Genomic DNA, 225,699 nt, shown 5'->3' with positions numbered 1-225,699 from the left:
CGCCGCTCCGTCAGCCCCCACCCCCGCCACGCCCGCCTCCGGTATGCCGTCCGGCGAGCTTCCCGGGGCCGGCGTGCTGCTCGACAAGCTGAGGTCACGGCATACAGGCGGGCAGCCTGCGGGGTCCGGCGGGTCCGGCGGGTCCGGCGGGTCCGGCGGTGCCGGCAAGCCGGTGCAGCGTTCTGGTGCCGCCCGGGCGGGTGGCGGATCTGCCCAGGAAAGCAGCGGTGCCGTCCACGCGGGCGGGAGTCCCGTCCACGAGGGCGGCGGCGACGAGGCCATGGCGGAGAGCCACCTCGAGCACACGCCCGCCCAGGACGTCATCAAGCCGCGGCTCGTCGTCGCGGCGGCCCTCACGGTGCCGGTCTTCCTGCTCGCCATGGTGCTGCCGTCCTTCGCGGCGAGCCCGTGGCTGCAGTTCCTGCTCGCGACGCCCGTCGTCTTCTGGTGCGCCTGGCCCTTCCATCGGGCTGCCGCGGTCAACGCCCGTCACCTCGCCTCGACGATGGACACCCTCGTGTCGATCGGCGTGCTCGCCGCGTGGGGCTACTCCGTCGTCGAGCTGCTCGCGGGCGGGCCACACCTCTACTTCGAGGTCGCGGCCGTCGTCACGACCTTCCTGCTCACCGGCCGGTTCCTCGAGGCCCGGGCGAAGGACTCCGGCAAGGACGCGCTGAGGTCGCTGCTCGACCTCGGCGCCAAGGACGTCGCGGTGCTGCGCATCGACCCGCAGTCGCGGATCACGAGCGAGACCCGCATCCCGGTGGCGCAGCTCGTCGTCGGCGACCAGTTCATCGTGCGGCCCGGCGAGAAGGTCGCCACCGACGGCGTCGTCCTCGACGGCTCGAGCGCGGTCGACGCGAGCCTCGTGACCGGGGAGTCGACGCCCGTCGACGTGTCGCCCGGTGACGACGTCACGGGTGGCTCGATCAACACGACCGGCCGGCTCATCGTCGAGGCCCGCAGGGTCGGCGCCGACACGATGCTCGCCGGCATCCAGCGTCTCGTCGAGACGGCGCAGACCGGCAAGGCCGACGTGCAACGTCTCGCCGACCGGGTCTCGGCCGTCTTCGTGCCCGTCGTGCTCGTCATCGCGCTCGTCACGTTCATCGCATGGCTCGTGACCGGGCACGACCTCGGGCAGGCCATCGCGGTCGCCGTGACGGTGCTCATCATCGCCTGCCCCTGCGCGCTCGGGCTCGCCACTCCGACCGCGCTGCTCGTCGGCACGGGCCGCGGCGCCCAGCTCGGCACCCTCATCAAGGGCCCGCAGGTCCTCGAGGACACGCGGCGGGTCGACACCGTCGTGCTCGACAAGACCGGCACCGTGACGACCGGCCAGCTGCGGCTGCGCAGCATCGCCGTGCGTGGACGCCTCTCCAAGGCGGCGGCGCTGACAGCGGCCGCCGCGGTCGAGCAGGGCAGCGAGCACCCGATCGCACGAGCGGTCGTCGCGGGAGCACAGGAGGCGCGGCTCACCCTGCCGCGCATCCGCGACTTCACGACCAACCCCGGCGAGGGGGCCACGGCACGCATCAAGGACACCGAGGTCGTCGTCGGCAAGGCCGCGCTCTTCGACAGGGTCGACCCCGAGCTGCTCCGCCACGCCGAGGCCAACGCCGGCACGACCGTCTTCGTCGGCTGGGACGGCGAGGCCCAGGCCGCCCTCACGGTCGAGGACACCGTGCGCGAGTCGTCACGGGCCGCCATCGCCCGGCTCCGTGAGCTCGGCCTGACGCCCTACCTGCTGACGGGCGACAGCGCGACCAACGCCCGCAGCGTCGCCGAACAGGTGGGCATCGCGGCCGACCACGTGCGTGCCGACGTGCTGCCGGCCGACAAGCACCGTGTCGTCACGGAGCTGCAGGGCTCGGGCCGGGTCGTCGCCATGGTCGGCGACGGCGTCAACGACGCGGCCGCCCTCGCGCAGGCCGACCTCGGGCTCGCCATGGGCTCGGGCACCGACGTCGCGATGGACTCCGCCGACATCGTGCTCGTGCGGGCCGACCTCGACGCGGTCGCCGACGCCATCGCCCTCTCGCGCCAGACCCTGCGCATCATCAAGCAGAACCTCGCGTGGGCGTTCGGCTACAACACCGCCGCCATCCCGCTGGCCGCCTTCGGCCTGCTCAACCCGATGATCGCCGGCGCCACCATGGCGCTCTCGTCGGTCCTCGTCGTCAGCAACTCGCTGCGCCTCAAGCGCTTCGGCCGCTGACCCTCTGAGGGCCGCCGCGCCCCTCCACACCAATCGAAAGAGCAGTTCGTCGGCCGACGAACTGCTCTTTCGATTGGCGGGGTGCGGCCGGGCTGCACACCGCGGGGCGCGGCGACACGCATACGGCCTCGGGACGACGAACGGCGGCCACCCCGAGGGGTGACCGCCGTTCGCGAGCGAGTTGAGAGCGGGGTCAGATGGTGACCTTGCCGCCGGGGGTGTCGAAGGTGACCGACAGCAGGCCGGGCGTGCCGTGCGGCGCGACGAAGGTGAAGTCGATGCCGCCCTTGTCGAAGTTGTCGTCGGGACCGAGCCACTCGCGCACTCGCTGGGGGTCACCGGCGATCTGGAGGTTGTCGATGCGGACCGACGTGTCGGCGCCCGCGGACGGGTGCACGGTCATGTCGTCCCACTCGATGAAGTAGGGCACCTGCGGGTCTGCCATGAGGCCCTTGATGCCGAGCTGGCGCCACTTGAGCTCGGTGCCGTCGGGACGGTGCCGGTTGCCGACCACCGACTCGCGACCGAGACGACGCTCGACCTTGCGGATGTCGTCGACCGCGACGACCCAGCCGAGCCAGCCGCCGCCGGCTTCGGACGCGGCACGCACGGCCTGACCGAACGGCGCCTTGTCGGACGCCGGGTGGTCGAGCACCTCGACGACCTCGAGGTAGTGGTCCTTCGCCAACGGGAAGATGACGTTGCGGGTGCCGAAACGCGGATGAACGCCGCCGTTGACCGGCTCGACACCGATCAGCTCGGACAGTCGCTCGGCCGTGGCCTTGAGGCCCCCGGCTTCTGCTGCATAGGAGACATGGTCAACTCGCATACAGAACATCGTGACACACGCCAAGGGGTGCTCTTGACCACCCCTCCCCCGGCCCGATCCGCCAGCCACACCCGCCACAGGGGGTATGCCGTCCGGCCGGGTGTCGCGGTGTCAGCGGGAGCGCTGTCGCACGGCCTCGTAGAGCACGATGGCGGCCGAGGCAGCGACGTTGAGGCTGTTGGCCTTGCCGTGCATGGGAATCCGCACGCGATGGGTGGCGGCCTGGAGCAGCGTCTGGTCGGCACCGTGCTTCTCGCTGCCCACCGCGATCGCGACCCGACCCGTGTAGTCGACGTCAGTGTGCAGCAGATCGGTCTCCGGGGTCGTGACGACGAGCCGGATGCCGCCCGCGTCGAGCCACGCCAGCGCCTCGGCCGTCGTCGCGGCGGCGACGGGCAGCGCGAAGACCGTGCCCTTGCTAGCCCGCACGACGTTGGGGTTGCCCCAGTCGGTGACCGGGTCGGCCGCGATGACGTCGTCCACCCCGGCGGCGTCGGCGGTGCGGAGCATGGCGCCGAGGTTGCCGGGCTTCTCGACACCCTGGCTGAGCAGGGTGAGGTGGTCGGGGCCCTCGACCCGGAGGTCCCCGAGGGGCCGCCCGACCTCGTCGACCACCGCGAGGAGCCCGTCGGGCCCGTCGCGGTAGGACGCCTTCTCGAAGACCTGGCGGCTGAGGTGGACGACCTCGACCCGGTCGTCGCGCAGGCGCGTCAGCAGGTCGGACTGGTGGCCGATGTCCTGCGAGCCGGCGCGGCCGGCCGGGCTGAAGAGCTGCTCGCAGACGTAGACGGTGCTCGGCCGGACGCCTGCCGAGAGGGCGAGGCCGATCTCCTCGTAGCCCTCGACGAGGGTCTGGCCGGTCTCCTCTCGGGTGCGGCGACGGCGCAGGGCGAGGATCGCCTTGAGGCGCGGGTTGGCGGTCGAGCTGATGACGAGCTCGCGGCCGAACGGGATGGGGTTCGTCATGGCAGGCCCAGCATCCCATCCGCGCGGGCGGGGCCGGGGCTGACGCGCAGATGCGTGGCGGCCGCTGTCGGACGCGGGGCGCAGACCGGGGCATGCGCGGAACGGGGGAGGCACAGGTCGGGGGCGGGCGCAGATCGGGGGCGGCGTAGGACGGGATGTGTCGGTGCCGGGGCGTAGCGTCGAGACGACGGACACCGCAGACCTGGAGGCACCATGACCACCCTGCAAGGACGCCCCAACACCGCACTCATCGTCGTCGACGTGCAGCAGCAGGTCGTGGCAGACGCATGGGACCGCGACGGAGTCGTCAACCGCATCTCCACGCTCGTCGACAAGGCCCGCAACGAGCAGGTTCCGGTCATCTGGGTGCAGCACTCCGACGACAACATGGCGGTCGGCACCGACGGGTGGCAGCTCGTCCCCGAGCTGAGCCCCGCCGAGTCCGAGCCGCTCGTGCACAAGCGCTATGGCGACTCCTTCGAGGACACCGAACTCGAGTCGGTGCTCGCCGAGCGCCACGTCGGCCGGCTCGTCGTAACCGGAGCCCAGACCGACGCGTGCATCCGCTCCACGCTGCACGGCGCCTTCGTCCGCGGCTACGACGCCACCCTCGTCGCCGACGCCCACACAACCGAGGACCTGCGCCAGTGGGGAGTGCCGGTCTCGCCGGAGCAGGTCATCGCCCACACCAACGAGTACTGGTCGTGGTCCGAGGCACCGGGCCGCACCGGTGACGTGAAGCCTGCCGCCGAGGTCGACTTCGGGGCGAGCTGAGCGCCGGTCCACCGCGGGCACGGGGAGTCCCGCTCGCGCCGGGCGCGGGCGGACCGCACCGACGCCCCGATTAGGCTGTGGACATGCTCGACAGGCTGGCCGCCCTGCCCTTCTGGCAGGCGTTCGCCGCGCTCTTCGTCATCGTCATGGCGCGCTCCAACGCGACCTACTGGGTCGGCCGGGGCGCCGTGGCCGGCTGGCGGCGCTACCGCGGAGCGCACGGCGAGCTGACGCGACGAGCCGAGTCGCTCCTGAGCAGCCTCGGCCCGTTCGCCGTGACGCTGTCCTACCTCACCATCGGCATCCAGACGGCGGTGCACCTCACGGCGGGGGTGATGCGGATGCCGCTGCGCTTCTACGTGCCCGCGGCCGTCGTGGGATCGGCGGCGTGGGCCGCCCTCTACGCGACGATCGGCCTCGCCGTCGTCCAGGCCTGGATCGCCGCCGAGGCCGGGTCGTGGTGGGGCCTTGCCGTGATCGTGGCCGTGGTCGGTGCGGGGGCCGCCATCTGGGTCCTGCGTGCCCGGCGCCGCGAGGCCGAGGTGGCCGACCCGGCCCGAACACGATCCTGACACGGACGTGACCCGGGCGCGGCGACCCCTCACTACGCTTCGAACGTGCCCTCCGACCCACCCGCGGCCAGCACGCAGCGTGGTCTCGTGCTCGTCGTCGAGGACGAGCCCGCCATCGCCGACGTGCTGCGTCTCAACCTGCGCGCAGCCGGCTACGGCGTGGAGGTCGTCGGCGACGGCGCCGAGGCACTGCGGGCCGCGAGAGCGTTGCGCCCGAGCGCGATCGTGCTCGACATCGGCCTGCCGACGCTGGACGGAATCGAGGTGTGCCGCCGCCTGAGGGCGGACGGCGACTGGACGCCGGTGCTCTTCGTGACGGCGCGCGACGACGAGGTCGACCGCGTCCTCGGGCTCGAGCTGGGGGCCGACGACTACCTCACCAAGCCGTTCTCGCCGCGCGAGCTCGTCGCGCGGGTCGGCAGCGTGCTTCGCCGCACCCGGGGCGAGGGAAGCGCTCCGAGTCTGCTTCGACACGGCACCCTCACGGTCGACCTATCCAGCCACGAGGTGCGCGTCGATGGCACCGAGATCGCTTTGACGGCAACGGAGTTCGACCTCTTGGCGCATCTCATGAGGCGCCCGGGCATCGTCTTCACCCGCGAGCAGCTGCTCAGCGACGTCTGGGGCTACGCCTCGAGCGCGGGCGGGCGCACCGTCGACGTCCACGTCGCGCAGGTGCGGGCCAAGCTCGGCGACGCGAGCCCCATCCGCACCGTGCGCTCCGTCGGGTATGCCGCCGAGCGGGCCACCCCTCCCACCTCCGCTGCTGCGTCAGCGGGCTCGCCATGACGGACCCTCCGGACGACTGGCGCGGTGATGGTTCGGCGCACGACCCCGCGCCGCGGCGGCTGGGCGGCGGCTCGTGGCGGGCGTCGCTGTCGGGTCGCATCACGCTGCTCGCGGTCGGCATCGCCGTCCTGACCGCACTGCTCGCCGGACTGCTCGCGGTGGGGCTGACCCGGTCGTCGGCCGAGGAGTCCGCCCGACGCACCCTGTCGCGCATCGCCGACGCCGCGGCGGTCCGCGCGGATGCGGGCGAGGCCGCCCGGGTCAGCCAGAACCGCGCCGTCCGCACCCTCGGCGGGCTCGGCGTCGAGTCGGCCAGCGTGACGCAGCGCGGGGCCATCACGTCGACCAGCCCCCTGGCCCGCCAGGCCATGACCCCGTCCCGGCAACAGGCCCTGCTCGCCGGGCGCTCGGTGTCTGCTCGTGACGAGATCGCTGGTGGCACAGTGCTCGTCGAGGGTCGACCCACTGAGGCCGGCGGCATCATCCTCGTGCAGCGGCGCGCCGACGCGACCGCCGACGCCGACAGGCTCGTCCGCCGGGTGCTGCTCGCGCTCGGCATCGCCGCAGCCATCGCCATCGCCGTGAGCGCCGCGATGGCTCGACGCCTCGCTCGCCCCCTGCGGCACACCGCAGACGCCGCGCACTCCCTCGCCGCAGGCCGCCGAGACGTCGCAGTGCCCGTCGAGGGCCCGACCGAGGTGGCCGAGGTCGCGAGCGCCCTCAACACCCTGTCGGCCTCGCTGAACCGGTCCGAAGGTCGGCAGCGCGACTTCCTGCTCTCGGTCTCGCACGACCTGCGCACCCCGCTCACCGGCATCAGCGGCTACGCGGAGTCGCTGGCGAGCGGCGTCGTGCCGGCCGACGAGACGGCTCGGGTCGGGGGCGTCGTGCTCACCGAGGCGCGCCGCCTCGAGCGGCTCGTCGGTGACCTCCTCGACCTCGCCCGGCTCGGCGCCGACCAGCCCCGCCTCGTCACCCAGGACACGGATCTCGTCTCTCTCGGACGGGAGGTCGAGTCGGTGTGGGGCAAGCGCTGCGCCGCCGTCGGCGTGCCCTTCACCTACCTGCCTGCCGTCGGCCGGGCCCACCTCAGCACCGACCCGGCACGCGTGCGCCAGCTCGTCGACGGTCTCCTCGAGAACGCCCTGCGGGTGACGCCGTCCGGCCGCCCGATCGTCGTCGAGATCCGTGCCGTTGCGTCTCACGCACACCAACAGGCCGAGACGGCAACCACCCCCGGGCCCGGCTACGTCATCGAGGTCCGCGACGGCGGGCCGGGCCTCACCGACGCCGACATTCCCGTCGCGTTCGAGCCGTCGGTGCTGCACGAGCGCTATCGCGGGCTCCGGCCGGTCGGGACCGGGCTCGGACTCGCCATCGTCGGCCGCCTCGCCGCTCTCCTCGGCGGCACCGTCGAGGCCGGCCATGCTCCCGAGGGAGGCGCCCGGTTCACGCTGTGGCTCCCGAGTCCACGCGCGGAATGACGCGCACCCTTTCGCGGTTGTCCCCGCCATGACCACCTGGGGATTCATCGGAAGCGGAAACATCGGCAGCACCGTCGCGAAGCTCGCGGTCCTGGCCGGCCACGACGTCGTCATGAGCAACAGCCGGGGGCCCGAGACGCTCACCGACCTCGTCGCCGAGCTCGGTCCGAGGGCGCGCGCCGCCACGGCCGACGAGGCTGCTGCCACCGGTGACATCGTCGTCGTGACGATCCCGCTGAAGAGCTACACCGACGTTCCCGTCGAGCCGCTGCGCGGCAAGGTCGTCATCGACACGATGAACTACTACCCGCAGCGTGACGGCCAGATCGCCGCCCTCGACGACGAGTCGACGACCACGTCCGAGCTGCTCCAGGCCCACCTGCCCGAGTCGAAGGTCGTCAAGGCCTTCAACAACATCTTCTTCGGCCACCTCGCGGTGCTGGGTCGCACCACCGGTGACCCCCTGCGCAGCGCTCTCGCGATCGCCGGTGACGACACCGAGGCCAAGCAGGTCGTCGCGGAGGCGCTCGACGCCATCGGCTACGACACCGTCGACCTCGGCCCCCTCTCGGAGGGGTGGCGCACCCAGCGCGACACCGCCGCCTACGGCACGATGTATGCCGCTGACCCCGCCGACTGGACGCAGGGTGCCCAGCCCGTCCCCGCGGCGACCGTTAGGGCCCGTGCCGAGCAGTCGCAGCGCTACCTCGACCAGGCGAGCTGACACCCTCGTCGATCGGCGCCGTCCGGGCCCCGGCACGGCATGCACTAGATTCGTGACCGTGCTGGGGACCCCACCCGACCGGGACCGGACGCCGAGCCGGGGGCGTCGTGTCGTCGCAGCCCTGGCCGTCGTGGCCCTCGTCGTCGGCGTCATCGGTGCAGCGAGCATCGCCTACCGCCGGGCCTACGGCACGTGGTGGCAGACCCCGCAGCGCATCTCGTTCTGCGACCGCACGTACATCGCGTCGACGTCACCGGTCCTGCTGACGCGGGCCGAGGTCGAGGCGCGGGCGGGCAGCCTGTGGGCCATCAAGGACGTCGACCGCACGCTGCGCGTCGTCGCGACGGTGCCGCCGCTGCCCGTCGTCGGCAAGCCGGTGCTCGCCGTCGTGGCACCCCCGCTGGCGCGCCAGGACAAGGGCCTGCCGTGCGCGATGGCCCTCTACCTGCAGATGAGCGCCGACCGCTACGTGACGTTCCAGCTCGCGAACTGACCGCGCACCCGCTCGCGTATGCCGCGGGCCCCGGCCACCCGGCATACCGCGGCGCGGTGGTGTCCAACGTTGGACAGCGGCATTTGGGTGTGAGGCGCACCTTCCCTACACTTCATCGCGAGGGGAGTACTTCCCACGCCCGTTCCGGTCAGTCCGGTGGCCCCACGGCCGCCTCGGTGCGGGGTCGGCGCGAGCCGGTGAAGGAGACCTCAGACATCGTTCTGAGGAGACCTCATGCTCGCATCCGCATCGACCGTCACGGCGGTCTCGGCCGTCTCGACGACGGAGTCGATCGGCACCCCGACGCTCTGGACCGCCACCATCGTCGCCATCGTCGCGCTCTTCGTCATCGACTTCCTCATCACGCGCAAGCCGCACGACCCGAGCATGCGCGAGGCGGTGGGCTGGTCGGCGTTCTACATCGCCATCCCGCTCGCCTTCGGGGTGTTCCTCTGGTCGCAGTACGGCTCGCAGCAGGGCATCGAGTACTACACCGGCTACCTCGTCGAGAAGTCGCTGTCGGTCGACAACCTCTTCGTCTTCATCATCCTGCTGTCCGCCTTCGCCGTGCCGCGCGAGCTGCGCCAACGAGTGCTGCTCATCGGCGTTGCCGGCGCGCTGATCCTGCGCGGCATCTTCATCGCGCTCGGCGCCCAGATGATCGCGAGCTTCTCGTGGACCTTCCTGCTCTTCGGCGCGATCCTGCTCGTCACGGCGATCAAGGTCGGCCGCGACGCGCTCTCCGACGAGGACCACACCATCGACGTCGGCTCGATCCGCAGCGTCCGCTTCATCAAGCGCTTCTACCCCGTCACCGAGGGCTACGAGGGCACGAGCCTCAGCGTCAAGCGTGACGGCAAGCGCTGGCTCACGCCGCTCGCCGTCGTCGCGATCGCCATCCTCGGCACCGACATCGTCTTCGCGATCGACTCGGTGCCCGCGGTGTACGGCATCACCGGCGACCCCTACCTCGTCTTCGCGACGAACGCCTTCGCCCTGCTCGGACTGCGCGCCCTCTACTTCGTCCTCGAGAACGCCCTCAGCTCGCTCGTCCACCTGGGCCACGGCCTCGCGCTCATCCTCGGCTTCATCGGCGTCAAGCTCGTGCTGCACTGGGCCCACACCGTGTGGCCGGCCGTGCCCGAGATCCCGACGCTGGCCTCGCTCGGCGTCATCATCGGCATCCTCGTCGTCGTCACCCTGACGAGTCTCGCCGCGAACCGCCGTGAGCGTGACCGGGACATCGACAGCGACGTCGAGGAGGAGCTGGTCCAGGAGCACTGACCCCACCCCACCAATCGAAAGAGCAGTTCGTCGTGGAGATGGCCGACGAACTGCTCTTTCGATTGGCTCTGGTGACGTATTCGGGGAGGACGGGTGGTCCTTCGGCGTCAGCCGAACGTGATCCGAACATGATGCTGGCCGGTCCTTGACGTCGGCGCGGCAGGCTGGAGACATGACGAACCACACCACCTGGCGCAAGCCCGCCGCCTCCGTCGCCGTGATCATCGGACTCAGCACCCTCGCCCTCGGGGCATGCTCCGAGACCGATCCCGCCACAGCCTCCGCACCAGCCGACCAGCAGGTGTCGGCCCAGGGCGCCTCCGGCTCCGACACCGTCGAGCTCGTGAACGCCGCCGTCGACACCCCGACAGCCGGTGACACCCCGAACGGCGCAGACCGACGAGGACTGCGGGTTCGGCTCCTCCGGGCGCTGCACGCCACCTGGGTGACCGAGAGCCAGCAGGGGCCCGTCACCCATCAGGCGATCCGGGGCGACGTCACCGCCGTCTCGGCCACCTCGATCACGGTCAAGGCCAAGGACGGCGTCTCGATGACGTTCGCCGTCACTGCCGACACCACCGTGCGACAGCGGATCGCGGGGTCGGGCAAGGGAGCCAAGGCAACGGCCTCGACGATCGGAGCGGTCTCGGTCGGCACCAAGGCCCTCGTCACCGGAGTCGGAGCGACCGACCCGACGGCGCGTGTCGTCGTGCACCTCGCCGCTCCGGCGGCCAAGCCGTCGCCGAGCGCCACGAGCTGATGCCGGTCCTGCAACTCGGCCACACGGCCGGGCGGCGGCTCCGCCCGGCCGGCTGTCGTCAGGCCGGCTGCTGGTAGAAGGGCGGGTCGCAGGTCGGGGGACCCTGCGGGAACGGGGTGTTGCTCGAGCAGGGCGGGAACGCGCTGATCACGACGTCGTTGATGACGATCGGCGCGTGGTCGACGTCGTTGCAGTCATGCCCCCACGGGATGATGAAGCCCAGGGTGACGGACTGGTTGGCGCTGTTGTCCGAGTTCGCATAGACGATGACCTTGACGGAAGCCCCCGGAGCGATCGGGGTGCAGTAGGTGGGGATGATGCCCACGACGTTGAAGGGCAGCCCGGACGACGTGATCGTGACGCTCGGCTTGAGGACGATCGCCTTGTTCGTGTTGTTCGTGATGAGCAGGGGGATGGCGAACGCCTTGTTCGGGTCGAGCCCGGGAAGCCCGGCGAAGACGTCCGCGCAACCCTGGGCGCTGTTGCCCGGCAGCTTGCAGGCGGTTCCGACGGCGGGGGTGGGCGGAGCGCCCGAGGCGGCGAGCACCGGGGCGGCAGCCGCAACTGCGACCGCAGGCACCGACCATGCCATGCCCTTGGCCACGGTGCGCCGGGCGACTCCCCGGTGCTCGGACGGGTTCTTGGTCTCACTGCTCATGAGTGTCCTTCTGTAAGAAAGAGATGGGGCTTTCGCCATCACCCGGGCCGACGCTGTGGCATGACTCCTGGATGCCGAGTCCCCCGTGCAGACTGAGCACCGACACGATATCGCCCGATGTGACCGCCCCGTGGCGGTTTTCGCGAATCCCGCTGAGGCTCAGGCGAAGATCGGCCCCACCGCAGGGTAGGCACCGGTGAGCTGGCTGCGCACTGCCGACAGCGACGGCACGTCGGCGCCACCCTGGTAGCCGGTGTCGAGGCGCATCGGCTTGCCCCACGCGATGAGGTCCTCGATCGTCGACGACGTGGCGGACGCCGACAGCTCACCGAACCAGTCGGCACGCGCGTAGGTGACGTCGCCACCGATGCAGACGAGCTCGACCCAGGACGGGTCAGCGAGACACACATTCTCATAGGCATCGCTGTGATGCCGTTCCAGCACAACGAGATCCGCCGGTCGGCCCACTGCGATCGAGCCGAGGTGCTCGTCCAGCCCGGCGACTCGGGCGGCCACTGAGGTGACCATCGCGACGAGATCGGCAGCCGCTATCGGGCGACCCTGCCGAGCGAGCTCGCGCCGCGCGACCTTCATCTCCGCGAGGAGGCTCGTCGAGCCTGACGGCAGCCAGTCGGCGCCCAGTGCCACGGGCATCCCTGCGGCGATTGCCTCCCCGGCCAGTGTCGTCTCTCCGTAGAGGCGCAGGTTCGACTGCGGCGACCACACGAGCCGGCAGCCGAGCCCGGCCACGGTGTGCAGGTCGTCGACGGTCAGGGCGCTGCCGTGGATGATGTTCGTGACCGAGGTGGCGCCGCCGAGATCGAGGAAACGCTGGAACTCCTTGGCGCTCACCTCGTCTCCACGCCGCCCCTCCGACAGGTGCAGGTAGAACGCGTTGACGTCGCCGGCGGTGATCCGCTTCATCACCGCCTGGAAGCTCGGCAGCCCGAAGGTGCCCGACGGCAGGTCGACCATCGACCGCGCCCGGTGCGCACCGAAGGCCCACTGGTCGATGTTGCGCACGAGCGGTTCCGACGATGCGCTGCTCGCCCCCGACGCTCCCTGGATGCCGGTGACGCCGCCGACGAGGGCCCGCACCTCGGCATACCGGGTCTGCGTCTTCGGCGGCACCTGCGTGAGGAGCACGTTCTGCGGGTCACGCACGAGGGCCTGGTAGGGCTTGGACCGCCGCCACGCATAGCGGTTCGGGTAGAGCTTCGGCGGCTCCCACGCAGCGAAGACGTTGAACTCCGGGTGCCCGTGCAGGTCGAGCAGCCCGGGCAGGATGACCCCGTCGGTCTCGAGGACGCGCACGTCGGTCGGCTTCGTCTTCGCCACCCGGGTGATCTCACCCGCGGCCACCGTGACGTAGCCGCTGCTCCAGGCGCCGCTCGGTGTGATGACGCCGCCGTGCAGGGCGAAGGGCGCAGCCAGCGCACGGCGCCGTCGCGTCGGCGGCGGCAGCTCGTCGACGATGCCGCGGGCGTATGCCGTCTCGAACGGACCCTTCACAGCTGCAGCCACGTGCCTGCTCCCTCCATGACAGTGCAGGGCCATTCGACGGTAGCCCTGATACGCCACGTCCGCAGGCGGATTGATCAGGCCTGCGACTCGGCCCCCTCGGCGCGACGCTCGAGCAGCGCCCGCTCCGCGTCGTTCTGGGTCATCGCGGCAGCACGAGCGAACTCCGACCGGGCCTCGTCGCCACGCCCCAGGCGTTCGAGGAGGTCGCCGCGCACGCTCGGCAGCAGGTGGTAGTCCTCCAGGGCCCCCGACCCGACCAGCCCGTCGACGACGTCGAGCGCGGCAGCCGGCCCCACGGCATACGACAGCGCGACAGCACGGTTGAGATCGATGACCGGAGAGGGGCGCAGCGCGCCGAGCTGCTCGTAGAGCCGCACGATCATCGGCCAGTCGGTCTGGTCGGCGGTGCGGGCCCGTGCATGGCAGGCGGCGATGGCGGCCTGGAGCACGTACGGCCCCGGCGGGGTCTCGGCGCGGGTGCCGTCCGGCGTGGTCGCGCGGTCGAGCGCGGCGAGCGCGTGGCGGATGAGCGACCAGTCCCAGCGCGTGCGGTCCTGGTCGAGGAGGAGCACCGGCTCGCCGTCGCGGCCGATGCGTGCTCGGGTGCGCGAGGCCTGGATCTCCATGAGCGCGAGCAGTCCGTGCACCTCGGCCTCGCGGGGGGCGAGCGCCTCGAGCTTGCGGCCGAGCCGGATCGCCTCCTCCATGAGGTCGCCACGCACCCAGTCCTGACCCGACGTCGCGGCATACCCCTCGTTGAAGATGAGGTAGACGACCTCGAGCACCGACGCGAGCCGCGGAGCGAGGTCGGCGCCGGAGGGGACCTCGATCGTCACTCCGTCCTGGCTCAGCGTGCGCTTCGCCCGCGAGATGCGCTGGCCGATGGTCGCCTCGGACGTGAGGAAGGCGCGGGCGATCTCGCGCGTCGTCAGACCACCGATCATCCTTAGCGTCAACGAGATTCGCGCCTGGGGCGTGAGCACGGGATGACAGGCGGCGAAGACGAGCCCGAGCACGTCGTCATCGATGTCGGCGAGCGCCGCGTCGAAGTCCGCCTCGGCCGTGTCAGCTGCCCTCAGCTCCTCCGCGTGGCCCACCTGCTGCAGCTTGCTCGCGAGGTTGACGTCACGGCGGATGCGGTCGATGGCGCGCCGTCGCGCCGTCGAGGTGAGCCACGCACCGGGCTTGTCGGGCACCCCGTCGCGCGGCCACTGCTCGAGCGCCTGCACGAAGGCGTCCTGCGCGAGGTCCTCAGCGAGGCCGACGTCGCCGACGACGCGTGCGACGACCGCTGTGACCTTGGCGGCCTCCATGCGCCAGACCGCCTCGACGGTGCGGCGCACGCTCTCGACGTCGTGGGCAGAGGTGGTGGGTGGCACCCGCTCACTCTTGCACGAGCGGGTGTCATCTCCCGATGAGCGATCCACCCCGACGAATCGCTCTCTCGATCGTGAACATCGCCTCGTCAGTCGAATGAGCAGTTCGTCGCCCTCCCCCACGCCCGCGCGGGCTCGCTGGACGGCGACGCACTGCTCCTTCGAGTGTGGGTTGGCTGGGCCGTGGGTGCCCGAATCAGGCCTGGGGGGTGGTGGCGCTGGTCCGGGCGCGCATCTGCGCCTCGCGCTCCTGCAGCTCGGGGGTGAGCTCGGCCCCGAAGTCCTCGGCCGCGAAGACCTGGCGCAGCTCGAGCCCGAAGCCCTCCTCGCCGCCGAGCCGCGGCCACCTCTTGACCCACTCCACGGCCTCGTCGCGCGAGCTCACGTCGATGAGGGTGAAGCCGGCGACGAGCTCCTTGGACTCCGCAAAGGGCCCGTCGGTGATGGTCACCTCACCGTCGGGCGCGAAGTCGAAGCGGGCGCCGCGGCTCGTCGGGTGCAGCCCCTCGCCACCGACGAGCACACCGGCGCGCAGCAGCTCCTCGTTGTAGTCGGTCATGGCGGCGAGCTCCGCCTCAGTCGGCAGGCCGCCGGCCTCGGAGCGGGCGGTGGCGGGGACGATGATCATGAATCGCATGTGAGTCTCCCTCGTGCGGCGCTGCCCTCGCGGCCTCGCTCACCACCACGTCGATCGGCGCCGCCGCATCTCGACACGCCTAGCGATCCTTTTCCACACTCACGGCCACCCGCTCGGCCAGCGCCCGGTAGAAGTCGGGGTTCGCGAGGTAGCGGTAGTGGTCGGTGGCGAGGGACCCGCTCGCGAAGAACGGTGAGTCGTCGACCCCCTCGATGATGCCCGCGGCCCGGAAGCTCAGCAGGTCGGCGTGGTCCCAGACGTTCCACCACCCGCCGAGGTGTTCGGCAGACGGGTGCTTCGCCATGCGACCCGTGTCGGCCCCGCACGTCGGGTCGCTCTCGATGAAGAGGCCGAGCTCCTCGAAGAGGCCCACCTGCGACGCGGCCGCGCACCAGTAGTCGATGCGGATGCCGCGGTGCTCGGGCATGCGCGGCAGGAAGTGGGTGACGAGGTCGTAGACGATCTGCCCGCCCATGCTGTGCGTGAGCACGACGAGCGGCTCCTCCCGGCTCGCCGCCGCGAAGGCTGCCGCATCGAGCTGCTGCAGGACCCGCTCGATGATCGGGCCGGGGGCGTCGGAGGTGCCGCGGCCCACGACGTAGGTCATGACGTCGCCGATGAAGAGAGGCACGAAGTCCTCGAGGGGCCGGCGGATCGCCGTGGCCGTCGACCGCAGCCGGCGCACCCCCCGCGCGCGCAGGCCCGGCTTGCCACCGCTCTCGTCGGCCTCGCCGCTCTCGTCGGCCTCGCCGGTCTCGGCCGTCGCACCCGGCTCGTCGGCGAGACGCTCGGCAGCCTCGTCGACGACGTCAGCCGCATCGTCGCGCAGGTCCTCCGGTCGGGAGACGAGCGACCTTCCGCCCCAGGCGAATCGGGCGCCCAGATCGCCCCAGTAGGCGCGCATGACCGGCACCCCGCCGGGGTCGTCCGAGATCGCAGGCGCGACGTGCGTGCGCAGGTGCTGCTCGATGGTCGTCCAGGGCACTTCACCGAACTGCCGGATGGCCCTGGCCAGCACCTCGTCCTCGTCGCGCACCGCGACGCCATGGATGTAGACGATCGGCACGGCGCCCTCCCTCCTCCGACAGGGTATGCCGCGTGGCGGGCTAGAGCTCGAGCCGCGCGGTCGCGGCCGAGGCCACCCCCTCGCGGAACGTCACTCCGGCACGCACCGCCTCGGAGACGGCCTCGACGACCGGCACGAGGCCGTCGTCGTCGACGTGACCGGTGACCTCGTCGGCGATCGCCTTGACCTGGTCGGGGGCGTTGCCCATCGCGACGCCCCAAGCCGCCCAGTGCAGCATCTCGAGGTCGTTGCGCTGGTCGCCGCACGCGATGGTGTGGGCGGGCTCGACCTGCAGGTGGCGCCGCACGAGCTCGAGCGCACTGGCCTTGGAGACGCCCTCGGGGTTGATGTCGAGCCAGGCCGACCATCCGACGGCGTAGGACACCTCGTGCAGTCCCGCGCGCTCGACGAGCTCCATGAAGTCCTCGGCGCTCGACTCGGGCTGGCGCAGCGTCACACGGGTGACGGGGTGCGCGACGAGCTCGTCCCAGTCGACCTCACGGGAGTGGCCCATGAGCTCGCCGTCGGGGAAGTGCCGGCTCACCTTGAAGCCGATGCCCGGCTCCTCGACGGCGATGAGCGCGTCGGGCAGCGCCACGCGCAGCTTCTCGAGCACGGGCCAGGGGTCGAAGGTCACCATGTCGATGACGGAGTAGCCGAGCTCCGACCCCGGCTCGAGCGCGATCGTCAGGGCTCCGTTGGAGCAGACGGCATAGCCCTCACGCAGCCCGAGCGCCTCGAGGATCGGCGTCGTCGCGATGATCGAGCGTCCGGTCGCGACGACGACCGACACCTCCTCCGGCAGGGCCGCGATCGCGTCGCGCACCGCAGGTGAGAGCTCCCCCATGTGGTTGAGGGTCGTGCCGTCGAGGTCGAGCGCGAGCAGTCGCTGTGCCATGCCCGCAACGCTATCTGGCCCGCCGACGACACAGCCGGGGTATGCCGTCCGGCGGGCGAACGGCATACCAACGGCTGGTGACGGGGCTGGGCCCAGAGCCCGCGGGCGCGCTCAGGCGAGGCGGCCGAGGGCGTCCTCGATGCCGCGGTGGAGGGTCGGGTAGGCGTAGATCATCGAGCGGAGCCGCTCGATCGGCACCTCGGCGTGGACCGCGACGGCGAGCGCGCCGAGCACCTCGCCGCCTGCGGGGCCCATCGTCGTCGCGCCGACGAGCACGCCTCTGTCGGCGTCGGCCACGAGCTTGATGAGCCCGTCGGCCTTGGCGATCCAGCCTCGCGTCGTCTCGCCGAGCGGGGTGACGCCGACCTGCACGTGCGCCAGCTGGTCGCGCGCCTGCTTCTCGGTCAGGCCGACGGAGCCGACCTCGGGGTCGGTGAACGTGACGCGCGGCAGGGCGGCATACGACGCCGGCGGCCCGTCGTCGCCGAGGACGTCGCGGATGACGATGCCGGCCTGGTACATCGAGACGTGGGTGAAGGCGCCCTTGCCGGTGATGTCACCCACAGCCCAGACCCCGCCGGTCACACGGCAGCGGTCGTCGACGGGCACCGTGCGAGCGTCCTCGGCGACGCCGACCCGGTGCAGGCCGACGGCCCGGAGGTCGGCGCGGCGGCCGGTGGCGACGAGCAGCCGCTCGGCGGTGAGGGTCGAGCCGTCGGCGAGGGTCACGGTGAAGGTGTCGCCGTCGTGGGCGACCTTCTCGGCGCCGACACCCTGCCGCACTGTGATGCCCTCGGCCTCGAACGTCGAGGCGAGGATCGCTGAGGCCTCGGGCTCCTCGAGGGCGAGCAGGCGGTCGGCGGCCTCCACGACGGTGACGTCGACGCCGAAGCGGGCCATGACCTGGCTCAGCTCGCAGCCGATGGCGCCACCGCCGAGCACGATGATCGACGCGGGCAGCTCGGTGGCCTCGATGATCTCGTGGTTCGTCCAGTACGGGGTGTCCGCGAGGCCCTCGATGGGCGGGACCGCGGCGGTGGTGCCGGTGCCCACGACGATGCCCGTCGTCGCGGTGTAGGTCGTGCCGTCGACGGCGACCCGCCCGGGGCCCTCGATGACACCCCGCCCGCGCACGAAGGTGGCGCCCTTGCCGACGAGGCGGTCGACGGCGACCTGGTCGTCCCAGTCGTCGGTGGCCTCGTCGCGGATGCGGCGGGCCACGACGCTCCAGTCGGGGGTGACCTCGCCGACCGTGCCGGCGAGACCGTCGACCCGGCGGGCCTCGGCGAGGGCGTCGGCGGCCCGGATCATCATCTTCGAGGGGATGCAGCCCCAGTAGGGGCACTCGCCGCCGACGAGGCGGTCGTCGAGGGCGAGCACCCGCAGGCCGCGCTCGGCGAGGCTGCCGGCGACGTGCTCACCGCCGGGGCCGAGCCCGATGACGATGACATCGAATGCGTGGGCGTCGTTGGTCATGACCTCACCCTTACCCCTGCGGGCCCGTCGCGAAAGCCCGGCTCGCCAACCGGGTGCGGCAGAGGGTCGGTGCGGGACGAGGCCGGTCGGCGTGGGCGGAGGGGCACGGACCGCGGACGGGCGCGGACGGTCATGGACGAGCGCCGACGAGCACCGACGTGTCCGACTCGGAGGACCAACGACTCTGACGCGCCGCCGGGCACGCGCGGAACGCTGTGCTGGAGAGGAGTCCCGCCATGTCAACCTTCGTCAGCTCACACCGCATCAGTCGCCGACTCACCAGGAGCACCGCCCTCTGCGCCGCGTTCGTGCTGGGCGTGGCGGCGTGCGGCACGACGCCGTCCACGCCGACGCCCGCCTCGAGCCCGGCCACCAGCGCGTCCCCCACGTCCGGCGGGCCGACCGGCGCGACGGGCGACTCGGTAGTCACCGGATCGGTGCGACAGCTGTGGGCCCAGGCGTGGAAGCCCGCCTCGGCTGGACGGCCGGCCGCGGGGCAGGACGTCGCGGTGAGCAGCGACGGCACCGTCGCCTACGTCGTCGGCCAGGGGCCGGCCATCGCCTACACGATCGCCTCCGGCGCGCAACGCTGGATCGCCACCGGCACGGGATGGACCGACGGCGCGGCAGCTGTCGCCGTCAGCGCCGACGGCGCGACCGTCTTCGCGACGGGCACCTCCTCGGCTGCCACCACCGGCGAGGACTACCTCACCGTGGCGTTCGACGCCGCGACGGGCAAGCCGATGTGGCGGACGACCTATGCCGGCAAAGGTTCCGGCGCCGACAACCCGGCTGCGATCGTGACAGCGGGATCGCTCGTCGTCGTCAACGGAACGAGCGCCGGCAGCCCTGGCGGGACGCACTTCGCCACCGTGGCCTATGACGCGACGACGGGCGCGCAGCGTTGGGTCGCCCGCTACGACGAGCGCGGTGCGACCGAGCAGGGCTGGTTCCCCAGCGGAGCGCACTCGCTCGCCGCGAGTGCTGACGGCACGACGGTGTATGCGGCCGGCGCCACTGCCGCGTCGGGCGGCGAGTCGCAGTTCGCGACCATCGCCTACGACGCGTCGACCGGCGCCCGCCGGTGGGTCACGATCTATGGTTCCAACGTCGCCGGGAACGACAGCGCCCTGGCGGTCGGCGTGAGCCCCGACGGCCGAACGGTCGTCACGACCGGTTTCAGCGAGACCAAGGCGACCCGGACCGACTCCGCCACGGTGGCCTATGACGCGGTGACCGGCAGGCAGCGCTGGGTCGCCCGCTACGACGGACCGGCTCATCAGAACGAGGGGACCGGCTCCATCGGGTTCGCACCCGACGGCGCGACCGTCTTCGTGGCCGGCACGAGCGAGGGTGCCACGCAGGGGCACGAGGACATGATCACCCTCGCCTACGCGACGACCGATGGCAGCAGGCGGTGGGCGACGCGGTGGAACGCACCCGCCGGCGGAGACGACAACGCCTCGGACCTCGCGGTCAGCCCCGACGGCGCCACCGTCGTCGTGACCGGCCGCACCGTGCCGGCTCCGATGCAGGACCAGTACGCAACCGTCGGCCAGGACAGCGCGACCGGCGCAGTCAGCTGGACGGCGACGTATGCCGCACCGGCAGGCGCCGAGCCCCCGATCAGCGAGGCGCACGCCGTGGCCATCACGTCCTCCGGGACCGTCGTCGTGACGGGTGTCTCGGGACCCGGGTTCGCGACGGTCGGCTACCGCGCCGGCAGCTGAGCCCGCTTGCTCCGGCTCGGCACGAGAGCGAGTGCCGGGGTGTCGAGCGCGTCCGGGCGGCCCGTCGTGACGGAACCAGCGCGTGGTCGCGTAGTGCGGACGGAGGGCTCGCGGGAAGCGACGGGCGAGGGCCGCACGCACGGCTCCTGCGCGGCCAGCACGCTGCCGACGATGAGGCCCATCGCGACGAGGTGCACGGGGCCGAACGACTCCCCGAGAAGGACGACGCCGAGCACCACTCCGACGACGGGGTTGACGAGCCCGATGATCGAGGCCGCCGTCGGCCCGAGGATGCGCAGGCCGCGGAACCACAGGACGTAGGCGAGGCCGCTGCCGGCGACACCGAGGTAGGCGAGGGCGCCCACGGCCGGCAGGTCGAGAGCCGGGGGCGCGCCCTCGACGAGCAGCGCGATCGGCACGAGGACGGCCCCTCCGGCGACGAGCTGCCAGGCGGTCGCCGTGACGACGTCGACCGGCGGCGTCCACTTCTTCGTCAGGACGAAGCCGCAGGAGGAGAGCACGACGGCGAGCAGGCCGGCGGCGAGGCCGAGCAGGTCGAGCGGCCGGTCGAGGCCGTTCTGCAGCACGAGCAGGCCGACGCCGAAGAGGCCGACCACGCTGGCGGCTAAAGAGATCCGTCCGGGGCGGTCGCCGATGAGGAGCCAGGCGACGGCCATCGTCACCATCGGTGCGGTGGCGACGAGCGTCGCACCGAGGCCGCTCGGCAGGCGGTAGGCGGCGAAGAAGAGCAGGGCGTAGAAGAAGCCGATGTTGAGGCTGCCGAGCACGAGCGAGCGCCACCACCAGTCGCCGCGCGGCAGGCGTCGCAGCCAGAGGAGCATGAGCAGTCCGACGGGCAGCGCACGGAGCGTCGCGGCGAAGAGTGGACGGCCCGGTGGCAGCCAGAGCTGCGTCACGGCATACGTCGACCCCCACACGGCGGCGGGCACTGCGGTGAGGGCGATGGTGCCCCAGCCAGCTCGATTGTCTTCCACGGAAGACAATTTACCTTCCATGGAAGATAGAGTCCAGTCCATGAGCGCCGAGCCGGTCCACGACCACGTCCAGCACGTCGTCGACCAGTGGGCGCACGAGCGGCCCGACCTCGACGCGTCACCGATCCTCGTCATCGGCCGGCTGCACCGCGTCGGGCTCGCTCTGACGACCGAGCTCGTGCGGGTCTACAGCGCGCACGGCCTCGGCGAGGGCGACTTCGACGTCCTGGCGACGCTGCGGCGGGGCGGGCCGCCCTACGAGCTGACGCCGAGCGACCTCGTCGAGCAGACGATGGTGACCTCGGGCGCCGTCACGAAGCGGCTCGACCGGCTCGAGGGCGCCGGCCTCGTCGAGCGGCGCGTCTCCGGTGGCGACCGTCGCAGCCGCATCGTCGCGCTCACCCCCGCCGGGCTCGAGCTGACCGACCGCGCGGTGCCGGAGCACCTCGCCAACGAGGCTCGGCTCCTCGAGCCGCTCAGCGCTGCCGAGCGGGCGACCCTCGCGCGGCTGCTCGGCAAGCTCAGCGCATCCCTCGGGGTCTGAGGCACGGCAGCCGACCACCGGCCGAGCAGGGCGGTCACCGAGCCGGCCAGGCGGCATACCCTCGCGGGCATGACCCTCACGACGGTGCTGCTGCTCGGGGTGGCAGCCGTGCTCGTGGGGTTCGCGAAGACCGCCATCGGCGGAGTCGGCAGCATCGCCATCGCGATCTTCGCGCTCGTGCTGCCCACCAAGGAGTCGACCGCCGCGATCCTCCTGTTGCTGCTCATCGGTGACGTCGTCGCGGTGTGGCACTACCGGCGCGACGCCGACCTCGTCATGCTGCGGCGGCTCATCCCGGCAGTGCTCCCCGGCCTCGCGCTCGGCGCGCTCTTCCTCGCGTGGGTCGACGACGCGACGCTGCGCCGGTGCATCGGAGTACTGCTGCTGGTGCTCGCGGCGATGCAGATCGCCCTGAAGTGGCGCTCCCCCGACACGACCCGCATCGGCGAGTCCCGCCCTGCCGCGATCGGCACGGGGGTGGCCGCGGGCTTCGCGACGATGACGGCGAATGCGGCAGGGCCCGTCATGACGCTCTACCTCGTCGCGCAGGGGGTCGAGAAGCGGCGCTTCCTCGGCACGGCATCGCTCTTCTTCTTCGGCGTCAACCTCTGCAAGGTGCCCTTCAGCCTCGGGCTCGGTCTCTTCGACGGCGAGACGCTGTGGCGCACGCTCGCCCTCGCGCCGCTCGTGCTGCTGGGCACGTGGATCGGACTGCACACCGCCCGCCGCCTCAGCCAGACCCGCTTCGACCAGGCCGTGCTCGCGGCCACCGTCGTGTCGGCGCTGGCCCTCGTCGTGCGGTGAGAGCCAGCGACGGGTGACGCGGATAGTCTCGCGCCATGGGGGTCGGAGCAGGGGACATCAGGGAGCGGTTGACGCCGGTCGGCGGGAGGGTCGTGCGGTCGCTCCGAGTTGCCGCATCGGGTCTGGATGCTGGCGGGCCGCTCGTCGTCATCCTGCCGGGGCTGGGCCTACCGTTCTACACGCTGCCGACGGCTCGCTCGCTCACCGCCCGCGGACTCGACTGCGAGGTGCTGGACCTGCCGGGCTTCGGGTCGGCCCGACCGAGGCCGACCCGCCCCAACATCCACGCCATCGGGCTGTCGGCCGCCGGATGGGTCCGGGCTCGGGCCGCCGAGCGGCCGGTCGTCGTGCTCGGACACTCCACGGGCTCGCAGGCTGCGCTCACCGCGGCGCTCGCGCTCGAGGGCGTGCGCCACGGCTACTCCCTGGTCATGGCCGGGCCCACCTTCGCGCCCACGCGACGACACGTCGTGCCCCTGGCTGCGGTGACCCCCTTCGCCTACCGCGACGACGGCCCGCGCGAGGTCGACCCCGCTGAGATCGGCCACGGCCGCCTGGGCATCGCCCAGATGCTGCACTCCGGTATGCGTGATGCCCCCGAGCGCCGCATCGCCGCCCTGCGCGCACCCCTCACGGTGACGAGCGGGGTGCACGACGCCTTCGCCCCGGCCGCCTGGCTCGACACGCTGGCGACGTCTGCCGTGTCTGCTGCACGCACGCGGACATCACTGCTCGGCGGCTCGCACAACAACCTCTTCACCCACCCGGACGAGCTGGCCGACCTCGTCTGCCTCGCCGCGTCCGACGCACTGAGCTGGACCTGACCCGTCGAGTGGCCACTCCTGGTCGCCTCACCCGAGTCGAGAGGCCACAGTTGGTCGCCTCACTCGAGTCGAGTGGCCACTCCTGGCCGCCTGACGGGCGCGGACGGCATACCTCAGTCGTGTGGTTGCGGGTCTCGGCCCTGCCAGGTGCACACACACGCCTCGTTGCCCTCGGCATCAGCAAGGATCCAGAAGGCCGGCGCCTCGGCATCGGAGACGAGATGACCGCCGGCAGCGAGGGCGCGATCGATGCGGGCGAGCGCCTCGTCGTGGGCGACCGTGACGTCGAGGTGGATCCGATTTCGTTGTGGCCGTGGCTCATCCATCTGTTGGAACCACACGGCCGGCCCCAGCTGGAGGCGGTCCTGGACGTCGTTGCGGGCCACGGCCTCGTACCCGAGCACCGCCGCCCAGAACGGCTGCACCGCGTCGATGTCGAGGGCGTCGATCGCGATCTCGACCTGGGTGAGGCTGCTCGGTTCCGACACGAGCCCCAGCTCGGCGACGACCGCGTCGATGGCCCGGCCGAGGGTGACGTCGCGCTCGGTGACGCCGCCGACGTCGTGACTCGAGAGCACAACGTGCACGACGTCGTAGCGCAGGTCGACGTCCGGATGGTGCCCCTGCTCCTCCGCGAGCCGGCCGACCCGACCCACGAAGTCGAGCGCCGTGACGAAGTCGGGCGCCCGCACGGTGAGGTGCATTCGCTGGAGCAGGTGCCGCCACGCGGGCAGCGCCTCGGACGCCGCCTGTCGGCTCAGCTTTCCGGCCATCTTCCGACGATAGCGGACGAGCATGAGCCCCGGTTGAGGCGCATTCTTCAGGCCGCCCCTCCATCCGCTGTGCGGACATCCGCGGGCAGTCGCTCGAGGAACAGCTTGCATCCCGATCCGTGCGCGCCGATCGCCTGATGAGTCGCTGTCTGATTCGGCCTCTTCCTCGCCGGTAAAGCCAATCCGACATACCAACCAATGTGAGCGAGTGTCGACGAGGTCGCCAGACGAGCCACTTTCGGCGACTCGCCGAACAACGATTCGACCAGGCTTCGAGACAAGGGCAGCCGTATGTAGAGAATTCGGGCGCCGCTGCCTACTATCGGGCCACGAGCTGAGCGGAGGATCATCGCGTGCGGAAGACGACAGTTGCACTTGCAGTCCTAACCATCGTGCCGTTGACGGCCTGTTCTCAAGGGCCTAGCGGCGTCGTGCCACCCACGGTCACCGTCACCTCCGCCGTGACGGTCACAGCCATGTCCACCCCACAAGTCACGAGCGAGTCGTCTACGAGTGAGGCAACTCCCACAGGTCTGGAGACGAGTGCCGGATCCGCGCCCGTGCAGCCAGACAAGCGGGGCTCCGAGTTGGGCCTGGTCGACTTCTTCAATCCATCGAATGACTGGACGGAGGATCGCTATGACATTGGCAGCGCCAAGCAAGTTCGGGGGATCTCGACCGCAGTAAGCCAGTGCTCAGCCGATGCCTCCACGACTCTCGAGTTGAGACTGGCAAACAACTTCGATTCGTTGGAGTTTCGCGCAGGCCAAGGAAATTCGTCTGCCGTGTCAACGCAGACACTGCTAGTAGCCGTTACCTCCAACGGACGTCAAGCGGAGATCAAGCGCGTTCCATTCAACTCCGTCGTCCCGATAAGGATTGACGCTCGAGGCGTCAATGCATTGATTATCCAACTATATAAGGACAAAGTTAACGAGTACTGTGAAAGCGGATCGCTGACCGCTGTACTGACCGACGTGCGATTGACCTAAGTCGAACTTCCGTGATCGTCAGTAGCATTCGCGCCTTCTTCACGAAGCTCTCGCCAGTAGCCCAGTTTATTGTCAAGGCAGTCTTCCTGCTTGGGGCTCTCGGGTCGATCGCTGGGGGCTATTACGCGTGGAAACAATCCACGCAGGCTCCGGACCAAGGGGGAACAAGCCGGGTTGCGCCTCAGTCGATCGCTCCGGGAACTGGCAGCAACCCAACCAACCCTCCTCACGACATCTCCACCGCTGCGCCCTTGGCTGCCCGATGGCAACTTGGGACCTGCCTGGTGGGCGAGAATCCGACCAATTGCTCGTTACCTCATGACGCGGAAGTTTTCTCACAAAACGGAGATTGTTCTGCCGCCGAACTCATTCGATACGCTGGAGGCCACCCAGATATCGAAGTACTACTAAGCCGCCTAGAAACCCGTCCCATAGAGTCCGGCGCCCTGGACTGCCAGGTCTCCGGGCTTCGGGGACTTGATTATCGAAGCTCCATTCGCGGAACCTTGGGCAAAAGCTCGGGCGACGCCTTAAGACGCTGCACGGATCCCGGGACAACCGAGGAGACGCCCTGCTCGAAACCACACCGCCGCGAGGTTTTCTACTTCGGACCCATTTCTGAGAGCTCCGGGGTCGCCTGCGAGCAGAGACTCAATGAGTACATCGGCCGCGTGAGCCAAGATCTTTTCAAAGATATTGAAATCGCCGACGGACAGATCGACGGCAACTATTTCTGCGCAGTCGATGTCAGGGGATCTAACGTGCTCACGGGTTCAGTTCGATCTCTTGCGGACAACACGTTGCCGATTGCCCCCGCGGTGCGCGATTAGTGCCGATGTCTAGGGCGGTCTGACTGTCAGACCCGCGTCGGGATCTGGTCGACGTACTTCGCCCGACGGCGTGGCACCCTTCCACGCGACGACGAAGGCTAGAAGTTTGTGTTCAGGTTCTTGACCGAGTGGCCTCTCGGCCATACTCCGAAGGTAGACGGCCGACAGGGCCAATGGGAGTCCACGCGGGCTAGCATCGCGAGCATGCCTCGCTACCGGTTCCTTGATGCCCTCGGCGATGTCGTCGCGGAGGGCGACCATGCCGACCATGCTGAGGCCCTCCTCTGGGCGCGTGACGAGGAGGAGACCGAGGACGGCGTGAACCGGGTCGAGTACCTGGGGCCCGATGGCGACTGGCGCTGGGCCGGCCCCCTCCAGAGCTGACCTGACCCCCGATTCGAGGTGATCGCGGCACCCACGTGGGGCACAGGATCACCTCGAACCGCCGTCCGACCCCGCCCGGTCGAGGTGATCGCGGCACCCACGTGGAGCACAGGATCACCTCGATTCGGGAGGGGGATCACACGGTGAAGGCCTCGCGGAAGCGCGCGAGCGCCAGCTCGGGGTCGCTCGAGGCGAAGGCCTCGAGCCCGACCGGTCCCTTGTAACCCATCTCGACGAGGGCCCTGGCCACCGCGGGGTAGGCGATCTCACCGGATCCCGGTTCGCACCGCCCCGGCACGTCGGCGACCTGGATCTCGCCGATGAACGGCAGGGCCCGCCGGCAGAGCTCGATGAGGTTCCCCTCGCCGATCTGTGCATGGTAGAGGTCGAGCATGAGGCGCAGGTGCGGGCTGTCGACCGACTTCACGAGGGCCAGACAATCGGCAGCGGTCGCGAACGGGACGCCCGGGTGGTCGACGGCCGTGTTGAGGTTCTCGAGGACGAAGGTCACGCCCGCGCTCTCCCCCAGCTCGGCGATGCGTGCCAGCGTCGAGCGGGCGGTCAGCCACATGTCGCCCGTCACCACCGGGTCGGCGCGCACCGGCAGGCCTCGGTCATCGAGTCCCGTGCCGTGCAGGTTGAGTCGGGGGATGCCCAGGCGTTGCGCCACGGGCACGGATTCCCTTGCGGTGGCGAGCAGCTCGTCAGACCCCTCGGCGTCACTGAGGCGCCCGCGCACATATCCCGTCATGGACGAGTAGACGACACCCTCGTCGCGCAGAGCCACCAGCTCCTCGATATCGTGCCGCGTCCAGTCCCAGATCTCGACTTGGAAGCCGAGGCCATGGATGCGGCGCACCCGCTCGGCGAAGGGGAGGTCGACGAAGACCATCTCGGCACTGACCGCGAGCGTGAAGGGGCTCGCTCCCGTCGTCGTCATCAGGCACCGACCCGGTCGGTGTCGCGGACCGTGACGGTGCCACCGGTCTCCACCGACTCGACGCAGGCGAGCGCGATGCGCAGCGCCGCGCGCGCGTCCCGGCCCCCGACGGGTGTGGGGGCGCCCCCGCGGACCGCGGCGCAGAACGCTGCCAGCTCAGCGGCATACGCGCTGTCGAAGAGGTCGGTGTCGGCGCGTGCCGTCGGGCTCGAGACGCCCGTGGCGCTCCAGTGGCTCGTCGTGAGATGAGCCGGGCTGCCGGCCTGGACCATGCCCGCCGAGCCGAAGACCTCGGCCCGCACGTCGTAGCCGTATGCGGCCGAGAAGCTCGCCTCGGCGACCGCGATGGCGCCGTTGTCGTAGCGGATCGTGACGACGGCCGTGTCGAGCAGCCCGCCGTCCTTGAACTCGGGCGCAACGAGGGCGTCGGCCATGACGCTGACCTCGACGGCCGTGGCGCCGGGGTTGAGCCAGTTGAGGGCGTCGAAGTCGTGGATCAGCGTCTGGGTGAAGATCGTCCACGGCGGCACGCCAGCAGGGTTGGCGAGGCCGGGGTCGCGCGTCAGCGACCGCAGCAGCTGCGGCGCGCCGATGCCACCGGACGTGACGACGTTGTGGGCAGTGGCGAAGTCGCGAGCGAACCTGCGGTTGAAGCCCACCTGCAGGGGTATGCCGTTCGCCTCGGCCGCGCCGATCGCGCGGCCGGCGTCGGCGAGGGTCATCGCCATCGGCTTCTCGACGAAGACGGCCTTGCCGGCCTGCGCGGCAGCGACGACGAGATCGGCGTGGGCCGTGCTCGCGCACGTGATCGCGACAGCCTCGATGCGGGGGTCGTCGATGAGGGCCTGGCTGTCGGTGAGCCACTCGACCCCCAGCGCATCGCCGAGCCGCTTGGCGGAGGCCTCGAACGGGTCGGCGACCGCGACGAGCTCGGCCTCGGGGAGGCGGCGCGCCAGGGTCGTGGCGTGGTAGGTGCCGATGCGGCCGGCGCCGATGAGGCCGACGCGGACGGGGTCGGGGATGGACATCGCTTCTCCTTCGTGGTTGCGCGACTAGAGCGCTCTAGTTGCTCCAGTGAAGCGGCTCGCTGGCCACAGGTCAAGAGGTTGCGGGGAACTGGGTAGAGCGCTCTAGACTCTCGGCATGGCATCTGAGCGGGTCACCATGGAGGACGTCGCTGCGCGGGCCGGCGTCTCTCGGGCCCTGGTCTCGATCGTCTTCCGGGGCGTCGCCGGCGCCTCCGACGCCACTCGCGAGCGGGTGCTCGCTGCGGCGCGAGAGCTCGACTACCGCCCGGACACCCGAGCGAGCCGGCTCGGCCGCAGCCGCACCCGCACGGTCGGAGTGACCTTCTCAGTCGGCGCGACCTTCCACGGTGACCTGTTGCAAAGCCTCTACACGCATGCCGACGCCGCGGGCTACGAGGTCGTCCTCAGCGGCGTCACACCTGATCGCACCGAGTCGGCCGCCGTCGACACGCTGTTGGCCGAACGGTGCGAGGCGATCGTCGCCCTCGGCAGCACTCTGGCTGCCGGCACGCTCGCCCGCCTGGCCGGACAGCTGCCCGTCGTCAGCGTGCTGCGTGCCGTCTCCGGCGATGTCGACGTCGTTCGCACCGACGATGCGGCCGGCCTGCAGCTCGCCGTCGCCCACCTGGTCGAGCTCGGCCACGAGCACATCGCGCTGCTCGACGGCGGACGCGCGGCGGGCGCGGCCGAACGACGTCGAGGCTATCGGACGGGGTTGCGGCGGGCCGGAGAACTTCGGGAGCTGGTCATTCCTGGCGGCCTCACGGAACTTGAGGGCGCCTCTGCCGCAACGGAATTCCTCGCACTTGGACGTAGTCGCCCGACCGCAGTCGCAGCCTTCAACGACCGCTGCGCCCTCGGATTCATCGACGTCGTGCGACAAGCAGGCCTACGCGTCCCCCACGACGTGTCGGTCGTCGGCTTCGACGACATCCGCCAGGCGGCATACCCCCATGTCGGCCTGACCACGGTGCGCCAGGACGCCGAGCGGCTCGGCGCCGCGGCCATCAGGACGGTCGACGAGCGGCTGACGGGCGCCGCCCCGGGTCCGGCGACGGTCATCGATCCCGAGCTCGTGGTCCGCACGAGCACCGCCCGACCGCCCAACCGCGCCAAAGACCCCAGTTCGAGGTGATCGCGGCACCCACGTCAGTGCCGACATCACCTCGAATCGGGGACAATCCCCTGCCGGTTCGAGGTGATCGCGACACCCACGTCAGTGCCGACATCACCTCGAATCGGGGACACTCCCCTGCCGGTTCGAGGTGATCGCGACACCCACCTCAGTGCCGACATCACCTCGAATCGGGGGTCCAGCCGGACTCAGGCGGGGCTCGGCGGTGGGGCCGTGGTGCCGCGGACGACGAGGTGGGGCTCGAGCACGACGTCGGCCGGCGCCGTCCGATCACCCTCGAGTCGCTCCACGGCGGCGGTCACGGCAGCCTCGGCCATCGCGTGCGGCGCTTGGCTGACGGTCGTGAGGTCGATGGTCGCGAGCCGGGCCACCGGGCTGTCGTCGTAGCCGACGACCGAGACGTCGCGAGGCACGTCCAGCCCGTCGCGGCGGAACCGGTCGAGCAGCCCGAGCGCGCAGCGGTCGTTGAAGGCGATGACCGCCGTCGGGGGGTGGTCGAGCAGCCGCTGGGCGGCGGCCACACCGTCCTCCTCGGTGTCGCCCCCTGCGAGGGTGCGCGGGGCGGCCACCCCGGGCAGGCGCTTCATGGCCTGGCGATACCCCTGCCGGCGCAGCGTCGTGATGGCACCGGGTCGCCCCTCGACGAAGGCGATCTCGCGATGCCCGAGCCCGGCGAGGTGCTCGACGGCGAGCCCGACGCCGACATCGTCCGCGGCGCGCACGACATCGACGCCCGGTGACGTGACGCGACGGCCGATGGCAACGACTGCCTGACGCTCTCCCAGCTCGGCGAGCTCACCCGCCGTCATCGACGGGCCGAGCAGGAGGAGCCCCTCGCAGCGGAAGTCGAGCAGCGACTCGACAGCACGCCGCTCGCCACGGGTGCGGGTCAGTGGGCTGACGACGACGTCATAGCCACGATCATCGGCGGCCGCCTGGATCTCCTCGAGCAGCTCGGCGTGGAAGGGGTTGCTGACATCCATCGTCACGCCGAGAAGCTGGGTGCGGCGGCGGGCTAGAAGGCTGGCCGCGGCGTCGGGACGGTAGCCGAGGGCACGCGCCGCGTCGAGCACGGCCTCGCGAGCCGCTGCACCTGGCCCCGGCTTGCCGCGCAGGACGAGCGAGGCCGTGGCGGTCGAGACGCGAGCGCGAGCTGCGACGTCCTCGAGACGCGGGCGGGGCGGCATACGAGCTCCTCGAAGGCTGGACGGACGGGTGGCGCGAGTTTGTCAGAACAAAGTGTTGACACGGTGGCCAGTGGCTCTGCACACTGATCTCACCACACTTTAAAGCGCTTTAAAAGCGCAGGGGCCCCTGCTCCGCAAGTGATGTTCAGAGAGGCACATCATGACCCCTTCACCGATCGGCGTCGCCGTCATCGGCGCCGGCATGGCCGGCCGCGCTCACTGCGCCGGATACCGCACGGCCCCAACACTTTTCGACCCACCGCTCCCGCCCATTAGGTATGCCGCCGTGATCGACGCGAACGAGGGCGTGGCCAAGGATGCCGCCGAGCGCTACGGCTACGAGCGCTACGGCACCGACTGGCGCGAGCTGCTCGAGGCCGACGACGTGCAGGTCGTCAGCGTCGTCGTCGCCAACCACCTCCACCGTGAGATCGTCGAGGCGCTGCTCGCCGCCGGCAAGCACGTACTGTGCGAGAAGCCGCTCGCGGCCAGCCTCGAGGACGCCACCGCGATGGTCGCCGCCGCCGAGGCGCACCCCGACCTCGTGAGCGGCGTCGGCTTCGTCTACCGTCGCCAGCCCGCCGTTGCCGCCATCCGCGACCTGCTGACCAGCGAGCTCGGCGAGGTGTCGCACTTCAACGGCCGCTACTGGTGCGACTACGCCCGCAGCTCCGAGACGCCGATGGCGTGGCGCTACAAGGGCGGACCCGGCACCGGTGCCCTCGCCGACATCGGCAGCCACCTCATCGACCTCGCCGAGTTCGTCTGCGGCCGAATGACATCCGTGAGCGGTGGCGTCTTCACGACGAAGGTGAAGGAGCGTGCGGTGCCGCTCGGCACGACCTACGGCCACGCCAAGGCGCAGCTGAGCGACGTGCGCGAGCCGGTCGAGAACGACGACGTCGCCACCTTCACGGCGCACTTCGAGTCGGGCGCCGTCGGCACCTTCTCGATCTCGCGCATCGCGCCCGGTCACGCCAACTCGCTCGCCTTCGACCTCATGGCCGAGAACGGCGCAGCCAAGTGGGACATGGACCGTCCGGCCGAGTTCTCCGTCATCCGCCAGCTGCGCGGCGACGGCTTTGACGGCTACAACCAGGTGCTCGCGGGCCCTGACCACCCCTACGTCAAGGGCGGTCTGCCGATGGACTTCCCCGGCTGCTCCTACGGCGTCGGCGACCTCTTCGGCTACCAGGCCCGCGCGTTCCTCGAGCAGGTCGCCGGCATCGAGGGTGGCCTGCCCAAGGTCGCACCCTTCGACGACGGCGTGCGCGACCTCACCATCATCGACGCCGTTGCCCGCTCGGCCGCCGCCGGCGGTGCGACCATCTCTGTCAGCTGAAATCCCCCACCCCACAAAGACGTTCGGAAGGATCACCATGCTCATCGGCGCCTACAACGCGTGCCTCGGCGACAAGCCCCTCGGCGAGGCCCTCGACATGATCGCGAGCCTCGGGCTCACGAGTGCCGAGATCAACTCGGGCGGCTTCCTGCCGCCGATCCACCTGCCGGTCGAGGCCCTGCGCTCGAGCGAGGACGCCCGCCAGGAGTACCTCGGCGAGTTCAGCTCACGCGGCCTCACGCTGACGGCCCTCAACTGCAACGGCAACCCGCTGCACCCCGCCGCCGGCTTCCCCCACTCGCAGGACCTCATCGACTCGATCGAGCTGGCGTCGCTGCTCGACGTCAAGCGTGTCATCACGATGTCGGGCACGCCGGGTGGCGAGCCGGGCACGTCTGTCCCCGTGTGGAACCCGCTGCCGTGGTGGAGCCCCTTCCTCGACGTGCAGGACCACCAGTGGAGCGTCGCCGTGCCCTACTGGAAGGACATCGAGGCCCGCGCCGCGGCTGCCGACGTCAAGGTGGCCATCGAGATGCACCCCGGCAACATCGTCTTCAACCCGCGCACCCTGCACCGCCTCGTCGAGGAGACGAACGCGACGCACATCGGGGCGGAGATGGATCCGAGCCACCTCTTCTGGCAGGGCATCGACCCCGTCCTCGCCGTCGCCGACCTCGGTGAGCTCGTCTACATCGCGGCCGCGAAGGACACCCGCATCAACGAGGCGGCCAAGGTCAACGGGGTCATCGACGACAGCTTCTACCGCGTCGCCGAGGGCGAGCCGGGCTACCTTCCCCTCGGGGGAGGCTCGACGCTGAGCGGCTGGCCGAAGAACTCCTCGTGGGACTTCGTCGCCGTCGGTCGCGGCCACGACACGGCCTACTGGACCGAGTTCCTCCGCGCACTGCACAAGGTCGACCCCGACATGCCGGTCAACATCGAGCACGAGGACCAGGAGCTCGACCAGATGGAGGGGCTGCGCTTCGCCGCCAACACCCTCCTCGAGGCCGAGAAGGCGCTCTGACCCATGGCTGACGGGGCAGTCTCACCGACGGTGGCCGAGCCGCTGCGCATCGGCATCCTCGGCGCCGCCCGCATCGCACCCCTCAGCATCGTCGGTCCGGCTGCGGCCACGGGGCAAAGCCTCGTGGCCGTGGCCGCGCGCGATGTGGCGCGCGCCCGGGCGTTCGCCTCGGAGCACGGCGTCGAGCGGGTCCTCGAGTCGTATGCCGCAGTCATCGACGATCCCGACGTCGAGGTGGTCTACAACCCGCTGCCCAACTCGCTGCACGCCGAGTGGAACATCCGCGCGGCCGAGGCCGGCAAGCACGTCCTGTCGGAGAAGCCTGCTGCGCTCAGTGCCGACGAGGCGGTGCGGGTGCGCGATGCTGTCGCGGCTGCCGGCGTCGTCTTCATGGAGGCCTTCCACTACCCCTACCACCCACTCTTCCAGCGGGTCTGCCAGCTGCTGGCCGACGGCGCGGTGGGCGACGTGCAGCACGTCGAGGCGATCCTCAGGATGCCGGCGCCGCCCGCCTCCGACCCGCGCTGGTCGAGCGAGCTCGGCGGCGGGTCGACGATGGACCTCGGCTGCTACAGCCTCTCCGCGCTGCGGCTGCTCAGCCCGTATGCCGGTGGAGAGCCTCGCGTCGTGAGCGCCTGGCGCGAGGACCGGCCCGGCCGCCCGGGCGTCGACGAGCGCCTCTTCGTCGAGGTCGCCTACCCCTCCGGCGCGACCGGTTCCGGCGGGAGCGACATGGACTGCTCCGAGCGCGACTTCCACCTGCTCGTGCGCGGCAGCGCTGGCGAGATCTTCGTGCCGGTGTTCCCGGTCCCCCACGAGGGCGACTCGCTCGTGTTGCGACTCGACGGGCAGCCGGAAGTCGTCGAACACCTCGGTACGAGGTCGAGCTACACCTACCAGCTCGAGGCCTTCGCCGACGCGGTGCGCCGTGGCAGTCCTGTCGTCACCGACGCGGACTGGTCGGTCGGCAACGCGCGCCTCGTCGAGGACGCGTTCGCCGCGTGCCGTTGACCGACGTATGCCGTGAGGCCGCCCCTCGCTGTCAGGGCGGCCTCACGCGTCTGCGACGAAGTGCTCTTTCGATCGAAAGGGGTTGCGACACAGTGCAAAGCCCGATCGAGAGAGCAATCCCTCGGCTCGCAGATCGCTCTCTCGATCGAGCAGGTTTGCCCTCGAGAAGGAGCGCAAACGGGTCAGTGCTGGTGGGCACCGTTCCAGCTGATCTCCCACGTCGTGTTGTCACCGTGCTGCTGCGTCCAGAAGGTGCGCCAGGCGGGCGAGGTCGTCGGCTGCGGCACCTTGGCGCCGAGCAGCCCGCCGACGGAGGCGTCGCCGTCGGACACGTGGATGCCGGTGATCTCGTTGTCGCCGTCGTTGTAGGACGGGCCGCTCATCGAGTCGAACGTCGCCGACGCGTCGCGCCCTTCGGCGAGGAAGCGGACGGGCTGGGGAGCGCGACCCCGCTCGGCGGCATACGCCTCGCCCTGCGCGCGGTCGGCGAGGTGGAAGACGTAGCCCGAGTCGAGCGCGTTGCGCTGCGTGTGCAGCCCGTCGCCCGCGTCCTCGACGACGAGCAGGTCGTCGGCGGTGGCGAAGGAGATGTTGTCGAAGCCGGTGTGCTCCTTGTCGCCGACCGCGGCGATCGCGATGCGGCCGGTGTCGGCGCTCGCGCTCGCCTGGCTGATGCGGAAGACGCCGCCGTATGCGCCGGGCAGGGTGCTCATCGCCGTCGTGTCGCCCGTCTCGGTGAAGTAGAACTCCTTGAAGCCCGCGCCGGGACGGAAGACGCCGTTCTCGGGGCGCTTGAGCGGCGTGGCGCTCGCGGCCTTGGCGGCCGCCGTGGCGTCGAAGGAGCTGCCCGCGCCGGTGTGGATCGTGACCCACCTCGTCGCGAACGACGTTCCGTACGAGTGCAGCCGGCCGATGAATGGGTCTGACGGGTTGGACTGGAGCTGCGCCGTCGTGGCAGGTGACCCGTCCTCGCGCTCGATCTGCAGGGCCTGCAGCGAGCCGCCCTTCGTGAGGTCAGACTTGTCGGTCGGCACGAAGCGGTAGACGAAGCTGTTGGGCACCTTGCCGCCGCCGGCACCAGCGCCGCCGATGTCCTCGACGATCCACACGTTGCCGTCGGCGTCGTTCTGGATGCCCTCGTAGCCGCCCGAGCCGAGGGCGCCCAGCCGGGTGGCCTTGCCACCGTCGACCGGGTCGCCGTTCGCGTCGAGGCCGACGGCGAAGACGCCACCCTTGGGCGAGCTGGACTCCGCCGTGAGGAGCAGCTGCTGGGTGAACGGGTCCCACGTGATGCCGTCGATGGTTGGGTACGCGTTGCCCGCGGTGTCGATGTCGGAGATGAGCGTGACGTGGCGCCGCGGGTCCGTCTCGTCGAGGTTGACGCGCGTGACGTAACCGCGCGGCCCGAGCTCGTGGCCCTGGTAGAGGTAGTGCTTGCCGCCGAGGACGAGGTAGACGTTCTTGTCGGGCTCGGTCTTGTGAGCCTCGTTCGTCGCCTGGGTCAGCGGTGCGCCGTCGAGCGTGTTGTAGCCGTAGTGGGTGACCCCGTTGGCGGTGTCGGGGTTGGTGAGCGGCAGGTTGCCCCACGCGACGGACGTCTCGGTGGCCGACGGCGTCAGCACGGTGCCCTGGATGCCGAACTTGGGGTTGGCGTTCGGCACGTTGACGACCGGCAGCCCGGCGTGCGCCTCGGCGCCTCCGCCGAGGGAGAAGGCTGCGACTGCCGCAAGGGTGCTGGCGAGCGCGGTCTTGACGATGGTGCGACTGTTCACGGTTAGCCTCTCGTGTGGCGGGCATCGACCCGCCAAGGGATGATCTGGAGACGCACTCACCCTGTCGGCTGAGGCTGGGAGCATCCTTCGGATTCCGTTAACTGCGAGCACAATTCGACCGAATGGAGAGTGAAGTCCGGGCGACCACCATTCACCCGGCGCGGCAGGGACCGCCGACCGGAGTCGTGTTGGCCACGACCCGCAGGAGGCCTCGTAGGATCGCCTCACGCCCGTTCCCTCGTGAGAGAAGACGCCCCATGACGATGCCGGTGAACGTCGACAACTTCGTCCGTGTCGAGACCGCACGCATGCTGGCTGACATCCAGCAGAGTGCCGGCGGGGTCAACCTCTTCCGCCACAACCGTGAGCCCGCTCCGATCGACGAGCAGACCGTGATCCGCCTCAACCGCGACACGCTCTACAGCTTCGCCGTCGTCGACCTCGCCCGAGGCGCCGACCTCACGCTGCCCGAGACCGACGGCCGCTACCTCTCGGCCATGGTGGTCAACGAGGACCACTACGTCGTCGACGTCTTCCACGACCCAGGCGTCCACCACCTCACCGCCGACCTCGTGGGGTCTGGCCATGCGCTCGTCGCCGTGCGCACGCTCGTCGACCCCAACAACCCTGACGACCTGGCCGCGGTTGCGGCCATCCAGGACGGCGTCGTCCTCACCGCCGGATCGAGCGAGCCCTTCGAGGCCTCCGACTACGACACGACGTCGCTCGACCAGACGCGCGGCGCCCTGCTCGATCTTGCCCGCAACCTCTCCTCCTTCGACCGGGTGTTCGGCACCCGCGATGAGGTCGAGCCGGTCCGGCACCTCATCGGCACAGCGGCAGGCTGGGGCGGGCTCCCGACCAGCGAGGCGGCATACGTCGGCGTCGACCCGAAGGTCGCTCCCGGCAGCTACGTGCTGACGCTGCGGGACGTGCCTGCCGACGCGTTCTGGTCGGTCAGCGTCTACAACGCCGCGGGCTTCTTCGAGCCCAACGCCTCGGGTCGCTACACGCTCAACAGCGTCACGGCGGATCGCAACGACGACGGCTCGGTGACGGTCCGGTTCGTGCCGGACGACTCCGTCACGGGCTCGAACACCATCCCCGTGCCCGGCGAAGGGTGGAACTACCTCATCCGCCTCTATCGTCCGCGCGCCGAGTTCTTCGACGGCTCATGGGTGCTGCCGACGCTCCAGCCGTCGCCCGAGCAACCCTGAGGCTCGGCCACTTCCGCGCGGAGGCGGCCAGCGTCCCTTGCCTTGGACCGCACTCCAACGCCTAGCGTCGACGGAATGACCGACACCTTCCCCCTCGCAGACCGCACCGTACGACGCGTCGGCTTCGGCGCGATGCAGCTCCCCGGACCCGGCGTCATGGGGCCTCCACGTGACCGCGACGGGGCGCTGCGGGTCCTGCGTCGTGCCGTCGAGCTCGGCGTCAACCACATCGACACGGCGCAGTTCTACGGGCCGGGCGTCAGCAACGAGCTCATCCACGAGGCCCTGCACCCGTATGCGGCCGAGCTGGCGATCGTGTCGAAGGTCGGCGCGCGCCGTGACACGTCCGGGGCGTGGCTGCCGGCGCAGCACCCGGCCGACCTGCGGGCCGACGTGGAGGAGAACCTCCGAACCCTCGGCGTCGACCGGCTGACGGCCGTCAACCTGCGCCGCATGGACGAGCACGTCGAGGGTGCGACGGACGTTCCCCTCGAGGACCAGGTGGGTGAGCTCGCGGCCCTTCGTGACGAGGGCAAGATCGCCGGCGTCGGGCTGTCGACGGTGTCGGCCGCCGATCTGGGCGCCGCTCGGACGATCACCGAGATCGTCTGCGTGCAGAACCCCTTCAGCCTGGTGGACCAGAAGGACTCCGATGTCCTCGAGGCCAGCGCCGAGGCCGGCATCGCCTACGTGCCGTACTTCCCTCTCGGATCAGCGTTCCCGCACCTGCCCAAGGTCACGGATCAGCCTGCCGTGCAGGCGGTGGCCCAGCGGCGTGGCGCGACGGCCGCCCGGGTCGGACTGGCGTGGCTGCTCGCTCGGGCCGACAACGTCCTCCTCATCCCCGGCACGTCGTCGGTCGCCCACCTCGAGGAGAACATGGCCGTCGCCGAGCTCTCGCTGACACCCGAGGACCTCGCCGAGCTGGCCTCGGCCGCCTGACGCGCGCAGGGGCCTGGCGAGGCGGCGGAGGCGGGTGGCGGAGGCGGCGGAGGCGGGTGGCGGAGGCGGCGGCCGGCGTCGGCGCGGCGTCAGGAGCCGACGGCCGCCCGCAGGGCGCGGTAGGACGCGAGCAGCGCCGCCCGCTCCTGCGCGAGCAGCGGGCTGTCGAGGTCGCGTCCCGAGTGCACCCAGGCGTCGGAGTGCTCCATCGCGAGGACCCGCTGACGGGCGGCCTCCCGCACGGTGTCGCCCGGCACGTCGTAGACGTAGGAGTAGAGGCTCACCAGCGAGTCGACGAGCGGCTCCTCGTCGCCGACGATGCCGTACTGGTGCTCCCGGTGCAGCCGCCACCAGTCGACCTCGCGCCGGGCGGCCTCGGCCGGGTCCAGGCCGTGGTCGCTGCCCCGGAGCACGAGCGCGTAGAAGCGGCGCATGTACTCGCGCGCGGCGTCGGCGTCGTTGTCGGGGTAGGGCGCCCACTTCTGGTTGGCCCGCAGGACGTAGTAGGCGCCCTGCAGCGTGCGGGTGCGTCCCATGCCGAAGCCCTCGTGGACCATCGCAAAGGCTGCCTTGAGGAAGGCCCACCACTCGTGGCGGTAGTACGACGCCCAGGCGTCGGTCTCCGCGTTGCCGACGGCGTCGGGATCAAAGGTCCAGGGTCCCCGCTCGCTGCTCACCGTCCCATCATGGCGCGTCAAGGGACCGCGTCCGAGGGGTACGTGAAGGCCAGCGATCCTCTGGCCGCCGGGCGGCAGCGCTGTCGACCCGGCGGCGGAGAAGATCGACTCGAGAGTCCCTGTGCGCAGCGCCGTGTGCCCGACCCGAAGCGGAGACCCAGCATGGCCGTGCAGACGCCGGTACGACACCGCAGGCCCTACCGCGGAGCGCACCTCATCACCCGCCTCATCGGGCCCGCGACCATCGCGGCGCTCGTCGTCGCCTTCGCCCTCCTGTGGGTGGCGGCCCGGCCGGCCGGGGACTCCGGTCCCTTCATCGGGCAGCTCATCGGTGCCGAGGGCGTGCTGCTCCTGTCGGTCGGGCTCGTCCTCATCAGCACCCTCCGGTGGGTCGAGCAGTTCTTCGACGGCGTCGACAAGGCAGCGGTCTGGCACCGACGGGCCGCCATGACCGGCACGATCCTCATCGGCGTGCACATCGCCACCACCGGCAACCCCAACGCCACCCCGCTCGGCCCGACCCTCGGCACGATCGGCATCGTCGGCCTCGCCACCCTCACGGTGTGGGCCATCGCCCCGCGGTGGCGCTCGATCACCCCTCGGCCCTTGCGGCAGCCGGTTGAGCGCGTCATGTCGACGGCGCCCGTGCGCCTCGTCGGCCGCTGGGTCGGCAGCTACGGGCTGTGGCGCGGCTTCCACCGCCTCACCGGCATCTTCCTCGCCTTCGGATTCGTCCACGGGTTGATGGACTCGTCGGTCTTCGGCTCGCAGCTGCTGCGCTGGTCCTACGTCGCGGTCGGCGGTGTCGGGTTGGCGTTCTACCTCTACCGCGAGCTCCTCGCGCGGCGCCTCGCGCACACCCACGACTACGAGGTGTCGTCGGTCGAACCCATCGACGACTTAGCATTCGAGATCTGGCTGCGGCCCCTCGGCGAGCGCTTCTCGTTCCGGCCGGGCCAGTTCGCGCTCGTCAACCTCGAGGCTCGCGACGGCTGGCACCGACACCCCTTCACGATCGCAAGTGCCCCGCAGGAGAAGGAGATTCGCGTCACGGTGCGCGCACTCGGCGACTTCACGTCGAGCATCGGCGAGCTCGTCGCGCCCGGTATGCCGGCCGTCATCAGCAGCCCTCAGGGGCACTTCGACTACACCCGCGGCACCGAGCACCAGGTCTGGGTCGCCGGCGGCATCGGGGTCGCACCGATGCTCAGCTGGCTTCGCTCTGTCGAGCCGGACATCCTGCCCCACCGCGTCGACTTCTTCTACACCGCACGCGGCCCGGCTCCCCTCGCCGACGAGGTCGCCCACCTCGCGAGCCACCACGACGAGCTGCACCTGCACGTCATCGACACCGAGACCTCCGCGCGGCTCACGGCGGAGATCGTGCTCGAGAGCGCCGGCGTCGACGCCCACCAGCTCTCGGCCTTCCTCTGCGGGCCTGAGCAGATGGTCAACGCGATCCAGCGCGACCTCCTGCGGGCCGGCGTGAAGCCGGCGAACGTCCACCGCGAGTTCTACAACCTCCGCTGACAGGCAGCCTTGGCCAGCAGGCCCCACCGGTGCTCCGGTATGCCGTTCGGCCCGTCCGCGCTGGCAAGTTCGGTCGCGCGTCGTCCTCCGTTTCGGTGACACGGAGCTGTCGGTGCCTCGGCGGCGGCGGGCAGCTCGACGCCAGAGGGGTGCCACCCGGTCTCGGGTCCACCGTGATGCGGCCTGCGCGCCGCACGCCGATGTGGTGGACGGTGCCCAACCCGAGACTGGCGCCCTCGCCCGGTGGCTGCGTCGACAGGAACCTGACGAAGACCCGGGGCCGGTCGGCGTCGGCGATCCCCTGGTCGTCGTACTCGACGACGACCAACGGACGGGGGCCTGCGCCGTCCCCAGGGTGATCGCCCCCTTGCCGTCCACCGCGTCGAGGGTGATATCGATGAGGTTGGTCCAGCCTGGTTCAACTCGCTCGCGTAGCTGCCGAAACGCGTTGGGCCGGGGGAGCTCGCTCGATGCACACGCGCGGCGGTTCTCGCTGACGCGGGAAGGAGCAGTGTGGACTCGAGCCCAGCCCCGCCGGGTAAAAGCCTCCAACCGGCGCCCCATACCGCCGCGACGCGGCAGTGTCCTGCCGCCGCTTGCGGGATCTGGCTCCGTGCGCGGAATCAAGCGGGTCGACAGTTGCCATGTGGCCCGCCGGTGCTCGGCCAAACCCCTGCGACCGAGCGTGGCCTTTGGCTCGTCATCCTCAATTCCAGCTTCCGAGAGCGCTAGCTCTGGCTGCGGTCGATCTCGTCCAGTGTGCGGAGCGCGCGCTGGGCTGCCTGGGCAAGATCTGGAGAGCCATTCGACGCCACCCGCTGGAGCTCTAACCGGGCGGTGTCGGTGCCGATGCTGCCGAGGATCTCGACGAGAGTTGGCGAGGGCTCGTAGGCAGTGAGTCCTTCGTGGATCAGTGGCACCGCACGGTCGCCAGCCTTGACGAGGAAGATAGCCGCGATCGTCTGCTCATTCTCGCTGCCTTGGTTGACCGCGTCGACAAGCCTCCGACCGGCCGCCGCGCGACCGGTCAGCCGCCAGGCCGAGCCCGTCGCGAGGACCTTCGCAGAGGAGGCCGCACCCACCCTGGCAAGCCTATCGGCGATCGCGGATCACAATGCGGCGGGCAGGTCGTGCTGTTGCCAGTACGCCGGGTTGTTGGTCGCGCCATGGTCGAACCACCCATTGACGTAGGAGGTGACCTTGCCTCGGTAAGCCGCTGGAGGGGTGAAGGTCTGTCCACCTCGGTCGGCGATGATCACGAGGTCGAGGCGGACCCTGATATCGATGATTCGCTGGATCTGGGTGAAGTCCGGGAACCATTGGGTGTGGACCGGCCAGCTGAGCAGGACGAGGCGTTCGAACTCCGCGCCTCCGCGGGTGGCGAGGTTGGCCACGGTTCCACCGTGACTGTGTGCGAACAGGTCTGGCTGCTGCAGCCCCTGGTCCACGAGCCAGGCGGCCAGTTGCTGCGCCGCCAGCTGCCGGGCGGGATCGCTGTAGAGGCCGCTCCACCCGAAGCTCGGGTCGTGGAGGTGAAGCGGCGGAACCAGCGCGTCCAGATAGGTGTAGAAGTCGCCGCCGGGACGCCACCAGCGGGTCTTGGCCGCGAACGTCCCGTGGGTGAGGACGGCCGTGTGTGAAGGACGGTCCGTGCCGGTCAGTTCTGCCGCGCGGCCAACGAGGTGGGCCAGCTTGTCATGCCCCGGGTTCACTCGTGAGAGTCCGATCCGCGCGATCTGCCGGGTCAGAGGATCCCTGGCGTCGGCGCCGTCCACGAGCGTCGCCACGACATCGGTTCGCTGCGCCCCACCCGCCGTGTCGAGCGCAGCAACCGCTGCCGAGGCGCGCACCAGGAGGCTGTCGCTGTGCAGGCTTACCTCGACCAGGGCAGCGGCGGTCACCGCGTGCGGCCGGTCGATGAGACGTTGCGTCATCTCGGCACCCAGCCCCGAGGGGAACCTGCGTGCCGGAGCGGAGACATAGGACTTCGCATCGACCTCGAGGGGGGCCACGGCCTCCTCGAGGCTGACGCCACCGGTCTTCTCGATTTGGCCGAGCTCCGGCGGAAGCCCGAGCGCCTCCGGCGAGTCGAGGCGCTCCCAATGGCCACCGACCGCTGCTCCGGCCCCCAAGACGATCGCTGCCTGGCTCAATCGCGCATCACGCCCGCTCGCGCGGAACGCGTCCGGGCCGGGAATCGGTGTCGCCTCTCTGAAATCACTCACCCCATACACCCTGTTCCTCTACGAGACCCCGGTGTCGAGCCCTGGTGTCTTGTGGCTGATCGCGACGGTTCGGCCCAGGGCCCTTGATCAGGCTAGAACGACGCCCACCAACCACGCCACCGAAGTGCGCATCACGATGTGATGGCGACAGACATGAGAGCAGATCCGGGTGTGTGCCGAAGGGCGCGCCCGCTATCGCAGACCGACGCACATCGTCGGTGTGCCATGAGGCGGCAAGGGCACCCACACCGAAATGTGTTCGCCTCATGCGCGCGGGCCAAGCCACCGGCTTCAGCGACAGCTTGGACCGTCGAGTACGTCCTCGATTGAGGTGGCGACGACGGCCCATTCGAGCCAGCGCTCCAGAGTCGCCGAACGAGTATGGTGTCCGGTCGAGGCGCGTTCATCACCGGCAGCGACATCCTCATGGATGGCGGCGGGACCGCCTCCCACTTCTACGCGCCCCTCGGCGGGCAGGCCTCCACCCCGAAGGGCGACCCCGTCCACTGAGAACAAGGACCGCGCGGGCACCAGAGGCCACCCGGGTCGAGTCCGGACGGCTCTAAGCGTGCGAGGCTGTCAGCAATCGCTTCGGAGGTGCCGTCATGCTCGAACCGCTCTTCTTCGCCCTCGGAGTGGTCAACAACCTCGCCCTGATCAGCATCTTCATCCTGCGAGACCGACGCCTTGACCTGATCCAGCGCTACGGCTGGCTCTACCTCCTACTCGCCCTCCCCGCCACCTACGCCATCGTCCTCGCACGGCAGGAACAGCAACCGCCGCAGTACACGATCTTCCTCATCCTCTACCTGGCCTTCCTCGCGGTCGAGGCACTGTACGACTGGGTCCTCAAGATCCCCTTCCGCGAGAGCATGGACTGGCGCCTCCTCGTGCCATACGTCGCCCTGTACATCTCGTCCAGCTACGGGTTCGTGGTCATGGTCTGGAAGGACTCAGTGCCCGGCGGGTTGCTCATGCTGCTCCTCACCGTCGGGCAGTTCATCGCCAACGCGGTGACACATCGGCGCGGATGACCCGAAAGAGACACGCAGACGGTCGATGCGCGCACGGCATCCGCTCCAGGACCAACACGGCCACCCTCCCGACCACCAACGGCCGCCCTGACAACGACCTCAAGCACCCGCCTCACGGGATCAGCGCGAGATCCGACCAGCCTCACGCCGCCGTAGGTCGACATATCTGATGACCTTGCGCGGCTGCTCCCTGAGCCCATAGCTGCTGCATGCCGGAGCCTTACGGGCGTCGGAAGGTCAGCCCCGGACATGGATCAGTTCCGCGCCGGCGCTCCCTGCGGACGGCGCGCCCAAACAGGACACGCGTCGCGATCGACGCGGCTGCCCCCGAGCAGGGTGCTGCGTCGGTCCCTGTGTCATCGAGCGCACAGACCGACGCGTGACGAGGGGTCATCCTCGAAGGAACGACCAGGAGTGGTCACTCACTTGCAAGGAGGCCCCGATGAAAACCACGACCGCCCAACGGAGGCGACACCAAGCCCGTGGGGGCGCACTCGCTGCAGCGGGGTTGGCCCTTGGGCTCGGCCTCACCGGCTGCGCCGCCGACACCCCTCCGGCCGCCTCCACCACCTCGACTGCGACCACGACCACGACGACCGCAGCCTCGGCGCCTGGGACGAGCTCGGCGACTGCTGCGGCTGCCCCGACCACGACCGAGCCCGAACGCGACATCGTCCTCGCAGGCCGACACTTCCGGGCCCGATGCGACGGCAGCGGACCCGCGGTCATCGCCGTGGCCGACTATGGGCAGTCCATGGACGACACGGGGTCCGACCTCCACAACCTGGCCCCGCAGGCTCGGGTATGCCTCTACGACCGTCTCGGCGTCGGCCGGAGCGACTCGGCGCCGCAGGTGCAGACCTTCGCCTCCATGGCCGATGACCTCGACGGCGTCATCTCCGGGCTCGGGCTCACCCGTCCCGTCGTCGTGCTCGGTAACGCGCTCGGCGCTCCCATCGCGCTCACCTGGGTCAGCCGGCACGAGAAGGACGCCCGGGCGGCGGTGCTCATCATGCCGACCCCTCCCGGCTTCATGGGCCCCCACGGGGCACTGCCCAGGCTGCTGCCTCCCAAGGACCCGGGCGACCCCGAACTGGGCAGCCTCTGGACCAACCTCGACCACTTCAACGACCCCACGCACAACCGCGAGAGCCTCGACCCCCGGTCCTGGGACGCCTACCTGCGGCTTCCGCCGACGTCCACGCCGCTCTACGACCTCGTCGGGGCTGCGCCGCAGTCGTGGCCGGCGGCGGTCGATGCGAAGAAGGTCAACGGGGCGTGGCAGCAGGGCCAGAGCCGGTTGCTGAAGTTGTCCCCGTCCTCCCAGCTGGTCACCGTCGCGAAGGAGACGGACTGGCCGGCGGCCGTCAAGACAGCCCTCGAGCGCTCGCTCCAGAGCTGACCATTTGTCGACGAGAATGCGCGGCCCTCAGCGGTCGCCGCGAGGTCTTCTGGTCGCGCGACCAGCGACGGTGGTACTTTGCGCGGATCGGGGCCGATGCCAGGTGCACCTGATGGAGGACTTCGCTGATGTCGCTCAAGAGCCGGTCGAGAATTCCCGCCGCGGTCGTTGCGTCACTCCTGTTGATCGCTGCGCCCCAACTGGCGTGGCCGGCGACGGCAAGCCCCACGAGCACCTTGGACCAGTCGAACGACGTGCCGGCACAGAGCTATCTGGGCTCCACCGAACAACAGGCGCAGACCTTCACGGCAGGGCGCGATGGCTCGCTTGACCGCGTCGAGGTCAAGGGCTTCCGGTCGAGCAGTCCCGGTGCCCTGTCCGTCCAGATCACTGCTGTCGACGGCTCGGGCGCGCCCACCGGCGCCGCACTCGGCGCTGGGTCCGCGGACACCACGACGCTGCCGACATTCACCGGTGATCTGTCCGGCGGCGGCTGGCTCTCGGTGGACATCATCCCCGCGGTGCAGGTGCACGCAGGCACCCAGTACGCCATCGTGTCGCCGACGACGAGCCCCTTCCACTTCTTGTGGTCGTTGTCGATCGGGGACACCTACCCTGCCGGAGCGGGGTCTCCACCCCTGGGGCAGGCCTACGACTACCTCTTCCGAACCTTCGTTCTCACTCCGGAGCCGGCAGCCACGTGCGAGGGGCGAGACCCCACCATCTACGTCAAGGACGCGATGGTGGTCGGCGGCCCAGACTCCGGGAAGCCTTACACCGGCACGCTGCGCGGAAGCACCGCAGCCGATGTCATCCTCGGCACGAGCGGAGCCGATGTCATGTCCGGCGGCAACGGCGACGACGTGATCTGCGGCTCGGGCGGCAACGACACCATCAAAGGCGGTAACGGCAACGACGCCCTGATCGGCGGGGACGGCCAGGACCTGCTCGACGGCGGCAACGGCAACGATGTCCTGACCGGCGGAGCTGACGCCGACGCCTTCATCGGCGGTCGGGGCGCGGACACAGCGACCGACTACTCCCTGAGCGAAGGCGACACGCAGCGAAGCATCCCCTGACGACGTCACTGCGCCACCTGCGGTTGAGGGCGAGCACTGTCACCGGTGCGTCCGTTGGGCGAGGCTACGATGCGCTGATGATGACCCCGGAGGAGGTCGGCGAATACGCGGAGTCGCTCCCGCAGGTCAAGCGCAAAGGAACCGCGTCCCAGCCGGCCTGGTACGTCCATGACCGTCTGGTCGTGCGCCTGCAGGACCTGCAGACGCTGGTGATTCGGGTTCCACTGAGCGAACGAGAGTCGCTCCTTGCCGCCTACCCGGACAGCTTCGGCGTCCCTCCCCGCTTGGAGGCGCACCACAAGGTCGAGGCCTACCTCGACCAGGCCGAACCTCAGGCCGTGCGGGCAGCCATCGACCTCGCCTACGACATGCAGCGTCGCTGAGGTCGACCCGATCGCTTGAGGACCACGGGGTCCATCGACCACGCTGGCTCACGTGTTCGTCCCACCCGGCCCCGACGGCGTCCTCTCCAGCGGCTCGACGTCACTCGCCGACACCCGTTCCTGGGCCGTTCGGGCGCTCACCATAAGGGCAGCGAGCACAGCCGTGGCGACCGCACCACCCACATCGACAAGCCTCACCCACAACATGGCACCACTCACCGACTGCACGACCAGAGCTGCAACGAAGGCGACCGAGATGCCGGCCATGGACCTGATCCCCTCCCGCAGGTCGCGGCGGCCCACGATCGCGACGGGCAACACGAGGGCGAAGGCCAGGCCGGGGCAAGGAAGCTGAGGGTGCCGAAGGCGACCGGCAGCTCGGACGCGTCCCGGGGCAGGAAGAACAGTCCGGCGATGGCGACGACGATGATGCCGATGACCGAGAAGCGCACGACCGCCGCCCCCACAGCGCTTGGCGCAGCGACGCAGAGCAGCACATCGGCCACGGCTATCACGAGCACGACGACGGCGGCCGCATTCGTGATCTGAGGACTCGGATCACCCTCGGGACTGGAGATGAACCAGGCCAGGAAGTAGAGCCAAACGGCAACGGCGCCAAGCATTCCGAGGATGCGAGCAGTCGAGTATGCGGCTTGAGCGGTTCGCATGGTGGTGACCTCCGACATAACTGGCCCCCGCGGCCCGCGGGCCACACCTTCATGCTCGTGAGCCCGCTCCACCACGGACACGAGTCGTTCGTCCCGCCTCTCCGTGCCCCGCGGGATCGCTTCCCACCGTGCGCGGCTCGTGGGCAGGCACTACATTCGTGGCGCGTCTCCTCACGAGACGAGGACATCGGACTCTGACGGGGGAACTGCGACGGTGCGACGGCTGGTCTGCGTGATGATGCTCGGGACGCTGGCCCTCGCCGGATGCACCTCCGCCGGGCCCCAAGTCCAGGAGAAGGACGCGGCGACCCGCGCCCACGCCCTGTGGGAGAACCGAACCGCCTACGTCGGCGACAACTCCAAGGTCACCGCCCTCACGACCGAAGCGGGCTTCGGCGCCATGGGGTCGCACACGATCTCCCTCCACACCACCACCCCGCCGTATGTCGCGACGCTGGCCTACGACGCCCTCGACAAGCCGTTCGACACCGTCGACTTCACCACCCCGGTCACGCTGCTGCTCGGGACTGTGGCCAATCTCGACCGCGTCGAGGTCAGGTCCGGCAGCGACACCTTCGCGCTCACCTCCAAGGAGGCCAGCGCCAAGCTCGGCTTCGACGTCAAGGACCTGGGCCGCGACGAGGCCAAGCTGACCGCCTTCCTCGAGTCCGTGAACGACTGAGCGCGGCTACGGTGGAATCCCCCACCGCTTCTGGTACTGCCACCGACAGAGGAGCGCGCAGTGTCCCTCACCCGGATCCACAACTTCTCCATCTCCCTCGACGGATTCGCCACAGGTGAACCGCAGTCCGCCGAGGCGCCCTTCGGCCATGCGGGCCAGCGCCTCCACCGGTGGATGATGGCGACCCGCTACTGGGACGCCGCCGGCGGCAGCGCCGGAGTCGACGACGCGTTTGCCGAGCGCCACACCCCCGGCATCGGCGCCGAGATCATGGGCGCCAACAAGTTCGGCCCACCCGGGTGGCACGACAACCCGGAATGGACGGGATGGTGGGGCCCCAACCCGCCGTTCCACACCCCGGTCTTCGTCCTCACCCACCACGCGCGGCCCTCGCTCGCGATGGAGGGCGGCAACGTCTTCCACTTCCTCGAGGCCACGCCCGTCGAGGCGCTGGCCACGGCCCGGGAGGCAGCCGACGGCCAGGACGTGCGCATCGGCGGAGGCCCCACCGTCGTCCGCGACTTCCTCGCAGCCGGGCTCGTCGACCACATGCATCTCGTCGTGGTCCCGATCGTGCTCGGCCGCGGCGTCCGCCTCTGGGACGGCCTCGAGGCCGTCGAGGAGGCCTTTGACGTGGAGTCGGTCTCCTCCCCCAGCGGCGTCACCCACCTCACGTTCACCCGCAAGGCCACCTGAGCCTTTGCGGCACAAGGGAACTCGCATAGAGCGTGACGGCGCCGGCAGCCTGAGGGAACGTCACGGCATACGTGCGCGTTGGACGGTGTCCAGTTGATTCGCCGCTCTGGAGGGTTCATGTCCCACGTCGCCACTGCCGTCACCACCCTGCCGCCGCTGACCGTCCAGGCCGAACGCCTCGTCGATCTGGGGGTGCACGACCTCGCCGGTATGCCGGCCGCCACCTTGCGCTCGCTCGCCAGCAGCGCTTCCTCCTCCGACGGGCTCCTCGTCCTCCCCGAGTCCACGGTCGCGCCATCGGCGCTGGCTCCACTGCTGCGCCTCGGCGACCGCAGCGGCTTCGTCGTCGAGGACATGACTGACGTCGACGCCTTCGCTCCCGTCGACGACGTCAGCCTCCCCAGCGGTCCCGGCTACGTCGTCCACGGGCTCGAGCGCGGCGACGAGATGGCCAACTGGTCTCCCGACGAGGCGCTCCCGCACATCACGGACGCCGGGCGCAGCCCACTCACCCTCGCCGAGGGAATCCACTGGGCCCTGCAGGCTCCCGAGGTCCTCGAGCGCAACCACTGCTTCATGACCATCGGCTCACGCCGCCGCAAGCCCGACGGCCGGCTCGACGCGCGCACTCCAGCGCTCTGGATCAGCAACGGCACCGGACGCGACGGCCGCGAGCGACGCGGCGCCCCGAAGGTCGGGTGGTGCTGGGCCGGCAACCGGCACACCTGGCTCGGATTCGCCTCTGCTGCAGGCAGACTCCCCATCTAGCCACGTCGCCGCCGCCGGACGCCTCACCACCGCTGGTGCACGTCCTCCGCCCACCCGAAGATCCCGTCCACGGCCACACCGGCGACGAGCCCGGTCCACGTGCCGAAGGCCTGGTGCGTCCGTGAGGCGATGACGCCGAGCTGGATCACCGACCGGCGCACGTGCTCGGGGTGGAAGGTCAGCTCGACCGGACCGCCGTGGACCTGCCACGGCGCCATCCAGTCGTCGGGCGAGTACTCCCAGCGCAGCTCGTCGCTGATCTTCGTCAGCCGCCCGTCGACGATGACGGCGTTCTCCGTCGACACGGTCCCTGCCGTCCACCTGCCACCGACCTGGAGGCCGACCGTGCGGCCGTCGACGACGCCCGAGCCGGACCCCCAGTTCCACGAGACGGCATACGGCCAGCGCCCGCGGCCGTGGTCGAGGGTCGCCCAGGCGGCACCCGCCGCCACCTCGTGATCCGTGCCGTCCACCGTGAGACGGCCCACCGCGGGCCGGGCCGGGTCCTTGACGGTGTACTGGAAGAGCCGGTCGCTCCACGGCACCACGACGCCGAGCCGCTCGTGCCCCGGCGGCAGCTGTGCGACGACGTCGAGCTCGACGCGCTCGGCCCGGGCGCGCAGCCTCGTGCCGTCGGGGGTGGGGTCGATGTCGACGCGGAGGCTCTTCGTCTGCGCGCTGGCCGGACCGTGGTCGAGGGTGCCCGGCAGGGTCGTGCCACGGCCCAGGGGCGCGATGCCCTCCACCGCGATCTGCTCACCCGACCGACGGTCGAGGACGAAGAGGGAGGGGACGGCGGCATACCCGATGTCGGAGACGACGACGGCGACGACGTGCGTCTCGAGCGTGACCGCCCAGTACTCCCAGCGCTTGTTGCGCCCCCAGCCGACGCGGCCCCGTCCGATGCCGTCGGTGCGGTGCAGCGGGGTGCGCGTCCAGCCGACGGCAGCCGGGTTCAGACGGCCGTCCGGCAGGGCGAGGTCGACGGGCTCGGTGATCTCACGCTCGCGGGGCACGTGACCCATCATCCTGCTAGCGTGCCGCTGATCGTGACCTGTCGGCAGGAGGTGAGACCCATGACGCACCATCCGCAGCGGGTGCTCCCCTGCAGTGCACGATCGCGCGGCTGAGGTAGTCGTCGGGAGCGCCGGCCAGCCATCACGCGAAAGGCGACTCCCATGGACACCACCGCTTCTCTCCCCTCGCTCCACCCCTCACCCGCGCGCGCGCTCGTCCTCGCCGGCGGCGGGGCGGCCGGCAACGCGTGGCAGATCGGTCTCATCGCCGGCCTCTGCGAGCTCGGGATCGACCTGACCGAGGCGGACCTCATCGTCGGCACCTCCGCGGGGTCGACGGTGGCCGCCCAGATCACCAGCGGCACAAGGCCCCCCGAGCTGTATGCCGCCATCCTCGCCGAGGTGTCCGAGCCGCGGTCACGCACGGGCGGACGGAGCGCGGAACGGGCGGGGGTGCAACCACGAGGTGCCAGTCGTGCCGGCGGCGTGTCCGGCCCGAGCTATCTCGAGTGGTCGGACGCCATCATCGCTGCCTCCGAGAGCGCCCCTGACATGCGGCGCAGGATGGGCGCCGCCGCGCTCGAGCGCGACGCCTCTGGCGGGGCCGGCGGGGCGCGGTGGCGCGACATCGTCGCGGCGCGACTGCCCCGCAGCGACTGGCCGCAGCAGCGGGTGCTCATCACGGCCATCGACGCGCACACGGGCGAGCCGGTCGTCTTCGACCGCCACAGCGGGGTCGACCTCGTCGACGCCGTCGCGGCCAGCACCTCCGCCATGGCGCCCTACCCCATCGGCGAGGACCGGTACCTCAACGGCGGCTACCGGCGCAGCGAGAACGCCGACCTCGCGGCCGGCTACGAGCGGGTCCTCGTGCTGTCGCCGTTCGGCGGTCGCTCACGGATGCCGGCCGCCTGGGGCATGGATCTCGCCACCCAGGTCGACGAGCTGCGCGCGGACGGCAGCCAGGTGGAGACGGTCTTCCCGGACGCTGGGGCGGGCGACGTCTTCGGCGCCAACGCCCTGGATCCGTCGACGCGTCCGCAGGCCGCACGGGGCGGCTACGAGCAGGCTCGCGTCCTCACCGACCGGCTTGCCGACATCTGGCGCTGACCACGCGCCTCAGCGGCGGCTGACGGCGAGGTAGCGCTCGTCGGTGATCGCCTTGCCCCAGTAGACGGGCTCGGGCAGGTGCGTGATCTCCACCTCGTCGCGGACGGTGCGGACGAGCTGCTCGGTCTGCGCGGCGGTGAGGCCGGCCCCGGTGGCCCACGACCCTTCGACGAGGACGGCGACGCCGCCGGGCCTGAGCAGCGCGACCCAGCGCGACAGCGCCTCCTCGGGGTCGTCCATGGCCCACAGCACGTGACGGCTGAGCACGACGTCGTACTCACCCGCGGGGAGCGGAGGATCGCCTGCGTCGGCCACGACGAAGCGTGCCTCGGGCACCTTGGCACGGGCCCGCTCGACCATCTCCGCGGAGAAGTCGAGACCGTCGACGACGTAGCCCTCGTCGTTGAGCAGACGGGTGAGTGTGCCTGTGCCGCAACCGAGGTCGGCGATGCGAGCTGGCGCGGCCGGCAGCACGGACACGAGCAGGTCGCGCCAGGCCGCGCGGATCGCGGGGTCGGTCAGGCCGTGGTCCGGCTCGGTGTCGAAGGTGGCAGCGTGCTCGTCCCAGGCGTCTCGTGTCATCGCGGCAGCCTAGGCGCCTGCCCGGACAGCGCACCTCGACGTCGGTGCCGGCGTCGCTGAGTCAGCTGACCCGGCAACGGTCGCCCACTACGCGCCCGGGAGCTCGAGCTCCCTCCGGAGCTCGAGCTCCCTCCGGGTCTCGAGCTCCCTGCGGATCTCGACGTGACGGGTCAGGAAGGCACGCTCGTCCAGCCGCTTGCGGCGGAGCCAACCGGTGACCTCGGCGTTGCACTTGCTCGTGTTGCACGACCGGCACGCGGGGACCACGTTGTCGAGCGTGTAGCGGCCACCGCGCGAGATGGGCAGGACGCAGTCGCGCTGCAGCGGGCCGCCGGTCGCGCCGCAATAGGCACAGCCGCCCCACGCGGCCTGCAGCGTCTGCCACTGCGCATCGGTGAGGTCGTGGTCGACGAGGCCCATGCGGCGTTTGCGGCGTCGGGCGGCCACGGCTTTGCGACTCCGGCTCACCACCACGTCGCCAGCGTAGGGCCGTCACCCTCCAGTCCGTCGGAGGCCGCACCTCGTGGGTCTGCGCCCCCGTCGTAGCGATCGTCCTCAGAAGGGCATCGCGATGAACGGCGACGAGTAGGCGTCGTCACCGGCGAGCTGCCGCTCGGCCTCAGCGGGGTCGATCCGGTCGCGCTCGGCCGCGAGCAGCATCCCCAGCAGCCGCACGTCTCCGGCCGTCGGGATGCCGGTGATCTCCTCGTGCGCGAGCACCCAGGAGACTGCCGCGGTGATGCGCGTCTGGTCGTCGTACGGCTCGTACCACGTCGCATACGACTGCTCTGTGTCCTGGGGCCAGTTGCGCCGCGACACGGTCTTGATCGTCATCAGACCGGCGTCCTGCCGCCGGGTCTCCTCGACCAGCGCCTCGTAGGCCGCGCGATACGTGTCGTCGCGCCAGAGCACCGGGTTGAGCGGGGTCAGCACGGTCGCGAACGGGTAGCGCCGCAACGCCTCGAGGTGGGTCTGGGCGGCCTCGCTGCCGTGGCCGGTCACCCCCACCGCACCGACGAGCCCCTCGTCCACCGCGCGGACCGCAGCCTCGAGGGCGCCGCCCTCACCGGTCGCTAGGTCGAGCTCGCCGAGGTCGCCGATCGCGTGCAGCTGCAGCAGGTCGACGGTGTCGGTCTGGAGCCGCTCCAGCGAGGCGTTGATCTCGCGCCAAGCCGACTCGCGGTCACGCTGGCCCGTCTTCGTCGCGAGGAAGATCCGGTCGCGGATCTGCGGCATCCAGGGGCCGAGCCGCAGCTCCGCGTCACCGTAGCTGGCGGCCACGTCGAAGTGGTTGATCCCACCGTCGAGGGCCTCCTGGACCGAGGCGTCGGCCACGTCCTGCGTCACGTCGCTGAGAGCAGCCGCGCCGTAGATGAGCACCGAGCTCTGGTGTCCGAGCCGACCGAGTCTTCGCATCTCCACACCGACCACCTTGTGCCACACGACCCGGGCTGGGCAACCCCCACCTCGTCACGGGCTGACGTGGAGGTCCCTGCCGAGGATGCCGCCGATCCGCGCGGCCTCCCGCCGGAGCGCCTCGGCCGGCTTGACCCGGCGGTCGTGCCAGCTGACCGTGAGCTCGTCACCCCTGCGCGTCCACGACCCGCAGACGACACCACCGGCGAGCACCGGGTTGGCCTTGCGGGTCATGGCGTCGCGCAACGGCGGTGGAGTGACGTGGACGTCCTTGGTGCCCGGCCCCATCACCCACTGGTCGTGCCCCGGGAGGAGGCGCACCATGTCCGTGGGCTCCGCGGCCGCCAGCGAGTCCGCGTCGTCGTCCATCACGTATGCCGTCGTGCCCTCCACGTCGAACGCGACCATCCGGTCCCCGAGCCCCGCGATCCAGCGGTCGAGGCGTCTCCGCCCGGCGCTGAGGCCGTCGCCGAGCCAGTGGTGCAGGTGCTCGACCGTCGCCGGTCCGTACGCCCGCAGGTAGGCCGTGACGGCGCGCGGTCCGGCGTCCTCGAGATCCGGGATGCCCTGCCATCGCGGGTTGGTGTCGAGCCGCTGGAACGTGTGCTGACCGTCGCGCGGCGGGCCGAAGCTCATGTCGCCCTGCCACGTCAGCGGCTTGATGAGCGTGCCGGCGCCCTCGTCGAAGACACCCCTGAGGTGGCGGTATGCGTGCTGCCCGGTCAGCACGTCACCGAGCTCCGCGACCGTCAGGGGTCCGTCGCTGAGCGCGTCACGCACCGCCGCCCGGAAGTCGGGCCAGGCCTTCGGCGTCAGCCGGTAGTACTCCACCCAGCTCGGCAGCTCCCACTGCCGCCCGGCCGCACGCAGTGCGAGGTAGATGCCGCCGTCGACCGGCGACAGGTAGTGCATGGACCCGCGAAACGCGAACGCCTTGATGACCGTGCCGTCCACCAGCGCCTGCGCGAGGTCGCCGGGGCGGCACGTTGTGCTGCGGGTGCTCACCGCGAGATCCGCGAGCGACTCGTCCATGGAGAGCACGGCGCCAAGCCTCTGCACGACGTCCGCGGCCGATGCGGGCCCGAGCGGGTCGAGAAGATGGCGCTCCACCCGCCAGGCCAGCGCCTGCGCCCACGTGACCGTTGCCTCGACCGCCGTCGTCATCCCTTCATGCTCGCAGCCGGCACCGACGAACGGGCCCGTGGGCACCCACGGCGACCGGACGGCATACCTCGGCGGTGTGGCCTTGGGACGAATCCTTCGTGTTTCCTGCGACTTCCGGGCGGGCGAGCCCTACATTGCAGTCATGGCTGACATCGTCCTGGGTATCTTCGCAATCCTCGCCGGGGGCGTCATGCTCTTCGCCGGGCAGTTCGTGCTTCGCCTCATCCTGCCGATCTGGGGCTTCTTCGCCGGATTCGCCTTCGGTGCAGGGCTTTTCGCCGAGCTGGCCAACGAGCGCTTCCTCGGGACGGTGCTCGGCTGGGTGACCGGGTTCATCTTCGCGATCATCTTCGCGATCTTCGCCTACCTCTACTACGCGGTGGCGGTGATCCTCGCAATGGCCGCCTTCGGCTTCGCGATCGGCGCCGGCTTCATCTCCGCGATCGGGATCGACTGGAACTGGGTCGGCGTGCTCGTCGGGCTCGCCGTCGGAGCAGTGCTCGGCCTCGTGGCCGCCTTCGGCAACATGCCGATGATCGTGCTCGCCGTCGTCAGTGCCATCGCCGGAGCCGTCAGCGTCGTCGGCGGGCTCATGCTCGTCTTCGGCACACTCGACTCCGCCACCCTGACGCGCAGCAGCTTCAACACTGCGATCCACTCCGGGTGGTTCTGGTACGCGTTGCTCGTCTTCCTCGCCCTCGTCGGCATCTTCTCCCAGACCCGGCAGCGCCTCGCCATGCGTCGCAGCATCAACGAGGCCTGGTACGCCGAGCGCCCCACGGCAGTCTGAGGCGCCTCCCACCCCAGCGAGGCGGTCAGGCGGTCCCTGCGCTCATCATCACCTGCCACAGCGGCGGGAGCACGACGACGAGGACGATCAGGGCGCCGGCGGCAACCGCCGCTGCTGTCGTGTTCGGGTGCCCGGCTCTGCGGGCGCGGAGGGACTGCACGAGAGCGTAGACCGGCAGGGCGAGTGCCGTCGCCGCCCCGGCTCCGATGACGAGCAGCGTGCCGAGCAGGGTGGGCTCACGCGTGCCGCCCATGATGACGTCATCGCCGGCCGTGAGGATCGGCAGACCGAGCACGGTGCTCACGGCCAGCATGACGAGGAGGCTGGCGATGAACCCGACCGGCGAGAGCGCTACGGCCACCCAGGCCGACCGCAGCTGCTGACCCGGCTGGGTGGGACGCACCTCTGTGCTCATGGGAGGGACTCTCCTTCGGTCGTGTGCTCTCCTTCACCGTGGCGCACGCGGCGAAGTCGGTGGCAGGGCCCAAGGTCCCGGACAGCGCTCGTCCGGCTCCCCGAACCGGGACCTTCTCCCCTTCTGCGTGCGACTGCGCAGGTCCGACACTCTCAGTGAGGCGGAGGCTCGACGGGCCGCAGGGACGGGTGCTGGGAGGTGCCATGAGGCGTCACACGCAGGTGCAGGAGCGCGGAACGGACCTCGGTGAGCCGATGACCGGTGGCCCGATGGGCCGGCGGGAGCGCCTCGAACTCGCCGGCAGGTCGGTGCTCGGCGTGCTAGCGCTGACGATGGTCCTGCTCCTGCTGAGCGGCCTCGTCATCGCCGTGCTGCTGCTCGCGTTCAACTGGCTCGTGTTCGGGATGGTGGTGGGCGGCCTCGGCGAGTGACTCCTCAGGCACGCAGGAGTGGCGACATCTCTCGGTGACGGTTGAGCGGCTGCGTCGTCGGGTAGGACTCGGAGGTCCACCACACCGATCGAAGGAGCGCACATGTCGGATGACGAGAAGGTCGCCAAGGACCTCGTGGAGACCCTGAAGGACGGCGAGCGTGGCTTCGCCTCCGCGGCCGAGAAGCTGCGTGACAGCGACCGCGCCGAGTGGGCGACGACGCTGCAGCGCCTGTCGGAGCAGCGCGCCGGCTTCCGCCGCGAGATCGTCGAGCTCGGCCACGCCTACGGCGACGACGTCGACGAGAGCGGCTCGGTTGCCGCGACCCTGCACCGCGGGTGGATCTCGCTCAAGGACGCCCTGACCGGTGACGACGCCGGCAGCGTCCTCGGCGCCGCCGTCACGGGTGAGGACCACGCCGTGTCGGAGTACGAGAAGGGCCTCGAGAAGGACCTCAGCGCGGGCTTCCGCGAGGTCGTGACCCGTCAGCACGCCGCGATCGTGGCTGCTCGCGACGAGGTCAAGGCGCTCAAGATCGCCGACTGACCACGTCCGCCCGCCTCCTCAGGGGCGAGCGACACGAAGCGAGCCGGTCAACCCCACGGAGGCTGACCGGCTCGCTTCGTGTCGATGCGTCAGGCGTAGAAGGCCGGCTTCTCGATCATCTCGACCTTGACGACACCGTCGTCCGTGAGCGCCTTGACCCCGGCGTCACACACGCACGCGGCGGCATACCCGTCCCACGACGTCGAACCGGAGTGCTCGCCGGCGGCGACCCCGTTGATCCACTCCTGCACCTCGGTGACGAAGGCGCCCCAGAAGCGGTCGTTGTGGTCGCGGGCGATGGAGTTGCGGTGGCCCGAGCCGTCGCGGACCTCGACGGCGTTCTGGTCGGCGAGGCTCACCGTGCCCTTCTCGGCCACCGCCTCGCAGCGGATGTCGTAGCCGAACTGGCAGTTGACGAAGATCTCGTCGTCGACCCGGACGCCCGACTCGGTCTCGAGGATGAGCACGAGTGGGTCCTGGAGGTGCTCGAAGCGCAGCGAGGTCTTCTTCGGCTTGTCGACGCGCGCCGACACGAACTCTTCCCCCAGCAGCCAGCGCATCGTGTCGACCTCGTGGATGGCCGTGTCGTTGATCGCCATGTCCCACGTGTACATCTCGGGCACCGTCGGGTTGCGGTGCGCACAGTGCACCATGAGCGTCTCGCCGAGCTCGCCCGAGTCGAGCAGCGACTTCATCTCGCGATAGCTGCGGTCGAAGCGCCGCATGAATCCGACTGTCACCAGGCGTCGCCCACCGGCCTGCTCCGCCTCCATGATGCGCAGCGCGGCCGCAGCCGTCGGCGTCAGCGGCTTCTCGCAGAAGACCGGCTTGCCCGCCGCGATCGCCGCCAGGACGTCGACCTCGTGGGCCGGGCCGTAGCTGCAGATCATCACCGCGTCGACCTCGTCGGCCGCGATGAGGCTCGCCGAGTCGGCGTAGGCCGTGCCGCCGATGCGCGATGCGACCTCCTTGGCGCGCACCTCGTCGACGTCGGCGACGGCGACGACGCGGCCGCCGGCGATGACGGTGTGGATGCGGTCGATGTGGGCCTGCCCCATGCCGCCGGGGCCGATCATGCCGATGCGCACGGTCATTGGTGTCACTCCTTCGTGATCAGGATGCTCAGGATGAGCATGCTCAGAGCCGGCCGAGGCCGACCGAGGCGAGGTACTCGCGGGTCTGGATGGCGTTGGGCAGCGGGTAGGACGGGTCGCAGGGATACATGTCCTGCTCGCACACGACGTAGAGCTCCTTGTCGAGGTCGGCGAGAGCCTCGATGAACGACGGCATGTCGGGGGCGCCGGCGGGCGGTGCGACCGAGCAGCCCTTCGCGACGGCCAGACCGAAGGGCCAGTCCTCGTCGTGGGCCTGCTTGACGAGGCCCTCGTCCATGGCCTTGATGTGGACGTAGGAGATGCGCTCGGGGTACTTGCGGCACAGCTCCATCGGGTCCCCACCGCCGTAGACGATGTGACCCGTGTCGAGGCAGAAGCCGACGTAGTCGGGGTCGGTCGCCTGGAAGACGCGGTCGATGTCCTCGGGCGTCTCGATGTGGCTGTCACCGTGCGGGTGCAGCACCATCCTCAGGCCGTAGTCCTCCTTCATGATGCGCCCGAGGCGGTCTGCGTTCGAGATGTAGGCGTTCCAGGCCTCCGTCGAGAGCACGCGGTCGTCGGTGTACTCCCACGTCTTCTCGTCGCGGAACATCGGGGGCAGGTGGACGATGTACTCGGCCCCGACGGCGGCGTGCGTCTCGGCGATCTCGCGGAAGGTCTTCTCCGTGTCGGCCCAGGCCTCCGGCTTGTGCAGGATGCCCCACCCGGTGCCGGCGACGACGCGGAACCCGCGCTTGTCCATCTCCTCCTGGAGCCGCTTGGGGTCCTTGGGGAAGTAGCCGAAGGGGCCGGTCTCCATGACCGAGAAGCCGGCCTCGGCCATCTCGTCGAGCGCGGTCTCCCAGCGGATCTGCTTGTCGTCCTCGGGGAACCAGACGCCCCACTGGTCAGGACACACCCCGATCGTCAGCTTGCTGTAGCGGGCGTCGGTGTTGCGGGCCTTGGACTCGGCCATCGTTCGGTTCCTCTCGAAAGGTGTTGCAGTCAGGGGTTTTTCAGACACAGGTGAAGGGTCAGTCGTTCTGCGGGAAGCCGAGGTTGAGGCCGCCGTGGCTCGGGTCGAGCCAGCGCGACGTGACGACCTTGCCGCGGGTGAAGAAGTGGACGCCCTCCATGCCGTGGGCGTGCGTGTCGCCGAAGAGCGAGTTCTTCCACCCACCAAAGGAGTAGTACGACACCGGCACGGGGATCGGCACGTTGACGCCGACCATGCCGACCTCGACGTTGCGCTGGAACTTGCGGGCCGCCCCACCGTCGTTGGTGAAGATGGCCGTGCCGTTGCCGTAGGGGTTGCTGTTGATGAGCTCCAGCCCCTCGTCGTAGGAGTGCACGCGCACGACCGAAAGGACCGGCCCGAAGATCTCGTCGTCATAGAGCGACATTCCCGGCTTGACGTTGTCGAAGAGCGTCGGCGCGAGGAAGTAGCCCTCGCCGTCGGAGTCGTAGTCGTCACGACGTCCGTCGACGACGAGCGTCGCACCCTCGGACACCCCCGCGTCGAGGTAGGACGTCACCTTGTCGCGGTGCTGCGACGTCACGAGCGGGCCCATGTCGCAGCCGCGCGTGCCGTCGCCCGTGACGAGCTTGCCCATGCGGTCCTTGATCTTCGAGATGAGCTCGTCGGCGATGGGCTCCACCGCGACCAACGCCGAGATCGCCATGCAGCGCTCGCCCGCCGAGCCGAAGCCAGCGTTGACGGCGGCGTCTGCCGCGAGGTCGAGGTCGGCGTCGGGCAGCACGAGCATGTGGTTCTTCGCGCCGCCGAGGGCCTGGACCCGCTTGCCGTGGGCCGTGCCCGTCTCGTAGACGTACTTCGCGATGGGGGTGGACCCCACGAACGACACCGACTTGACGTCGGGGTGCGTGAGGAGGGCGTCGACCGCCTCCTTGTCGCCGTTGACGACCTGCATGACGCCGTCGGGCAGGCCGGCCTCCTTCCAGAGCGCCGCGATCGCGAGAGCCGCAGACGGGTCCTTCTCCGACGGCTTGAGCACGACGGCGTTGCCGGTCGCGATGGCGACGGGGATGAACCACATCGGCACCATCGCCGGGAAGTTGAAGGGCGAGATCACGGCGACGACTCCGAGCGGCTGCCGGATCGAGTAGACGTCGACGTTCGTCGAGGCGTTCTCGGAGAAGCCGCCACGCATGAGCGTCGGGATGCCACAGGCGAACTCGGCGACCTCGAGGCCCCGGGTGACCTCACCGAGCGCGTCCGAGAGCACCTTGCCGTGCTCGGCAGTGATGAGGGCGGCGATGTCGTGCTTGCGCTCGTTGAGCAGCTCGCGGAAGGCGAAGAGCACCCCGGTCCGCTTGGCGAGCGAGGCGTCGGCCCACTCCTCCCAGGCGCTGGCGGCGCCCTTGACGACCTCGTCGACGAGAGAGGCTGACGCGAGGTCGAGCACCCCGGTCTGCTCGCCCGTCGCGGGGTTGAAGACGGGCGAGGTGCGCTCGGCGGTGCCGGTCCACGACTGGCCGCCGATGAGGTGGGTGATGCGGGTGGGCGTGCTCATGGGAGTTTCCTTTGCTGGCAGGCTGGTTCAGGGGTATGCCGCGTGGCGGGCTTCAGGGGGAGACGAACGTGGGCGGGGTGTCCCACTTGTCGAGGTAGGAGCGGATCGTGTCGCGCATGTAGGTGCTCGACTCGCGAGCGCGGTCCTCCCAGGCGAAGACGCAGGAGGTGACGATGCCGTCGAAGCCGATGCGCTCGAGGCCCGCGAAAAACTGGTCGAAGTCGACCTCGCCCTGGCCGATGTCGAGGTGCTGGTGCACCGTGACCTGCGACCCGGGCGGGTTGACGATGTAGCGCAGGCCCGACGACGCCGTGTGGTCGTAGGCGTCGGCCACGTGGACCATCGTCAGCAGGTCGCCGGCCTTGTCCATGATGCCGTCGCAGTCGTTGCCCTGGTGGAACGTGTGCGGCGCGCAGTAGAGGAAGGAGACGTTGGGCGAGTTGATGCCCCGGATGAGGTCGACCGCTCGCTTGCCGTCCTCCTCCCAGTCATCGGGATGTGGCTCGAGGACGAGGCGGATGCCCTCCTGCTCGAAGACCGGCAGCAGCTCCTCCATCGACCGCCAGAACATCCCCTCGCACACCGCGGCCTGGCGCGGGTTGCCGTTGAACTCGGAGTTCATCGTGTCGACCCCGAGGTCGGAGGCGATCTGGATGGCACGCTTCCAGTAGCGGACGGCCGCCTGCCGCTCGTCCTCGTCGGGGCCGGACCACTTGAAGAGGGGCAGCACCGACGACACCCCGACGCCCGCACTCGCCAGCGCCGACCTGAAGGCGGCCACCCCTGCATCATCGACGCGCGGGTGGTTGAAGAAGGGGATGAAGTCGTCGCGGGGCGACAGCTCGATCCACTCGAAGCCGAGATCGGCGACGAGCGCGGGCATCTCGAGCAGAGGCGTCTCGCGGAACATGTAGGGGTCGATGGCGAGCTTCATGATGCGGACTCCGAAGTCGTCGGGGCGGCCGGGGTGGTGGGGGTGACGAAGGGGCGCTGCGTCGCCTTGTGGTCGAGGTACTCACCGAAGGCCGTCTGGGTCGAGTCGAGCTCGGAGACCGCACTCACGGGCACGTCCCACCACGAGGCGCTGTCGGGCGCGTGGACGAGCGGGTCGGTCTCGACGTGGATGACGATCGGACCTCCGTCGGCAGGAGCGGCCTTGGCCTTCTTGATCGCCTGGTGCAGCTCGCCGAGCGAGTGCACCTCGATGACGTGCGCACCGAGCGAGCGGGCGTTGGCGGCCAGGTCGACCGGCAGGACGTCACCGTCGAGCCGCCCGGACGCCTCGCCACGGAAGCGGTAGCTCGTGCCGAAGCGCTGCGAGCCGAGCGACTCCGACAGCGACCCGATCGAGTGGAAGCCGTGGTTCTGCACGAGCACGACGATGACCTTGATGCGCTCCTGCACCGCAGTGACGAGCTCCGTCGGCATCATGAGGTAGCCGCCGTCGCCGACCATCGCGAAGACGTCTCGCGACTCGTCGGCGAGGCGGATGCCGAGCGACGCCGGCACCTCGTAGCCCATGCAGGAGTAGCCGTACTCGACGTGGTAGGCCTTGCGGTCACGCACCCGCCACAGCTTGTGCAGGTCGCCAGGCATGGAGCCCGCCGCGCAGAGCACGACGTCACGCGGGTCGGTGAGCTCGTTGACCGCGCCGAGCACCTGGCCCTGCGTGAGCAGGCCCTCGGCAAGCCGGTCGGTGACCTCGGCGGCCGGGTGGTAGGCCGCCTCGACGGCCGAGTCCCACTCCGACCACAGCGAGTACTGGCGTGAGCGGTAGGCGTCGTCGACGGCATACCCCTCGAGGGCGGACGCGAGAGCGGTCAGTGCCTCACGGGCGTCCGAGACCACCGAGAGGCCCGAGTGCTTGCCCGCGTCGAAGCGGGCGATGTTGATGTTGACGAAGCGGACTCCGTTGCCCTGGAAGGCGGTTCGCGAGGCGGTCGTGAAGTCGCTCCAGCGCGTGCCGACGCCGATGACGACGTCGGCCTCGGCCGCGAGAGCGTTGGCGGCCGTCGTGCCCGTCGAACCGATGGCGCCCATCTCCTGCGGGTGCCCGTGGGGCAGCGACCCCTTGCCCGCCTGGCTCTCGCCCACCGGTATGCCGGTCTGCTCGCACAGTGCCCGCAGCGCCTCCTCGGCGCCGGAGTAGTGCACGCCACCGCCTGCGACGACGAGCGGGCGCCTGGCAGAGCGGATCACAGCTGCGGCGTCGGCGATGTCGACAACCTCCGGCAGCGGACGGGCCACCCGCCACGTGCGCGGCGCGAAGAGCTCGACGGGCCAGTCGTGCGCCTCGGCCTGGACGTCCTGCGGCAGCGCGATGGTCACGGCACCGGTCTCCACCGGGTCGGTGAGCACCCGCATCGCCGAGATGAGCGCCGAGGGCAGCTGCTCGGGTCGGCTCACCCGGTCGAAGAAGCGCGAGAGCGGGCGGAAGGCGTCGTTGACCGTCACGTCGGCGGCATACGGCGCCTCGAGCTCCTGGAGGACCGGGGAGCTGACCCGGGTCGCGAAGGTGCCGGAGGGCAGCAGCAGGACGGGGATCCGGTTGATCGTCGCGAGGGCCGCGCCGGTCAGCATGTTCGTCGAGCCGGGCCCGACCGAGGCAGTGCAGGCCCACGTCTGCAGGCGGTCCTTCTGTCGGGCGTAGGCGACGGACGTGTGCACCATCGCCTGCTCGTTGCGGGCGAGCACATAGGGAAGGTGCTCCTCACCGTCGGCGAGCTCGTTCTGCAGCAGCGCCTGGCCGATGCCGGCGACGTTGCCGTGGCCGAAGATGCCGAAGCATCCGGCGAAGAGCTTCTGCCGCTCGCCGTCGCGCTCGCTCCACTGGTTCGCGAGGAATCGCACCACGGCCTGGGCCACGGTGAGCCGGACCGTCTCGCCGGTCACGGTCTGCTGGGTCGAGCTCGTCACTGAGCACCTCCAAAGGGAAGTCGGGGGTCGACCTGCTGGGTCGTCCAGGTGTCGCGCACCCAGCCGTGGGCCGGGTCGTCGCAGATGAGCCAGGTCCGCTCCTCGCCCGGGCCGGCCATGACGTTGAGGTAGTAGAGGTCGTAGCCGGGCGCGGCCATCGCCGGGCCGTGCCAGCCGTGGGGGACGAGGACGACGTCGCCGGAGCGGACCTCGGCGAGCACGTCGATGGGACGCTCGTCGGTGCCGTAGACACGTTGGTAGCCCACCGGATCCGCGCCAGCGGCCGCCGGTGAACCCGCCTCGGGCGCCACCTCGAAGTAGTAGACCTCCTCGAGGTCGGCCTCGATGCCGGGGCGCTCCTCGTCGTGCTTGTGCGGTGGGTAGGAGCTCCAGTTGCCGCCGGGGGTCAGCACCTCGCAGGCGATGATCGAGTCGGCGTCGAGCACCCCGGGGGTGCCGAAGTTGCGCACCTCACGCGAGGCGATGCCGGCCCCCCGCAGCTCGACGGGCACGTCCGCGACGCCCACGTGGCGCAGCGGCGGCGTGTGCCGCCGCGCCGCGCGGGCGCCGCAGACGGCGACCTTGGCGTCGCCGCCCTCGGCGGTGACGGTGACCTCGCAGTCGCGGGTCGCATACGCCACGTCGCTCGCGCCGGCGAAGACCGACGCACGGCCCGCGAGCACGGCCCGGTGTGAGAGTCCCTCCGGGTCGACGACCGTCACGGAGACCGAGCCGCGGAGCGGTACGACGATGTGCTCGAACTCCGCCGCCGGGACAGTGCGGCTCTCACCGGTAGCCAGCGTCACGGCATACAGGCGCGTGTGAGTCCAGCTGTCGACGGTCTCGTCGATGGCGACGTCCCAACCGCCGGCGGCGGCCGACCCGAGAGGACGCACCCAGCGCCCGTTGTCGCTCACGCCGGCGCCCCGCTCCCGTGCACGAGCTCGGCGGCGATGTCGACGGCTGCGGCCACGTCACCGTCGGGCGGGAAGAGCAGGGCACGACCGACGACGAGGCCGCGCACGGCGGGCAGGTCGAGCGACCGGCCCCACGCGGCATACGTGTCGCGCGGGTCGCCCTGGGGGTCGCCGCCGAGGAGGAGAGTCGGCAGGGTGGTCGCGTCCATGACGCGCTCGAGGTCGTCGACCACGGGCAGCTTGAGCCACGTATGGGCGCTCGACGCGCCGAGGCCGGCTGCGATGTGGATCGACTTGATGGTGGAGTCCGGGTCGAGCTGGTTGACGACGCGGCCGCCCTCGCGGGTGGAGAGGAAGGGCTCGACCATCGCCATGATGCCGAGGTCGGCGAGCTGCGTGACAGCCTGGGCGCTCGCCTCGAGCGTGGCGGCGGTCCCGGCGTCCTCGAGGCAGATGCGCGTCAGCATCTTGCCGCCGTCGATGCCGCGGGCCGCGATCTCGGCGGCCGTGTAGGCCGTGAAGCGGTCGTCGAGCTCGAAGCTCGCCCCCTGGAGCCCGCCTCGGTTCATCGACCCGATGACGACCTTGCCCTCGAGCGCGCCGAGGAGGAGCAGGTCGTCGAGGATGTCAGGGGTGCCGAGCACGCCGTCGACGCCCGGGCGCTCCAGCGCGGCGACGAGGCGGGCGAGGAGGTCACTGCGGCTCGCCATCGCGGCCCCGGCGCCCCGGACCCCGAGGGCACCTCGCGCGGGGTGGTCGGCAGCGACGAGCAGCATGCGGCCGTCGTCCCCGACGAGCGGGCGGCGCTCGCGGGCCGCCCAACCGGCCGCGATGCGACCGGGCTCCCGCACGCGCACCTCGGTCAGGTCGGCGACAGCGAGGCGGGTGGAGCTGGGGATGTGTGCGGTGGTCATCGTGCCTCCTCGGCAACGGGAGCGAATGATGCTGCGGCAGAGTCCGATCGGGCGGCGGCCAGACGCTCCTCGACCTCGGCGGAGGTCGGCATGGCGGTCGAGCACTCGAGCTTGCTCGCGACGATCGCCCCGGCCACGTTGGCGAACTCGAGGATGCGACGCAGGTCCCAGCCCTCGAGGAGGCCGTGACACAGCGCGCCACCGAAGGCGTCTCCCGCGCCGAGGCCGTTGACGACCTCGACGGGGTAGGGCGGCACCTCGATGCGCTCGTCGCGGGTCGCGGCGAGCACGCCTTTGGGACCCTGCTTGACGATCGCGAGCTCGACGCCGCGCTCGAGCAGCGCGTCGGCCGCTCGCTGCGGCTCGGTCTCACCCACCGCGACCTCGCACTCCTCGCGGTTGCCGACGGCGACGGTGACGTGCTCGAGCGCCCTCCCGACCTGGACGCTCGCCTCGGCGGGGTCGGCCCAGAACATCGGGCGGTAGTCGAGGTCGAGGATCGTGTGGGTGCGGCGGGCGCGCGCCTCGAAGGCCCGGAAGTGTGCTGCCCGGCTCGGCTCCTGCGAGAGACCAGTGACCGTGGACCAGTAGACGCGGGCGTCGCGGATCGCGTCGAGCGGCATCTCGTCGGGCTCGACGAGCAGGTCCGGAGCGATCGGGTAGCGGTAGAAGTAGAGCGGGAAGTCGTCGGGCGGGAAGACCTCGCAGAAGGTCACCGGCGTCGGCGGGCCGTCGACCGCGGAGACGAAGCGGTCGTCGACGCCGAAGCCCTGCAGGGCCTCGTGGATGTAGCGACCGAAGGCATCGCGACCGGTGCGGGTGATCAGGGCGACCCGGTGGCCGTGGCGGGCGGCGGCGACGGAGACGTTGGTCGCGCTGCCGCCGAGGAACTTCTCGAAGGTGCGCACCTTCTCGAGGCCGACTCCGTGCTGGAGCGGGTAGATGTCGACGCCCGTGCGCCCGATGGCGATGAGGTCGTATGCCGCCTGGCCGGCTTCCGTGGTCGTGGTCGTGGTCATCGTGTCCATCTCTCTCAGAGGCTCGGGATCTCGTCGAGGGAGACCGGACGGCCCTCGTGGCGGGACAGCTCGCAGGCCTCGGCGACGCGGAACGCCTGGAGGGCGTCGTCGACGGTGCAGGGCGACGGCAGCACCCCGCGAGCGACGGCGGCGAAGGCCGTGAGCTCGGCGCGGTAGGCGGGGAGGAAGCGCTCCATGAAGGACCAGTGCCGCGGGCCGGACGGGTAGCTCGCACCGGGCTCGGCCGACGTCACGGCGAGCGAGTCGTCGTAGCCGACGCCGAGGGTGCCCTCGCTGCCGAGCACCTCCATGCGCACGTCGTGGCCGGCGCCGTTGTAGCGCGTCGCCGAGGCCAGCACGAGGGTGCCGTCGTCGAGGGTGAGGACGGCGGCGGCGGTGTCGACGTCACCGGCCTCGCTGAAGAAGTCGGCACCCTTGTTGGCGCCGGTCGCGTAGACCGTGGCGACCTCGCGTCCGGTGACGAAGCGGATGATGTCGAAGTCGTGGATCGAGCAGTCGCGGAAGAGCCCGCCGCTCGTCGGGATGTAGGACGCGTGCGGCGGCGACTGGTCGTGGGTCTGGGCACGGATGCTGTGCACGAAGCCGAGCTGCCCGGAGGCGACGGCCTCCTGGGCGCGGCGGTAGCCGCAGTCGAAGCGGCGCTGGAAGCCGACGTGCACGGGGGTGCTCGTCTGGGCGACGAGCTTGGCGAGCTCCATCGTCTCCTCGAGCGTGGCGGCGACCGGCTTCTCGCAGAAGGTGGGCACGCCCGCCTCGATGCCGAGCCGGAGGAGGGGCGCGTGCCCGGGGGTGGCGGTCGCGATGACGAAGCCGTCGACACCCTCGGCGAGCATCTCGGCCGGCGAGGCGGCGAAGCCCACGTCGAGCCGCTGGGCCAGCGCACGGGCGGCCTCGGCATCGAGGTCGCTGACGACGAGCTCGTCGACGTCACTGAGGCTCCGCAGAGTCTCAGCGTGGAACGCTCCGATGCGTCCGACTCCGGCCAGTCCGATGCGCATGCGCACACTCCCTTGGGTGATCGAGCGCCGCTGCACCCTCGGGTGAATCGCGGCTGTGGATGGACGGTGCGCCTCGCGACGACGCCGTCCTGACGACATCGATGCTCCAACCTCACCCCATGCCGTGTCAAGCAAATGTTAGGACATTCTGATGTTTGATCAATGTCTTGACAGGACCGGTCTCCGGGGTCCATTCTCCAAACGCTGGCATCGACGCCACAACGGCAGACATCCGAGGAGGATGCCGGCCCGCGGCGGAGGCACCAGTGCGAGCAACGGTCACCACACGACGTCCGGGGCTCGCCGCAGTCCCCGCCCGGGCGAACGATCTCGCCCCACACCGTCCGCACCGGACGCGCCACCGCACCTCTTCACACGGGCCCTTGGGCCACCCCGACCACCTCGGTCGGACCTCCCCTGATCGACGGATCCACCGTCACAGAACGTCGCGCCACTCCGGCGACCGGTTACCGCGACGCAACGAAAGGAATCAACGATGACTCCGACTCGGACTCGCAAGAGTTTGACTGTCGCCGCCGCCGTGGCCACCGCGGCCGCCTTCGCCCTGGGCGCCTGCAGTGGTGGCGGTGCCACCAACACGACGTCCACGGGTGGCGGTGGAGGCGGGGGCAACTCTGGCTACACCTTCGCCATGATCACCCACGAGACCCCCGGAGACACCTTCTGGGACCGCATCAAGGCCGGCGCGAACCAGGCCGCCAAGGACACCGGGTCCACGCTCAAGTACTCCGCTGACCCGGATGCCGCCAAGCAGGCGGTTCTCATCCAGAACGCGATCGACTCGAAGGTCGACGGCATCGCCACGACGCTGGTCACCCCGGACGCGCTCATCCCCACGATCAAGAAGGCCGTCGCGGCCGGCATCCCCGTGGACACGTTCAACTCGGGGCTCGACTTCTTCGAGCAGGCCGGAGCGCTGACGCACTTCGCCTCCAATGAGAAGCTGGCCGGCCAGGCCGCCGGCAAGCGCGCCGCCGCAGCTGGCGCCACCAAGATCCTCTGCACCATCCAGCAGTCGGGGTCAGTGGCCCTGGAAGACCGCTGCGCGGGCGTCAAGGACTCGTTCCCGAACACGGAGAACCTTCAGGTCAACGGCGCCGATGACGCGGCTGTGACCACCGCCATCCAGGCCAAGCTGACCGAGGACAAGTCGATCAACTGGATCGTCACGCTCGGTGCACCCCAGGCCCTCGACTCGATCAAGGCCGCTCAGGGCGCCGGACGTTCGGACGTGAAGATCGGCACCTTCGACACCAACCCGGATGCGGCCCAGGCGGTCAGCGACGGCAAGATCCAGTGGTTCATCGACCAGCAGCCCTACCTCCAGGGCTACATGGCCATCACCCAGCTCTACCTGTACAAGAAGAACGGCAACGTGCTGGGAGGCGGCCAGGCCGTGCTGACCGGCCCCTCCTTCGTCGACAAGACGAACATCGCCCAGGTCATGCCGTTCATCAAGAACAACACTCGATAACCGATTCCAGGGGGCCGGGCCGTCGTGTCAGACAGGCAGCCCGGCCCCCACCAAACAGCACTGGAGCTGTCATGAGTAGCACTTCCGTCAAGACCGACCCATCTCCCCCGGCCCCCAGCGAGGCGTCGAACCGGGTCACCCTCGGCTGGACCAACCGGCTGCTGGCACGCCCTGAGATCGGCGCCCTCGTCGCGGCGATCGTCATCTTCGTTTTCTTCCTGATCGTCGCCCCGGCCTTCCGCTCGCCCGCCTCGTTCTTCACCGTCCTTTACCAGAGTTCGACCATCGGCATCGTCGCCGTCGGGGTCGGCATGCTCATGATCGGCGGGGAGTTCGACCTCTCGGCCGGCGTTCTGGTCACCACTGCCGGGCTGTTCAACGCGATGTTCTGCTACCAGCTCGGGATCAACTTGTGGGTCGGCGCGATCCTGTCACTGGTGCTCTGCCTGTCCATCGGGTTTCTCAACGGCTACCTGGTTATGAGAACCGGGATCCCGAGCTTCCTGATCACACTGGGCACCTTCTTCGTGCTGCAGGGCGCCAACCTCGGCGTGACCAAGCTGGTCACCGGATCCGTGTCCAGCCCGAACATCAACCAGATGGCGGGTTACGACTCGCTGAACTGGCTCTTCGCCCACGAATGGCGGATCGGCTCCATCACGCTGTCGATCACGGTCATCTGGTGGTTCCTGTTCGTCGCACTCTCCGCTTACGTGCTGCAGCGCACCAAGATCGGCAACTGGATCTATGCCGTCGGCGGCAACGCCGCGTCGGCTCGCGCGGTCGGTGTGCCGGTGACCCGGGTGAAGGTCGGCCTCTTCATGACCGTGGCATTCCTCGGCTGGTTCGCTGGCATGCACTACCTGTACAACTACAACACCATCCAGGCTGGCAACGGCGTGGGCAATGAGTTCCTCTACATCATCGCCGCGGTCGTGGGTGGCACGCTGCTCACCGGTGGTTACGGCAACGCCATCGGAGTCGCCATTGGCGCCTTCATCTTCGGCATGACGAGCCTGTGCATCGTCTACGCCGGCTGGGACCCCAACTGGTTCAAGGCCTTCCTTGGCGTCATGCTCCTGCTCGCCGTGATGGTCAACCTCTACGTCAAGAAGCTCTCGACCACCCGAAAGGTGGGTTGACATGACCGACACGATCGCCGAGCACGCCGACAGCACCCTGTACAAGGGGGAGCCCTTGGTACAGATGACCAACATCGGCAAGACGTACGGCGCCATCCGGGCCCTCAAGGGCATCAACCTGACCGTCAACGCCGGGGAGGTCACCTGCGTGCTCGGAGACAACGGCGCCGGCAAGTCGACGCTCATCAAGATCATCTCCGGCCTGCACCCGCACAACGAAGGGACGATGAAGGTCGACGGCAAGGAGGTGTCGTTCAGCTCGCCACGCGAGTCTCTTTCGCACGGCATCGCCACGGTCTACCAGGACCTCGCGGTCGTCAGCCTCATGGAAGTGTGGCGCAACTTCTTCCTCGGCTCGGAGATGGTCAGCAGCAAGGCGCCCTTGTCACCCATGAGGATCAGCGAGATGAAGCGCATCGCCGACGAGGAGCTGCGCAAGATGGGCATCGTCGTCAAGGACATCAACCAGCCCATCGGCACGCTCTCCGGCGGCCAGCGCCAGTGTGTCGCGATCGCGAGGGCTGTCTACTTCGGCGCCCGCGTGCTCATCCTCGACGAGCCGACGGCCGCCCTGGGCGTCAAGCAGTCGGGCGTCGTGCTCAAGTACACGGCTGCCGCCCGTGATGCCGGCCTCGGCGTGGTCTTCATCACCCACAACCCGCACCACGCCTATCTCGTCGGCAACCACTTCGTCATCCTCAAGCTCGGCGAGGCGGTGCTCGACAAGAAGCGCTCCGAGGTGGAGCTCGACGAGCTGACCCGCCAGATGGCCGGTGGCGACGAGCTGGCGGAGCTGTCGCACGAGCTGCAGAAGTGAGGGGGGTGGCGTCATGAGCGTCGCCGTCGCCCACCACACCCGCAGCTCGAGCGCACTCGCGCTGGCCGAGGGAGCCCGCCAGGCGGCATACCGCGGCACCGACCTCGTGGTCATCCACGTCGTGGAGTCGCTCGACCAGGACATCGCCGAGGCCAACAAGGCCGGCATCTCCGATGCCGTCGAGGCCGCCCTCAAAGCGACCTCGCTGCCTGACCTGCGGTGCGACGTGCGTCTCGTTGCTGGGGGGAGTGAGATCTCCCAGGTGTCGGAGGCGTTGCTCGGGGCCGTCAAGGAGCTCGAGCCCGAGCTCCTCGTCATCGGGGCGCGCCGCCGCTCCCCGATGGGCAAGGCGTTTCTCGGCAGCGTCGCACAGAACATCATCCTCGATGCCGACGTGCCGGTGCTCGTCGTCAAGAGTCCACGATGATGCGCGGGAGTGTGCTGACATGAGAATGTCGTCTCACTCCCGCGCCGAGTCGTTAGTCTGCGGCCATGTCCTTGCCCGTTGACGTTCGGATCGACCGGGAGACGCCCGTCCCGCTCTACCACCAGCTCGCCGAGCAGCTGAGTGCGGCGATCGCGCGCGGCGACCTCCAGCCGGGCGACGCGTTCGAGAACGAGGTCGCGATGGCGGAGCGGCTCGGGCTCTCCCGACCGACCGTCCGGCGGGCGATCCAGGAGCTCGTCGGGCAAGGTCTGCTCCTGCGACGCCGGGGTCTCGGCACCCGGGTCGCAGGGCGGCAGATCCACCGGAGGGCCGAACTGACGAGCCTCTACGACGACCTGCGGCGCGCGGGCTCGGGCGACCCCCACACCGAGGTGCTCGTGCACGAGGTCGTCACCGACGAGGTGGCGTCGACGGCGATGGGTCTGCCGGCGGACACCCCACTCCTGCGTCTCGTGCGGCTGCGTCGTGACGGTGACAGGCCGCTCGCGATCCTGCAGAACTGGCTCCCGCCTGCCTACTCCGACCTCACCCGCGAGCAGCTCGAGCACGACGGGCTCTACGCCCTCCTGCGTGCCCGCGGGGGCAAGCCCGTCGTCGCCCACCAGCGCATCGGCGCCCGCCCGCCCACGGCGGCCGAGCGCAAGCACCTCTCGCTCACGCCGTCGCAACCCGTGCTCACGATGACGCGCACCGCCTTCGACGCGGTCGGTGGGCCGGTCGAGTACGGCGACCACTGCTACCGCGCCCAGGACTACTCCATCGAGGTCATGCTCGACGAACGCTGAGTCGGACGGGCCCGCCACCCCCACCGAGAGGTATGCCGTGCCAGTCCGCTTACTGCCCGACACCCTTCCAGCGCCGCGCCGTCCCGCCTCTGACTCCGCGCCGAGTCTGCGCTGGGGCGTGCTCGGCACCGGCTGGATCGCCTCGCGCTTCGTCGCCGCGCTGCACACCTCGACGACGCAGCGTGTCGTGGCGGTCGGGTCGAGGACCCAGGCCGCGGCCGACGCCTTCGCCGCGGCCCACTCAATCGAGAGAGCAGTTCGTCGGGCGGAAGCTCTCGTCGCCGACCCGGGCGTCGACATCGTCTATGTCGCGACACCGCACCACCTGCACCGCGAGAGTGCGCTGCTCGCGATCGACGCGGGCAAGCACGTGCTCGTCGAGAAGCCCCTGGGCCTCAATGCCGTTGAGGCGCAGGAGATCTCGGCTGCTGCTGCAGCGGCGGGAGTGTTCTGCATGGAGGCGATGTGGTCGCTCTTCCTGCCACGCTTCGACGTCGTGCGGCAGGTGCTCGACCTCGGCCTGCTCGGCGACGTCAGCACCGTGCTCGCCGACCATGGGGAGCACTTCGACCCACCCCACCGCATCCTGGACCCGGCGATGGCCGGCGGCTCGCTGCTCGACCTCGGCACCTACGTCACCACGCTCGCAACATGGGTGCTGGGCCCGGCGACACGCATCCAGGCGTCCGGCTCGCTGACGTCGACGGGCGTCAACGGCCAGGCCGGCATGGTCCTCACCCACGCCGGCGACGCGACCAGCGTGCTGCACTCGACCCTGCTCGCGCGCACTCCCACGTCGGCCACCATCGCCGGCACGGAGGCCACGCTCACCCTGCCCGGCCCGTTCTTCATGCCGGGCGATGTCGTCGTGACCTCGGCCGACGGGTCACGCTCGGTCAGCTGGACCGACCCCGAGCCGATCGGTCACGGAGCGCTCTTCCACTCCGCGCTCGAGGCAGCGAGGTGCATCGGCGAGGGACTGGTCGAGTCTCCGCTGCACCCCGCATCCGCGGTCCTCACCAACATGGCAGCCCTCGACGAGGTCGCCCGCCAGCTGGGCATCGAGTACTCCCCGGCCCCCTGAGCATCGAGTACTCCCCCGCCCCCCTGACCAATCGAAAGAGCACTCCGTCGGCTCGGTCCCCAGGGCGGCCTCCACACCAATCGAAAGAGCACTCCGTCGGGGCCGTTCTCGTCGAGCATCCGGTGCGGACCCGGACGCCTCGCGCGCCGGTCGGGACGTGACATGGCCACCGAAACATGGGGTGGTGCCTGCTCGAACATGGGGAGTGGCTCCCGATTCGGCCAACCCGCCCGCGGGCTGACTCTGTGAAGGCGCCGGTGATCACCGGCGCAGACCACCACCAGAGGAAGCAGCACCATGAAGCGATTCATCATCGAGCGGGACCTGCCGGGCGCGAGCGAGCTGTCGATGGAGCAGATCGACGAGCTCACCCGGACCTCGAACGAGGCCGTGGCCTCCCTCGGCGTGCCGTACACGTGGGTCCAGAGCTTCGTCGCCGGCGACAAGATCTACTGCGTGCACGAGACCGACGACCCCGAGACCGTGCGCGAGCACGCTCGTCGAGGCGGCTTTCCGTGCACCCGCCTCAGCGAGGTCGTCGCGGAGTTCGGCCCCGAGACCGCGCGGCGGCTGGCCGCCTGACGCGGCGAGATCCACACGGAGACAGGGGAACTCGAATGATCGAGAACCGGATCCACGCACTGTTGATCGAGCTGGACCAGCGTCGCGAGCACGTGGAGGGGCGCAATCCCGGCCGGCTCCGCGGTGCGCGGCAGATCTCCAGCGCGGTCCGGCGCCAGCGTCGGGAGGGGCGCGCGGCCTGACCGCGCCCGCAGCAGCACGACCGGGCGACGCAGGGAGGGCGAGGAGTCTCCTCGCCCTCCCTCGTCAGACCCACAAACCCTCAGCGTCGGCCGCGCGGGCCGCATACGCAGCGGACGCGACCGGCGTTCGTGAGTCCGACGGGCACCCCGCTGACTCGCTCGGTGCGAGAAACCTTTGGGCAGGCGCACTCGGCGCTCCTACGCTGCTGGGGTGGAGATCGTCGAGCGCGACCCACAGATCGCGCAGCTGCGCCGGGCCATGCGAGGGATGGGCCGCCAGGGTCATGTCGTCGCCGTCACTGGCGAGCCCGGTGCAGGCAAGACGGCCCTGCTCCGCGCCGTCATCTCCGGACCTGAGTCCCCTCGCGTGGCACGCGGCCTCTGTGACCCGCTTGCGACGCCGCGCCCACTGGGGCCCATCCGTGACGTGCTCGCCGAGCTCGGCGCCCGCCTGCCCGGTGACGGGCCGCCCCTCGTCGCCGACGTGGGGGCACGCCTCGTCAGCGCTCTCAGCACGCAGCCCACGACGGTCGTCGTCGAGGATGCTCAGTGGATCGACGAGGCGTCGGTCGACGTGCTGCGCTTCCTGGCCCGCCGGGTGGAGGCCCTGCCGACACTGCTCCTGCTCACCTACCGCGCCGATGACATCGGCCCCGGGCACACCCTGCGGCCGCTTCTCGGTGACCTCGCCCGCCTCGAGCACGCGACGACGATAGAGCTCGCGCCGCTCTCGGTCGGTGCCGTCGGCGCCCTCCTGCGCGGCACGTCGCTCGACCCGCACCGGGTCCACCGACTGACAGCCGGAAACCCCTTCTATGTCACGGAGATCGCCCGCCACGCCGACGTCGACCTGCCCACCTCGGTGCGCGACGCAGTGCTGGCGAGCACGAGCTCCGTCCAGCACGACGACCTCGAGGTGCTCCAGATCCTGGCCACCGCGCCGGATGGCATCGACGAGCGGCTGCTCCCCCTCCTCGGCGTCCAGCCGGAGCAGCTGCGACGCATCGAGGGAACGGGCCTGCTCGACCGGTCGCGCCGCGGCCTGGCCTACCGTCACGAGCTCGCCCGTCTCGCGGTGGCCGACGCGATCCCGCTCGGCACCGCTCCCGCCCTGCACGCCCGGGTGCTCGACGCGCTCGAGCGGCTGGGCTCGCGCGACCTTGCGGTGCTGACCCACCACGCGCACGCCGCTCACGACCGCGTCCGCACGAGCCGGTATGCCGTCCTGGCCGGCACCGAGGCCGCGGCGAGTGGCTCGCACACGGAGTCCGTGGCCTTCCTCGCACTCGCGCTCGCGCACCTCGACGACTCGCCGTCCGATCGGGCCCGGGTGCTCGAGCTGCTGAGCAACGAGCAGTACATGGTGAGCAGGCTCCCCGATGCGATCACCTCCATCGCCGCGGCGATCCGCATCTGGGGCGAGGTGGGCGACGCCGACGGAGTCGCGTCCGCCCATGACCGCCGCGCGGTGGTCGAGTACTACCTCGCCCGCCGCACAGAAGCCGAGCGGCATGCGGTGCTGGCGACGGACGACCCGAGCACCGCGGCATACGCCTCGGCGTGCGCGACACGGGCGTACCTCGCCTACCGCCGCAACGACGAGGAGGGCGCCGCGACGAGCATCCGAGCGGCGCGTGAGCGGGCCCTCGAGACGGGGGACGAGCGGGTGCGGCTGCGGTGCGACGTCATCGCGGCAGCGAGCGCGCTGCTGCGGGGGTCGCTCGACGGGCGGGCGCTGCTCGTCGAGCACGCGACGACGGCGTTGTCGCTCTCCTTCGACGAGCTGGGAACCACCGCCTACTCCAACCTCTCCGCCATCGACATCGAGCAACGCCGCTACCGCGAGGCCGAAGGGGTGCTGGCGCGATCGATCCCGATCACCGTCGAGCGGGACGTTCCCTTGTGCAACCAGTGGCAGACGGCGATGCGCGGCCGGCTGCACCTGAACCGGGCGCGCTGGGCCGCGGCGGCCGAGGACGCTCGCACGGTGCTCGACGGTGGTGCCCCCCTCGCGTCGATGTGGCCCCACCTCGTGCTCGGCCTCATCGCGCTTCGAGGCGTCGACTCGGAGGGTTCCGCGGCGGGCGACGCCGCTGGCTCCTCGACGCGCGACGCGCCCCACATCGGCGTGGCGACCCTGCACCTCGACGCCGCTTGGGAGCTGGCGACACGGCTCGACGAACCGCTGGCACGGCTTCCCGCGCTGTCTGCCATCGCCGAGCTCGCATGGGTGCTCGATCGCGAGGACCCGAGGCTGCACGAGGTCGCGCCGACTCTGTTGCAGGTGAGCGCGCTGCCGGGAGTCACGTGGGCTGTCGGCGACCTGGCCGTCTGGCTCGACCGGATCGGAGCCGGCCGGTGGGGGGTCGATGTCACACTGCTCGACGTCGCCGAGCCCTTCCGACTCGAGCTCGACGGGCGCCACGACGAGGCGTCGCGGTGGTGGGCCAGCGCGGGAGCTCCGTTCGAGAGCGCCCTGTCGGCAGCCCACTCCAGCGACGCCGCCACCGCACGGTCCGGGGTTGAGGACCTCGAGGCACTCGGCGCCACGGTCTCGGCTGAGCGATGCCGAGCCGCCCTGCGCGAGAAGGGTGTTGCTCTCGCAGCGAGAGGTCGTCGCGCGAGCACCCGCGCGAACCCGTCAGGCCTCACCAACCGGCAGCTCGACGTCGCGCGGCTGATGGCGCGGGGCCTGACCAATGCCGAGCTGGCCCGGAGCCTCTTCATCTCACCCAAGACCGCCGACCACCACGTGTCGGCCGTCCTCACCAAGCTCGGCCTGCGCACTCGGCGCGAGGTCGTGCGCCACGCCGTCGAGCTCGGCCTGGCCTGAACCAGACGCCACGATCGAAAGAGCAGCCCGTCGGCTCGGTCCCGAGTCACGGCCCGCCACCCACCAATCGAAAGAGCAGTCCGTCGCCTTCCGCCGCACCGAGCGGGCAAGCCGAGGGCGACGGATTGCTCTTTCGATTGTGAGCGTTGCCCCTGCCCGCCCCACGGATTGCTCTTTCGATTGTGAGCGGCGAGAGCGCGGGGCCGACGGGGTGCTCTTTCGAGTGCCTCTCAGGCGAGGGGCTTGAGGACGTCCATCCCGAGGAAGGGGCGCAGGGCCTGGGGGACGACGACCGACCCGTCTGCCTGCTGGTGGTTCTCGAGGATCGCGACGAGCCAGCGCGTCGTGCCGAGCGTGCCGTTGAGCGTCGCGACGGCGCGCGTGCCCGAGCCGTTGGGGTCGCGCTCGCGGGTGTTCAGCCGGCGCGCCTGGTACGTTGTGCAGTTCGACGTCGACGAGAGCTCGCGGTACTTGCCCTGCGTCGGCACCCACGCCTCGCAGTCGAACTTGCGCGCCGCAGGGCCGCCGAGGTCGCCCGCCGCGGTGTCGATGATGCGGTAGGGCACCTCGATCTTGGCAAGCATCTCGCGCTCCCAGCCGAGCAGACGCTGGTGCTCCGCCTCCGCGTCCTCGATGCGGCAGTAGCTGAACATCTCGACCTTGTGGAACTGGTGCACCCGGATGATGCCGCGGGTGTCCTTGCCGTGCGACCCCGCCTCGCGGCGATAGCAGGCCGACCACCCGGCATACCGCTTGGGCCCTGCCGAGAGGTCGATGATCTCGTCCGAGTGGAAGCCCGCGAGGGCGACCTCCGAGGTACCGGTGAGGTAGAGCTCGTCGTCCTTGAGCTTGTAGACCTCCTCGTCGTGGGCGTCGATGAAGCCGGCGCCGGCCATGATCTCGGTGCGCGCCAGTGTCGGCGTGATCATCGGCGTGAAGCCGGCGGCCGTCGCCTGGGCGATCGCCATGTTGAGCAGCGCCAGCTCGAGCAGGGCTCCCACACCGGTGAGGTAGTAAAACCGCGCACCGCCGACCTTTGCGCCGCGCTCCATGTCGATGGCGCCGAGCTTCTCGCCGAGGGCGAGGTGGTCGAGCGGCTCGAACCCCTCAGCCGCGAAATCCCTTGCCGTGCCGACGGTTTCGAGCACGACGTAGTCGTCTTCGCCGCCGACCGGCACACCCTCGATGATGACGTTGCCGACCAGGCGCAACAGGCGCTCGAGCTCAGCCCCGGCCTCGTCGGCGTCCGACTCGAGCGACTTGACCTGCTCGCTCAGCGTGGCCGCGTGCGTGCGGGCCTCGTGCGCCACCTTCTCGAGGTGCTCGGCGTCGGGCGCTCCGGCCTTCTTCGCCTTCTGGAACGCGCCCATCGCGGCACCGACCGACTTGCTCACGGTCTTCTGCTCGGCACGCAGCGCCTCGAAGTCGCCGAGGGACGACCGTCGGCGCTCGTCGGCAGCGAGGATCGCGTCCACGATCCCCGGGTCCTCTCCACGGGCCTGTTGCGAGGCGCGGACCCGGTCGGGTTCGTCGCGCACGAGCTTGATGTCGATCACGCGGCCAGCCTATCGGCGCCCCGTCGACCCCCACGACCGAGATCTCGGGCGCTACCTCGGCCCGCTCAACTCGAGTGGCCCCGTCGTCACACCAGCCCACCCTCGAGTGGCCTCGTCGTCACTCCCGTCACGTGACGCGTGGGACCACGCGGCCACTCGACGGGAATGGGGGCCCCGCGGGGTGGGGCAGGTGGGACCACGCGGCCACTCGACTACTCGGGGCGGATGAGGGCGTATGCCGTGACGGCGTCGGCGGGCAGCCCGCGGACGTCGATCTGGACCCGACCCGCCGGCAGGCCGAGGTTCGCGGTGCGCTGCACCGACCCGTCGCACGCGAAGGGCCGGGAGTAAAGCGGCTCGCCGTGCCCCCACGTGCCCGGCGCGGCATCGTAGATCGCATAGCTCGTGCCGTCCGAGGGCCGACTTGCGGCACAGGCCACCTCGACGACGTAGGTGCGCCCCTGCGCCACCGGCACCCCGGGCACGTTGCGGAACGCCTTACCCGCTCCCTCCTTCGACACGACGACCCGCGCCACCTCCCCGGCCACGGGACCGGGCACCTTCACGACGGGCGGCGGCCCGGGGTCGACCGGCGTCAGCGACACCGCTGGGGTCGGAGCCGGTCCCGGCGAGAACCCGCCCGTGGGCGCCACCGCCTCTGCCCCGCCGCTGGTGCACCCGGCGACCGCGGCCACGCACACCAGGCCCGGCACCAGAGCAGCGAGCACCGCGGCTCGGCCCTGCGCGCCCGCCCACCTCATCCCCCGACTCTAGGTCCGCGCCGTGCGAGTGGGTATGGCACCAGTTCCAGACGTCGAACGGAGCAGACATGAGCGGCAGCACCCAGTCACGCGAGTCACGCGAGTCACGCGAGTCACGCGAGTCCATCGAGACGGCACCGAGCAAGGAGGCCGAGCTCGGCTCCCACACCGAGACGGGCGCCCCTGCACCCAGCGACCGCAACTCGCTCACGATCGGCCCCGACGGCCCGATCCTTCTTCACGATCACCACTTCCTCAACCAGATGGCCCACTTCAACCGCGAGCGCATCCCCGAGCGCAACGTGCATGCAAAGGGCTCGGGCGCCTTCGGCACGTTTAGGACGACGGAGGACGTGACGGCATACACCAAGGCGGCGCTCTTCCAGCCCGGCGTCACGACCGAGATGCTCGCGCGCTTCTCGACCGTCGCCGGCGAGCAGGGCAGCCCCGACACGTGGCGTGACCCGCGCGGTTTCGCGCTGAAGTTCTACACGACCGAGGGCAACTACGACCTCGTCGGCAACAACACGCCCGTCTTCTTCGTGCGCGACACGATGAAGTTCCCGCACTTCATCCGCAGCCAGAAGCGCCGCGGCGGGTCGGGTCTGCGCGACAACCACATGCAGTGGGACTTCTGGAGCCTCAACCCCGAGTCCGCGCACCAGGTCACCTATCTCATGGGTGATCGCGGGATCCCGAAGACGTTCCGCCACATGAACGGCTACGGCAGCCACACCTTCCTCTGGGTCAACGAGGCCGGCGAGAAGCACTGGGTCAAGTACCACTTCCACTCCAACCAAGGCGTCGAGGGCCTGACCGGCGCCGAGGCGGAGCGCATCGCCGGGCAGGACGCCGACCACCACCGCCGCGACCTCTTCGACGCGATCGAGGCGGGCGACTTCCCGCGCTGGACGCTGTCGATCCAGGCGATGCCCTACGAGGACGCGAAGACCTACCACCTCAACCCGTTCGACCTGACGAAGGTGTGGCCGCACAGCGACTACCCGCTCATCACGGTCGGCACGATGACGCTCAACCGCAACCCCGACAACTTCTTCGCGCAGATCGAGCAGGCGGCCTTCGAGCCGTCGGCGGTCGTCCCGGGCATCGGCTTCTCGCCCGACAAGATGCTGCTCGGGCGCGTCTTCGCCTACAGCGACACGCACCGCTACCGGATCGGGCCGAACTACCTCCAGCTGCCGGTCAACCGCCCTCGCGTGGACGACGTCAACACCTACACGCAGGACGGGCCGATGGCCTACGACCACCGCGGTGACGCTCCCGTCTACGCACCCAACAGCGAGGGCCGCGGCTACGCCGACACCGTCGGCGAGGTCGAGGAGGGCTGGGAGACCGACGGCGCCATGGTGCGTCAGGCCTACACGCTGCGCGAGGACGACGACGACTTCAGCCAGGCGGGTGCGCTGGTGCGCGAGGTCTGGGACGACGCGCAGCGCGAGATGTTCACCGAGACGGTCGCCGGCCACCTCCTCGGCGGCGTGAAGTCCCCGGTGCTCGAGCGGGCCTTCGACTACTGGAAGAGCGTCGACCCCGAGACCGGCAAGCAGATCGAGGAGCTCGTCCGCGCCGGGCTTGGGGGCGCCAACCCTGGCGGCGACGCCGACGACGCCAAGGTCGTCACGGAGCCGATCGTCGAGACGGCCACGAACGCCGCTCACTGACAAGGGTTTTCGTCCCAGCACCACGCAGAGGTATGCCGTGTGCCCCGGTCGGGCACACGGCATACCTCTGTCTGTGGACCGTCGAAAGGCCACTCCGTGCCGCTCTCGGCCGGTCGAGAGGCCAAACGTTGTCGGGCGCGGTGGCCTCTCGACCGGCGCGAGGCGACGAACTTTGGCCTCTCGACCGGCGCGACGCGACGAACTTTGGCCTCTCGACGGAGAGAAGGGGTGGGGCCTGGGGGGGTAGCGGTCGGGCTACTTGACCTCGGAGCGCGTGAGGCGCCACATGCCGACGGTCAGCGGCAGGACGACCCACACGGCGACCGAGGTGCCGAGGTGCGCCCACTGCGCACCCGTCAGCGAGCCCTCGAAGAGCGGCTGCATCGTCTGGTTCATGTCGAGCCAGACCGCTGCGTCACCCAGCCACGAGACCATCGAGCCGAGGATCGACCAGGCGGTCGGCAGGATGTAGAAGAGCACGATCGCGGCGGGAGTGTTCTTCAGGAGCATGCCGAAGCCGAGGCCCTGCGCGATGCCGAGCAGCACGTAGCCGCCGGCGCCGAGCAGCACGAGCCCGTCCATCGTCCAGTCGGGCGTGATGCCGCGGAAGGTGACCGCGCCCTGGTGGGCGATGCCCGCGAGCACGAGCGAGGTCGCGAACGCCGCGACGCCGACGAGCAGTGCCGCAACGGTCTTGGCCCAGCCGACCCGGGCGCGGCGCGGCTCGAGACCGAACGTCACGAGCCCGGTGCGCTGCGACCACTCCGAGGTGACGGCGAGGATGCCGACGACGGGCAGGATGAGGGCCATCGGCATCGTCGTGGCCTGGAGGTACTCCCCGAAGGAGTGCTGGCCACCCTCGTTGAAGAACATGATCGTCAGCGCGACGGCGATGACCGCGCCGATGCCGATGAGCAGCCAGCGGCCGGCGCGGGTGTCGAGCATCTTGCGCAGCTCGACGTGGATGAGCCGGCCGAAGGGCACCCCGGTCGTCGGGCGCGGGCCGTCGATCCGGCTCGGCACCGCGGCGACGGTCGGCAGGGCCGACTCGGCGGACTTCGAGAGCACGACGGGCGCCGCGCCTCCAGCAGGGGTGGTCGTGCTGGTCGTGGTCGGTGCGGTGGTCATGCCGCCACCTCCTCTCGGGCGGCGTCGGCCGTGAGGTCGAGGAACATCTCCTCGAGACCCCGGCTGCCGCCACCGCGCAGCTCGGTCAGGACGATCTGGTGGGCCACGGCGACGCGGCCGACGGCGATGGGCTCGGCCTCGACCTGCAGGCCGCCGGTTGCCGTGCGCTGCGCGACGATCGACTCGCCCGCGAGGGCGGCCATGAGCGCGTCGTCGTCGGTCGAGCGGGTGAAGGTGCCGGCGCCGGCGAGCAGCTCGTCCTTGGTGCCCTGGGCGACGATCTTGCCGTGGCCGATGACGACGATCTCGTCGGCGACGCGCTCGATCTCGTTGAGCAGGTGCGAGCTGAGCAGCACGGTGCCGCCTTCGTTCGCGTAGCCGCGGAGCAGGTCGCGCATCCAGCGGATGCCGGCCGGGTCGAGGCCGTTGGCCGGCTCGTCGAGGATGAGCACCTCGGGGTCGCCGAGCAGGGCGTGGGCGATGCCGAGCCGCTGGCGCATGCCGAGGGAGTAGTTGCGGACCCGGCGGTTCGCCTCCTTCTCGGTGAGGCCGACGAGGTCGACCATCTCGTCGACGCGCTGCCGGCCTACGCCCATGAGAATGGCGCCGAGGGTCAGCACCTCGCGGCCCGTGCGGCCTGCGTGCTGCGCGGAGGCGTCGAGCAGGAGCCCGACGTGGCGGCCCGGGTTCGGCAGGGCGGCATACGGCTTGCCGAGCACGGTCGCCGTGCCGGAGGTCGCGGGGGTGAGGCCCGACATGATCCGCATCGCGGTCGTCTTGCCGGCACCGTTGGGCCCGAGGAAGCCGGTGACGAGCCCGGCCTTCGCCTCGAACGAGACGTCGTCGACGGCCGTGAACGGGCCGTATCTCTTCGTGAGTCGCTCCACAGTGATCATGGGAGACACCCTCCCGTCCGGCAGGGGTCGCGCACATCCGTCATGAGCCTGATTCCGACCCCTACCTCGGTCGCTCCCGACCCTGACCTCAGTCGGGGTCGCGACCCTGAGTCACCGACTTCCGGCGTATGCCGTCCGGGCCCGTCCCGCGCCTACGCTGGGCGGGTGCCACTCCCTCGCGTCGCCCGCACCTCCGGGGGTCACGTCTGGGGCGAGACGTGGCGGCTGCTCGTCGCCTTCGTCTTCGGGCTCGCGGTCTGGGCCGCGGTGCAGGCGCAGCTCGACTACCGCGGAGCCGATCCGGCCTTCGGCAAGAACTGGCTGCTCGTCGACCTCGCGCTCGGCGTGGCCTCGACGGTGCTGCTGCTGTGGCGGCGCCGCTGGCCGCTGGCCGTCGCCGTCATCACCGCTGCCGTCTCGGGCATCTCGTCGGTCAGCGTCGGCGCCTCCGCGGTCGCGCTGGTCTCGCTCGCGACCCGGCGGAGGTGGCGCGAGCTCGCGATCGTCGCCGTGCCGTGGACGCTCGCCGGCATCTCGCACGCCCTCGTCTATCCGACCGAGGGCGTCGCGGTGACGCTGCCCAACATCGTCATCGGCGTCCTCAGCTTCGCGGTCAGCGTCGCCATCGGCTGGGCGATCGGCGAACGCCGGGCCTTCGTCGCGTCGCTGCACGAGCGCGCCCTCACGGCCGAGCGGGAGCAGTCGATGCGGGTCGTGCAGGCGCAGCTCGGCGAGCGGGCCCGGATCGCGCGCGAGATGCACGACGTCCTCGCCCACCGGATCTCGCTCGTCGCGATGCACTCGGGCGCGCTCGCCTACCGCACCGACCTGTCGCCGCAGGAGGTGCGCGACACGGCCGAGATCGTGCGCGACAGCGCCAACCGTGCGCTCACCGAGCTGCGCGCGGTGCTCGGGGTGCTGCGTGACGTGCCGGGTCCCGAGAGCGGGGCGGTCGGTGGTGTCGGAACAGGTGCGGCTGGCGCGGTTGGTGCCGACTCAGCCGACCGCCAAGCCGTCAGGCAGCTCCCGGAGCCGCCGCAGCCGACCCTGCGCGACCTCGACATCCTTGTGGCAGAGGCGACTTCGGCGGGCGCCCTCGTCGCCCTCGAGCGCTCCGGCGACGTGGCCGAGGTTCCGGACGCCGTCTCGCGCAGCGCCTACCGCATCGTGCAGGAGTGCCTGACCAACGCCCGCAAGCACGCTCCCGGAGCTCGCGCCCTCGTCCGCATCGATGTCGACGCCGACCATGGGCGCCGCGACCACGACGGGCGGCGCGCGGTCCTCGTGACGGTGCGCAACGGCATACCGCCTCGGGGCGAGAGCGAGCCCGCGCCTCCGGGGGCCGGCCTCGGGCTCATCGGGCTCACCGAGCGAGCGGTGCTCGGTGGCGGCGAGCTGACCTACGGCCGCGACCGGCGCGGCGACTTCCTCGTGTCGGCGCGGCTACCGTGGGCGTCGTGAGCGACGGGGGCAGGACGGACGGGGCCGCGCCGCCCACGCGCGTGCTGCTCGTCGACGACGACGCCCTCGTGCGGGCGGGCCTGCGGATGATCCTCGGTGGCGCGGCGGACCTTGCCGTCGTCGCCGAGGCAGGCGACGGCATCGAGGCGGAGGTGGCGGTGGCCCAGCACCGTCCGGACGTCGTGCTCATGGACATCCGGATGCCGCGCCGTGACGGGCTCGAGGCGACGCGGCGGCTGCTCGCCGAGCCGGCCCGCAGCGCTCGCGACGTCGAGCTCCGGGTCGTCGTGCTGACGACCTTCGAGGCCGACGACATGGTGGTCCAGGCGCTGCGCGCCGGGGCCCACGGCTTCCTGCTCAAGGACACCGAGCCGAGCCGGCTCGTCGAGGCCGTGCGCCTCGTCGCGGCCGGCCAGCCGATCCTCTCGCCGAGCGTCACCGCCACGCTCATGGCCCACGTCGCCTCCGGCGGGGACGCGAACCCCGGCGACGAGCGACGCGCCGCCGCGCGGAGGCTGCTCGACGATCTCACCGACCGCGAGCGCGACGTCGCCCTGGCCGTGGGCCGAGGCCTGTCGAACGCCGAGATCTCCCGAGAGCTCTATCTCTCCGTGCCGACCGTCAAGGCCCACGTCTCGCGGATCCTCGACAAGCTGGGCTCCGACAACCGCGTGCAGATCGCCATCGTCGTGCATGATGCCGCCCCCCGCTGACCTCCGCAGCGGGCGAGAGGGCAATTAGTTATTGGCCCCAAGTTCCTTGCGTCTCAACGGGCGACGACGCTGAAGGCTTGGCAGGATCGACATCTCCGACACGTATGACTACGCCAGGAGAACTCACATGAACCCATCCATCCGCTCAGCCCTGACCAGACGCGCCGTGCTCGCCGCCGGCGTCGCGGCCGTGCCGCTGCTGGCCAGCCGACCCGCCTCGGCAGCGGGCACCTTCCCCGACCCGGGGCCGGACGTGCCGACCCAGGCCACGCTCGGCTACGCCGACATGATCCGTGAGCTGCGGCGCATCGAGCGCAGCTCACGCTTCGGTGTGCAGGTGACGACCCTGCGCGAGCTCAGCATCACTCCCGGTGTCTCCGAGGCCGGGCGCGATCTCTACGTCGCGACCGTGGGCACGGGGCCGAAGCACGTCTGGCTGCAGGGCCGCATCCACGGCAACGAGCCCTACGGTGTCGACACCCTCCTCACCCTGCTCTCGACGGTCGGCTCGAACGGTGCTGCCGGCTACCGCGCGATCCGCGAGGCGCTCACCCTCCACGTCATCCCGATGTACAACCCCGACGGCACGGAGCTGAACATCCGTCACACCGTGCTCCAGGACGGCACCGAGCGCCGCATAGACCTCAACCGCGACTGGGCGCCGACGGCCTTCGCGGCCAAGGAGTCGGTGTCCTGGTACACCTACTGGACGCGGGTGAAGCCGGCGTTCGGTCTCGACATCCACCACCAGGGCCTCAAGACCGATGCCGCCGGAGACGCCGTCACGATGTCGCTCGGCATCTCGCTCGCACCCAGCGGCCCGACCCTGCCGACGGTGCTCGGCGGCCTCTACGACCGGCAGACCCGGCAGGCGCAGGGGCTGGTCTACAGCTCGCTCCAGCGCTACGGCTTCGTGTCGGTCGACCGCTACCAGGTCGGCACCTACGAGATCGACATCAAGGGCGGCGTCTCGTCGGCCGTCATGATCGGGCTCAACTGGAACGGGCTCAACCCGACCGGCCACTCCCACCCGATGGTCTTCTTCGAGACCTCGGGCAACACGAGCGCCGGCAGCATCGGGCAGAAGGCGCGGGGCAAGGCGATCCGCCAGAACGTCATCGGCGCGAGCGAGCTGCTGCAGGGGCTCGCCACGGGCTCGGTGTGGAACACCGACCGGATGATCTGGCACGAGCAGATCCCGCACGTCGACTACACGGGCTACTTCAGCGACAACAACGTGGTCGTCACCCCGTGGCCGACGCGTCCGCCGCTCTGACGCACCACCGCTGACCCGCTCCTCGGTTCGATGTATCTGCGCGGGGTATGGCCCGCGCAGATACATCGAGCGGGAGTGGTGTCGAAGCAGCGGCGTCCGGCTGGTGCGGGCTAGGGAGTGGCCTCGAGGTTGGTGCGCAGGCTCTCGAGCACCGGCCAGCAGGGCACCGGCAGCTTGACGACCTGCCTGGCGCCACCGCCGCGGGCCGTCCACTCCGTCGTCAGCACCCGGTTCTTGCCCCGGTCGATGGTGTAGTCGGCCGTGTGCACCTCGCCCTGCAGGCTGACGGCGAGCGTGCCGTCGGCGGACACCGACAGCGACTCGACCTCGGGCGTCTTGAACGGGGCGGGGAAGTCGTGGTAGATCCACGCGGGAGTGCGCGACCTCTGCTGCCGGCACCTGATCATCGACGCATGGGTCGCGCAGGCGATGCCTCCCTTGCCGAAGACCCAGACGTAGTAGGGGTCGAGGGCCACCCCGGTGTAGGTGCGCCAGTTCTGTGGTCCGTCCACCTCGGCCCACGAGTTCCACGCCACGACGTGCAGGACGTTGCGGTCCCGGACGCCGCCGTAGGCGATCGGCGTGTTCTGGGCGGTCAGGGCGGGGCCCGGAGGGTCGGCAGCAGCGTCCGTCAGGGCCTGGGCATCCGGGTCGCCCGGCAGCGGCGCCGCAGGGAGGTAGAGCGAGCGCACCGTCGTGGCACCGGCGAGGCGCGGCTCGGTGTCGACGCGCACGCCCTTCCCGTCCTTGTCGACGGTGTAGTAGTTGAGGTACTGCGCCGGCCCGGACTCCTCGACGGACAACGAGACGAGCGTCTGCGGGCTCACCCCCACCTCCATCCCGATCGTGCCCTCGTTGAACGCCATGGCGGACAGGTCGGTGAACGTCTCGCCGCGGCCGTCTCGCACGATGATGACGGTCGTGCCGTCGGAGATGTTGCCGGTCGTTGCGTCGAGGACATGGCGCTGGATGCTGTCCCCACCCTCGGCGAGGGCGAGCAGCTCGTACCTCGGCGCGAAGGAGTCGCGCTGCGAGCGCGGCACATGGACCGACAGGGCGCGCAGCCACGCCGTGTTCTTCTTGTAGTCCCACGACAGGGAGCCGTTCGTGCCGTCGCCCCGGGCGACGTAGAGGACGAGCCTGCCCGTCCAGGTGTCGAGGCGCGCGTAGGTGCCGCGCTCCTTCGCGACGGGTCGAAGCGCGCGCACCATCGACAGGACCTGGGCGTTGTCGGGGCCCCAGGACTCGCGCAGACCCTCCATGAGGGCCTTGAGCTGGATCAGGGCCTCGTGGCACTTGCGCCGCGGCTCCTTCGGGAGGGAGCTTGCCGTGTTGCCGTCCCGGGTCTCGGCCAGCAGCCGGTCGAGGGTTACCGGGTCGGCGAGACAGCCGAGCATCGTGTTGGCCGTGAGGAGGTCGGCGTAGGTGCGGCACCAGATCCCGAGCACCTCGGGCCAGCCGTCCTTGCGCTGGTTCTCGACCCGGGTCAGGTAGGCCGCCACCTTCTTGTGCTCGAAGACCGGCACGACGAGCTTGGCCTGGTTGGTCTCGAGACCCCAGCCCAACGCATACATCGCGACGATGAAGTCGTCGGCCTCGGCCTCGGTCGTCAGGGGCATTGCGAGGATCTCCGGGATGCCGCGGTGCAGGACGGTGCGCGAACGCACCTTGGCCGTGCTCGACGAGAGCGTGGCCCCGGCATAGGGAGTGCTCAGCGTCAGGCCCGTGTCGCCCTGCACGGAGAGGATCTTGTAGGTCGTTCCAGTGGCGTCGGCGTCGAACGTCAGCCACTGGCCTGCCTGGACCCCGCTCGTGAACGCCGTGCCCGTGCCGGTCACGCTCGTCGACCCCGACGTCAGCGCGACTGTGCCCGCGACGGCCGCCGGGTCGCTCATCCGGTGCTCGCCGCCGGCCTTGCGGTTGAGGCCGTCGGTGTAGACGGCGACGCTCGAGCCGAACGCCGTGATCCGCTCGATCTCGTTCTCGCTCTGGACGTGGTCGAGCATCTCCTTGATCTTGTCGGTGACCGACGGCTGCTTCGGCGCGAAGTAGCTGAGGATCTGGCCGACGACGGAGAAGAGGGCACCGACGAGGGCGCCCGCGGGGCCGCTTGCGGAGGCGAGGCTGGCGAGGACCGGGATGATGCCGGCGCAGATGTCCATCAGCGCCGCCGAACCGGAGATGTAGTCGCCCTTCCTGAAGGCGTCGGACGCCGCCATCGCCCCCTTGACGATGGTCGGCAACGCCTTGGCGATCGCCTCACCCGCGTCCTTGCTGTACTTCGAGGACTTCGCGTCGGCAGCAGCGGTCTGATAGTCGGTGCGGACCTTTTCGATCTTGGTCCTCAGCTCGGTCTGGGCGACGGGGTCGCTCGCGAGCTCCTTCTCGAACTGCGACAGGAGCAGGTCGAGGTTGGCGTTGACCTGCTCCTCCTGGGGTGTGGGCATGCTCTGACGACCCTCTCTGTCGGGCGGTCACGCCGTCACGCCGTACTGTCGGACCTCCCGGACATCCGACCCCGCACCGGTCATTTCACCGCTTGGCCGACATTGCTCCCACTTCTGCCACTCGTCAACCCTCGATCCGCGCCTCCTCACGGCGGGTCGGGGACCTGGGCGGGCGGGGACTCGTGTGAAAACCGGTTGAGACGAGACCGGCCGCCGCCCTAGCCTGCGTGACGTGGACCAGTCCTGAGCCGTCGCCCCCTGCCGCTTCGACACCTCTCAGGACATCCATGCCCTCCACCCTCAGCGTCAGCGACCTCAGCGTCGCCTTCGGCGCCCGCTCGCTCTTCACCGGCCTCGACCTGACCCTCTCCGACGGGGACGTCACCGCCGTCGTCGGCCCCAACGGCTCGGGCAAGTCGACGTTGATGCGCACCATCGTCGGCGACCTCGCGGCCGAGACGGGCACGATCCGGCTCGCCCCGCGCGACGCCACCGTCGCCTGGCTGCCCCAGGTGCTGCCCGACCCCACCGAGACGCTCCTCGCCTATGCTCGCCGCCGCACCGGCGTCGACGCGGCTGATCGCGAGCTCGAATCCGCTTCTGCCGCAATCGCTTCCGGTATGCCGGGTGCTGACGACTGCTACGCCGCTGCCCTCGAGCGGTGGCTCGCGCTCGGTGCGGCCGACCTCGACGAGCGCCTGCCCGAGGTGGCCGCGCGGGTCGGCCTCGTCGTCGACCGGGACCGGCCGCTCGGCACCCTTTCAGGTGGTCAGGCGGCTCGTGCCAACCTCGTCAGCGTGCTGCTCAGCCACTACGACGTGCTCCTCCTCGACGAGCCGACCAACGACCTCGACGCGCGCGGCCTCGAGCTCATGGCCGACTTCGTGCGATCGCACGACGGCCCGGTGCTCATCGCCAGCCACGACCGCGCCTTCCTCGACGCGGTCGCGACGAGCGTCATCGAGCTCGACCTCACCCAGCAGCGCATCGGCCACTACACGGGCGGGTGGAGCGACTACGTCGCACAGCGGGCGCTCGACCGCGCCCACGCCTGGGAGGCCTACGAGGGGTATGCCGCCGAGCGCGACTCGCTGCTCGCCCAGTCGCGGCGACGCCAGGACTGGGCGGCGAAGGGCCGGCGCAACGTCGCGATGGGCAAGGAGCCCGACAAGCACATCCGCGAGAAGCACAAGGCGCGAGCCGACCGTCAGGCGGCCAAGGGCGCACGCCTCGAGCGTGCGGCCGAGCGGCTCGACTCCGTCGACGCGCCGCGCAAGGAGTGGCAGCTGCGCTACACGATCACCGAGGGGCGGCCCTCGTCCGAGGTCGTGGCGACGCTCGTCGACGCCGTCGTCGAGCGGCCGGACTTCCGGCTGGGGCCGGTGACGCTCGCCGTCGGACGGGGTGACCGCATCGCCGTCGTCGGAGACAACGGCAGCGGCAAGACGACGCTGCTCGCCGCCCTCCTCGGCGAGCTGCCCCTCACCTCCGGGCGTCAGTCCCTGGGCAGCCGCGTCTCGGTCGGGGTCGTCGACCAGCACCGACGCCTGCTCGACTCGGACGACCCGGTGCTCGATGTCGTGCGGCGCGAGCTCGGGGCAGCACCCCGGACCGGCCGCGAGTGGCCGATCGCCGAGGTGCGCACCCTGCTCGCGAAGTTCGGGCTCGGGTCAGAGCACGTCGCCCGCCCGGCCCGCAGCCTGTCGATGGGCGAGCGCACCCGGGCGCTCATGGCCCTCTTCCAGGGCCGCGAGGTAAACCTGCTCGTGCTCGACGAGCCGACCAACCACCTGGACGTCGCCGCAATCGAGCAGCTCGAGGCCGCCGTGGCGGCCTTCGGGGGGACGGTGCTCGTCGTCAGTCACGACGCGAACCTGCGAGACGGCATACGGCTCACCCACGTGTGGTCGGTCGACCGGGGGCAGGTGACGGTGCAGGTGCTGTGACGCTCTCGTCCGTCTCAGCCGACGGGCTCGACGCGGCGGCCTCCTGCTGCGCACGGTCGACGCGGTAGTCGAACCAGACCCGGTTGACGAGGGCCGAGATCGTCGTCAGGTGACCGAGCAGGAGCAGCCACACGAGGATCACAGCGGCGACACCGAGCGAGCCGTAGAGCTGTGACGAGTGCTCGAAGCGGGCCGGCAGGTAGAAGCGGCCCACGAGCTGCATGACCGAGAGCCCGAGCCCGAAGAAGACGGACCCGGGGAGGAGGTCGGTCCACGACTCGCGCCGGTCGGGCAGCCGCAGCGAGATCAGGAGCCACACGACCGTGCTCAGCGTGACCTGGGTGAGGAAGGTCGCCACGATGCCGACGGGGAGGATGTCAAGGGTCGAGGCGAGGCCGAAGGCGAAGAACAGGATGATCCAGGCCCCGGCGAAGATGAGCGACGAGATGATGACGTGACGCTGCGACTGGCGGGGGGTGGGCGCGTCCCAGATGTGCGCGGTCGCCTGGATGAGGTTGCGCATCAGGGTGCGCGTGGTCCAGAGGAAGCCGCCGAGGCCGACGGCGACGGCCACCCACCATGACTGGCCACCGTCCTGGAGTGCGGCGACGATCTGCTGGCGTGCGACAGCCGTGACCCCTGTGGTCTTCTGGGCACGCTCGGCCATGGAGGGGAAGCTGCGGCCGATGCCCGTGAGCAGGCCGGCCGCGAGCAGCGCCAGGGGCATGAGCCAGAGGAAGGTGCGGAAGGCGATCGCGCTGGCGAGCAGCATCCCCTGGCGCGCGACATACGTCGTGAGCGCGACGATCGGCAGGGCGTAGACGGGGTCGCGGCGGGCCAGCTCGCGGTAGCGTGCCGCAGCATCCTCGGCGCGCGCCCGCATGTGGTCGATGCGGTCGGCCCACCCGTGCGGCGGCGTCGCGGGGTGCGCGTCGCCCTCGTCGACGGGGTGGGTGCCCATGCATCGAGCCTCCCACGGGTGCCGCTGCTCTCGGGCGCACTCCGGCGGATCGGCGTATGCCGCGTGCGTCACCTTCCGGCGCGGCCCGATCTGCGCCACGCTGTGGCCATGCCTGCAACGACGGTCGTCCTCTTCGGTGCCACCGGTGACCTTGCCAAGCGCAAGCTGCTCCCCGGCATGCTGCACCTGCACGAGTCACAGCTCATCGAGGGGTTGCGGGTCGTGGCCACCTCGCTCGACGACCTGAGCCGTGACGAGTTCCTCGAGCTCGTCTTCGCCTCGGTGCGCGAGCACAGCAGCCACAACGTCAGTGACGACGACCTGCGCGAGTTCGCCGCCCGGATCCACTGGGTGCCCGGAAGTGCTGGGCCGCAAGGGATTCGCGCCGCCGTCGACGAGTCCGAGGCGATCCTCGGCGCGGACGCGTGGCGGCTGCACTACCTCTCGGTGCCGCCCAAGGCTGCGCTCGCCGTCGTGCACCAGCTCGGTGAGGCCGGGCTCGTCGAGCGCAGCCGCATCATCATGGAGAAGCCCTTCGGCACCGACCTCGCGAGCGCCAAGGCGCTCAACGCCGAGCTGCACCAGGTCTTCGCAGAGGAGCAGATCTTCCGCATCGACCACTTCCTCGGCAAGGAGGCGGCACAGAACATCCTCGCCTTCCGCTTCGCCAACGGCCTCTTCGAGCCGATCTGGCACCGCAACCACATCGACCACATCCAGATCGACGTGCCCGAGACGCTCGGGCTCGCGCAGCGGGCCGACTTCTACGAGAGCACCGGCGCCTACCGCGACATGGTCGTCACCCACCTCTTCCAGGTGCTCGCCTTCACCGCGATGGAGCCGCCGACCGCCCTCGAGCCGGCGGCGATCAGCGAGGAGAAGAACAAGGTCTTCCGCTCGATGTCGCCGATCCAGCCGCACGACGTCGTGCGCGGACAGTACGTCGGCTACCGCGACGAGCCGGGGGTCAAGCCCGAGAGCCAGACCGAGACCTTCGTCGCCCTCAAGTGCTTCGTCGACAACTGGCGCTGGGCCGGGGTGCCGTTCTACCTGCGCACGGGCAAGCGGCTCGCGGAAGGCGCGCGGATCATCTCGATCGCCTTCAAGGAGCCGCCCCGCTCGATGTTCCCGGCCGGCTCCGGGGTGGGCGACAACGGCCCCGACCACCTGACCTTCGACCTCGCCGACAAGGCGCGCATGTCGCTCTCCTTCTACGGCAAGCGGCCCGGCCCCGGCATGAAGCTCGACAAGCTCTCGATGCAGTTCTCCATGCAGGAGACGAACTGGGCGGGAGCGGTGCTCGAGGCCTATGAGCGGCTCATCTACGACGCCTCGCGCGGCGACCGGACCCTCTTCACCTCGGCCGACGGCATCGAGCGCCTCTGGGAGATCTCACAGCCGCTGCTCGACAACCCGCCGACCGTGCGGCCCTATGACGCCGGCACGTGGGGCCCGAACCAGATCCACCAGCTCGTCGCGCCCTTCACGTGGCGGCTGCCCTTCGAGCGGCGCTGGCGCAACCCCAACGACTACGGCTCCTGACCGCCCGAGGGCAGGGTGCCGCCGGCGGGCGGGGTGCCGCCGGCGGGCGGGGTGCCGCCGGCGGGCGGGGTGTTCCCGCCCGGGTTGGAGTTCGGGTTGGCGTTCGGGTCGGCGCTGGCCGCGAGTGCGGCCCGCAGCTCGCGGCGTGCGGTGTCGATGGCCGCGCGACGGGCCCGGAAGTCGTCGGGCGTCGAGTCCGGTCCGGCAGCCGTGTCGGCGCTGACCGCCTCGACGAGCCGGGCCAGCCGGTCGCGCAGAGCGGCCGCCGACGCGCGCCTCGCCTCGTCGGGGGCGCTGCCCTCGAGGGCCAGCAGTGACTCGTCGATCGCCAGCAGCCTCGGGCCCGCGGCCGTCCACACCTGGGTGGCCTCGGTGGCTGTCGGCATCGCGAGCACCTGGGTGACGAGCGACTCCTCGACCCAGGTCGCCTCACGCCGGCTCTCGGCGAGCTTCGCATCCCACTCGTCGAGCACCCGCTGCGCCTCACGGCGGCGCAGGAACAGCCAGACGAGGCCGGCTGCGGCGAGCAGGAGCAGCAGCAGCCACGGCCACCACGTCGTCGACTCGGTGGAGGTGGGGGTGGTCTCGGGCGCAGCCTCGGCCGGAGCCGTCGACGACGTCGTCTCCGATGGTGTCTCAGTAGGAGTCTGCGTCACGGTCTGCGTGACCGTCTCGGTCGGGGTCGGCTCGACCGTGGCGGTCTGGGTCTCGGTGGCCGTCTGGGTGACGGTCTGCGTCTCGGTGACGGTCGGCGTCGCCTCGGGCGTCTTGCTCGGCGTGGGCGCCTCGCTCTTCGTCGGGGACTCGCTCTGCGTCGGTGTCGCCTCGGGGGTCTCTGCCTCCGAGGGGCTCGAGGCCTCCGACCGCGTCGGCAGCGTCAGGCTCGGGAGCGTGGTCGGCACGTTGATGCTGGGCAGCGATGTCGGCAGCGTGATGCCGCCGCCCCCGCCGCAGGCCGTCAACCCCATGAGGGCGAGCAGCAGGGCGAGCAGGATCACCGGTCGACGTCGCATGCGTGATTGTGGGCCCAAGGCGACCCCCTGCGACTTCACCCCGCACGGGTGAAGTGCGTTCGCGGATCGGACTGCACCATGCAGGGACGCCCTGCGGGGCTCGTGGGCGCAACCCGACATCTCGCCCATACACTCCGGGGAGGTGCTCGTGGCGCGATACGCGCCGACCCTGCTGACGCAGACGATCGGCCAGCCGGCCATGCGCCGTGAGGTCGATGTCATGGGTCTGACCGTGTGCCTGGCGCTGCTCGGCGCCCTCATCGCGGGCAGCGACCACGAGCCGCACTCGAAGTTCGACCTCATCGTCATCGTCTGGGTGACGACCGTGGGGCTGGTCCTCACCCACGCCTTCGCCCTCATGCTCGCCGTCTGGCTCGTCAAGGACCCGACCTACACGATCAAGCCGGCGCTGCTGCTCGGCTTCCAGCTCGCGATGGCCTCACTCATCGCGCTCACGGCGACGGTCGTCGCCCTGCTGGCCTCGAGCGACTACGACCGGCTCGGGGCCCGGATGAGCGCCGCGGTCTTTCTCGGTCTCCTCGTCGGCATCGAGCTGCGCGCCCACGGATCCAGCCCTGCCCGGTCGCTCGCCTGGGGCCTCATCTCGATGGCGGCGGCCGTCGGGCTTGCCACAGCCAAGTGGGTGGTCGGTTCATGAGTGAGCCCACCGCCACCGACACGGGTTGGCGCGCCACCGGCCCGTATGCCGCGGGCGCCGCGCTCGGGGGTCTCGTCGGCGCCGGCGTCGTGGTGACGGTCACGACGGTCATCAAGGAGCTGCTCGCGGTCGTCTCGCGCCAGGACGCCTGGGTCGTCATCGCCGTGCCGGTGCTCGGCATCGCTGCGGCGACGTTCGTCCTCCACGTCATCGGTCGCGGCGACCCCGTGCAGACCCTGACGGACCGCCCAGTGGCCCCTCGTCCCAGCCGGCGTGCCCGACGGCGGTGGCCGCGCTACCTGCGAATCCCCTTGTCGTGGCGCCGGTTCCCGTCGGACGTCGCCCGCGCCGACCTCACGGGTGACGTCGTGCTGTCCGCTGGCGTGGAGGAGCGCTTCCCGTGGCGGCAGGCCCCGCTCCGCGCGCTCGCGATCGTCATCACGGTGGGCAGCGGTGCACCGATGGGCACCGAGGCGCCGGCCGCGCACCTCGGGGTCGCCACCGGCGCCTGGCTCGGCCAGCTCCGCCCGGGCATGCGGCGACTCCTGCGCGGCGCTGCCGTCGCCGGTGGGGCTGCCGGGGTCTCGGCCCTCATGGGCGTCGCCCTCGTCGGCACGGCCTTCATCCTCGAGCTCGGCCGTCGCCGGCGCGTGCCGCTCAGCCCCGGGCGAGTCGTCGCCGCGCTCCTCGGTGGCGTCATCGGGTGGGCCGTCAACATCACCCTCGGCCTCGACCTCATCCGTCTCATCACGCCCACGGTGGCTCCCGACGACTGGCTGCAGGTGCTCCGGGCGAGCCTCTATGTCGGTGTCATCGCGGGCGCCCTGACGTCGGTCACGGGCTGGGCCATCTATCGCGTGCGGGGCTGGAGCGCCGGCCCGACCCGGCGGCTCGTCGTCGGCGCCGGGGCCATGCTCCTCGCCACCGTGACCCTGCTCCTCGTCGCAGACCAGCGCTCGGCCGTCGGGCCCGGCGGCGGGGCGATCCTCTGGGCCGAGAGCCCCGCCGGGCTTGCCGCGCCTGCAGGTCTGCTGCTGCTCGTCGCCGGGCTGAGGGCGGCTGCGACGACGGCCGCGGTGGCCGCCGGAGGGTGCGGCGGCGTCTTCGTGCCGTTCCTCGCCATCGGCGACCTCGCCGGCCGGTCCTTCGCACCCCACCTTGGCATCTCCGGCGACCTCGCGGGAGCGTCGGGTGCCGCCTCCGGCATCGCGGGCGGCTACCGCCTGCCGTGGACCGCCGTCGCCATGGTCATCGGCATCGGCGGACCGGCCCTCGCAGTGACGACGAGTCTCGCGTGCGTCCTCGTCGCGACCTTCGCAGGCATCGCCACGAGCCTCGGGCTCGACCGCCTGACCCGGGCCGCCTCCCGCAGGCGCGAGGAGGCCACCGCCGTGGTCGCCTCGACACCGTCCTGAGCCGCCGGCCGGCGCGGTCAGGTCAGCCGAGCTGCCACGTCGGGTCGCACGAGAGCTCCACGTTGATCCACGTCGTGTAGGCCGGCGACCGCAGCCGGGCGCCCAGGGCGGTTCGCAGCCGGTCGATGTCGGAGACGTCCCACGTGCCTGCCTCCACGAGGTGGTCGACCTCGACGTAGAGCCGGCCGCCGGTCTTCGTCATGCGGATGACCGGCTCGGGCAGGCCCATGCCGGCACAGACCTCGACGACGGCCGCGCGGGCCGGCGCCTCGATCTCCTCCGGCGGACGCATGTCCAGCAGCTCGCGCAGCATCGTCTGCACGAGCCGAACCGGGCTGGGCAGGACGATGAGCGAAACGACGATGACGAGCACCGGGTCGACGTAGGCGGCCGCGGTCTGCTTGAGGTCGCCGGCCGGCAGGAGGGCCACGAAGGCGAAGCCCGACAGGATCGCGAAGGAGAGGATCGTCGCGATGCGCCACCCGAGCACCTCGGCTGCGACGAGCTCGCTCGTGCCCTCGTGGCGACGCAGCCACAGCGTGACGCCGAGGCACAGGCAGGCGGCGATGACGGCATACAGCAGCGCGGAGCCCGTCTCGACGCTGTCGCCGCCCGCGAGCAGCACCGTCACGGCGTCGGCGACCGCGTAGGCGGTGAAGCCGAGCCGGGCGAGGCCCTGCCCACCGATGGCGAGGGGCAGCATCGCCTGCCGGCCGTAGGGGAAGGCGTGGGACGCGCCCGACGCCGCGGCCCGCGCGGCCGCGAGGGACAGGCCGCTCATGAGCAGCCCGATGCCGGCGGAGACCCCGTCGAAGAGGATGACGCGCGAGCCCGACGCGAGCCCCCAGACGACGGCCAGCACCGCCGACACACCGCCCGCGACCACCGACACCCGCAGCGCGCGGAAGGCCGCCTCCCGGGTGGCATCACTCGTCATGCGTCCTCCGTCCGCGCCATCCGATCATGGCTGCGGCACGGGCACGGGGCATCACCCCGCTCGGGTGAGGCCCGCGTCGGTGACGTCGCCTACTCCCCCGGGTAGGTGACACCGACCTGGCGACGCACCTCGTCCATCGTCTCCATGACGCGCACCGTCGTGGAGTGCGGCAGGAGCGACGACTCACGCTCGCCCGCGACGAGGCAGCGCGCGAACTCCGCTGCCTCATAAGAGAATCCGCGCACATCCTCGGGCATGCCCGCAGGGTGCTCGTCGAGAACCTCGTTGGTGCGGCTGACGAGACGGATGCCCGAGCCCGCCCCGTAGAACGTGCCACTCAGCTCGAGGCGGCCCTCGGTGCCCGCGACGACGGCGGTGCAGGGAGTGACGGCAGCCATCGTGCACGAGAGCACGCCGTGGGCCCCGCCGGCCCCGGTCACCGTGATCGTCGTCGTCGCGTCGACCCCGAGCTCGGTCAGCGTGCCGGTGGCAGCGACGTGGGCGGGGGCGCCGAGCACCATGTCGGCGAAGGACACGGGGTAGACCCCGAGGTCGAGCAGGGCGCCCCCGGCGAGGTCGGGCTGCGCCAGCCGCGCCGGGCCGTCGGGATAGAGACGCTGACCGTGGTCGGCGAAGACGGCGACGACGTCACCGATGAGCCCCGTCTCGACGACGTGCCGCACGACGTCGTAGTGCGGGAGGAAGCGGCTCCACATCGCCTCCATGACGAGCAGCCCGCGAGCCTCCGCGGCGAGGATGACCTGCCGCGCCTCGGCCGCGCTGCGCGCGAAGGCCTTCTCGACGAGCACCGGCTTGCCCGCCTCGATCGCGAGCAGGGCGTGGTCACGGTGCTCCGAGTGGGGCGACGCGACATAGACGGCGTCGACCTCGTCGTCGGCGACGAGCTCCTCGTAGCTGCCGTATGCCGTGGGGATCGCGAACTCGTCGGCGAAGTCCCGCGCCCGCTCGCTGCTGCGCGAACCGACCGCGACGACCTGCGACGCCGTGCCGACCGCGACAGCCTCGGCGAAGGTGTGGGCGATGCCCCCGGGGGCGATGATGCCCCAGCGGATCGCCGGGGCGTCGTGGGGGTCAGGAGTGCGCGGCTGCGGCAGCTGGAGAGGAACCTCGATCGGTAGCGTCATGCCCTCACGTCCCAGAGATGGTGGCGGATGTCGTGGATGAAGTAGAGCGCGAGCGTGCGCGCAGTGAAGCGAGATCCGTTGCTGCGCAAGGCTGGCCACTCCCACTCGTCCCCCACTGGGCGGGCGTATGCCGCCGCAGCCGCCTCGAACGCGGCGGCGAGCTCGCGCTGGACGTCCGTCGGGTCCGAGCGCCAGTAGTGGCCCTCGACCGCCGTCGCGTCCTGGTCCCAGTTGGCGAACTGGACGAGCTCGCCTCCGCCGTCGAGGATCTGCTCGAGGCGGTGACGCATGACGTCGCACACGTCGCGGACGTGGCAGCAGTACTCGAGAGGCGACCACACCCCGGCCGACGGGCGAGTGTGGGCGTCGGGCTCGGCCAGCCGGACGGCATACCGGCTCGCGGCGTCACGCAGGACGGCGGGGACGTCGTCGACGGCGAGCGCGGAGGCGTCGAAGCCGCAGTCGACACACGGCCTCGACAGCACCCACGTCCAGTCGGCATCGTCGGGCGTGGACGGGCCGGGATCGACGGCGTCGCCGGCGGGCAGGTCGGTCATGCGCCCAGCGTAGGGGTGGCCGGCAGCGGCCGGGGACCGGCGATTCCGGGTGTCGGGCATGCTGGCGATACCGTGCACTCGTGCTCAGTGACTACCTGCCGTGGATCGTCGTCGGGGCCGTGGTGCTGGCGCTGGTCATCGGCGGCGTCGTCATGAGCCGCGTCGCCCCTGACGTGACTGCTCCGCTGCGCCGACGGCGCCCTCGACCGCACCGCGGCCACTTCCGCTCCGAGGAGCAGGAGACCCCGGTTCGGCGGGCGGCCGTCATCATCAACCCGACGAAGTTCACCGACCTCGGGCCGGTCCGCGAGCGGATCACCACGACCTGCCGCGCGAACGGATGGGGTGAGCCGCTCTTCCTCGAGACCACCGCCGAGGACCCCGGCCCGGGGCAGGCCGCTGCTGCCCTGCGTGACGGCGTCGACCTCGTGTGCACCCTCGGCGGTGACGGCACGGTGCGAGGCGTCGCGAGCGTCCTCGTCGGCACCGAGATGCCGCTCGGCATCCTGCCTGCGGGCACCGGCAACCTCCTGGCGCGCAACCTCGACCTCCCCGTCGGCCTCGAGGCGGCGCTGACGGTGGCGCTCACCGGCCGCAACCGGCGCATCGACGTCGGCGAGCTGCGCATAGGGCCGCTCGAGCCCGTTGCGGGGGATGAGCGCGGCGAGCACGATGCCGCGGGTGCTGTGGGTGCTGCGGGTCCTACGGGTGCTGTGGACGCCGCGGAGGGCGAGCCGGCCGGCTGGCAGGCGCCGCAGACCCACTACTTCCTCGTCATGAGCGGCGTCGGCATGGACGCGGCGATCATGGCGGGCACCAACGAGAACCTCAAGAACAAGGTCGGCTGGCCGGCCTACCTCGTCTCGGGAGCCAAGCACCTCATCTCGCCGGAGTTCCGGGTCAAGGTGCGCGTCGACGACGAGCCGGAGTTCCGGCGGCGCTCGCGGATGGTCGTCATCGGCAACTGCGGGCGGCTGCTCGGCGGCCTCGTCCTCATGCCGAGCGCGCTCGTCGACGACGGGCACCTCGACGCCGTCATCGCCTCTCCTCGGGGACTCGTCGGCTGGGTGCCGGTCGCGACCCGCGTCGCGACCCGGCGACGCAAGGGTCACCCGACGCTCGACCACAAGGTCTGCACGGAGATCCGCGTCGTCGTCGACCGCCCGGTGCCGGTGCAGGTCGACGGCGACGTGCTGGGCGAGGCGACCGAGGTGACGGCCGTCGTGCGGCCCGCCTCTCTGACGGTGCGCGTCGGCCTGACCTGAGCACCCCCGGACGCGACGCGCCCCACCTCCCCCGGCGGGAGGTGGGGCGCGCGTTCCCGTCTCCGGGTCAGCGGGCGCCGAGGGCGTGCTCGACGGCCAGCTGGTTGAGCGCGACGAAGGCGTAGCCGGCCTCGGCCACGGCTTCGACGTCGAAGTCCTCGAAGGTCGACGGGTCGGCGAGCAGGTCGGAGAGCTTCTCGCCGTCGCCGAGGGTCGGCACCGCGAGCTCCGTGACGCGGCTCGCCTCGAACGCGGCCTGCACCTCCGGGTCGGCGCGGTAGGCCGCGGCGCGCTCCTTGAGGACGATGTAGGTGCTCATGTTGGCGGCAGCCGACACCCACACCCCGTCGACGTCCTCGGTGCGGGACGGCTTGTAGTCGAAGTGACGCGGGCCGTCGTAGCGCGGTCCGCCGTTGACGAAGCCGTTCTCGACGAGGTCGACGGTGAAGAAGGCGGAGAGCAGGTCGCCGTGGCCGAAGACGAGGTCCTGGTCGTACTTGATCGAGCGCTGTCCGTTGAGGTCGATGTGGAAGAGCTTGCCGGCCCACAGCGCCTGCGCGATGCCCGAGGTGTAGTTGAGCCCGGCCATCTGCTCGTGCCCGACCTCGGGGTTGAGGCCGACGATGTCGCCGTGCTCGAGCTCGGCGATGAAGCCGAGGGCGTGACCGACGGTCGGCAGGAGGATGTCGCCGCGGGGCTCGTTGGGCTTGGGCTCGATGGCGATCCGCAGGTCGTAGCCCTGGTCCTTGATGTAACCCGCGACGGTGTCGATGCCCTCGCGGTAGCGGTCGAGGGCGGCGTTGATGTCCTTGGCGCCGTCGTACTCCGCCCCCTCGCGACCGCCCCACATGACGAAGGTCTCGGCCCCGAGCTCGGCGGCGAGGTCGACGTTGCGGATCACCTTGCGCAGGCCGTAGCGCCGCACGTCGCGGTTGTTGGACGTGAACGCGCCGTCCTTGAAGATCGGGTGGCTGAACGTGTTGGTCGTGACCATCTCGCAGACGACGCCGGTGTCGTCGAGCGCCTTGCGGAAGTCGGCGATGATCCGGTCGCGGTCGGCGTCGCTGCTGCCGAAGGGCACGAGGTCGTCGTCGTGGAAGGTCACGCCCCAGGCGCCGAGGTCGGCGAGGCGGCGCACGGACTCGACCGGGTCGAGGTGCGGCCGTGACGCGTCACCGAACTGGTCGCGCGCCTCCCAGCCGACGGTCCAGAGACCGAAAGAGAACTTGTCGTCAGGGGTCGGCGTACGGACCATGGGGCTCCTCCTCGAGCGAACGGCATACCGAGTCTCGGTATTTGTATGTTGAACAAACATATTACGTCGGAGGGGGTAGGGTCAACGGGTGAGCGAGACCGAAGCCGCCGCGCGAGGCGGTGCGGTCGTGACCCGGGGTCAACCCGGGCGCGTGGTCCCCGGCGTCCGGTCCGGCCGGCTGGACCGCGTCGGCCGCACGGCCCGCGGCGGCGCCCAGCAGGCGAGCCTGCGTGAGCACAACCTCTCGCTCGTGCTGCGCGCCATCGTCGAGGCCGCTCCGACGACCCGAGCGCGCCTCGCGAGCGGGCTCGGGGTCACCCGGGCCACGGCATCCGACCTCGTCGACCGTCTCATCGACGCCCGGCTGGTCGACGAGCTGACACCCGAGCTGCGGTCGGGTGCCGGCCGCCCCGGCATGCTGCTCGCGCCCGCAGCGCGCACGGTCGTCGGGCTCGGCCTCGAGGTGCAGGTCGACCACCTCGCCGTGCGCGCGACCGACCTCACGGGCGCCCTCGTCGCCGAGGCGAGGCGCGACGGCGACTTCCGCGCCAGCACGCCGGCGACGGTGCTGCGCCAGGTGGCGCGGCTCGCGGCGCCGATCGTCGAGGGGCTCTCCGGGTCGGTCGCCATCGCCGGTGCGTGCGTCTCCGTCCCGGCGCTGCTGCGGCACGGGAGCGGGGTCGTCCAGCTCGCGCCGAACCTCGGCTGGCATGACGTCGACGTGCTCGGCGAGCTTGCCAGACATGCTGCGCTGCAAGGGTTTCCGCTGATGCTCGGCAACGATGCCGATCTGGCGTCACGTGCCGAGGTGCAAGCCCGCGCGGCTGCGGAGCGCACGAGCCGCGATGCCCAGAGCTTCCTCTACCTCGCCGGTGAGGTCGGCATCGGCGGCGCCATCGTCATCGCCGGCGAGCTGGCCCGCGGCCAGCACGGCTGGTCCGGCGAGATCGGGCACGCCGTCATCGATCGCGACGGCCCGCCGTGCGGCTGCGGCGCCCACGGCTGCCTCGAGCAGTATGCCGGCTGCGACGTCGTCATGCGCGGCGCCGGGCTGCCGCTCGACACCCCCGTCGAGGCACTCCTGGAGGCGGCCTCGCGACCCGGGCAGGCTCGAGCTGCACTGGAGTCGGCCGCCGACGCGATCGGAGTCGCAGTCGCGACGACCCTCAACCTCGTCGACGTCGGCCGCGTCGTGCTCGGCGGCATCTATGCCCGCCTCTTCGAGCACCTGAAGGAGGGCATCCTCACCCAGGTCGGTGAGCGGGTGCTCGCCGCGCGCTGGTCGCCGGTCGAGATCGGCCCAGCCACCGCGGGCCCGGGCGCGTCGCTCGCCGGCGCCGGACTGCGGGTGCTCGACGACGTCGTCGCCCACCCGTCGGAGTGGATCGCCGGGCACTGACCGGAGCCGTAGGGCGCGGCTCCCACTGCCGCTGGTTCCGAGGGCAGCACCGCTCACCGGCCCGGCCGCGGGATACTCAAGGGGTGCATCCGACCGTGGCGGGTGGCCTCGTGGTGGTTCTGGTCGTGGTTGCCCTCAGCCTGTGGGTGCTTCAGGACGCCCGGAGGCGCAGGGAGCGAGACCGGCCGGTGGTCGCGACCCTGGCCGGGATCACCATCGAGCGTCCGGAGATGTGGGCGGCACTGTGCCTGTTGGTGTTCGTGTTCTTCGTCCCGCTCTACCTCGTGGCGCGGAACGCGGACTAGGAATCGGCCTCGGTGCCGGTCGTCGCGGTCTCTCAGGCCCGCACGGAGGAGTCCCAGGACCAGCTCGTGAGACGCCCGAAGCCTGGCAACGCCCGGTGCCCGGTGAGGTGGAGCAGGACGTCGGAGGGCTCGCCGGCAGGAGCTCCCGGGAAGAGTCGCTCGAGGACGGGGACGCACAGCGGCGACGGGGGCCTCCAGTCGAGTCCCAGCCCGGTCGCGATGTCGTAGCAGTGGACGAGGACCTCGACGATGCCCATGGCCGCGAAGCCGTCGGGGTCCGACGTCCCGTACGGGTGCCACGCCCGAACGTCGGGGGAGGCCACGTCCACGGCGAGAGTCAGGAGCCGTCCGCACATGTCGACGGCGGTCAGGATCTCGACGTTGCTGGCCGCCGGGTCGATCATGGCCTCGATCGGGAGGTAGCCCCGCTTCGGCCGCGAGATCACTTGGGACGCATAGGAGAACAGGTCGTCAGCGACATGCGCAGCGGTGGCCCGGCAGGTCCATTCCACGTCGCCGGCCCTGACCTCCCAGCTGCGCTCCGACGCCGGCATCAGCACCGCGCGCATCTCGTCGACCGCCTGCTCGACCACTCCACTCATCGCCGTCACGAGGACGAACCTAGAGCCTCCACGTCCGGATCGGTCCCTGGCGAGGTCGTCCACCCGAGTGAGCCTCAGATGGGCTGCACCGTGGCCGTCAGATCGCCACCTGCATCGCCGGTGTTGACGACGCCGGCGGGCTCCAGGAGCAGCACCTTGACCTCACCGTCGGCACGGGGACAGTGCTCCACGCCGCGAGGCACGACGAACAGCTGGCCGGGTCGCACGGTGACGTCGCGGTCGCGCAGCTGGATGGTCAGGGTGCCGTCGATGACGAGGAACAGCTCATCGGTGTCGTCGTGGGTGTGCCAGACGAAGTCACCCTGGACCTTGACGAGCTTGACCTCGTAGTCGTTCAGCCGGGCGACCAGCCTGGGCGACCAGACGTCGGTGAAGAGGTCGAACTTCTCGTCAAGATCCACGACATCGCTGCTCATGCGCTCAGTCTGCCAACGGGGCGGACGGACGGGCTTCGGGGCGAGCGAGGCCCCACTGGGCGGTGAGGTGCCAGAGCTGCTTGAGGGGCTGGATGCCGTAGCGTCCTGACCGGGCCGCCTGCCCGATGATGCCGGCGTCGACGACACCGTCCCGCGCGATCTCGTTGGCGATGGCGACCGGCTCCGGGCCTCGGTAGTCCACGTGCTCGGTGAGCACCGTCATCGGGAGCACCCGTCCCTCGTGCCACTCCACGGGCACGCCGAGGGCCGCAGCCCTGCGCTCGACGTCGGTGCCCCGGAAGCACGGGTCGAGGACGAGGGCCTCGGCGTCGTCGACGAGGATGACTCGCCCGTGCACGTGCGCCTCCACGTAGCCGTCGAGGGGGTCGTGGTCGTCGTCCTCTCCCGTGAGCTCAAGGACTCGGTCGTGTTCAGCTGCAAAGGAGAACAGGTCGAACCGATGGGCAGTCGCGAAGTGCGTCGGGCTGAAGGCGGAGTCCGGGAAGCAGAACGTGGCACGGTCGAGTACGTGCTCCCGCAGTCGCAGGTGGGCTGAGCCGAACCGCGGAGCGCCACCGAGGGGACGCCGTCGGTGGTTCAGGGCTCCGTACTTTGGGCGCTCCGACTCGGGAGCGTCGTCGTAGGCGCCTCCGAACAGTGCCTGCTCCCAGAGCCAGCGCGCCCCGCCGGGATGGGCCGTCAGGCCGCCGTTGCCCGTACCGGTCTCGAACTGCGACCGGTAGCGGCCGCTCCGCGCCATCGCGTCGAGGATGTGCAACCCGCCGGCCTCGCGGTCGGGGTGGAAGTTCAGCGTGATCCGTTGCGATCGCTCGAGCGGGGCGCCGTGGCAACGGTCGTCGACGTGCTCCACCGCCGCGCTGGCCCACCGACTCCCACCAGTTGCACCGCTCACCCCTCGAAGGCTAGAGGCGCCCGACCAAGGATGATCGGAGCGGCCCCGGGCGGTGACGCGATCGGCATGCCTTCCGATGACAGCATGTGTGTCCATGCAGATGAAACTGGAACTCATCCCCCTGCCCGTCTCGGACGTCGAGCGGTCCATCGACTTCTACGCCGGCAAGCTCGGTTTCACCAAGGACGTCGACGTGCAGCCCGCCGAGGGGGTTCGCGTGGTCCAGCTGACGCCGGAGGGCTCGGGGTGCTCGGTCGGCTTCGGGACCGGGCTCGATGTGTATGCCGGTGAGCCGGGCAGCATCCGTGGGCTGCACCTCGTCGTGGAGGACATCGAGCAGGCCCGGTCCGAGCTCGTCGGCCGCGGCGTCGCCGTGGGCGAGATCCACGACTTCGGTGGTGGCGTGCGCGGTGCGAGCTTCTCCGACCCCGACGGCAACAGCATCGAGCTGCAGGAGATGGCGTGGCGCAGGGGGCCGCAGTTCTAGGACGCCCCACGGCTCGCAGGGCCACGCCTCATACCGCGCAGGCCAACCCAGTCGCCGGTTGCCAGCGTTGCCAGCGCGACGTCACTCCGCCTGCAGGACGAAGAAGATGAAGCAGATGAAGGCGGTCCGGTCACCGAGGTCCGCAGGCAGGAGCTCGCGTGGGGTGTCGGGTGAGAACGGCGGCTCGCTGATGACCGCGAGGCGGAAGCCCGCCGCGGTGAACGCGTCGGTCATGGCGTGCAGTGGCCGGTGCCAGAACGTCAGCGTCCACGTCTCACCGTCCTCGAAGGTGTACTCGTCGGAGTACTGCGTGACCGAGAAGTAGTCGGCGTCAGGGTCGCTCGCCTCGAGGATGCGCGGGTGGTTGACCGCCAGGAGGAGCCGCCCTCCGGGCTTGAGGACACGCCTCAGCTCGGCCAGCGGCACCGTCCAGTCCGGCAGGTAGTGGAGCACGAGCGAGCAGACGACGTCGTCGAACGCGCCGTCGGCATAGGGCAGGTGCTGGCTGAGGTCGGCGACCTGCAGGTCCACGTCCTCCCCGAGCCGCTCCCGGGCCAGCTCGAGCATGGCCGCACTCGAGTCGAAGCCCGACACCGTGGCACCGCCTGCACGGAGCGCCTCCATGAGCGGGCCGTTGCCACAGCCGGCGTCGAGAACGCGACGCCCCTCGACGTCGCCGGCCAGCGCGAGCATCGCCGGCCGTGCGTAGTACGCGTTGAACAGGCCCGTCTCGTTGGTCCGCGCGTACTGCACGGCGAAGCTGTCGTAGTGGTCGGCCCTCATGACGTCCTCACTGCCGGGCGCCCCCCGTGCGGGAGCACCCGCGCAACCCTAGACGGCACATCAGGCGAAAAGGGCCTGGCTCCAGTCCTCGCCGTCCTTGAGGCCGGGCGGGCAGGCGAAGACGGCCGACCCGTTGTGCTCGAGGTACTCGTTCAGCAGGTCCTTGCTCGCGAGCGCCCGTTGCATCGGCACGAACTGCGTGCCGGGGTTGCGCATGTACGCGATGAAGAAGAGGCCGGCGTCGAGGTGGCCGACCCCGTCGGAGCCGTCCGTGAAGTTGTAGCCGCGCCGCAGGATGCGCACCCCGCCGAGCTGGCTCTCGTGGGCGAGCCGCACGTGCGCACGCATCGGGATCGCGGGCTGGCCGTCCGGGCCCTTCTTCGCGAAGTCGAGCGTGTCGAACTCCTTGGCCTGGCCGAGCGGGGCGCCCTGCTTCTTGTCGCGACCGATGACGTCCTCCTGCTCCTGCAGCGACGTGCGGTCCCAGACCTCGATGTGCATCCGGATGCGCCGCGCGACGAGGTAGGAGCCGCCCGCCATCCAGGCGCCGCCGCCCTTCTCGTCCTCGGGCGCCACCCACACGTGCCGGTCCAGACCTTCGGGCTCCTCGGCCTTGACGTTGTTGGTGCCGTCCTTGAAGCCGAACATGTTGCGCGGTGTCGCCTGCGACGTCGAGGTCGACGACGTGCGGCCGAAGCCGAGCTGCGACCACCGCACCGAGACGACGCCGAAGCCCATCCGCACGAGGTTGCGCACGGCGTGCACGGCCACCTGCGGGTCGTTGGCGCAGGCCTGGATGCAGAGGTCTCCGCCGGACCGCTTCGGGTCGAGCTGGTCGCCGATGAAGGCCGGCAGCTCCTCGAGCGCGGCCGGCTTGCGGTCCGCGAGGCCGAAGCGGTCGTCGAAGAGCGAGGGGCCGTAGCCGATCGTCACCGTGAGCCCGGACGCCGGCAGCCCGAAGGCCTCGCCGGTGTCCTCGGGAGCCCGGTTCGGCCCGCCACCGACGAGACCACCGGGCGCAGCCTCGGCGCCGGCCGTCATCCGCTCGGCGGCGCGGGTCCACGTCCGGAGGAGGTCGCGCAGCTGCGCCGGGTCCTTCGTCACGACGTCGAGGGCGACGAAGTGGAGGCGGTCCTGTGCCGGCGTCACGATGCCGGCCTGGTGCTCGCCACGGAACGGGATGGCGGCCTCGAGCCCGAGGGCCGGGGCCGTCGTGGCCGCCACGTCGGGGGCCGCGCTGGCCGCACCGGCCTGCGTCACGGCATACGTGCTCGTGGCGCCTGCGACGATGCCCGCGACAGCCGCCGTGCCCGAGACGCCGAGGAGCCGGCGGCGGCTGACGCCACCACCGGCCTCGTCGCCTGCCTCCCGGGCGCCGTCGACCGGCTCGGGCAGGTGGGGCTCGGGAGCGTCCGCCGTCACTTGGCCTCCACGACGCCGGGCACCTTCGAGACCTCTTCCGACAACGCGTCGAGCGAGACGGTCAGGGCCTTGATGTCGGCGTCGGTGAGGGCGGTGTAGCTCTTGTAGTCGGCGCCGGCCTTGTGCGTGCCCAGCAGGCTCGACAGCTCGGTGAACCGGGCGTCGAGGGCCTTCTGCAGAGCCGGGTCGCGCTCGGCGATGACGGGGCGCAGAGCGGCGAGCGCCTGGCGCGAGCCCTCGAGGTTGCCGTCGAAGTCCCAGAGGTCGGTGTGCGAGTAGCGCTCCTCCTCGCCGGTGACCTTGCCGGTCGCGACCTCGTCGAGCAGCGCCTTGGCGCCGTTCGCGATCGACAGGGCCGTCGGGTCGACGGTCTTGCTCTTCGCCGCGATCTCCTTGACGTCGGCCAGCAGCTGGTCGGCGATGGCGCCCGAGTCCTTCTGCAGCCCGCTCGTCCAGAGGTCCTTCTCGAGGCGGTGGTAGCCGGTGAAGGCCATGCCCTCGGCGATGACGTCCTCGCGGCCGTCGATCTTCGGGTCGAGGTCGCCGAAGCTCTCCGCGACGGGCTCGATGGCCTCCCACGGGTGGCGGGCCTGCGCATACAGCGACTTCGCCTTCGCCACGTCGCCCGCCTTGACCGCCGCGACGAACTTCTCTGTGCCTTCGACGAACTCGTCGGCCTCGGAGGCGACGAACGCCTTGTAGTCGACGATCGCCTTGGCGACCTTCTGGTCGGCGCTGGCGGCAGTGGCCGTCCCCGTCACGGTGAAGGGGGCCCGGATGCCGTCACCGACCATGCCCGGCTTGCACGCCGTCGTCAGGGTGCCCGGCTCGGTGACCTCGACCTTGAGCTCGCGCTTGAGCCCCGGCGTGATGTTCTCGACCTCACCGACGATGCGGTCACCCGCGCCGTAGAGGTAGAACTCGTTGATCTTCGACCCGGCGTTGGTGATCTCGAAGGTGATCGTGCCCGCGTTGGCCGTCGTCGCCGACAGCTCGCACGTCGTGTCGGTTGCGTTGACGGTGATCGGGCCGCTCGCGCCACCCGCGCCGGCGGAGGTCGACGAGCCGCCCGTCTCGGCCTTGTCGGTGCAGGCGGCGATGCCGAGGACGCAGGTCAGGGCGAGGGCTGCGGGCGCAGCGCGGCGCAGGGACGGGCGGGACATGAGGCTCCTGTGAGTGTGGTGCTGTGCGTGGGGGTATGCCGGGTGGCGGGTTCTCGGCGAGACCCTGGCTCCCGGTGGGCTGGGCAGATCAGGCGGCGACGGCGCTCTTCGTCTCGGAGGCCGGCGCGGTGACGGCCGGGCGGCTCTTGACGGGCCGCAGGAAGAGCGTGAGGACGATGCCGACGTAGAGCACCCAGGCGACGGCCTGGAGCACGGTCGTGGCCGGCGTGAAGTTGAAGATGCCCTTGAGGAGGGTGGCGTACCAGCTGCCCGGGTCGATGGTGTTGCTGACGTCGAAGGCGAGGGTGTTCAGGCCCGGGAGGAACTGCGCCTCCTGCAGGTCGTGGATGCCGTAGGCGAGGATGCCCGCAGCGACGAGGATGAGCAGGATCCCGGTGTAGCGGAAGAACTTCGCGAGGTTGATCTGCACGGCGCCGCGGTAGATGAGCCAGCCCAGCAGCACGGCGCCCCCAAGACCGATGACCCAGCCGATGAGCGGCTGGTTGTTGCCCTGCCCGGCGGCCTCGGTCGTCGCGTAGAAGAAGATCGCGGTCTCGAGGCCCTCACGGCCGACACCGAGGAAGGCGACGAGGGCGATCGCGAACGGGCCGAGGTCGAGGGCCTTGTCGAGCTTGCCCTTGAGCTCGCCCGAGATGGTGCGCGAGGCCGTGCGCATCCAGAAGACCATGAAGGTCACGAAGACGACCGCGAGGATCGACGCGAGCCCGCCGATCATCTCCTGGGCCTCGAAGGAGAGCTGCTTCGTGCCGTACGTGAGCAGCGCCCCCAGGGCCACCGAGAGGGCGACGGCGACGCCGACCCCGAGCCACACGTAGCGCAGCGCCCAGCGGCGGTCGGTCTTGACGAGGAAGGCGACGAGGATGACGACGACGAGGGCGGCCTCGAGGCCTTCTCGCAGTCCGATCAGCGCGTTGCTCGCGAGCACGGCGACCTCTCTCAGGGAGTTCTCAGGAATTAAGCCACGGGGGCGTGACGGAAATCAGCAAAGCACAGGTAAGCCTTGCCTAACAAGCCAGCAGCAGTGTCAGAGTCACCACATGGACACCCCTGCCGCCTTCGCCGGGTTCCCGCCCAGCGCACTCGCCTTCTACGCGGGCCTCGAGGCCGACAACAGCCGTGACCACTGGCAGCAGCACCGGTCGACCTACGAGAACGACGTCCGCGAGCCGATGCTCGCCCTGCTCGACGGCCTCGAGGACGAGTTCGGCGAGGCGAGGCTCTTCCGGCCCAACCGCGACGTCCGCTTCAGCGCCGACAAGTCGCCCTACAAGACCCACCAGGGCGCGCTCGTCGGCGTCGGGACGAGCCTCGGCTACTACGTCCAGCTCAGTGCGGACGGGCTCCGGGCGGGTGGCGGCTTCAGGGTGACGAGCCCCGCGCAGACGGCGCGGTTCCGCGCCGCGGTCGACGCCCCCAGCACCGGGCTCGAGCTCGAGGGTCTGCTCACCGCCCTGCGGGGCAGGGGTTTCGAGCTGCTCGGCGAGGCCGTCCGGACGACCCCGAGGGGGTATGCCGCCGACCACCCTCGCATCGAGACGCTCCGTCACAAGGAGCTCATGGTCGTGCGCGACTTCGGCACGCCGGCGTGGTTGCACACCGGGCAGGCGCTGACGCGGGTGCGCGACACGTGGCGTGGCGTGCGTCCGCTCGTCGAGTGGCTGGGCGCCCACGTCGGGACGAGCGAGCCGCCGCCCGCTACGTTGTCCCGGTGAGCCACCGCAGCCCCGTCGTCGACGCCTACATCATCGGAGCCGGGCCGGCCGGGCTCGCCACCGCAGCCGCGCTGAAGAAGCGAGGTCTGCACGGCGTCGTCCTCGACAAGAGCGATGCCGTCGGCAGCTCGTGGCGGCGGCACTACGACCGCCTCCACCTGCACACCCCGCGCGAGCTGTCGGGCCTGCCCGGCATGGCCATCCCGAAGAGGATGGGCCGGTGGGTCTCGCGCGATGACGTCGTGCGCTACCTCGAGCTGTATGCCGCCCACTTCGACCTCGACGTGCGCCTGCGCACCGCGGTGGAGCGCGTCGACCGCTCCGACGACGGCCTCGGCTGGGCGCTGACCCTCAGTGACGGGTCACGGCTGACGGCGCCCTACGTCGTCGTCGCCACCGGCTTCAACCACACCCCCGTCGAGCCGGATCTGCCTGGACTGCAAGGCTTCTCGGGCGAGGTCGTCCTGTCGCGCACCTACCGCAACGGCAGCCCGTATGCCGGCAAGGACGTCCTCGTCGTCGGCAGCGGCAACACCGGCACCGAGCTGGCCGTGGACCTCGCCGAGCACGGCGCCGCCCGGGTGCGCCTCTCCGTGCGCACGATCCCGCACATCCTGCGTCGCTCCGCGGGCCCGTATGCCGCGCAGTACACCGGCATCACCGTCCGCCACCTCCCGTCAGCGCTCGTCGACCGCGCTGCAGCGCTCGTCGAGCGGGCCACGACCCCCGACCTCACGGCATACGGCCTGCCCCGACCGGACACGGGACTGCTGACGCGCGTGGAACGCGACAACGCGATCCCCGTGCAGGACGTCGGGATCATCGACGCGATCCGCTCCGGGCGGGTCGAGCCCGTCGCGGCGCTCGAGTCGTTCGACGGTGACGGCGTCGTGCTCTCGGACGGCACCCGGCTCGAGCCTGACGTCGTCGTGCTCGCGACCGGCTACTCGCAGGGTCTCGAGCCCCTCATCGGGCACCTCGGTCTGCTCGATGACAAGGGTCACCCCGTCGAGCGCGGCGGGGCGACCGGGCGCGGCGCACGAGGGCTGTGGTTCAACGGCTTCACGAACCCGATCTCGGGGATGCTGCGCGAGATCGCCATCGACGCGAAGAAGATCGCCTTGGCGATGGCCCTCGCCAAGGACCGCCGCCTCAAGGAGCTCATCGCGGCCCACGAGGCCTGAGGAGCGCGAGCCGGCCCGCTGACCCTCGGTCGGCCGTCCCGGTCAGGGGCGCAGCTGGCCGCCGAGGTTGAGGAACGCCGCCGCGACGTCGTCGATGTCGGCCACGGCGCGCGCCAAGGCGTCGTCACTGGGCACACCAGAGGCGAGCAGCTCGTGGTGGCGAGCCATGGTCGCGGCTGCCACGTCGTCGGGCACGGGCGCGACGGCGGCCACGGCCGAGCGTGCCCCGAGCGACAGGAGCGAGAGGGCGAGCCCGAGCGACTCGTGCCCGGGGCGGCCCGTCTCGAGACCGACCTCGCACGCGGAGAGCACGACGTGGTCGGCACGCACACCGGTGGGTTGAAGCTCGTGGGCGAAGACCGGCCCGTCGTGCAGGACGAGCGACGAGAACAGCGGCGACTCGACCTGGTGCGTGCCGTGGGCCGCCACGTGGACGATGCCCGGCCGGGCCAGGGCCGCGACGAGCTCCTGCCGGCTGGACGGCTGGGCGATGCGCGAGCGGGTGCCCCACGTGCGCGCCAGCGCGCGCGCCTCCGCCGAGGCCCGCGGGACCGCTGGGCCCACGCTGATGTGGACGCCGGCCTGCGCCCCCGCAGGCTCCGGCGCCGCGCCCGCCACCGACGGCCCGCCGCCGAGCCCACGCCGCGCGAAGGAGGTGAGGGAGACCGCGACGGTGAGCGGTCGAGCACGCATCGACGGCAGCAGCGACCACGGCAGGGCCGACACCTCCGGGCAGGTGACCAGCACGAGACCACGGCTCGACCGCCACGGCTGCAGCAGCCCGGCATCCAGCTCTGCCGCGCTCGACCTCAGCGACGACCACACAGCGCCCGACAGGGGGCCGAGGTGGTGCGTCGCCGCGGCACGCAGGTCGACCCTGACCCGCTGCGCGAGCTCGGTGGCACGGTCGGCCGGCATGAGGTCGCGCAGCACCGCACGGCCCCCGATGACACCGACCCCGGCGATGCGTCCCCGGTGCCGGAAGAACCAGACGAGGTCGCGGTCGACGTCGAGCAGGTGCGCCCGCGCCTCGCGCACCCGCACCGGCACCGCTCGGACCGTGCCGCGTCGGCTCAAGGCCCAGTCACGGTCGCGGATGAGCCGCTCGAGCTGCGAGGCGTCTGCCTCGAGATCGCGCAGCTGCTCGGGGTCGCTCTCGCCGCGCATCAGCCCGCGCACCGATCGCAGCTGCTCGGTGAGCGAGGCCAGCTGCTCGTCATCGGGCCGTCCGAGCGAGGGCAGCCGGTCGGTCGCGCTGCGCCAGCGTTCCAGCACCTCGAGCACCGCGCCGCTCCCGCGGGGCACGGCGAGGTCGAGGTCGAGCTCGGCGAGCCGCACCCCGTGCACGGCCCGGGCCGTGCGCAGGTCGAGACTGGCGCTGCCCTGCTGGCCGGCGGCGAGACGGCGGGCGGCCCTGCCGAGGATGCGTCGGGCCGGCCCGAGGTCTCCGGTCGCGACCAGCGTCCTCGCCGTGACGGCGGCGGCGTCGAGCTCGTCGGACAAGGAGGCCGACGAGATCCGCTCGAGGCTGAGCAACCTCGTGTTGGCGGCCGGTGCGTCACCCGCGAGCAGGAGGGCCTGGGCCGCGACGACCCGCGCCCCGTCGGCGAGCTCGGAGTCGCCGAGCTCGCCCGCGACGTCGACGAGCTGGTCGGCGAGCGCCGCTGCGGCCTGGGCCACGATGACGTCGCCGCCGCCCCTGTCGTCACCGTGCCGACTGCTTCGCTGCTGGCGGTCGAGGTCGACGAGCAGCGACACGAGCGTCGCCTTGGCGACCCAGGCCGTCGCACCGATCCGCCGGTAGGTCTCGATGGCCGAGGTGGCCGCCACCGCAGCCCGGTCGAGGTGCCCCGCGAGCCGCTCGGCCTTGGCCAGCTCGAGGTCGAACTCCGCCCTGATCTGGTCGTGGCCCTCGTCCGGAAGGTCTGCGAGCCCTGCGTGCAGGGCCTCCGTCGCCTCGCGGACGAGCCCGGCCTCGAGCAGGACCCTCGCCCGGTCGAGGCGGGCCGGCGCCCGGTAGGTGTCGGCGGCGAGCAGCTCGGCGGCCGCCATCCCCGCCAGGGACCGCGGGATGTCACCGAGGAGGTAGGCGGCATACCCCTCGTTGTGGCGCGCCATGAACTCCTGCTCGACCCCGCCCAGGGCGCCGGCGAGGCGAGCCGCCTCGGCGAAGGCCTCGAGTGCCTGCTGCGGACGCGACAGCTCGAAGGCGAGCATGCCGCGGCTCAGGTGCACCGAGCACTGCTCGCGGGGCGTGAACGCGTCGAGGCGCGCCGCCGCTCCCTCGAGCCCCTGCCAGGCCGAGGCGAGGTCGCCGAGACGGCCGTAGATGCTGGCGCGCTGGTAGTCGAGGCGCGCCTGCAGCCCGGAGTCACCGAGCTGCGCGATCACCGCCTCGGCCTCGGCGAAGCGCGCCGAGGCCGCATCGAGGCCGAAGAGCATGAAGTCCGTCAGGGCCAGGGTGATCAGCGTGTTGCACCGCAGCTCGAGGCGCTCCCGCGACGGGGCTTCACCGTCGAGCCGCTCGATCTCCTCGAGCGCCGCCGAGAGCGAGCGAGCAGCCTCGAGCGGTCGGCCGGCCATGTTGTCGGCCGCCGCACTCTCGCGCAGCGTTCGCGCCCTCTCGAGCAGGTCGATGAGTCGGACCGGCCTCTCCGTCAGGGCCGGTCATCGGCCTAGATCTGGATCGTCGGGGTGATGACCGGTCGCACGTCGTCGTTGTCGGGGTCGGTGATGACGAAATGCACCGGCCCGTGAGGTAGATCATCCATAACGAAGCGACCGTTCGCATCTGAAATCTCCGACACGCTGCCCTCGATGGTCACGGCCTCGATCTGGGCGCCGGGTGAGGTGACCCAGCCGTCGATCCGCACGCGGGCGTCGGTGTCGGCCTGATCGCTGGGGCTGGCCGAGACCATGAGGCTGACCGAGGCCGCCGTGAAGGTGACCGAGTCGGTCGGGGTCGGCTCCACCTTGGCGTCGGCGCCGCGGGTGGTCAGCAGCGCCGAGTCCATGAGCTCTGCCACCTCTGCGTGCAGAGCGTGGACCGTGATGGCGAACTTCATCCGTTCGGCCAGGTCGCTGGGCACCGGGTCGGCGTGCGCGAACAGGTCGCGGAGCTGGCCGAGGTTGGCGATGTCGCGGGCGTCGATGGCTTCCGTGTGCGATGTCATGTCAGACCGCCCATCCGGGGTCGGAGCCGAGGGTCGTCCTCAGCTTCTGGAGGCAGCGGCCACGGGTCGGGCCGATGCTGCCGACCGGCATCCCCAGCGACTCCGCGATGGCGGCGTAGTCGGGGCGGTCGGCAAACGCGATGACCCGGAGCAGCTCCTGGCATCGAGGTGTGAGGGTGGCGATGTGCTGCCACAGCACGCGCTGGCGCTCGCTGAGGATCGAATGCGACTCCGGGTCGAGCTGCTGGGTCGGAGCCTCGGGCACCTCGTCGACGCCGATCTCGCGACGTGAGCCTCGGGAGAGGCGCCAGACCTCGCGCTTGACGACGACGACGAGCCAGCCGAGAACCGCAGCGGGCTCCTTGATCGACTCGGCCCGGTCGACGAGCTGGAGGAAGGCGGTCTGGATGGCGTCCTCGCACATCGGCGCGGCCGCGCCCTGCGAGCGGGCGGCGTTCCACAGCACGGGTGTCACGAGGTCGACGAGCTCCGAGAGCCGTTCGCGGTCGCCGCCGATGTAGGCGGCGAAGGCCTTGCCGGCGCGCGTGCCGAGCCCGTCGGGCGCCGTGGGGGTCGGTGTCACGTCGGCTCCTTGTCGATGCAGGTGCGAAGCGCCTCCATGGCACGCTCACACATCGCAGCGGGTGTCACGGTCTTGAGGCCGCCCCGGGCGATGATCGCCGTGGCGACCTCGGCGGCGAAGACGGGAGTGGCGAAGGACGTGCCGCTCCACACCCCGAAACCGCCGGTGTAGTCGTCGGGGTCCACGGTGCAGCGCACTCCGGTCGGGGTCGGGACGCTCGACGAGGGCTGGCCCATCCCGTCGGTGAGCGGGAGCGTGCTGACGAGCGAGACCCCGGGGCGAACGGCCGTGATGACCGTGAGCGGGTTCGAGAAGAGCGCCACCGTGCTGCGGTCCGGGTTGCTCGCGCCGACGCTCGACACCGGAGGCACCTGCGGCTTCGGCGGATCGGGCAGGGCGGCGGCCAGCGACGCGGGCACGAAGGGAGCGTCGGTGCCGTCGTTGCCGGCGCCCGCGATCACCGTGACCCCGGCGGCGGCGAAACGGTCGAGCATGTCGGCAACCGGGCCGGAGTTGTAGGTGGTGTCCTCCGCGTAGTAGCCCATCGAGAGGGAGAGGATGTCGACGACATCGGCCTTCGTGCCGCCCCGCTTCTGAGCGGCCAGGTGACGGGCGAGCAGCGCCTCGAGGACGTCGAGCAGGTGGCTCTCATCGACCACGCCGTCGTCGTCCATGACCGGGATCGACAGGATCGTCGCCTCCGGGCAGCCCTGACGGATCAGGCCGGCGATGAACGTGGCGTGGCCCTGGAGCAGGCCCACCGGCTCCACGGGCGGTGGTGGGTCGGCAGGTTGACCGGTGAGGGCCGGCTTCGGTGGCTCGGGCACGAGCCGGCCGTCCTCAAAGCGCAGCCGCACCACACCGGGGCTGTCGTCGCGGAACCACGGGTGGTCGGCGATCGGGGTGTCGAGGACGGCGACGACCGGGCTGCGGTCGACCTTGCGGGCGCGCAGCGCGGGGTCGGGCAGGGCGAGGCTGACCGGCATACGGCCCCCGCGGCCGGGCACGGAGTACTCCTGGAGCGCCGAGAGCCCGATGCCACCCCAGTAGCCACCGATCCCGCCCCAATAGCCACCGATGCCACCCCAGTAGCCACCGATCCCGCCCCAGTAGCCGCCGATGCCACCCCAGTAGCCGTCGGCGGGACGCAGGACGTGCTCGAGGCTGAGGTCGTCCGCGAGTGTCGGGTTCGTGCGGCGCAGCTCCTGCAGCGTGCTCCAGGCATCGACCGGCTCGATGGGGTCCTCCGGCACGAGCGTGATCGTGGTCCCCCAGCCCTGGTCCGTGATGTCGCGGGTGCCCCCACCGGGCCGCCGGTTGACCCGGTAGCCCAGCTTGAGGCCCTTGAGCACCTCGGCCAGCGGGTCCTCGGCCTCGGGGTCGCGAGGAGCGTTGCGCGGGATGCTGCGGGCGATGAGCCGGTCCGAGAGGTAGAGCGCCGGTCGTGGCGGGTTCCCGTCCAGCAGGCGCTTGGCCGTGGCCGGGTCGAGCGCGCGCATCGGCGGCCGGGTGGGCGGTGCTCCGTTGCCGCCCTCGGCGTTGCTCGAACCCCCGGTGGACCCGGGACCGGACTCGGACATCAAGAACCTCCTGCAGGGACGGCGACGTGTCGCAATGACACTTTCACCCAGACAGAGTTCACGTACTCACTTTTGATACCGAGCCCATAGAGAACTTTTCGGGCCAAGACGTATCAGACCGTCCCCAGCCTGCTCTGAGGGTCACAGGGGGCGTTGGTCACTGGACGACAAGGGGCGCTGCGGAGGGGCAGCGAGTCCGGTGACCAGATGGTTCGGGCGCGCACTCGCCCGGGCCCAGGGGGCGTCGGCAGGCAGCAGCCGGCGCCCCCTCTCACCTGCGCTGCGCCGGATGCCCCTTCGGCCACAATGGACCCCAACCGATGACAGGGGACATCCGATGGCGCCCAGGACGACAGACGGCTCCGCCCAGCGACGAGGCACGGCGCGCTCGCCGCTCTCGGCCCTCTCAGCACTCTCGGTGCTCGCGCTGCTCGGGACGCTGACCGCGTGCGGCCCCTCGTCCGCACCCGCAGCGTCGGCGTCTGCGGCGACCGCGACCGCGACCGCGAGTGCGGTGGCCCCGGTCGCTGCGGGAACGACCGCGGTCGCGGCACCCGGCACCGTCACCGCCGCTCCCCTCTCGCCCGAACCCGCCCCGACGGCCACCAGCTCCGCCGCGTCCCCCGGCTCAGCCGCCTCGGAGCCCGCCCAGGCAGACGTCCAGGGCACCTGCGAGCGGACGCTCACGGCATACCCCCTGCTCGAGCCGAGCGCGAAGGGCGCCGCCGTGCGCACGCTCCAGTGCTTCCTCAACGACGCGGACTACGGGCCGGTGCTCGTCGACGGCGTCTACGGCAGGCAGACCCGCGCAGCCGTCACGCGCGTCGAGTCGGGCTTCGAGGGCGCGCCGCCGCACCCGGGCCGCATCGACCGCGGCATGTGGGTGCTGCTCATCAGCCGCTCGATGGGCACCGCGACGCTCCGCCAGGGCGCCAAGGGCCCCGAGGTCACGACGCTGCAGCGGGCCCTTCGTGCGGCGGGTGGCACGATCGCCGTCGACGGCGTCTTCGGGCCGCAGACCACCGGCGTGGTCAAGCAGTTCCAGAAGGCGAACTCCATCACCGTCGACGGCGTGGTCGGCGAGGAGACCTACTTCTTCCTCAAGAGCGGCGGCGTCATCACCCGCGGCTGACGCCGCACACCACCGAGGCCGTATGCCGTCCGGCGGGCTCGGGAGCCCATCGGCCCGTCGCCGTCAGGCGCGCAGCTCGTCGAGCCAGGCCCGCGCGCGGTCGAAGTCGGTGTCGGACGTGCCCGGCCGCGCGTCGGGGCGGCCGCCGTCGGCGCGGGGGTAGGAGCCGAGGAAGCGCACCTCGGCGCAGACCCGCCGCAGGCCCATGAGGGTCTCGCCGACGCGGGCGTCCTGCACGTGCCCCTCGAAGTCGATGGAGAAGCAGTAGGAGCCCATCGCCGAGCCGGTCGGGCGGGACTCGAGTCGGGTCATGTTGACCCCGCGCACGGCGAACTGCTCGAGCAGCTCGAGCAGGCCACCGGCGTGGTCCTCCTTCTGGAAGAGCACGACGGTCGTCTTGTCGGCGCCGGTCGGCTCGGGAAGCGTGCCCGGCCGAGCGACGAGGACGAAGCGGGTGACCGCGGCCTTGTTGTCGCCGATGTCGTCGGCGAGCACCTCGAGCCCCTCGTCACGCGCCGCGACCGGAGCGCATACGCCGGCGTCGAACATGACGTCACCCGGGGCGCCGAGGGCGGCGGCACTCGCGGCGGTCGACAGGGTCGGCACGTAGACGGCGTCAGGCAGGTGCTCGCCCATCCAGCCGCGCACCTGCGCCCACGCGTGCGAGTGGGTGCCGACGGTGCGGACCTCGCCGAGCGGCATACCGGCTCGGGCGCACAGCACGAAGGTGATCGGCACGAGCACCTCGCCGATGACGACGAGCGGGTCCCCGGTGGCGAGCGCGTCGAGCGTGGCCGACACGCCGCCCTCGACGGAGTTCTCGATCGGCACCATCGCGGCGTCGACCTCGCCCGCGCGCAGGGCGGCGAGGGCGGCGTCGACCGAGCCGAAGGGCACCTGCTCGCGACCGGCGGCGGCGTCCCAGGCGTCGAGCGCCATCTGGGTGAAGGTGCCGCGAGGGCCGAGGTAGCCGAAGCGGTGCAGCTCGTCTGGGGTGCGGGGCGGCGTCACGACGCGTCCTTCGTGCGATCGGGATGGGGCAGGGCGGTGGGAGCCGAGGTGCGGGTCTCGCCCTGGGTGGCCGAGGCGAGCGCCTGCTGCTCCTCGGGCGTCAGGGTGATGCTCGAGCGGCCGCCCACGACTCCCTTGGCGTAGGTGCGGGACTCGCCGCGGGCGTGGATCGAGCTGATGACGATGCCGTCGCCGGCGTCGTCGACGATCGCGGCCGAGAAGGAGAGCCGGCCACCCATGTCGCCGAAGGCGTCGTAGCGCACGACAGCGACGTTGCGCAGGCTCTGGCGCACGTCGTCCTCCGCGGTGGCCACGTGCTCGCGCAGCCGGGCGATCTCGCTCGCGAGGCCGTCGATGCGGCGGCTCTGGCTGGCCGCGACCCGCGCGATGTCGGCCCCGCCGTCACCGTCGAGGGCGGTGAAGTCGCGCCGCACGCCGCGCAGGCGCAGCAGGGCGACGACAGCCATGACGACGGCGAGCACCGCGACGCCGGCAGCCGCGAGGGCCACGGTCGTCAGCGTCGAGTCGTCCACGATCGGCAAGGGTAGCCCCGGGTGCGTGAGTGGCCCGTGGGATTCCACCCCGTGACCGGGGGTGGTCGCTCGGGCCCTGCGCACACACCCGCTTTGTAGGGTGTCCCCGTGATCCGCCGCCACCCCCTGAAGACGCTCGTCGTGCTTCTCGTGGTCCTGGTGGGCGTGCTCACCGCGGCCTACGTGGGTCGCACCACCGTCCCCGTGCCCGCGACGACGGCCCCGCAGCCCGGCGACTCGCTCGTCGTGGTCGGCCTCGGCGGGGTGTCGTGGGACGACGTCAACGCCAAGGACACGCCGGTCCTCTGGGGCCTGCTGCGTGACGGCTCGGCCGCCTCGGTGTCGGTGCGAGCCGTCGACGGGGCGACGTGCCCGACCGACGGATGGTCGACGGTGTCGGCCGGTGAGGCCGCCGGGCCCGGCGAGGGCTCGAGCGGCTCAGGCGGCTCGGGCGGCTCAGGCGGCTCGGGCGGCTCATCCGGCTCATCAGGTGAGGCCGGCGGCTGCGCGCCGCTGCCCTCGGTGGCCGGTGACGCGACCGCGGGCTGGCGGGTGGTCGGCTTCGACGAGATCGCCACGGCGTCGCGTGACGCGTCGTCCCGCGCGCAGCTCGGCCTGCTCGGCGACAGCTTCACGGCAGCCCGCACGTGCGTTCAGGCGATCGGGCCGGGTGCCGGACTCGCTGCCGCGACCTCCGACGGCAAGGTGGCGAAGTACACCCCGTTCTCGGCCACCTCGCTCGTCTCCGACCTCGCCCAGTGCCCCGTGACGGTCGTCGACGTCGGCGCGCTGGCCGCCACCGACCCCGACCCCACCCGGCAGGTCGAGCGGATCAACGAGATCGAGCGGCGCCTCGAGCAGGTCACCGACGCCATGCCCAACGGCGCCGACCTGCTCGTCGTCAGCCTCGCCGACCGCGACCAGCAGGAGCGGCTCCGGCTGCTCGCCGCGACGGGCCCGCACTACGCCCCGGGCCTGCTCGCCTCCGCCTCGACCCGCACGACCGGCATCGCACAGCTCTCCGACGTGACGGCGACGATCCTCCAGCGCGGCGGGGTGCGGCCGCAGTCGCCGATCAGCGGCCGCGCGGTGAGCGTCGTGCCATCGGCCAACAACAGCGAGTCGACGGCCGCCGCGAAGCTCACGGTACTCACCGACGTCGACACCAAGGCCGACGCGATGCACCGCGTCGTCGGCCCCTTCCTGCTCATCTGGGTCGTCGGCACCGCCCTCGCGATGCTCGTCCTGTGGATCATGCTGCGCCGCTCGGCGCCGTGGAACCAGCGCCTCGCCCGCCAGCGCGTGCTGCGCCTCGTGCGCGTCGTCGGGCTCATCGCCGCCGGTATGCCGGCCGCGACCTTCGTGGCCAACCTCCTGCCGTGGTGGCGGTGGTCGACGACGACAGCCGTGCTCACCGCCCTGCTGCTCGCGCTCGCCCTGCTCATCAGCGCGGTGCTCACCGTCATCGCGCTCGCAGGGCCGTGGAGCTCGTCGGCGCTCGGCCCGATGGCGGCGATGTCGGCGCTCACGGCGGGCATCATCGCGCTCGACCTCATCACCGGCTCGCACCTGCAGATCAGCTCGATCTTCGGTCTGCAGCCGCTGCTCGGCGGCCGGTTCTACGGGATGGGCAACGTCGCGTTCGCCCTCTACGGCTCGGCGGTGCTGCTGCTCTGCGCCGCGCTGGGGCATGCGCTGCGCCGCCGCGGGGCGCCGCGCCTCGCCGTCGCCGTCGTCATCGTGATCGGGGGCCTCGCGCTGGCCGTCGACGTGCTGCCCGCGTGGGGAGCCGACTTCGGTGGCCCGATCGCGCTGGTGCCCGCTCTGGGGCTGCTCCTGCTCGGCGTCATGCAGGTGCGGGTGACGTGGCGCACCGGCGGCCTCGTCGTCGTCGCTGCCGCGCTCGTCGTCGGGCTCGTCTGCTACCTCGACTGGCGCCGACCGGTCGACGAGCGCTCGCACCCGGGGCGCTTCCTCCAGACGGTCATCGACGGCGGCGCCTGGGACGTCATGTCGCGCCGGCTCGTCGGCAACATCGAGACGGTGCTCTCGGTGCCGATCCTCGCCGTCGTCGTCACGGCGCTGCTCGCGATGTGCGTCATCGTCGTGGCCCGGCCGGGTGCCCTGCGCACGCAGCCGCTCGCCCGGCTCTACGACGAGGCGCCGCTGCTGCACCGGGCGCTCTGGTGCATCATCATCATGGCCGCGATCGGCTTCCTCACGAACGACAGCGGCGCGGCCATCCCACCGGTCGCAGCGCTCTTCACGGTGCCGGTCGTCATCTCGGCCGTCATGCACTTCCTCTCGGTGCAGGCGCGCCTCGCGCCGGTGCGGCGCCGCCGCGACCGCCACCACCTCTGAGCACCTGAGGTGACGCAGCCGCTGGGCACGGCGGCACGCCGCACCCGCGGGGTGAGGACGAGAAGGGGTGCGCTCTAGAGCACACGACGGACTGCTCTTTCGATCGAGACGACGAGCTGCTCTTTCGATCTGGGCACGGCGGCACGCCGCACCCGCGGGACAGGACGAGAAGGGGTGCGCTCTAGAGCACACGACGAGCTGCTCTTTCGATCGAGACGACGAGCTGCTCTTTCGATCTGGGCACGGCGGCACGCCGCACCCGCGGGGAGAGGACGAGACGGGGTGCGCTCTCGAGCACACGACGAACTGCTCTTTCGATCGGGGCACGCCGCCCCCGTTGTGCAGAGCGGCGCGGCGCTATCGCACCGACGTCGGTCAGCCGGGGCCGAGGCGGCGACGCAGGCGCCGCACGCCGAGGGCGAGCGCGATGTCGCGGTACTGAGCGGCGCGGTGCACCTGGCTGCGCCAGTCGGTGCCGACCTCGCGGTGGCGCAGGTCGCACGGCACCTCGAGGAGGGTGAGCCCGGCGTCGAGCACGTCGATGGTCATGCCGACCTCCACGCCCCACCCGCGGGCGAAGGGGGTCGCCGCCGCGATGGCCGCCGGCGAGAGGCACCGCATGCCGGAGAGGGGCTGCGTCGGCGCCCAGCCGGTGAGCTCCTCGATGCCGCGGCGTGCGAGCCCGACGACGACACCGTGGCCCCCGCCCTGGTCGGTGCGCCACCCGTCGTCGGACAGCGTTGCGATGGCGAGGTCGGCCTCGCCCGCTGCGACGGGGCCGACGAGAGCCCCCACGGCCTGGGCCGACGCCTCGAGGTCGGCGTCGACGAAGAGCACCGAGGCGCTCGCGTCGATCCGCCCGACGCGGCGCAGCCCGCTGATGCGACCGAGACCGCTCATCAGCGCGTCGGCCTTGCCATGGCCGCGCACGTGCCGGACGACCTCGGCTCCGTGCTGGGCCGCGATCACCGCAGTGCGGTCGGTCGACCCGTCGTCGACGACGATGACGACGACCACGCCGGGGATGTGGCGCACCCCGTCGATCGTGTCGCCGATGCGCACGGCCTCGTCCCGGGCGGGGATGACGACGGCGACCGGCTGCGTGGGAGGGTCGGCATCGGGCAGCGCACCTCCCACGCCGGCGGACGAGATCATCGTGGCGCGGTCAGCTCAGCGGAGGGTGACCTGGCGGTTGAGCAGCCCGGCCTTGGCGCCGCGCTCGGCCGCGTCGAGGGGATCCTCGTCGGCCGCAGCCTTCTCGATGCGGGTCCTCATGGCGGCGACGGCGTCCTCGAAGTCGGCGGCCTCGCTCGAGGCATCGACCTCCCAGACGGGGATGAGCAGGCCGCTGGAGCGGAAGCACCCGAGCAGGCGGCCGCCGTCGCCGAGGTGGCTCTCGCCGGCGGCGTGCAGACGGGCCAGAGCGTTCGTCGAGGTGTCCTCGTCGAAGGGGAGCACCCAGCGCACGTAGGTGCGCTCGCCGATCCGGCACCAGTAGGCCGACGGCGCCGCGTCGATCTTGGTGGTCGGGATGGCGGACTCGTTGGCGCGCTCGAGCGACTCCTTGCCGTCGGCGTCGAGGTCGGCGTCGGCGACCCAGAAGTCGAAGCCGTCGTGGAGGGTGATCTCGAAGGACTCGGTGGTGTCGATGAGGTCCTGGAGCCGAGGCGTGTCGACCGAGGAGACGGCCAGCGTCGTGACCGGCGAGCCCGGCGTGGCGGCGATCGCGAGCTCGATCGCCTGGGCGATGTCGCGGCTCGTGTCACCGCTCGCGTTGCCCGACTGGATGCCGACGAGGACCTCGCCCGACTCGCGGTGCAGGCCGGGCCAGGCGAGCGGCAGCACCGTCGCGATGGTGACCTCGCTCGGCGCGTCGCCGGTGAACACGCCCTCGGCGATGCGGACCGTCGCCGTGGCCGCCGGCACGATCTCGCGCATGGCCACCCAGTCGGTCTCGTTGGGCAGCCCCTCGAAGGGCCGGGCCACGTAGGGCGCCGGAGCGGGACGAGAGGACTGGTCGGCGCGCTCGCGGCGCGGTCTGCGTGATGCCTTACCCATGGCGGCCACCCTAGTGGCCGAACGACACACCCCCGTCGAACGGGCCGGCCGCCTCGGCCGGACCGTCGTGGGAAGTGTGCACTCGACCATGGAGGGGTGCCAGAAGTGCGACCGGGCCGTCGGAAAGTGGGCACTCGACGTGGAGGGGCGTCAGATGAGGGCCGTGGCGAGCGGGCCGAGGGCATGGACGTCGGCGGCGCCCGCGAGGTCGAGCGGGGAGACGAAGACCGTCGAGATGCCGTGCCGCGCGAGCCCCCCGAGGCGCTCGGCATGCTCCGCGGCCGTGCCAGCGTGATGACGCGCGGCGAACGTCGCCGCGGTCGTCCGTCCTCGCAGTGCCTCCACCCTGCGCCACGCGTCGTCGCGATCGCGCCCGACGAGCGGCAGGTCGAGGACCGTCGCGTGCACGTCCTCGAGCCGGCGTCCCGCCTCGCGCACGAGGTCGAGGTAGGCGGCGACCTTGTCGAGGCCCGCATCGTCGGCGGGCACGTTGCAGCCGTCTCCGAGCCGGGCGGCGATGCGCAGCGTGCGAGCGCCTCCCCCACCCACGATGACCGGGACCTCTCCCACCGGCCGGGGGTAGCAGGTCGTCTCGGGAAGCGAGACGTGCTGACCGGCATACGGCTTGGTGCCCGGAGCCCAGAGGGCCTTCATCGTCTCGATGGCACGCTCGAGGCCGTCGAGTCGCGCTGCGGCTGAGGGGAACTCGAGCCCGTATGCCGCGTGCTCCCGCGCCCACCAGCCCGCTCCGATCCCGACGAAGGCACGCCCGCCAGAGAGCGCCGACAGCGTGGCCGCGGCCTTGGCGGTGATGCCGGCCCTCCGGAAGGTCACCGGCGAGACCAGGGTGCCGAGCTGGAGCCGAGTCGTCGAGGCGGCGAGGGCCCCGAGGGTCACCCACGGCTCGGGCATCGGGTCCCACGCCCGGCCGACCTGCGGGATCTGGATGAGGTGGTCCATCAGGGCGATGCCGGCGAAGCCGACCTCCTCGGCCGCACCGGCGACCTCCCTGAGCCACGCGAGCAGGTCGACCTCGACCGGGAAGCGTGAGATCTGGAGGACGACTCCGTGGCGAAGAGACGGCTCGGCGCCGGAGGTGCGGGCTGCCGGCGGCGCGGCGGTCGCAGCCTCCGTCTCGAAGACCACGTCTGCCGCGACCTCGACGACGGCGTCCCAGCCCTCCTCGTCGAGCTGCGAACGGGTCGCGGCCTGGGCTGCGAGCTGGCCTGCGAGGACGCGCGCCGGGACCGGGCGGTCTCGCGCGGCGTTGCGCGCACGGCATACGGCAGCGGGGGTGTCGAGAACGACAGCGACTGCGGGGACCCCTGCCGCGCGGGCCGCTGCGAGCCACCCCCGCCGTCGGGGCACATCACTGCCGAGGGTGTCGACGACCGTGGTCAGGCGGCGACGCAGCCGCGCGGCAACGATCTGCTCGAGCAGGGCGAAGGCCTCCGCCGACGCGTCGAGGTCGTGCTCACCGCTGCCGACCACCGAGCGCAGGGCGTCCGACGAGACGATCTCGGCGGCCCGATAGCGACGCTGCGCCCAGGTCGACTTGCCGGACCCCGAGGCCCCGACGAGGATGACGAGCGCCGGGTCGGGCCGGGCGGGCAGGTCGGCTGACACGCTGGCCCGCCGGGATCGGGCCGTCAGTGCGAGCGACGGCGCGACGGACCGCCGAGCGAGGCCCACACGGTGCGGCCGTTGGGGTCCTCGATGACGCCCCACTCATGGGCGAGCGAGCGCACGATGCGCAGGCCGCGGCCACCGGGGCCCCAGGTCGTCGGCGGCGCGGGGCGCGGGGCCGTCGGGCCGCCCCCGTCGGACACCTCGACCTCGACGACGTTGTTCTTCACCTTCCAGTGCACCCGGATCGCGCCGTCTGCGAGCGGTCGCGCGTGCCGGATCGCGTTGGCGACGAGCTCGCTCACGACGATCTCGGACTCGTCGATGACGGCAGGCGACACCTCCCGGGCGACGAGGTCCTCGACGAGCTCGCGCCGGACGCGCGGCGCGGCGGACGGGGCCCACGGCAGGCGGAGTGTGCGCTTCTCGCCGAGCGGAGGCCCGGACGCAGCGGTGGCGGACGACCCTGTGGACATGGAGCGGCTCCCCGTCGTCGTTGTCGTCGTTGTCGTCTTTGGCGTCGTCGCGTTCCGGGTGATCGTGGCAGCGCTCTGGCCCGCGGCGCCTCTTCCCTGACTCGTCACCATGGGTGACCTCCTTTGCGGGCGATGCCTCGCCCCCGTCGAGCACCGTAACGAAACCTTGGCCAGAGCTCAATGAACCGTGTGAAATCACCCGCCGATCGGCCACCTCACCGGCAAACTCTTGCCTGCCCTGCTTTTGCGATATATCGTTGACCTATCGCGACTGTTCATTGGTCGCGCGAGAGTGGAGGGAGTCCACCATGAACAGCACCCCTGAATTCGACAGCCCTGCGCCCGACGAGGGCCGCGACCCCTGGACCACGCAGGGCGACCACGACCGAGACCGCCACGGCGGCCCTCACGGGCACCACGAGCACGACGGGCACGAGCACGACGGGCACGAGCACGGCGGCCACGGCGACGGACCCCGTGGACCGCGCGGGCCCCGAGGACCGCGTGGTGAGGGCCGCGGGCCAGGCTTCGGCTTCGGCCCGGGCTTCACCTTCGGCCCCGGCTTCGGCGGCTTCGGCAGCTTCGGCCCCGGAGGCGGAGGCCCCTGGGGCGGAGGCCCGGGACGACCCGGACCGCCCCCGTGGGTCAGCGAGCTCGTCCGCGCCTTCGGCGGACCGGGCATGGGCCCGGACTTCGGCGGCGGACGCCGGCGCGGCCCGCGGGCCCGTCGCGGCGACGTGCGGGCCGCCATCCTCGACGTCCTCGCGGGCGACGAGATGAACGGCTACCAGCTCATCCAGCAGATCTCCGAGCGCACCGGCGGCGCGTGGAAGCCGAGCCCCGGCTCGGTCTATCCCACCGTCCAGCAGCTCGAGGACGAAGGGCTCGTCGAGGGTCGCGAGGTGGACGGTCGGCGCCTGCTGCGCCTCACCGACGCCGGGCGCTCATACGTCGAGGAGCACCCCGACGAGATGGCCGCGACCTGGCGCCCGTTCGAGGAGGAGCCGGAGCAGCCGCCCCAGCGGTCCTCGAGCGACGGCCCCGACCTCATGCCGGTCGTCGGGCAGGTCATGGGTGCGATGTGGCAGATCGTCACCACCGGCACCGCACAGCAGCGGGCCGAGGCCGCCGAGATCCTCACCGAGACCCGGCGCCGCCTCTACCAGCTGCTCGCCGACGGCGACCCCGAGTAGAACCGGGTCTCCGCAGGTTGCGCGCCGCCGCGTCACCACACCGAGACGACACGCAGCCGTATGCCGCTGGGCCAGCCCAGCGGCATACGGCTCAGTCGTGCTGGGGGCGCAGGACGAAGAAGCCGAGGTCGCGCCCGCCGGCGCGCTCCTCGTAGGCCGTGTAACCGGAGTAGTAGGTGAGCGCCGCCTGACGGACGCGCTCGCGGTCCTCGCCGTGCACCTGCTCCGCCCGGACCCGGTGCACGACGCCGTCGAGCTCGACCGTCGCGTCGGGGTGGGCGACGAGGTTGAAGAACCACGCCGGCGGCCGGGTTGAGCCGTAGTGGGAGGCGATGACGCCCCACCCGTCCTCGAGGGGCGCGAGCATCAGTGGCACCGTGCGCGGCTGCCCCGACCGGGCCCCGGTGGTCGTCACCAGGCCGATCGGCACTGCCGCCAGCCACTGGGTGGGCGGCGTGCCGTGCGGCGCGATGCGGTGTGCGACGAGGTCGAGACGGTGCAGGACGCGCTTGCCGACCCACGCTCCAGGGCGCGACGCGACAAGGCGCCGCAGGGCTCGCTGGATCGCGTTGGCCTCGTCGAGCCGGCGCAGCTGCATCCCCTCAGCGTAGGACGTGTCGGACCTGGGCGACCCCGCAACGGGGAGTCCGGCAGGATGACCGGGTGAGCGCAGCGTCGGGGATCCTCGTGGCCGGCACGTCGTCCGACGCCGGCAAGTCGGTCGTCGTCGCGGGGCTGTGCCGTGCCCTGGCGCGCCGCGGGGTGAAGGTGGCGCCCTTCAAGGCGCAGAACATGTCGAACAACTCGATGGTGTGCCTCGACGGCGGCGAGATCGGGCGGGCGCAGTACCTCCAGGCCCAGGCTGCCCGCGTCGAGCCGACGACCGCGATGAACCCCGTACTCCTCAAGCCCGGCACCGACCGCCGGTCGTTCGTGGTCGTGCGCGGCGAGCCCGCCGGCACCCTCGAGGCCGGGCAGTATGCCGCCGGGCGGGGCCACCTCCGCGACGCGGCGTTCGCGGCCTACCGTGAGCTCGCCGACCACTACGACCTCGTCGTGTGCGAGGGGGCCGGCTCCCCGGCAGAGATCAACCTCCGGGCCGGTGACTACGTCAACCTCGGGCTCGCTCGCGAGTTCGACCTGCCGGTCGTCGTCGTGGGCGACATCGACCGCGGCGGTATCCTCGCGTCGCTCTACGGCACGTGGGCCCTGCTCGACGAGGCGGATCGCGACACGCTGAAAGCCTTTGTCATCAACAAGTTCCGTGGAGACGTCGGCGTGCTCGAGCCCGGGCTGGCGGAGATCACGGCGCGCACCGGCGTGCCCTTCGCCGGCGTCATCCCCTGGCTGCTCGACGTGTGGCTCGACTCCGAGGACACCCTCGAGGTCGGTCACTGGCGTGCCTCGACGACGCTCTCGGCGCTGGCCCGCGACCGCCTCAAGATCGCCGTCGTGCGGCTGCCGCGCATCTCGAACGCCACCGACGTCGACGCGCTCGCCGTCGAGCCTGGCGTCGACGTGCTCGTCACGGTCGACCCGTCCGTCGTGGAGGCGGCTGACCTCGTCGTCCTGCCCGGATCGCGTTCGACCGCAACGGATCTCGCGTGGATGCGCGAGCGCGGGCTCGCTGATGTCGTGACGCGCCGCGCCGCCGCGGGGCGGCCGGTGCTCGGCATCTGCGGCGGCTACCAGATGCTCGCCCACGAGATCGCGGATGACGTCGAGGGCCGGGTCGGCATCGTCCCCGGCCTCGGCCTCCTTCCGACGCAGGTCGACTTCGCCTCCGACAAGGTGCTGGCCCGACCCAGAGGGTCGTGGGGTGGTCACGCGGTCGACACGGCGTACGAGATCCATCACGGCATCGCCAGTCAGGTCGCTGCCGACGACCCTCGCGTCGCCGATCAGCCTGCGCCCCAAGCCTTCCTCGACGGCTGGCGAGCTGGCTCGGTCTGGGGCACGATGTGGCACGGGGCCTTCGAGAGCGACCACTTCCGCCGGGCATGGCTCGCCGAGGTCGCTGCCGCGGTCGGCTCCGAGTGGTCCGCCGCAGACGGCGCTCCCGGCTTCGCGACGCGGCGCGAGGGCATGCTCGAGACCCTCGCCGACGCGCTGGAGGAGCACGTCGACATCGACTCGCTGCTCGCCCACACCCGCATCGGGAGGCCTTCGTGATCGGGCGGATTCGCGTCATCGGTATCGGCATGGGCGACCCCGACCAGGTGACCGGTGAGGCGGCCCGTGCCCTCGCGACCGTCGACGTCTTCATCGTCGCCCGCAAGGCCGATGCCCACGGCGATCTCGTGGCCGCCCGACAGGCCGTGTGCGACGCGCTGATCCCTGCAGACCGGGCCTACCGCGTCGTCGAGGTCACCGACCCGCGACGGGGCCCGGACGCAGGACGCGACACGGCGGCATACGGCAAGGGGGTGCGCGACTGGCATGCCGCGCGGGTGAAGGCCTATGCCGAGGTCATCGACGGGCTGGCCGAGCACGAGACGACGGTCGGCTTCCTCGTGTGGGGCGACCCCGCGCTCTACGACTCGACGATCCGCATCGTCGACGCCCTCGTGGAACGGTGCGCCATGCAGGGCCGGATGGTCGATCACGACGTCATCGCGGGGATCAGCGCTCCTGCGTTGCTCGCGGCGCGACACCGAATCCCGTTGAACCGCATCGGCGCTCCGGTTCACATCACGACGGGGCGCCGTCTCGTCGACGAGTTCGACCTCGGGCTCGGCGATGTCGTCGTCATGCTCGACGGTCACCTCTCGTGCGCGTCGCTCGTCGACTCCTTCCCCGACCTCGAGCTCTACTGGGGTGCCTACCTCGGCTCCGTCGACGAGGTGCTCGTCCACGGTCGCCTCGCTGACGTCATCGAGGAGGTGCGACGGGTGCGCACCGAGGCGCGCGCCCGGCACGGCTGGATCATGGACACCTACCTGCTGCGCCAGCCGGGCGACGCGCCGGCGCCGGCGCACGCAGGTCCGAGCTTCATGGCCTTCCCCGACGTCGCATCGTGGGAGCCGCTGACCGACGGGGTCGTCACGGTGCGACCCCTCACGGCTGCCGACTGGCCCGTCCTGCTCGCCGAGAGCAACAACGACGAGTCGCTGAAGTGGGGCTTCGACGGTCGACCGCTGACGGAGGCGGAGGCCAGGCACAAGACGGCCGAGGCCGTGCGCGAGTGGCGACGCGGACGCGTGGCACGCTTCGTCATCGCCGATGCCGACTCGGGTGCGGGTGCCGGCGTGCTCATGGTCATCCGGATGGGCCCCCCGGGCATCGGGGTCGTCGGCTACGGCGTCGTGCCCGACTTCCGCGGGCGCGGGTTCACGTCACGGGCGCTGACCCTCGTCTGCGGCTGGGTCTTCGCCCACACCGACATCCAGCGGCTCGAGCTCGGGCACAAGGTCGGCAACGTCGCGTCGGGCAAGGCTGCGGAGCGGGCCGGATTCACCCGGGAGGGTGTCCTCGTCGGCCGCCTGCCCAACCCCGACGGCACCCGCTCCGACGAGGTCTCCTACTTTCTCCTGAGGCCCGAGGCCTGAGGCGTCTCGAGCGGTGCGGGCTCAGACCCGGGCGAGGAAGTCGAGCACGCGCTGCCGGACGAGCGCTGCCGCGTCTGCGTCGTAGGCCTCCGAACTGGCGTCGGCGAAGAGGTGGCCGCACCCGGCATACGTGAAGAGCTCACCGTCGTCAGCCGCCTCGACCACCTGCCGGGCGGCCTCGACGTCGCCCTCGTCCATGAAGAACGAGTCGGCCTCGCCGCCGTGGATCTGCACCGGCACACCGGCGGGCCAGCCCGGTGCGAACTCCCCCAGGGGTGCGCACGAGTCGAGCAGCACCGCACCGGCCGCGCCGGGCCGCGTCTGAGCGAGACGCTGGGCGTCCATCACCCCGATGGAGAAACCCACGTAGACGAGGGCATCGGGCAGCGCGGCCGCCACCTCGCTGGCGCGCTCGTGGAGGGAGGCGAAGCCGACCGACTGGGCGTGGGCGAGCCCCTCCTCGATCGTCGCGAAGGTGCGGCCATCGAAGAGGTCGGGCGCGTGCACGGTGTGGCCGGCCGAACGCAGCGCCTCGGCGACGTCGACCAGCCCCGGGGTCAGACCCTGGACGTGGTGGAAGAGAAGGACCTCAGCCATGCGTGCTCCCGTGCTCGAAGGTGACCGCGCTGTCGATCCATCAATCTAGACCGATCGACAGGGGCGAGCCCCCCCGCCAGCACCCGACGAACTGCTCTTTCGATTGGGGGGGGTGCTCCTTCGATTCGTGGGGCTCCTTCGGTCGGGGAGGGCGGCCTCTGATCGAGAGAGCAGTTCGTCGGCCGACGAACTGCTCTCTCGATAGGGGGTGCGTGGGGTTCTTTCGACGGGGTGATGACCGGGGGTGGCTACGATCGCTTCATGACCGAGGCTTCCGGCCCGCTGCGCGTCAGCGCCGTCTCGCTCGACTGCGCTGACCACGTCGTGCTCGCGACGTTCTATGCGGAGCTGCTCGGTGGCACGGTGCTCTGGACGCACGACGACGCCTCGGCGGTCGACGCCGGAGGCCTCGTGCTCGTGCCCCAGTCGGTGACCGACTACCGCGAGCCCGAGTGGCCGGGCGCCGCGATCGTGCACCTCGACCTCACCACGGGAGCCGAGGAGCTCGACGACGAGGTCACGCGAGCCGTCGCGCTCGGCGCCCGCCTCGCGCACCCGCAGCCCGATCCGCGGTGGCGCGTGCTGCTCGACCCGGCCGGCCACCCCTTCTGCATCACGCCTTTCGCGCCCTGAGTCGGTCGCGCCCGAGCCTCGCGCGCCGCTCAGTCCTCGAGGTCGCCCTCGACGTCGAGATAGACCTGCTGCAGCTCGGCCAGCAGCTGCGGGTCGGGCTCCGCCCACAGCCCCCGCTCGACGGCCTCGTGCAGCCGCTCGATCATCCCCTGCAGGGCCCACGGGTTCGCGTGCTGCACGAAGTCGCGGTTCTCCTTGTCGAGCACGTAGGTCTGCGCCAGCTGCTCGTACATCCAGTCGGCGACGACACCCGCGGTGGCGTCGAAGCCGAAGAGGTAGTCGACGGTCGCCGCGAGCTCGAAGGCGCCCTTGTAGCCGTGCCGCCGCATCGCCGCGATCCACCGCGGGTTGACGACCCGCGCGCGGAAGACCCGCGACGTCTCCTCCGCGAGCGACCGGGTGCGCACCGCCGAAGGCGTCGTCGAGTCGCCGACGTAGGCCCGCGGCTCCCGGCCCGTCAGCGCGCGCACCGTGGCCACCATGCCGCCGTGGTACTGGAAGTAGTCGTCGCTGTCGGCGATGTCGTGCTCGCGGGTGTCGACGTTCTTGGCCGCGACGTCCATCCGCCGATAGGTGCGCTCCATGTCGCCCCGAGCCGGTATGCCGTCCAGCTCGCGACCGTAGGCGAAGCCGCCCCACGTGGCATAGACCTCCGCGAGGTCGTCGTCGGAGCGCCAGTTGCCCGCCTCGATGAGCGGCAGGATGCCGGCGCCGTAGGACCCGGGCTTGCTGCCGAAGATGCGGGTCGTCGCGCGACGCTCGTCACCGTGCTCCGCCAGGTCGTCGGCGACGTGGGCGCGCAGGTAGTTCTCGTCCGCAGCCTCCTCGAGGCCGGCGACGAGGCGCACCGCGTCGTCGAGCATCGAGATGACGTGCGGGAACGCGTCGCGGAAGAAGCCGGAGATGCGCACCGTGACGTCGATGCGGGGCCGGCCGAGCTCGGCCAGCGGGACCGGGTCGATCCCGACGACGCGGCGAGACATCTCGTCCCACCGGGGGCGGACGCCGATGAGCGCCAGCACCTCGGCGATGTCGTCACCCGACGTGCGCATGGCCGACGTGCCCCACACCGACAGGCCGACGGAGCGAGGCCACTCGCCGGTGTCGGCCCGGTGCCGAGCGAGCAGGTCGTCGGCGAGCGCCTGCCCGGTCTCCCACGCCAGACGGCTCGGGATCGCCTTGGGGTCGACCGAGTAGAAGTTGCGACCGGTCGGCAGGACGTTGACGAGACCTCGCAGGGGTGAGCCGGAGGGTCCTGCCGGCACGTAGCCCCCGTCGAGGGCATGGAGCACGGCGTCGATCTCACCGGTGGTCGCGAGCAGCCGCGGCACGACCTCCCGGCAGGCGAAGGCCAGCGAGCGGCATACGCCGTCGGTGTCCACTAGCTGACCGGACGAGGACGCGGGACCGAGCACGCGCCGGACGGTTCCGGGCACGGCGTGCTCGTCCCACCCCGCCTCGGCCAGGGCGGTGACGAGAGCGCTCGCGCGCGCCTCCGCGGCGTCCACGGCCCCGCGCTCGGGCTCCCCCTCACCGAGCCCGAGCGCGGTCCGCAGACCAGGCACCGCGCCGACCGCGCCGGCGAAGACCTGGTTCGCTCGCAGGATCGCGAGCACGAGGTTGGTCAGGCCCTCTCCCGTGGGGGCCTCACCGAGGACGTGCAGCCCGTCACGGATCTGCACGTCCTTGACCTCGCAGAGCCAGCCGTCGACGTGCTGGACGAGGCTGTCGAAAGCCGCTGCGTCCTCGGTGTCCGGCTGGTCGGTCAGGCCCAGGTCGTGGTGCAGCTGCGCAGACTGGATGAGGGCCCAGATCTCTGCACGCAGGGCCGGGGCCTTGGCCGGGTCCATCACGGAGACGTTGCCGTACTCGTCGAGCAGCTGCTCGAGCCGGGCGATGTCGCCGTACGACTCAGCCCGGGCCATGGGCGGCACGAGGTGGTCGACGATGGTGGCGTGGGCGCGGCGCTTGGCCTGGCTGCCCTCGCCGGGGTCGTTGACGAGGAAGGGGTAGACGAGCGGGACGGACCCGATGGCCGCGTCCGGGCCGCACGCGGACGAGAGGGCGAGGGTCTTGCCCGGCAGCCACTCGAGGTTGCCGTGCTTGCCCATGTGGACGATCGCGTGTGCACCGAAATCCCTTGCGAGCCAGTCGTGGACGGCGAGGTAGTGGTGCGTGGGGGGCAGGTCGGGGTCGTGGTATATCGCGATCGGGTTCTCACCGAAGCCTCGCGGTGGCTGCACGAGGATGACGACGTTGCCCGCGCGGATGCTCGCGGCGACGAGCTCGCCGCCAGGGTCGGTGTGGCGGTCGACGAAGACCTCGCCGGGGGCCTCGCCCCAGTGGGTGACCACCCTGTCGCGCAACGCCTCGGGGAGCCGGTCGAAGTGCTCGCGGTAGCGGGCGGCGGCGATGCGCACGGGCTGGCCGCTCAGCTGCTCCTGCGTCAGCCAGTCCTCGTCCTGGCCGCCTGCCTCGATGAGGGCGTGGATGAGGGCGTTGCCGGCGGTGGTGTCGGGCGTCTCGCCGTCGACCGGGTCGAGGGCTCCGGTGCCGGGGATCTCGCCGGGGGCACCAAGGTCGTAGCCCGCATCACGCATCGCCCGGAGGAGCCGGATGATCGAGACGGGGGTGTCGAGACCGACGGCGTTGCCGATGCGGGAGTGCTTCGACGGGTAGGCCGACAGGACGATCGCGATGCGACGCTCGGCGGGCGGGGTGTGCCGCAGGCGGGCGTGGTTGACCGCAAGGGTCGCGAGGCGGGCGCAGCGCTCGAGGTCGGGCACGTAGTGGGGGAGCCCGTCGGCGTCGGTCTCCTTGAAGGAGAAAGCATTCGCGATGATCCGGCCGTCGAACTCGGGCACGGCGACCTGCGTGGCGACGTCGAGCGGGCTCATGCCGTCGTCGCTCCCGTCCCACTGCTCGCGGCTCCATGTGAGGCACAGGCCCTGGATGATCGGCACGTCGAGGGCCGCGAGCGCCTGCACGTCCCAGGCCTCGTCGTCCTCACCCGCACTCGCACCAGCGGGCTTCGTGCCACCGGCCGCGAGCACCGTGGTGACGAGCACGTCGTATGCCGTGAGGTGCTCGAGGAGGTCGGCCGGGGCGTCGCGCAGGGAGGAGACGTGCACCGGCACCCCGGTGCCCCCTGCGGCGTCGACGGCGTCGGCGAGAGCGTGGACGTAGTCCACGTTGTCGGCCGCGAACTGGGCTCGGTAGAAGAGGATTCCGACGCGCGGCCGGGGAGCATCGGCCGCGGCGTCGGAAGTCTTTGGGGTCGTGGGGGTCGTCGGGCGGTCCAGGACGCCCCACGTCGGCAGGGCGGTCGGCGGCTCGAACCCCTGGCCGGTCATGAGCAGCGTGTCGCCGAGGAAGGCGTGCAGCTCACGGAGGTTGTCGGCCCCGCCCTCGGCGAGGTAGCGGTGGGCCTCGGCGACGACGCCAGGTGCGACCGTCGACAGCTCCATGAGCGTCGCGTGGGGAGTCTGCTCGCCACCGAGCACGACGAGCGGCTTCGTGCCGAGATCGCGGATGCGCCGGAAGCCGTCGCAGAGGTCCTGCGGACCACCGAGGATGCGCGCCACGACGACGTCGGCCACCTCGATCGCCTCGGCCATCGAGGTGTGGCCGGGACGTGACGGGTTGGCCAGGAGGTAGTCGGCGCCGCTGCCCCGTGCGCACAGCAGGTCGGTGTCCGACGTCGAGAGCAGCGCGATGCGCGTCACTGGAACTCCTCGGCAGGGTGTCCACGCCCCGCGGTCGAAAGGAAAGAGAAGCGCTGCCGGCAGTTCCTGACTCACCGCCTCCCTCACGGGTGGCGACTCACAGTGGCGGGACCGTCCCGGATTCGCACCGGGTTCCTGGGTCGACGACGCTGGTCACACCATAGCCCGTGGGCGGAGCGCATTCCCCTACGGTGGGAAACGACGCTGGATAGCGTGCGGACATGACCGATCCGCGCGTCTCTGCCGTCGAGGACAACCTCGTCGCCCAGTTCCGCCTCGTGGCCCGGAGCGGCGTCGTGGCCGCGCTCCCCGACGACGACGTGGTCGCCTACATCTCCGACGTGAAGTTCCCGCTCTTCAACGCGATCACCGGCGCGCGCTTCGCCGCCGGCACGGCGACCGCGCGCACCACCGAGCTCGTCGACGCGTACGTCGACCGCGGGCTGCCCTTCCTGTGGTGGGCCACGCCCTCGCACCTGACACCTGAGACGGACGCCGTGCTCCGGTCGCGGGGCATCGAGCCGAGTCCCGAGCCGGGCATGCACGTGCCGCTGCGCGGACCCGTCGACACCGGAGTCCCGCGCGACGGGCTCGAGATCGTGGAGACCGGACCGAGCCCCGAGGTGGTCGACGTCATGACCGCCGGCTTCGGCTTCCCCGACGTCGTCGCCGACCCGCTGCTCCGAGTGTTCGGCGCCTTCGGGCCCGACGTCGCCTTCCACGCCCTCGCCCGGCTGGACGGAGTCGCCGTCGGGGTCGGGTCCGTGTTCGTCACCGGGCGCACCGCCGGGATCTACAACATCGCGACCGTGGAGTCCGCGCGCCGACGCGGCATCGGGTATGCCGTGACGGCCACGCTCATGAACATCGCGCGGGAACGCGGCTGCACCGAGGCCGTCCTCATGGCGTCGGTGATGGGGCGCCCGACCTACGAGCGTCTCGGTTTCGTCGAGGTGTGCCAGACCCCCCAGTACGTCTGGAATCCGAGCCGCTGACGCTGGGCCGTCGGCCGAGACGGCCGTCTTGCACTCATGACGGTCGGGCCTAGCATGTGCCGCGTGACCGCCCTGTCGAGCCGAGAGCGCCGGGCAGGCGATGCCTGCCCCGGCGTCAGCCGACCCTTCGTGGCGGTCGACGGCTCGATCGTGCGGCTTCGCCCCGCCGGCCAGCCGGTGCGCATCGATGCACTTGCCACCCTCATGGAAGTCATTGCGGGACAACCGGATCCGTCGATCCAGCTGACGTCCCGCGGCGCGCTGCAGCTGCGCGGACTGCCCGACCCGCTGACGCCGCGGGTCCGCGACGCTATCCGCGCGACGGGCCTCGCGCCCTCGACGACCCACGAGCTCGTCCGCAACATCGTCGCCTCACCGCTCTCCGGACTCGACGACGCCGGGCACGGTGACCTGCGTCCCGTGACCCGCGCCCTCGACGCCGCGCTGTGTGCCGCGCCGGCCCTCGCCCGTCTCGGCGGCCGCTTCCTCGTCGTCCTCGACGACGGTCGCGGGGACGTCGTCGGCGAGTCCTTCGACCTCGGCATGGTCGCGACCGGGCCCGGTCGCTGCGTCGTGCTGGCCGGCGGCGTCGACCGCGGCTGGGAGGTGCCGTTGGCGGCGGCGGTGCCTCGACTCCTCGCGCTGGCGCACGAGTTCGTCGAGCAAGCCAGCGGCGACGAGTCCGTCTGGCACGTGGGCGATCTCACCGAGCCCCTCGGCACCGGACCGACCGCGTCCCTCGACGGACCACCTCCTCCGGAGCGCCCTCTCGGCGCCGTGGGCGACCACGCTGTCGTCGCAGTGCCGCTCGGCCTCCTGCGACCCGTCCACGTCACCGCGCTCGCATCGGTCACGGACCGCGTGCTCGTCACGCCGTGGCGCTCGCTCGTCATCGAGCACGGCGCTGCGGCCCTGCCCGACCTCGAGGCAGCCGGTCTCGTGACCCGCGCCGGATCGCCCTGGACCCGGCTGCACGCCTGCACCGGCCTCCCGGGCTGCGCACGGTCGGCCCTCGACACCCGCACCCTGGCCCGAGACCTCGCCCCCCTGCTGCCCAGCGGTCACTCCCCCGTTCACGTCAGCGGGTGCGAGCGGCGCTGCGGGACGCCGGCGACGGCATACGTCGACGTGCTGACCCCACGCTCCACCGAGGAAGCCTTGTCCACCATCGCCGAGCAGGAGTCCTCATGGACGTGAGCACCGAGACGCGACAGCCGCCGACGCGTCGCTACGACTACGTCGCCGACGGAGCCGAGATCTACCGGCAGTCGTTCGCGACGATCCGCTCCGAGGCCCACCTGGGGCACCTGCCGGAGGACGCCCGTGTGGTCGCGGTGCGGATGGTGCACGCCAGCGGCGACGTCGACCTCACGGAGCACATCGCCGTGCACCCTCGCCTCGTCGCCGACGCCCGAGCGGCGCTGCGGTCCGGCGCCCCCGTCATCACCGACGCCCAGATGATCGCCTCGGGCATCACCCGGGCCCGGCTGCCGCGCGACAACGAGGTGATCTGCACACTGCGCGACGAGCGGGTGCCAGCCCTTGCTCGAGAGTGGGGCACCACCCGCTCCGCAGCGGCGGTGTCGCTGTGGGGCGACCGCCTCGAGGGGGCCGTCGTCGCCATCGGCAACGCGCCCACGGCGCTCTTCCACCTGCTCGAGACGATCGCCGACGGCGGGCCCCGTCCTGCGGCGGTCGTCGGCATCCCCGTCGGCTTCATCGGCTCGGCCGAGTCGAAGGTCGCGCTCGCCGAGAACCCCTTCGACATCCCGTGGCTCGTCGTCCACGGCCGTCGCGGCGGCTCGGCCCTGGCCGCCGCCGCCGTCAACGCCCTCGCGCGTGAGGAGGAGCTGTGAGCGCCGTCGCGTGCGGGTGGCTGCGGGGCGTGGGCGTCGGCCCCGGCGACCCCGAGCTCGTCACCGTCAAGGCCGCCCGCCTCATCGGCGAGGCTGACGTCGTCGCCTACCACAGCGGGCCGCGTGGCGACTCGATCGCCCGGCGGATCGCCGCCACCTACTTCGGTCCGGATGTCATCGAGGAGCTGCTCGTCTACCCCGTCACGACGGCGGAAACGGCCCACCCGCTCGGCTACCACGGGCTCATGGCCGACTTCTACGACGAGTCGGCCGATCGCCTTGCGGCCCATCTGGACTCGGGACGCAACGTCGTCGTCCTCGCAGAGGGTGACCCGCTCTTCTACGGCACCTACATGTACCTCCACGACCGCCTGTCCGACCGCTACGACACCGCGGTGGTGCCCGGCGTGACCTCGGTCAGCGGCTCGGCGGCAGCGATGGCCACGGGCCTCTGTCGTCACGAGGACGTGCTCACGATCCTGCCCGGCACCCTCCCCGTGCCGGAGCTCGCGCGTCGCCTGGCCGACACCGAGGCGGCCGTCGTCATGAAGCTGGGGCGCACCTTCGAGAACGTCCGCGAAGCCCTGCGCCAGGCCGGCCGCCTCGACGAGGCCCGCTACGTCGAACGGGCGAGCTCCGACAGCGAGCGTGTGCTGCCCGTCGCCGAGGTCGACGCGGCGACGGTGCCCTACATGTCGATGGTCGTCGTGCCGGGTCGCGACCGGCGCGCGGACTCCGCGGGTCGCGCGTCCGGGTCTGAGCCCGCGCGAGGCAGCGGGGCTGAGGCGACGAGCGCAGCTCGGGTCGTGGACCAGCTCCCCGCCCACCCAGCGTCACTCACGGATCTACCTGCGCCGCATACGTGCTCGGGTGAAGTAGTCGTCGTGGGCTTGGGCCCCGGGCCGGACCGATGGCTCACCCCGGAGGCATCTGTCGCGCTCACAGGGGTCGACCACGTCGTCGGCTATGCGCCCTACGTCAAGCGAGTCCCACAGCGCGAAGGCCTGGGCCGCCATGCGTCGGGCAACACCGTCGAGGTCGACCGGGCGCGCCACGCCCTCGAGCTCGCGCGCAAGGGTGAGCGGGTGGCCGTCGTGTCGGGCGGCGACGCCGGCGTCTTCGGCATGGCCTCGGCGGTCTTCGAAGCGGCCGAGGAGCACGGTTACGACGACGTGCAGATCCGCGTCGTGCCGGGAGTCACTGCAGCACAAGCAGTTGCGGCGCGCGCGGGTGCGCCGTTGGGGGGCGACTTCGCCATCCTGTCGCTCTCCGACCGCCTCAAGCCATGGCCCGTCGTCGAGCGCCGGCTGCGCGCTGCCGCAGCCGCCGACCTCGTCATCGCGCTCTACAACCCCGCCTCGCGCAGCCGCACCGAGCAGATCGTGCGGGCCCGCGAGGTCCTGCTCGAGGAGCGCTCGGCCGGCACGGTCGTCGTCGTCGGACGCGACGTCGGCCGCGCCGAGGAGTCCATCACCGTCACGACTCTCGGCGAGCTCGACCCAGCCACGATCGACATGCTGTGCCTCGTCATCATCGGCGCGTCCGGCACCCGGGCCACCCCGAGCGGTCAGGTCTGGACGCCGCGCTTCGTCCGGTGAGTGCGGCGACCCCTTCAGGCGTTGGCTCGGGTCGAGCCCGTGGCAGAGTGGCGGGCATGGTGGACGACCCTGCGCAGGCCGAGGCCCGGTCGGAGTCCGGACTGACCGACGACGGCTTCGCGCCGGTCTGGGGCGAGGACGACCGCCCGCGCATCCCCCGCGTGGCGGGCGAGCGCGAGGCCCTCACGGCCTACCTCGACTACTACCGCGCGACCGTGGAGATGAAGTGCCGCGGCCTCACGCCGGAGCAGGCACGGAGCCGGTCGATGCCACCCTCCACGATGTCGCTGCACGGCATGGTCCGTCACCTCGCGAGCGTCGAGCGCTGGTGGTTCCAGCAGAACTTCGAGCGACGCGAGGTGCCGTTCCTCTTCTTCACCGAGACCGACCCCGACCTCGACTTCAACGTGCCCGCGGACGCCGACTTCACCGCCGACCTCGAGACCTGGCGCGGGGAGTGCGCGGTGTCCCGGGACATCGTCGCTGCCCACGAGCTCGACGACACCGCACGGCCGCTGGACTGGTACGAGGACGTCGACCTGCGCTGGCTGGTCCTGCGGATGATCACCGAGTACGCCCAGCACTGCGGCCACGTCGACCTGCTCCGTGAAGGCGTGGACGGCCGGACCGGCGCCTGAGCCGCCGGTCCGCCGGTCCGCCGTTCAGCCGTTCAGCCGTTCGGCCAGCCGGGCAGTCAGTCCGACAGCTCCGCGCAGAGGTCGCGCGACGTGCCGTGCGTCTCGAGCAGGGTGTAGTCGGAGGACGGCGTGGCCGTGAACACCGCCCTGCCGGTGAAGAGCGTGGTCGACGGGCCGGCAGGCACATCGCTCGGGTAGAGGAACAGCACGTTGTGCCCGGTCAGCACGTTGCGGGTCAGGCCGCCCGCGAGCGGGGTCGTCCGCGTCACGGCGCCGTTCGACGGCAGCGACAGCGTTTTGCCGGTGCTCAAGTTCGTGAAGGTCAGCGCGAAGCCCGTCCCCGTCGACAGAATGCGCACCAGGTTTCCCGCCTCATCGGTGAAGGTGCGGTCGATCCTGTTGCCCCCCGTGCCGTCGACACGCAGCGGGAAGTTGCATGCGGTGCCGACCGGAAAGTCCACGGTGAAGTCGCTCGCCCCAGCAGCCCCCGCCCCCGCCATGGCGCCCAGCACGACCAGCGCCGCCGCCGTCCCGACCCTGCGTGTCTTCCTGTGACTCATGTTCACTCCTCGGTCAGCGCGAGGGCTCGCCGGGTGTTGCCGGACCGTCGCCCGCGCAGTGTGCGGCACTGAACGTGCCGTACCTTCGATGATGGAACCGCTCGCGACGCACGGTTGGCCAAACCATGAAGGTGTGACACAGGAGCCATTCCGGTGGGGAGCGACCACGACATCGTCACCAGCCCTTGGCTGCGTGCCCGACGTCGGCTGTCAATCACGCCCACCGCGTTGCGCCCCGGTCGATCTCACGCAGTGCCATCCTGTCGGGATGGAGCTGCAGTTCACCGGCGAGGTGTGGGAGTGGCGCGGACCTTCTCCCTACCATTTCGTCAGCGTGCCGGAGGACGAGTCGCAGGCGCTGCACGACGTCGCGCACGTGAGCTACGGCTGGGGCATGATCCCCGTGACCGCCAGGGTCGGGCACACGGAGTGGCCGACCTCCTTGTGGCCCAAGGACGACGGCTACATCGTGCCCTTCAAGACGGCCGTGCGTCGGGCTGAGCACATCGACGTCGGCGACGTCGTCACTGTGACGCTCACCGTCCGCGGCGAAGCCTGAGCGTCACCGGCCCGCATAGCTCCTCGCCAACGACGTCGCTGCGAAGACCCGCTCCCGGACGCCACCCGGCACGCCGGAGATGCCCGGCCCCCCGGCCCGCACCCAGTCGACGATGGCGTCGACCGCAGCGTCGTCGAGCACGCGACGCACCCACACGGGCCGTCCTCCGCGTCGGCGCCCCGACGGCGACGGGGTGATGACGACGACGTTGGACTCGTCACAGGCGAGGAGGCAGTCGCTGCGCAGCACCCGGGCGTGGTCCCCGCTGTCGACCTCCAGACGGGTCAGCAGCCCCTCGTGGTCGACCCCTGGGTGCTTGGCCTGTGTGCCGCAGCAGCAGTCGCGACACACGCGCAGGGTGCAGACACCGTCGCCGTATGCCGTCACGCCGCCACCGGTGCCAGGGTGCGGTCACCCGTCGCGGCCCGCTCCATGAGGACCCCGAAGACGAGCCCGAGGGTCAGCCACATCGCGGCGAGCTGGGCGAGGGACGCGACGCGGAAGTCCCACAGGAGGTCGGCCGGCACGTCGTCGGGCACGACGTCGGGTGAGCCCGGCAGGAGAACCACCAGGCCTACGAGCAGGACCGCCGCCACGACGACGTCGAGTGCGAGGCGTGTCGTCGTCGACATGGAGGACATGGAGAGGCGCCGGTCGACCGCCACCACGACGATCGGGACGGCGACGCCGAGGAGCAGCGTCACGGCATACAGCATCGTGCGGTGGCCGACGGTTGTCGGATCACCGACCGCGGGCGGGTTGGCAGGCACAACGAGCGCGGGGAGCAGGCTCACTCCGCCGAAGCCGACCGCCGCCAAGGTGAGTGAGCCGACGAGATCACCTCTGCCACTGAGTCGCTCACGCACCCGCGCGTAGACGATCGCGAAGATGACGCCCACGGCCACGCCGACGAGCACACTCGTCATGGCCCCACCGACGACCTGGACGGCGCGCGAGACGAGGGGCTCCTCCCCACCTCCGTGGGCCGGCAGACGCAGGGGCAGGGACTGCCCGCCGCCATGGATCACCTCGGTGCGGGCGGCCTCGATGTCCAGCGCCTGCCGGATGACGGGCTCGACGGCAACCCACGTGACGAGCGCGGACGACAGGCCTGCGCACACGCCGGCAAGGACCCCGCGCCGCAGCACGGAGCCGAAGCTCACGGGCACCTCAGTGGCAGGGGACGCCGAGAGCGTGACGCGCGTCGTGCGTCAGCTCGTGGAGCAGCTCGGCCGCCGGGGCGCTCAGCACGGCCCCGTTCTCCTGCGCGAGGACGTAGAGCGTGAAGACGGCGACCGCCAGCAACGCCCACGCCCAGACGGGGACGCTGACGGCGGACGCGCGAACGGACATGCGAACGGACGGGGAGACGGCGGATGCCGATGCAGCACTGGTCATGGCGAGTTGACCCTTTCTTTCCATGCCTCGTGGACAGATCACGCCGCAGCCGGTCTCCTGGCTTCCAGATCGTCACGCCTCCCCAGCCTTCCCAGCGACCCGGCTCTGCACCTGCGGTCACCAGTGGCGATGGTGGGGGATTGCTCCCTGGTCACAGTGGCGAGGACCACGTCGGAATCACACCGACTTCCCGTGCACTGCGGCACTCGCATCCTGACACATGCGGTCCGGGATCGCCACGCCTCGCCACGACCCACTCCGTGTGGTGTCGCGAGATCCTCACTCGCACTTGATGATTCGGGTGACTCGTGTGCCGTAGAGGTGCGACTCGACGAAGTCGTCGGTGTCGCGCGCCCCGAGAGCGGGCCCGACGAGGATGACGGCGGCCTGCCGCAGACCGGCGGCCTCGACCTGGTCGGCGATGTCGGCGAGGGTGCCACGCAGCACGAGCTGGTCGGGCTGCTCGGCGTTGGCGACGACGACCACTGGGCACGTCGACCCGTAGTCGGCGACGAGGGAGCCCATGAGCTCGCGCGTGCGCCGGATCGCCAGGTGGAGCACGAGCGTCGCACGCGACTTCGCGAAGTGGGCGAGCGACTCGGTCTCGGGCATCCGGGTCGAGTCGCGATGCGTGCGGGTCAGCACGACCGACTGGGCCACTTCGGGCACCGTGAGCTCACGCCCGACGAGCGCTGCGGCCGCGGCGTAGGCCGGCACCCCTGGGGTGACGTCCCACGGCACTCCTGCACGGTCGAGGCGCCGGGTCTGCTCCGCCACGGCGGAGTAGAGCGACGGGTCGCCCGAGCACAGCCGCGCCACGTCGTGGCCGGCCGTGTGCGCCTCGACGCACGCGTCGACGATGGCGTCGAGCCCCAGGTCCTGCGTGTCGACGAGCACGGCCCCAGGCGGGCAGTGAGTCAGCACATCGGCCCCGATGTAGGTGCCTGCGTAGAGGCAGACCGGCGACTCGGAGATGAGACGCGCAGCCCGGATGGTGAGCAGGTCGGCGGCTCCCGGACCCGCTCCAATGAAGTGCACCGTCACGTCGCGTCCTCCGAGATCAACTGTCCTGCAGACGTCGTCGCCGACCACTGGACGACGGAGCGGGCGGGCTTCCAGCCGCTGAGCGTGCCGAGGGGCTCGAGGTCCTCGACGGAGATGCGGCTCATCGACCCTCCGTGCCGCTGCCGGGCCTCGTGCAGGACCAGCTCGGTCTCGACGGACACGCCGTGGACGACGAGTCGCCCACCCGGGCGCAGCGCCTGCCAGCACGCGTCGATGAGGAGCGCCGTCGCACCGCCACCGATGAAGACGGCGTCGGGCCGCGGCAGCCCCTCGATCACCTCGAGCGACGCACCCTCGATGACGTGCAGCGTGGGCACGCCGAGCGCTCTCGCGTTGCCACGGATGCGGGCCGCCCGTCGCGGGTCTCGCTCGACGGCGTGCACGGAGGTGCTCGGATGAGCACGCGCGAACTCGATCCCGACGGAGCCGGCGCCCGCACCGAGGTCCCAGAGGACGTCACCGCGCCGTGGGGCGAGGTGCGCGAGGGCAGCCGCGCGCACGAGGCGCTTGCTCAGCTGGCCGTCGTGGTCGTAGGCCGCGTCGGGGAGCCCCGGTGTCAGGGGCCGGCCTCCACCGACCGGAGCGGGGTCGCACTCGACGCAGACGAGGTGCAACCGGGGAGTGGGACGGTCGTCCCACGATGCGGCCACCCCGTCGAGACGCGACTCCGCGGGCGACCCGAGGTCACCGAGCACCGAGAGGCGGCTCGCGGCATACCCCTCCTCGACGAGGAGCGAGGCGATGCCTGACGCCGCATCGGCGCCCGACGTCAGCACGACGAGACGAGCGCTGGGCGCGAGCCGCGCGCGCAGCAGGTCGAGGTCGCGGCCGACGAGCGTCACGACGTCGGATTCCTCTGCACTCCAACGCATTCGGGCTCTGGCAAGGGCCACGGACGACACAGCAGGGTGGACTCGCACGCCCTGGGCACCCACGGCGTCGACGAGAGTGGTGCCGATGCCGGAGACGAGCGGGTCGCCGCTGGCGAGCACGACGACACGCCGTCCCGCAACGCGGTCGAGCACCTGCGCCAGGCCCTGCAGCAGGGGCGACGGCCACCGCACGAGGTCGCGACCGGCACGCGGCTCGAGCATCGCGAGGTGGCGCTCGCCACCGAGGACGACCTCGGCCGCGTCGACGAGGCGGCGCTCGGCGTCACCCAACGACTCCAGCCCCGACGCACCGACCCCCACGACCTCGATCACAGCCGCGACCCTAGCGCCCGCCCGGGTCGGCTCCCGGGCCTGCCGGGCGACCCGGCTGACGGCGTGGCAGACTGCGAGCGGCGACTGGAGAGGAATCCGGTGCAAGTCCGGAGCGGTCCCGCCACTGTGAACCACTGCCCACGCGGTGGAAGCCAGGACATCTCCCGTCGCCGGATGCGTCCGCCGGACGCGTCCGGTCAACCACGCGGGCGAGGCACCCGCAGGAGGATCTTCCATGGACGACGGCTCGAACGACCCCACGCACCCTCGGGGCCCCGCAACCTTCCCCTTCACGGCCGTCGTCGGCTCTGACGACCTGGCCCTCGCGCTCGTCCTCACCGCGGTCTCGCCCGAGGTCGGCGGAGTGCTCGTGCGCGGCGAGAAGGGCACTGCGAAGTCGACGATGGTGCGCGGGCTCGCCGCCGTGCTGCCAACGCAGGCGGTCGTCGCCAGGTGCCGCTTCGGCTGCGACCCCGACGACCCGAGCGCGTATGCCGTGGGGTGCTGCCCGGACGGGCCGCACGACCGCGACGGCGAGGTCGCGACCCGCGAGGCGCGCCTCGTCGAGCTGCCGATCGGAGCCACCGAGGACCGGGTCGTCGGGTCGCTCGACCTCGAGAGAGCACTCGGTCGAGGCGAAACCGCCTACCAGCCGGGGCTGCTCGCGGCAGCGCACCGGGGTCTGCTCTACGTCGACGAGGTCAACCTGCTCCACGACCACCTCGTCGACCTCCTGCTCGATGCCGCCGCCATGGGACGCAGCACCGTCGAGCGCGACGGCGTCTCGGTGACCCACGCGGCCCGCATCGTGCTCGTCGGCACGATGAACCCCGAGGAGGGCGAGCTTCGCCCACAGCTGCTCGACCGCTTCGGACTCACCGTCGAGGTGGCCGCACCCCGCGAGACGAGGCTGCGGGCCGAGGTGGTCAGGCGGCGGATGGCCTTCGACACGGACCCGGCGGGGTTTGCCGAGCGCTTCGGCGAGGACCAGGAGGCCCTGCGCCGACGTATCGCAGAGGCGCGCCAGCGGGTCGTCGACGTGACGCTGCCCGACGAGGTGCTGGAGCGGATCGCCCACGTGTGTGCGGGCTTCGAGGTCGACGGCCTCCGCGCCGACATCGTGACGGCTCGAGCGGCCGTCGCCCACGCCGCCTGGGCGGGCCGCTTCGTGGTGACGCTCGACGACGTGCGCGTCGCCGCGCGCCTCGCCCTGCCCCACCGGCGCAGGCGCAACCCGTTCGACTCCCCCGGCCTCGACGACGACCTGCTCGACGCCCTGCTCGGCGACGAGACGGACCACGAGCCCGACACCGAGCCGGACGCCGAGCCTGACACCGAGCCGGACCCGGGCCCCGACCCCGACGGAGGTGACGACGACGGCGGCGCAGCGCCGTCGGGTGGTCGCCGCGATGCCGGTGGCATCGACGGCACGCAGCAGAGCACCGACGAGGGCACCGACGACGGGGGTGGTGACACCGAGACGGCCCCCTCCGACATCCCGTCCCGTGACACCGTCGACCCCCAGCCTGACCCCCGGCCCGACTCCCCGGCGCGGCAGACAGCAGGCGCCAAGGCCGCGGCCGCGGCGCCCTACCGGGCCCGTCTGCTGCGCGCCCGCGGCCTCGGGCACGGAGATGCCGGACGTCGCTCGGATGCCGTCACGAGCACGGGCCGTCGCATCGGTGCGACGTCGGCGCCGATCGGCCCCGTGCACCTGCCGGCGACGATCCGCACCGCCGCCAGTCGCCGGGCCGGCTCCGGCTCCCAGCGCGAGTCCCGTGCGCCACGGCCGCTCCCGGTCGCGCCCGCCGACGTGAGGCGAGCAGTCCTGCAGGGCAAGGAGTCCAACCTCGTGCTCCTCTGCGTCGACGCCTCGGGGTCGATGGCGGCGCGCAAGCGCATGGAGGCCGTGAAGGCCGCCGTGCTCTCCCTCCTGCTCGACGCCTACCAGCGACGAGACAAGGTCGCCCTCGTGACCTTCCGCGGCGACGGCGCCGACCTCGCACTGCCGCCGACGGGCTCGGTCGACGTGGCTGCGAGACGGCTGACCGACCTCGCCCACGGCGGGCGGACGCCGCTCGCGGAAGGCCTCCTCACGGCATACGACACGCTGCGCGTCGAGCGGTTGCGCGACCCGCACCGCCGCGCCCTGCTCGTCGTCGTCACCGACGGTCGGGCGACGAGTGGGCCCGACGCCCTGGCCCGCGCCGCGCAGGTGGCCCGCCTGCTGCGGCACGAGGGTGTCGACGCCGTCGTCCTCGACTGCGAGGCGGGCCGGCTGCGGCTCGGGCTCGCCGGGCAGCTCGCCCGACAGCTCGGCGCCGAGCACCTGCCGGTCGGCGAGCTCGCGGCATCGGCGATCGTCGATGCGGCGCGGCGTCAACACCGCGTCACCACAGGGCGGGTGGCCTGATGCAGGGTCAGCCGACGACGGTGCCCGACGACGGCCTGACGACTCGACAGCGCCGCAACCGACCGCTCGTCATGGTGCACACCGGCGACGGCAAGGGGAAGTCGACGGCAGCCTTCGGGCTGGCCCTGCGCGGCTGGAACCAGGGCTGGTCGGTCGGGGTCTTCCAGTTCGTCAAGAGCGCGAAGTGGCGCATCGGCGAGCAGACCGCGGTCGAGACCCTCGGCGAGCTGCACGAGCGGACCGGCCTCGGCGGGCCGATGGAGTGGCACAAGATGGGCGCCGGCTGGTCGTGGGCCCGCAAGGAGGGCAGCGAGGCCGACCACGCTGAGGCGGCGCGCGAGGGGTGGTCGGAGATCAAGCGGCGGCTCGGCGCCCAGACGCACGGGCTCTACGTGCTCGACGAGTTCACCTATCCGATGGCCTGGGGGTGGGTCGACGTGGACGACGTCGCGTCGACGCTGCGCAGTCGGCCGGGGCAGCAGCACGTCGTCATCACCGGGCGACGTTGCCCCGCAAGCGTGCTCGAGCTCGCAGATCTCGTGACGGAGATGACGAAGGTGAAGCACCCCTTCGACTCGGGCCAGAAGGGCCAGCGGGGGATCGAGTGGTGACCGCCGACCCGGCACGACCCGTCACGCGACTCCCGCGCGTCGTCATCGCGGCCCCCGGCTCCGGCCACGGCAAGACGACCGTCGCGACCGGTCTCATGGCAGCCCTGCGTGCCGCCGGCCACGCCGTCGGCGGCTTCAAGGTCGGGCCCGACTTCATCGACACCGGCTACCACGCTCTCGCCACCGGGCGCATCGGCCGCAACCTCGACCCGGTGCTCTGCGGGGAGGGTCTCATCGAGCCGCTGCTCCTGCACGGCGCACGCGCCCACGGTCGCACCGACGTCGCCGTCATCGAGGGGGTGATGGGCCTCTTCGACGGGCGCATCGGTGGCGAAGGCTTCGGCTCGACGGCTCACGTGGCCACCCTGACCCACACCCCCGTCGTGCTCACCGTCGACATCGGCAGCACCACGCGCACGGCGGCGGCCGTCGTGCACGGCCTCGCCACCTTCGACCCGACCGTCCGCGTCGCCGGGGTCGTGCTCAACCGCGCCGGCTCCGACCGGCACGGCGCCGAGGCGAGGTCGGCCTTCGAGGCCACGGGCGTGCCCGTGCTCGGCGTTCTCCCCCGCGACGCGACGGTCAGCGCGCCGTCGCGGCACCTCGGGCTCGTGCCCGTGCAGGAGCGCGACGACTCAGGGGCCGGCGTCGAGCGCCTTGCGGACCTCGTCGCCGCCCACGTCGACCTCGACGCCCTGCTCGAGATCGCCTCGTCCGCCCCCGACCTCGACGCCCACCCGTGGGACCCCGCCACGGTCGTCGGCGGCGACCGGCCACCGGCTGGTTCGGGCGGCTACCGTCCAGTCGTGGCCGTTGCCGGCGGGCCGGCGTTCACCTTCCGGTATGCGGAGACCGAGGAGCTGCTTCACGCCGCGGGTCTGCGGGCGGTGACCTTCGACCCCCTGACGGACACCGTTCTGCCGCCCGGCACGAGCGGTCTGTTCATCGGAGGCGGCTTCCCCGAAGTCCATGCGGACGCCTTGAGCGCCAACGCATCCCTGCGCTCGGCCATCCGCCGTGCGGTGTGGGACGGCCTGCCGACGGTGGCCGAGTGCGGGGGCCTGGTCTACCTCTGCCAGTCCGTCGACGGGTCGCCGATGGTCGGCGCGTTGCCGGCTGTCGCGACGATGGCGCCGCGGCTGACGATCGGCTACCGCACGGCGGTCGCGACCACCGACTCGGTGCTCGGCGAGCCCGGCCGACGAGTCACCGGGCACGAGTTCCACCGCACGGTGTGCGTCGCCGCGCCCGAGAGCGCGAGTGGGGACGGCCGGCATACCGCCCCGGCGTGGCTGCTCGACGGGGTGGCCGACGGATTCGCGCTCGATCCCTCCGGCGCGGGGACGGCCACGCTGCACGCGTCCTACCTGCACACCCACTGGGCCGGGCATCCCGAGCTGGCAAGGCGATTCGCTGACGCTCTGCACGCGCGCGCGGGCGCACTGGTGACCGATCGCGCGTCGGAGCGGGACGAGGTCCTCTCGTGAGCATCGACCTGCACCACCACGGTGACCGGGACACGGCGCCCGGCCTCGTCGACCTCGCTGTCAACGTGCGCCTGCCCTCGCCACCGGCCTGGCTCGCCGAGGTGGTCACTCGCACGGTGGCCGACCTGGGGCGCTACCCCGACGCCCGTCCGGCGACGCAGGCCATCGCCCGCCGGCACAGGGTGCCCGAGGAGGCGGTGCTCCCGACGTCCGGGGGAGCCGAGGCCTTCACCCTCGTCGCGCGAGCGGTCGCGGGCGTCGAGCCGTGGGTCGTGCACCCGCAGTTCACCGAGCCCGAGGCGGCACTCACCGCGGCGGGTCGGCCGGTGCGCCGGCACGTGCTCGTGGCGGGCGGCGACTTCCGGCTCGACCCCGCAGCCTTCGACCGGGGCGGCCCGGCGGAGGGCTGCGACCTCGTCGTCGTCGGCAACCCGACGAACCCGACCGGGGTGCTGCACCGGCGTGCCGACCTGCTGGCGCTGCGGCGAGCGGGCCGAGTGCTCGTCGTCGACGAGGCCTTCATGGATGCCGTGCCGGGCGAGACGGAGTCGCTCATCGGTGACGACCTGGAGGGCCTGCTCGTGCTGCGCTCGCTCACGAAGACGTGGGGGCTGGCCGGCCTGCGGGCGGGCTACGTCGTCGGCGACCCGGCGCTCATCTCCGCGCTGCGCGCGGTCCAGCCGCCGTGGTCGGTCTCGTCACCGGCGCTGGCCGCCACGGTCGCCTGCCTCTCTGATCGCGGGGTCGCCGAGGCGGACGCAGCCGCGCTCGAGATCGCCACTCTCCGTTCGGTGCTCGTCGACGGTCTGACCGCGGCGGGTGTCGCTCCAGTGCCTTCTCGCGCACCCTTCGTCCTCGTCGAGACCAGCAGCCTCGGACCGGGCTCCGTCCGAGAGCCGCTCGCCGCCGAGGGCTTCGCCGTACGCCGCGCTGAGACCTTTCCCGGCCTCGGCCCGACGTGGATCCGCATGGCGGTGCGGGACGCCGACACGTCGCAGCAGCTGTGCGCCGCCCTCCGCCGGCTCGGTGGTCGCCGTGTCGCCTGAGCTGACCTTCCGCGGGCGCAGGGTGCTGCTCGTCGGCACCGACTCCGGCACGGCCGCCACCGTGCACGCGCTGCTCAGGGGAGGGGCGCGGGTGACGGTCGACGCACCCGAGGGCGCAAGCGTCGGCGGGTCGGTCGCAGCGACAGCCCCCTCCACGCCATCCGTCCGCCACACCCTGGGCGCGACGCTCGAGGACCTCGCGCAGCGCGGGCTCGTCACCCGCACCACGGGCGCCGACCCCGCGGCTTACGACGTCGTCATCCGCTCACGGCCGGTTCCAGAGCAGGCGGCCGGGCCCCGAGCGGCCGACAAGGCAGTGGGCACCGTGACGCTCGTCGGCGGCGGCCTCGGTGACCCCGGACTGCTCACCGTCGCCGGCCTTGAAGCCATCTGCACCGCCGACGTCATCGTCCACGACCGGCTGGCGCCGCTGGGTGCGCTCCAGCACGCCCGCGCCGACGCCGTCGTCATCGACGTCGGCAAGATCCCGCGCGGCGCCTTCACACCGCAGGAGTCGATCAATGCGCTCCTGATCGAGCACGCCCGTGCCGGTCGAGCGGTCCTGCGGCTCAAGGGCGGTGACAACTTCGTCTTCGGCCGCGGCGGCGAGGAGGCCGAGGCCTGTGCGGCGGCAGGCGTCCCCGTCGTGGTCGTGCCAGGGGTCTCGTCGAGCATCGCGGCGCCCGCTCTCGCCGGCATCCCGGTCACCCACCGCACCCTCGTGCAGGGCTTCACCGTCGTCAGCGGCCACGTGCCGCCGGGCGACCCGCGGAGCACCCTCGACTGGGGTGCCATCGCGCGCAGCAGGACGACGATCGTCGTGCTCATGGGGGTTGCGACCCTCGAAGCGATCGCGAACGAGTTGATGGCACAAGGCCTCCCGCCGGACACGCCAGCCGCCGTCATCGCCGACGCCGGGCTGCCGAGCTCGGGCTCCGTTCGCGCCCCGCTCTGCCGCATCGCGGAGGAGGCGCGGGTCGGGGGGCTCGGGGCACCCGCCGTCGCCGTGATCGGCGCCGTCGCCGCGCTCGACGTGCTGGCCGGCCGATGAGTCGCGCGCTCGGCCTGGCGCTCGGCTGGGCAGCCGACCAGGTGCTCGGCGACCCTCGTCGGTGGCACCCCGTGGCCGGGTTCGGCCATGTCGCAACCGCTCTCGAGGGGCGCACATATGCCGCCCGCCGCGGCCCCGGCGTCGCCCATGTGGCGCTGCTGGTCGGTGCGGCGGCGACGACGGGCCTCGTCGCCGAGCGGATCACGCGTCGCCGACCCGTCGCCCACACCCTCGCGACGGCCATGGCGACGTGGGCGGTGCTCGGCGGTCGCTCGCTCATCCGTGAGGCGGCCACGATCGAGCGCCAGCTCGACGGCGGCGACCTCATTGCCGCGCGGGTCCAGGTGCGCAACCTGGTGGGCCGTGACACCGCGCGCCTCGGCCCGGACGAGGTGGCCCGAGCCTGCATCGAGTCGTTGGCGGAGAACACCTCCGACGCCGTCGTGGCGCCACTCCTCTGGGGTGCGGCCGCGGGCATGCCGGGGCTCCTCGGCTATCGGGCGGTCAACACGCTGGACGCGATGGTGGGCCATCGGAACGCGCGCTATGCCGAGTTCGGTTGGGCCGCAGCAAGACTCGATGACATCGTGAACTGGATCCCCGCGCGCGTGGCTGCCGCACTGGCCGTCGCCGCGGGCCCACCTCCCGGCCGAGGCGCCCGCTCGACGGCCATCCGCGCGGTGCGACGCGACGCGGCGGCCCACCCCAGCCCCAACGGCGGGGTCGTGGAGGCTGCCTTTGCCGGAGTGCTCGGCGTGAGGCTCGGTGGGTCGAACGCCTACGACGGCCGGGTCGAGGACCGGGGCGTCCTCGGCGATGGGCCGTCAGCCGGAGCCGGCGACATCGCCGTCACGCGACGGCTGGCGCAACAGGTGTCGGCAGGGGCGGCGCTCGTGGCCGTCACCCTCGCCGGGCGCGGGCACCGACATCGACGCCGACACCGCCCTTGATGCTGCACCTTCCCTGACGCTGACCGACGCCGAAGCTGACCGACGCTGAGGCTGACGAGCGCATGCAGCGCTCTCAGGCGTGGCGCCGGCGCGGCGGCGCCGTGCTCCCGCGAACGACGAGCTCGGTGTCGACCGTCGTCGACTTCTCGGCGGGCTCCTTGCCGTCGAGCATCTCGAGGAGCATCCGGCCGGCGAGGACACCCTGGTGGGCGGGGTCCTGGCGCACCGTCGTGAGGTCGGTGAGGGCGGCGAGCGGGTGGTCGTCGATGCCCACGACGGAGACGTCACGACCCGGCTCGAGCCCTGCGCGACGCAGCGTGCGGATGGCACCGAGAGCCACCTCGTCGGAGTGGGCGAAGACGGCGGTCGGTGGGCTGGGGTGACCGAGGAGCCTGCTCATCGAGGCAGCCCCGTCCTCGCCGCCCCACGGGGCGGTCACCACGAGGGTGGGGTCGACGTCGATGCCGACCTGTGCCAGCGCCTCGTAGTAGCCGGGTGAGCGCGTCGACGGCAGGTGCGGCTGGTCCGGGTCGACCGCCTCGAGCATCGCGATCCGCGTGTGCCCCACGTGGATCAGGTGGTCGACAGCCTGCCGGCTCGCGACGTGGTCGTCGATATGGACCGAGGGGTACGTGGCGGTCTGGCCACCCGCGGCGACGATCTGCACGCCGAGGGTCTCGAGGCGAAGACGCTCGGCCTCCTCGACCTGGAAGCCGACGACGACGACGGCGTCGACCTTGCGGCGGGCCGGCAGCTTGTCGAAGAAGGCGTGCCGGTCGCTGACCCCGCCGACGTGGTAGAGCAGGACGTCGAGGTCGGCGCCGCGCAGCACGGAGTCGAGCCCCTCGACGACCGACCCGAAGTACCACCGCGACAGGTGGGGCACGACGAGGGCGACGCGACCCGTGTTGCCCCGGGCCAGACGTGAGGCCTCGGGCGACACGACGTAGTGGTGGTCCTCCGCGACGCGCAGCACCCGGGCCCGGGTCGAGGGAGCGACGTTCTTCGCGTTGCTGAGCGCCCGCGACGCGGTGCCGACCCCGACCCCGGCCATGCGGGCGATGTCGACCAGGGTCACCTTCGTCGGCGGGGCATCGTCCATGCGCACACGGTACGACACTGGAAGCGTTTCTCGTGCGGACGGCGCCACCCTCTCAAGCGGTTCACGCTCAGAACTGCTGAAGCTTCAATCAGCTTCTGCCTCTTGACAAGCACCGGCATCGGCTCCACTCTTGGTGACTGGAAGCGTTTCCAGTCGCTTCTCCCCCATCTGGGGGCCTGGTCGGCGACATGTGGTGGCCGACTCCTTCAACGGTGCAGGAGATAGAAATGCACAACGCACGACGCAGTCCCCGTCCCACTCGCCGAACCGTGCTCGGAGTGATCGGCGCCTTCTCGGTGGCCGGCGTGGCCGCGTGCTCGGCGCCCGGACCGGCCGCCACCGGTGCCGCCGACTCCACGCCCACGGCCGTGAGCACCTCGATCGGCACGCAGCCGGTCACCCTCAAGCTCTACGACGGCCAGGGGCTCAAGACCCTCGACGACGCGCTCATCGCGGCGTTCACGAAGAAGTACCCCTCCGTCACGATCACCCCGACGTACGACCCCGACAACGTGACGACGCAGAACCAGCCGCGTCAGCTCGCTTCGGCGTCACCGCCCGACCTCGTCCGCGTCATCTCGGTGACCTCCGGCACCAAGAACAACCTCCTGACGAACCTCGACGCGTACGGCGCGGCATACGGCTGGGACCAGATCCCGGCCTCGCAGCTCGCGCAGTTCCGGGCAAAGGACGGCGTCGCCGGTTCCGGGTCGCTCTTCGCCAAGGCGAGCGGCTTCACGATGACCGGCCTCTACTACAACAAGAAGCTCGCCCAGCAGGTCGGCATGACGACGCCGCCCGCCTCTGTCGACGAGCTGACCACCCTCATGGGCAAGGCCAAGGCGGCGGGGCTCACCGGCATGGTCGTGGCCAACAAGGAGGGCGGCGGCGTCTTCCCGTACCAGCTGCTCCTCAACACCTCGATGGGTCCGGACAAGGTCTCCCAGTGGGTCTTCAACGCCCAGGGCGCGACCATCAACAACCCCGAGTCCGTCGCCGCCGCCACGCAGGTCGACACGTGGAACAAGGCGGGGCTCTTCCCGCAGGCGGTCAACGCGCTCGACGCAAACGCGGCCGACGCGCTCTTCGCCAGCAACAAGGGTCTCTTCTTCCCCTGGGGCAACTGGGATGCGGCGAACCTCGACAAGACGATGCCCGGTCAGGTCGGCTTCTTCCCGATGCCGCCGACGACCTCGGGCGGCAAGGTCGCCGCGATGTCCGACGCCGCAACCGCCTTCGGCATCCCGACCAAGTCCACGAACAAGGACGCGGCTGCGGCCTTCCTCAACTTCCTCTCGAGCGACGAGGCGCGCCAGATCGCGGTCGACAACGGCTTCATGCCCACCGGGCTGCCCTCGCAGGCGGCGCCGACGATCAAGTCCGGCTCGGTGCTGGCCGACGTGACCAAGGCCTTCGCCACCGTCTCGGGTGACAACGGCCAGGTGCCCTTCGTGCAGAACGCGACCGCGGGCATCTCGAACCAGGCCTGGACACCCGAGAGCCAGCTGCTCCTCGCCGGCAAGTCGACGCCGGAGCAGTTCGTCGCCAACGTGCAGGCCAAGTACGAAGACGAGCTGAAGAGATGAGCACCGTCGACGGGCTCACCGCTCCAGTCGACGTCGCAGACGAGATCTCCACCGCCTCCCGCCGCCGCCTCGTGCGGCGGCGGGGAGGGGCTGGGCGCTCCTCCCTCGGCAGCGGGGCACGCTGGGCCGGCTGGCTCTTCGCCCTCCCGGCACTCGTCATGTACGCGGTCTTCGAGCTCTACCCGATCATCACCGCAGTCCAGTACTCCTTCTTCGACTGGGACGGCGTCAGCGCGGCCACGCCGGCCGGCCTCAAGAACTACACGCGGGTGTTCACCGAGCCCCAGCTGCTCGCCTCGATCATCCACGCGTTCATCCTCATCATCTTCTTCACCTTCCTGCCGGTGCTCCTCGCCCTCGTCGTGGCCTCGATCGTCCGTGAGATCAAGTCCAAGGCGCTGGGTGCCACCGCCCGCACGATGATGTTCCTGCCCCAGATCATCCCCGGCGCGGCCTCGGCCATCGCCTGGACGTGGATGTACTCCCCAAACGGCGCGGTCAACCAGATGCTCGGTGCCCTCGGCCTCAGCTCCCTCCAGCGCGCCTGGCTCGGGGACTTCACCTGGGCCCTGCCCGCGGTCGGCATCATCGGCACCTGGCTCGCCACCGGCCTCTGCACCCTGCTGCTCATGGCCGGCATCGGCAAGATCGACACGAGCCTCTACGAGGCGGCCAGCCTCGACGGCGCCAACCGCATCCAGCAGTTCCGGGCCATCACCCTGCCGGGCCTGCGCCAGGAGATCGGCGTCTGCATCACCATCACCATCATCGCCGCCCTCGCCAGCTTCGACGTGGTCTTCATGTCCACGCAGGGCGGTCCCGGCTACTCGACCCAGGTGCCGGGTGTGCAGGTCTACCAGCTCGCCTTCACGGAGAACCGGATCGGTCAGTCCTCCGCTCTCGCCGTCGTGCTCAGCCTCATCGTGCTCGCCGTCATCCTGCCCATCCAACGGTTCTTCAGGGAGAAGTGATCCCGATGCTCAGAAGCCTTCGCGACACCGCGCCCAAGACCATCCTGCTCACCGCCGCGGCCCTCTTCTCGATCTTCCCGCTCCTATCCATGTTCTCGGCTGCCCTGCAGCCGCAAGGCTCGTCACCGGCCGGCATCTCGTTCCCGACGAACCCGCAGTGGCACAACTTCGTCGACGCGTGGAACATCGCCAACATCACGACGCTGGTGAAGTCGAGCACGATCCTCGTCATCGGTGTCGTGCCGATCGCCATGCTCATCTCGTCCATGGCGGCCTACGCGATCGCCCAGCTGCGCATCCCGCTCGGCAACGTCTTCTTCCTGCTGCTGCTCCTCGGCCTGACGCTGCCCTACGAGATCGTCGTGGTGCCGCTCTACTACCAGATGCAGCAGCTGGGCCTGCTCAACACCCAGCTCGGGCTCATCCTGCCGCTCATCGGGCTCAACATGCCCTTCGCGGTCTTCTGGATGAGGACCCACTTCCAGTCGGTGCCGATGGAGATCTCCGAGTCGTCGTGGGTCGACGGTGCGGGGCCATGGAAGGCGTTCCGGCACATCCAGCTTCCGTTGGCCGTGCCCGCGCTGGCCTCGCTCGGCGTCCTGATGTTCCTCAGCACGTGGAACCAGTTCCTGCTCGCCATCGTGCTCATCGACGACCCGAGCAAGCGGACCATGGCCGGGGCGCTCCAGGGCTTCATCGGCGCCCACTCCACCGACGTCGTGCTCCTCAACGCCGGAGCGCTGCTCATCATGGCGCCGACCATCCTCGTCTTCCTGGTCTTCCAGAAGTACTTCATCCAGGCGATGCTCGCCGGCGCCGTCAAGGGCTGAGCCGGCTTCGGGCCCGCGGCCGTCGACAGGAGACACACGCCACAGCCGGTCGACGGCCGCCCCGGACCCGGCCCCACCCCACGCACACCTCAAGGACGAGCCGGCCCACCGGGCCGAGAAGCGGACCCCGCCATGACAACCCTTCTGCCCGACGACCGCGCCATCTCAAGCAGCTCGAGCACCTCCTCCGGCGACTGGTGGCGCACGGCCGTCATCTACCAGATCTACCCGCGCAGCTTCGCCGACAGCAACGCCGACGGCATCGGCGACCTGGGCGGCATCCGCAGCCGCCTGCCGTATCTCGCGGCGCTCGGCATCGACGCCGTGTGGCTGAGCCCGTTCTACCCCTCGCCGCTCGCGGACGGCGGCTACGACATCACGGACCACCGCGACGTCGACCCGCGCCTCGGCACCCTCGAGGACTTCGACGCCCTGCTCGCGGACGCACACCGTCTCGGCCTGCGGGTCATCATCGACGTGGTACCGAACCACACCTCCGAGCAGCACCCCTGGTTCCTCGCCGCGCTCGCCTCGCCTCCCGGCTCGCCGGAGCGCGAGCGCTACATCTTCCGTGACGGCACCGGCCCGGACGGCAGCGAGCCGCCGTCGGACTGGCGCTCGCACTTCGGCGGGTCCGCGTGGCAGCGCACGCCCGACGGCCAGTGGTACTGCCACCTCTTCGCCCGTGAGCAGCCCGACCTCAACTGGGACAACCAGCAGATCCGCGACCACTTCATCGAGACCCTGCGCTTCTGGGCCGACCGCGGGGTCGACGGCTTCCGCGTCGACGTCGCCCACTCGCTGGCCAAGGACCTCTCCCACCCGTTGCGCAGCCAACCGCACCTCGACAGCAGGCTCCCCCTCGACGGCTCCGACCCCCTCTACGACCGCGAGGAGGTGCACGAGATCTACCGGTCGTGGCGCACGGTCTTCGACGAGTACGACCCGCCGCGCATGGCGGTCGCGGAGACCTGGCACCCGACGTCGAGCCGCACCTACCTCTACGCACGGTCCGACGAGCTCGGCCAGGTCTTCGACTTCTCGCTCCTCAAGGCCGAGTGGCACCCCGGGCAGTTCCGCGACGTCATCACCCGGTCGATCACCGATCATGCCGGCGTCGACGGTGGGCTCACCTGGGTGCTGTCGAGCCATGACGTGCCTCGTCACGCGACGCGGTACGCGTTGCCCGTCGGCACCGACCTCGATGCCTGGCTGAGCAGCAACGGCACCGCGCTGGTCATCGACGAGGAGACGGCCTGCCGCCGGGCCCGCGCCGCGACGGTGATGATGCTGGCGCTGCCCGGCTCGGCCTACCTCTACCAGGGCGAGGAGCTCGGTCTGCTCGAGGTCGCCGACCTGCCCACCGACCAGCTCCGGGACCCCGTCTACGAGCGCACGGGGCACCGCCTCAAGGGCAGGGACGGGTGCCGGGTGCCCATCCCGTGGACCCCGGAGGGAGGCTCCTTCGGCTTCGGTGACGACGGCGCGTGGCTGCCCCAGCCGGAGTGGTTCGGCAGCTGCGCCGTCTCGGTGCAGGACGGCCGGCCCGAGAGCTCGCTCGAGCTCTACCGGCAGGCCATCGCGCTGCGCCGGGAGCTTCGCGCTGCCGGCGCCACCGGCCCCGGCGACGCCGACATCTCGTTCGCCTGGGTCGACAGCGGTGACCCCCAGGTGCTCCGCTTCGCCCGCGGCGATGGCTGGGAGTGCATCGTGAACTTCTCGGCGAACCCCGTCCCGCTCCACGGCGAGGTGCTGCTGCGCAGCGACTCCCGTCCGGGCTCGCTCCTCGCCCCGGACACGGCAGCCTGGGTCCGCCCGGTCTGAGGACGGTCCCGGCCCGAGGCCCCGACCCCGTCTCGCTCCCGTCAGCCGGCGGGCGTCGGGGGAACCGGGGGGATGGTGAGCCCCGGCGGCGGGGCACCGTGCTCGCGCTGGTACCACGCGGCATACGCGACGACGGCCGTGGGCAGCGTCGGGAAGATGAGGTCGACGCCAACGGCGTCCACGACGCCGCCGGCCTCGAGCGAGGTCCGAAGGTCCTGCTTGACCCGGGCCATGGCGAAGACGACGCCCTCGTCGGACAGGCCGCGACGCAGCTCCTCGAGCGCGTCGATCGAGGTGAGGTCGACCTCGCTGATGGCCTCGGCGTTGAGCACGAACCACTCGACCGGGCCGTCCGCCTGAGCATCCTCCACCGCGCGCCGGGCCCGGGTGAGGAAGTCGTCGGAGTTCGCGAAGAAGAGCGGCGAGTCGTAGCGGTAGACGACGAGGCCGGGCACCTGCACCGACCGCGGGTGGTCGTCGATGTCGTGCATGCCCGCGATGCCGGGTACGTAGCCGAGCACCCCGTCGTGCGGGTGGACGATGCGGCGCAGCAGGTCGAGCACCGAGAGCGCGATCGCGGCGCCGATACCGGGCAGCACGCCGAAGAGCAGCACGGCCGCCGTCGTCGAGAGCGCGAGCACGAGCTCGCTCCTGCGAAAGGCCGCGAAGCGGCGCATCTCCGCGATGTCGACGAGACGCAGCGCCGCGTAGACGACGACCGCGCCGAGCGCCGCGAGCGGGAAGGCAGCGATGACCGGGCCGAGCCAGAGCAGCGTCGCGATGACGAGGACGAGCGACACGAGGGAGTGCAGCTGCGTGCGGGCGCCCATCGTGTCGGCGATGACGGTGCGGCTGCCGCTCGAGCTGATAGGGAAGCCCTGCACGAGCCCGGCTCCGATGTTGGCGACCCCCAGGCCGAGGAACTCCTGGTTGCTGTCGATCTGCTCGCGGTGGCGCCCCGCGAAGGCGCGGGCCGTCAGCACGTTGTCGGAGTAGCCGACGATGGCGACGCCCAGGGCGGCCGGGGCCAGCTGCCAGAGGTCGACGTCGGTGAACGACGGCACCGAGATCGGTGGAAGTCCTTGTGGCACAGGGCCGACGAGCTTGATGCCACTGGAGTCCGCGAGCCCCGTGAGCTGCACGACGATCGTCGCGCCGAGCATGCCGATGAGCGGTGCGGGCCAGGTCGGCCGCCACCGCTGGAGGGCGAGCAGCACCGCCAGCACGGCGAGCGAGAGCACGAGCGTCGGCACGTGGACGTCGCCGAGGTGCGTGACGGCATACCTCAGCTCCTGGAGGAAGGACTCGCCTTCGACCTGGATGCCGGTGACCTTGCCGATCTGGCTGACGATCATGAGCGCGGCGATGCCGGCCATGTAGCCGACGAGCACGGGCTTGGACAGCAGCTCCGACAGGAAGCCGAGGCGCGAGGCCCAGCCGACGATGCACACGACCCCGACGGCGATGGCGAGCATCGCGGCGGCCTCCTCACGGGCGACCAGCCCGCCCGCGGCGGTGACGAGGGCGCCCACGCCGGCCGCCGTCATGAGCGCGGTCGTCGACTCGGGCCCCACGGACAGCTGGCGCGACGAGCCGAGCAGGGCATAGACGAGCAGCCCAGGGCCCACGGCCCACAGCCCCGCGATCGCGGGCAGCCCGGCCACCTCGGCATAGGCGAGCACCTGCGGCACGAGGTATGCCGCCACGGTCACTCCCGCGAGCACGTCGCCTCTCAGCCACGCCCGGTCGTAGCGCCGCAGCACCGCGACGCCGGGAAGCGCCCGCTCCCACCGCGTGGGCCCGGCCGCGGTCACGTCCGCCCCTGCCCCGTCAGGGCGTCGATGGCGACCACCGCGTCGTCGACGGACTGGACGACCGTGGCGCCGGCCGGCTCGGCAGGGCGGCGCACGACGACGACCGGCACGCCGAGGACGTGCGCGGCCTCGAGCTTGGCCTGCGTGAGCGGCCCGCCGGAGTCCTTCGAGACGAGCACGTCGACGGCGCGGCCGCGCATGAGGGCGAGCTCGGCATCGAGGGTGAAGGGGCCCCGCGCGCGGAGCAGATCCCACGTCGGGGGGAGAGGCCATTCGGGCGGGTCGACGACGCGCACCAGCACGTAGCGGTCGGTCCATGAGGCGAAGGCGTCGAGCTGCTGGCGACCCGTCGTGAGGAAGGGCCGTGAACCGAGCGCGCCGGCGAGATCACGTGCCTCGGCGACGTCCTCGGCCCAGGTGAACGACGCCGCATGCGGGTGGCCCTCCCAGCCCGGGCGCCGAAGGCGCACGAGCGGTTGCGGCAGAGGTGCCACGGCCTCGGCCGCATGGGCGGTGATCCGTGCCGCGAACGGGTGCGTCGCGTCGATCACCACCGAAAATCCTTCTGCGACAACGAAGTCGCGCAGGCCGGCGACGCCACCGAAGCCGCCGACGCGCACGCCACCCACCGGCAGGGCCGGCGACGAGACCCGCCCGGCGAGGCTGGAGACGACATCGTCGCCCCGGTCGACGAGGCGGGCGGCGACGGCCCGGGCCTCCGCCGTGCCTCCGAGGACGAGCACCCGCATGACTGCCTCCCGTTCGCGCCCGACAGTCCTCCCGCGACTGCCGTGCGCACGAGTATGCCGCGTGGTCGGGGGAATGACTGGCAGATCACATCCGGATGGGTCGCACCTGTCCACCAGCCACTACTACGCTGTGTAGTACCGACAGAGTAGCTGCCGGAACCACCCGAGTTCTGGAGTTGATCACCATGACCACCCACGACAGCCGCCCAGGCACCACCGCCTCCAGCGCTGACCTCCACGACCCCACCAAGGGCGTCGTCACCTTCCAGGAGGAGGTCGTCCGCTCGAGCATCGCCCGCAAGTTCCTCGCCGGCCTGCGCATCGTGCTGGGCTTCACCTTCTTCTGGGCCTTCATCGACAAGATGTTCGGCCTCGGCTACGCCACCCCGGCCGCCAAGGCCTGGATCCACGGCGGCACCCCCGCCCAAGGGTTCATGAAGAACGCCGAAGGCCCCTTCGGCTCCTTCTTCAAGAACATCGCCGGCCCGTGGGCCGACTGGCTGTTCATGGCCGGCCTGCTCGGCATCGGCGTGGCCCTGCTCGCCGGCGCCGGCCTGAAGATCGCCGCCTGGACCGGCGCGCTGCTGCTGGCCCTGATGTACCTGGCCGAGTTCCCGCTCGGACAGTCTGGCATGACCAACCCGCTCGTCGACAGCCACTGGATCGAGGCCCTCGGCATCGCCGTCGTGGCCACGACCCTCGCCGGAGACACCTGGGGTCTCGGCAAGTGGTGGGGCCGCCATGTCGGTAACGGCTTCCTGAGGTGAGCGGGCCGGTGCCCGAGGGACTCAGGAATCACCCCCTCGGGCACCACCGTCCCGATGCGTTTCGCCCACGGCGACGGCGCATCCGGGCAACAGCAAGGCGGTCCTTCCCCCGAAGGGCCGCCTTCCTGCTGCACGCGGCGGCGGCTCCTGGCTAGCCACCCAGGACGAAGGAACGCACGAGGTGCCAGCCCGGGGTCGCAGCGGCCAACGGGGGTCCCTGCCACAGCTCGACCCGGGTGATGGTCTGGGTCAGGGGCAGGTGTGGGAGGATCTCGCGCTCGGCAGAACGCAGGACGGAGACCCCGACCTGGTGCCCGATCGTGAGATGTGGGCGGACGTCGTCATAGACCCCGCCGTAGACGGGGTAGTCCGGGAAGGCGCGCTCGATGCGCCGGGTCAGCGAGACGACCGGTGCCGCGTCGTCGGGCTCGAGGAAGAGGACCTCGTCACCGAACCACCCGGTGCGCGAGAAGGTGACCTCGAGGACGGGAGCGGCGCCGCACAGCTCGACGAGGACCGACACGTCGGTGTCATCGAGCAGCTCGACCGGCTTGAAGGGGTAGGCGACCGTCACGTGCGCCGGGACGCCGACGCGGGCTGCGGCGTCCCACTCGATCCGGTGCCGGGCCACGGCAGGCTCGGCCACGGGGACGACGAGCAGCAGGGCTGACTCGGTGGCCGGCGCGGTCGGCATGGTCTCGTCGATCGGTGTGAAGGTCATGAGCCGCGCCCGCTCTCCTCGGGGTGCTCGCCCACGGGCAGCCGACCGTCGCCGTACGTCGCCGTGACCTCGCTGACGACGATCCGGTAGCCGTCGTACCAGCGGCGCACCTGACCCTTGGCCTCACGGTGCTGCGGGAACCGGGCGAGCAGGGCCACCGACTTCCGGTCGGCGAAGTAGTACGTCGCGTTGACGACACCACCCCCGGGCGCGACCCACGTCTCCAGGCGCTCGAACCCGGGGAGGTCGCGGGCGTACTGCTCGATCTCTGCGTCGAGGCGGTGGAAGTCGTCGTCGTAGGTGCCGGGCTGGAAGATGAACTGGCAGCAGATCACGGCTGCTCCCGCTCCGTCGCCAGCGCCGGTCCGGCAATGAGACGCCGGGCGATCCGCACGTCGGGGCCGAGGCGCCGCAGGTGCACGGTCAGGTCATTGGCGGCGGCCTCGAGGGCCGCGTCGGCCATCGGGGCGAGCGCGTCGAGGATGAACAGCGCGTGCTCCGTCTCGGTCGTGAGCTGCGTGCGTCGGCCCTGACGCCAGTTCCAGCGGCGGCAGGTGACACCGGCGTCGTCGCACCACACGACCTCACCCGGCTCAGGGTGCTCGATGACCTCGCGACCGGCTGCGACCGTGTCGAACGCCTCGTGCCCGGTCGCCCGCCTGAGGGCGGGTGCACCGGCATACCGGCCGAGGTCCTCCCCGCCGATCGGGAGCTGGTGCAGCACCGAGATCGCGTTGTAGATGTCGGTGAGCCGGTTGACCCTCGGCAGCCCGCCGTCAGCACGCCGCAGCAGCGCCTCAAGGCTGTTGCGGGTGCGCTGGGGCTTGGCACCGAAGGCGCGGTAGGCCTCGCGCCACGCAGCCACGTGGGGCAGCTCCTCGACGGAGGTGCCGGCACCCAGCGCTGCTGCGGCCGCGGCTTCGGCGGCGCGCAACAGGGCCTCGTTGCCGTCGTCGCTCGGGCCCGGGACGATGCCGTCGGCGCTGAGGATGAGGACGCGGTAGTCCGGCCGCAACGCGAACACCCCGGCGTCGACCTCGGCCCGGGCCAGGCGGTCGGTCATCAGTGCCTCGTGGTCAGTCATGGTCGCGCTCCGTCCGCAGTGTCCGCGATGCCGACGCGGTCAGCGCGGTCGGCGCGGTCGGCGCTGTGGAGCCCACGCCCGGCTCGAAGACCGTGAGGGAGAACCACGCCTCGTCAGTGCCGGTGTTGGCGTACGAGTGGTCGATGTCGCCGGAGAAGGACAGGGCGTCACCGGTCTCCAGCGAGACGGTCTCGTCCCCGACGACGAGGGTCACACTGCCAGCATGCACCTGGAGCAGCTCCTTCGTGCCCTCGGAATGGGCCTCGCTGCCGTGGCGGTCGCCCGGTGCCAGGGTCCAGTCCCAGAGCTCGAGCACGTCCGGCGGCTCGGTCCCTGCGACGAGGACGCCACGACCGCCGTGCTCGCCGGTCCACAGCCTCGCGCCGTCACCGGCACGCGTCACCGTCACCGGCTTGGGCGCCGGCGGCGCCACGAGGGCGGGCAGGCCGATGCCGAGCGCATCGCTGAGCCGCAGCAGGGTGCTGACGCTGGGGTTCGCGGCGCCCTGCTCGACGTTGACCAGTGCGCGCCGGCTCAGCCCGGACGTGACAGCGAGCGTGTCGAGCGTCCAACCGCGCGAGGCTCGTTCGCTCCTGACCCGCTCGCCAATGGCGCGGGCGAGGCTCTCGGCATCAGCATCCATCCATGCACCATAGTGCACTGCCAGTGCATCAAAGGGTGTGGTCCGCTGTCGCAACCACGACCGCTGACGTATGCCGCGGCATACGTCAGCGGTCACGCATCGCGGGTGACCGAGTGGAGCGAGCCCCGCGGGTGGCCGGCCGATGCTCGGCCCAGCATGGCGGTGACCGCCGACGAGGGCTCGATGCCGAGCTCCTCCACGAAGGTGCGGCGGCAGAGGTCGAAGGCCCGGCGGGCCTCGGCGACGTTGCCCTCGGCGAGGTGGATCGAGATGACGGCCCGGTGGGCGCTCTCGCGCAGGTCGTCGGCGCGCAGCGCCGCGAGGGCTGACTCGAGCGCGAGCCCGTAGCGCCCCTGCTCGGCGAGCTGGCCGGCCGCGGCCTCGAGGACGTGGAGGCGCAGCTGGTGGAGCCGCTCCCGCTCGGCGTCGAGCCAGGGGTCGTCCCAGTCGGGGAGCAGCTCGCCCGGACCGGCTCCTCCGTCGACGGAGATCGTGTCGGTGGCGCCTTGGAGCACGGCGTGCGCCCGGTCGATGAGGTCCGTGACGTCGACGTCCGCGGCGAGGCCGAGCTCGACGATGCCGTGCGCCGAGACGACGAGCCCCGGCGCCGCCTGGTTGACGCGCCAGATGCCGGTGCGCAGGCTCGCGAGAGCCCGGTGCTCGGTCGTGCCCGACCAAAGCAGCCCGGCGAGGCGGCTACGACCCGTCCGGCCACGCAGCGCCAGCAGGGCCACGAGTCGCTGGGCTCCCGCCGGCAGCGCGACGGACCGGCCGTCGACGTCGACGGCGAAGGCGCCGAGCATCCTGATGGACACGACGGGTGTTGCCCTTCGTCCTGGCAGTCGCACCCCCGAGTGCTCTGTCACGACGTCACCTCCTGCGCATCGCACGGGTCGTCTCATCGCGATCGGCGTCCCTGCCGAAGACGACGAGCCGCCCACGCCGGGCACCGACCCTGTTGCAGGTCAAGAGCGCCCAGCCGCGGACGGTGATACCTGACAGTCTTCGACGGTACGCCGTCGGCGCCTCGCCCACTGCCGGTCCGGCAGAACTCGTCCCGGTCGCCCGGCGTGACAGGTGCGTGACACCGACGTGACGTGACCCGAGAACCATCGCCGACATGAGCAGCTTCCCCGGGAGCCCGCGCACGGTGCCGGGCGCGATCGTCGCGGTCGACCCGCTGAGCCCGCTCGCGCGCACCGTGATCTTCCAGTACAACCCCGACGAGGTGACACGCAGCCTGCGACCCCGGGCCGCGCCGTCGGGCGGCAGCTCGGCGTCCGACGCGCACCGCATCTGGGGCGCCCCCACCGAGAGCATCTCGATGACCGTCGAGCTCGATGCGACGGACGGCCTCGAGAGCGGTGACCCCCTCGCGGCCGCGACCGGCGTCGCCGGGCGCCTCGCGACGCTCGAGATGCTGCTCTACCCCAACAGCGTGGCCATCGTGACGAACGCCGCCCTGCTGCTCGCCGGGACCATCGAGGTCCTGCCACCCGAGGCGCCGCTGACCGTCCTGGCCTGGGGACCGGGGCGCGTCGTGCCCGTGCGGGTCGAGAGCCTGACGATCCGCGAACAGGCCTTCACCACCGCCCTCATGCCGATCCGCGCGAGCGTCGACGTCACCCTCGAGGTGCTCTCCTACAACGACCTCTCGCCCACCGACCCCGGCTTCGCGCTCTTCCTCGTCCACCAGGTGCTCAAGGAGACGATGGCGTCCGTCGCCGCCGTGGCCTCGGTCGCGGGCGCCGCGGCCGGTGCGCTCGGCGGCTCGGCGGGCGCCTCCGGCTCGGTCTCGATCGGGGGCTGACGGTGTCGCGCTACTCCGATGTCGAGACGACGACCTACGAGGCGGTCGCCGACGACGGCACCCGACGCCTCGTGCGCCACTACCGCCGCCGCTTCCCGCCCGACCCCGCCGACCACACGACGCTGGCCCAGCACCTCGTCGTGCCCGGCGACCGGCTCGACCTCATCAGCTTCCGCTACACCGGCGACCCGCTCGGGTTCTGGCGGGTCTGCGACGCGAACGCGGCCCTCGACCCCGACGCCCTCGTCGACGACGAGGCGGTCGGCACCGAGATCGTCGTCCCCGTGCCGGGGGTGACCGGCTGATGTCGCTGCTGGGAGTGCACCTCACCGTCCTCGCCGGGCCGACGGTGCCCCTCCCCCTGCCACCGGACGTCACCGCCCGGGTGCGGTCGGTGACGGTGACCGAGTCCGACGGCGCTCGCTCCGCCTTCACCATCACCCTCGACGCCGGACGGTCGGGGCCGACAGCCGTCTTCGACACGCCGCTGCTCACGACGTCACCCCTGCGCGGGGGCGCGCGCGTCGTCGTGCTGCTCACCATGGGTGCCGTGCCGCAGGTGCTCCTCGACGGCATCGTCACCGAGACCGAGCTGACGCCCGGCAGCGCGTCACAGCACGCCGAGCTGCGGGTCACCGGCCACGACGTGTCGTTGCTCCTCGACCGGCACGAGGTCTCCACCGAGCACGTGGGCCTCGACGACTACCTCCAGGTGCAGGCCATCGCCCTGCCCTACCTCGCCCAGGGCATCGTCGCCCAGGCGATCCCCCCACCCGTCTTCGACCCGCCGTTGCCCATCGAGCGCACACCCACCCAGCAGGCGACGGACTATGGGCACCTGCAGTCGCTCGCGGCATACCACGGGTATGTCTGCTACATCAGCCCCGGGCCGGTGCCTGGCCTCTCGACCCTCTACTGGGGCCCGCCGGTGCGCGTGGGCCTGCCGCAGAAGGCGCTCTCGGTCGACCTCGGCCCCGACACCAACGTCACCGGCTCGCCGACCTTCCGCGAGGACGTGCTCGGGCCCGAGGTCGTCGAGGGGCAGGTGCAGGACGCGCGACTCGGCACCGTCGTGCCGGTGCGCACCGTCGGCTCCCTCCGCCCGCCGCTCGCCGCCCTGCCCGTGTGGGCGGTCCACCAGACCGACCTGCGCACCCGGCAGTTCCGCGACACCGGCCTGCCCGCGACCACCGCCCTCGCCCGCGCGCAGTCGATGACCGACCGCAGCGTCAACTGCGTCACCGCCCAGGGCAGCCTCGACGGCGGCGCCTACGGCTCCGTGCTGCGCCCCCGGGGCCTCGTCGGGCTGCGCGGTGCCGGCTGGTCGAACGACGGGCTCTGGTACGTCCAGCAGGTCGTCCACCACGTGCGCCCCGGCAGTTACACCGCCGACTTCACGCTCGCCCGTGAGGGCTACGGCGCCACCGTCCCGATCGTGAGGGTCTGACATGCCGGTCGACATCGACGAGCTGAGCGCCTCCGCACCGCGCTTCTACGGCAAGTACCGCGGCACCGTGGAGAACAACATCGACCCCATGCAGCAAGGCCGGGTGCAGGTCTCGTGCCCTGCCGTACTCGGTAGCGGCCAGCTGAGCTGGGCACTGCCGAGCTCGCCGTATGCCGGCAACGGCGTCGGGCTGTTCCTCGTGCCTCCCGTCGGGGCGAACGTGTGGGTCGAGTTCGAGGCCGGCAACCCGAACAACCCGATCCTCGGCGGGTGCTTCTGGGGCACCGGCGAGGTGCCGGCGACCCCGGCGCTCGCCGAGATGAAGGTGCTGAAGACCGACTCGATGAGCATCGAGCTGAGCGACCTGCCGGGCGCCGGCGGGATCAAGGTCTCCGTCTCGTCGCCGGCCGTCGCGATGAGCATCTCGATCTCGGCGACGAGCTCGGGCGTCGAGGTCTCGGTCGGCGCCTCGAAGATCACCCTCTCGCCCGTCTCCGTGTCGATCAACGACGGCGCTCTGGAGGTGATGTGATGCCGGGCTTCCTCCTCAGCCAGGGGTCGCGGGTCAGCTGTGCGCACCAGGGCACCGCGACCCCGACCGCGGCCTTCCCCCGGGTCACCGTCGGCGGGCAGGCGGTCGTGCTCCTCAGCGGCCCCTGGACGATTGCCGGTTGCCCCTTCCCGACCAACGTCGGAGGGCCTTGCGTGACAGGCACATTCACCTCCGGCACCGTGCGGGTCACGGCCGGCAAGCAGCCGCTCGCGATCCAGGCCGCGCCGGGCACGTGCGTGCCCACCGGGGTTCCCCTCATCGCGATGCAGACCCAGGTGCGGGTGCGTGCGTCATGAGCAGCGACGTCTCCCCCCGTCGGGCCGACGCCCCGCACCACGTCGGCTTCCCGCTGCGCCTCGACCTGCGCGGCCGCACCTCGCTCGCCGACGACGACGCCTATCTCGCGGGGCTCATCGAGCAGGTGCTCTTCACGAGCCCCGGTGAGCGGGTCAACCGGCCCGACTTCGGCAGCGGCGTCGCGCGCCTCGTCTTCGCGCCGAGCGGTGACTCGCTCGCCGAGTCGACCCAGGCCCTCGTGCACGGCGCCCTGCAACAGTGGCTCGGCGAGCTCATCCGGGTCGAGGGCGTGCAGGTCACGGCCGTCGACTCGCGCCTCGAGGTCGTCGTCGACTACCTGCCGCTGCGGGCGACGAGCCCCGACCAGCGTCGCCGGGTCACCGTCTCCGGCACCGGCGGACCCGGCGGGCTCGGAGGTGCGCCATGACGCCCCCGGAGCCGCTGCCCTTCAGCGCCGACATCGACCTCGAGGCCCGTCGTGCGCTCGTGCGCGACCTCGCCGGCCTGGACGGCATCGACGTCCTCGAGGTGCTCTCGAACCACGACGGCACTCCCGGAAAAGTGCCCGGAGCACCGGCACAGCGCACCCTGCTCGTGCACCTGCTGAACGGCCCGGTGCCCTCGGGCTGGACCGCCGACGTCGTGCGCGTGGTGGGTGGCGTCCGTGAGGACCCCGACCTCAACCCGGTACGCGTCGACTGGGCCTTCCCGGCCGTCGCCGTCGTCGGGGTGGCGGGCACCCCCGCCACCGACCCGCTGAGCGGCGTGACCCCCGCCGACCGCCAGCTCGTGCAGCAGGCGCTCCCGGACGACGACCAGCGCCGGCGCGCGCTCGTCGTGCGCACGAGCTCCAGCGGTGACTGGTCGACCTACACCCTGCGCCTCGTCGGCCCGGGCGGGGTCGGCGCCCCCGCCGGCATCGACCTGCCCCTGTCGACGACGCCCTTCACCTTCACCGTCGACTGCCCGTCCGACCTCGACTGTGCCCCGGCCAGCGAGTCCGTCCCCGTCGTCGCGGACCTCCTGCCGGGCGACTACCTCGCCCGAGACTACGAGGCCCTGCGCAGCCGGTTGCTCGACCGGCTCGCGACCCTCCTGCCCGACTGGACCGACCGCAACCCCGCCGACCCGGCGGTCATGCTCGTCGAGCTCTTCGCCGCGCTCGGCGACCGGCTGGCCTACTGGCAGGACGCCGTCGCCGTCGAGGCCTACCTCGGCACGGCACGGCGCCGCACGTCGGTGCGCCGGCACGCCCGGCTGCTCGACTACACCGTGCACGAGGGCTGCTCGGCGCGAACCCTGCTCGCCTTCACGACCGACTCCGACCTCACCCTCCCGCGGGGCACCCCGGTCACCGACCTCCCCGTCCAGCCGGGCGCCCCGGTGGGCTCGCCGATCGAGGCCGTCGAGCTCGGGGGCACCGTCTTCGAGACCGCCGCAGACCTCGCCCTGCGACCGGAGCGCAACGCCCTGCCCGTGCACGCCTGGGGCGACCCGTCGCACTGCCTCAAGGTCGGGGCCACGGCAGCCTTCGTCAGCACCCCGTCCGGCACAGACCCCGGCCTGCTCGCCGGCGACCTCGTCGTCCTCGCCGACCGGCCGATCGGGGGCGTGCCGCGCGAGGGAGACCCGTCACGCCGCTTCGCCGTGCGGCTCGTCGCCGACGCCCGCCCGCACACCGACCCGCTCGCACCCACGCTCACGGTCTGGGAGCTGCGCTGGGCAGCCGCCGACGCGCTGACGGCACCGCTCGTCGTCACGACGCCCGGCACCGACGAGGCTCTGGCCGCGGTGCTCGCCAACGTCGTCGTGGCCGACCACGGAGCCGGCGTGGTCGACGAGGCGCTCGTGCCGCCGACGGTGCTCGAGCCGGCCGACTACCGGCCACGGCTCCAGCGGCCGGGTCTCAGCCGGGTCGACCGCTCGCTCCCCACCTCCGCCTCGGCGGCCGGCATCGCCAGCCCCGACGCGCGCTCCGCCGAGCCGTGGCTCGACCTCTACGACGGGCAGCGCACGTGGACCCCGCAACCCGACCTGCTCGGCAGCGGACGTCTCGCGACGCACGTCGTCGTCGAGCCCGAGCCGGGCGGCGTCAGCCGGCTGCGCTTCGGCGACGGGGTGAGCGGTCGCGCGCCCGTGACCGGCACCACCGCCCTCGCGACCTACCGCGTCGGCGGTGGCGTGGCGGGCAACGTCGCACCCGATCGCCTCGTGCGCCTGCTCGCCCTGGCCGACGGCCGGGACCCGGTCGGCGCGGGCGCCGTCGTCACGGTGTGGAACCCGCTGCCCGGAACCGGGGGCACCGACCCCGAGCGGCTCGAGCAGGTGCGCCAGCTCGCTCCGGCGGCCTTCCGCGAGCAGCTGCGCGCCGTGACCTCCGCCGACTACGCCGTCGTGGCCGAGCAGGACCCCGGCGTGCAGCGCGCCGTCGCGAGGCGGCGGTGGTCGGGGTCCTGGTACGCCCAGGAGGTGACAGTCGACCCCGTCGCCGCCCACGCCGACGACCCGGCACTGCTGCCCGGCGTCATCGCCGCCCTCGAGGTGCGCCGGATGGCAGGCATCGACGTCGAGCTCGAGCGCCCGGTCTACGTCGCCCTCGAGATCGGGCTCGGCGGGTGCGTCCTGCCCGGGCACCTGCGGGCCGACGTCGAGCAGCTGCTCCGCGAGACCTTCACGTCGGGGCTGCGGCGTGACGGCCGCCGCGGCTTCTTCCACCCCGACCGCTTCACCTTCGGCCAGCCGCTGCGCCTGTCCGACGTCGTCGCCGCGGCGATGACGGTCGACGGCCTGGCCTGGGTCGAGCTCACCCGCTTCGCCCGCGCCGGCGCCTCGGCCTTCGACGCGGCGGCCTCCCTAGAGGCCGGCGAGCTGCCCATGGCGCCGCGCGAGCTGCTGCGCTGCGACAGCGACGTCAACAACCCCGAGGCGGGGCACATCGAGATCTCCCTCGGAGGTGGGTCATGACGGCCGACTGCTCCTGCACGTCGGGCACCTCGGGCACGGCGTGCTCCGGCGGTTCGGGCTGCTCGGGCTGCTCGGGCTGCGTCGACGAGCTCGCCGCAGCCAACCTCCCGGGCCAGTCGGAGCTGCACTGGCGCACCGCGCCCCACGGTGCCGCACTCTCCCGGATGCGGTCGTGGCTCGCCGGCGACAGCCAGCCGCTCGACATCCGCAGTCTCTCGCACCAGGGCACCGACGACCCCGCCATCGCCCTGCTCGACACGTGGGCCGTCGTCACCGACGTCGTCTCCTTCTACACCGAGCGGATCGCCCAGGAGGGCTTCCTGCGCACCGCGACCGAGCGCGACTCGGTGCGCCAGCAGGCCCGGAGCCTCGGCTACGAGCTGCGGCCGGGAGTGTCCGCCCAGGCCGAGCTCGCCTTCGACGTCGAGACGGCCCCGGGCTCGCCGGAGGTCGTCGTCGTGCCCGAGGACACGCCGGTCCAGACGGTCCCCGCCCCGGGCAAGCTGCCCCAGACCTTCGAGACGACGGCCGAGCTCGAGGCCCGGGGGTCGTGGAACTCGGTGGCGGCATACGACCGCACCCCGCAGCCCTTCGGCTTCGGCATCGACACCGTCTGGCTCGACACGACGACCTCGGGCGTCAAGGTCGACGACCGCGTGCTCGTCGTCGGCAGCGAGCGGGCCGGTGTCGCCGAGGGCGACGCCCACAGCGATGCGCACGAGAAGTGGGACTTCCGGCGCGTCACCGCGGTCGACGTCGACCCGCCGCACACCCCGGGGTGGACCCGGCTCACCCTCGACCGGCCGCTCGGCTACCGCCGGTCACGCAACCTCGTCGCGGAGAAGGACGTCCGTGTCCATCGGCTGGGCCAGCGTCTCAACCTCTTCGGCTGGAACGCCCCCGACCCGGCGCTCCTCGACAGCACCAAGGTCACCTCTTGGGCAGACTTCGCTCTCAAGGCCGGCGACCGCCGGCTCGAGATCGACGGCGACGTGCCGGCCATCGTGCCGGGGTCCTGGGTGGTGCTCGAGCAGCCGGGGCACACCGAGGCCTACCAGGTCGAGTCGGTCACGCCCGACGGCGCGACGAAGTACGCCCTGTCGGGCAAGCTGACGCGGGTCACGCTCGACATCTCGGAGCACCTCGACGACTTCGACCGCAACCACGCGCTCGTGCACGCCGTGTCGCGCGAGCTGCCGGCCTCGTGGATGCCTCGGCCCGACCTCGTCGGCAGCACCGCCCCCGGTGGCGGCCACGTCCTCGACCTCGTGCCCACCGATCCGGTCCTGCCCAAGGGCCGCGAGATCGTCGTGACCGGCACGACCGACACCGACGAATCCGCTGTCGAGGCAACGCGACTCACCGCTGCAGCCTCGAGCGTCGACGGCGTCATGACGATCACCGTCGACCCACCGCTCATGAACGCCTACCACTCCGGCACCGTGCGGGTGCGGGCCAACGTGGCCGTCGCAACGCACGGTGAGACGGTGGAGCAGGTGCTCGGCAGCGGAGACGGGCGCCGCGCGTTCGCCTCCTTCGACCTGCGCCGCCCGCCGCTGACCTTCGTGCGCTCGACGACCGCGGCCAGCGGCGCCGTGCCGGCGCTCGAGGTGCGCGTCGAGGATGTCGAGTGGACCCGCGTCGACTCCCTCTTCGAGGCGGGTCCGCGCGACCGCGTCTACATCGTGCGCCAGGCCGAGTCGGGCACGACGACAGTCACCTTCGGCGACGGGGTGCACGGCTCGCGCCTGCCGACCGGCGCCGAGAACGTGCGCGCGACCTACCGCGTCGGCATCGGCGAGGACGGCGCGGCCGAGCCCGACCAGGTGCGCCTGCCCGTGCGCAAACCGCGCGGCATCGCCTCGGTCACCAACCTCGGCCCGGCCCACGACTGGGCGCCGTCCGAGACGCTCGAGGAGGCGCGGCTCACGGCGCCGCAACGGGTGCGCACCCTCGACCGCGCTGTGTCGGTCACCGACTACGAGGACTTCGCCCGGGGCTACTCCGGCATCGGCCGGGCCCGCGCCGACCTCGTCTGGGACGGCCGCATCGACACCGTCGTCGTCTCCGTGCTGGCCTCGACGGGCGAGGCTCCCGCCGACTCCCTCGTCACCGCCCTGCGCGACACGCTCGACGGTGCGCGGGAGACCCGGGCGCCGAGGGTGGTGCTGCCGGCCGAGGTCGTCGACGTCGGCGCCGGCCTGCGCATCGACGTCGACCCCCACTTCGAGGTGCCGCTCGTGCGGGCCGCCGTCGAGACCGCGCTGCTCGCGGCCTTCGGGTCGATGGAGCTCGCGACTCCGCTCGCCGCATCGGCCGTGCTCGTCGTCGCGGCCGCCGTGCCCGGCGTCGTGTCGGTCACGATGCCGGAGCTGACCGGTGGCCCGGTCGACGACCTGCTCGTCGCCGAACCCGGCCGCTGGGGTCCGCCCGCCGGCTCACCCGCGGCCGCGCCCCGGCTCCTGCCCGCCCAGGCGCTGCGGCTGACAGCGCCCCTGCTCGACGTGCAGGTGGTGGCGCGATGACGACGTCAGCTGCCCGCCGAGCCGACCGGACGGCATACCTCGAGGGTCTGCTGCCGCCCCACGTCGTCGAGCGCGACGCGGAGAACGGCGGGCTGCTGCGGGCGCTGCTCGAGGCGGTCGCCGGCGAGCTGGCCGTCGTCGAGGACGACGTGCAGCGGCTCTACGACTCGTGGTTCATCGAGACCTGCCCGGAGTGGGTCGTCCCCTACATCGCCGACCTCGTCGGTCTCATCGGCCTGCCGGGCGACCTCGGCGCCGAGACGGGCGCGGGCGTCAGCCGCCGCGCCGTCGTCGCCAACACCGTCGCCTACCGCAAGCGCAAGGGCACGGTCGCGGTCGTCGAGCAGGTCGTGCGCGACGTCACCGGCTGGCCGACCCGGGCAGTCGAGGAGTATCGCCTCCTCGCCGCCACGACCCACGTCAACCACGTGCACCTCGAGCGCCCCGCGGTCGGGTCGGTGCGCGACGCGGCGAGCGCCGAGCTCGAGTCGCCCCGCCTCGCCGGGGGCTCGCTCACCCGCTTCGCCCACACCGGTGAGGTGCGGCCCATCGACCCCAGCACCATCGGCGGGCGCGGCCGCTTCGGCATCCGCGGCATCGGCGTCTTCGTCTTCCCGACGCAGGTGCACGACGCGACCGGCGTGCCGGCTCGCCGGCTCACCGACGCGTGGAGCGTGCACCCGCTCGGCGCAGAGGCGCCGCTCTTCGCCGTGCCGACGACCGAGGAGGCGATCGAGCACCTCGCGACCGAGTCGGACCTGCCGGTGCCGCTGCGGCCCCGGCGGCTGCTCGCCGCGCTCGTCGCGGCGCGGGCGGGGCTGCCGGGCGAGGACCTGCCGATCGCGGTCAGCGTCGAGGGCGACGGCCCGCTGGCGCCCGAGCGGATCCGCGTGTGCGGTCTCGAGGACCTCGCGACGAGCGGCGGTTCGCCGCTGACGGGCTGGCAGGTCATGGTCGATGCCGTGCGAGGACTGCTCCACCCGCACCTCGACGGCGTGCCCACCGACCCGGCCTCGCTCCATCTCGACCACGCCTACGGCGCCGTCGCCGACGTCGGCGCCGGCACCTACGACCGCACGCTCGGCCACGACACGGCCCTTGCCGCCGACCCCTTCACCGGTGACCTCGACCGCACCGACGAGGAGCCCGTGCCCGTCCGGGACCGCGTCGGTGCGCAGGTGCTCGTCCGCACCGGACCCGCCGCCCCCGGCGTCGAGGTGAGCATCACCGACGCGATCGCCGAGGTCGACGCCGGCTGGGCCGACCCCGCGCGCCGGCTCGTCGGCATCACGCAGGTCGTGTCGGTCGCCGACAGCGAGACGTATGCCGCAGACCTCACCGTCACGCTCCCGGCCGAGAGCCGCCTCGTGCTCGTCGCCGCCCACTGGCGCGGCCGACAACTGCTGAACGGCGACATCGAGGCGCCGGTGCCGGGGGTCTACTCCCCCGAGGGGCTGCGGCCCCACGTGCTCGGCGACCTCCACGTGACCGGCGCCGGGGGTGCGAGCCTGCTGCTCGACGGCTTCGTCGTCGAGGGCGACGTCGTCGTCGAGCCCGGCGACCTCGGGTCGCTCACCCTCAGCCAGTGCACGGTGGCCGGACGGGTGCGGGTGCGCTCCGGGGCACCCGGCGCCAACCGAGAGCTGGCAGTCGCCCTGCGCCGCAGCGTCGTCGGCTCGCTCGACCTCGTCGACACGGTGCCCGAGGTGCTCGTCGTCGACAGCGTCGTCGACCCGGCCCTGACGTCGGTGACGGCTGCCGTCGCTGCCCCCGGCGCCCACCTCGATGTCGTCGGCTCGACGCTCTTCGGTGACGTGGGCTGCCGCTGGCTCGAGGTCACCTCGAGCATCTGCGACGGCATCGTCACCGTGGTCGACCGCCAGGTCGGGTGCGCCCGCTTCAGCTACATCGCACCCGGCTCACGCGTGCCGCGACGCTTCCGGTGCGTGCCGGCCGCCGATGCCACGACCGCGATCGCACCCAGCTACCTCTCCACGCAGCCGGGCTCGCCGTTCTATCCCAGCCTCGCCCCGAGCGCCCCCGTGTCGATCCGGCACGGCGGCGAGTTCGGGTCCGAGATGGGCGTCCACCACCACCTCCGCCGTCCGCAACGGATGGACGCCGCGCGACGGCTCGTCGCGCCCTACGTCCCCGCGGGCATGCAGATCGGAATGTTCGGGAGCTGACCATGCACGCAGACCTCACCCGCTGGACCCACGATCCTGCCTTCGCCTACCGGTCGGTGCTCCTGCAGCAGGGGCGGGTGCTGCTCGACTCCGACTGGAACGAGCAGGCCGCCATCACGGCCCACCACGACACGGCCCGCACGGCCGACATCGTCGGGGCGAGCGGCGGCCCCGCACCCCTCGACGGCGGGCTCGGGCCCTTCGCGATCGTCGACCTCACCAACGGCCTGGAGCCCTCGGCAGCCCCGTGGGCCCGGCTGGGCGTGACGCCCGGCCACTACTACGTCGACGGCGTGCTCGCCGAGTCGGCGCCCGACCCGGCGACCCCGGCAGCCGCCGGCGCGTGGCCGCTCGCCGACCAGCCCTTCCGCCCCACCATCGGCACCGGTGCGGGGGCGAGCCCCGGCCTCGAGGAGCCGCCCGCGGCCGACGGCGACGGCAGGTATGCCGCCTACCTCGACGTCTTCGAGCGCACCGTCAGCCCCGACGAGCGGCCCGAACTGCTCGAGTCGGCGCTCGGCGGTCCCGACACGGCGATGCGCCAGCAGACCGCCTGGCAGGTGTCGCTGACGCGCCTCGGCGGAGCCGAGGTGTGCTCGCAACTGGACGACGTCGCCGAGGTCTCGCCGCGCCTCATGGTCGCTCGCTTGCGCGAGGCAGCCCCCGACGCCGACCCGTGCCAGATCACGTCTGGTGGCGGCTACCAGCGGCTCGAGAACCAGCTCTACCGCGTCGAGATCTGCTCGGTCACACCTCAGCCCCGCTTCGTCTGGTCACGCGAGAACGGCTCTGTCACAGCGGGACTCGTGCAGATCGGCACGACGACCGAGCCCGGCATGGATGCCGCCCTGACACTCGACCGGGTGGGCCGCGACGAGGAGCTGAGCATCCGACAGGACGACCTCGTCGAGGTCACGAGCTCCGACCGCCAGCTGCGCGGGCTGCCCGGCTTCCTCGCCCGCGTCGGCCCCGTCATCGACCTCGTCACCCACGTGGCCTGGCTCGCCGGGGCGCCCACGAGCGTGCCGTCCCTCGGGCGGGCACCGGTCGTGCGCCGCTGGGACGGCGGCCCGAGCACGCTCTCGACCGCGCCGACCGACCTCGAGGGCGGCATCACCGTCGCCTTCCCCGCCGGCGGCACGCCGAGCGTCGGCGACTTCTGGCTCATCCCGGCGCGCACGGCCCGCCTCGCCTACGGCACGAGCGCCCGGCAGGGCACGCTCGACTGGCCGTGGGACTCGCCGACCCCCTCGCCCCGGCCGCCGGTCGGGCCGATACACCACCACGCGCCTCTCGGCATCCTGCGGCGCACCGGCACGTCGTGGACCCTCGAGTCCGACTGCCGGCACCTCTTCCCGCCGCTCACCGGGCTCGTCACCATCGACCTCGTCGGCGGCGACGGCCAGGAGGCGATGCCGGGCGACGAGCTCGACGCCCCCGTGCGGGTGGTCGTGCGCAACGGCGGCCTGCCCGTCGAGGGTGCCCCCGTCCGCTTCACCCCGGCGGGCGGCACGCTGCGCGAGGCGGTCTCGGGCTCGCCACCGGCCGGCGGTGTCGTCCTGACCGGGTCCGACGGCGTCGCCGCCGTGCGGTGGACGCTCGATGCGACCGGTGCGTCGACGCAGATCCTGACCGCCCAGCGCCTCGACGACACGAGCAGCCCCGTCGACGTCGCCGTCGTCGTCAGCGGCCGGCTCAGCATCGCGTCGGAGGTGCAGTGGCAGCCGGCGTGCGACGCCTTCGCCGGCACGCGCACCGTGCAGGACGCGCTCGCCCAGCTCGCGACGACCCCCACACTGCGCCTGCTCGGCGGCGACGGCCAGGAGGTGTCGTCCGAGGGAGTGACGGTGCCGCAGCTCGTGCGCGTGGCCGTCGACAGCCCCTGCGGGCCGGCCCGCGTCAAGGTCGTCGCCCAGGGCACGGACGGCGCCCTCGTGCTCGCATCGCAGGAGGGGGCGGCCGTGCCGCCCACCCTGACCGGCACGGGCGCCGGGTCGACCGACGCGGTGGAGCCCGATGCCACCGGTGTGGCCGCCTTCGTGTGGCAGCCGTCCTTCGCGCAGGGGCGCAGCGACGTGCTGACCCTCACGGTCGACGGGCTCGCCCTCGCCCCCGTCAAGGTGTCGGCGCAGCTCGACGTCTCCGTGGCCGGCGCGCTCGGCATGCACGTCGTCGAGACGGCCTTCCTCAACGGGTCGGCCTTCGAGAACGACGCCGTCGTCGACGTCGCCGACCTCGTCTCGGGGATCGTCATCACCCTCGACTCGCTCGTGCTGCCCGAGAGCGTGGGCGGCAAGCCGGTCGGTCGCGTCCTCATGGACCTGCCGTGGCCGACCCCACCGGAGCTCGACCAGTGGAGCGACCAGTCCTTCGCCCTGCAGACCGTCGAGCTCGTCGGCGAGCTCATCGCCCGCAAGAACGTCATCCTGTGGCGCAGCAAGCTGCCCCTCGACAGCGTTCTGGGGCGGGTGCGCGAGCGCCTCATCGGCTTCGAGGCCAACAACCGGCTCGGCTTGCCCGCCCTGCCGATCCGCATGCGCTTCCAGCTCGACGGCTGGGCGATCATGGACGCGCGCAACCCCGAGCGCCACCTCAACGGGCACGCGATCACGCAGTCCGTGCAGGGGCAGACCGTCCTGCGGCTGCCGACGACCGACGACATCGCCGGGGGCCGCTTCGAGATGTGGTTCTGGTTCGGCGGCGACAAGCCGGGTCCGAACTTCACCCGCTTCCGGATCGAGGACTTCTCGGGCGCGACGCTGACGAAGGTCACACGGCTCGCGACGGACGCGGGCGTGCCGGTCACGGTCATCGAGGAGGACGCGCCCGGCATACGGAAGAACACCGTGCTCGGCACGATCCCCGCCAGCGGCACCCTGCTGCTGCCGGGGCAGCCGCTGACGATCCGCGTCTCGCGGGGGGTGGGCGGCTGACCGCCGCCCGGTGAGCGCCGTGGCCGTCTTCTCGTGGTCGACTCCCGCCCGCGAGGCCGAGCGTGCCGTCGAGGGCCCGGCGGCACGGGCCCGACCGCGCGACGGGGTGAGTCTCGACCCCGCGCTGCGGGCGGCGATGGAGCGCGGCTTCGGGCACGACTTCGGCGCCGTGCGCGTGCACGCCGACGAGGAGGCGTATGCCGTGACGCGGGCCGCGCGGGCCCGTGCCCTCACGATCGGCACGGAGGTCGCCCTCGGCCCGGCCGCGTCCAGCGGCGCGGCGACCGCGCGCGGGCGGCACACCCTCGCGCACGAGCTCGCCCACGTCGTGCAGCAGTCGGGCGGCGCGCACCGCCCCCCGGGTCGAGGTGATGCCGGCACGCACGTCACGCCCGCGATCACCTCGACCCAGGGGGCGCGGTCGGTCCAGGTCACGACGGGTCAGGTCACGACCGACCCGGCCACCGCCGAGCGCGAGGCCGACGCCGCGGCGTCACGCGTGCTCGCAGGCGGCCGGGCCCACGTCCGCGAACGCCGGCCGGTCGCGGCGCAGTGCGAGGGCGAGGGGTCGACGGCGCCGACCGCGGCCACGCCGGCCATGGAGCCCGGCCAGGTCATCCTCGGCGGCCTCTCGACCGTCGCCGAGCAGGCCAAGGACAACAACCCCGAGGTGAAGCGCCGGCTCATCGAGCCGCTGACTCTGCGGGCCGAGCGCGAGTGGGGTCGCCTGCCGGGCAGCGAGCGGGCCGGCCTCATCGGCTTCGGCGCCGGAACGCTCGCGCTCTCGGGCGGCGCGCTGCTCAGCGACCCCAACGGGCGCCGGGTGCTGTCGGGCGTCAACCTCGCCACCCCGCTGACGCTCATCCCGGGTATGCCGCTCACCCACTTCAGCTACAGCCTGCCCACCGGCGAGGGGGCGACCCAGCGCACCTACGGCTTCCGGACGAACTTCTCCTTCGACGACCTGCTCGAGCCGGTGCGGCGCCGGCTGGGATGGCAGGGGCTGACCCTCACCGCCGAGATGGGCTGGGCCTTCGACCCCGCCGACGGCCAGCTGCGCATCCGCGAGGCACGCGCGACCCTCGGGATCCTGCCCGGCGTGACGCTCTCGGGTGGCACCTATCCCGACCTGCTGGCACCGCGGCAGACGTTCCCGACCGCGGAGGGCGGCAGTGTCGACCTGCGCCAGCAGCTGCCGGCGCCCGCGCACACCGCCACGCCCGACGTGCGGGTCATCCTCTCGATCGACCTGTTGCAGCTCGGGCGATCGGGCGCCGTTCCCGGGCTGAAGGCACTCATCGGCAACTTCTAGGCGCGACTCGACCAGACAGGGACTCGGAGGCCATCATGATCGACCTGGCGCGAGCTGCACACGGCACCAAGGGAGCCCGGGCAGCAGACGAGGCAGACGACGCCGCCGCGGACCGGGCTGCCCGGGCGGTGGCACCGTTCGAGCTGGCTCGGAGCGACGCCCGCGGCACGACCGGTCTGCCCGATCGCCTGCGCACCCACCTCGAGACCTCGCTGGGGCACGACTTCTCGCGGGTGCACCTGCACGACGACGCGCGCGCCCACCGGCTCACCGGGCTGCTGGGGGCCGAGGCTGTGACCGTCGGGACCGACGTGCACTTCGCCCCCGGTCGGCGCGACCCGGCGACGCCCTCCGGCCAGCGGCTCCTCGCCCACGAGCTCGCGCACGTCAAGCAGCAGGCGACGAGCGGGCCCCGGGTGCAGTGCAAGCTCGTCGCCACAGGCTCGGCGGCCGACTTCGTCACGATGGTCAACTCGATCCTCGCCGTGCAGAAGGAGATCCGCGTCTCGTCGACCGGCGAGGTGTCGGTCGCCACCACCGACGTCGCCGGGCCACCGACCCGAGACGCGACCGAGCTGCTCGCCACGATCACCGCGATGATCGGCGACTCCGGCACGACGACGATCGAGTTCATCCACGGCACGACGTCGACGCGCGCCTCCGACCGCAACGTCCTCGTGGGCAACTACGCGCTCAGCCGGGTCGACCTCGACGACGTCGCCGCCTTCGGCTTCGAGACGAGCCACTCGCCGATGGGCGACAACGCCGCGGTTCAATTGATCCATGAGCTCACGGAGCAGCGGCGCAGGCAGATCAACGGCGAGGCCTTCGGGCCGGCGCACGCTGCCGGGTATGCCGCCCAGGAGCGGCTGCTCGGCGCGCGCATGCTGCGGGAGTCACCCATGACACCGACGACGCCGGGCCGCGGGGAGGTGACGACCACCTACCGCTACCCCGACGGACGCGAGGTCGACGTCATCACGACCCTCGACTTCACGACCGGAGGCATCGTCGGGGTGCGACGGGTGGTGCGCCCGTGAGCCCGCCCGCCGATCTGCCCGACCCGCTGCCGACCAACGACGCCATCGAATGGACGGGGCAGCGCTATGGGCTGAGGCCCTACCTCGACGCGGGGTCCGACCTCGGCTCGGCCGGAGCGGACGACGTCGAGGCGCTCGCCCCGCGGCTCGTCGAGGCGCTCGCAGACGCCGAGCGCTTCGCCGTCGCCCACGTGCTGCTCACCCGTCTGTCGAGGGTCTCGTACCCGACGTTCCCCGACTGGAACGGGCTCGCGGTCGAGCTCGCCGTCGACGGCTCGTCGCACGTCGACCCCGCACAGCGCGAGACGCTGGCGCGCAGATGGCGCGCCTGGGTCGAGGCGCAGCCGCACCCGCTGGCGCTGCCACCCGACCAGTAGCCCGGTCAGCAGTCTGGGTCAGGGCATCCGCATTCCGTAGAGCCCGGCCCAGTTGCGCCAGTCGAAGAGCTGCTCCACCTGCCACGACGCGCTGTCGCGCGAGGCGGCCGCGGCACCCGAGGCCGTGCTCTGCGTGCGTGACGCGTTGGACGACCCCCGCGCTGCTCCACCGCGCACCGCCGGGTCGGTCGCCGGCAGGGCTGATCGCCGAGCCGCCGGGTCCGACGCGGTGCGGGCGCCGTGGTCGGTCATCCAGCGGCGCATCGCTGCCGAAACCGACTCTCCCGCAACGCTGCCCACATAGTCATCGCCGAACGAGGCGCCGGCCGCGTTGCTCGGGATGTCCTCCGGCGAGAAGCCGCTGCGGTAGGAGTCGCCCCACTCCGTCGCCCACTGCATCGCCTCGTTGGCGACGCCCAGGCCCTCGGTCGCGACGCTCCCCACAGAGCAGGCCCAGCTCGCCGACGCCCCGAAGTGCCGCACGTCGACCCATCCGTAGGTGTCGGTGTAGAAGTAGCGGTCGGCGTTGCCGCCATGGGCGTCACTGAGCGCGTCGAGAACCTGCGACGGGGTGCGGCCCGCCTCACGGCCCGCCACCCACGAGACGACGTGGTCGGGGTCGGTCGTTCCTGCCTGGTTGGGTGCTCGTCGCAGCTTCGCCGGGCCGGGCGCTCCGCCGGCGTATGCCGTCCGGCCGGCTCCCGAGAGCTCGTGGGCGATCGAGCGGCCCGAGGCTGCCACGTGCGCGAGCCGGTCGGCCTGGGCCTCGGCGGCCGGCTCGGACTGTCCACCGCCGAGACGGTGCTGCACGACGTGCACCGCCTCGTGGGCGGCGAGGGCGACCGGCGCGTCACGGGGCAGCGAGACCCGGTCGCCGATCGTGAACCCGCTGCTCAGCACCCGGCGTCGGGTGTCGGCGTCGCGCGCGCCGTCGCTGACCCGGATGGTGCCGAGGTCGTGGTCGCCGAAGAGCGGCTGCAGCCGGTCGCGGTGCGGCAGGGGCTGCGTGCCGGGCGACACCGAGACCGCGGCGACCTGCTCGACCGTGGGCGGCGGCATACGGGATGGGGTGCGGTGACTCATGCACTGCGCCCGCTGCGGGTGGTCGCGCGCGGCGCGCTCACGGCGGCCCGGCCGGTCTTGGCGAGCTCCCAGCGCACGGCGCGGGTCAGCTGCTCCATCGTCAGCTCCCCACCGTCGTCGGCGGCGAGGTAGGCGGCCTGGAGCGCCGCCGAGGCGATGCCGCCGCCGGAGAGGTCGGCCTCCGACAGGCGCGGGAGGTCGAGGTCGGCGTGGGGCAGCGCAACGGGCAGGGCCTGCGACCACATGCGCAGCCGGGCCGCCCGGTCGGGGTAGGGGAAGGTGACGATCGCCGAGAGCCGGCGCGTGAAGGCCTGGTCGAGCGCGCTGCGGGCGTTGGTCGTCAGCACGGCGAGGCCGGCGAAGGACTCGAGTCGCTGGAGCAGGTAGCCGACCTCGACGTTGGCGTAGCGGTCGTGGCTGTCCTTGACCTCGGACCGCTTGCCGAAGAGGGCGTCGGCCTCGTCGAAGAGCAGCACCATGCCGCCGTTCTCGGCGGCGTCGAAGAGGCGCGAGAGCCGCTTCTCCGTCTCACCGAGGTACTTATCGACGACCTGGCTGAGGTCGACGTGCACGAGGTCGAGCTCGAGCTCGTGGGCGATCACCTCGGCGGCGAAGGTCTTGCCCGTGCCGCTGGCGCCCGCGAAGAGGGCTGCGGTGCCGAGACCGCGGCTCGTGCGGGCAGCGAAGCCCCAGTCCTCGAGCACGGTCGAGCGGTGGCGCACCGCGGCGACGAGGGCGCGGAGCTGCTCGAGCTGCGGCTCCGGCAACACGAGGTCGTCCCAGCCCGCGCGCGGGATCCGCACCCGGGCGAGGTTGCCGACGTCGGCCCGGGGGCGGCGGCGGCACGCGGACCAGAGCCGGCGACCCTGCGCGGTCTCGGCCGCGACGATCTCGACGTCGGCGACGGAGAGGTCGAAGGCGCCCGCGGCTGCAGCGACCTCCTGCTCGGGCACGGTGGCGCCGACCCGGTCGAGGGCGCTGACGAGCGCCCGGCGCCGGTCACCCACCCCGAGTCGCGGCACCTCGAGGACCGGCAGGCCCATGCCGTCGATCGAGGCCCCGCCCGGCCCCGTCGAGGCGAGCAGGACGACCGGTGCGTCGCAGGTCGTCAGGGCGCGGCCGAGCCCGGTGACCGACACCCTCGCGTCGTGCAGGTCGTCGAGGTCGACGAGCCACGCGACGCGGGCCAGCACGGTCTCGCGCACGAGGTGGCGCAGGAGCACGACGAGGTCACTCGTCGTGGCCGCGAGGTCAGCTGCACCAAGCAGCCTCGGCGTCAGCCCGACGGCGGCGCAGGCAGCGGCCGCGACCGCGCGGGTCGTCGCGGGCTGTGGCCCGTGCAGCACGACCGGGCCCGACGCCGCCCACCTCGACACGACCTCCCCGGCGACCGCGCCGAGGGTCGGGGGCAGCCACTCCGGGGCCTCGACCGGTTGGCTGAGGGCCGAGAGGCGCTCGTCGAGGGCGGCGATGCCGACGAGGTGGTGCACGATGCGCTCGTCCGGCACGAGCGGGCTGGACAGCAGCGCATCGGGGTCCGCGAGGCGCACCAGGCCCCAGTGGCGCAACGGCGCCTGGTGGGTCAGCGCGTCCCAGTGCGCGTCGGGGAGCGTGGACAGCGCGGTGCCGAAGCAGAGCCGGGCCTGACCCGTGTGCTCGAGCAGCTCGCGGGCCACGTCGCCGACGAGGTCGGGCCCGCACGCCAGCAGCAGGGTCTGCCGCTCGAAGGCCGAGAGCCCGAAGCCGGTCTCGATCTCGTCGAGCGCACTGGCGCCGAGCACGGTCTCGCGCAGGGCGGCGAGCCTCGCGCGGGCGGCGTCCGCGTCGGCCCCGGTGACGAGGGCTCGCACGATGTCGAGCTCGGCGACGACGAGGTCGCGCTGCGCCTCCGCGGAGGGCGCCGTCTCGCTGCCCGGCGCGGTTGGCCCGTCGGGGGATGTGGGCGCGTCGGACCCCTCTGCCCCGGCTGCCCCGGCCGACCCGTCGGGTCCAGGAGTGCTCACGGCAGGGTCACCGCGGGCCCGTCGTAGGTGTCGCCGCTGAGGGTGGGCAGGCTCTCGGCGCCGTCGACCGTCACGCGCACGAGCCACGTGCCGGCGGTCAGCTCGCTGCGCGCGACGTCGAGCCGCGCCACCGGTGCGTCGGCGGCGAGCACCGGTGCGAACGTCGCTCCGACGAGCGGCGGGTCGTCGGGCTGGCCACCGGCCAGCCGGCCGAAAGTCACCGAGGCGCGCTGGCCCTCGTGCAGCGGCGGCGCCACCGGAATCCGCACGAGGGTGGCCGTCGTCGTCACCGGACCCGCCGTGGGCAGCACCATGACGGGCAGGCCGGAGGAGCGGTCGGTCACCCGCTCGGGAGTGCCGGCGACGGGGTCGGCGGGCTGGAGCCGGAGCACCTGCACGGCATGGGCCCCGGCAGGCACGTCGGGAGTGAGCACGACGGTGAGGCGTGTCGTCGTCGAGGCGGCGTCGGGGACGAGTCGCACGCCGCCGACCGACACGACGGTGTGCGCCGCGATCAGCCCGCCTCCGGTGAGCACGAGGGTCGCCCCGGTGACGGCGGTGCCGCCCCCGTCGACGTCGACGCCCTCGAGTCGGATCCGGGTGAGCGGGCGCACCGCGACGACACGCTCGCGCACCGGCAGGGCCCGACGCGGCACGGCGTCTGCCTCGATGAGCACGACCGTGGCGGTGTAGGCGAGCGAGAGCAGATAGGGCGTGCCGAGCACTCCCCAGAGCTTCGACATCTCCTCGAGCGAGAGCGGGGTCGGGCTCACCTTGACGAGCTCGGCCTGGTCGGCGAGGTCGGCATCGGCGAGGAACCCCGTCGGGTCGGCGTCGTACTTGTCGATCGCTGCCTGGATGACGGCCTTGGTGAAGACCGGCGTCGAGGCGAGCGCGAGCGCCCCGCGCGCGAGCAGCCGCTGGGGCTCGAGCGCCTCCTCGTCGCCGTAGGCTGTGACGAGGTAGTGCAGGTCGAGTGCCGCGACCGGTCGGCGGGCGAGCGACCCGTCGCCGTGACGGGTCGGCAGGTCGCTGAGGTTCCACGCGTGGTTCGGGGTGACCTGATAGAGGTAGACGTTGAGACCCGAGGCGTCGTTGCCGACGGTGTCGGCGTCGGAGAGCTGGGCGGGCCGGTAGGTCGTGACGTCGGCCCCGCCGACCGGGCCGGGCTGCGCACCGCCGAGCGACTCGTGCAGCACGTGCCGCATCGTCGAGGTGACCGCCGCGATGGCGAGGGTGTTGCTCATGGCCGCCCCGTCCCAGTGCGCCGCCGCTGGCGGTCGAGGTATGCCGTGTGGTCGACCGGGCGCGACCCTGCGGGCTCCCGGGCCGCTCGGGCTGCGGGAGGCTGCGGGGCCGGTGGCCGGCGCACGTCGAGTCGGTCGATGTGCAGGTGCACCTCAGCCGTCGCCGGCACCTCGACCGGGTCGATCGCGACAGGAGTTCGGCCGTCGTGCCGAGCCCGGTCACGGTCACGCAGCGGCACGGCGACGAGGCGGGCCACCTCGGCCTCGGTGAGGGCGCCGGCCTCGATGAGGGCCGGGCCGAGGTGGTCGGCGAGCAGCATCTCTGGGGTGAGGATGCGTTGTGCGCTGACCCGAACCTCGCTGTCTGACAATGACTCTCGCTGAGATTCGCTCGAATCACTCTGTGGTCCGAAGACGGACACCCGTCGGGTGACGTCTTCGGCTGCCGCTCCATGGCGTCGCGCGGTCTCGAACTGCGGCCCCTGCCCTGTGAGTTGGGCTGGACTCACCCAGGTGACGGCTGGCGAGTCGGGCGCCTGCTGGACCGGCTGACCGGCCTCCGACCCGATCGGGCCACGGCTCGCCTCGACGGCGCGACCCCCGGAGTCGTCTGAGCCTTCGGCCGGGGTCGCACGCCGCACGCGGCGAGGCCTCGGCGCAGCGGGTCCTCGCGACGCGTCGCGGGCCACCTGCGCAGGCGCGCCCTGACCGCCGGCCACGTCGGACGCCCTGACGTCGAACCGGTCGCCGAGCCCCTCGTCGAGCCCCTCGTCGAGCCCATCGCCGAGCCCATCGCCGAGCCCATCGCCGAGCCCATCGCCGAGCCCATCATGGAGCGCGTCATGGGCGCCACGCTCCTCGCGCCCATGACGCGCCACCGACAACCCCCCCGATCGAAAGAGCAGTTCGTCGGCCCCTGCGGCGCGCTCGTGGGGGTCGCCGGCCACCTCGAGCCCGGCGGCAGCGAACGATGCCGCGGCTCCCGGGGGCGCGGCGGCCGGCTCGAAGCGGCTCGGCCGACGCGTGACGAGCACCGGCGTGCGCTGCGTCGATCGGGCGACCAGGCGGTCGAAGACGTCGCTCATCGAGCACCGCCCCGGCGGGCGAGGTCGAGGTAGGCGTGGCGGCGCGCGTCCGAGAGCTGCAGGACGTCGGCCTCCGACCAGCCGAACGCCATCGCGAGCTCGGCGACGTCAGAGAGGAGGTCGCGCACCTCGTCGGCGACCCGGTCGGCGAGCAGGGCCACCGCATCGACCTCCGCGGCCACGTCGCCGCCGCAGTCGGGGCAGTCGAGCCGCACGGCGAGCGCTGATGCGCCCGCGAGCTCCTCGGCGACGGCGCTCACCCGCTCCCTGACGGCCGGGTCGGGGGTGGTGGCATCGACCCCGGCCGGCCAGGTCACGCACCGGTCGCGCAGGGCGGCCGACGGGTCCGTGCTCGTGAGCGCCACGAGCAGGTCCTCCGTCGTGGGACCACGCACGACGACCCCGTCGACGGTGACGAGACCGGACTCCGCCCCCTCGGGCACGTCGCCGGTCGCGTCGAGCAGGTCGTCCAGGCGCAGGGGCACGTCGAGGACGGCGCCGCAGTCCGGGCACGTGAGCACCGTCTGCACCTGGGGGCCGGCCCGCTCCCGCAGCTCACCGAGCGCTGCGCGCGCGGCGGTGGCGAGCGGCATACGGACGGCGTCGGCAAGACCGTCGGCGGCCCCGAGCGCGACGAGCACCGAGGCTCCGCGGGCCACGGACGTCGTCGACGACAGCGCCTCCCAAAGCGCCAGCGTCTCGCCGGGCCGCGCGGGCATCACGGCTCGGTGAAGGACGGCTCGGCCGGCTCAGCGACCGCGTAGTCGCGCTCCCAGCCCTCGTTCTCGAGCTTGATCGTCTGGATCGCGACGCCGTTGGCGTTGGCGTCGAGCTCGGGCATCGGCTGGTACTCCGAGACCCAGCAGCGATAGACCTTGTAGGCGATCGCCAGCTGGCCGGCCTCGTTGTAGACCTCGAGGATGATGTCCTTGCGGAAGTCCTTGAGCGAGGTCTCGGCGCCGAGGCCGCTGCCGAAGTTCCACACCTTGTTGGCCCACTGCTCGAAGTCGACGTCGTGGGTGACGCCGCGCTCGAGGGTGATCGCCTCGTACTCCGTGCGGCCCGGGGACTTGCGGCTGCTCGACGGGTCGCCGCCGTTGCGGTGCTTGACGACCTCGGTCGTCTTCTTCAGCGCACCGACCTTGCTGATGCCGGCGACGTAGCGCCCGTCCCACTTCACGCGGAACTTGAAGTTCTTGTAGGGGTCGAATCGTGTTGCGTTGACCGAGAACTCAGCCATGGGAATGCCTCCTAGACGGTCGCCGCAGCAGTCTTCTGCTGGATCGAGATGATGACGAACTCGGCCGGCTTGAGGGGGGCGAAGCCCACCTGGATGTTGACGATGCCGCGGTCGATGTCGTACTGCGTCGTCGTCTCCGCGTCGCAGCGCACGAAGAAGGCGTCACGCGGCGTCGTGCCCTGGAAGGCCCCCTTGCGGAAGAGGTCCTGCATGAACGCCCCGACCGAGAGCCGGATCTGCGACCAGAGGGGCTCGTCGTTGGGCTCGAAGACGACCCACTGCGTGCCGCGGTAGAGGCTCTCCTCGAGGAAGAGCGCGAGCCGGCGCACGGGCACGTACTTGTAGTCGTCGGAGAGGGTGTCGGAACCGCGCAGCGTGCGCGCACCCCAGACGACGGCGCCGACCTCGCGGAAGGTCCGCAGGCAGTTGACGCCCACCCGGTTGAGCGAGCCGTTCTCGTCGTTCGTGAGGTTGACCGAGAGGTCGACGACTCCCGTCAGGCCGGCCTCGAGCCCGGCCGGTGCCTTCCAGACGCCGCGCGAACCGTCGGTGCGGGCGATGACGCCGGCGACGGCGCCCGACGGGGCGAAGGTGTCGATCGAGCCACCACGCAGGGGGTCGGCCCGGCGGATGCGGGGGTAGTAGAGCGCCGCGTTGCGCGTGGCGACGCCGGTGAGCCCGTTGTCGGCAGCCCACGTCGCAGCGTCGCCGACGGTGAGGACGGCCGGTGGGTCGACGACGAGGAAGGCCCGGCGCGTCACGGCGTAGGCGGCAGCGGTGGCCCAGAGCTCGGGCGGCAGCTCCCCGCCGGGCGTCGGCGGTGGCAGGCAGATGAGGTTGACGAGGTCGGCCTTCTCGAGCGCGTAGAGACCGCGCTTGTCGCTGGCGAAGTCCGTGCCGGCGTAGTCGTCGCCGTTGACGGCGCCACCGTCGGCACCGACGTCGGCCGCGGCCACGGTGACCGTGCCCTCGGGCGGCCTGGCACCGGTGGGCGTCGCCAAGGCGCGCACGAGGAGCGACGACTCGAGCATGCGGTCGACCCGCTGCGGCCCGTCGACCATCGTGACGTTGCGGTAGACCTCGGCCGGCGCGGTGGGCCCGGATCCCTCGCGCACCGTGAGGTTGAACAGGTCGCCGGGCTCGACGCCGGAGCCCTGCCCCTCGGCGATGTCGGCGGCGTCCGCGACCGAGGGGTGCGTCACCTCGACCTGGAGAACGTCGGCCCAGGCGCCGGGACCGGTCGCCTCGAGCTGGAGCCCGCCGACCGCGAGGCGAGCCGTGGCCGCGTCGGTGTGGGCGACGCGGACGACGAGGGCTGGGCCCCCGCCGTTGAGATAGAAGTCGCGGACGGCATACCCCATGCCGCTGGCGCGCGACAGGCCGCCGAAGCGCCGCTCGAACTCCGAGAAGCTGCTGATCGGCACCGGGTCGTCGACGGGCCCGCGGGGCGCCGTCCCGATGAAGGCGGTGATCGCCGTCGCCACCCCGGTGACGGTGCGACTGCCGCTCGGCACCTCGGTGATGTAGACGCCCGGATAGGTGGGGGTGATGGTCATGAGAGCTCCTTCGACGCCCGCGGTGCGCTGGCCTGACGTGCCGAGCATCGCCGCCTCGCGTCACTCACCCGTCAAACCGCCGTCACGTCGCCCGCACCCTGCCGGTGTGGGCGGCGCCCGTCCGAGTGGCGAGGCGTATTGACGCGGCGGTGACCCCGCTGTGACGGCGGGGCGCGACGCTCTGGTCGACGGCCCGATGCGGCCGCGCCTCAACAAGGAGAAGGGGATCGTCATGGTGCAGGTATCCGTCAGTGCCACCGTCAGCGTCCACGACGGGCCGATGCTCCCCGTCGGCGCGGAGCTCCAGCCGGACTCCTACGTCGTGTCGGGCGCCGACCTCGACGCGTCCGGCGGAGCCGACGACTCGGCCGAGATCGCGCTGCTGCCGACGACCGGCGCCGTCGCGCTGCTCGCCCTCTCGTGCACCGGCGCGGACGGCGGTCCGGCGACCGTCACCGTGACGCCTGCCAACGGGGCGACGACGGGTGACGACCTCACTGTCGAGGGCAGCCTGCTCGTCGCCAACGCGAGCGTGCTCGCCGGCCTCGTCGCCGGCGGCCCCCGCACCCTGACGGTGAAGAACACCGAGACGACCGCCACACACGTCGAGGTCGTCGCCTGCCTGGATTCCTGACCAGCACACCCCCTCGAGTGGCCGCGCAACCTCACCCGCCCCACCTCGAGTGGCCGCGCAACCTCACCCGCCTCGGGGCGTGGGTCTGGTGGTGCGCAGGCACATTGCCGGGACACGTGCGTCTGTGGGGCCACTCGATTTGGAGGGACGCGTGAGGTTACGCGGCCACTCGAATTGGAGGGACGCGTGAGGTTACGCGGCCATTCGAGTTGGGGGAAAGCGTGTGAAAACGTGGCCACTCGACGTGGTGGGGCGGCGCGTCGCCGCGGATTCTCTTCTGCTCAGGCGGGGACGCGGAGGCGACGCACCATCTCGCCGACGGCGACGGTGATCGAGTGGCCGAGGTGGATGCCCCCCTCGACGGCGTCCTGCTGGCTGCCGCCGAGCCCGATGACGAGCTGCGGCCGCTTGGATCGCAGGGTGTCGACGATCTTCTGCGCCGCGGTGACGTCCTCCGGCCGGGGAACGGCGAGCACGACCCCGACAGCGTTGCGGGCCTCGACCGCCACCGCCCAGTCGGCGACGGGCAGGTCGGCGCCGACGTAGACCGTTGAGAAGCCGACCCGGCGCGCGGCGACCGCAAAGGCGAGCAGCCCGAGCTCGTGGCGGGCTCCGGGGGGCAGCCCGATGACGAGCGACGGCCCGTCGGCCCGGCCCGAGGCGGCCTCGTAGGCGGCCGCGAGACGCCGCTGGACGGCATACGCGACGAGGTGCTCGCCGGCCACGGTGAGGCGCCCGTGCGCCCACTCCTCACCGACGCGCTTGAGCGTCGGCATGAGCCAGTCGTCGATGACGTGCTCGAAGGTGCCGAGCGCGAAGCGGGCGTCGAGCACCGCTGAGGCCGAGGCGCTGTCGAGGCGCTCGGCCGCGCGGATGAGCGCCTCGGCGTCCTCGGACTGGATGCCGCCGTTGGACGGGCGCAGGGCCGCGACGTTGCCCGGCCGGCCACGCTCGCCCGCGTCGCGCGACGAGAGCCGGCTGAGCGTCTCGGCGGCGGCCTCGCGGGCCGACCAGCCTTCGTTGACAAGGGAGTTCATGATGGCGAGCGCCCGCACGTCGTCGGGTCCGTAGAGCCGGTAGCCGCCGTCGGAGCGTTGGGGGCTGACGACGCCGTAGCGCCGCTCCCAGGCGCGCAGGGTGGCGACGCTGATGCCGGTCAGCTCGGCGGCTCGCTTGATGGTGTACACGGTGCTCCTAGTCCCCTCGGCCGAGGCGGCCGAGGGCGTCATGCATGCCCGTCTCCGCCTCGTCGCCGAGCTTCTTCAGCGCCGGGGCGAGCAGGGGGGCGATGAACTTCGCCACTCCCTTGAACTCGAAGGCCGCGTGGTAGGTCACGGTCGTCCCCTCGCCCTCGGGGGTGTGGCTGCGCATGAAGGTCATCGTGTCGTTGGCGACGACCGTGGCGTTCTCGCCGCGCAGGGCGAAGCGCTCACCCGGCACGTGCTCGATCACGAGGTAGTCGAGCTCGGTCTCGCGGCCCAGGAACTTCGAGACGTTGTGGTAGCGGCTACCGAGCCCGCCGTCGCCGGAGACGCGCTCCGTGCGCACGGTCCCGGGGTCCCACTCGTTCGTCGTGGTGAAGTCGCTGAGGTAGGCGAACACCGCCTCGAGGGGTTGCGCGACCGTGACACTTCGGACGATGTCCATGCTTCTCCCAACCTTTGACATACCTTCGACAGCCACCTTACGGTGAGCGCGCAGGTTGGACAACGGGTGCCGGGTACGACCCATCCGACGTGGGCCCCACGCCGAACTCCATCCGACCCCTCCCGGACCGTCACCACGGCCACCGGCCCATCCACGAGGAGACCTCGGTGAACCGCCCCATCCGCTCGACCCTCACGCAGGAGTCGTCCCGACCCACGGTGGCCGTCATCGGCGCCGGCGTCTCCGGGCTGACCGCGGCACACGTGCTCTCCTCGACCCACGACGTCACGCTCCTCGAGGCCGACGACCGCCTCGGCGGCCACGCCCACACCCACGACGTCGCCGGGCGCGACGGCGCGCTGCGCATCGACAGCGGCTTCATCGTGCACAACGAGCGCACCTACCCCCACCTGCTCCGCCTCTTCCGCGAGCTCGACGTGCCCACCCAGGCGACCGAGATGAGCATGAGCATCGACTGCCGCGGCTGCGGGTTGACGTATGCCGGGGGGCGCGGTCCCAAGGGCATGTTCGCCCAGCCGTGGCGGGCTGCACAGCCGCGCTTCGTGCGCCTGCTGACCGAGGTGCCGCGCTTCCACCGGGAGGCACGGGCCCTCCTCGCCGACGACTCGCGCGAGCCGACGTGGGGCGAGTTCCTCGCCGAGGGCGGTTTCTCGCCCTACTTCGTGCGGCACTTCGCCATCCCCCTCGTGTCGTGCGTGTGGTCGTGCGGCGACCTCGACGCGACCTCCTACCCGGCCCGTCACCTCTTCCAGTTCCTCGACCACCACGGCATGCTCACGGTCACGGACTCGCCCCAGTGGCGCACCGTGACGGGCGGCTCGGCCACCTATGTCGACCGCCTCGTCGAGCGGCTGCCCGACGTGCGCCGCGACAGCCGGGTCACCGCTGTCACGCGCCACGACGATGGCGTCGACGTGCGTGTGGCGGGCGGGCGTGCCAGCAGCGACAGAGGCACGACCGACTGCGTGACGACCTACGACCGCGTCGTCATCGCCACCCACGCCGACCAGGCGCTCGAGCTGCTCGCCGACGCGACTCCCGACGAGAAGCGTGACCTCGCGGCAATCCGCTACTCCCGCAACGAGACCTGGCTGCACCGCGACTCGTCGGTCCTGCCGAGACCCCGCCAGGCCAAGGCCTCGTGGAACTACCGGATGGAGTCGTGCGACGCCCCGGCGCCCGACGTGACGGTCAGCTACTGGATGAACCGCCTCCACGGCATCGACGACGGCGACGACCACGTGGTCACCCTCAACCCGGACGGTCACGTCGACCCGGCCACCGTCACCGCGCGGATGACCTACGACCACCCGATCTTCACAGCCGAGGCCGTCGAGGCGGCGGGCCGGCTGCGCGGGGCGGGCGGCGACCGGCTGGCCTTCGCCGGGGCGCACCTCGGCTGGGGCTTCCACGAGGACGGCTGCCGCTCGGGCGTCGAGGCCGCGCAGTCCTTCGGGGTGCGCTGGTGACGGCTGTCCTCGCCCCACCGCCGGTGCCGGCCCTCGTCGACGGCACCGTGGCCCACTCGCGCCGCACGCCGATGACCAACACCTTCGCCCACGGCCACTACCAGTGGCTCGTCGACATCGACGACCTGCCCCGACTCCCGTGGCCGACAAGGCTGCTCGCGCAGTTCGACGCTCGTGACCACCTCGACGGCGGCCGGCTCGGGGGTGGCCTGCGCGGCGACGTCGAGCGCTTCCTCGCCCGTCGCGGCATCACCCTCGAGGCTGACGACCGCGTGCTCATGCTCGCCAACGCGCGGGTGCTCGGCCACACCTTCGACCCGCTCTCGGTCTTCTGGTGCCTGCGCCCCGACGACAGCCTCGTCACCGTCGTCTTCGAGGTGCACAACACCTACGGCGAGCGTCACGCCTACCTGCTCGACGTCGACGAGGACGGCACGTCGACCGTCGACAAGGCCTTCTACGTCTCGCCCTTCAACGACGTCTCGGGCACGTATGCCGTCCGCCTCGTCCTCACCCCCGACGCCGTCTCGGTCGCCGTGCGTCTCGAGCGCGACGGCGAGACCGTGATGACCGCCGTGACCCGGGGCACCCCGCTCCCGGCCACGCCCCGCGCCCTGCGCCGCCTCGTGCGGCGGCACGGGCTCATGACCCACCGCGTGACGACCCTGATCAGAGCCCACGGCATCGCGCTGTGGCTGCGCCGGCTGCCCGTCGTGCCCCGGCCCCGACACCCCGAGGAGGCTGTCCGATGACGACCGTGCCCACCCCCATGACCCAGCCGCTCTGCCTGCGCCGCCCGGCCCTTCGGCACTTCTGCCTGCGTGCGCGGCTGGCCCGCAGCATCCTCGCGCAAGTGACCCAGCGGGTGCCCGTCGACATCGTCATGCCTGACGGCACCCTCATCGACGGCGGCGTGCGGCGTGCCGACCACCCCGCGATCCAGATCGTGCGGCCCACCGCCCTCTTCGAGCGCCTCGCGCACCACCCCAAGATCGGCATCGGCGAGGCCTACATGGCGGGCGACTGGAAGGCGGCCGAGGGCACCGACCTCGTCGACGTGCTCATGCCCTTCGCCGAGCGCATGACGACCGCCGTTCCGCCGTGGCTGCTGTCGCTGCGCGGAGTCGTCGACCGGCGCATCCCGACCACGCAGCGCAACTCGCTGCTCGGCTCGCGGCGCAACATCGAGGCGCACTACGACCTGTCCAACGAGCTCTTCGCGACGTTCCTCGACGAGACGATGAGCTACAGCTCGGCCCTCTTCGACGACGGGCTCCCTCTGGAGACACAGGACTTCGAGGAGGCGCAGCTGCGCAAGGTGCGCGCGATCCTCGACATGGCCAAGGTCGGCCAGGACACCCGGCTCCTCGAGATCGGCACCGGCTGGGGCACGCTCGCACTGGAGGCCGCCCGCCGGGGCGCCGTCGTGACGAGCGTGACCCTCTCGCGCGAGCAGGCCGCGCTCGCCCGTGAGCGGGTCGCAGGCGCCGGGTTCTCCGACCTGGTCGACATCCGCATCCAGGACTACCGCGAGGTCGAGGGCGAGTTCGACGCCGTCGTCAGCGTCGAGATGATCGAGGCGGTCGGCGAGGAGTACTGGGCCACCTACTTCCGCACCATCGACGAGCGGCTCGCCCCCGGTGGGATCGCTGCGGTGCAGGCCATCCTCATGTCGCACGAGCGGCTGCTCGCGACGAAGCACTCCTACGGCTGGATCCAGAAGCACATCTTCCCCGGCGGCCTCATCCCGAGCCTCCAGGCGATCAGCGAGACCACCGACGCCGCGACGACCCTGCAGATCACCGGCGTCGACGCCTTCGGCACCGACTACGCCGAGACCCTGCGGCGCTGGCGCGAGACGTTCCTCGCGCGCTGGCCCGAGGTCAACGCCCTGGGCTTCGACGAGACCTTCCGCCGCAGGTGGGAGTTCTACCTCGCCTACTGCCAGGCGGGTTTCGCGACCGGCTACCTCGACGTCGCCCAGGTGCGCTTTGAGCGCGGGGGCACCGCAGCCGCGGTGGCGTGATGGCAACGGCCCCACCCTCCATCCTGTGGTTCCGCCGCGACCTGCGGCTGCGAGACCACCCGGCGCTGCTCGCCGCGACAGAGGCGGGGTCGACCGTCCTGCCGGTCTTCGTGCTCGACCCGCGCCTGCTCGAGTCCGACATCCCGCGCACGCGGCGGCTGCTCGCGTCGGTCGCGGCGCTGTCCACGGACACGCGGGGGACACTCGTCGTGCGCCGGGGCGACCCCGTCGACGTCATCCCCCGCCTCGCGGGCGAGGTCGGTGCGCAGCAGGTGCACGTCTCGCGCGAGACGACGCCCTACGGCAGGCGCCGCGACGAGCGGGTGGCAGCCGCGCTCGTCGCCGACGGCCGCGAGCTCGTCGCCACGGGTACGCCGTATGCCGTCGGCCCGGGTCGCATCGTCAACCAGTCCGGCTCTCCCTACAAGGTTTTCACCCCCTTCTCCAAGGCCTGGCACCAGCACGGCCGACCCGCACCGGCCGAGCGACCCGCACGCATCTCGTGGTTCCGCGATGAGGTGCGCGGCGACGACCTGCCCGAGACCGAGCCCGTCGAGGCAGGGGAGAGAGCCGCGCTGGAGCGGTGGGCGGCCTTCCTCGAGAGCGGCCTCGCGGCATACGGCAAGGAGCGCGACCGACCCGACCTCGACTCGACGAGCCGCATGTCGGCGGCCCTCAAGTACGGCGAGATCCACCCGCGCACGATGCTCGCCGACATCGCCGCGCACACCGGCGGTCGCTCCCCGGGCGCCGCGACCTACGTCACCGAGCTCATCTGGCGCGAGTTCTATGCCGATGTGCTGTGGCACAACCCCGAGTCGGCGTGGCACGACCTGCGGCCCGAGCTCGCCAGGCTGCCCTACGACGCCGGCCCCGAGACCGACCGGCTCGTCGACGCGTGGCGCGAGGGGCGCACCGGCTACCCCGTCGTCGATGCGGGCATGCGCCAGCTCCTCGAGGAGGGGTGGATGCACAACCGGCTGCGGATGATCACGGCGAGCTTCCTCACCAAGGACCTCCACGTCTGGTGGCCCGTCGGCGCCCGGCACTTCCTCGACCACCTGATCGACGGCGACATCGCCTCCAACAACCACGGCTGGCAGTGGGTCGCGGGCACGGGCACCGACGCCTCGCCCTACTTCCGGGTGTTCAACCCCGTGACCCAGGGCAAGAAGTTCGATCCGGCGGGCGACTACGTGCGACGGTGGGTGCCGGAGCTGAGCCATCTCACCGGAGCGGAGGTGCACGAACCGTGGAAGCAGCCGAACGGGTACGACAACGGCTACGCCCGCCCCGTCGTCGACCACGACGAGGAGCGCAAGGAGACCCTGGCGCGCTACGAGTCGGCACGCCGGTGACACCGGTGACGATGGGTCGCGGCGAGTGGCCCGGGCGCTGGGGGTCGGCAGGACGGCATACCGACGACAACGGCGAAGCGAAGGAGGGGTGGTGAGAGGTCCGATCGGCGAGCTGCGCGCCTTCCTCGACGCAGCCCTGCTCGACCCCGTCGCCGACCAGCACGACGACCCGCCCGAGGCGCGCACGCGGCGGCGCGTCGTCGTCGCGATCACCTTCGTCGTCGGCTCCGCGGTGCTCGCCTGGGCGCTGCGGATCCCCGCCGGCGACCCCCTCTTCTACACGGCATCGCTCGCGCTCGCGGCCGTCTGGGGAGTCGGCGCCATCGCGTCCGGGCCGCTGCACTTCGGTCGCGGCCACACCCGCAGCGGCGAGCGCGAGGCGCGACCGGTCGTCCAGTCGCTGGCGCTCGGTGCGCTGCTGCTCGCGATCTTCCTCGTCGCGGCGCTCGTCGTCGCCCGCATCCCCGTCCTGCGCGACCCCGTCGACGAGCTGCTCGACCACGCGCGCTTCGGCTCGCTGCCCGTCGTGCTCGCCATCACGATGCTCAACGGCGTCGTCGAGGAGATGTACTTCCGCGGCGCGCTCTACTCCGCGCTGCCGTCGCACGCCGTCGCCATCACGACGGTGCTCTATGCGCTGACGACGATCGGCAGCGGAATCCCGCTCCTCGTGCTCGCGGCCGCGATCCTCGGTCTCGTCACCGCGCTCCAACGCCGGGTCACCGGCGGCATCCTCGGGCCGATCATCACGCACGTGACGTGGTCGACCGGGATGCTCCTGCTCCTCCCACCCGCCCTCGAGCTCACCAGGTGATCGCATGACCTCCTCCCCGACCACTGCCGCCACCACCGCGGGCGACGACGCTGCCGCACCCGGCGGGCGCACCGCCCTCGTGACGGGTGCGTCCGGCTACATCGGCGGCCAGCTCGTGCCGCGGCTGCTCTACACGGGGTGGAGCGTCAAGGTGCTGACGCGGCGCCGGGCCTCGCTCGACGACCGGCCGTGGATCGACCGCGTCGAGGTCGTCGAGGGCGACGTCTCGAGCGCTCGCGACATGCGGGCGGCGCTCACCGGTGTCGACGCGGCGTGGTACCTCGTGCACTCCATGGACGACCAGCCCGACTTCGAGAAGCGTGACCGCGAGGCCGCGACGACGTTTGCGGAGGCCGCGGCTGCCGAGGGCGTCTCGCGCATCGTCTACCTCGGGGGGCTCCACCCTGACGACGAGGTGCTCTCGCCGCACCTCGCGTCGCGCGTCGAGGTGGGCCGGATCTTCCTCGACGCACCCGTCCCCACCGCGGTGCTGCAGGCCGCCGTCGTGCTCGGCGACGGCTCCGCCTCGTTCGACATGCTGCGCTACCTGACGACCCGGCTGCCCGCGATGGTCGCGCCGAAGTGGCTCGACAACAAGATCCAGCCGATCGCCGTCGACGACGTCATGACCCTCCTCGCCGGCGCCGGCGACCTCCCGCCCGAGGTCAACCGCACCTTCGACATCGGCGGCGACGAGGTGCTCACCTACCGCGAGATGATCGGGCGCTTCTCCGACGCGACGGGCCGGCGGCGACCGGTCGTCGTCACGGTGCCCGTGCTCACGCCGCGGCTCGCCAGCCACTGGGTCGGGCTCGTCACGCCGATCTCGGCGGGGCTGGCCAAGCCGCTCGTCGGCAGCCTCGTCCACGAGGTCGTCGCCAAGGAGCGCGACATCGACGACTACGTCGACGTGCCGGGCGGCTACATCGACTTCGACACCGCGGTGCAGTCGGCGATGCGCACCGCCAAGCCCGACACGGCGCTGCGCAACCTCGCCCTCACATCGGCCGCGACGGTGGCGACGGCTGTCGTGGGTTCGCTTGCCACGCAGCCGAACTCGTCCTACTACCGGTCGCTCGACCTCCCCGACTGGCAGCCGCCTGCCGCGGCCTTCCCCGTGGTGTGGACGGCGCTCTACGCCGACATCGCGGCGAGCTCCGCGACGGCGCTCAACGCCTTCGACAAGGCCGGCGACGCACGGGGCCGCTCTGACTACCTCAAGGCCTTCGGCACGAACCTCGCGATCAACGCTGCCTGGAGTGCCGTCTTCTGGCGCTCGCGTCGGCCCTGGGCCGCGGCTGCGCACGCCGCCCTGCTGACCGCGAGCTCGGCCGACCTCGCGCGGCGGGCCGGCCAGGCGAGCAAGGGCGCCGGCGTCGCCCTCTCCCCGTATGCCGTGTGGTGCGGTTTCGCAACTGTCCTCTCCGCCGCGATCGCCCGCCGCAACCCCCGCTGACCCAATCGAAAGAGCACTCCGTCGGCCTCACCCAACCGAATCGAAAGAGCAGTTCGTCGGCCTCCCATCGCGCGCCGACGAACTGCTTTTTCGATTGGGTGGAGAGCGCTGGCGGGCGTCTAGCGCTCACCCGAGAGAACGGCATACGGGGGCATCGACGAGCAGGAAGGCCCTCCGCGAAGGCTCGAAGCGCGCGAAGGGGTCACCGAAGCCAATCGAAAGAGCAGTTCGTCGGCCTCGGAGCGCGCGCCGAGTCCCCCAGCCCAATCGAGAGAGCAGTTCGTCGGCTTCCCTGCGCGGCTACGCGAGCGCGCTGGCCGACGAAGTGCTCTTTCGATCTGGCTGAGAGCGCTGGCGAGCTTCTAGCGCTCACCCGAGAGAACGGCATACGGGGGCATCGACGAGCAGGAAGGCCCTCCGCGACGGCTCGAAGGGCGCCAAGGGGTCACCGAAGACAATCGAGAGAGCAGTTCGTCGGCCTCCCAGCGCGGATACCCGAGCACGCGGGCCGACGGAGTGCTCTTTCGATTGGGGGCGAGCCGACGGAGTGCTCTTTCGATTGGTGGCTAAGGGTTTCTAGTGCCTCGCCGATAGAGCGGAATACGGGGGCATCGACGGGTGCTCAGCCGGTGGCGGGCTGGTGGGTGAAGGCCTTGCGGTAGCTGAGCGGCGCCACACCGATCTGCCGCTGGAAGTGGTGGCGCAGCACTGCGCCGGTCGCGAACCCGCTCTCGCGGGCGATCCGCTCGACGTCGAAGTCGGTCGTCTCGAGGAGCCGGCGCGCCCGCAGCACCCGTTGCGCCGTGAGCCACTGGTGCGGCGTCGTGCCCACCTCGGCGCTGAAACGTCGCGCGAAGGTGCGCTCCGACATCGCCGCCTGGCGCGCGAGCGACGCGACCGTGTGGTCACCGTCGAGGCGCTCGAGCACCGCGTCGAGCACGTCCTGGAGGCTGTCGCACGGTTGGTCGGGCACGGGCGTCTCGACGTACTGCCGCTGCCCGCCGGACCGGTGCGGGGGCACGACCATCCGCCGGGCGATGCGCGTGGCCACCTCCGAGCCGAGCTCGGTGCGCACGAGGTGGAGGCAGGCGTCGATGCCCGCGGCGGTGCCGGCGCTCGTGATGATCGGGCCGTCCTCGACGTAGAGGACGTCGAGGTCGACGGCGGCGTCGGGGCACACGTCGGCCAGACGGGCGGCATACCGCCAGTGGGTGGTGCACGCGCGGCCGGCGAGCAGCCCGGCGGCAGCCAGCGTGAAGGCGCCGGAGCAGACGGACAGCACCCGGCCACCGCGCTCGACCGTCTCGCGGAGGACCTGGAGCACCCCCGGCTCGAACGGGCCGTCGACGCTGCCTGCGGGCACGGCGACGAGGTCGGCGTCACTCACACCGTCGAGTCCGTGGGTGGCGACGACGCCGACGCCGCCCGTCGAGCGGATGACCTCACCCGGCCGCGACGCGCACACCCGGAAGTCGAAGGCCGGCACGCCGTCGTCGGTGCGGTCGACGCCGAAGACCTCGCAGAGCACGCCGAGCTCGAAGACGGCAACGGGCTCCTGCACGATGACGGCGATGGTCTTGAGCATCCACCCATGATGCCAGCAGATTGGCAGGAAATCGATGGGAGGCGACAGAACTGCCACTGGTGGCGGAATCTGCACGAGCGCAGACTTTCTGCCATGGACATCATCATCGCCTTCGCAGCCCTCATCGCCCTCGTCGTCGCCCTCGCGCCGCACCACCGCCGCACGGCCGGTCTGCCCCGGGCTCCGCTCGGTGCCGACCTCGACGTCGACCACGACATCGACCGCGTACTCCACGACCTCACCACCGACCGCTGAGCCGACCGCTGAGCGGCCCCGCCGAGCCGCCCGCCCAGCGCCCCTGGCGCCCCCATCGCCGTACGCGGTTGCAGGCGTCCCGCTCATAAGTTAGCGTTGTGACCATGCAAAGCCTTGGTTATGTGACATCAGGTGCCACCGAGCGATGTCGAATGCCCGCCTGACCGGCCGGCACGACCCCGCTCCCACCACCTGCTCCCTCACCTGACCGAAAGGCACGACCATGTCCCGCGGCGCCCAGCGCACCTCCGTCCACCTCGCCGACACCGCCCGCCGCCTGGCTCGCCAGCGCACCCTGTGGCAGGGCCTCGTCGACTTCGACCCCATCTCGCGCTACTACGCACAGCTGCACGCCGATGCCGACCACGAGGCGTGGCTGCTCACGTGGCTGCCCGGGCAGGGCACCCCGTGGCACGACCACGGTGGCAGTGCCGGGTCGTTCGTCGTCCTGCAGGGGGTGCTCACCGAGGAGGTGGCCGGCTACCGCCAGGCCACCGACCTCGACGGCACGCGGCGCATCCCCGCGACGGGCGTGCGCCTCACCCCGGGCGACCAGCGCACCTTCGGCACGCGCCACCTGCACCGCGTCACCAACGTCGGCCCCGACCCTGCCGTCAGCCTCCACGTCTACGCCCCCAAACTCACCGCCATGACGAACTACCAGGACGTCGGCGGCGTCCTCGAGCCGATCGAGCAGGCGCGCGTCGGGGTGGACTGGTGACAGCCGGCTCGCCGCGCTGTCCCCGCACGATCGACGAGGTGCTCGCGGAGGCGCGCTCACAGCTGAGCCGCCTCACGCCCGAGGAGGCCGACGCCGCATACCGCCGTGGTGCCGTGGTCATCGACATCCGTCCGGCCGCGCAGCGGGCCGCGGAGGGCGAGCTGCCGATCGCGACCGTGATCGAGCGCAACGTGCTCGAGTGGCGCCTCGACCCCGCGAGCGACGCCGCACTCCCGTTCGCGCACCACGACCTCGAGGTCGTCGTCCTCTGTCAGGAGGGCTACACCTCCAGCCTCGCCGCCGCCGCCCTCCAGGAGCTCGGCATCCACCGCGCCACCGACGTCATCGGAGGGTATGCCGCGTGGCGGGCCTGGCAGGACCCAGTGCAGCCCGTGACCGGCGGCGACGACGACCGATAACCGCTCGACACGGTGCGGCACCGGTCGTCAGGATCGGTCGGATGACGAGCAGCGACCTGTGGGACGACGCCACCGCCCAGCGCTACGACGAGGCCGCGGCCGACATGTTCGCGCCGGAGGTGCTCGGCCCGACGCTCGACGTCCTCGCCGAGCTCGCGGGCTCCGGCCCGGCGCTCGAGCTGGCCATCGGCACGGGGCGCGTCGGGGTGCCGCTGCTTGACCGCGGCGTCGCGGTCACCGGCATCGAGCTGTCGGCGCCGATGGTCGCCCAGCTGCGGCGGAAGGTCGACGAGGCCACCCTCCCCGTCACGGTCGGCGACATGGCGACGACGACGGTCCCCGGTGAGTTCGCCCTCGTCTACCTCGTCTTCAACACCATCGGCAACCTGCGCACCCAGGCGGAGCAGGTCGCGTGCTTCCGCAACGCCGCCCGCCACCTGCGGCCCGGAGGGCGCTTCGTCATCGAGCTGTGGGTGCCGCCCCTGCGGCGCTTCCCGCCGGGGCAGGCAGGGGTGCCCTTCGACATCAGCGAGCGTCACCTGGGTTTCGACACCTACGACCTCGCCACGCAGCAGGGCACGTCGCACCACTACACGACGGAGCCTGATGGCTCGATCCGCTACGGCGCCAGCAACTTCCGCTACATCTGGCCCGGCGAGTGCGACCTCATGGCGCAGCTCGCCGGGCTCGAGCTCGATCACCGCTGGGCTGACTGGACGCGCAGCCCCTTCACCTCCGACAGCGAGAGCTACGTCTCGGTGTGGCGCAAGCCGTAGCGAGGCCGGGTCCAGGTCTGGCGCTGGGGGCTGGAGCTGGACGGCCCCAGACGCACCCCGTCTCAGTGGCCGGGGCCGACGACCATCTTCGCCCGCTCCGACTCGTGCGCCCCGCCCTTGGCCGCGAGGGTCGTGCACGCGTCCTCGATGTCGCGCGCCAGGGTGTCGACGTGCTCGCGGCTCATCGTCTCCTTGACGAGGGCGCGCATGATCGTGACGTCCTGGGCATCCGGAGGCAGGGTGTATGCCGGGACCATCCAGCCGCGCTCGGCGGACAGCTGCCAGGCGATGTCGAACTCGTTGTAGGGGTGGTCGCCGGTCAGCCGGAAGGCGACGAGCGGAAGCTGCTCCTCGTCGCGGCCGATCAGCTCGAAGCGGCCCATGGCCTCGAGCTTGTCGCCGAGCAGGCGGGCGTTCTCCTGCATGTTGCGCATGATGTAGGTGTAGCCCTCGCGGCCGTAGCGAACGAGGTTGTAGTACTGCGCCAGCACCATCGCCGACCCGGTCGAGAAGTTGAGCGTGAAGGTGGAGTCGGTCTTGCCGAGGTAGTTCTCCATGAAGACGAGGTCGGGGGCCAGGTCGGCGACCTCGCGGAAGATGAGCCAGCCGATGCCGGGGTAGACGAGGCCGAACTTGTGTCCTGACACGTTGATCGAGCGCACCTGCTCGAGCCGGAAGTCCCAGGGCGAGTCCGGGTAGAGGAAGGGCCACACGAAACCGCCGCTCGCGCCGTCGATGTGCAGCGGAACGTCGAGGCCGCGCTCCTGCTTCAGCTGCACGAGCAGGTCGTTGATGCCGACAATGTCGTCCTTGTGGCCGGTGAAGGTCGTGCCGAGCACGGCCGCGACGCCGATGGTGTTCTCGTCGATGTGCGGCGCGACGTCCTCGGGCCCGATCGTGTACTTGCCGGGTTGGAGCGGCACGATGCGCGGCTCCACGTCGAAGTAGCGGCAGAACTTCTCCCACACGACGTGCACGTCGCCGCCGAAGATGAGGTTCGGCCGGTCGGTCGACCCGCCCTCGGCCTGACGCCGCGTGCGCCAGTTCCACTTCAGCGACAGCGCGCCGAGCATGATCGCCTCGGACGAGCCCTGCGTCCGCGCCCCCGTCGTCTCACCCGGGGCGTGGAAGAGGTCGGCGAGCATGCGGATGCATCGCTGCTCGATCTCGGCCGTGCGGGGGTACTCGGCGTGGTCGATGAAGTTGCGGTGCAGGTTGTCGGCGATGATGCGCTGCGCCTCCGGCTCCATCCACGTGGTCACGAAGGTGGCGAGGTTGCGGCCCGGGTCGCCCTCGAGCGCGAGGTCCTCGGCCACGAGCCGCATGGCGTCGACCGCTGTCATCCCGGAGTCGGGGAACTCGCGGCTGGGCACCTCTTGGGTGACGAAGCGGTTGCCGTAGAGGGCTGCGGCGGCGTTGATCTCGGACGGTGTGGCCATGCTCTTCTCCTTGGATGGACGGGCTTCGAGGTCGGGGGCGAGCTCGATCGAGGTCGGGCTCAGGCAGTGCCCGGGCGAGGTGGTGCCACGGCGCCCGCGGGCGTGACGGCCCGGCGCCAGGCGGGCAGCATGAGGGCGGCACCGACGAGGAAGCACACGGCGCCCCAGAAGGTGCCGGCGACGGCGAGGTGCGCCCCCAGCAGCTCGTCGGTGCTCGGCACGACATAGCTCGCCACGGCAGAAGCCATGAAGAGCACGGAGCCGAGCATGTTGACCCAGGCGATGCGCCACGGCATCGACCTGGCCTCCACGCTGAAGAACCGGCGCGAGACCGCGAGGATGCCGATCGCGCTCGAGACGAGGAAGAGCACCGATCCGAAGAGGTCGGGGCGCCACACGTAGCGGTCGGCCTCGGCCGCCGTCGCGTTGTGCGTCAGCGCCGCCACCGTGCTGATGTTGAAGAACACCGTGCCGGGGAACTGGACGGCAGCGGCGAGCCAGGCACGGTCATGCGGCAGCCAGCCCCAGAGGCGCACCCGAGCCGGCTCGTGCTGCGTCACCTCGTCGACCGCGGTCATGGCAGGGCTCTGCGACTGGACGAGCTGCGCATACGAGGCGCTGGTGAAGAAGACCGAGCCGATGACGTAGGTGATGCCGTCGACCCAGCCCCCGATGGCGTTGAGGTAGGCCGGCACGGAGCCGAGGACGAAGCATGCGGAGCCGACCATGAACAGCCACGCGATGGTCGCGTTGAGGCGTTCGGGTCGCGCGGTCATCCGGCTTCCTCAGTCGGCCTCGACCGACCGGTGAGCCCCGGCGGAAGGTGACGACGGCTCGCCCGACGACCCCGCAGCTGCCGGGTCGTGCGGCCCCGCCGGCTGGGGCGGCCCCGGTGTCGGCAGCACGGCCGTGACGACGAACGACACGACGACGGCGACGACGACCTGCGGGGTGATCGTGAGCCCGTCAGCCCCCATGAGCAGGGTCGCGAGCAGGACCGAGGTGAGGGGCAGCCGCAGCATCGCGCAGCACATCGCACCGATGCCCGTGCCGATGGCGGCGGCCAGCTCCATGCCGGGCAGGCCGCTGACCGCGATGCCGAGCGCCGCGCCGATGAACATGGCCGGAAACACCGGGCCACCGCGGAAGGCGCTCAGGGACAGGCCGTAGGCGATGCCCTTGAAGAGGCCGAGGAGCAGCAGGACGCCGAGCGAGTAGCCGGCTGCGTCGGCGACGAGCTCGGGCAGCGCGTCCTGCCCGGAGAAGAGCACCTGGGTGAAGGGGTGACCCGTGATCACCTGGAACGCCGTTGCACAGAGGCCGATGAGCACGCCGAGCACCACCGTCACCGGCACGCGGTTGCGGTGCACGTGCGGCCGCACGCTGAGCGCGACCCAGCGGATGGCCCACGCGAGCAGCGCACCGAGGATGCCGACCGGCACCGCCCACAGGATCGACGGGATGGTGGGCGCCAGCCCCGGGGGAACGCTGGGCAGCGCCAGGGAGAAGGTGCCCAGGCCGGTCCAGGCGTTCATCCCCACGAAGACGAGCGCCCCGATGCCGGAGGCGAGCAGACCGGGAAGGGCGACGAGGCTCAGGGTCGCGCCCGCGATGCCGGCTGCCTCCATGATGAGGAAGGCGCCGAGCAGCGGCGACCCCAGCAGCGTGCTGACGGCGGCGAAGCTGCCCGCGGAGGCCATGATCGTCACCGCCATCGGCGGCGCGTCGCGCTTCACGAGACGGACCGCGAGCGCTCCGAGCCCACCGCCGATCGCGATGAGCGGCGCCTCCGGTCCGAGCACCGCGCCGAGGCCGAGGGTCGCGAGGGCGGCGATGATGATGCCGGGCAGGTCGCGGCCGAGGGCGGGCCCGGTGCCGGTCTGGAACCCCAGTGCAGGCGAGTGGCCCGCGGTGCCCGGCAGGCGGCTGATCGTCAGGGCGACAAGCAGCCCGCAGAGCGCCAACCAGGGCACGGGCCACCAGGCCGGCGCAGCCCCGTCGAAGAGCCCCGTGGGGAGGTCGTCGAAGAGGTAGGTCTGGAACCACCCGGCGAGGGCGAGGAAGCCGTACGCCACCACCGAGATCGGGATGCCGAGGAGCGCCGCGAGCACGAGTGCGGAGAGATACTCCTTGGACCGGACGATGCTCGCTGGGTCAAGAGCGGGTGGTGCGCCGGTCGGCGCGGTCGCGTCAGTCACCCCGGGAGCCTCCTCACACGAGCGAGCTCGGCGCTCGCGGCGGGGACGTGCATTCAGTGCCAACCTAACGCCGCATCCCGCCCGCCCGTGGCCGATCGGCAAAACGACGGGTGACCCACCGCACGGCCACCGATCAGCCACCACGTCGAGGACGCAGGCCAGCTCGTGCGGACTCACGCCGCAGGAGGTCGCTCAGCCGGTCGAGATGGGCCGACGGCAACCGCCACCGCTGCCAGTAGAGCGGCACGTCGACGTGGTCCCGTGACCCGAGGCGCACGAGGTCGCCACTCGCGATCAGGGGTGAGAGCTGCGTCGTGAGCAGCGCCCCCCAGCCGAGGCCGGCCCTCACCGCGGTGACGAAGCCCGCGCCGTCCGGCACCTCGTGGGTCGGGGGCGCTGCGACGACGCCGTGCCGGTCGAGGATGCGCTGCTGGAGGTCGTCCTTGTCGTTGAAGCGCACCACCGGCGCCGTCGCCCAGTCGATGCCCCTGCCAGCGCGATGGCGCTCGACGAGGGCGGGTGTGGCAGCCGGGACGTAGCGCATCGTCACGAGCGGCTCGGTCGAGCAGCCTTGCACCGGAGTCGGATCCGAGGTGACAGCACCGAGCACCTCGCCCGACCGGAGCAGCCGGGCGGAGTGGTCCTGGTCCTCGACACGCAGGCGCAGCACGACGTCGTCCCAGTCCGCGCACCCCGAGATGACCCTGCCGAACCACGTCGCCATCGAGTCGGCGTTAACCGCCACGGGAAGGTCGATGCGCTCGCTCTGCCGCGGCGCCAGCTCGGCCACGGTCTCGGCTGCGAGCAGCGCCTGCTGACGGGCCAGCCGCACGAGCGACTCCCCCGTCGGGGTCGCGCGGCAGGGCGCGGCCCGCACGACGACGACGTGCCCGACCTCCGACTCGAGCGCCTTGACCCGCTGGCTCACCGCCGAGGGGGTGACGTGCAGGCGCCGGGCAGCCGCCTCGAAGGTGCCCGTGTCGACGATGGCGAGGAGGGCAGCGAGCTGGTCGGTCTGCAGACGCATGAAGCAATGCTAATGAAGCATCAGAAACCTTCGCTTCCCTCAACAAGACCCGACCCCTACCGTCGACAGGGTGACCTCCCTCCTGCCCGGCTTCCTCACGATGGCCTCGCTCATCGTCGCCATCGGCGCGCAGAACGCCTACGTGCTGCGCATCGGGCTGACCCGCCGCCACGTCGGCCTCGTCGTCGCGGTCTGCGCCCTCTCCGACGCGGTGCTCGTCGTGGCAGGCGTCCTCGGCGTCGGGAGGCTCGTCACCGCGCACCCCGCGTTGCTCATCTGGGTGCGGTGGGTCGGGGCGGCATACCTCGTCGGCTTCGGCATCACGTGCCTGTGGCGCGCCCGCCGACCCAGCACGCTCGTGGCGAGCGCGGCCGTCGGCACCCGGGGCAGCGTGCTGGCCACGGTGCTCGCGCTGACGTGGCTCAACCCGCACGTCTACCTCGACACCGTGCTGCTCGTGGGCTCGCTCGCCAACCAGCACGGCCCCACCGGACGATGGTGGTTCACGGCGGGCGCCGCCCTGGCGAGCTGTGTGTGGTTCGCCGGGCTCGGCTACGGCGCGCGGGTGCTCGCGCCGCTCTTCGCCCGGCCGGGCACGTGGCGGGTGCTCGACGTCGTCATCGGGCTCGTGATGTTCGTCATCGCAGCTGCCCTGCTGCTCGGCTGAGGCGCCGGCCAAGGCGCTACCTCAGCACTACCTCAGCCCTACCTCAGGTGCTGCCTCGGTCGCCGGCACCCTTGCGAATACGACGTCCTCCCGATGTGGGGCGCTACCTCAGACGCCGACTCTGGACGTGTCAGCACAAAGGACACGAGCAGAGGACTCATCATGATCACCACCTACACCGACTTCCGCCTCGTCAAGGCCGAGATGGCGACCCGCTACCCCGCCCGTCGCCCGGTCCGTCGCGACTCGTCGCTCGAGATCGTGCGCCGCACCCTGGCGCGCAACAGCCGCGAGGAGCTGGACCCCGGCTACCGCCGGTGAGCGCCGCCACGGCGCCCGCCGCGCGGCTGGCGCCGCTCGCTCCAACGGCACCCGTCGTGCCCGCAATGCCGGTGACGCTGTCAGCGGACTACGCGATGATTCCGCGTATGCCGCTGCGCACCGGCTCGATCATCGGCCGCGACGCCGATCTCGCCCACCTCACCGACGCCGTCGGGCTCCACCCCGCAGGGGGCGCGGAGCCCGGGGGCGTCGTCGTGCTGTCGGGTGACGCCGGCATCGGCAAGTCGCGCCTGCTCGCGCAGCTGCTCGTCGGTGCCGAGGCCGCGGGCTGGTCGACGGCCGTCGGCCACTGCGTCGGCCAGGCCGGCAGCTCGCTCGCCTACCTCCCCTTCGTCGAGCTCATCGGCGCCCTCGACGCCGCCCACCCCGACGTCGTCGACCACGTGCTCGCGACGCACCCGAGCCTGCGCCACCTCCTGCCGGGGCGCGGCGAGGCCCTCGCGGCCTCGACGACGGCCCCGACAGGATCTGGCGGCTCCACCGACCCCGGCCAGGTCGCCGAGGCGGTGCACGCCCTGCTGACCGCCTGCGGAGCCGCGCAGCCGACCCTCGTCGTCGTCGAGGACGTGCACTGGGCCGACCACTCCTCGCGCGACCTGCTCACCCTCCTGCTCACCCGCGGGTTCGCCACGGCGGTGGGGCTCGTCGTCAGCTACCGCTCCGACGACCTGCACCGGCGGCACCCCTTGCACGACACCCTCGCGGTGTGGGCCCGCATCGCCGGGCTCGGGCACGTCGACCTCGCGCCGCTGCCCGCCGCTGCCGTGCACGAGCTCGTCTCCGGGCTCGAGGGCGCACCCGACGACGCCGTGACCGTCGAGGAGATCACCCGCCGCGCCCAGGGCAACCCCTTCTTCGCCGAGGAGCTCGTCGCGAGCGCGGCGGCCGGCCAGTCGCTCACCGGCGGGCTGAGCAGGGTCCTGCGCGCCCGCGTCGACCAGCTCGACGAGACGACGCAGCGCGTGCTTCGCGTCATCGCGCTCAAGGGCGGCCAGCACGTCGGTCACGAGCTGCTGTCGCGCGTCGCCGGGCTGCCCGACGAGGCTCTCGAGGCGGCCGTCGCCGAGGCGGTCGAGCGGCACGTGCTCGAGGCGTCGTGGCCGCCCGCCTACACCTTCCGTCACGCCCTGCTCGGTGAGGCCGTCGCCGACACCCTCCTGCCGGGCGAGCGGCTGCGCCTCCACCGGGCGTATGCCGCCGTGCTGGCCGAGCGCCCCGACCTCGCCCCGGCCTCCGAGCTCGCCCGCCACGCCGCAGCCGTCGGTGACCTGCCGACGGCGGTCGCGGCGAGCCGGGCTGCGGGCGAGTCGGCGATGGCGATGGGCGGTCCGCAGGACGCGCTGCAGCACTTCGAGCGGGCGCTCGACTGGGTCGGCGAGGACGACCCCGAGCGTGACGCGCTGACCCTGCGGGCCTCGGCCGCGGCGATGCTCGCGGGCGAGCCGGTACGCGCCATCAACCTGCTGCGCGACCGACTCGACCACCCCGGCGGTGCGCAGGCCCCGGAGATGCGCGCCGACCTGCTCGCCACCCTCGTCATCCGCTCCCGCATGCTCGACCTGCCCACCCACGCCATCGACCTCACCGACGAGGCGATGGCCCTCATCGGCGAGGTGGCCGACGAGCGCCGGGTGCGGGTGCTCGTCGCCCGGCTCCAGGCCCTCGTCGACATCGGCCACTACATGGACGCCGCCGTCGTCGGCACCGAGGTGTCGATGCTGGCGGAGCGCCTGGGGCTCCAGCGGGCGCAGGCCGAGGTGCGCACGATCATGGCGCGGGTGCTCGAGGCCGAGGAGGACCTCGACGCCGTGGAGGCGCACCTGCGCACGGTGGCCGCCGAGCTGCCGGGCGACGACCCGTTGCGCCTGAGGGTGCTGCACCAGCTCGCCTCGATCGCACACCGGCGCGGCGACCTGCCCGCTGCGCTCGCGCAGTACGACGCCGGCGCCGCGGTCGCCCGACAGATGCACCGCGAGTGGGCACCCTGGGGGCAGGAGTGCCGCCTGCTCGCGGGCCTCACGGCATACGAGCTCGGCGACTGGGACGGTGCCACGCAGCGGCTGCGCCTCACCGGTGCACCCGCTCCGCAGCCCGGCCGCTCGATCTTCACGGGGGCGCTGCTCTCGGTCAGCGCCGGCCGCGGCGAGCCCGTCGAGCCGGCCGTGATCGCCGAGCTGCGGCAGTGGTGGCCCGTCGACGGCCTCTGCGTCGTGCTGACCGTCATGCCCGGGATCGACCTGCTCGCGCAGGCCGGAGATCTCGCGGGTGCCCTCGACCTGGCGGAGGACGCCGAGCGCGCGCTCGACCGGGCGTGGGGCGACTACTTCGCGATCGTGCGCCTCGCCGCGCTCGTTGCCGGAGCGGTGGCGAGCGCTGTCGCGCACCTCGACCCGGCTCCACGACGCCGTGCCGTCGAGGTCGCGCGACGGCTCGGGACCCGGGCCATCGCCTTCGCCCGGGCCGGCGACGCGGACGTGGCCGACCGGCCGGCCTACGAGCGCTCGACGCTCGAGCAGCTCGAGGACACCAGCCGTGAGGCCTGGGCGTGGCTCGCCCGGCTCGAGGCCGAGCTCGCCGGCCTCGAACACCTCAACCCGCTCGACGAGCTCGACCGGGTGGCGGGCGACGGCGCGGCCCTGTCGACGGACGACGGCGCGACCCCGTCGGCCGGCGACCTTGTCGACGCCTGGCGCGGCAGCGTGGCGGCCTTCGACCGCTACGGCCACGTCTTCGAGGCGGCCCGGTCGCGCGCACGGCTCGCAGCGGCGCTGCACGCAGCAGGTGGCGACGCCGCCTCCCGAGCCGTCGCGGCAGAGGCCCGCGAGGTCGCGGTGGCGCTCGGCGCGGCTCCGTTGCTCGCCGAGCTCGACGCGCTGCATCCCGCATCGGCTCCCTCGGGCAGCGTCGAGACCGCTCTGACGCCCAGGGAGGTCGAGGTGCTGGGGCTGCTGGCCGAGGGCCTGACCAACGGCCAGATCGGCCGACAGCTGTTCATCAGCACGAAGACGGTGAGCGTGCACGTCTCCCACCTGCTCGCCAAGCTCGGCGCCTCCGGACGCACCGAGGCGGCCGCGATCGCCCGGCGGCGAGGTCTCGTGCCCTGACCCCGCCGCTGTGCTGGCGTGCGCACGGGGTGGGCGCAGCACCGACCGGTGTCCTGCCAGACGCACAGCCAGTGGTGCGTCCGGCATGACACAGGCGCCCCGGAGCACTGCTGAGGCCCTCCTCACGCGCGCCACGAAGCGGGCCGATCCCTCGGGCGGCAGGAGGAGCATGGAGGCATGACGGTGGCCCCGCTCGTGCACGCGGACGCGTCGGCCGGCATACGGGCGGCAGCGACCCGCACGGGAGCCGAGGTCGCGCGCTCGCTCAGGGTCGACGAGCACCGGGGACTCGACGACGCCGAGGTCGTGCGGCGGCGACGGACGGTCGGACCCAATGCCATCGCCTCGCACGACGCGCGGGTGCTGCCCGTGCTGTGGCACCAGCTGCGCTCGCCGCTGCTCGGGCTGCTGCTCGTCGCCGCCCTCGCGTCAGCCTTCGTCGGCGAGGGTGCCGACGCCGCCATCATCGGGCTCATCGTCGTCGCCTCCGTCGGTCTCGGCTTCGTCAACGAGTACCGCGCCGAGAAGGCCGCTGCGTCGCTCCACTCGCAGGTGACCCACACCGCGGTCGTGCTGCGCGAGGGGCGCGCCGGCTCGCTCGACGTCACCGCCCTCGTGCCCGGCGACCTCGTCGACCTGCGCCTCGGCGAGATCGTGCCGGCGGACCTGAGACTGCTGTCCGCCACCGGCCTCGAGTGCGACGAGTCGGTGCTGACGGGTGAGTCGCAGCCTGTGGCCAAGGACACCGGCCCGACCCCGGAGGGGGCATCGCTCGCCGAGCTCGCGGGCTGCGCGCTCATGGGCACGGTGGTGCACGCCGGCAGCGGGCGAGGTGTCGTGGTGTCGACCGGCTCGCGCACCGAGTTCGGCGCCATCGCGGCAGGGCTGCACACGCACCAGGCCGACACCCCCTTCCAGGTCGGGCTCCGGCGCTTCTCGATGCTGCTCGTCTATGTCGCCGGCGCCCTGACGACGTCGATCTTCGTCATCAACGTCATCCTCGACAAGCCGATCATCGACGCGCTGCTCTTCTCGCTCGCCATCGCCGTCGGCATCACCCCGCAGCTGCTGCCGGCCGTCGTCTCGACGAGCCTTGCCGCCGGCTCGCGGCACCTCGCGCGGCGCAAGGTGCTCGTCAAGCGGCTCGTCTGCATCGAGGACCTCGGCGACATCGACCTGCTCTTCACCGACAAGACCGGCACGCTGACGCTGGGCCGGATCGACTACGCCCGAGCGGTGCCCGCGGGCGACAACCGCTCCGACACCGTGTTGCGCTGGGGGCTGCTCTGCACCGAGGTCAGCACCGACGGGACCGACGTCGCGGCCAACCCTCTCGACCAGGCGCTGTGGGAGTCGCCGGCGACCGCGTCTGCCGGCGCGGCAGTCGCCGGCCACCAGCTGTGCGGTGTGCTGCCCTTCGACCACGAGCGGCGGATGCTCTCGGTCGTCGTCCGGGACGATGACGACCGGCTCACCCTCGTCACCAAGGGCGCCCCCGAGACCGTGCTCGAGCGATGCGTCGGGGTCGACGGGGCGAGCCGTCGCGCCCTCGACGCCGAGTTCCATGCAGGCAACCGGGTCGTGGCCGTCGCGACTCGTGAGATCGACCGCGACGGTCCGCCGGTCCCGTCCGACGAGCACGACCTGCAGCTGCGGGGGCTGCTCGTCTTCCTCGACCCGCCGAAGCCCGACGCCGCAGCGGCGCTGGGCCGGCTCACCGAGCTGGGCATCCGCGTCAAGGTGGTCACCGGCGACAACGCGCAGGTCGCCGCCAAGGTCTGCGCCGACCTCGGGCTGCCCGGCGGCGACCCGCTGACGGGGACCCAGATCGATTCCCTCGACGACGCAGCGCTCACCGAGGCGGTCGACGGCACGACGGTCTTCGCCCGGGTCAGCCCGGAGCACAAGGCCCGCATCGTCAAGGCGCACCGTACCGACGGTGGCGGCGGGGTCGCGTTCCTCGGTGACGGCGTCAACGACGCGCTCGCCCTGCACGCCGCCGATGTCGGCATCTCGGTCGACTCCGGCACCGACGTGGCCAAGGACGCAGCCGACGTCATCCTCCTCGAGAAGAGCCTTGACGTGCTCGCCGACGGCGTCGAGGAGGGCCGGCGGATCTTCGCCAACACCCTGAAGTACGTCCTCATGGGCACGTCGAGCAACTTCGGCAACATGGCCTCCGCAGCTGGTGCCTCGATGTTCCTGCCGTTCCTGCCGATGCTGCCGTCGCAGATCCTGCTCGGCAACCTCCTCTACGACACCGGTCAGCTGGCGATCCCGACCGACCACGTCGACCGCGCCCAGCTGCTGCGCCCGTCGCACTGGGACATCGCCTTCATCCGCCGCTTCATGCTCCTCTTCGGGCCGCTCAGCTCGGTCTTCGACTTCCTCACCTTCGCCGTCATGCTCTGGGGCTTCCACGCCGGGCCGGAGCTCTTCCGCACGGGGTGGTTCGTCGAGTCGCTCGCGACGCAGACCCTCGTCATCTTCGCCATCCGCACGCGCGTCATCCCGTTCTTCCGGAGCCGCCCGAGCCTGCCGCTGACCCTGGCCGCCCTCGGTGTCGTGACGGTCGGCGCGGTCCTGCCCGCCACTCCCCTGGCGGGGCCACTGGGCTTCGCGCCTCTGCCCGGCGGCTTCTTCGCGGCGCTCGTCGTCATGGTCGTCTGCTACCTCGCCCTCGTCGAGGTGGGCAAGCGCTGGTTCTACCGCGAGTCCTTCCGCGCGCAGGCACCGACGCCGCAGACGCCCGCCCCGACCCCGACCGACACCGCAGACCGCTTCGTGAGGAGGCGCGCGGCCCGCTTCAGCGCAGGTGCCCGGCGGCGGAGGAGACCGGCGCACCCCTGACGGTCAGGCGCGACCGCCGCAGCCCGGGGACGAGCGCGACCGAGACGAGGACCGACGCCAGCGCCATCACACCCATGGCCTGCGCGGCTGCCACCGGCCCCACGCCGAGGGCACTGGCCGCCGCACCACCGAGCAATGCACCGACGGCCTGGCCCACCATGAGGCCCGTGCTCTGCAGCCCGAAGACCTGACCGCGCATCTCGCCGTCGGTGTGGGTCACGAGCCGCTCCTGCAGGGGGAGGCTGGCCGAATAGCCCACCGAGGCCACGAAGGCCAGCACGGCGGCATACGGCAACGAGGGGACGAGGAAGAACGCCAGATAGGGCACTGCGAGGAGGAAGCGCAGCGGCTCGATCAGCCTGTCGCGCAAGGCAGTCGGCACGAAGCGACCCACGACGATGTCGCCGAGGAGCATGCCTGCGGCGGAGACCGCGAAGAGATAGCCCGCCCGGCCTCCGGCAAACGGCACGAAGAGCGCCTCGCACCCGACGATGAGCCCGTTGGGAACCCAGAGGGTGAGGTAGATCGGCCGGATCACCCGCGACCCGAGCAGCCGGCGGTTCACCTCGCGCGTGCGCCTGACGACCGACGTCCTCGCTGCGCGGGGCGGGTGGTCGGCGAGTCCGAGGCGCAGCAGCGCGACGGCCACGAGCAGCGCGGCCGCCGACCCGAGGAAGAGCTGGGTCGTCGTGAAGCGGACGAGCAGCAGCCCCGCGACGCCGAAGCCGACGATCTGCATGCCGCCGACCGCGATGTTCATCGTCGCCCGGCCGAGGATGAAGCCGTCGGGCGGCAGGATGTCGGAGACGAGCGCCATCATGCTGCCGCCGAGCGCCGACGTGACGAGCGGGGGCAGCGCGAGCAGGACGAAGCGCCAGCCCCACGGCAGGCCGGGGACGGCCTGGAGCAGGTCGGCGACCAGCGTCGCGCTGACGACGACCACGAGCGCCGTGCGTGGCCGCACGAGGTCTGACCCCGAGCCGAAGAGGCTCTGACCCACGAGCCGCAGCAGCGGCGCGCCGAACATCGCGAGCGCCGTCAGCACCGTCGACCCGGTGGCCTCGAAGGTGATCGTGCCGAGCGCGAGGGACGCGACGGCATACGCCCCGATGTTGAGGCACTGGACGACGAAGAGCACGCGGAACTCGCGCACGGCGAACAGCTGGCGGTAGGTCCTCACTCGCTCGAGCCTGACAGCCGACAGGGGGCCGGCGCTATTGTTTCGGGTGGAGGCGAAACTTGGGAACGTGGCAGATCTCGGTCGACCTGCTCGCGCGCAGTCGCTTCGTCGTGTCGCCGCGGATCGAGTGCTCCGCGGCCGTGAGCCACCTCGTCCGGCCGAACGACCCCATGACACGGGCCTTCTCGGCGGCCCACCGCGAGTCGTTCGAGGCGATGCTCGACGAGCACCCGGCGCGGCGGGCCGTGCTCGAACACAGCTGGCGGCCCGGCTGGATCGCCGACTGGCTGTCGGTGCCGCCGACCGGCCCGGGGCTGACCTTCGAGGAGGAGCTCGACCACATCACTCGCCTCGGCGACGCGTGGGTGCGCGCCGACCTGCGGCACACCCACGGCGGTCCGCTGCCGCGCATCCTCAGCCGGCCCGGCACCGCACGCCACGCCACGGAGCTGCTCGCCTGGGTGTGGACGCACTGCCTCGCCACCGACTGGGCTCGCCGCGAGCGGGTGCTGCGCGCCGACATCGTCTCGCGCACGGCGCGCCTCGCGACGCACGGCTGGGCCGCCGTGCTCCGCGACCTCGGCCGCGACCGCGAGTGGCTCGGCGACGGGCAGCTGCGGATCAACCGCTACGACCTGCCGTCGCGCGTCCTCGCCGACGACGCCGACCTCTTCTTCGTGCCGAAGCACGGCTCGGCCACGTGGGTCGGCTGGGACCTCCCGCAGCGGTATGCCGTCTACTACCCCGTCACGGGCGCGCTCGCCCAGGTGGACGGCCGGGTCGACGACGGCCTCGAGCAGCTCGTCGGGGCATCGCGGACCCGCCTGCTGCGCACCCTCGACGGGCCCTCGAGCACGACCGCCCTCGTCGCCCGCACCGGTATGCCGCTCGGCTCGGTCGGTGACCACCTCAGGGTCCTGCTCGCGGCGGGCACCGTGCTCCGGCGAAGGTCGGGGCGGGAGGTGCTCTACTGGCGCACGTCGCTCGGCGACGCCCTCGTCGCCTCGTCGACCGGCGCGGGTGCGGGGTCCCCGGCCGGGGACAGCGTCGGCGTCGATGCTTGGTGAATTGTCGGGCCACTCGCCTGACGCGACGCACACCGCAGGTCTAGCGTCGCTCCTGTCCTGACCGTTCAAGGAAGAAGGCATGACAGATGGCAGAAGACTGGGCAGCAGACGTCAAGAAGTACGACCCGAACGCTGACGACGCGGCGATCAAGGGAATCGTGCGGCACTGCGGAATCGCCCTCCAGAAGCGGGACTCCTCGCTCGTCGCCTTCAGCGACAAGACCGAGCTCGACCGCGTGAGAGAGGGCTTCCTCAAGAAGAAGCTCGCCCTCACCGACTCGGACGCCGACCTCGACGCCGCGATCGCCGACGTCGGGCAGACCCTCAAGGACGACCGCACGAAGAACCGCGTCACCGTCTACTACCTGCTCGCCGACAAGTTCGGCAAGCTCGACCTCTTCCGCTGAGCTCCCCTGCCGTATGCCGCCTGGCCGGGCCGGGCGGCATACGGCTGATGGCGCCCGCCCACGACCTCCACCCAATCCAAAGAGCACTCCGTCGGCCCGCGCGGGGCTGCGGGCTACGGCTGGCTGGGGCCGACCTGCCCTCGATTTATCGCGACAATCTGCGCAAGATGGGTCATGGACACTCACACTCCATCCCCCACTCATGCGCCACGGCTGTCGCGTCGCGCGCTGCTCACCACAGCGGCCGCCTCGACCCTCGTCGCCCTCACCGCACCGTCGGCCGTCTCTGCCGGACGCCGCTCGCCGGCACCCGAGACGGTGCTGCTTCCCGACGGCATCCGACCCGAGGGCATGACCTCCGGGCCGGGCTCGACCTACTACGTCGGGTCGCTCGCCGACGGGCGCATCGTCACGGGCGACCTGCTCGTCGGCACCGTCGCGACCCTGCTCCCCGGCGCCCCGGGCCGGGCCCTGCGCGGCCTCTTCCACGACGACCACTGCGGTGTGGTCTGGGCCGTCGGCGGCGTGACGACACCGGCCGGCACCGAGGGCCATGTCTGGTGCGTCGACGCGACGACCGGCGCCGTGCACCACGACGTCGTCGTGCCGGGCGCGGTCTTCCTCAACGACCTCGTGCTGACCGACGACGCCGTGTGGGTCACCGACTCGCGCGTCGACCGCCTCACCGTCATCGCGCACGACCACGCCACGATGTCGGTCAGCGAGCCCGCCTTCGTGCCGCTCACGGGTGCGTGGCCAGGCAACCCGACCGGAAACGCCAACAACGCCAACGGGATCCGTCTCCTGCCCGACGGTGACATCGTGCTCAACAACAGCCGGGTGGGCGGTCTCTGGCAGGTCGACCCCGCGACCGGCGTCACGAGCGAGATCCTCGTCAGCGGTGGGCGTGTCATCACGGGCGGCGACGGCCTCGAGACCGACGGCGCCGTGCTCTACAACGTGCGCGGCAGCGGGCAGTACGAGGTCTCGGTCCTGCGCCTGTCACCCACCGCGACGGGCTGGGTGGCCAAGTGGACCGGAGCCCGCACCGACGAGACGCTCGACATCCCCTCGACCGCAACGCTCGCCGGCGGGTGGCTCTGGGCCGTCAACGCCCGCTTCGGGGTGACCTCGCCGAACACCGCGTCCTACTGGATCACCCGCCTGCCGGCGGTCTGACGCGGGTCCGGCGCCGGTCTGACGGCGGTCCGAGGCCGCCCCTGACGACAGTCAGCCGGCCGCGTCGTCTTCCAGGTACTCGCGCGCTGGGGCGCCGCTCGGGACGTAGGTGTCGTGCAGCGCCCGTGCGCCGGCGACCGGGTCGCCGATGATGAGCTGCGCCTCGCACAGCGAGGCGAGCTCCTGGGTGGCCCCCGGTCCGGCGATGTGGACGGGGGTGTGCCGTCCCAGCCGGCGCAGGGCGGGCCCGTGGGCGGCGAAGGCGGTGCGACGGTGCGCGGAGAGGACGACGGCACCGGGCTGCAGGGTGCGCGCCGCGAGCGCCACCTCGGCCGTCGGGGTGCTGGCACCGAGGTAGCAGACCTGCCAGTCGAGCCGCGACAGCACGAGGGCCATCGCCATGAGCCCGAACTCGTGCTGCTCACCAGGCATGCAGGCGAGCACGGCCGCGGGGCCGGAGCCGCCACGCTCACCGTGCAGCATCATCGACAGGCGCACGCGCAGCACGTTGCTCGCGAAGTGCTCCTGCGCGACCCCGATCTTGCCCTGCTCCCAGCGCTGGCCGACCTGGTGGAGGTAGGGCATGACGACGTGCGCCAGGCCGTCCTCCACGTCGAGCTGGTCGAAGACCTGGCCAAGGATGCGGTGGCCTCCGGCCTCGTCGAACGACTCGAGGGTGGTCTCCAGCTGGTCGACCCAGACCATCGCTGAGGTGTCGGGCTCGGACATGGTGCTCCGATCGGGCGGTGCGGGTCCACGGCTCGCCGGATTCTCGACGTCAAGGACGGTTCCCACTCCATCATCGCTCATGGCGGCGTAGGGGCGTGCATCGTGCACCGTGACCGGATCGTGGCCGAGGTGGTTCGCAGAAACCTCGCCCCGGGTCGCCGGGTGCAGTGCCGGCGTAACGCCCCACGCCCACCCCCTCCGGGGTCATGCTGTGCGCCATGAGCGTCAACCCCCGGCAGCCGCAGCGGCGCGCCGACATCCAGGGGCTGCGCGCGGTGGCAGTGCTCGCGGTCATCGGCTTCCACGTCCTCGGCTGGCCGCAGGGCGGCTACCTCGGTGTCGACGCCTTCTTCGTCGTGTCGGGCTTCGTCATCACCGGCCTGCTGCTCCGGGAGCGGGAGCGCACCGGCCGCACCTCGCTGCGCGCCTTCTGGGCGAGACGGGCGCGCCGCATCCTGCCGCTCGCCCTCGTCGTCATCGGGGCGGTGCTCGCGGTCGCGCCGTTCACGTGGGCGGCCCCCAAGGTCGCGGAGGTGCGGACCGACGCTGTCTGGGCCACGTTCTTCGCTGCCAACTGGCACTTCGCCGAGCAGTCGGCCGACTACTTCCAGCTCGGGTCCGAGCCGTCGCCGCTGCTCCACTACTGGTCGCTCGGAGTCGAGGAGCAGTTCTACCTCGCCTGGCCGCTCCTCGTCGTCCTCGCGCTCACCCTCGCCGGCGTCGCCCACCGCGCCCGCATCGCGCTGGCAGTCCTCGCGGCCGTCGTCGGCATCCCGTCGCTCGTCTGGGCCGTCGTGCAGGGCGCCGCCGACCCGACGACGGCCTACTACTCGACGTTCACGCGCGGCTGGGAGCTCGCCCTCGGCGCCGCCCTCGCCACCCTCCCTGCCGCAGCCGGCAGCCAGAGCCGGTATGCCGTTCGCCTTGCTCCCGCAGCCCGCACCGTCCTGTCGTGGGCCGGCCTCACCACCCTCGTGGCGACCTGCCTGCTCCTGTCGCCGGCCACGGGCGTGCCCTGGCCGGCCGCCCTCGGAGCGACGGTCGGCACGGCACTCGTCCTCGTCGCCGGCGTCGGGGCCCCGGCGCCCGGCGCGGTCCTGCTCACCAACCGCGTGAGCGGCTACCTCGGCGACATCTCCTTCGGCCTCTACCTCTGGCACTTCCCGCTCGTCGTCATCGTGCCCGTCTTCCTCTCGGCGAGCCGATCGGCCACGGCCGCAGTGGTTCTCGTGGCCACCCTGCTTCTCGCCGTCATCTCGCACCACCTGCTCGAGCGACCCGTCCTCGACGCACCGCGAGTCCGACCACGGGCCATGCTCGCCTCCGGCCTGGCGCTCGTCCTGCTCGTCGGGGTGGTCGGGGGCGCCGCGGCGACGCGGCCAGACCTCTTCACCGGAGACACGGTGGTCGCGTCGGGGGCGGAGGTCGACGGCGCGGTGGCTCCCCCGGCCGGCGGTGTGGCGGCCCCGGAGCCGACACCCAGCGTCACGAGCTCGAGCACGAGTCCGGGCACGAGGCCGACGGAGACGGCTCCGACGCCCTCAGCCACGACCACCACCGCCCCGGTCGGCTGGACACCGATCCCGCTGGGCGCGACCGGGACCCGCGTGCAGGACGGCCTTCGCGAGGCGCTCGCCTCGACGTCGTGGCCGTCGGACCTCAACCCCTCGCCCGACGCGTGGCAGACCATGGCCGACCCCCGCATGTCCACGGGCGCGTGCACCGCCACCCGCGCCTCGGACCCCGAGTCGTGCACCTTCGGCAACCGCAAGGGCCCCGAGATCATCGTCTACGGCGACTCGATCGGTATCCCGCTGCTCGCGACGGTAGTCAAGGCATACGGATCGACGTACAAGGTGCGCGGAATGACGAAGATCGGCTGCGCGGTCAACGGCGTCGACGCCGACTTCGGCAAGGACGAGTGGGCGATCCCGTGCGTCCGGCACCGGCAGATGGTGCTCGACTACGTGCGCCGGGTGAAGCCGAAGGTGCTCATCATGACCGAGACCTACTCCTGGGCCGTGCGGTTGAAGTCGGGGGCGAAGGGGTCGGCATCGGCGCAGGAGTGGCTCGCCGCCGACCAGGCGTTCGTCTCCTCGGTGCGCGGCAGTGTGGGGTCGGTCGTCATCGTCGCGCCGTCGATGCCGGGTGTCGCCTTCCTCGACTGCTACCGGCCGGGCGGCTCACCGCGACGGTGCGTCACCGGCATACCGGCGTGGTGGGCACGGACCCGTGACGTCGAGAAGAAGGTCGTGGGCGCGCACTTTCTCGACACGACCCACTGGTACTGCGTCGACGGCCGGTGCCCGCTCTTCACGGGCATGACCGACACGATCCTCAAAGGCGACTACCTGCACACGTCGGTGCAGTACGCGCGCCAGCTCGCGCCGGACTTCGTCCACCTCATGAAGGCGTCGGGGGCGCTGCCGTGAACGCCGTCGACGGCAGGTCACGCTCGTCGTCGAGCAGGGCCCGGACGACCCGATCGGCGACGGCCTCGGGCGTCAGGCCCTGCGGCAGGCGAGGCGCCTGACCCGCGATCGCGCGGGTCGTGAGGCCCGTCTCGGTGTGCGGCGGCCGGACGTCGAGCACCCGGATCCTGCGCCGGCGTGCCTCCGTGGCGAGCGCCGCGTCGAAGGCGGTCAGGCCCGCCTTGGCCGCGCTGTAGGCAGCCATTCCCGGCATCGCCCGCTCGGCGACGATGGCGCTGACCTGGACGAGGAACCCTCCCTCGGGGAGCACTCCGACGGCGGCCCGGGCGAGGCGGATGGGGGCGACGAGGTCGAGGAGCAGGACCTCGTCGAGCGTGTCGTCGTCGAGCTCCTCGACCGGCCCGAGCGCGACCACACCCGCAGCGTTCACGACGCCGGTCAGGGGCCGCGGCGACGGGCCGGACGCAGCACCGAGGGCGGCGCGCACCGCCGAGGCCGGGCCGTCCGGCCGGGTCAGGTCGGCCACCACCGTCGTGACGACCGCGTCGCCGAGCTCTGTGGCCAGGGCTGCGAGGCGGGACTCGTCGCGACCCGACAGCGTGAGCCGGGACCCGGCCGCGGCGAGGCTCCGCGCGATCGCGCCGCCGAGGCCTCCGGTAGCGCCGAGGACGAGGACGTGAGCAGAGGCGAGGTCGGTCACGTCGCCATCATCACCCGCCGAACCGCCCACCAACAGGGCAGCTGCCGGCTCCGCGCCGGGCCGACCGCGCGCCCTTCGAGGCCAGCCGCACACGTCGAGGTCAGCCGCACACAGCGCACGGTGGGCCGGCTGCCCGAAGGTGTGCGGCTGGCCGCGAGGTGTGCTCATGTGGCCGGGCCGACCGCGTCGACCCCCGGGTGTGGGAGGTGTCGGCAATGATGTGCCAGTCATGACGCGACCGACTCGATGGACCGCAGCACAGGTGGCCGGCCTCGCCCCCGACACCTCGTCGCTGGCGGCTGCCCGCAGGCTCGCGCGCCCGGGCCCGTGGTCCGACACGGGCTCCACCGACACGCTGCTGTGGGGCAAGTGCCAGGGGTCGGGCAGGACGCCGTACCAGGTGAGCATCGACCTCGTTGGCCCCGCCTTCCGCTGCACCTGCCCGAGCCGCAAGTTCCCCTGCAAGCACGGCCTCGCGCTCCTGCTGCTCTGGGTCGACGGGTCGGGCTCGGTCGCCGACGCCGACGAGGCGGCCGGCTTCGCGCAGGAGTGGGCCGCCGAGCGGTCGGCCCGCGCCGAGGCCAAGGCGGCCGGTGAGGCGGCCCGCCCGACCCGCACTCCCGACCCGGCTGCTGCAGCCAAGCGCCTCGAGGACCGGCTCGCCCTCATGGACGGCGGCATGGACGACTTCGCGCGATGGCTCACCGACCTCGCCCGCGGCGGCACGGCTGCTGCGCGCCACCAGTCCTACACGTGGTGGGACGGCACGGCGGCCCGCCTCGTCGACGCGCAGCTGCCGGGCCTCGCCGACGACGTGCGATCGGTGGGCGGCGCCGTGAGCGGTCGTCCCGACTGGGCCGAGCGGCTGCTCGTCGCCCTCGGCCGCTGGTGGACGGCGACCCGGGCGTGGGCGGCCCGCGAGTCGCTCGACGCCGCGCAGATGGGTGACCTGCGCGCCTATCTCGGCTGGTCGACGAGCACCGAGTCGGTGCGCCGCGGCGACGCCATAACCGACCACTGGCTCGTCCTTGGAGCGCACCGGTCCGACGACGGCCGCCTCCAGCAGCAGCGCACCTGGCTGCGGGGCAGCGTCACCGCTGAGACGGTGCAGGTGCTCGACTTCGCGGCCGGCGGCCAGGTGCTGCCGGTCGCACGGGCGGTCGGCTCCACCCTCGTCGCAACCATCGCGCGCTACCCCGGCGCCGCCGTGCGCCGCGCGCTCTTCGTCGACGAGCCCGCTCCCGCCGGCGACCCAGCCCGTATGCCGTCCGGCTCGACCCTCGAGCACGCACAGCTCGCCGCCGCGCAGGCCTGGGGGGCGAACCCTTGGGCACGCCGGGTGCCGGTCGTCCTCGCCGACGTGCGGGTCGGCATCGACCGCGTCGTCGATGCCGAGGGTGCGAGCGTGCCCCTGACCGATGACGCCCTTGTGTGGCCGCTGCTGGCCCTGACCGGAGGCCGCCCGTCGCGCGTCTTCGGCGAGCTCGAGGAGTCGCGGCTGCGGCCGCTCACCGTCGTGGTCGACGGCGAGGTGGTGGGCCTGTGACCGGCTTCGACGCGTGGTGGCGCGAGGTGGGAAATGTCGCTCTCATCGGCACCGCCCGGCGGCCCGTCCCGCCCCTGCCCGACCTCGGCCCCGCACAGGTGCAGGCACGGGCGGAGGGCGCACGACGCGAGGAGGCGCTGCTCGACTCGGTCGCCATCGGCGCAGCAGCCCTGCGTGCCGGCCGTCGGCTGAACCACGCCGACCCGCCCGCGGCGGCCCCCGACGACCGTCGTCCCGTCGCGCCGAGGCGGGCCGTGCAGCTGCTCGAGCTCGTCATCGCGCAACCTCCGGCCGGGGCCCAGCAGCGCAGCGGTCTGCTCACGCACTGGCTGCGCGCTGCCGACGACGCCGGCTGCCGCGTGCCGCACGCCCTCCTGCCCGGTCTGCTCGACCTCGCCACCGGCACCCGAGAGCTGCGCCGCCCCACCGCTGCGGTGCTCGACGAGCGCGGCCGGTGGCTCGCCGGTCTGCGCGAGGAGTGGTCCTGGGTCGCGGGCGCCGTGGCCGGGGCCCAGGCCGGCACGGCCTCCCGCGTCGAGGGCACCGCACCCGACCCCGGTGACTGGGCCCGCCTCCCGTCGCCTCACCGCCTCGCCGTGCTGGCCACCGTGCGCACCCACGAGCCCGCTGCGGCACGAGAACTCGTCGTCTCGACATGGGCGACCGACTCGGCGCGCGACCGACGCGCTCACCTCGACGCACTGCGCGTCGGTCTCGGACCCGACGACGAGCCGCTCCTCGAGGCCGCCCTCGAAGACCGCGCCGCCACGGTGCGCGAAGCCGCCGCCGAACTGCTCGACGC

At 71.8% G+C, this 225,699-nt stretch carries 211 protein-coding genes and 3 riboswitches (2 of these 214 only partly in view); of the genes, 115 read left to right on the top strand and 96 right to left on the bottom strand.

The window, feature by feature from the left end; all coding sequences use genetic code 11:
* Nucleotides 1-2,218: the 3' portion of a heavy metal translocating P-type ATPase gene (locus FHX52_RS20625; protein ID WP_141824244.1), read on the top strand. Its footprint begins 245 nt before the window's first position; only the last 2,218 of its 2,463 coding nucleotides appear in the window; the start codon falls outside the window, past its left edge; its stop codon occupies nt 2,216-2,218.
* Nucleotides 2,219-2,411: 193 nt separating this feature from the next.
* Here the strand turns inward: FHX52_RS20625 and FHX52_RS20620 are convergent, their stop codons facing one another.
* Both FHX52_RS20620 and FHX52_RS20615 read right to left on the bottom strand, forming a co-directional pair.
* On the bottom strand, nt 2,412-3,047 hold the full coding sequence (locus FHX52_RS20620; RefSeq protein ID WP_141824243.1) for a VOC family protein: 636 nt from the start codon (nt 3,045-3,047) through the stop codon (nt 2,412-2,414).
* A 111-nt stretch (nt 3,048-3,158) separates the two neighbouring features.
* A complete protein-coding gene (locus tag FHX52_RS20615; RefSeq protein WP_141824242.1) occupies nt 3,159-4,013 on the bottom strand; it encodes a TrmH family RNA methyltransferase in 855 nt (284 codons plus the stop codon).
* Between the two features lie 213 nt (nt 4,014-4,226).
* Here FHX52_RS20615 and FHX52_RS20610 point away from each other — a divergent pair, with 213 nt between their 5' ends.
* The 8 genes from FHX52_RS20610 to FHX52_RS20575 all read left to right on the top strand — a co-directional run bounded on the left by FHX52_RS20610 (nt 4,227) and on the right by FHX52_RS20575 (nt 10,893).
* Nucleotides 4,227-4,787, top strand: coding sequence for an isochorismatase family protein (locus tag FHX52_RS20610; RefSeq protein ID WP_141824241.1), 561 nt, complete (start codon nt 4,227-4,229; stop codon nt 4,785-4,787).
* Nucleotides 4,788-4,870: 83 nt separating this feature from the next.
* The gene (locus FHX52_RS20605) at nt 4,871-5,359 is read left to right on the top strand and encodes a DedA family protein (protein ID WP_141824240.1); all 489 of its coding nucleotides are present in this window, start codon (nt 4,871-4,873) and stop codon (nt 5,357-5,359) included.
* A 45-nt stretch (nt 5,360-5,404) separates the two neighbouring features.
* A complete protein-coding gene (locus FHX52_RS20600) occupies nt 5,405-6,148 on the top strand; it encodes a response regulator transcription factor (RefSeq protein WP_141824239.1) in 744 nt (247 codons plus the stop codon).
* The gene (locus tag FHX52_RS20595; protein WP_141824238.1) at nt 6,145-7,632 is read left to right on the top strand and encodes a HAMP domain-containing sensor histidine kinase; all 1,488 of its coding nucleotides are present in this window, start codon (nt 6,145-6,147) and stop codon (nt 7,630-7,632) included. Before FHX52_RS20600 ends, FHX52_RS20595 begins: the two co-directional genes overlap by 4 nt.
* Nucleotides 7,633-7,660: 28 nt before the next feature.
* Nucleotides 7,661-8,356, top strand: a complete 696-nt coding sequence (locus FHX52_RS20590; protein WP_141824237.1) for an NADPH-dependent F420 reductase — start codon at nt 7,661-7,663, stop codon at nt 8,354-8,356.
* A gap of 52 nt (nt 8,357-8,408) precedes the next feature.
* A complete protein-coding gene (locus FHX52_RS20585; protein WP_141824236.1) occupies nt 8,409-8,849 on the top strand; it encodes a hypothetical protein in 441 nt (146 codons plus the stop codon).
* Between the two features lie 234 nt (nt 8,850-9,083).
* Nucleotides 9,084-10,133 carry a TerC family protein gene (locus FHX52_RS20580; RefSeq protein WP_141824235.1) on the top strand — a complete coding sequence of 350 codons (1,050 nt, stop codon included), beginning with the start codon at nt 9,084-9,086 and terminating at the stop codon, nt 10,131-10,133.
* 172 nt (nt 10,134-10,305) lie between these two features.
* The gene (locus FHX52_RS20575; RefSeq protein ID WP_141824234.1) at nt 10,306-10,893 is read left to right on the top strand and encodes a hypothetical protein; all 588 of its coding nucleotides are present in this window, start codon (nt 10,306-10,308) and stop codon (nt 10,891-10,893) included.
* Nucleotides 10,894-10,951: 58 nt separating this feature from the next.
* On the opposite strand, the gene FHX52_RS20570 is transcribed toward FHX52_RS20575, so the two are convergent.
* From FHX52_RS20570 to FHX52_RS20540, 7 genes are all read right to left on the bottom strand, one after another.
* Nucleotides 10,952-11,551, bottom strand: coding sequence for a hypothetical protein (locus FHX52_RS20570; RefSeq protein ID WP_141824233.1), 600 nt, complete (start codon nt 11,549-11,551; stop codon nt 10,952-10,954).
* Between the two features lie 159 nt (nt 11,552-11,710).
* Nucleotides 11,711-13,075 carry an amidohydrolase family protein gene (locus FHX52_RS20565; protein ID WP_246070297.1) on the bottom strand — a complete coding sequence of 455 codons (1,365 nt, stop codon included), beginning with the start codon at nt 13,073-13,075 and terminating at the stop codon, nt 11,711-11,713.
* Nucleotides 13,076-13,149: 74 nt separating this feature from the next.
* Nucleotides 13,150-14,388: an RNA polymerase sigma factor gene (locus FHX52_RS20560; RefSeq protein WP_141824800.1), complete on the bottom strand. Its 1,239-nt coding sequence runs from the start codon at nt 14,386-14,388 to the stop codon at nt 13,150-13,152.
* A 259-nt stretch (nt 14,389-14,647) separates the two neighbouring features.
* On the bottom strand, nt 14,648-15,088 hold the full coding sequence (locus FHX52_RS20555; RefSeq protein WP_141824231.1) for a YciI family protein: 441 nt from the start codon (nt 15,086-15,088) through the stop codon (nt 14,648-14,650).
* Nucleotides 15,089-15,167: 79 nt separating this feature from the next.
* A complete protein-coding gene (locus FHX52_RS24005; RefSeq protein WP_185747410.1) occupies nt 15,168-16,154 on the bottom strand; it encodes a hypothetical protein in 987 nt (328 codons plus the stop codon).
* A 40-nt stretch (nt 16,155-16,194) separates the two neighbouring features.
* Entirely contained in the window at nt 16,195-17,052 is an 858-nt protein-coding gene (locus tag FHX52_RS20545) for an HAD family hydrolase (RefSeq protein WP_141824230.1), read from the bottom strand.
* Between the two features lie 111 nt (nt 17,053-17,163).
* Nucleotides 17,164-18,528: a dihydrolipoyl dehydrogenase family protein gene (locus tag FHX52_RS20540; RefSeq protein ID WP_141824229.1), complete on the bottom strand. Its 1,365-nt coding sequence runs from the start codon at nt 18,526-18,528 to the stop codon at nt 17,164-17,166.
* 236 nt (nt 18,529-18,764) lie between these two features.
* On the opposite strand from FHX52_RS20540, the gene FHX52_RS20535 reads away from it, so the two are divergent.
* A complete protein-coding gene (locus FHX52_RS20535) occupies nt 18,765-20,258 on the top strand; it encodes a WD40 repeat domain-containing protein (RefSeq protein ID WP_141824228.1) in 1,494 nt (497 codons plus the stop codon).
* Here the strand turns inward: FHX52_RS20535 and FHX52_RS20530 are convergent.
* Entirely contained in the window at nt 20,240-21,253 is a 1,014-nt protein-coding gene (locus tag FHX52_RS20530; RefSeq protein WP_141824227.1) for an EamA family transporter, read from the bottom strand. The two genes, FHX52_RS20535 and FHX52_RS20530, sit on opposite strands and share 19 nt — an antisense overlap.
* A 40-nt stretch (nt 21,254-21,293) precedes the next feature.
* Between FHX52_RS20530 and FHX52_RS20525 the strand changes: the two genes are divergently transcribed.
* The 3 genes from FHX52_RS20525 to FHX52_RS20515 all read left to right on the top strand — a co-directional run bounded on the left by FHX52_RS20525 (nt 21,294) and on the right by FHX52_RS20515 (nt 23,425).
* Nucleotides 21,294-21,797: a MarR family winged helix-turn-helix transcriptional regulator gene (locus FHX52_RS20525; RefSeq protein ID WP_141824226.1), complete on the top strand. Its 504-nt coding sequence runs from the start codon at nt 21,294-21,296 to the stop codon at nt 21,795-21,797.
* A 69-nt stretch (nt 21,798-21,866) separates the two neighbouring features.
* Entirely contained in the window at nt 21,867-22,601 is a 735-nt protein-coding gene (locus FHX52_RS20520; RefSeq protein ID WP_141824225.1) for a sulfite exporter TauE/SafE family protein, read from the top strand.
* A 35-nt stretch (nt 22,602-22,636) separates the two neighbouring features.
* Nucleotides 22,637-23,425: an alpha/beta fold hydrolase gene (locus FHX52_RS20515; RefSeq protein WP_141824224.1), complete on the top strand. Its 789-nt coding sequence runs from the start codon at nt 22,637-22,639 to the stop codon at nt 23,423-23,425.
* Nucleotides 23,426-23,538: 113 nt separating this feature from the next.
* On the opposite strand, the gene FHX52_RS20510 is transcribed toward FHX52_RS20515, so the two are convergent.
* The gene (locus FHX52_RS20510) at nt 23,539-24,198 is read right to left on the bottom strand and encodes a VOC family protein (RefSeq protein ID WP_141824223.1); all 660 of its coding nucleotides are present in this window, start codon (nt 24,196-24,198) and stop codon (nt 23,539-23,541) included.
* A gap of 1,003 nt (nt 24,199-25,201) precedes the next feature.
* On the opposite strand from FHX52_RS20510, the gene FHX52_RS20505 reads away from it, so the two are divergent.
* Nucleotides 25,202-26,020, top strand: coding sequence for a hypothetical protein (locus FHX52_RS20505; protein ID WP_141824222.1), 819 nt, complete (start codon nt 25,202-25,204; stop codon nt 26,018-26,020).
* Nucleotides 26,021-26,224: 204 nt separating this feature from the next.
* Nucleotides 26,225-26,404 carry a hypothetical protein gene (locus FHX52_RS20500; protein WP_141824221.1) on the top strand — a complete coding sequence of 60 codons (180 nt, stop codon included), beginning with the start codon at nt 26,225-26,227 and terminating at the stop codon, nt 26,402-26,404.
* Between the two features lie 136 nt (nt 26,405-26,540).
* Here FHX52_RS20500 and FHX52_RS20495 read toward each other — a convergent pair whose 3' ends face one another.
* Together FHX52_RS20495 and FHX52_RS20490 are read right to left on the bottom strand one after the other, a co-directional pair.
* A complete protein-coding gene (locus FHX52_RS20495) occupies nt 26,541-27,344 on the bottom strand; it encodes a TIM barrel protein (protein ID WP_141824220.1) in 804 nt (267 codons plus the stop codon).
* Nucleotides 27,344-28,372 (bottom strand): Gfo/Idh/MocA family oxidoreductase, encoded by a 1,029-nt coding sequence (locus tag FHX52_RS20490; protein ID WP_141824219.1) that lies wholly within the window; start codon nt 28,370-28,372, stop codon nt 27,344-27,346. The genes FHX52_RS20495 and FHX52_RS20490 overlap by 1 nt, the downstream gene beginning before the upstream one ends.
* Nucleotides 28,373-28,487: 115 nt before the next feature.
* On the opposite strand from FHX52_RS20490, the gene FHX52_RS20485 reads away from it, so the two are divergent.
* A complete protein-coding gene (locus FHX52_RS20485) occupies nt 28,488-29,507 on the top strand; it encodes a LacI family DNA-binding transcriptional regulator (RefSeq protein ID WP_141824218.1) in 1,020 nt (339 codons plus the stop codon).
* A 188-nt stretch (nt 29,508-29,695) separates the two neighbouring features.
* Here FHX52_RS20485 and FHX52_RS20480 read toward each other — a convergent pair whose 3' ends face one another.
* Complete coding sequence (locus FHX52_RS20480) at nt 29,696-30,694, bottom strand: LacI family DNA-binding transcriptional regulator (protein ID WP_141824217.1); 999 nt, start codon at nt 30,692-30,694, stop codon at nt 29,696-29,698.
* 160 nt (nt 30,695-30,854) lie between these two features.
* Between FHX52_RS20480 and FHX52_RS20475 the strand changes: the two genes are divergently transcribed.
* Genes FHX52_RS20475 through FHX52_RS20465 form a run of 3 tightly spaced genes read left to right on the top strand, consistent with a single transcriptional unit; the run spans nt 30,855 to nt 34,071 of the window.
* The gene (locus FHX52_RS20475; protein ID WP_141824216.1) at nt 30,855-32,036 is read left to right on the top strand and encodes a Gfo/Idh/MocA family protein; all 1,182 of its coding nucleotides are present in this window, start codon (nt 30,855-30,857) and stop codon (nt 32,034-32,036) included.
* A 37-nt stretch (nt 32,037-32,073) separates the two neighbouring features.
* On the top strand, nt 32,074-33,060 hold the full coding sequence (locus FHX52_RS20470; RefSeq protein ID WP_141824215.1) for a sugar phosphate isomerase/epimerase family protein: 987 nt from the start codon (nt 32,074-32,076) through the stop codon (nt 33,058-33,060).
* 3 nt (nt 33,061-33,063) lie between these two features.
* A complete protein-coding gene (locus FHX52_RS20465; protein ID WP_141824214.1) occupies nt 33,064-34,071 on the top strand; it encodes a Gfo/Idh/MocA family protein in 1,008 nt (335 codons plus the stop codon).
* A gap of 182 nt (nt 34,072-34,253) precedes the next feature.
* Here the strand turns inward: FHX52_RS20465 and FHX52_RS20460 are convergent, their stop codons facing one another.
* Nucleotides 34,254-35,843: an alkaline phosphatase PhoX gene (locus FHX52_RS20460; RefSeq protein ID WP_185747409.1), complete on the bottom strand. Its 1,590-nt coding sequence runs from the start codon at nt 35,841-35,843 to the stop codon at nt 34,254-34,256.
* A 257-nt stretch (nt 35,844-36,100) separates the two neighbouring features.
* Between FHX52_RS20460 and FHX52_RS20455 the strand changes: the two genes are divergently transcribed.
* Both FHX52_RS20455 and FHX52_RS20450 read left to right on the top strand, forming a co-directional pair.
* On the top strand, nt 36,101-37,060 hold the full coding sequence (locus FHX52_RS20455; RefSeq protein ID WP_141824212.1) for a DUF1214 domain-containing protein: 960 nt from the start codon (nt 36,101-36,103) through the stop codon (nt 37,058-37,060).
* Nucleotides 37,061-37,135: 75 nt separating this feature from the next.
* Nucleotides 37,136-38,002: an oxidoreductase gene (locus FHX52_RS20450; protein ID WP_141824211.1), complete on the top strand. Its 867-nt coding sequence runs from the start codon at nt 37,136-37,138 to the stop codon at nt 38,000-38,002.
* An 89-nt stretch (nt 38,003-38,091) separates the two neighbouring features.
* On the opposite strand, the gene FHX52_RS20445 is transcribed toward FHX52_RS20450, so the two are convergent.
* A complete protein-coding gene (locus FHX52_RS20445) occupies nt 38,092-38,679 on the bottom strand; it encodes a hypothetical protein (RefSeq protein WP_141824210.1) in 588 nt (195 codons plus the stop codon).
* A gap of 162 nt (nt 38,680-38,841) precedes the next feature.
* Between FHX52_RS20445 and FHX52_RS20440 the strand changes: the two genes are divergently transcribed.
* Nucleotides 38,842-40,209, top strand: a complete 1,368-nt coding sequence (locus FHX52_RS20440; protein WP_185747408.1) for a ferredoxin reductase family protein — start codon at nt 38,842-38,844, stop codon at nt 40,207-40,209.
* Nucleotides 40,210-40,937: 728 nt separating this feature from the next.
* Here the strand turns inward: FHX52_RS20440 and FHX52_RS20435 are convergent.
* Entirely contained in the window at nt 40,938-41,291 is a 354-nt protein-coding gene (locus FHX52_RS20435) for a hypothetical protein (RefSeq protein WP_141824208.1), read from the bottom strand.
* Between the two features lie 27 nt (nt 41,292-41,318).
* Nucleotides 41,319-42,434, bottom strand: a complete 1,116-nt coding sequence (locus FHX52_RS20430; RefSeq protein WP_141824207.1) for an alpha/beta fold hydrolase — start codon at nt 42,432-42,434, stop codon at nt 41,319-41,321.
* Nucleotides 42,435-42,815: 381 nt separating this feature from the next.
* Between FHX52_RS20430 and FHX52_RS24610 the strand changes: the two genes are divergently transcribed.
* The 5 genes from FHX52_RS24610 to FHX52_RS20405 all read left to right on the top strand — a co-directional run bounded on the left by FHX52_RS24610 (nt 42,816) and on the right by FHX52_RS20405 (nt 46,332).
* Entirely contained in the window at nt 42,816-42,944 is a 129-nt protein-coding gene (locus tag FHX52_RS24610) for a hypothetical protein (RefSeq protein ID WP_281288041.1), read from the top strand.
* A 95-nt stretch (nt 42,945-43,039) separates the two neighbouring features.
* A complete protein-coding gene (locus FHX52_RS20420) occupies nt 43,040-43,468 on the top strand; it encodes a hypothetical protein (RefSeq protein WP_141824206.1) in 429 nt (142 codons plus the stop codon).
* A gap of 442 nt (nt 43,469-43,910) precedes the next feature.
* Nucleotides 43,911-44,870 carry an alpha/beta hydrolase gene (locus FHX52_RS20415; protein ID WP_141824205.1) on the top strand — a complete coding sequence of 320 codons (960 nt, stop codon included), beginning with the start codon at nt 43,911-43,913 and terminating at the stop codon, nt 44,868-44,870.
* Between the two features lie 236 nt (nt 44,871-45,106).
* Entirely contained in the window at nt 45,107-45,949 is an 843-nt protein-coding gene (locus tag FHX52_RS24175) for a calcium-binding protein (RefSeq protein WP_221630672.1), read from the top strand.
* A 77-nt stretch (nt 45,950-46,026) separates the two neighbouring features.
* Nucleotides 46,027-46,332 (top strand): hypothetical protein, encoded by a 306-nt coding sequence (locus FHX52_RS20405; protein ID WP_246070296.1) that lies wholly within the window; start codon nt 46,027-46,029, stop codon nt 46,330-46,332.
* 48 nt (nt 46,333-46,380) lie between these two features.
* Here the strand turns inward: FHX52_RS20405 and FHX52_RS20400 are convergent, their stop codons facing one another.
* Nucleotides 46,381-46,599, bottom strand: coding sequence for a hypothetical protein (locus FHX52_RS20400; RefSeq protein ID WP_141824204.1), 219 nt, complete (start codon nt 46,597-46,599; stop codon nt 46,381-46,383).
* Between the two features lie 90 nt (nt 46,600-46,689).
* Here FHX52_RS20400 and FHX52_RS20395 point away from each other — a divergent pair, with 90 nt between their 5' ends.
* The 4 genes from FHX52_RS20395 (at nt 46,690) to FHX52_RS20380 (ending at nt 49,146) form a co-directional block, all read left to right on the top strand.
* On the top strand, nt 46,690-46,881 hold the full coding sequence (locus tag FHX52_RS20395; protein WP_141824203.1) for a hypothetical protein: 192 nt from the start codon (nt 46,690-46,692) through the stop codon (nt 46,879-46,881).
* Nucleotides 46,882-47,235: 354 nt separating this feature from the next.
* Nucleotides 47,236-47,682 (top strand): DUF4825 domain-containing protein, encoded by a 447-nt coding sequence (locus tag FHX52_RS20390; RefSeq protein ID WP_185747407.1) that lies wholly within the window; start codon nt 47,236-47,238, stop codon nt 47,680-47,682.
* A gap of 60 nt (nt 47,683-47,742) precedes the next feature.
* Nucleotides 47,743-48,378: a dihydrofolate reductase family protein gene (locus FHX52_RS20385; protein ID WP_141824201.1), complete on the top strand. Its 636-nt coding sequence runs from the start codon at nt 47,743-47,745 to the stop codon at nt 48,376-48,378.
* A 117-nt stretch (nt 48,379-48,495) separates the two neighbouring features.
* Nucleotides 48,496-49,146, top strand: a complete 651-nt coding sequence (locus FHX52_RS20380; RefSeq protein ID WP_141824200.1) for a DUF5701 family protein — start codon at nt 48,496-48,498, stop codon at nt 49,144-49,146.
* Nucleotides 49,147-49,169: 23 nt separating this feature from the next.
* On the opposite strand, the gene FHX52_RS20375 is transcribed toward FHX52_RS20380, so the two are convergent.
* Nucleotides 49,170-50,174: a DUF2804 domain-containing protein gene (locus FHX52_RS20375; RefSeq protein ID WP_141824199.1), complete on the bottom strand. Its 1,005-nt coding sequence runs from the start codon at nt 50,172-50,174 to the stop codon at nt 49,170-49,172.
* A gap of 150 nt (nt 50,175-50,324) precedes the next feature.
* Between FHX52_RS20375 and FHX52_RS20370 the strand changes: the two genes are divergently transcribed.
* Nucleotides 50,325-51,272: a patatin-like phospholipase family protein gene (locus FHX52_RS20370; protein ID WP_141824198.1), complete on the top strand. Its 948-nt coding sequence runs from the start codon at nt 50,325-50,327 to the stop codon at nt 51,270-51,272.
* Between the two features lie 9 nt (nt 51,273-51,281).
* Here FHX52_RS20370 and FHX52_RS20365 read toward each other — a convergent pair whose 3' ends face one another.
* The 4 genes from FHX52_RS20365 to FHX52_RS20350 all read right to left on the bottom strand — a co-directional run bounded on the left by FHX52_RS20365 (nt 51,282) and on the right by FHX52_RS20350 (nt 54,434).
* Entirely contained in the window at nt 51,282-51,854 is a 573-nt protein-coding gene (locus FHX52_RS20365; RefSeq protein WP_141824197.1) for a class I SAM-dependent methyltransferase, read from the bottom strand.
* 87 nt (nt 51,855-51,941) lie between these two features.
* Complete coding sequence (locus FHX52_RS20360; protein ID WP_141824196.1) at nt 51,942-52,328, bottom strand: HNH endonuclease; 387 nt, start codon at nt 52,326-52,328, stop codon at nt 51,942-51,944.
* An 81-nt stretch (nt 52,329-52,409) separates the two neighbouring features.
* Nucleotides 52,410-53,270: an aldo/keto reductase gene (locus tag FHX52_RS20355; RefSeq protein ID WP_246070370.1), complete on the bottom strand. Its 861-nt coding sequence runs from the start codon at nt 53,268-53,270 to the stop codon at nt 52,410-52,412.
* Between the two features lie 54 nt (nt 53,271-53,324).
* Nucleotides 53,325-54,434 (bottom strand): DNA glycosylase AlkZ-like family protein, encoded by a 1,110-nt coding sequence (locus FHX52_RS20350; protein ID WP_141824194.1) that lies wholly within the window; start codon nt 54,432-54,434, stop codon nt 53,325-53,327.
* Nucleotides 54,435-54,576: 142 nt separating this feature from the next.
* Between FHX52_RS20350 and FHX52_RS20345 the strand changes: the two genes are divergently transcribed.
* A complete protein-coding gene (locus FHX52_RS20345; protein WP_141824193.1) occupies nt 54,577-55,224 on the top strand; it encodes a DUF4203 domain-containing protein in 648 nt (215 codons plus the stop codon).
* 25 nt (nt 55,225-55,249) lie between these two features.
* On the opposite strand, the gene FHX52_RS20340 is transcribed toward FHX52_RS20345, so the two are convergent.
* Nucleotides 55,250-55,639 (bottom strand): hypothetical protein, encoded by a 390-nt coding sequence (locus FHX52_RS20340; RefSeq protein ID WP_141824192.1) that lies wholly within the window; start codon nt 55,637-55,639, stop codon nt 55,250-55,252.
* Between the two features lie 203 nt (nt 55,640-55,842).
* Between FHX52_RS20340 and FHX52_RS20335 the strand changes: the two genes are divergently transcribed.
* Nucleotides 55,843-56,070, top strand: coding sequence for a hypothetical protein (locus tag FHX52_RS20335; protein WP_141824191.1), 228 nt, complete (start codon nt 55,843-55,845; stop codon nt 56,068-56,070).
* Between the two features lie 102 nt (nt 56,071-56,172).
* Complete coding sequence (locus FHX52_RS20330; RefSeq protein WP_141824190.1) at nt 56,173-56,616, top strand: ferritin-like domain-containing protein; 444 nt, start codon at nt 56,173-56,175, stop codon at nt 56,614-56,616.
* A gap of 89 nt (nt 56,617-56,705) precedes the next feature.
* On the opposite strand, the gene FHX52_RS20325 is transcribed toward FHX52_RS20330, so the two are convergent.
* From FHX52_RS20325 to FHX52_RS20285, 9 genes are read right to left on the bottom strand one after another with little or no spacing between them, the layout of a single operon-like run.
* Nucleotides 56,706-57,710 carry a Gfo/Idh/MocA family protein gene (locus FHX52_RS20325; RefSeq protein ID WP_141824189.1) on the bottom strand — a complete coding sequence of 335 codons (1,005 nt, stop codon included), beginning with the start codon at nt 57,708-57,710 and terminating at the stop codon, nt 56,706-56,708.
* A gap of 43 nt (nt 57,711-57,753) precedes the next feature.
* Nucleotides 57,754-58,686 carry a TIM barrel protein gene (locus tag FHX52_RS20320; protein ID WP_141824188.1) on the bottom strand — a complete coding sequence of 311 codons (933 nt, stop codon included), beginning with the start codon at nt 58,684-58,686 and terminating at the stop codon, nt 57,754-57,756.
* Nucleotides 58,687-58,744: 58 nt separating this feature from the next.
* Nucleotides 58,745-60,244, bottom strand: coding sequence for a CoA-acylating methylmalonate-semialdehyde dehydrogenase (locus tag FHX52_RS20315; RefSeq protein ID WP_141824187.1), 1,500 nt, complete (start codon nt 60,242-60,244; stop codon nt 58,745-58,747).
* 52 nt (nt 60,245-60,296) lie between these two features.
* Entirely contained in the window at nt 60,297-61,178 is an 882-nt protein-coding gene (locus FHX52_RS20310; RefSeq protein ID WP_141824186.1) for a sugar phosphate isomerase/epimerase family protein, read from the bottom strand.
* Nucleotides 61,175-63,160: a 3D-(3,5/4)-trihydroxycyclohexane-1,2-dione acylhydrolase (decyclizing) gene (gene iolD / locus FHX52_RS20305; protein WP_246070295.1), complete on the bottom strand. Its 1,986-nt coding sequence runs from the start codon at nt 63,158-63,160 to the stop codon at nt 61,175-61,177. The genes FHX52_RS20310 and iolD overlap by 4 nt, the downstream gene beginning before the upstream one ends.
* Nucleotides 63,157-64,077 carry a 5-deoxy-glucuronate isomerase gene (iolB, locus tag FHX52_RS20300; RefSeq protein ID WP_141824185.1) on the bottom strand — a complete coding sequence of 307 codons (921 nt, stop codon included), beginning with the start codon at nt 64,075-64,077 and terminating at the stop codon, nt 63,157-63,159. The genes iolD and iolB overlap by 4 nt, the downstream gene beginning before the upstream one ends.
* Nucleotides 64,074-64,991: a Cgl0159 family (beta/alpha)8-fold protein gene (locus FHX52_RS20295; protein ID WP_141824184.1), complete on the bottom strand. Its 918-nt coding sequence runs from the start codon at nt 64,989-64,991 to the stop codon at nt 64,074-64,076. The genes iolB and FHX52_RS20295 overlap by 4 nt, the downstream gene beginning before the upstream one ends.
* Entirely contained in the window at nt 64,988-66,010 is a 1,023-nt protein-coding gene (gene iolC, locus FHX52_RS20290; protein WP_141824183.1) for a 5-dehydro-2-deoxygluconokinase, read from the bottom strand. The genes FHX52_RS20295 and iolC overlap by 4 nt, the downstream gene beginning before the upstream one ends.
* 14 nt (nt 66,011-66,024) lie before the next feature.
* Nucleotides 66,025-67,029 (bottom strand): Gfo/Idh/MocA family protein, encoded by a 1,005-nt coding sequence (locus FHX52_RS20285; RefSeq protein ID WP_141824182.1) that lies wholly within the window; start codon nt 67,027-67,029, stop codon nt 66,025-66,027.
* Between the two features lie 541 nt (nt 67,030-67,570).
* On the opposite strand from FHX52_RS20285, the gene FHX52_RS20280 reads away from it, so the two are divergent.
* From FHX52_RS20280 to FHX52_RS20245, 9 genes are all read left to right on the top strand, one after another.
* Nucleotides 67,571-68,524: a substrate-binding domain-containing protein gene (locus tag FHX52_RS20280; RefSeq protein WP_246070294.1), complete on the top strand. Its 954-nt coding sequence runs from the start codon at nt 67,571-67,573 to the stop codon at nt 68,522-68,524.
* 71 nt (nt 68,525-68,595) lie between these two features.
* Nucleotides 68,596-69,666: an ABC transporter permease gene (locus FHX52_RS20275; protein ID WP_141824180.1), complete on the top strand. Its 1,071-nt coding sequence runs from the start codon at nt 68,596-68,598 to the stop codon at nt 69,664-69,666.
* Between the two features lies 1 nt (nt 69,667).
* Nucleotides 69,668-70,483 carry an ATP-binding cassette domain-containing protein gene (locus FHX52_RS20270; RefSeq protein WP_141824179.1) on the top strand — a complete coding sequence of 272 codons (816 nt, stop codon included), beginning with the start codon at nt 69,668-69,670 and terminating at the stop codon, nt 70,481-70,483.
* 13 nt (nt 70,484-70,496) lie between these two features.
* The gene (locus FHX52_RS20265; protein ID WP_141824178.1) at nt 70,497-70,910 is read left to right on the top strand and encodes a universal stress protein; all 414 of its coding nucleotides are present in this window, start codon (nt 70,497-70,499) and stop codon (nt 70,908-70,910) included.
* Between the two features lie 65 nt (nt 70,911-70,975).
* The gene (locus FHX52_RS20260) at nt 70,976-71,716 is read left to right on the top strand and encodes a GntR family transcriptional regulator (RefSeq protein ID WP_141824177.1); all 741 of its coding nucleotides are present in this window, start codon (nt 70,976-70,978) and stop codon (nt 71,714-71,716) included.
* Between the two features lie 37 nt (nt 71,717-71,753).
* Nucleotides 71,754-72,800: a Gfo/Idh/MocA family protein gene (locus FHX52_RS20255; RefSeq protein ID WP_246070293.1), complete on the top strand. Its 1,047-nt coding sequence runs from the start codon at nt 71,754-71,756 to the stop codon at nt 72,798-72,800.
* A 297-nt stretch (nt 72,801-73,097) separates the two neighbouring features.
* Nucleotides 73,098-73,382, top strand: a complete 285-nt coding sequence (locus FHX52_RS20250; protein WP_141824176.1) for a DUF4242 domain-containing protein — start codon at nt 73,098-73,100, stop codon at nt 73,380-73,382.
* A 35-nt stretch (nt 73,383-73,417) separates the two neighbouring features.
* Nucleotides 73,418-73,564: a hypothetical protein gene (locus tag FHX52_RS24000; protein WP_185747406.1), complete on the top strand. Its 147-nt coding sequence runs from the start codon at nt 73,418-73,420 to the stop codon at nt 73,562-73,564.
* A 211-nt stretch (nt 73,565-73,775) separates the two neighbouring features.
* Nucleotides 73,776-76,397 carry an ATP-binding protein gene (locus FHX52_RS20245; protein ID WP_141824175.1) on the top strand — a complete coding sequence of 874 codons (2,622 nt, stop codon included), beginning with the start codon at nt 73,776-73,778 and terminating at the stop codon, nt 76,395-76,397.
* Between the two features lie 230 nt (nt 76,398-76,627).
* Here FHX52_RS20245 and serS read toward each other — a convergent pair whose 3' ends face one another.
* Together serS and FHX52_RS20235 are read right to left on the bottom strand one after the other, a co-directional pair.
* Nucleotides 76,628-77,953, bottom strand: coding sequence for a serine--tRNA ligase (serS, locus tag FHX52_RS20240; protein ID WP_141824174.1), 1,326 nt, complete (start codon nt 77,951-77,953; stop codon nt 76,628-76,630).
* A gap of 212 nt (nt 77,954-78,165) precedes the next feature.
* Nucleotides 78,166-78,714, bottom strand: coding sequence for a hypothetical protein (locus FHX52_RS20235; protein WP_141824173.1), 549 nt, complete (start codon nt 78,712-78,714; stop codon nt 78,166-78,168).
* A gap of 68 nt (nt 78,715-78,782) precedes the next feature.
* Here FHX52_RS20235 and FHX52_RS20230 point away from each other — a divergent pair, with 68 nt between their 5' ends.
* Entirely contained in the window at nt 78,783-80,396 is a 1,614-nt protein-coding gene (locus FHX52_RS20230; protein WP_246070292.1) for a catalase, read from the top strand.
* A gap of 255 nt (nt 80,397-80,651) precedes the next feature.
* Here FHX52_RS20230 and FHX52_RS20225 read toward each other — a convergent pair whose 3' ends face one another.
* Together FHX52_RS20225 and FHX52_RS20220 are read right to left on the bottom strand one after the other, a co-directional pair.
* Entirely contained in the window at nt 80,652-81,524 is an 873-nt protein-coding gene (locus FHX52_RS20225; RefSeq protein WP_141824172.1) for an ABC transporter permease, read from the bottom strand.
* Nucleotides 81,521-82,420, bottom strand: coding sequence for an ABC transporter ATP-binding protein (locus FHX52_RS20220; RefSeq protein WP_185747405.1), 900 nt, complete (start codon nt 82,418-82,420; stop codon nt 81,521-81,523). The genes FHX52_RS20225 and FHX52_RS20220 overlap by 4 nt, the downstream gene beginning before the upstream one ends.
* Nucleotides 82,421-82,585: 165 nt before the next feature.
* Between FHX52_RS20220 and FHX52_RS20215 the strand changes: the two genes are divergently transcribed.
* The 3 genes from FHX52_RS20215 to FHX52_RS20205 all read left to right on the top strand — a co-directional run bounded on the left by FHX52_RS20215 (nt 82,586) and on the right by FHX52_RS20205 (nt 85,870).
* On the top strand, nt 82,586-83,881 hold the full coding sequence (locus FHX52_RS20215; protein ID WP_221630671.1) for a sensor histidine kinase: 1,296 nt from the start codon (nt 82,586-82,588) through the stop codon (nt 83,879-83,881).
* On the top strand, nt 83,878-84,594 hold the full coding sequence (locus FHX52_RS20210; RefSeq protein ID WP_246070291.1) for a response regulator: 717 nt from the start codon (nt 83,878-83,880) through the stop codon (nt 84,592-84,594). Before FHX52_RS20215 ends, FHX52_RS20210 begins: the two co-directional genes overlap by 4 nt.
* A gap of 127 nt (nt 84,595-84,721) precedes the next feature.
* The gene (locus FHX52_RS20205) at nt 84,722-85,870 is read left to right on the top strand and encodes a M14 family zinc carboxypeptidase (RefSeq protein WP_141824169.1); all 1,149 of its coding nucleotides are present in this window, start codon (nt 84,722-84,724) and stop codon (nt 85,868-85,870) included.
* A gap of 110 nt (nt 85,871-85,980) precedes the next feature.
* Here the strand turns inward: FHX52_RS20205 and FHX52_RS20200 are convergent, their stop codons facing one another.
* A complete protein-coding gene (locus FHX52_RS20200) occupies nt 85,981-88,317 on the bottom strand; it encodes a hypothetical protein (RefSeq protein ID WP_141824168.1) in 2,337 nt (778 codons plus the stop codon).
* 287 nt (nt 88,318-88,604) lie between these two features.
* Between FHX52_RS20200 and FHX52_RS20195 the strand changes: the two genes are divergently transcribed.
* Nucleotides 88,605-90,263 (top strand): ABC-F family ATP-binding cassette domain-containing protein, encoded by a 1,659-nt coding sequence (locus tag FHX52_RS20195; RefSeq protein ID WP_141824167.1) that lies wholly within the window; start codon nt 88,605-88,607, stop codon nt 90,261-90,263.
* On the opposite strand, the gene FHX52_RS20190 is transcribed toward FHX52_RS20195, so the two are convergent.
* Nucleotides 90,211-91,224: a YihY/virulence factor BrkB family protein gene (locus tag FHX52_RS20190; protein WP_141824166.1), complete on the bottom strand. Its 1,014-nt coding sequence runs from the start codon at nt 91,222-91,224 to the stop codon at nt 90,211-90,213. The two genes, FHX52_RS20195 and FHX52_RS20190, sit on opposite strands and share 53 nt — an antisense overlap.
* A 108-nt stretch (nt 91,225-91,332) precedes the next feature.
* On the opposite strand from FHX52_RS20190, the gene zwf reads away from it, so the two are divergent.
* Complete coding sequence (zwf, locus tag FHX52_RS20185; RefSeq protein ID WP_141824165.1) at nt 91,333-92,766, top strand: glucose-6-phosphate dehydrogenase; 1,434 nt, start codon at nt 91,333-91,335, stop codon at nt 92,764-92,766.
* On the opposite strand, the gene FHX52_RS20180 is transcribed toward zwf, so the two are convergent.
* On the bottom strand, nt 92,754-93,779 hold the full coding sequence (locus tag FHX52_RS20180; protein WP_141824164.1) for a hypothetical protein: 1,026 nt from the start codon (nt 93,777-93,779) through the stop codon (nt 92,754-92,756). The genes zwf and FHX52_RS20180 overlap by 13 nt on opposite strands.
* Before the next feature lie 142 nt (nt 93,780-93,921).
* Between FHX52_RS20180 and FHX52_RS20175 the strand changes: the two genes are divergently transcribed.
* Nucleotides 93,922-94,437: a hypothetical protein gene (locus tag FHX52_RS20175; RefSeq protein WP_185747404.1), complete on the top strand. Its 516-nt coding sequence runs from the start codon at nt 93,922-93,924 to the stop codon at nt 94,435-94,437.
* On the top strand, nt 94,434-95,852 hold the full coding sequence (locus tag FHX52_RS20170; protein ID WP_141824162.1) for a chloride channel protein: 1,419 nt from the start codon (nt 94,434-94,436) through the stop codon (nt 95,850-95,852). The genes FHX52_RS20175 and FHX52_RS20170 overlap by 4 nt, the downstream gene beginning before the upstream one ends.
* A gap of 22 nt (nt 95,853-95,874) precedes the next feature.
* Here the strand turns inward: FHX52_RS20170 and FHX52_RS20165 are convergent, their stop codons facing one another.
* From FHX52_RS20165 to FHX52_RS20155, 3 genes are all read right to left on the bottom strand, one after another.
* The gene (locus FHX52_RS20165) at nt 95,875-96,789 is read right to left on the bottom strand and encodes a cation efflux transmembrane domain-containing protein (protein ID WP_141824161.1); all 915 of its coding nucleotides are present in this window, start codon (nt 96,787-96,789) and stop codon (nt 95,875-95,877) included.
* An 89-nt stretch (nt 96,790-96,878) separates the two neighbouring features.
* Entirely contained in the window at nt 96,879-97,934 is a 1,056-nt protein-coding gene (locus tag FHX52_RS20160; RefSeq protein ID WP_141824160.1) for a Gfo/Idh/MocA family protein, read from the bottom strand.
* Complete coding sequence (locus FHX52_RS20155; RefSeq protein ID WP_141824159.1) at nt 97,931-98,491, bottom strand: DinB family protein; 561 nt, start codon at nt 98,489-98,491, stop codon at nt 97,931-97,933. The genes FHX52_RS20160 and FHX52_RS20155 overlap by 4 nt, the downstream gene beginning before the upstream one ends.
* Before the next feature lie 80 nt (nt 98,492-98,571).
* On the opposite strand from FHX52_RS20155, the gene FHX52_RS20150 reads away from it, so the two are divergent.
* Complete coding sequence (locus FHX52_RS20150) at nt 98,572-99,756, top strand: diacylglycerol/lipid kinase family protein (protein ID WP_141824158.1); 1,185 nt, start codon at nt 98,572-98,574, stop codon at nt 99,754-99,756.
* Between the two features lie 67 nt (nt 99,757-99,823).
* Here the strand turns inward: FHX52_RS20150 and xylA are convergent, their stop codons facing one another.
* Complete coding sequence (gene xylA / locus FHX52_RS20145) at nt 99,824-101,011, bottom strand: xylose isomerase (RefSeq protein ID WP_141824157.1); 1,188 nt, start codon at nt 101,009-101,011, stop codon at nt 99,824-99,826.
* A gap of 88 nt (nt 101,012-101,099) precedes the next feature.
* Between xylA and FHX52_RS20140 the strand changes: the two genes are divergently transcribed.
* Nucleotides 101,100-102,410: an ROK family transcriptional regulator gene (locus tag FHX52_RS20140; RefSeq protein WP_141824156.1), complete on the top strand. Its 1,311-nt coding sequence runs from the start codon at nt 101,100-101,102 to the stop codon at nt 102,408-102,410.
* Nucleotides 102,411-102,493: 83 nt separating this feature from the next.
* The gene (locus FHX52_RS20135; RefSeq protein ID WP_141824155.1) at nt 102,494-102,715 is read left to right on the top strand and encodes a hypothetical protein; all 222 of its coding nucleotides are present in this window, start codon (nt 102,494-102,496) and stop codon (nt 102,713-102,715) included.
* A 32-nt stretch (nt 102,716-102,747) separates the two neighbouring features.
* Here the strand turns inward: FHX52_RS20135 and FHX52_RS20130 are convergent, their stop codons facing one another.
* The 3 genes from FHX52_RS20130 to FHX52_RS20120 all read right to left on the bottom strand — a co-directional run bounded on the left by FHX52_RS20130 (nt 102,748) and on the right by FHX52_RS20120 (nt 104,667).
* Complete coding sequence (locus FHX52_RS20130) at nt 102,748-103,317, bottom strand: maleylpyruvate isomerase N-terminal domain-containing protein (protein ID WP_185747454.1); 570 nt, start codon at nt 103,315-103,317, stop codon at nt 102,748-102,750.
* Nucleotides 103,318-103,391: 74 nt separating this feature from the next.
* Entirely contained in the window at nt 103,392-103,754 is a 363-nt protein-coding gene (locus FHX52_RS20125; protein ID WP_141824153.1) for a cupin domain-containing protein, read from the bottom strand.
* 4 nt (nt 103,755-103,758) lie between these two features.
* On the bottom strand, nt 103,759-104,667 hold the full coding sequence (locus tag FHX52_RS20120) for a DUF3626 domain-containing protein (RefSeq protein ID WP_246070290.1): 909 nt from the start codon (nt 104,665-104,667) through the stop codon (nt 103,759-103,761).
* Nucleotides 104,668-104,761: 94 nt separating this feature from the next.
* Here FHX52_RS20120 and FHX52_RS20115 point away from each other — a divergent pair, with 94 nt between their 5' ends.
* Entirely contained in the window at nt 104,762-105,154 is a 393-nt protein-coding gene (locus FHX52_RS20115; protein WP_141824151.1) for a VOC family protein, read from the top strand.
* Nucleotides 105,155-105,235: 81 nt separating this feature from the next.
* Here the strand turns inward: FHX52_RS20115 and FHX52_RS20110 are convergent, their stop codons facing one another.
* The 4 genes from FHX52_RS20110 to efeU form a co-directional block, all read right to left on the bottom strand.
* Complete coding sequence (locus FHX52_RS20110; protein WP_141824150.1) at nt 105,236-105,937, bottom strand: class I SAM-dependent methyltransferase; 702 nt, start codon at nt 105,935-105,937, stop codon at nt 105,236-105,238.
* Between the two features lie 60 nt (nt 105,938-105,997).
* The gene (gene efeB, locus FHX52_RS20105) at nt 105,998-107,332 is read right to left on the bottom strand and encodes an iron uptake transporter deferrochelatase/peroxidase subunit (protein ID WP_141824792.1); all 1,335 of its coding nucleotides are present in this window, start codon (nt 107,330-107,332) and stop codon (nt 105,998-106,000) included.
* A 23-nt stretch (nt 107,333-107,355) separates the two neighbouring features.
* Nucleotides 107,356-108,522, bottom strand: a complete 1,167-nt coding sequence (gene efeO, locus FHX52_RS20100) for an iron uptake system protein EfeO (protein ID WP_141824149.1) — start codon at nt 108,520-108,522, stop codon at nt 107,356-107,358.
* A gap of 88 nt (nt 108,523-108,610) precedes the next feature.
* Nucleotides 108,611-109,468: an iron uptake transporter permease EfeU gene (efeU, locus tag FHX52_RS20095; RefSeq protein ID WP_141824148.1), complete on the bottom strand. Its 858-nt coding sequence runs from the start codon at nt 109,466-109,468 to the stop codon at nt 108,611-108,613.
* Nucleotides 109,469-109,580: 112 nt separating this feature from the next.
* Between efeU and FHX52_RS20090 the strand changes: the two genes are divergently transcribed.
* The gene (locus FHX52_RS20090; RefSeq protein WP_141824147.1) at nt 109,581-110,255 is read left to right on the top strand and encodes a DUF2461 domain-containing protein; all 675 of its coding nucleotides are present in this window, start codon (nt 109,581-109,583) and stop codon (nt 110,253-110,255) included.
* On the top strand, nt 110,252-111,439 hold the full coding sequence (locus FHX52_RS20085) for a flavin-containing monooxygenase (RefSeq protein ID WP_141824146.1): 1,188 nt from the start codon (nt 110,252-110,254) through the stop codon (nt 111,437-111,439). Before FHX52_RS20090 ends, FHX52_RS20085 begins: the two co-directional genes overlap by 4 nt.
* Before the next feature lie 42 nt (nt 111,440-111,481).
* Here FHX52_RS20085 and FHX52_RS20080 read toward each other — a convergent pair whose 3' ends face one another.
* The 4 genes from FHX52_RS20080 to FHX52_RS20065 all read right to left on the bottom strand — a co-directional run bounded on the left by FHX52_RS20080 (nt 111,482) and on the right by FHX52_RS20065 (nt 116,775).
* On the bottom strand, nt 111,482-114,022 hold the full coding sequence (locus tag FHX52_RS20080) for a CHAT domain-containing protein (RefSeq protein WP_141824145.1): 2,541 nt from the start codon (nt 114,020-114,022) through the stop codon (nt 111,482-111,484).
* Between the two features lie 92 nt (nt 114,023-114,114).
* On the bottom strand, nt 114,115-114,612 hold the full coding sequence (locus tag FHX52_RS20075; RefSeq protein ID WP_141824144.1) for a hypothetical protein: 498 nt from the start codon (nt 114,610-114,612) through the stop codon (nt 114,115-114,117).
* 1 nt (nt 114,613) lies between these two features.
* Entirely contained in the window at nt 114,614-115,195 is a 582-nt protein-coding gene (locus FHX52_RS20070; RefSeq protein WP_141824143.1) for an RNA polymerase sigma factor, read from the bottom strand.
* Entirely contained in the window at nt 115,192-116,775 is a 1,584-nt protein-coding gene (locus FHX52_RS20065) for a S8/S53 family peptidase (protein ID WP_141824142.1), read from the bottom strand. The genes FHX52_RS20070 and FHX52_RS20065 overlap by 4 nt, the downstream gene beginning before the upstream one ends.
* A gap of 337 nt (nt 116,776-117,112) precedes the next feature.
* On the opposite strand from FHX52_RS20065, the gene FHX52_RS24485 reads away from it, so the two are divergent.
* Entirely contained in the window at nt 117,113-117,907 is a 795-nt protein-coding gene (locus FHX52_RS24485; protein WP_141824141.1) for a peptidoglycan-binding domain-containing protein, read from the top strand.
* 63 nt (nt 117,908-117,970) lie between these two features.
* On the opposite strand, the gene pheA is transcribed toward FHX52_RS24485, so the two are convergent.
* Both pheA and FHX52_RS20050 read right to left on the bottom strand, forming a co-directional pair.
* A complete protein-coding gene (gene pheA / locus FHX52_RS20055; RefSeq protein ID WP_281288038.1) occupies nt 117,971-118,918 on the bottom strand; it encodes a prephenate dehydratase in 948 nt (315 codons plus the stop codon).
* On the bottom strand, nt 118,915-119,451 hold the full coding sequence (locus FHX52_RS20050) for a DUF4446 family protein (RefSeq protein WP_141824140.1): 537 nt from the start codon (nt 119,449-119,451) through the stop codon (nt 118,915-118,917). The genes pheA and FHX52_RS20050 overlap by 4 nt, the downstream gene beginning before the upstream one ends.
* A gap of 108 nt (nt 119,452-119,559) precedes the next feature.
* Between FHX52_RS20050 and FHX52_RS20045 the strand changes: the two genes are divergently transcribed.
* A complete protein-coding gene (locus FHX52_RS20045) occupies nt 119,560-121,812 on the top strand; it encodes a hypothetical protein (RefSeq protein WP_141824139.1) in 2,253 nt (750 codons plus the stop codon).
* Between the two features lie 375 nt (nt 121,813-122,187).
* On the opposite strand, the gene FHX52_RS20040 is transcribed toward FHX52_RS20045, so the two are convergent.
* From FHX52_RS20040 to FHX52_RS20025, 4 genes are all read right to left on the bottom strand, one after another.
* Complete coding sequence (locus FHX52_RS20040; protein WP_141824138.1) at nt 122,188-122,967, bottom strand: glycosyltransferase; 780 nt, start codon at nt 122,965-122,967, stop codon at nt 122,188-122,190.
* Between the two features lie 15 nt (nt 122,968-122,982).
* Nucleotides 122,983-123,870, bottom strand: a complete 888-nt coding sequence (locus FHX52_RS20035; RefSeq protein WP_185747403.1) for a DUF5926 family protein — start codon at nt 123,868-123,870, stop codon at nt 122,983-122,985.
* 150 nt (nt 123,871-124,020) lie between these two features.
* A complete protein-coding gene (locus FHX52_RS20030; RefSeq protein ID WP_246070289.1) occupies nt 124,021-125,496 on the bottom strand; it encodes an LLM class flavin-dependent oxidoreductase in 1,476 nt (491 codons plus the stop codon).
* 23 nt (nt 125,497-125,519) lie between these two features.
* Nucleotides 125,520-125,972, bottom strand: a complete 453-nt coding sequence (locus FHX52_RS20025) for an ATP-binding protein (protein ID WP_141824137.1) — start codon at nt 125,970-125,972, stop codon at nt 125,520-125,522.
* 308 nt (nt 125,973-126,280) lie between these two features.
* On the opposite strand from FHX52_RS20025, the gene FHX52_RS20020 reads away from it, so the two are divergent.
* The gene (locus FHX52_RS20020; protein WP_141824136.1) at nt 126,281-127,165 is read left to right on the top strand and encodes a PadR family transcriptional regulator; all 885 of its coding nucleotides are present in this window, start codon (nt 126,281-126,283) and stop codon (nt 127,163-127,165) included.
* 91 nt (nt 127,166-127,256) lie between these two features.
* On the opposite strand, the gene FHX52_RS20015 is transcribed toward FHX52_RS20020, so the two are convergent.
* Nucleotides 127,257-127,763, bottom strand: a complete 507-nt coding sequence (locus FHX52_RS20015) for a nitroreductase family deazaflavin-dependent oxidoreductase (protein ID WP_141824135.1) — start codon at nt 127,761-127,763, stop codon at nt 127,257-127,259.
* A 65-nt stretch (nt 127,764-127,828) separates the two neighbouring features.
* Here FHX52_RS20015 and FHX52_RS20010 point away from each other — a divergent pair, with 65 nt between their 5' ends.
* Together FHX52_RS20010 and cobF are read left to right on the top strand one after the other, a co-directional pair.
* Nucleotides 127,829-129,337, top strand: coding sequence for a cobyric acid synthase (locus tag FHX52_RS20010; protein ID WP_141824134.1), 1,509 nt, complete (start codon nt 127,829-127,831; stop codon nt 129,335-129,337).
* Entirely contained in the window at nt 129,334-130,713 is a 1,380-nt protein-coding gene (cobF, locus tag FHX52_RS20005; RefSeq protein ID WP_141824133.1) for a precorrin-6A synthase (deacetylating), read from the top strand. The genes FHX52_RS20010 and cobF overlap by 4 nt, the downstream gene beginning before the upstream one ends.
* 21 nt (nt 130,714-130,734) lie before the next feature.
* Here cobF and FHX52_RS20000 read toward each other — a convergent pair whose 3' ends face one another.
* On the bottom strand, nt 130,735-131,355 hold the full coding sequence (locus tag FHX52_RS20000) for a dienelactone hydrolase family protein (protein ID WP_342777994.1): 621 nt from the start codon (nt 131,353-131,355) through the stop codon (nt 130,735-130,737).
* 216 nt (nt 131,356-131,571) lie between these two features.
* On the opposite strand from FHX52_RS20000, the gene FHX52_RS19995 reads away from it, so the two are divergent.
* Nucleotides 131,572-131,943 carry a VOC family protein gene (locus tag FHX52_RS19995; RefSeq protein ID WP_141824131.1) on the top strand — a complete coding sequence of 124 codons (372 nt, stop codon included), beginning with the start codon at nt 131,572-131,574 and terminating at the stop codon, nt 131,941-131,943.
* A 29-nt stretch (nt 131,944-131,972) separates the two neighbouring features.
* Here FHX52_RS19995 and cobN read toward each other — a convergent pair whose 3' ends face one another.
* Nucleotides 131,973-135,668 carry a cobaltochelatase subunit CobN gene (gene cobN / locus FHX52_RS19990; protein WP_141824130.1) on the bottom strand — a complete coding sequence of 1,232 codons (3,696 nt, stop codon included), beginning with the start codon at nt 135,666-135,668 and terminating at the stop codon, nt 131,973-131,975.
* Between the two features lie 43 nt (nt 135,669-135,711).
* Nucleotides 135,712-135,854, bottom strand: a riboswitch (cobalamin riboswitch).
* A gap of 35 nt (nt 135,855-135,889) precedes the next feature.
* On the opposite strand from cobN, the gene FHX52_RS19985 reads away from it, so the two are divergent.
* The 5 genes from FHX52_RS19985 (at nt 135,890) to FHX52_RS19965 (ending at nt 140,755) form a co-directional block, all read left to right on the top strand.
* The gene (locus tag FHX52_RS19985; RefSeq protein WP_141824129.1) at nt 135,890-136,663 is read left to right on the top strand and encodes a GNAT family N-acetyltransferase; all 774 of its coding nucleotides are present in this window, start codon (nt 135,890-135,892) and stop codon (nt 136,661-136,663) included.
* A gap of 63 nt (nt 136,664-136,726) precedes the next feature.
* On the top strand, nt 136,727-137,860 hold the full coding sequence (locus FHX52_RS19980) for a precorrin-3B synthase (protein WP_246070288.1): 1,134 nt from the start codon (nt 136,727-136,729) through the stop codon (nt 137,858-137,860).
* Nucleotides 137,851-138,519 (top strand): precorrin-8X methylmutase, encoded by a 669-nt coding sequence (locus tag FHX52_RS19975; protein ID WP_141824128.1) that lies wholly within the window; start codon nt 137,851-137,853, stop codon nt 138,517-138,519. Before FHX52_RS19980 ends, FHX52_RS19975 begins: the two co-directional genes overlap by 10 nt.
* Nucleotides 138,516-140,117, top strand: a complete 1,602-nt coding sequence (locus FHX52_RS19970) for a precorrin-2 C(20)-methyltransferase (RefSeq protein ID WP_141824127.1) — start codon at nt 138,516-138,518, stop codon at nt 140,115-140,117. Before FHX52_RS19975 ends, FHX52_RS19970 begins: the two co-directional genes overlap by 4 nt.
* A gap of 56 nt (nt 140,118-140,173) precedes the next feature.
* Nucleotides 140,174-140,755, top strand: a complete 582-nt coding sequence (locus FHX52_RS19965; RefSeq protein WP_141824126.1) for a DinB family protein — start codon at nt 140,174-140,176, stop codon at nt 140,753-140,755.
* 56 nt (nt 140,756-140,811) lie between these two features.
* Here FHX52_RS19965 and FHX52_RS19960 read toward each other — a convergent pair whose 3' ends face one another.
* A complete protein-coding gene (locus FHX52_RS19960; RefSeq protein WP_141824125.1) occupies nt 140,812-141,321 on the bottom strand; it encodes a hypothetical protein in 510 nt (169 codons plus the stop codon).
* A 262-nt stretch (nt 141,322-141,583) separates the two neighbouring features.
* On the opposite strand from FHX52_RS19960, the gene FHX52_RS19955 reads away from it, so the two are divergent.
* Complete coding sequence (locus FHX52_RS19955; protein ID WP_141824124.1) at nt 141,584-141,874, top strand: DUF1905 domain-containing protein; 291 nt, start codon at nt 141,584-141,586, stop codon at nt 141,872-141,874.
* A gap of 3 nt (nt 141,875-141,877) precedes the next feature.
* On the opposite strand, the gene FHX52_RS19950 is transcribed toward FHX52_RS19955, so the two are convergent.
* From FHX52_RS19950 to cbiE, 5 genes are all read right to left on the bottom strand, one after another.
* Entirely contained in the window at nt 141,878-142,261 is a 384-nt protein-coding gene (locus FHX52_RS19950; protein WP_246070287.1) for a hypothetical protein, read from the bottom strand.
* The gene (locus FHX52_RS19945) at nt 142,258-143,037 is read right to left on the bottom strand and encodes a CbtA family protein (protein WP_246070286.1); all 780 of its coding nucleotides are present in this window, start codon (nt 143,035-143,037) and stop codon (nt 142,258-142,260) included. Before FHX52_RS19945 ends, FHX52_RS19950 begins: the two co-directional genes overlap by 4 nt.
* Nucleotides 143,038-143,044: 7 nt before the next feature.
* On the bottom strand, nt 143,045-143,272 hold the full coding sequence (locus FHX52_RS19940; RefSeq protein WP_141824122.1) for a CbtB domain-containing protein: 228 nt from the start codon (nt 143,270-143,272) through the stop codon (nt 143,045-143,047).
* A 30-nt stretch (nt 143,273-143,302) separates the two neighbouring features.
* Nucleotides 143,303-143,489, bottom strand: a riboswitch (cobalamin riboswitch).
* Between the two features lie 62 nt (nt 143,490-143,551).
* Complete coding sequence (locus FHX52_RS19935) at nt 143,552-144,316, bottom strand: cobalt-precorrin-4/precorrin-4 C(11)-methyltransferase (RefSeq protein WP_141824121.1); 765 nt, start codon at nt 144,314-144,316, stop codon at nt 143,552-143,554.
* Nucleotides 144,313-145,542, bottom strand: coding sequence for a precorrin-6y C5,15-methyltransferase (decarboxylating) subunit CbiE (gene cbiE, locus FHX52_RS19930; RefSeq protein ID WP_141824120.1), 1,230 nt, complete (start codon nt 145,540-145,542; stop codon nt 144,313-144,315). Before cbiE ends, FHX52_RS19935 begins: the two co-directional genes overlap by 4 nt.
* A 42-nt stretch (nt 145,543-145,584) precedes the next feature.
* Nucleotides 145,585-145,724: riboswitch (cobalamin riboswitch) on the top strand.
* Between the two features lie 53 nt (nt 145,725-145,777).
* Between cbiE and FHX52_RS19925 the strand changes: the two genes are divergently transcribed.
* From FHX52_RS19925 to FHX52_RS19905, 6 genes are read left to right on the top strand one after another with little or no spacing between them, the layout of a single operon-like run.
* Nucleotides 145,778-147,955, top strand: a complete 2,178-nt coding sequence (locus tag FHX52_RS19925) for a VWA domain-containing protein (RefSeq protein ID WP_141824119.1) — start codon at nt 145,778-145,780, stop codon at nt 147,953-147,955.
* The gene (gene cobO / locus FHX52_RS19920) at nt 147,955-148,566 is read left to right on the top strand and encodes a cob(I)yrinic acid a,c-diamide adenosyltransferase (protein ID WP_221630670.1); all 612 of its coding nucleotides are present in this window, start codon (nt 147,955-147,957) and stop codon (nt 148,564-148,566) included. The genes FHX52_RS19925 and cobO overlap by 1 nt, the downstream gene beginning before the upstream one ends.
* Nucleotides 148,563-150,053 (top strand): cobyrinic acid a,c-diamide synthase CobB, encoded by a 1,491-nt coding sequence (locus tag FHX52_RS24480; RefSeq protein WP_246070285.1) that lies wholly within the window; start codon nt 148,563-148,565, stop codon nt 150,051-150,053. The genes cobO and FHX52_RS24480 overlap by 4 nt, the downstream gene beginning before the upstream one ends.
* On the top strand, nt 150,050-151,099 hold the full coding sequence (gene cobC, locus FHX52_RS24475; protein ID WP_246070284.1) for an Rv2231c family histidinol phosphate aminotransferase CobC: 1,050 nt from the start codon (nt 150,050-150,052) through the stop codon (nt 151,097-151,099). The genes FHX52_RS24480 and cobC overlap by 4 nt, the downstream gene beginning before the upstream one ends.
* Nucleotides 151,089-152,150 carry a uroporphyrinogen-III C-methyltransferase gene (gene cobA / locus FHX52_RS19910; RefSeq protein WP_141824117.1) on the top strand — a complete coding sequence of 354 codons (1,062 nt, stop codon included), beginning with the start codon at nt 151,089-151,091 and terminating at the stop codon, nt 152,148-152,150. Before cobC ends, cobA begins: the two co-directional genes overlap by 11 nt.
* The gene (locus FHX52_RS19905) at nt 152,147-153,100 is read left to right on the top strand and encodes a cobalamin biosynthesis protein (protein ID WP_141824116.1); all 954 of its coding nucleotides are present in this window, start codon (nt 152,147-152,149) and stop codon (nt 153,098-153,100) included. Before cobA ends, FHX52_RS19905 begins: the two co-directional genes overlap by 4 nt.
* A 73-nt stretch (nt 153,101-153,173) precedes the next feature.
* Here FHX52_RS19905 and FHX52_RS19900 read toward each other — a convergent pair whose 3' ends face one another.
* Entirely contained in the window at nt 153,174-154,202 is a 1,029-nt protein-coding gene (locus tag FHX52_RS19900; RefSeq protein WP_141824115.1) for a LacI family DNA-binding transcriptional regulator, read from the bottom strand.
* 278 nt (nt 154,203-154,480) lie between these two features.
* On the opposite strand from FHX52_RS19900, the gene FHX52_RS19895 reads away from it, so the two are divergent.
* The 4 genes from FHX52_RS19895 to FHX52_RS19880 all read left to right on the top strand — a co-directional run bounded on the left by FHX52_RS19895 (nt 154,481) and on the right by FHX52_RS19880 (nt 159,413).
* Complete coding sequence (locus FHX52_RS19895) at nt 154,481-155,788, top strand: ABC transporter substrate-binding protein (protein WP_185747402.1); 1,308 nt, start codon at nt 154,481-154,483, stop codon at nt 155,786-155,788.
* Nucleotides 155,785-156,759 (top strand): carbohydrate ABC transporter permease, encoded by a 975-nt coding sequence (locus FHX52_RS19890; RefSeq protein ID WP_141824113.1) that lies wholly within the window; start codon nt 155,785-155,787, stop codon nt 156,757-156,759. Before FHX52_RS19895 ends, FHX52_RS19890 begins: the two co-directional genes overlap by 4 nt.
* 5 nt (nt 156,760-156,764) lie before the next feature.
* Entirely contained in the window at nt 156,765-157,589 is an 825-nt protein-coding gene (locus tag FHX52_RS19885; RefSeq protein ID WP_141824112.1) for a carbohydrate ABC transporter permease, read from the top strand.
* 132 nt (nt 157,590-157,721) lie between these two features.
* A complete protein-coding gene (locus FHX52_RS19880) occupies nt 157,722-159,413 on the top strand; it encodes a glycoside hydrolase family 13 protein (RefSeq protein WP_141824111.1) in 1,692 nt (563 codons plus the stop codon).
* A gap of 41 nt (nt 159,414-159,454) precedes the next feature.
* Here the strand turns inward: FHX52_RS19880 and FHX52_RS19875 are convergent, their stop codons facing one another.
* On the bottom strand, nt 159,455-161,227 hold the full coding sequence (locus tag FHX52_RS19875; RefSeq protein WP_221630669.1) for a SulP family inorganic anion transporter: 1,773 nt from the start codon (nt 161,225-161,227) through the stop codon (nt 159,455-159,457).
* Nucleotides 161,224-161,976 (bottom strand): cobalt-precorrin-6A reductase, encoded by a 753-nt coding sequence (locus tag FHX52_RS19870; protein WP_141824110.1) that lies wholly within the window; start codon nt 161,974-161,976, stop codon nt 161,224-161,226. The genes FHX52_RS19875 and FHX52_RS19870 overlap by 4 nt, the downstream gene beginning before the upstream one ends.
* A gap of 185 nt (nt 161,977-162,161) precedes the next feature.
* On the opposite strand from FHX52_RS19870, the gene FHX52_RS19865 reads away from it, so the two are divergent.
* Entirely contained in the window at nt 162,162-162,743 is a 582-nt protein-coding gene (locus tag FHX52_RS19865; protein WP_141824109.1) for a DoxX family protein, read from the top strand.
* A gap of 151 nt (nt 162,744-162,894) precedes the next feature.
* Here the strand turns inward: FHX52_RS19865 and FHX52_RS19860 are convergent, their stop codons facing one another.
* The 5 genes from FHX52_RS19860 to FHX52_RS19840 form a co-directional block, all read right to left on the bottom strand.
* Nucleotides 162,895-163,464, bottom strand: a complete 570-nt coding sequence (locus tag FHX52_RS19860; protein WP_141824108.1) for a 2'-5' RNA ligase family protein — start codon at nt 163,462-163,464, stop codon at nt 162,895-162,897.
* On the bottom strand, nt 163,461-163,799 hold the full coding sequence (locus tag FHX52_RS19855; protein WP_141824107.1) for an antibiotic biosynthesis monooxygenase: 339 nt from the start codon (nt 163,797-163,799) through the stop codon (nt 163,461-163,463). The genes FHX52_RS19860 and FHX52_RS19855 overlap by 4 nt, the downstream gene beginning before the upstream one ends.
* Nucleotides 163,796-164,548 carry a B3/B4 domain-containing protein gene (locus FHX52_RS19850; RefSeq protein ID WP_141824106.1) on the bottom strand — a complete coding sequence of 251 codons (753 nt, stop codon included), beginning with the start codon at nt 164,546-164,548 and terminating at the stop codon, nt 163,796-163,798. Before FHX52_RS19850 ends, FHX52_RS19855 begins: the two co-directional genes overlap by 4 nt.
* On the bottom strand, nt 164,541-165,191 hold the full coding sequence (locus tag FHX52_RS19845) for a helix-turn-helix domain-containing protein (protein ID WP_141824105.1): 651 nt from the start codon (nt 165,189-165,191) through the stop codon (nt 164,541-164,543). The genes FHX52_RS19850 and FHX52_RS19845 overlap by 8 nt, the downstream gene beginning before the upstream one ends.
* Before the next feature lie 92 nt (nt 165,192-165,283).
* Nucleotides 165,284-166,006, bottom strand: a complete 723-nt coding sequence (locus FHX52_RS19840; protein WP_185747401.1) for an AfsR/SARP family transcriptional regulator — start codon at nt 166,004-166,006, stop codon at nt 165,284-165,286.
* Between the two features lie 305 nt (nt 166,007-166,311).
* On the opposite strand from FHX52_RS19840, the gene FHX52_RS19835 reads away from it, so the two are divergent.
* Genes FHX52_RS19835 through FHX52_RS19775 form a run of 13 tightly spaced genes read left to right on the top strand, consistent with a single transcriptional unit; the run spans nt 166,312 to nt 182,635 of the window.
* On the top strand, nt 166,312-167,001 hold the full coding sequence (locus FHX52_RS19835) for a hypothetical protein (protein ID WP_141824103.1): 690 nt from the start codon (nt 166,312-166,314) through the stop codon (nt 166,999-167,001).
* Between the two features lie 2 nt (nt 167,002-167,003).
* Nucleotides 167,004-167,306, top strand: coding sequence for a LysM peptidoglycan-binding domain-containing protein (locus FHX52_RS19830; RefSeq protein ID WP_221630668.1), 303 nt, complete (start codon nt 167,004-167,006; stop codon nt 167,304-167,306).
* Nucleotides 167,306-168,448, top strand: a complete 1,143-nt coding sequence (locus tag FHX52_RS19825) for a hypothetical protein (protein WP_141824101.1) — start codon at nt 167,306-167,308, stop codon at nt 168,446-168,448. The genes FHX52_RS19830 and FHX52_RS19825 overlap by 1 nt, the downstream gene beginning before the upstream one ends.
* A gap of 1 nt (nt 168,449) precedes the next feature.
* Nucleotides 168,450-168,980 (top strand): phage baseplate assembly protein V, encoded by a 531-nt coding sequence (locus FHX52_RS19820; RefSeq protein ID WP_141824100.1) that lies wholly within the window; start codon nt 168,450-168,452, stop codon nt 168,978-168,980.
* On the top strand, nt 168,980-169,297 hold the full coding sequence (locus FHX52_RS19815; RefSeq protein ID WP_141824099.1) for a hypothetical protein: 318 nt from the start codon (nt 168,980-168,982) through the stop codon (nt 169,295-169,297). The genes FHX52_RS19820 and FHX52_RS19815 overlap by 1 nt, the downstream gene beginning before the upstream one ends.
* Nucleotides 169,294-169,725, top strand: coding sequence for a GPW/gp25 family protein (locus FHX52_RS19810; RefSeq protein WP_141824098.1), 432 nt, complete (start codon nt 169,294-169,296; stop codon nt 169,723-169,725). Before FHX52_RS19815 ends, FHX52_RS19810 begins: the two co-directional genes overlap by 4 nt.
* A complete protein-coding gene (locus FHX52_RS19805; protein WP_141824097.1) occupies nt 169,722-172,262 on the top strand; it encodes a baseplate J/gp47 family protein in 2,541 nt (846 codons plus the stop codon). Before FHX52_RS19810 ends, FHX52_RS19805 begins: the two co-directional genes overlap by 4 nt.
* Nucleotides 172,259-174,787, top strand: coding sequence for a baseplate J/gp47 family protein (locus FHX52_RS19800; RefSeq protein WP_141824096.1), 2,529 nt, complete (start codon nt 172,259-172,261; stop codon nt 174,785-174,787). Before FHX52_RS19805 ends, FHX52_RS19800 begins: the two co-directional genes overlap by 4 nt.
* Nucleotides 174,784-176,973: a phage tail protein gene (locus tag FHX52_RS19795; RefSeq protein ID WP_141824095.1), complete on the top strand. Its 2,190-nt coding sequence runs from the start codon at nt 174,784-174,786 to the stop codon at nt 176,971-176,973. Before FHX52_RS19800 ends, FHX52_RS19795 begins: the two co-directional genes overlap by 4 nt.
* Before the next feature lie 2 nt (nt 176,974-176,975).
* Nucleotides 176,976-179,906 (top strand): DUF6519 domain-containing protein, encoded by a 2,931-nt coding sequence (locus tag FHX52_RS19790; RefSeq protein ID WP_141824094.1) that lies wholly within the window; start codon nt 176,976-176,978, stop codon nt 179,904-179,906.
* 10 nt (nt 179,907-179,916) lie between these two features.
* Nucleotides 179,917-181,218, top strand: a complete 1,302-nt coding sequence (locus FHX52_RS19785; protein WP_141824093.1) for an eCIS core domain-containing protein — start codon at nt 179,917-179,919, stop codon at nt 181,216-181,218.
* 35 nt (nt 181,219-181,253) lie between these two features.
* Nucleotides 181,254-182,258 carry an eCIS core domain-containing protein gene (locus tag FHX52_RS19780; protein ID WP_185747400.1) on the top strand — a complete coding sequence of 335 codons (1,005 nt, stop codon included), beginning with the start codon at nt 181,254-181,256 and terminating at the stop codon, nt 182,256-182,258.
* Nucleotides 182,255-182,635 carry a hypothetical protein gene (locus tag FHX52_RS19775; RefSeq protein WP_141824091.1) on the top strand — a complete coding sequence of 127 codons (381 nt, stop codon included), beginning with the start codon at nt 182,255-182,257 and terminating at the stop codon, nt 182,633-182,635. The genes FHX52_RS19780 and FHX52_RS19775 overlap by 4 nt, the downstream gene beginning before the upstream one ends.
* 18 nt (nt 182,636-182,653) lie before the next feature.
* Here the strand turns inward: FHX52_RS19775 and FHX52_RS19770 are convergent, their stop codons facing one another.
* The 7 genes from FHX52_RS19770 to FHX52_RS19740 are packed head-to-tail and all read right to left on the bottom strand — an operon-like array spanning nt 182,654 to nt 190,849.
* Nucleotides 182,654-183,694, bottom strand: a complete 1,041-nt coding sequence (locus FHX52_RS19770; protein ID WP_185747399.1) for an eCIS core domain-containing protein — start codon at nt 183,692-183,694, stop codon at nt 182,654-182,656.
* A gap of 20 nt (nt 183,695-183,714) precedes the next feature.
* Nucleotides 183,715-185,721, bottom strand: a complete 2,007-nt coding sequence (locus tag FHX52_RS24470; RefSeq protein ID WP_141824089.1) for an ATP-binding protein — start codon at nt 185,719-185,721, stop codon at nt 183,715-183,717.
* Nucleotides 185,718-186,968 (bottom strand): Pvc16 family protein, encoded by a 1,251-nt coding sequence (locus FHX52_RS19760; protein WP_141824088.1) that lies wholly within the window; start codon nt 186,966-186,968, stop codon nt 185,718-185,720. The genes FHX52_RS24470 and FHX52_RS19760 overlap by 4 nt, the downstream gene beginning before the upstream one ends.
* The gene (locus FHX52_RS19755; RefSeq protein WP_141824087.1) at nt 186,965-188,053 is read right to left on the bottom strand and encodes a hypothetical protein; all 1,089 of its coding nucleotides are present in this window, start codon (nt 188,051-188,053) and stop codon (nt 186,965-186,967) included. The genes FHX52_RS19760 and FHX52_RS19755 overlap by 4 nt, the downstream gene beginning before the upstream one ends.
* The gene (locus FHX52_RS19750) at nt 188,050-188,772 is read right to left on the bottom strand and encodes a hypothetical protein (RefSeq protein ID WP_141824086.1); all 723 of its coding nucleotides are present in this window, start codon (nt 188,770-188,772) and stop codon (nt 188,050-188,052) included. Before FHX52_RS19750 ends, FHX52_RS19755 begins: the two co-directional genes overlap by 4 nt.
* On the bottom strand, nt 188,772-189,293 hold the full coding sequence (locus tag FHX52_RS19745; protein WP_141824085.1) for a phage tail protein: 522 nt from the start codon (nt 189,291-189,293) through the stop codon (nt 188,772-188,774). Before FHX52_RS19745 ends, FHX52_RS19750 begins: the two co-directional genes overlap by 1 nt.
* 11 nt (nt 189,294-189,304) lie before the next feature.
* Nucleotides 189,305-190,849 carry a phage tail sheath family protein gene (locus FHX52_RS19740; protein ID WP_141824084.1) on the bottom strand — a complete coding sequence of 515 codons (1,545 nt, stop codon included), beginning with the start codon at nt 190,847-190,849 and terminating at the stop codon, nt 189,305-189,307.
* 160 nt (nt 190,850-191,009) lie between these two features.
* Between FHX52_RS19740 and FHX52_RS19735 the strand changes: the two genes are divergently transcribed.
* A complete protein-coding gene (locus tag FHX52_RS19735; protein ID WP_141824083.1) occupies nt 191,010-191,483 on the top strand; it encodes a hypothetical protein in 474 nt (157 codons plus the stop codon).
* Between the two features lie 281 nt (nt 191,484-191,764).
* Here the strand turns inward: FHX52_RS19735 and FHX52_RS19730 are convergent, their stop codons facing one another.
* Both FHX52_RS19730 and FHX52_RS19725 read right to left on the bottom strand, forming a co-directional pair.
* A complete protein-coding gene (locus FHX52_RS19730; RefSeq protein ID WP_141824082.1) occupies nt 191,765-192,670 on the bottom strand; it encodes a MerR family transcriptional regulator in 906 nt (301 codons plus the stop codon).
* Between the two features lie 7 nt (nt 192,671-192,677).
* Complete coding sequence (locus tag FHX52_RS19725; protein ID WP_141824081.1) at nt 192,678-193,130, bottom strand: SRPBCC family protein; 453 nt, start codon at nt 193,128-193,130, stop codon at nt 192,678-192,680.
* Between the two features lie 167 nt (nt 193,131-193,297).
* On the opposite strand from FHX52_RS19725, the gene FHX52_RS19720 reads away from it, so the two are divergent.
* The 6 genes from FHX52_RS19720 (at nt 193,298) to FHX52_RS19695 (ending at nt 200,274) form a co-directional block, all read left to right on the top strand.
* Nucleotides 193,298-194,620 (top strand): NAD(P)/FAD-dependent oxidoreductase, encoded by a 1,323-nt coding sequence (locus FHX52_RS19720; protein ID WP_246070283.1) that lies wholly within the window; start codon nt 193,298-193,300, stop codon nt 194,618-194,620.
* Nucleotides 194,617-195,372, top strand: a complete 756-nt coding sequence (locus FHX52_RS19715) for a DUF1365 domain-containing protein (protein WP_246070282.1) — start codon at nt 194,617-194,619, stop codon at nt 195,370-195,372. Before FHX52_RS19720 ends, FHX52_RS19715 begins: the two co-directional genes overlap by 4 nt.
* A complete protein-coding gene (locus tag FHX52_RS19710; protein WP_141824080.1) occupies nt 195,369-196,646 on the top strand; it encodes an SAM-dependent methyltransferase in 1,278 nt (425 codons plus the stop codon). Before FHX52_RS19715 ends, FHX52_RS19710 begins: the two co-directional genes overlap by 4 nt.
* Nucleotides 196,646-198,004: a cryptochrome/photolyase family protein gene (locus FHX52_RS19705; protein ID WP_141824079.1), complete on the top strand. Its 1,359-nt coding sequence runs from the start codon at nt 196,646-196,648 to the stop codon at nt 198,002-198,004. The genes FHX52_RS19710 and FHX52_RS19705 overlap by 1 nt, the downstream gene beginning before the upstream one ends.
* A 91-nt stretch (nt 198,005-198,095) precedes the next feature.
* Nucleotides 198,096-198,818 carry a CPBP family intramembrane glutamic endopeptidase gene (locus FHX52_RS19700; protein WP_141824078.1) on the top strand — a complete coding sequence of 241 codons (723 nt, stop codon included), beginning with the start codon at nt 198,096-198,098 and terminating at the stop codon, nt 198,816-198,818.
* A 4-nt stretch (nt 198,819-198,822) separates the two neighbouring features.
* On the top strand, nt 198,823-200,274 hold the full coding sequence (locus FHX52_RS19695) for a tryptophan-rich sensory protein (protein ID WP_141824077.1): 1,452 nt from the start codon (nt 198,823-198,825) through the stop codon (nt 200,272-200,274).
* A gap of 622 nt (nt 200,275-200,896) precedes the next feature.
* Here the strand turns inward: FHX52_RS19695 and FHX52_RS19690 are convergent.
* Nucleotides 200,897-201,859, bottom strand: a complete 963-nt coding sequence (locus tag FHX52_RS19690) for a helix-turn-helix domain-containing protein (RefSeq protein ID WP_141824076.1) — start codon at nt 201,857-201,859, stop codon at nt 200,897-200,899.
* Nucleotides 201,860-201,952: 93 nt separating this feature from the next.
* Between FHX52_RS19690 and FHX52_RS23995 the strand changes: the two genes are divergently transcribed.
* From FHX52_RS23995 to FHX52_RS19675, 4 genes are all read left to right on the top strand, one after another.
* Nucleotides 201,953-202,114 (top strand): hypothetical protein, encoded by a 162-nt coding sequence (locus FHX52_RS23995; RefSeq protein ID WP_185747398.1) that lies wholly within the window; start codon nt 201,953-201,955, stop codon nt 202,112-202,114.
* A gap of 223 nt (nt 202,115-202,337) precedes the next feature.
* Nucleotides 202,338-202,835 (top strand): cysteine dioxygenase, encoded by a 498-nt coding sequence (locus tag FHX52_RS19685; protein WP_141824075.1) that lies wholly within the window; start codon nt 202,338-202,340, stop codon nt 202,833-202,835.
* Nucleotides 202,832-203,254, top strand: a complete 423-nt coding sequence (locus tag FHX52_RS19680) for a rhodanese-like domain-containing protein (RefSeq protein ID WP_141824074.1) — start codon at nt 202,832-202,834, stop codon at nt 203,252-203,254. Before FHX52_RS19685 ends, FHX52_RS19680 begins: the two co-directional genes overlap by 4 nt.
* A gap of 41 nt (nt 203,255-203,295) precedes the next feature.
* Entirely contained in the window at nt 203,296-204,030 is a 735-nt protein-coding gene (locus tag FHX52_RS19675) for a class I SAM-dependent DNA methyltransferase (protein ID WP_141824073.1), read from the top strand.
* A 62-nt stretch (nt 204,031-204,092) separates the two neighbouring features.
* Here FHX52_RS19675 and gad read toward each other — a convergent pair whose 3' ends face one another.
* From gad to FHX52_RS19655, 4 genes are all read right to left on the bottom strand, one after another.
* Nucleotides 204,093-205,469: a glutamate decarboxylase gene (gene gad / locus FHX52_RS19670; RefSeq protein ID WP_141824072.1), complete on the bottom strand. Its 1,377-nt coding sequence runs from the start codon at nt 205,467-205,469 to the stop codon at nt 204,093-204,095.
* A 59-nt stretch (nt 205,470-205,528) separates the two neighbouring features.
* Nucleotides 205,529-206,245 carry a hypothetical protein gene (locus FHX52_RS19665; RefSeq protein WP_141824071.1) on the bottom strand — a complete coding sequence of 239 codons (717 nt, stop codon included), beginning with the start codon at nt 206,243-206,245 and terminating at the stop codon, nt 205,529-205,531.
* A 9-nt stretch (nt 206,246-206,254) separates the two neighbouring features.
* The gene (locus tag FHX52_RS19660; protein ID WP_141824070.1) at nt 206,255-207,667 is read right to left on the bottom strand and encodes a chloride channel protein; all 1,413 of its coding nucleotides are present in this window, start codon (nt 207,665-207,667) and stop codon (nt 206,255-206,257) included.
* Nucleotides 207,668-207,800: 133 nt separating this feature from the next.
* Nucleotides 207,801-208,694, bottom strand: coding sequence for a LysR family transcriptional regulator ArgP (locus FHX52_RS19655; RefSeq protein WP_141824069.1), 894 nt, complete (start codon nt 208,692-208,694; stop codon nt 207,801-207,803).
* A gap of 70 nt (nt 208,695-208,764) precedes the next feature.
* On the opposite strand from FHX52_RS19655, the gene FHX52_RS19650 reads away from it, so the two are divergent.
* From FHX52_RS19650 to mgtA, 4 genes are all read left to right on the top strand, one after another.
* The gene (locus FHX52_RS19650) at nt 208,765-209,361 is read left to right on the top strand and encodes a LysE/ArgO family amino acid transporter (RefSeq protein WP_246070281.1); all 597 of its coding nucleotides are present in this window, start codon (nt 208,765-208,767) and stop codon (nt 209,359-209,361) included.
* 162 nt (nt 209,362-209,523) lie between these two features.
* On the top strand, nt 209,524-209,682 hold the full coding sequence (locus FHX52_RS23990) for a hypothetical protein (RefSeq protein WP_185747397.1): 159 nt from the start codon (nt 209,524-209,526) through the stop codon (nt 209,680-209,682).
* A complete protein-coding gene (locus tag FHX52_RS24605; RefSeq protein WP_281288036.1) occupies nt 209,679-212,807 on the top strand; it encodes a helix-turn-helix transcriptional regulator in 3,129 nt (1,042 codons plus the stop codon). The genes FHX52_RS23990 and FHX52_RS24605 overlap by 4 nt, the downstream gene beginning before the upstream one ends.
* 177 nt (nt 212,808-212,984) lie before the next feature.
* Nucleotides 212,985-215,657: a magnesium-translocating P-type ATPase gene (gene mgtA / locus FHX52_RS19640; RefSeq protein WP_141824068.1), complete on the top strand. Its 2,673-nt coding sequence runs from the start codon at nt 212,985-212,987 to the stop codon at nt 215,655-215,657.
* On the opposite strand, the gene FHX52_RS19635 is transcribed toward mgtA, so the two are convergent.
* Nucleotides 215,614-216,837, bottom strand: a complete 1,224-nt coding sequence (locus FHX52_RS19635; protein WP_141824067.1) for an MFS transporter — start codon at nt 216,835-216,837, stop codon at nt 215,614-215,616. The genes mgtA and FHX52_RS19635 overlap by 44 nt on opposite strands.
* Nucleotides 216,838-216,896: 59 nt before the next feature.
* Here FHX52_RS19635 and FHX52_RS19630 point away from each other — a divergent pair, with 59 nt between their 5' ends.
* The 3 genes from FHX52_RS19630 to FHX52_RS19620 all read left to right on the top strand — a co-directional run bounded on the left by FHX52_RS19630 (nt 216,897) and on the right by FHX52_RS19620 (nt 219,490).
* Nucleotides 216,897-217,904, top strand: a complete 1,008-nt coding sequence (locus tag FHX52_RS19630) for an ArsR/SmtB family transcription factor (RefSeq protein ID WP_141824066.1) — start codon at nt 216,897-216,899, stop codon at nt 217,902-217,904.
* A gap of 86 nt (nt 217,905-217,990) precedes the next feature.
* Nucleotides 217,991-218,311, top strand: coding sequence for a DUF2853 family protein (locus FHX52_RS19625; RefSeq protein ID WP_141824065.1), 321 nt, complete (start codon nt 217,991-217,993; stop codon nt 218,309-218,311).
* 174 nt (nt 218,312-218,485) lie between these two features.
* Nucleotides 218,486-219,490 (top strand): NHL repeat-containing protein, encoded by a 1,005-nt coding sequence (locus FHX52_RS19620; RefSeq protein ID WP_141824064.1) that lies wholly within the window; start codon nt 218,486-218,488, stop codon nt 219,488-219,490.
* A 51-nt stretch (nt 219,491-219,541) separates the two neighbouring features.
* Here FHX52_RS19620 and FHX52_RS19615 read toward each other — a convergent pair whose 3' ends face one another.
* Nucleotides 219,542-220,219, bottom strand: coding sequence for a cobalamin B12-binding domain-containing protein (locus FHX52_RS19615; protein WP_185747396.1), 678 nt, complete (start codon nt 220,217-220,219; stop codon nt 219,542-219,544).
* Between the two features lie 218 nt (nt 220,220-220,437).
* Here FHX52_RS19615 and FHX52_RS19610 point away from each other — a divergent pair, with 218 nt between their 5' ends.
* Nucleotides 220,438-222,651: an acyltransferase family protein gene (locus FHX52_RS19610; RefSeq protein ID WP_185747395.1), complete on the top strand. Its 2,214-nt coding sequence runs from the start codon at nt 220,438-220,440 to the stop codon at nt 222,649-222,651.
* Here FHX52_RS19610 and FHX52_RS19605 read toward each other — a convergent pair.
* Complete coding sequence (locus FHX52_RS19605; RefSeq protein WP_141824061.1) at nt 222,623-223,351, bottom strand: SDR family NAD(P)-dependent oxidoreductase; 729 nt, start codon at nt 223,349-223,351, stop codon at nt 222,623-222,625. The genes FHX52_RS19610 and FHX52_RS19605 overlap by 29 nt on opposite strands.
* Nucleotides 223,352-223,580: 229 nt before the next feature.
* Here FHX52_RS19605 and FHX52_RS19600 point away from each other — a divergent pair, with 229 nt between their 5' ends.
* Nucleotides 223,581-224,897, top strand: a complete 1,317-nt coding sequence (locus tag FHX52_RS19600; RefSeq protein WP_246070280.1) for an SWIM zinc finger family protein — start codon at nt 223,581-223,583, stop codon at nt 224,895-224,897.
* Nucleotides 224,894-225,699, top strand: the 5' portion of a protein-coding gene (locus FHX52_RS19595) for a DUF5691 domain-containing protein (protein WP_141824060.1). Its footprint extends 715 nt past the window's final position; the window shows 806 of its 1,521 coding nt (coding positions 1-806); the start codon lies at nt 224,894-224,896; the stop codon falls past the right edge of the window. The genes FHX52_RS19600 and FHX52_RS19595 overlap by 4 nt, the downstream gene beginning before the upstream one ends.

Origin of the sequence: Humibacillus xanthopallidus, from assembly GCF_006717145.1 — a bacterium.
Lineage (GTDB): Bacteria > Actinomycetota > Actinomycetes > Actinomycetales > Dermatophilaceae > Humibacillus > Humibacillus xanthopallidus.
The sequence above is the reverse complement of the archived record's forward strand: the minus strand, read 5'-3'. Positions and strand labels throughout refer to the sequence as shown.

What these genes read in the sequence shown, in the direction of transcription:
- FHX52_RS20620 (WP_141824243.1), bottom strand. Translation starts at nt 3,047, where the DNA reads ATGCGAGTTGACCATGTCTCCTATGCAGCAGAAGCCGGGGGCCTCAAG.
- FHX52_RS20615 (WP_141824242.1), bottom strand. Translation starts at nt 4,013, where the DNA reads ATGACGAACCCCATCCCGTTCGGCCGCGAGCTCGTCATCAGCTCGACC.
- FHX52_RS20610 (WP_141824241.1), top strand. Translation starts at nt 4,227, where the DNA reads ATGACCACCCTGCAAGGACGCCCCAACACCGCACTCATCGTCGTCGAC.
- FHX52_RS20605 (WP_141824240.1), top strand. Translation starts at nt 4,871, where the DNA reads ATGCTCGACAGGCTGGCCGCCCTGCCCTTCTGGCAGGCGTTCGCCGCG.
- FHX52_RS20595 (WP_141824238.1), top strand. Translation starts at nt 6,145, where the DNA reads ATGACGGACCCTCCGGACGACTGGCGCGGTGATGGTTCGGCGCACGAC.
- FHX52_RS20590 (WP_141824237.1), top strand. Translation starts at nt 7,661, where the DNA reads ATGACCACCTGGGGATTCATCGGAAGCGGAAACATCGGCAGCACCGTC.
- FHX52_RS20580 (WP_141824235.1), top strand. Translation starts at nt 9,084, where the DNA reads ATGCTCGCATCCGCATCGACCGTCACGGCGGTCTCGGCCGTCTCGACG.
- FHX52_RS20575 (WP_141824234.1), top strand. Translation starts at nt 10,306, where the DNA reads ATGACGAACCACACCACCTGGCGCAAGCCCGCCGCCTCCGTCGCCGTG.
- FHX52_RS20570 (WP_141824233.1), bottom strand. Translation starts at nt 11,551, where the DNA reads ATGAGCAGTGAGACCAAGAACCCGTCCGAGCACCGGGGAGTCGCCCGG.
- FHX52_RS20560 (WP_141824800.1), bottom strand. Translation starts at nt 14,388, where the DNA reads ATGGAGGCCGCCAAGGTCACAGCGGTCGTCGCACGCGTCGTCGGCGAC.
- FHX52_RS20555 (WP_141824231.1), bottom strand. Translation starts at nt 15,088, where the DNA reads ATGCGATTCATGATCATCGTCCCCGCCACCGCCCGCTCCGAGGCCGGC.
- FHX52_RS20545 (WP_141824230.1), bottom strand. Translation starts at nt 17,052, where the DNA reads ATGGCACAGCGACTGCTCGCGCTCGACCTCGACGGCACGACCCTCAAC.
- FHX52_RS20540 (WP_141824229.1), bottom strand. Translation starts at nt 18,528, where the DNA reads ATGACCAACGACGCCCACGCATTCGATGTCATCGTCATCGGGCTCGGC.
- FHX52_RS20535 (WP_141824228.1), top strand. Translation starts at nt 18,765, where the DNA reads ATGTCAACCTTCGTCAGCTCACACCGCATCAGTCGCCGACTCACCAGG.
- FHX52_RS20525 (WP_141824226.1), top strand. Translation starts at nt 21,294, where the DNA reads ATGAGCGCCGAGCCGGTCCACGACCACGTCCAGCACGTCGTCGACCAG.
- FHX52_RS20520 (WP_141824225.1), top strand. Translation starts at nt 21,867, where the DNA reads ATGACCCTCACGACGGTGCTGCTGCTCGGGGTGGCAGCCGTGCTCGTG.
- FHX52_RS20515 (WP_141824224.1), top strand. Translation starts at nt 22,637, where the DNA reads ATGGGGGTCGGAGCAGGGGACATCAGGGAGCGGTTGACGCCGGTCGGC.
- FHX52_RS20510 (WP_141824223.1), bottom strand. Translation starts at nt 24,198, where the DNA reads ATGGCCGGAAAGCTGAGCCGACAGGCGGCGTCCGAGGCGCTGCCCGCG.
- FHX52_RS20500 (WP_141824221.1), top strand. Translation starts at nt 26,225, where the DNA reads ATGCCTCGCTACCGGTTCCTTGATGCCCTCGGCGATGTCGTCGCGGAG.
- FHX52_RS20495 (WP_141824220.1), bottom strand. Translation starts at nt 27,344, where the DNA reads ATGACGACGACGGGAGCGAGCCCCTTCACGCTCGCGGTCAGTGCCGAG.
- FHX52_RS20490 (WP_141824219.1), bottom strand. Translation starts at nt 28,372, where the DNA reads ATGTCCATCCCCGACCCCGTCCGCGTCGGCCTCATCGGCGCCGGCCGC.
- FHX52_RS20485 (WP_141824218.1), top strand. Translation starts at nt 28,488, where the DNA reads ATGGCATCTGAGCGGGTCACCATGGAGGACGTCGCTGCGCGGGCCGGC.
- FHX52_RS20480 (WP_141824217.1), bottom strand. Translation starts at nt 30,694, where the DNA reads ATGCCGCCCCGCCCGCGTCTCGAGGACGTCGCAGCTCGCGCTCGCGTC.
- FHX52_RS20475 (WP_141824216.1), top strand. Translation starts at nt 30,855, where the DNA reads ATGACCCCTTCACCGATCGGCGTCGCCGTCATCGGCGCCGGCATGGCC.
- FHX52_RS20470 (WP_141824215.1), top strand. Translation starts at nt 32,074, where the DNA reads ATGCTCATCGGCGCCTACAACGCGTGCCTCGGCGACAAGCCCCTCGGC.
- FHX52_RS20465 (WP_141824214.1), top strand. Translation starts at nt 33,064, where the DNA reads ATGGCTGACGGGGCAGTCTCACCGACGGTGGCCGAGCCGCTGCGCATC.
- FHX52_RS20455 (WP_141824212.1), top strand. Translation starts at nt 36,101, where the DNA reads ATGACGATGCCGGTGAACGTCGACAACTTCGTCCGTGTCGAGACCGCA.
- FHX52_RS20450 (WP_141824211.1), top strand. Translation starts at nt 37,136, where the DNA reads ATGACCGACACCTTCCCCCTCGCAGACCGCACCGTACGACGCGTCGGC.
- FHX52_RS20440 (WP_185747408.1), top strand. Translation starts at nt 38,842, where the DNA reads ATGGCCGTGCAGACGCCGGTACGACACCGCAGGCCCTACCGCGGAGCG.
- FHX52_RS24610 (WP_281288041.1), top strand. Translation starts at nt 42,816, where the DNA reads ATGGTGTCCGGTCGAGGCGCGTTCATCACCGGCAGCGACATCCTCATG.
- FHX52_RS20420 (WP_141824206.1), top strand. Translation starts at nt 43,040, where the DNA reads ATGCTCGAACCGCTCTTCTTCGCCCTCGGAGTGGTCAACAACCTCGCC.
- FHX52_RS20415 (WP_141824205.1), top strand. Translation starts at nt 43,911, where the DNA reads ATGAAAACCACGACCGCCCAACGGAGGCGACACCAAGCCCGTGGGGGC.
- FHX52_RS20405 (WP_246070296.1), top strand. Translation starts at nt 46,027, where the DNA reads ATGATGACCCCGGAGGAGGTCGGCGAATACGCGGAGTCGCTCCCGCAG.
- FHX52_RS20400 (WP_141824204.1), bottom strand. Translation starts at nt 46,599, where the DNA reads ATGGCCGGCATCTCGGTCGCCTTCGTTGCAGCTCTGGTCGTGCAGTCG.
- FHX52_RS20390 (WP_185747407.1), top strand. Translation starts at nt 47,236, where the DNA reads ATGATGCTCGGGACGCTGGCCCTCGCCGGATGCACCTCCGCCGGGCCC.
- FHX52_RS20380 (WP_141824200.1), top strand. Translation starts at nt 48,496, where the DNA reads ATGTCCCACGTCGCCACTGCCGTCACCACCCTGCCGCCGCTGACCGTC.
- FHX52_RS20375 (WP_141824199.1), bottom strand. Translation starts at nt 50,174, where the DNA reads ATGATGGGTCACGTGCCCCGCGAGCGTGAGATCACCGAGCCCGTCGAC.
- FHX52_RS20370 (WP_141824198.1), top strand. Translation starts at nt 50,325, where the DNA reads ATGGACACCACCGCTTCTCTCCCCTCGCTCCACCCCTCACCCGCGCGC.
- FHX52_RS20365 (WP_141824197.1), bottom strand. Translation starts at nt 51,854, where the DNA reads ATGACACGAGACGCCTGGGACGAGCACGCTGCCACCTTCGACACCGAG.
- FHX52_RS20355 (WP_246070370.1), bottom strand. Translation starts at nt 53,270, where the DNA reads ATGCGAAGACTCGGTCGGCTCGGACACCAGAGCTCGGTGCTCATCTAC.
- FHX52_RS20350 (WP_141824194.1), bottom strand. Translation starts at nt 54,434, where the DNA reads ATGACGACGGCGGTCGAGGCAACGGTCACGTGGGCGCAGGCGCTGGCC.
- FHX52_RS20345 (WP_141824193.1), top strand. Translation starts at nt 54,577, where the DNA reads ATGGCTGACATCGTCCTGGGTATCTTCGCAATCCTCGCCGGGGGCGTC.
- FHX52_RS20340 (WP_141824192.1), bottom strand. Translation starts at nt 55,639, where the DNA reads ATGAGCACAGAGGTGCGTCCCACCCAGCCGGGTCAGCAGCTGCGGTCG.
- FHX52_RS20335 (WP_141824191.1), top strand. Translation starts at nt 55,843, where the DNA reads ATGAGGCGTCACACGCAGGTGCAGGAGCGCGGAACGGACCTCGGTGAG.
- FHX52_RS20330 (WP_141824190.1), top strand. Translation starts at nt 56,173, where the DNA reads ATGTCGGATGACGAGAAGGTCGCCAAGGACCTCGTGGAGACCCTGAAG.
- FHX52_RS20325 (WP_141824189.1), bottom strand. Translation starts at nt 57,710, where the DNA reads ATGACCGTGCGCATCGGCATGATCGGCCCCGGCGGCATGGGGCAGGCC.
- FHX52_RS20320 (WP_141824188.1), bottom strand. Translation starts at nt 58,686, where the DNA reads ATGGCCGAGTCCAAGGCCCGCAACACCGACGCCCGCTACAGCAAGCTG.
- FHX52_RS20315 (WP_141824187.1), bottom strand. Translation starts at nt 60,244, where the DNA reads ATGAGCACGCCCACCCGCATCACCCACCTCATCGGCGGCCAGTCGTGG.
- FHX52_RS20310 (WP_141824186.1), bottom strand. Translation starts at nt 61,178, where the DNA reads ATGAAGCTCGCCATCGACCCCTACATGTTCCGCGAGACGCCTCTGCTC.
- FHX52_RS20295 (WP_141824184.1), bottom strand. Translation starts at nt 64,991, where the DNA reads ATGACCACCGCACACATCCCCAGCTCCACCCGCCTCGCTGTCGCCGAC.
- iolC (WP_141824183.1), bottom strand. Translation starts at nt 66,010, where the DNA reads ATGACCACGACCACGACCACGGAAGCCGGCCAGGCGGCATACGACCTC.
- FHX52_RS20285 (WP_141824182.1), bottom strand. Translation starts at nt 67,029, where the DNA reads ATGCGCATCGGACTGGCCGGAGTCGGACGCATCGGAGCGTTCCACGCT.
- FHX52_RS20275 (WP_141824180.1), top strand. Translation starts at nt 68,596, where the DNA reads ATGAGTAGCACTTCCGTCAAGACCGACCCATCTCCCCCGGCCCCCAGC.
- FHX52_RS20270 (WP_141824179.1), top strand. Translation starts at nt 69,668, where the DNA reads ATGACCGACACGATCGCCGAGCACGCCGACAGCACCCTGTACAAGGGG.
- FHX52_RS20265 (WP_141824178.1), top strand. Translation starts at nt 70,497, where the DNA reads ATGAGCGTCGCCGTCGCCCACCACACCCGCAGCTCGAGCGCACTCGCG.
- FHX52_RS20260 (WP_141824177.1), top strand. Translation starts at nt 70,976, where the DNA reads ATGTCCTTGCCCGTTGACGTTCGGATCGACCGGGAGACGCCCGTCCCG.
- FHX52_RS20250 (WP_141824176.1), top strand. Translation starts at nt 73,098, where the DNA reads ATGAAGCGATTCATCATCGAGCGGGACCTGCCGGGCGCGAGCGAGCTG.
- FHX52_RS24000 (WP_185747406.1), top strand. Translation starts at nt 73,418, where the DNA reads ATGATCGAGAACCGGATCCACGCACTGTTGATCGAGCTGGACCAGCGT.
- FHX52_RS20235 (WP_141824173.1), bottom strand. Translation starts at nt 78,714, where the DNA reads ATGAGGTGGGCGGGCGCGCAGGGCCGAGCCGCGGTGCTCGCTGCTCTG.
- FHX52_RS20230 (WP_246070292.1), top strand. Translation starts at nt 78,783, where the DNA reads ATGAGCGGCAGCACCCAGTCACGCGAGTCACGCGAGTCACGCGAGTCA.
- FHX52_RS20225 (WP_141824172.1), bottom strand. Translation starts at nt 81,524, where the DNA reads ATGACCACCGCACCGACCACGACCAGCACGACCACCCCTGCTGGAGGC.
- FHX52_RS20220 (WP_185747405.1), bottom strand. Translation starts at nt 82,420, where the DNA reads ATGATCACTGTGGAGCGACTCACGAAGAGATACGGCCCGTTCACGGCC.
- FHX52_RS20205 (WP_141824169.1), top strand. Translation starts at nt 84,722, where the DNA reads ATGAACCCATCCATCCGCTCAGCCCTGACCAGACGCGCCGTGCTCGCC.
- FHX52_RS20200 (WP_141824168.1), bottom strand. Translation starts at nt 88,317, where the DNA reads ATGCCCACACCCCAGGAGGAGCAGGTCAACGCCAACCTCGACCTGCTC.
- FHX52_RS20195 (WP_141824167.1), top strand. Translation starts at nt 88,605, where the DNA reads ATGCCCTCCACCCTCAGCGTCAGCGACCTCAGCGTCGCCTTCGGCGCC.
- FHX52_RS20190 (WP_141824166.1), bottom strand. Translation starts at nt 91,224, where the DNA reads ATGGGCACCCACCCCGTCGACGAGGGCGACGCGCACCCCGCGACGCCG.
- zwf (WP_141824165.1), top strand. Translation starts at nt 91,333, where the DNA reads ATGCCTGCAACGACGGTCGTCCTCTTCGGTGCCACCGGTGACCTTGCC.
- FHX52_RS20180 (WP_141824164.1), bottom strand. Translation starts at nt 93,779, where the DNA reads ATGCGACGTCGACCGGTGATCCTGCTCGCCCTGCTGCTCGCCCTCATG.
- FHX52_RS20170 (WP_141824162.1), top strand. Translation starts at nt 94,434, where the DNA reads ATGAGTGAGCCCACCGCCACCGACACGGGTTGGCGCGCCACCGGCCCG.
- FHX52_RS20165 (WP_141824161.1), bottom strand. Translation starts at nt 96,789, where the DNA reads ATGACGAGTGATGCCACCCGGGAGGCGGCCTTCCGCGCGCTGCGGGTG.
- FHX52_RS20160 (WP_141824160.1), bottom strand. Translation starts at nt 97,934, where the DNA reads ATGACGCTACCGATCGAGGTTCCTCTCCAGCTGCCGCAGCCGCGCACT.
- FHX52_RS20155 (WP_141824159.1), bottom strand. Translation starts at nt 98,491, where the DNA reads ATGACCGACCTGCCCGCCGGCGACGCCGTCGATCCCGGCCCGTCCACG.
- xylA (WP_141824157.1), bottom strand. Translation starts at nt 101,011, where the DNA reads ATGGTCCGTACGCCGACCCCTGACGACAAGTTCTCTTTCGGTCTCTGG.
- FHX52_RS20130 (WP_185747454.1), bottom strand. Translation starts at nt 103,317, where the DNA reads ATGAGTGGAGTGGTCGAGCAGGCGGTCGACGAGATGCGCGCGGTGCTG.
- FHX52_RS20125 (WP_141824153.1), bottom strand. Translation starts at nt 103,754, where the DNA reads ATGAGCAGCGATGTCGTGGATCTTGACGAGAAGTTCGACCTCTTCACC.
- FHX52_RS20115 (WP_141824151.1), top strand. Translation starts at nt 104,762, where the DNA reads ATGCAGATGAAACTGGAACTCATCCCCCTGCCCGTCTCGGACGTCGAG.
- FHX52_RS20110 (WP_141824150.1), bottom strand. Translation starts at nt 105,937, where the DNA reads ATGAGGGCCGACCACTACGACAGCTTCGCCGTGCAGTACGCGCGGACC.
- efeO (WP_141824149.1), bottom strand. Translation starts at nt 108,522, where the DNA reads ATGTCCCGCCCGTCCCTGCGCCGCGCTGCGCCCGCAGCCCTCGCCCTG.
- FHX52_RS20090 (WP_141824147.1), top strand. Translation starts at nt 109,581, where the DNA reads ATGGACACCCCTGCCGCCTTCGCCGGGTTCCCGCCCAGCGCACTCGCC.
- FHX52_RS20080 (WP_141824145.1), bottom strand. Translation starts at nt 114,022, where the DNA reads ATGGCCGGCCGACCGCTCGAGGCTGCTCGCTCGCTCTCGGCGGCGCTC.
- FHX52_RS20075 (WP_141824144.1), bottom strand. Translation starts at nt 114,612, where the DNA reads ATGACATCGCACACGGAAGCCATCGACGCCCGCGACATCGCCAACCTC.
- FHX52_RS20065 (WP_141824142.1), bottom strand. Translation starts at nt 116,775, where the DNA reads ATGTCCGAGTCCGGTCCCGGGTCCACCGGGGGTTCGAGCAACGCCGAG.
- FHX52_RS24485 (WP_141824141.1), top strand. Translation starts at nt 117,113, where the DNA reads ATGGCGCCCAGGACGACAGACGGCTCCGCCCAGCGACGAGGCACGGCG.
- FHX52_RS20040 (WP_141824138.1), bottom strand. Translation starts at nt 122,967, where the DNA reads ATGATCTCGTCCGCCGGCGTGGGAGGTGCGCTGCCCGATGCCGACCCT.
- FHX52_RS20035 (WP_185747403.1), bottom strand. Translation starts at nt 123,870, where the DNA reads ATGGGTAAGGCATCACGCAGACCGCGCCGCGAGCGCGCCGACCAGTCC.
- FHX52_RS20025 (WP_141824137.1), bottom strand. Translation starts at nt 125,972, where the DNA reads ATGTCCACAGGGTCGTCCGCCACCGCTGCGTCCGGGCCTCCGCTCGGC.
- FHX52_RS20020 (WP_141824136.1), top strand. Translation starts at nt 126,281, where the DNA reads ATGAACAGCACCCCTGAATTCGACAGCCCTGCGCCCGACGAGGGCCGC.
- FHX52_RS20015 (WP_141824135.1), bottom strand. Translation starts at nt 127,763, where the DNA reads ATGCAGCTGCGCCGGCTCGACGAGGCCAACGCGATCCAGCGAGCCCTG.
- FHX52_RS19995 (WP_141824131.1), top strand. Translation starts at nt 131,572, where the DNA reads ATGACCGAGGCTTCCGGCCCGCTGCGCGTCAGCGCCGTCTCGCTCGAC.
- FHX52_RS19985 (WP_141824129.1), top strand. Translation starts at nt 135,890, where the DNA reads ATGACCGATCCGCGCGTCTCTGCCGTCGAGGACAACCTCGTCGCCCAG.
- FHX52_RS19975 (WP_141824128.1), top strand. Translation starts at nt 137,851, where the DNA reads ATGGACGTGAGCACCGAGACGCGACAGCCGCCGACGCGTCGCTACGAC.
- FHX52_RS19965 (WP_141824126.1), top strand. Translation starts at nt 140,174, where the DNA reads ATGGTGGACGACCCTGCGCAGGCCGAGGCCCGGTCGGAGTCCGGACTG.
- FHX52_RS19955 (WP_141824124.1), top strand. Translation starts at nt 141,584, where the DNA reads ATGGAGCTGCAGTTCACCGGCGAGGTGTGGGAGTGGCGCGGACCTTCT.
- FHX52_RS19940 (WP_141824122.1), bottom strand. Translation starts at nt 143,272, where the DNA reads ATGACCAGTGCTGCATCGGCATCCGCCGTCTCCCCGTCCGTTCGCATG.
- FHX52_RS19925 (WP_141824119.1), top strand. Translation starts at nt 145,778, where the DNA reads ATGGACGACGGCTCGAACGACCCCACGCACCCTCGGGGCCCCGCAACC.
- cobO (WP_221630670.1), top strand. Translation starts at nt 147,955, where the DNA reads ATGCAGGGTCAGCCGACGACGGTGCCCGACGACGGCCTGACGACTCGA.
- FHX52_RS19905 (WP_141824116.1), top strand. Translation starts at nt 152,147, where the DNA reads ATGAGTCGCGCGCTCGGCCTGGCGCTCGGCTGGGCAGCCGACCAGGTG.
- FHX52_RS19900 (WP_141824115.1), bottom strand. Translation starts at nt 154,202, where the DNA reads ATGGACGATGCCCCGCCGACGAAGGTGACCCTGGTCGACATCGCCCGC.
- FHX52_RS19890 (WP_141824113.1), top strand. Translation starts at nt 155,785, where the DNA reads ATGAGCACCGTCGACGGGCTCACCGCTCCAGTCGACGTCGCAGACGAG.
- FHX52_RS19885 (WP_141824112.1), top strand. Translation starts at nt 156,765, where the DNA reads ATGCTCAGAAGCCTTCGCGACACCGCGCCCAAGACCATCCTGCTCACC.
- FHX52_RS19880 (WP_141824111.1), top strand. Translation starts at nt 157,722, where the DNA reads ATGACAACCCTTCTGCCCGACGACCGCGCCATCTCAAGCAGCTCGAGC.
- FHX52_RS19870 (WP_141824110.1), bottom strand. Translation starts at nt 161,976, where the DNA reads ATGCGGGTGCTCGTCCTCGGAGGCACGGCGGAGGCCCGGGCCGTCGCC.
- FHX52_RS19865 (WP_141824109.1), top strand. Translation starts at nt 162,162, where the DNA reads ATGACCACCCACGACAGCCGCCCAGGCACCACCGCCTCCAGCGCTGAC.
- FHX52_RS19860 (WP_141824108.1), bottom strand. Translation starts at nt 163,464, where the DNA reads ATGACCTTCACACCGATCGACGAGACCATGCCGACCGCGCCGGCCACC.
- FHX52_RS19850 (WP_141824106.1), bottom strand. Translation starts at nt 164,548, where the DNA reads ATGACTGACCACGAGGCACTGATGACCGACCGCCTGGCCCGGGCCGAG.
- FHX52_RS19845 (WP_141824105.1), bottom strand. Translation starts at nt 165,191, where the DNA reads ATGGATGCTGATGCCGAGAGCCTCGCCCGCGCCATTGGCGAGCGGGTC.
- FHX52_RS19835 (WP_141824103.1), top strand. Translation starts at nt 166,312, where the DNA reads ATGAGCAGCTTCCCCGGGAGCCCGCGCACGGTGCCGGGCGCGATCGTC.
- FHX52_RS19825 (WP_141824101.1), top strand. Translation starts at nt 167,306, where the DNA reads ATGTCGCTGCTGGGAGTGCACCTCACCGTCCTCGCCGGGCCGACGGTG.
- FHX52_RS19820 (WP_141824100.1), top strand. Translation starts at nt 168,450, where the DNA reads ATGCCGGTCGACATCGACGAGCTGAGCGCCTCCGCACCGCGCTTCTAC.
- FHX52_RS19815 (WP_141824099.1), top strand. Translation starts at nt 168,980, where the DNA reads ATGCCGGGCTTCCTCCTCAGCCAGGGGTCGCGGGTCAGCTGTGCGCAC.
- FHX52_RS19810 (WP_141824098.1), top strand. Translation starts at nt 169,294, where the DNA reads ATGAGCAGCGACGTCTCCCCCCGTCGGGCCGACGCCCCGCACCACGTC.
- FHX52_RS19805 (WP_141824097.1), top strand. Translation starts at nt 169,722, where the DNA reads ATGACGCCCCCGGAGCCGCTGCCCTTCAGCGCCGACATCGACCTCGAG.
- FHX52_RS19800 (WP_141824096.1), top strand. Translation starts at nt 172,259, where the DNA reads ATGACGGCCGACTGCTCCTGCACGTCGGGCACCTCGGGCACGGCGTGC.
- FHX52_RS19795 (WP_141824095.1), top strand. Translation starts at nt 174,784, where the DNA reads ATGACGACGTCAGCTGCCCGCCGAGCCGACCGGACGGCATACCTCGAG.
- FHX52_RS19790 (WP_141824094.1), top strand. Translation starts at nt 176,976, where the DNA reads ATGCACGCAGACCTCACCCGCTGGACCCACGATCCTGCCTTCGCCTAC.
- FHX52_RS19780 (WP_185747400.1), top strand. Translation starts at nt 181,254, where the DNA reads ATGATCGACCTGGCGCGAGCTGCACACGGCACCAAGGGAGCCCGGGCA.
- FHX52_RS19770 (WP_185747399.1), bottom strand. Translation starts at nt 183,694, where the DNA reads ATGCCGCCGCCCACGGTCGAGCAGGTCGCCGCGGTCTCGGTGTCGCCC.
- FHX52_RS19760 (WP_141824088.1), bottom strand. Translation starts at nt 186,968, where the DNA reads ATGAGCAACACCCTCGCCATCGCGGCGGTCACCTCGACGATGCGGCAC.
- FHX52_RS19755 (WP_141824087.1), bottom strand. Translation starts at nt 188,053, where the DNA reads ATGAGCGACGTCTTCGACCGCCTGGTCGCCCGATCGACGCAGCGCACG.
- FHX52_RS19750 (WP_141824086.1), bottom strand. Translation starts at nt 188,772, where the DNA reads ATGCCCGCGCGGCCCGGCGAGACGCTGGCGCTTTGGGAGGCGCTGTCG.
- FHX52_RS19745 (WP_141824085.1), bottom strand. Translation starts at nt 189,293, where the DNA reads ATGGCTGAGTTCTCGGTCAACGCAACACGATTCGACCCCTACAAGAAC.
- FHX52_RS19740 (WP_141824084.1), bottom strand. Translation starts at nt 190,849, where the DNA reads ATGACCATCACCCCCACCTATCCGGGCGTCTACATCACCGAGGTGCCG.
- FHX52_RS19725 (WP_141824081.1), bottom strand. Translation starts at nt 193,130, where the DNA reads ATGGACATCGTCCGAAGTGTCACGGTCGCGCAACCCCTCGAGGCGGTG.
- FHX52_RS19710 (WP_141824080.1), top strand. Translation starts at nt 195,369, where the DNA reads ATGACGACCGTGCCCACCCCCATGACCCAGCCGCTCTGCCTGCGCCGC.
- FHX52_RS19705 (WP_141824079.1), top strand. Translation starts at nt 196,646, where the DNA reads ATGGCAACGGCCCCACCCTCCATCCTGTGGTTCCGCCGCGACCTGCGG.
- FHX52_RS19695 (WP_141824077.1), top strand. Translation starts at nt 198,823, where the DNA reads ATGACCTCCTCCCCGACCACTGCCGCCACCACCGCGGGCGACGACGCT.
- FHX52_RS19690 (WP_141824076.1), bottom strand. Translation starts at nt 201,859, where the DNA reads ATGCTCAAGACCATCGCCGTCATCGTGCAGGAGCCCGTTGCCGTCTTC.
- FHX52_RS23995 (WP_185747398.1), top strand. Translation starts at nt 201,953, where the DNA reads ATGGACATCATCATCGCCTTCGCAGCCCTCATCGCCCTCGTCGTCGCC.
- FHX52_RS19685 (WP_141824075.1), top strand. Translation starts at nt 202,338, where the DNA reads ATGTCCCGCGGCGCCCAGCGCACCTCCGTCCACCTCGCCGACACCGCC.
- FHX52_RS19675 (WP_141824073.1), top strand. Translation starts at nt 203,296, where the DNA reads ATGACGAGCAGCGACCTGTGGGACGACGCCACCGCCCAGCGCTACGAC.
- gad (WP_141824072.1), bottom strand. Translation starts at nt 205,469, where the DNA reads ATGGCCACACCGTCCGAGATCAACGCCGCCGCAGCCCTCTACGGCAAC.
- FHX52_RS19665 (WP_141824071.1), bottom strand. Translation starts at nt 206,245, where the DNA reads ATGACCGCGCGACCCGAACGCCTCAACGCGACCATCGCGTGGCTGTTC.
- FHX52_RS19655 (WP_141824069.1), bottom strand. Translation starts at nt 208,694, where the DNA reads ATGCGTCTGCAGACCGACCAGCTCGCTGCCCTCCTCGCCATCGTCGAC.
- FHX52_RS23990 (WP_185747397.1), top strand. Translation starts at nt 209,524, where the DNA reads ATGATCACCACCTACACCGACTTCCGCCTCGTCAAGGCCGAGATGGCG.
- mgtA (WP_141824068.1), top strand. Translation starts at nt 212,985, where the DNA reads ATGACGGTGGCCCCGCTCGTGCACGCGGACGCGTCGGCCGGCATACGG.
- FHX52_RS19625 (WP_141824065.1), top strand. Translation starts at nt 217,991, where the DNA reads ATGGCAGAAGACTGGGCAGCAGACGTCAAGAAGTACGACCCGAACGCT.
- FHX52_RS19620 (WP_141824064.1), top strand. Translation starts at nt 218,486, where the DNA reads ATGGACACTCACACTCCATCCCCCACTCATGCGCCACGGCTGTCGCGT.
- FHX52_RS19615 (WP_185747396.1), bottom strand. Translation starts at nt 220,219, where the DNA reads ATGTCCGAGCCCGACACCTCAGCGATGGTCTGGGTCGACCAGCTGGAG.
- FHX52_RS19610 (WP_185747395.1), top strand. Translation starts at nt 220,438, where the DNA reads ATGAGCGTCAACCCCCGGCAGCCGCAGCGGCGCGCCGACATCCAGGGG.
- FHX52_RS19600 (WP_246070280.1), top strand. Translation starts at nt 223,581, where the DNA reads ATGACGCGACCGACTCGATGGACCGCAGCACAGGTGGCCGGCCTCGCC.